Raw genomic sequence first — 230686 nt, 5'->3', positions numbered from 1 at the left:
GCTGGGCCGGGCGGGGGCCGAACCGTCGAGCAGGCGGACGACCTCCCAGCCGCGCGGGGCGGTCAGGCGCTCGGAGTGCTCGGCGCACAGGTCGTAGCAGTGGGGTTCGGCGTAGGTGGCGAGCGGGCCGAGGACCGCGGTCGAGTCGGCGTAGACGTACGTCAGCGTCGCGACGGCGGGTCGGCCGCAAGCGGTGCGCGAACAGCGACGTACAGGGCTCACGACGTTGGACGGTACCGCACTCTTGAGCGGGCCGCGACGACTCTCCACCAGGTCACTCCACCGTGTCGTGTTGTGAAACGCCCCACAGATCACTCCTGTCATACCTCTCTGACCTGGGTGAACACCAGCCCTGACGGCGGAGGGGAACGATCCGGCCGGGCACCGATCGGTGCAAAGGCCATCAATTGCCACGAGTTCCACGGTCCCGCAGAGATACGGAATCGAGCCCAACCTTGGCTGGAATGGTCATCGGGCGACACACCGTGGGCGGGATCGGACGGTGTCCGGTCCTCCGCGTCGGGGTCGGGCGCCGGCAGGCGGCGACGGCTACGCTTCGGTAGTGATGGACAACCCCGTACCGCCCCGTGCCGCAGGCCCCGGGCCCCGCCGACGTGATCGCCACGGACGGGGCATGCGCGGGCCGATCGCGCCGCCGCAGGTGCCGCTGGCGGCCAGCCGTGCCGACGCGTTCGCGGACCTGGTGCAGGACTCGGTGGAGCGGCTGGAGCGGCGGTGGCCGCAGCTCGCCGAGATCGACTTCATGGTGCTCGAGGTGCCCCGGCTGGACGGGGCGGGCGTCCCGTGGAACGACGAGGCCGTGCCGCTCGGCGGGACGATCACGGCCCGCGACGGGCGCCGGGCCCGGGTGGTCGTGTACCGGCGGCCCGTCGAGATCCGCACCAAGGGACGGGACGAACGGGCCGCGCTGGTGCACGAGGTCGTCGTGGAGCAGGTCGCCGAACTGCTGGGGCTGACACCGGAGACGGTCGATCCGCGGTACGGCGAGGACTGACCGGGCCGACGTCCGCGGCCCTTCCGCCGGCCCGCCGTACGCGCCTTACCGCTGCAGCACGTCGAGGTTCTCGTCCGCCTTCGGCACCGACACCGTCCCCCGGTCGTAGGGGAGCGTCTGGATCGTGAAGCCGGGGGTGTCCTTGTCGGTGGACAGCAGCGTCCGCGCCGCGTACACCGGTGCCCCGGACACGTGCTCCACCGTGATCGCGTACGTGCCTTTCAGCCCCTGCGGCGCGGGCGGCACCACGTCCTGGGTCGTGCCGGCCTTGACCGTGTACGTCTGGGACGCGGTCGCGCCGCCCTCGCTGCCCGCCGACGACGTGACCTTGACCTGGGCGGTGCCCGTGGGCGCCGTCAGCGACAGCGTGGCGGCCTTGGCCCGGTTGTCGGCGACCGACGCGCGCGTGCCGACGGCGGCCGTGGCCGGGATGAACGCCGACTCCTGGTCCTCGCCCTTGCCGCGCACGACCCGGACGGCGGCGACGACCGGCACCGCACCGTCCGTCGGCGTCAGCACCAGGGAGCCGGCCTCGCCGCGCGTGACGTCGCCCAGGTCGACCGAGGCCGACATGCCGCCCTTGACGTGCAGCGTCTCGTGGCCGGCCGGGGTGATCAGCCCCGAGGAGGCGGCGAGCCGGACCTTCAGGTCGGCGTCGGCGTCGCCCGGCGCGAAGGCGACCAGCCGTACGGACGCGGCGTCCTTGGGGATGCCCGGGATCACCAGGGTGCCCGCCGGGTCGCCGGCCGGGGCCAGCCAGTCGCCGCCCAGCTTGTCGTCCAGGGCCTGGACGGCGGCCCCCACCCGCCCGCTGCGGACGTTGACGTGGACGGTCACCGCGTCCTGCTTCTCGGCGGTCAGCGTGGACAGCAGGATCGGGTCGCTCGCGTGCGGCGGGACCGTGATGCCCTCGCCGACGGTGGTCTGCAGGGAGCCGTCGGGGCCGTAGAGCTCGATGTCGACGACGGCGGCCGAGTCGTCGGGGTTGGTCAGGTGCACGTAGTCCGTGCGGTCGGCGGCCGTGCTGGCGCCCGGGAACCAGAACTCGGTGTCGGGCGCGGTGCAGTTGACGCCGAGCAGGCCGCGTCCGGTGCCGGCGGCGACCTCGGTGGTCTCCTGGACCGTCCAGCCGGAGGCGTACGAGCCCTCGGCCGTGCCCAGGTACGCGGGCGTGGTGCCGCCGCTGGTGCTGCCGGTGGCCGGGGTGCCGGGCGCCTTCGGGGCGAGGACGGGCTTCGCCGCCGACTTCCCGCCCTTCGCCTTGCTCTTCCCGCCGCTCTTGCCGTCGGTCTTGCTGTCGGTCTTGCCGTCAGCTTTGCCGTCCGTTGTGCCCGCTGCGTCCGCGGACTCCTCGGTGGCGGCCGTCAGTTGGGCGCTGCCCTTGGCGGCGGCGCCCTTGGTCACGGGCGTGAACGACGTGTACGCGGTCTCCGCGAGGTCGGAGGTGCTGGGCGCCGGACAGACCAGGCCGGTGCGCTCCACGGGCAGTTGGGCGGCCGCCCTGGCGGTGTCCGCGCCGGAGGTGTCGGGCGCGTCGAGCGTGGCGAAGCCGGTGACGGCGGCGAGCGCGGCCACGCCGGCGATCAGGGACAGGGTCGTGCGGTTCACTGCTGGCTCCCGTCGGGGCGCTCACTGCCGTGGGGGTGCTGCCGTGCCGGGTCGTACGCGGGGTCGTAGCCCTGGCCGTACGCCGGGTCGTAGGACTGCTGCGGGTACGTCGTCGGGTCGTACGGCGCCTGCTGTGCCTGGCCGTCGTAGCCGTACGGGTCGTAGGGGCCGGCCTGGTAGGGGTCGTACGTCTGCTGGTCGTAGCCGCCCGCCGGGTATTGCGGGGCGCCCTGGTAGGCGCCGTCCGGGTGACCGCCGTGGCCGGCGCCGGCGTACGTCGCCGGGTCCCACTCGTCGTACGGCCGCTGCTGCGGCACGGCGGCCGGAGGCTGCGGCGCCTCGGGGGACGCGGCGCCGTCGTCCTGGGCGCCCGTCCCGGCGGCTTCGGCGGCCTCGGCGCGGTCGCGCAGGCGGCGGGCGCGGCGGCCCTCGCCGGCGACGGCCTGGGCCGGGACCGGCTCCTCCTCGGGGAGGTCGTCGTCGACGTCGCGGCGGCGGCCCGGCAGGGCGAGCACCACGAGGACGAGGGCGAGGAGGCCCTGCGCCCACAGCCACAGGGTGTGGGTGAACGGGTCGTCGTAGGTGACGTCCAGCTTGCCGCCGGAGGAGGGCAGTGCGAAGCCCTGGGCCCAGCCGTCGACGGTGGTGCGCTCCAGCGGCTTGCCGTCGAGGGTGGCCGTCCAGCCGTCGGCGGCGGAGTCGGCCAGGCGCAGGATCCGGCCGTCGGCGCCCGCGGGGACCGTGGTGTGCAGCTCGACGGGGCCGGCGGCGACCGGGACCGGGGTGCCGGAGCCGGAGGGGGTGACGATCGCCGCGCGGGAGACCTCGCGGTCCACCGCCCACAGCGCGCTGCCGTCCTTCTGGCTGAGCCGCTTCAGGCCCGGGGTGGCGTCCAGCACGCGCGTGACCTCGCGCGGGGCGCCCTTGTGGACGAGGACGTACGCCACGGCGAACTTGCCGAGTTCGTCGGCCTGGTCGGCGCCGGAGCCCGCGACCAGGCTGGCGACGACCTTGTCGAGCCGGGCGTTCTCCCCGTCGGCGGCGGCCAGTTCGGCGTCGCCGAGGCGGGCGCCGGAGCCGCGCACCAGCATGTAGTCGACGTGGGCGGCGGAGTCGCTGTCGAGGACGAGGGTGCGGGCCTGGTCGCGGGTGCCCGCCTCCTCGGCGACGAACGCGGGCACCTGCACGGGGTTGCGGCGCTCCAGCGGCCCGTCGGCGCCGCCGATCATCCAGCCGGCGGCGACGAGCAGCGGGCCCGCGGCCGAGGCGAAGGCGATCAGCGCGGCGACCGGCTGGCGCCAGCCGAAGCTCTGCTCGGCGACCCGCGCGCGTGCTCCGTCGGCGCCGAGCGCGGCGGCGACGAGCAGGGCGATGCCGTAGACGAGGGTGGCGGGGCCGGCCCAGGTGGAGGCGTTGGACAGGACCGCGAAGACCAGGCCGACCAGGGCCACCGCCCAGGCGGTGAGGACGCTGCGGTGGCGCTCGGCGCGCAGCAGGGCGGCCAGCGCGGCGAGGACGATGCCGATCAGCATCAGCCCGTGCACCGTGCCGGGGCCGCCGGGGCTGGCGCCGAGCAGGTCGAGCGCGGAGGCCGAGGAGGCGCCGTAGTCGAGGCCGGCCTGGGTGAAGAAGCCGAACGGCAGCAGGGACAGCGACCAGGGCGCCAGGACCAGCAGGGGGGTGCCGAGCTGGGCGAGGAAGCGCAGCCCGTACGCGGGCAGGTCGGCGCGGCGCAGGGCCAGCACGGCGAGGGCGAGGACCAGCGCGATCGGCCACACGATCGGCGTGAACGCGGTGGTGACGGTCAGCAGCAGCGCGTAGGCCCAGGTGGCGCGCCAACTGCCGCGCGTGCCCGGGCGGTGGGCGAGGCCGCTCGCGGCGACGCCCGCGCGGGCGAGGAGCGGCAGCAGCACCGCGAGGACGGCGGTGCCGACGCGGCCGCCGGCGAGCGCGCCGGTGGCGGCGGGCAGGAACGCGTAGACGACGGCCGCCCAGGCGCGCAGCAGCCGGGACTCGACGAGGGGGCGGGAGGCGAAGTACGCGGTGAACCCGGCCAGCGGCACCGAGCAGACCAGCAGGACCGTCAGGGCGAGGCCGGTCGAGCCGAACAGCAGGGTGGCCAGGGTGGCGATGACCGCGAGGTAGGGCGGCGCGGACGGGGTGCCGCCGGCGCCGACCGGGTGCCAGGCGTCCGCGTAGCGCGACCACAGTTCGGAGGCGTCGGCCGGGGCGGGCAGCAGGGCGCCGCCGGCGAGCGCGCCGCCGCCGAGGAGGCTGCGGCAGGCGACCAGGGAGACCGCCAGCAGGAGCAGGAAGAGCACCGGACCGGGCTTGCGGGCGATGCGCTTGAGGCGGGCGAACTGCTCGACCTCGAGGAAGTCGGCGTCGTCGCCGCCGGGTCCGGACTCCAGGCCGCCGCCGTGCCGGCCGGCCGCGGGCGCCTCGGCGTCGGAGGAGCCGAAGAGGTCGCCCGCGGCCTGTTCGACGGTGGCCCGCACGGTCGCGCCGGGCGGCGGGAACAGCGGCCGCAGCTCGTCCTTGTCGACGGCCGGGCGGCCGCGCCTCTGGCGGCCGGCGAGGATGCGCTCGGGCCGCAGCAGCGTGCCCAGCAGGCCGCGGATCTCGTCGAGGGCCTGGCCGGGGACCTTGCCGACGAGGTAGGCGAGGGTGCGCAGGAGCGTGCCGACGACCACGCGCACGAGGACCCACGGCAGCGTCGCCGTACGGCTGTTGACGAGGAGGGTGTAGACGGCGCCCGCCTTGTCGACCTTGTGCGGGGAGGCGGCGGTGCGGCCCGCGCAGTCGACGGTGCGGCGCTCGCGGGAGGCGGCCTCGGCGTGCCGGACGACCGCCTCGGGGGCGACGAGGACGCGGTGGCCGGCGGCGTGCGCGCGCCAGCACAGGTCGACGTCGTCGCGCATCAGGGGCAGCCGCCGGTCGAAGCCGCCGAGCTGTTCGAAGACGTCGCGGCGGATCAGCATGCCCGCGGTGGACACCGACAGCACGGAGCGCACGTGGTCGTGCTGGCCCTGGTCCTGCTCGCGGCGGTCCAGGCCGGTCCAGCGGCGGCCGGAGGGGGCGATGGTGACGCCGACCTCCAGCAACTGGCGGCGGTCGTACCAGCCGCGCAGCTTGGGGCCGACCACGGCGACGTCGTCGCGGCCCAGTTCGAGTTCGGTCTCCACGACCCGCAGCAGCTCGGCGAGGGCGTCGGGCTCGGGCGCGCAGTCGTCGTGCAGCAGCCACAGCCACTGGATCGGTTCGCCGTAGGGAAGTTCGGGCAGGTCATAGGCGTCGTCGCGCCACGTGCGCGTGACGGGGTCCCAGCCGCTGGGGCGCTTGAGGTACGGCAGGTCGTCGGGGGTGAGGACCGGGGCCGTGCGGGTGGCCTCCTCGACGGCCTGGCCGAAGCCGGTGCGGCGGGCGAGGTGGAGCACCCGGTCGGCGCCGAGGGCCTCGGTCACCAGGTGCGCGGAGTCGTCGGCGCTGCCGGTGTCGGCGGCCACGACGGACTGCACGGACCGCTCCTGGCCGAGCAGGCCGGCGAGCGCGTCGGGCAGCCAGCGGGCCCCGTCGTGGGAGACGAGGACCGCGGTCACCACGTGACGCGGGAACTCGGGGGGACGGGTCGGGTCGGTTCCCGGCAGGCGGGTCGGGTCGGATCCCGCCGTGGCAGCGGCGCCGTGATGCGCCGTCGAGTGGCTGTACGCGGACATCGAGGTACGGGCCCCGGTTCGATGGACTGCGGTGGACGCCTGTGCCGTGTGCGCACGGCGGGGCGTCTCGGACGAGCGCCCACACTATCGGCTGGGCATGACGACGGCCCGCCGCCTGTGGACAACCCACGGGCCACGGGCCGTTCGCACCGGTGTGCGGACGCGGGCAGTGCCCTCGATGTGCGCGGTACGCGCGCGGGGTGACCCGCGGGTCAGACCGCCGCCTTCTTCAGGCGGCGCCGCTCCCTTTCGGACAGACCGCCCCAGATGCCGAAGCGTTCGTCGTTGGCGAGGGCGTACTCGAGGCATTCGGAGCGGACTTCGCAGGCGAGGCAGACCTTCTTCGCCTCACGGGTGGAGCCGCCCTTCTCCGGAAAGAAGGACTCGGGGTCGGTCTGGGCGCACAGTGCGCGCTCCTGCCAGCCGAGTTCCTCGTCCGCGTCGTCGACCAGCAGTTGCTGCACCAGCTCGGTCATGTGCGCCCCTCGTCCGTTTCGCGTCCCCGTGACGTTGCCGTTACCGATCCCGGCTGAACGACACGAGTGAAATTACAAGTGTGCTGCTCCGGGCGAGTCAAGCCGAGATCTGCTATTGGGCCCCTTATTCACTCTGCGGAACCAAGGCCGTGCGTTAAGTGTTCAAATCGGCATAAACCTTGACACGCAGAGAGGGACCCCCGAGGGCCTCCTCCCCGGCTCGGCTCCCGTGGAGCCTGTACGGAGGAGGACGTCCTGGGGATCGATCCCGTTCCGACGCGCGCGCCGAAGCGAACCGGATCACAGTCGGATCACGGGATCACCACGGGGCTTGCGCCCGGCATGTGGCGCATGTGTCCCCGGTTCCCGGTGAACAAACCTTTCACCTGACAGATGAACCGGATGAGGTGAAACCCGTCCCACATTCCGGGTGCCGAGTTGACACTCCGGGTGTGAACCGCTGTCCTTGTGGGCATGCTCGCGAACTTGGCGCTCACCTCGACCCGCTCCGCCGGGTCCGACGGTGCTGCCCGCGCTCGCCGTAGCTGTTGTCGCTGTTCCAGCTGTTGAGCCGACCGCGCTCCGGCTGACCCTCCCTGAGTCCACCGCGACTCGGCTGTCTGTTCCCCGCCCCCACCCGGGCCCTCCCGTCCCCCGCGACCCGGTCGGACGGCACCGCGACACCCAGCCGACCCCCCACCCCGCCGAGGAACCACCGCACCCATGAACAGCGACAGCGACCTCCAGATCGCCGGCGACATCCTCGAAGTCCCGCACCTGCTGCAGGCCCCCCGCGAGCACCCGGCCACCGTCGCCGAGTTCGCCGGCCTCGCCCGCTCGATCGCCGACGACCGCTCCCAGTGGGCGCACCTGGTGCGCTACGACGCCACCACGCGCTGGTACCACCGGCTGCGCACCGGGCCCGGCTACGAGGTGTGGCTGCTGTCCTGGGTGCCCGGCCAGGGCAGCGGGCCGCACGACCACGGCCGCTCGTCCGGGGTGCTGACCGTGTTGTCCGGCGCCCTGACCGAGCACACCCGCCGGGGCACGCGCGCGTTGCGTGAGGGCGAGCAGCGGGTGTTCGCGCCGGGCTACGTGCACGAGGTCGTCAACGACGCGCTGGAGCCGGCCGTCAGCCTGCACGTGTACTTCCCGGGGCTGACGGAGATGCCGATGCACACCGAGGCCCGCTGCGAGGCACGTCCGGTCACCGCCTGACCCGGGGCCCGCGCCGGCCGGCACCGGAGGGCCGCTCCCCCACCGACGGGTGTCCGGGACCGGTCACCGCGGCCCGCGGTGTCCCACCCGCCTGCAAGACTTGGGGACATGCGCATTGTGGTTCTGGCAGGCGGCATCGGTGGTGCCCGGTTCCTGCGTGGTCTGAAGCGGGCCGCGCCCGACGCGGACATCACGGTCATCGGCAACACCGGCGACGACATCCACCTCTTCGGGCTGAAGGTCTGCCCGGACCTCGACACGGTGATGTACACGCTCGGCGGCGGCATCAACGAGGAGCAGGGCTGGGGGCGGGCGGACGAGACCTTCCACCTGAAGGAGGAACTGGCCGCGTACGGCGTCGGGCCGGAGTGGTTCGGCCTCGGCGACCGGGACTTCGCCACGCACATCGTGCGGACGCAGATGCTCGGCGCCGGGTTCCCGCTCAGCGCGGTCACCGAGGCGCTGTGCGACCGCTGGCAGCCGGGCGTGCGGCTGATCCCGATGACCGACGACCGCGTCGAGACGCACGTCGCCGTCGAGCTGGACGGGGAGCGCAAGGCCGTCCACTTCCAGGAGTACTGGGTGCGGCTGCGCGCGTCCGTGCCGGCCGAGGCGGTCGTGCCGGTGGGCGCCGAGCAGGCGAAGCCCGCGCCCGGCGTACTGGAGGCGATCGCCGAGGCGGACGTGGTGCTCTTCCCGCCGTCGAACCCCGTGGTGTCCGTCGGCACGATCCTCGCCGTGCCCGGCATCCGCGAGGCGATCGCCGACGCGGGCGTGCCGGTGGTCGGCCTGTCCCCGATCGTCGGGGACGCGCCCGTGCGGGGCATGGCCGACAAGGTGCTCGCCGCCGTCGGCGTGGAGTCCACGGCCGCGGCGGTCGCCGAGCACTACGGCTCCGGGCTGCTGGACGGCTGGCTGGTCGACACCGTCGACGCGGGCGCGGTCGAGCGGGTCGAGACGGCCGGCATCCGCTGCCGGGCCGTACCGCTGATGATGACGGACCTCGAGGCGACCGCGCGGATGGCCCGGGAGGCGCTGGCGCTGGCCGAGGAGGTGCGCGGAGCGTGAGCGGGCCCGTCGCGCAGGAGTACCGGGTCTGGGCGCCCGCCGGGCTGCCCGAGGTGCGGCCCGGGGACGACCTCGCCAAGCTGATCGCCGCGGCGGAGCCGGGGCTCGCCGACGGGGACGTCGTCCTGGTCACCTCGAAGATCGTGTCCAAGGCCGAGGGGCGGATCGTCGAGGCCGCCGACCGGGAGGCCGCGATCGACGCGGAGAGCGTGCGCGTCGTGGCCCGGCGCGGGACGCTGCGGATCGTGGAGAACCGGCAGGGGCTGGTCATGGCCGCCGCCGGCGTCGACGCGTCCAACACGCCCGCGGGCACCGTCCTGCTGCTGCCCGAGGACCCCGACGCCTCCGCCCGGGCCGTCCGCCGGGGCCTGCGGGACGCCCTCGGTGTCGACGTCGGCGTCATCGTCACCGACACCTTCGGGCGGCCCTGGCGCTCGGGGCTCACGGACGTCGCGATCGGCGCCGCCGGCGTCCGCGTGCTGGACGACCTGCGGGGCGGCACGGACGCCTACGGCAACCCGCTCAGCGCCACGGTCGTGGCGACGGCGGACGAGCTGGCCGCCGCCGGCGACCTGGTCAAGGGCAAGGCCGCGGGACGGCCGGTGGCCGTGGTCCGCGGGCTGGCGCACGTCGTCAGGCCGGGCGGCCAGGAAGGCGACGACGGCACCGACGGGGACGACGAGGGCGCCCGGGCCATGGTGCGCGGGGCGCGGGACGACATGTTCCGGCTGGGCACCTCCGAGGCCGTGCGGCTGGCGGTCACCCAGCGGCGCACGGTGCGCGCCTTCACCGACCAGCCCGTCGACCCCGGTGCGGTCCGGCGCGCGGTGGCGGCGGCCGTGACGGCGCCGGCCCCGCACCACACGACGCCGTGGCGGTTCGTGCTGCTGGAGTCCGAGGAGTCCCGCACCCGGCTGCTGGACGCGATGCGCGACGCGTGGATCGCGGACCTGCGCCGGGACGGCAGGAGCGAGGAGTCGATCGGCAAGCGGGTGCGGCGCGGGGACGTCCTGCGCAACGCGCCCTACCTGGTGGTGCCCTGCCTGGTCATGGACGGCTCGCACACCTACGGCGACGCCCGGCGGGACACGGCCGAGCGGGAGATGTTCGTGGTGGCCGCCGGGGCCGGCGTGCAGAACCTCCTCGTGGCGCTGGCCGGGGAACGGCTGGGCTCGGCGTGGGTGTCGTCCACGATGTTCTGCCGGGACGTCGTACGGGACGTGCTGGGGCTGCCGGGCGACTGGGACCCGATGGGGGCGGTGGCCGTCGGGCACCCGGCGGAGGAACCGCGGCCGCGGGCCGAGCGGGACGCGGAGGCGTTCATCGAGGTCCGGTGAGACGGGCGACACGCGAGGGGTGGTTCCTGGCGTGGGTGCGCTTACGCTCGTGGGGTTGCCTTCCTCGTTCTCCTAGGGACCTCATTCGTGGCTGGACGTTTCGCTCCGCGGCCGACGCGCACCACCGCGCGCGGCGGCGAGGTCGTGGTGCCCGCGGCGCGCCCGGCGCCGGCCGCGCCGGCCGCCGGGCGGGTGCGGACGTACGTCCCCGACGGGCCCCTCGACCTCGGGCTGGTGCTCGGGCCGCTGCGGCGGGGCCCCGCCGACCCGACGTTCCGCGCGATGCCCGACGGGTCCGTGTGGCGGGCCAGCCTCACCCCGGCCGGCCCCGGGACGCTGCGGGTGTCGGCGCACGGCGGTGCGGTGCGCGGCGAGGCGTGGGGGCCGGGAGCCGAGTGGCTGCTCGACCGGCTGCCGGAGATGGTGGGGGCGGCCGACGACCCGTCCGCGTTCGTGCCCCGGCACCGGCTGCTGGCCCACGCGCGGCACCGCCGGCCGGGGCTGCGGCTCACGCGGACCGGGCTGGTGCTGGAGTCGTTGATCCCGTCGGTCCTCGAACAGAAGGTGACGACCGACGAGGCGTACCGGGCGTGGCGGCTGCTCGTGCGCAAGTTCGGGGAGCCGGCGCCGGGGCCCGCGGCCGGGGGGCGGCTGTGGGTGATGCCCGCGCCGCGGACCTGGGCGCTGATCCCGTCGTGGGAGTGGCACCGGGCCGGCGTCGACAACAAGCGCGCCTCGACGATCCTGCGGGCCGTGCGGGTCGCCGCGCGGCTGGAGGAGGCGACCGGGATGGAGCCGCGGGAGGCTCGCGCGCGGCTGGAAGTGGTGCCGGGGATCGGGCCGTGGACGTCGGCGGAGGCGGTGCAGCGCAGCCACGGGGCGGCGGACGAGGTGACGACCGGCGACCTGCACCTGCCGGGGATCGTGGGGTGGGCGCTGGCCGGGGACCGGCACGCGGACGACGCGCTGATGCTGCGGTTGCTGGAGCCGTACGCCGGGCAGCGGCACCGGGCCGCGCGGCTGATCCTGTTGAGCGGGGTGGTGCCGGCGCGGCGGGCTCCGCGGATGCCTGTCGGCGACATCCGGGGGCTGTGAGGCGGGGGCACTCCTGACCGCGGCCGGCTGCTGGGGGCTGTGCCCCCGGACCCCCCCTTCGGCCCTGAACGGGCCTCGTCCTCACACGCCGGACGGGCTGGGACGACGTGCCCTCGGCCGGAGGACGAGGGACGGGCTCACGAGATCACTGGTCGGGCGAGAAGCGCAGCGCCCCCGCCGGGATCCTCGCGTCGCACCACACCCTCGCGCCCTCGCGCAGTTCGTTGTCCGCGCCGACGACCGCGCCGTCGCCGATGACCGTGCCGGTGAGGACGGAGCGTTCGCCGACGCGGGCGCGGGTGCCGATGAGGGAGTCGGTGATGACGGCGCCGGGTTCGATCACCGCGCCGGGCAGGATGGTGGAGCCGAAGACGCGGGCGCCCCCGGCGACGAAGGCGCCCTCGCCGACCACCGTGCCGCCGGTCAGCTTCGCGTCGGCGGCGACCGTGGCCGTCGGCAGGACGAGGCGGTCGCCGCAGCGGCCCGGCACCGCCGGGGAGGGGGCGCGGCCGAGGACCAAGTCGGCCGAGCCGCGCACGAACGCGGCCGGGGTGCCCAGGTCCAGCCAGTAGGTGGAGTCGACCATGCCCTGCAGGTGCGCCCCGGCGGCCAGCAGGCCGGGGAAGGTCTCCCGTTCGACGGAGACGGGCCGGCCGGCCGGGATGGTGTCGATGACCGAGCGGCGGAAGACGTAGGCGCCCGCGTTGATCTGATCGGTGACGATCTCCTCGGGCGTGGTCGGCTTCTCCAGGAACGCCAGCACCCGGCCGGTCTCGTCCGTGGGGACCAGGCCGTAGGCGCGCGGGTCCGTCACCCTGGTCAGGTGCAGCGAGACGTCCGCCCGGGTCTCCTCGTGGGTGGCCACCAGGCGGCGGATGTCGAGCCCGGTCAGGATGTCGCCGTTGAAGACCAGGACCGGGTCGTCGGGGCCGGAGTGCAGGCGGGAGGCGACGTTGCGGATCGCGCCGCCCGTGCCGAGGGGCTCCTCCTCGGTCACGTACTCCAGGTGCAGGCCCAGCGAGGAGCCGTCGCCGAAGTACGGCTCGAAGACCTCGGCGAGGTAGCTCGTGGCGAGCACGATGTGGTCGACGCCCGCGGCCCTCGCCCGCGCCAACTGGTGGGTGAGGAACGGCACCCCGGCCGCCCGCACCATCGGCTTGGGCGTGTGCACCGTGAGCGGGCGCAGCCGGGTGCCCTTGCCGCCGACCAGGAGGATCGCTTCTGTCACCTGTCGTCTTCGCTTCCTGCCGGGACCGGCCGAACTGTCTTTCGGCCGGTCAGTGTATGCAGACCGGGGTGCGGCGCGAGCAGACCGGTGTGCCGTGTCCGCAGACCGGGGTGCGGCGCCGTCCACGGCGTGCGGCTCCCCGTCACCTCGGTCCCGGCCCCCGGTCTCAGCGCCCCTGGAGGCGCGCCGCCGACGAGCGGGCCGTGCCGAGCTTGCCGTAGAGCTGCCGTCCCGGGCATTCGGTGGCGAAGCCGTCGCGGTGACCGGAGATCACGTTCAGCCGTACGTTCTTGCCCTTGCGGTAGAGGTTGCCACCGCCGGACTTCAGGTATGTCTTGCCCTTGGGATTGCCCCCGTAGAGACCCAGCTTCCAGGCCGTCAGCCGGGCGATGGCCGTCACCGCGGCGGCGGGCGGCTTGGTGCTGCCGAACGTGCCGATCACCGCGATGCCCATGCTGTTGGTGTTGAACCCGAGGGTGTGGGCGCCCAGGACCGCCTTCGCCACTCCCCCGGCCCGGCCCTCGTAGATGGTGCCGCACTTGTCGACGACGAAGTTGTAGCCGATGTCCCGCCAGCCCATGCTCTTGACGTGGTAGCGGTAGATACCGCGGATGAGCGAGGGGGCCTGGGAGCACTTGTACGTGTTGCCCGAGGCGGTGTGGTGGACGAAGGCCGCCTTGACCTTCGAGGTGTAGACGAAGGACTTCTCCCGCAGCTTCTCGTCGGCGCCCCAGCCGCGGCGCGTGACGATGCGCGGGCGCGGGCCGATGTACGGCTTCGCCTTCTGAGCGGCCGTCAGCTTCCCCGAGCGCAGCGAGAGCAGTTCGCTGCGCGTCTGCGCACGGTCGAGCGCGGGGATCTCCAGGGCGCCCACGGGGGCGAGGTCGGCGTTGGCCGCGGAGGCCGCCCGCGCCTCGGTGTCCAGGGCGGCCCGCCGGACCTCCCGGGTCCCGGCGGCCTCGGCGGAGAGGTGCGCGGCGCGGGTGTCGTCGGCGCCCGGGTCGATCAGTTCGAGGCGCAGGCCCCTCGGGAGCACCGCCGCGGGGGCCTGCGGGGTGGTGTGCGCGGCCCTGGTCACACCGGCCCGGCCGTGCCGGTCGGTGCCCTGGCGGTCGCTGCCGTGCCGGCCGGTGTCCTCGCCGTGGACGCGGACCTCGACGCCGTCGGAGTCGCCGACCCACAGCGGGGCCGTGCCGGCCCGGACGTGGCCGGAGGTGCGCTCGGGGGTGCCGGGGTCGGCGCCGTGGTCGTCGTTGTGGGTCTCCAGGTCCTGCCAGCCGGACCAGGCGTGGGTGCCGGCGGCGCGGGTGCGGACCTGGACCCGCCCGTGCAGGGGGGCGCCGGGGTCGTCCCAGACGACGCCGAGGAGGGAGAAGTGCCGTACGTCGCGGCGGGGCAGGCCCTGGTCGCCCGCGTCGCCGAGGGCCCGGTCGCGGGCGAGGGGGGCGAGGGGCAGGGACTGGGTGCTGCCGGGCAGCTCCGGAGCGGCCGCGCGGGGTGGCGCGCCGGGGGCCCGGGGCGGGTCGGGGCGGGCGGCCCCGGCCGCGGTCGCCGCCTCCGCCACCGGTGCCGGGGGTTGCGGCGTCGCGGTGGCGGGTGGCGCCAGGGGCAGGGTGAGGGCGGCCGCACAGGTGACACCGAGTGAGGTAGCAAGCAATCCGTGCATGCCCCTGATCTTGGACATAGTCATACATATCTGTCCATCGGTGACTTGACGGTCAGTCGGGTGCCGTTCCGCCGAACCGGTGGCTCCCCGCCGGGCGGGGACACGGGTGGCGCGGGCGGGGGCGGCGTACGCTTGCGCGGGTGACTGCCACCGATCGCACCCCTGCCGACCTGCTGCGTTCCGCGCTCGCCGCGGACCCCGCGCGCCCGCTGGTGACCTTCTACGACGACGCCACGGGGGAACGGGTCGAACTGTCCGTGGCCACCTTCGCCAATTGGGTGGCCAAGACCGCCAACCTCCTCCAGGACGGCCTGTCCGCCGAGCCCGGCGACCGGGTCGCGCTGCTGCTGCCCGCGCACTGGCAGACGGCGGTGTGGCTGGTGGCGTGCTCGTCGGTGGGCGTCGTCGCGGACGTCGCGGGCGATCCCGCGCGGGCGGACGTCGTGGTGGCCGGACCGGACGGCGTCGAGGCGGGCCGGGCCTGCCGGGGCGAGCGGTACGCGCTGTCGCTGGCGCCGCTCGGGAGGCGCTTCGTGCCGGGACCGCCGCAGGGGTACGCCGACTACGCCGTGGAGGTGCCGACGTACGGGGACCGCTTCGTGCCGTACGCGCCGGTCGACCCGGAGGAGCCGGCGCTGGTCGTGGCCGGGGCGGAGTACACCGGGGCGGAGATCGTGGAGCGGGCCCGGGGCGAGGCCGAGGCGCTGGGCCTGCTGGGGCCGGGCTCGCGGCTGCTGTCCGGGCTGGGCTACGACACCTGGGAGGGCCTGAGCGCGGGCCTGTACGCACCGCTCGCGAGCGGCGGCTCGGTGGTGCTGTGCCGCCACCTGGACCAGGCGTCCGAGGAGACCCTCACCCAGCGCATCGACAGCGAACGCGTCACGGCGACCGCCCGCACCTGAGCCCACCCGTCCGAAGGGGCGCGGGGAACCGCGCGACCAGCCCTCGCGACCCCGCACCCGACACGCCACCGCCCCACCCCACTCACCGCCCGCGCCCGCCCGCGCTCCCGGAGGGCCAGTCACCCGTTCGGCCCATCCCACGCCCCCACCCCACCCCCTCCCGGTGAATCATCGAAGCGCAGGGCTCCGCACTGACGGCGTGGACGACGTGAGGGGTGGTGGCGGGTGTGGTCGACGGACGGCGGTCCGCGCGGCCCCGGACGGGGTCGGTCGCCGGGGCCCGTGCCAGCCGCGCCGGGCTCGCCCGCCGGCGGCGCCGCCGCTGGCTGTACGGCGGGGCCCTCGGCGCCGGGCTCGCGCTGATCGGCGTCGCGGTCGCCGGGTCGATCGTCTACGCCAAGCTCAGCGCCAACATCACCCCCGACGAGGCCGCCGCCGCCGAGCTCGCCCGGTACGAGAAGGAGCGGCCCACCGCCCTGGTCAAGGGCGCGCAGAACATCCTGCTGGTCGGGTCGGACTCGCGGGCGGGCGCGGGCAACGGCAAGTACGGCAAGGACTCCGGGACGGAGCGCTCGGACACCACGATCCTGCTGCACCTCAGCGCGGACCGACGCTCCGCGACGGCCGTCTCCGTCCCCCGGGACCTGATGGTGGACGTGCCGGGCTGCCGGCGGCGCGACGGCACCCGGGGCGAGCCGATGTTCGCCATGTTCAACTACGCGTTCCAGACGGGCGGTTCGGCCTGCACCGTCCGGACCGTGGAGAAGCTCACCGGCGTGCGGGTGGACCACCACATCGTCGTCGACTTCAGCGGGTTCAAGGACATGGTCGACGCGGTGGACGGCGTAGAGGTCTGCCTGGACGAGCCCATCGACGACAAGGCGGCCAAGCTGCGGCTGCCGGCCGGCCGGGTCACGCTCGACGGCGAGCAGGCCCTCGGCTACGTGCGGGCCCGCAAGTCGCTCGGCAACGGCAGCGACACCGACCGCATGGACCGCCAGCAGCGGTTCCTCTCCGCGCTGGTCACCAAGGTCCGCGGCAACGACGTCCTGCTGAACCCGGTGAAGCTCTACCCGGTGCTGGACGCGGCCACGTCGTCGCTGACCACCGACCCGGCGCTGGCGAGCCTGCACGGCCTGTACGACCTGGTGCGCGGCCTGCGCGACATCCCGGCCTCCCGGGTCCGCTTCCTGACCGTGCCGAGGGAGTCGTACGTCTACAACGCCAACCGCGACCAGCTCGTGCAGCCGGCCGCGGAGAACCTGTTCCGGCGGCTGCGCACCGACCGTCCCATCGCGGTGAGCGCGGCCTCCGCACGGGAGGCCGCGGACAAGTCCGCGTCGGCGTTCCGGGGCCGGACCGCCGCCGACGACATCTGCGGGTAAAGGGCCGCCCAAGCGCAGCGCAACGGAAGAACCGGGGTTCAGGGAAATGCGGCGGATTGCCCGGTTGTAGGGACGTGGAATCGGTCACCGTCGTCGCTCGACGGCGTACCGGCCGGATAGTGTGAGCGATCCGGTGCACCCGGCCAGAGGTCCGTCCTGGGGTCGTGCACTGTGTGACAAGACCCGAGCGCCTTTTTGGGGGGAAGGCGCCGCGTGGCCCCTACGGAGGATTCGGACAACCGTGGACGCGCAAGGCCGTGGGCGGGCGGAGAACATCGACCCCGCAGACCAGTGGGTGCTCAATCCGGACACCGGCGAATACGAACTGCGACTGGCTCCTTCCGCAGCGCAACCGGCGGTCCCCGGACCGCGTACGGCGGCCCCCGGCCGGACCGGCTCGTCGGGCCGGGGGACCCGCGGCCGCACGACGGCCCCCGACCGGGACGCGGCCGAGCCCGAGGTGCCGCCGCAGCGCAGGCGCCGGGGCGCGCCCGCGCAGGAGCCGCCGCCGGGCCGGCGCGGCCGCCGGCCGGTGAAGAAGAAGTCGAAGACCAAGAAGGTCCTGCTGTGGACCGGCGGGGTCATGGCGTTCGTGCTGGTGGGCACCGCGGGTGCCGCCTACCTGTACCTGGAGCACCTCAACGGCAACATCAAGTCGGTCTCCGACGACGGCGCGAGCACGGGTGGCTTCAACAAGGACAAGGCCATCAACATCCTGCTGATCGGCACCGACAAGCGCACGGGCGCGGGCAACGAGGGCTACGGCGACTCCGGCAGCGTCGGCCACGCGGACACCACGATCCTGCTGCACGTCTCCAAGGACCGCACGAACGCGACCGCGCTGAGCATCCCGCGCGACCTGATCGTGGACGTCCCGGACTGCCCGACCGAGCAGGAGGACGGCTCCACCAAGGTCATCAGGGGCACGGAGAACGTCCGCTTCAACACGAGCCTCGGCCAGGACGGCCGCACACCGAGCTGCACGATGCGCACGGTGACCGAGCTGACCGGGATCACCCCGGACAACTTCATGGTGGCCGACTTCAACGCGGTCAAGACGCTGACCACGGCGGTCGGCGGGGTCGAGGTGTGCCTGGGCAAGGACATCGACGACGCCGACTCGCACCTGAAGCTGTCCAAGGGCACGCACCTCATCGAGGGCGAGCAGGCGCTGGCGTTCGTGCGCACCCGGCACTCCGTGGGCTTCGGCGGCGACCTGAGCCGCATCCAGATCCAGCAGCAGTTCCTCAGCGCGCTGATGCGCAAGCTGAAGTCGAACGACACCCTGACCAGCCCCACCAAGATGATCAAGCTGGCGGAGGCGGGCACCAAGGCGCTCACGGTCGACTCCCAGCTCGACAGCATCGACAAGCTGAAGGACCTGGGGATGGAGCTGGGCAAGCTCAACACCAAGAACCTGACCTTCACCACCGTCCCGGTCGTCGACAACCCGGCGGAGAAGGTGAAGGCCACCGTCGTGCTCAACACGGGCACGGCACCCACCGTCTTCCAGATGATCAAGGACGACGTCTCCTTCACCGCGGTGAAGAAGAAGGCGCAGGCGTCCAAGAACGCGGCCGCCGCCGCGGCCGCCGCCCGGCTCAAGGGCAGCCAGTCCGCGGCGTCCGAGGTGCGGGTGCGCATCCTCAACGGCGGCGCGGCGCCCGGCAGCGCGCAGTCCACTCTGAGCTGGCTGCAGAACGACAAGGGCGTGACCAAGTCCGAGAACGCGGGCAACGCCCCCGCGGCCCTGAGCACCACGACCCTCGAGTACGCCCCCGAGCAGGCGGCCCAGGCACGCAAGCTGGCCGCCGTCATGGGCCTGCCCGGTACGGCGCTCAAGCCGGGCACGAGCGTCACCAACGCCCAGGGGCTGCCGACCATGACCCTCACCCTGGGCAAGGACTTCAAGGGCGCGGGCGTCTCGCTGACGGCGCCGACCGCGGTGCCGGACACGGTGCAGAAGTCCACGGCGGACAAGGTCGAGTGCGCCAAGTAGTGACCGAAACGGTTTGCCACGCGTCTAGGTAGACGCGGGGCGGACTTCGTACAACGAGAAAGCGGCCCCGCGCGTCTAACGCGACGCGGGTGGGAGACCCGTGTCTGGGTGCACGGCGGGGAGGGCAGGGGATGGCGCAGAGCAGTGTGCGGGGGGAGGTTCCCGCGGTCGAGGACACGATGTCCCTCACACCGCAGGAGCAGGAACCCGCGGACGACACGGAACCCGGCGGTCCGGACGGCGGCGCGAGCGGCACGGACGGCAAGGGGGGCAAGAGCGGCCGAGGCCGCCCCCGGCGCAGACGGCGCGTGCTGCGCTGGTCGGCGACGGTACTGGCGGTGGTGATACTCGGCACGGCGGGGGCCGGCTATCTCTACTACCAGCACCTCAACGCCAACATCAGGAGCGACGACCTCAACCTCGGCGACGCCAAGGACCGGGCCGCGCAGACCAAGGCCAACGCGGCGGGCCAGACCCCCCTGAACATCCTGCTGATCGGCTCCGACGCCCGCGACACCGCGGAGAACCAGAAGCTCGGCGGCGCCCGCGACACCTTCGGCGGCCCCCCGCTCGCGGACGTCCAGATGCTGCTGCACGTCTCCGCCGACCGCTCCAACATGTCCGTGGTGAGCATCCCGCGCGACACCCTGCTGTCCCTGCCCAAGTGCACCGACCCGGACGACGGCAAGGTCTACCCGGCGACCCAGGGCCGGATGATGGCCAACGAGTCGCTGGGCCGCGGCGGCCCCGGCTGCACGGTGGCGACCTGGGAGAAGCTCACCGGCATCCACATCGACCACTTCATGATGATCGACTTCTCGGGCGTGGTGTCGATGGCGGACGCCATCGGCGGCGTCCCGGTGTGTGTCGACGCCAACGTCTACTCGCACACCTCCGCCGGCAAGGGCTCCGGCCTGAAACTGCGCAAGGGCACCACCTCCGTCCAGGGCGAGCAGGCCCTGCAGTGGCTGCGCACCCGCTACGGCTTCGAGGACGACACCGACCTGGCCCGCGCCAAGGCCCAGCACATGTACATGAACTCGATGGTCCGCGAGCTGCGCGCCAGCGCCAAGCTGACCAGCCCCAACAAGCTGCGCAAGCTCGCCGAGGCCGCGACGAAGGCGATCACCGTCGACAACGGCCTGGACAGCATCAAGAAGATGTACGACCTGGCCGGCGAGCTCCAGCGGGTGCCCACCGAGCGGATCACCATGACGACGATGCCCAACCGGTACGTCGGCAGCCGCGTCGAACCCACCGAGGACGCCGAGACCCTGTTCCGGATGATCCGCGACGACGTCGCGCTCGACGGCAAGGACAAGGCCGAGCCCGCCGCGAGCGCCTCGGCCACCCCGACGGCCACGGCCGACGCGCCCGCCGCCATCGCGGTGCAGGTCCTCAACGGCACGGCCACCGACACCGAGGCGGCGGTCCGCGGACGCGCCGGCACGATCGCGGACCTGCTGACCGGCAAGGGCTTCACCCGGGCGGTCGCGGACCACACCGCGGCCACGGCCGAGCCGACGACGGTCGTGCGCTACCCGAGCGCCGACCTCCAGGCCGACGCGCAGGCCGTGGCCCGCGCCCTGGGCCTCCCGGCCGGCGCGGTGAAGAAGTCCACCGACGTCTCCGGCATCACGCTCGTCGTGGGCGCCGACTGGCGCTCCGGCACCGCGTACCAGGCACCCGCCAAGAAGGACAGGACACCCGACTCGGCGCAGGCGATCAACGCCGCCGACACCAGCCAGTGCATGCACGTGGACCCGGCCTACGTCTGGTAGGCCGGGCCCGGCGCCGGGGCCTGGGACACCCGGACGTCAGTGGGCGCCCTCGCTGCGGGGCTCGGCGAGCACCGCGGGGCGCCGTGAGGCGATGACCCTCCTGGCCAGCGACTTCGGGCTGGTCAGGAAGCCCCACCCCCACGACATGTGCATGGTCGCCAGGGCCACGGGGATCTGCAGCCGCGCCTTCAACGGCAGCCCCTTGCCCGCCGGGAGCGACCCGGCCGCTATCGCCGCGAGGTAGCCGCCGGGGACGACGAAGCCCCACGGGGTCAGCACGGCACCGGCCACGATCCCCGCCGCGATCACGCACACCGCGGTCGGCGGGGCGAGGTAGCGCAGGTTGATCGACCCGGCGTGGTAGCGGGCCACGACGTGCCGCCAACGGCCGTAGTCCTTGTACTGCTTGGCCAGGGCGCGCACCGAGGGGCGGGGCCGGTAGGACACCTTCAGCTCGGGCGAGAACCAGATGAGGCCGCCCGCCTCCCGGATGCGGAAGTTCAGCTCCCAGTCCTGGGCACGGATGAACTCCTCGTTGTACCCGCCCTGTTGCTCCAGCGCCTCGCGGCGGAAGACCCCCAGGTACACGGTCTCGGCGGGGCCCGCCTGACCGCCGGTGTGGAAGGCGGCGTTGCCCACGCCGATCCGGGACGTCATCGCGGCGGCGACGGCGTGCTCCCAGTCGTTCTCGCCCTCGGCGTGCATGATGCCGCCGACGTTCTGCGCGCCGGTCTCCTCCAGGAGCCGCACGGCGGTGGCGATGTAGTTCGGGGAGAGCATGCCGTGGCCGTCGACACGGACCACGACCGGATGGCGGGAGGCCTTGATCGCGGCGTTCAGCGCCGCGGGCGTACGGCCCGTCGGGTTGGGCACGGTGTGCACGCGCGGGTCTTCGGCCACGAGCGCGGCCGCGATCTCGTCCGTGCGGTCCGTGGACGGACCGAGGGCGATCACGACCTCCATCTCGCCGGCGTACTCCTGCGCGAGGATCGCTTGGACGGCTCCGCGCAGATGCCGCTCCTCGTTGAGGACGGGCATGATCACGGACACGGCGGGGAGCTGCACGTCGGACTTGGCGTTCATAGGGGGCTCACGTTACCGCGAACGGGGGACACGCCCGCGCCCCGCCGGGGTTGCTGCGCCGGTCCACCGATCGTATCGGCCTACCGTGCTCACGGCTCGCCCACGTACGGCCGCCGCCCGGAGGTGTCCCCCCACATGCCCGTCACGCCGCCCCGGCCCCCCGCCCGCCGGCCCCCGCGTCCCCCCGCCCGCCCCGGAGCCCGCCCGGCCCCGCCCGCGGCCGTACGGCGCCGCCGTCCGCGCTGGGCCCTGCGGGCCGCGATGACGCTCTCCGTGGTGGTGCTGGCCTCGGCCGGCATCGGGCACTCGCTGGTCACCAGCCTCGACTCCGGCATCGCCCGCGTCGACGCCTTCAAGGACATGAAGAACCGCCCGCGCGGGGGCCACGGCATGAACGTGCTGCTGGTCGGCACCGACGGGCGCGACCGGATCACCGAGGAGGAGCGGCGCAGGTACCGCCTCGGCGGGGAGCCCTGCCACTGCACCGACACGATCATGATCGTGCACATCTCCGAGGACCGGGAGCGGGCGAGCGTGGTCAGCCTGCCGCGCGACTCCTACGCCGAGACGCCCGAGCACGTCGACGCCACCACCGGCGAGCGGCACGCCGGGCACCCGCTCAAGCTGAACGCCGCGTACGCCGAGGGCGGCCCGCAGCTCACGGTCCGCACGGTCGAGAACATGACCCACGTGAAGATCGACCACTACCTGGAGGTCGACTTCACCAGCTTCATGCGGACGGTGGACGTCCTCGGCGGGGTGCAGATCTGCACGAGCGAGCCCCTGAAGGACGCCTACACGGGCCTGGACCTGGCACCCGGCCGGCACACCATGCGGGGCGGCGAGGCCCTGCAGTACGTGCGCTCGCGGCACGCGGACGCCTCCTCGGACCTGGGCCGCATGAAGCGCCAACAGCGCTTCCTGGCGGCCCTGGTGGACCGGGCGACGTCCTCCGGCATCCTGCTCAACCCGCTGAAGTTCCGGGACGTGGCCCGCGCGGTGCTGGGCTCGGTGCGCGCCGACCGGGGCTTCGGCACCGACGAACTGCTCGACCTGGGCCGCGCGATGCGCACCTTCTCCCCCTCCTCCTCGGAGTTCACCACGGTCCCGATCGGTCAGCTGGGCTACGTGGTCAAGGGCATCGGCTCGACGCTGAAGTGGGACCCGGTGGCGTCGCGGCGGCTGTTCCAGGCGCTGCGCGAGGACCGGCCGCTGGCGGTGGCGCCGAAGGCGCGGCCCACGACGACGCCGGTGGAGGTGCCGCCGCAGCAGATCCGGGTCCAGGTGGAGAACGGCACCCGCACCGCGGGCCTCGGCCGCCGCGTGGACGCGGCGCTGGCGGCCGCGGGCTTCCGCACGACGGGCCGTCCGGTCACCGCCGCCGACCCGGCGGTGCGCCGCACCGTCGTGGCCTACGACCCCCGCTGGGACCGCTCCGCCACGTCGCTGGCGGCGGCCCTGCCGGGCAGCGAGCTGCGCCCGGTGAAGGGGCTCGGGCCGACGCTGAAGGTGATCGCCGGGGCGGACTTCCGCACGGTGCGCGCCCTGCGGGTCGTGAAGCCGGGCGAGACGGACTCCGCGGTCGTACGCGGCGACGAGGCCGGCTGCTCGTGAGCGCCGGCCCCGCCCCGGACGCGCCGCGGGTCAGTTGCCGCTGACGGTGACCTTCTCGTCGTTCTTGAGCTGGTCGACCAGGGTCTTGACCTTGGCCTTGTCCCAGACGAGGTTGCCGCCGGTGGAGCCGGAGATCGGCATGTTCATCGAGGTGCCGTCGCCGCCGTTGACGCCCTTCATCGCGAAGAACATCGAGCCCAGGTCCCACAGGCCCATGTCCTTGTCGACGATCAGGGAGTCCAGGCCCGCGCCCATCACCGGGTAGAACTTGAAGGGGTTCAGCACCGTGGACGGGGTGGCCACCTGGTGGGCGAGCGCCGCGAGGAACTTCTGCTGGTTCTTGGTGCGCTCCAGGTCGGAGGCGGCGAACGCGTGCCGGGTGCGGACGAAGGCGAGGGCCTGCTCGCCGTTCAGGGTCTGCTTGCCGGCCTTGAAGTCGGCGCCCGAGTACTTGTCCTTGAAGCCCTTGTCGATGGTGATGTCGACACCGCCCACCGCGTCCACGATGTCGGCGAACCCGGCGAAGCCGATCTCGACGTAGTGGTCGATGCGCAGCCCGGTGTTGAACTCGATCGTCCGGACCAGCAGTTCGGGGCCGTCCGTGGCGTACGCGGCGTTCAGCTTGATGTGCCGGCCGGTGCCCTTGTAGGTCTTGCCCGACTCCGAGCCGACGAAGGTCGGGAGCTCGACGTCCGAGTCACGCGGCAGCGAGATCAGGGTGTCGCCGTTGTCGCCGACGTGCAGGATCATCATCGAGTCGGTGCGCTTGCCCTCGGCGGAGCCGGTGTGCAGCTGCTTCTTCTCGGCGGCGGACATGCCCTCGCGGCTGTCGGAGCCGACGATGAGGTAGTTGGTGCCCTCGCCGGCGGAGGGCCGGTCGATGACCTTCGACAGGTCGACCTCGCGGCGCAGCTTGGAGTCGGCCCAGAAGTAGGTGGCGACGGTCGTGACGAGCAGCACGGCGACCACCGTGACCGCCGTCCACTTGATGCGCCGGCCCCAGTTCGGCGCGGGGCGCCCGGCACCCGTGCCGGTGCCGGCCGGGCCGCGGCCGCCGGGGCTGCCGTAGACCTGGCCCGTGTTGTAGCCGCTGTCGTACCCGGGGTCGGCGCCCGGGGCGCCGGCGGGGTCGCCGTACCCCCGGCCGTCGACGTACGACGGCTGCGGCGGGACGCCGGGGCCGTGCGGCGGGGCGGCCGGACCGCGGCGGACCTGTCGCATCACGCGCGCGCCCTCGGGCTGATCGCTCGCACTGCCACGTCCGTACCGGGAGCCGCGGTTGTCGTCGGACCATCCCTGGGGCCAATCATTCATGGCCACAGTGTGCCGGGCCGAGCCAGGTGCCTTACAAGAGTCGTCGGAAAATCATCGCGGCGCTGTGGCCAAGCTGACACAAAGTCCCGGAATGTCGGCGGCCGCATAAGGTGGGGGCCATGACGGACCAGGCCACCACGGCGGAGTCGGACGCCCCGGAGATCCCGGGCAAGCCGACGTCCGCGTCCCGCACGACCCTCAGCCACATCATGACCCACAACGACACCAACCTGCTGGGCACGGTGCACGGTGGGGTGATCATGAAACTGGTCGACGACGCCGCGGGAGCCGTCGCCGGGCGGCACAGCGGCGGGCCCGCGGTGACCGCGTCGATGGACGAGATGGTGTTCCTGGAGCCGGTCCGCGTCGGTGACCTCGTCCATGTGAAGGCCCAGGTCAACTGGACCGGCCGGACCTCGATGGAGGTCGGGGTGCGGGTGCTCGCCGAGCGCTGGAACGAGTCCGCGCCGGCCACCCAGGTCGGCTCCGCCTACCTGGTCTTCGCGGCCGTGGACGCCGACGGCCGCCCGCGCCGGGTGCCGCCGGTCCAGCCGGAGACCGAGCGCGACGAGCGCCGCTACCAGGAGGCCCAGATCCGCCGCACCCACCGCCTGGCCCGCCGCCGCGCGATCAGGGAACTGCGCGAGAAGCGCGCGGCGGAGGGCTTCGAGGACTGACCCGGCCCCGGGTACGGCACGGAGCGGGAGGCACGGGCCCCCGGCGCATCGACTCGAAGACCATCCGGGCTCGGCGAATCGTCACGCCCAAGACCACGGCGTCCGTGCTCCGAAGCTGGGCACGCTCGAAGTCATCACACGCTCCCTGGTCATCGGGATCATCCGGGTCGGATACCCGAACGGGCAGCGCGTCCGCTCCGTGTTGTCCTACAGTGCGAGGCGACGGATACCAGGAAGCGGTGTCGAGTGGCCGAGCAGGACACGTACGTCACGGTCGCCAAGGTTCCGATCTTCCGGGGGGGGAGAGACGATGCCCATCAGCGTGGACGGCATGCCTAAGAATCTGCAGGGCTTGGTCATGGACTTGGCATTCAAGGGCGTGATCGAGTTGGTCAAGAACGCCGAAGACCGCTCCATTGCGTGGAACGAGGGTGGAGACATCCGCGCAGCGGCCACCTTCACCCTCCTTCCTGAACATCCGATCCGGGTGGAGGTCGTCAAGCGCCGTAACGGCCACATCAGCGTGCAGTTCCCCCCGGTCAAGGTCATCAAGGGCCAGGCGAAGAGGAAGCGTCCTGGACGCTGAGGCGTGCAACAGAGAGAGGCACCCTCTGGGGATGGGTGCACACCCTTCGACCCACAACGCCGTCACCCAGTGGATTCCGCACTTGGACGCAATCCCTCCCGTCCGCGCAGTAGGTCAGCCGCCGTGACTACTTGCTTCGGCCATGTCCTCAAGTACTGCTGCGGCCTTGTCCGTCACCTCTCCGCCTGCCTTGCCGGCGACTGAGGTCAAAAAGCCGTCCCTTCTGGCCCGCTTCAGATGATCCTTCACTGTCTCAGGTCGCCGACCGATGAGCCCTGCCAGCCATGGAACGGGCGCAGGCGCTCCGGAATCCGCCATGGCGGTGTACGTGGCCACGAGCAGGGCCAGGTATTGCTCCGAGACGCCTTGGCTTTCCAGGGCGACACCCGCTGCCTCCCCCATCCCTTTCAACTTCTCTGCAACCTCCTCCCGCGTCCGCTTGGCGTGAGGATCCTGCCTGGCCAACATCAGGGCTGCCGCGATATCGAGCCTGCGCAGGACAGTGGTCGAGATACCCCGCGTCACGTCTCGAGCAGGGGCCCCCTCGGCCGACTCGATGGTGATCCGCTGCGGTCCTCCGCTGACCGGCCCTGCGGGCCACCACATGCGGATCACCCATGCCCCCTGCCGCTGAGTGATCTCGAACCCGCCGTCATCAGCTTCCACGCCGTCGAACCTAACACACCCACAATCGCCCACCCTGTGTTGACAGTAGGGGGTGGGTTCCTCGCAAACTAGGAGTGCCGGGGAGTGACCGACGTGACGGCGGGGCGATCCCCACGTCGACAACGGCAGGGGGCGCTGCAGTGGAGAAGTGGAAGGTGACGGCCGCGTGGGAACAATGGGCGGATCGAGGGAAGCTGGAGAACAGCACCAAGAAGCAGTACCGGTCGATCCTCCGCACGACCATTGAGCCGTTTTTCATGACGCGCTCCATCGCGTCCCTGCAGGTCGCCGACGTTGAACAGTGGCTTCTGTGGATGGAGCAGGACCGAAAGCTGTCCGCTCGCACCCGGCGTCAGCGCTTTTCTTTCTTCTCCGGAATGATGGACTGGGCCGTCGCCAATGAGATCGTCAGCCGTAACCCGTGCAAGAACGTGGCAGGCGCGGGCAGCCGCGCCAGGGAGATCCGCGATCAGAAGAGCACCGCAACGCGCCTTACGACGCGGGAAGTCCTAGCGGTGCTGAACGGTGCGCCCCCTCGGTATCGCGCGATGCTGTGGCTCATGGCCGGATGCGGCCTGCGGCTCGGTGAGGCCATGGCTGTGTCCCGCGATCAGATCGACTTCGAGGAGGGCAGGCTCCGTGTCGACTTCCAGATCGCAGAGGACGGGGACACCGGTTCGGGGAAAAACAGCGCAATCCGGCGTCGGCACATCAAGGCTCGCGACGAAGGCGAGCCAGGACGTACCATCCCCCTCCCGCCAAATGTCGCCGCTGAACTCCGACGGCACATCAAGAACCATGGCGTCTGGGGGCCCGACCGGCTTCTCTTCCCCAACGTGACGCGAACCGGCTTCCTCTACGCGTCGTACTTCTACCCGAAGGTCTGGATGGAGGCTTTACGCAAAGGGCAGGTGAGGTATTGCAAGGCGCACGCGCTCCGGCATTACTACGGGTCCCGACTGCTGTACGCCGGAGTCCCCGAGAACGACGTGGCTGACTGGTTGGGCCACAGCAGCACGGAGGTGCTGAGGGAGCACTACCACTACATCTTCGAAGGGGCCGAGCAGCGCGGCCGGGCCGCCATCGCAACGATGCTGGTGCCCGGCGCGGACGATCCCACGGAGGCGTCAGAAATTGCCTGACCCGCGTGCAGAACGGCCCCCCGGCGCGACGCCGGGGGGCCGTTCCTGTCGGGCTAGGGAAGGTTCCTGGCCATCACGATCCGCTGGACTTGGTTCGTGCCCTCATATATCTGCGTGATCTTGGCGTCGCGCATCATGCGCTCGACCGGGTAGTCGCGGGTGTAGCCGTAGCCGCCGAGGAGCTGGACGGCGTCCGTGGTGACCTCCATGGCCACGTCCGAGGCGAAGCACTTGGCGGCGGCGCCCAGGTAGGTCAGGTCGGCGTCGCCGCGCTCGGAGGCGGCCGCGGCCTGGTAAGTGAGGGCGCGGGCGGCGGAGATCTTCATCGCCATGTCGGCCAGCATGAACTGGATGCCCTGGAAGTCGGCGATGGCCTTGCCGAACTGCTTGCGCTCCTGGACGTAGTTCTTGGCGTAGTCGAACGCGCCCTGGGCGACGCCGAGCGCCTGGGCGGCGATGGTGATGCGGGTGTGGTCCAGGGTCTTCATGGCCGTCAGGAAGCCGGTGCCCTCCTCGCCGATCATGCGGTCGGCGGGGATGCGGACGTTGTCGAAGTAGACCTCGCGGGTCGGGGAGCCCTTGATGCCCAGCTTCTTCTCCGGGGCGCCGAAGGAGACGCCCTCGTCGGACTTCTCCACGACGAAGGCGGAGATGCCCTTGGAGCGCTTGGCGGGGTCGGTGACCGCCATCACCGTGTAGTACTCGGAGACGCCCGCGTTGGTGATCCAGCGCTTGACGCCGTTGAGCACCCAGTGGTCGCCGTCGCGCACGGCGCGGGTCTTCATGCCGGCCGCGTCGGAGCCGGCCTCCGGCTCGGACAGGCAGTACGAGAACATCGCGTCGCCCTTGGCGAGCGGGCCCAGGTACTTCTTCTTCAGGTCCTCGGAGCCGGACAGGACGACCGGCAGCGAGCCCAGCTTGTTCACGGCGGGTATCAGCGAGGAGGACACGCAGACGCGGGCCACCTCCTCGATGACGATGACCGTGGCGAGCGCGTCGGCGCCCGCGCCGCCGTACTCCTCGGGCACGTGCACGGCGTGCAGGTCGCTCGCGACCAGGGCGTCGTGGGCCTCCTGCGGGAAGCGCGCCTCCTCGTCGACCGCCGTGGCGTACGGCGCGATCTTCGCCTCGGCCAGCGAGCGGATGGCGTCGCGGAGCATGTCGTGCTCCTCCGACGGTCGGTACAAGTCGAAGTCAGCCGATCCGGCCACGTTCCCTCACGCTCCAAAGACGCTCTGCTGCTGACGCTAACTACCGTTAAGTAACCCTGATTTTAGAGGCCGCCCGCCCGGCGTGAAGACGTGACCTTGACGACAAGCGGGAACGACGGGGAGAAACCCACGCACGGAACCCGCCGGTCCGCCCGGCTCAGGCTCGTGCCGCGCCCCGGATATGCTCGGGCGCGCAGCGAACGACGTCCACCCCAGGAGCATCCATGGCCGCCCTCAGGATCACCGTGATCGGCACCGGCTACCTCGGCGCCACCCACGCCGCCGCCATGGCCGAGCTGGGCTTCGAGGTGCTCGGGCTGGACGTCGTGCCGGAGAAGATCGCGCTGCTGGAGCGCGGTGAGACCCCGATGTACGAGCCGGGCCTCGACGAGCTGCTGCGCCGGCACGTGCCCGGGTTCGAGGGGTCCAGCGGGCGGCTGCGGTTCACCACCGACTGGGCGGAGGTGGGCGCGTTCGGCGATGTGCACTTCCTGTGCGTGAACACCCCGCAGAAGCACGGCGAGTACGCGTGCGACATGTCCTACGTCGACTCCGCAGTGGCCTCCCTCGCGCCGCACCTGACCCGGCCCGCGCTGATCGTCGGCAAGTCGACCGTGCCCGTCGGGTCCGCCGACCGGCTCGCCGCCTACCTCGCCGCGCACGCGCCCGCCGGGGAGGACGCCGAGCTGGCCTGGAACCCGGAGTTCCTGCGCGAGGGCTTCGCCGTGCAGGACACGCTGCACCCGGACCGGATCGTCGTCGGCGTGCGCAGCGAGCGCGCCGAGCGGACCCTGCGCCAGGTGTACGCCACCCCGATCGCCGAGGGCTCGCCCTTCGTGGTCACCGACTTCCCGACCGCCGAGCTGGTGAAGACCTCCGCCAACTCCTTCCTCGCCACCAAGATCTCCTTCATCAACGCGATGGCGGAGGTCTGTGAGGCGGCGGGCGGTGACGTGGCGAAGCTCGCCGAGGCCATCGGCCACGACGACCGGATCGGACGCAAGTTCCTGCGCGCCGGGATCGGTTTCGGCGGCGGCTGCCTGCCCAAGGACATCCGGGCCTTCATGGCGCGCGCGGGCGAGCTGGGCGCCGACCAGGCGCTGACCTTCCTGCGCGAGATCGACTCCATCAACATGCGCCAGCGCGGGCAGATGGTCGAGCTGGCCCGGCAGGCGCTGGGCGGCGGGCCCTTCCTGGGCCGGCGGGTCGCGGTGCTGGGCGCGACCTTCAAGCCCGACTCCGACGACGTGCGTGACTCGCCCGCGCTGAACGTGGCCGGGCAGATCCACCTGCAGGGCGGTCAGGTCACCGTGTACGACCCCAAGGGCATGGACAACGCCCGGCGGGTCTTCCCGACCCTCGGCTACGCGGCCACCGCGCTGGACGCGGTCCGCGGTGCGGACGTGGTGCTGCACCTGACGGAGTGGCGGGAGTTCCGCGAGCTGGACCCGGCGGCGCTGGGCGAGGTGGCCAAGGCCCGCGTCATCCTCGACGGCCGCAACGCCCTCGACCCGGAGCTGTGGCGCAAGGCGGGCTGGACCTACCGGGCGATGGGCCGCCCGACCGCCTGACGCCCGGCCGCCGACGCCCTGACCGCCGGCGGGCCGGCCGCCCGACCGCAGCGCCGGACGGCGCCGGTTCGGCCGAGGCTCAGTCGGCCGAACCGGTGCCTGGCTGCATTCTGCACCACCGCGCTGTGACTCAGCGCGCCTTCTCCCGGTACCGGCGCATCTTCGCGCGGGCCCCGCACACCTGCATCGAGCACCAGCGGCCGCGGCCGGCCGGGCTGCGGTCGTAGTACGCCCAGTGGCAGGTGTCCGCCTCGCACGCCTTGAGCCGGGTCCAGGTGCCCGCGACCAGGGCCTCGGCGACGGCGCCGGCCACCCGGGACAGCAGGGGGCCGTCGTCGGCCCGCAGCGCGGCGGAGCCGTCCCGTTCGTCCACGGCGAGGTACAGGGGCGCGGCGGCCAGCAGGTCGCCGAGCGGCGTCACCGGGCGGTGCGGCGGGTGGCCGGCGTGGGCGAGGAGGGTGGCGCGCAGCGACTCGCGCAGGGCGCGCGCCTCGGCGAGCCCGTCCGCGCCGATCCCGAAGCGCGCCCGGGCGTCCTCCGTGTCGAGGGCGTCGACGTCCGACTCGATGTCCAGGGTGTTGACCAGGGCCTCGACCAGCGCCAGCCCTCCCGGTGCGGGCGATCGCTCACTCATGGCTGCACGCTACCTTCCGCGTTTCCCCTTGCGACGTTACCTGCCATGGGCCAGCATGAGGTAACCGTTACCGGTTACCCGCCTTCATGGGTAACCCGCGACTCCGAGGAGGAAGTCATGGCTCTCGCCAAGCTGGGCGCCGTCGTCCTGGACTGTCCCGACCCGCGCGCGCTGGCCGGTTTCTACGCCGAGGTGCTGGGCGGCACGCCCGAGGGCGACGACACGTGGGTGGACCTGAAGGTGCCCGACGGGCCGACGCTGGCCTTCCAGGCGGCGCCCGGGTTCGTACCGCCGCGCTGGCCCTCGCCCGACCACTCCCAGCAGTTCCACCTGGACGTCACGGTGGAGGACCTGGACGCGGCGGAGAAGGCGGTGCTGGCGCTCGGCGCGAAGGCGCTGGACGCGGAGGACCGCTCGCGGACGTTCCGGGTTTACGCCGACCCGGCCGGGCACCCGTTCTGCCTGTGCGCCTGCTGACCGACCGACCTGGAGGTTGCTGAGATGCCGAGTGCGGTACGCCTGCGGAACGTCGTGATCGACTGCCCCGACCCGCTCGCCCTGGCCCGGTTCTACGCGGCCGTCGCCGGGGGCACGCCGGAGGCGGAGGACGACGAGTGGGTGACGCTGCGGGTCCCGGACGGCCCGCGGCTGGCCTTCCAGCGCGCCGAGGAGTTCGTGCCGCCGGAGTGGCCGCGCGGCGACCGCTCCCAGCAGTTCCACCTCGACTTCGACGCGGGCTCGACGTGGGAGGAGCTCGACGCGGCGCACGAGAGGGTCCTGGGGCTCGGGGCGCGTCCGCTGGACGTGGAGGACCGGGAGAAGAAGGACTTCATGGTGTACGCCGACCCGGCCGGCCACCCGTTCTGCCTGTGCCGGATCGAGGTGGAGAACCGCCTCTAGGGTCCGTGTCCGGGCCCGGGCCCAGGTCCTGAGCCGTCGGCCGCCGGGTCAGCCGTCCAGTTCCGCGATCGTCGCCGTGGACGGCTCGCGGCGCTCGCGGGCCGAGCGGGCGACGAAGTCGGCGGTGCGCAGCACGCGCTGGACGTTGCCCCAGGTGAGCAGGGCGATGTCGGACTCCGGCCAGCCGCGGCGCAGCAGTTCGGCGATCAGCCGCGGGTAGCCGGAGGCGTCGGCGAGTTCCTGGGGGTGGGCGACACCGGCGTCGTAGGTGCCGGACAGGCCCACGCAGTCCGGGCCGGCCAGGGCGCGCACGTGGTCGAGGTGGTCGGCGACGTCGCGGACGGTCGGGCCGGTCTGCTCGGCCGTCAGCGGTACCAGGCACAGCCCCTTGGCCGCGCCGAGCGCGGTGAGCAGGGCGTCGGGCAGGTTGTCGGGGTGGGGGCGCAGGGAGCGGGCGGCGGAGCGGGTGCACAGCACCGGGGTGCGGGACAGCGCGAGGACACGGGTGATGGTGGCCTCGGAGGCGCCGGAGAGGTCGGCGACCACGCCGAGCCGGTTCATCTCCCGCACGACCTCCTCGCCGAACCGGGTCAGCCCGGCCCCGCTGGCCCAGGAGGTGCCGGCCAGCGTCAGCACGCGCAGCCCGAGCGTGTGCAGGGCGCGCAGGATGCCGAGCGAGTCGTCCAGGGCGGCGGCGGTGGCCGGGCCCAGCAGGACGGCGATCCGGCCGCAGTTGCGGGCGTCGATGACGTGCCCGGCGGAGCGGGCCAGCCGCAGCCCCTCGGGGTGGGCCTGGATCACCGAGCGGACCAGGTCGAGCTGTTCCAGGGTGGCGCCGACGGCCCGGTCGGCGGCCAGCCCCTCGGGCAGGTGCAGCGACCAGAACAGCGCGCCGACGTGGCCCTCGCGCAGCCGGGGCACGTCGGTGTCGACGGCGCTCTCGCCCTCCTCCAGGTCGTACCAGGGCAGGTGGCGCAGCACCCAGGGCAGTCCGGTGTAGCCGTCGGCGACGGGGTGGTCGTTCAGGAGGGCGTGGGCGCGGTCCAGGGGGTCGCCGGAGGGACCGGAGGTGTCCAGGAGGTCCAGCGGGTCCGCGAAGGGGTCCTCCAGCGGCAGCGCCGCGACCTCGGTCGTGGGGTGCACTTCGTCCTGGAGGTCGGCCATGGCGGTCTCCGTACGTGTCGACCGGCGCCGCCCTCGGCGCCGTGATCAGCAGTACCGACACCGTCGCACGGGGGCCGGGCGGCTTCCTGGTGGGTGGAGCCGTTCGGGTGCTCCGCCTCCGCCCACCAGGCGGGCGGTCAGCCGTCCAGGGCCTCGAGGGTGGCGTGGGACGGGGCGCTCGTCTCCGCGAGCGCCCGGGACACGTCCTCCGCCGCGCCCAGCACCCGCACCGCGTTCTGCCAGGTCAGCTTGGCCAGATCGGCGTTGGACCAGCCGCGGTCCAGCAGTTCGGCGAGGAGGTTGGGGTAGCCGGAGACGTCGGCCAGGCCCTCGGGGGTGAAGGCCGTGCCGTCGTAGTCGCCGCCGATGCCGAGGTGGTCGACGCCCGCCACCTCGCGCATGTGGTCGAGGTGATCGGCGACCGTGGCGACGGTGGCGACCGGGCGCGGGTGGCGCTCCTCGAAGGCCTGGTGCACCTTCATCGCCTCGGCGGTGCCGTCGAGGTGGTGGAAGCCGTGGGCCCGCAGGTTGTCGTCCGCGGCGGCGGTCCAGTCGACGGCGGCCTGGAGCACGAACTTCGGCACGAACGTCACCATCGCCACACCGCCGTTGGCGGGCAGCCGCTCCAGGACGTCGTCGGGGATGTTGCGCGGGTGGTCGCACACGGCCCGCGCGGAGGAGTGGGAGAAGATCACCGGGGCGGTGGAGGTGTCCAGCGCGTCCCGCATGGTGGTCGGCGCCACGTGCGAGAGGTCGACGAGCATGCCGAGCCGGTTCATCTCCCGCACGACCTCGCGGCCGAACGCGGTCAGGCCGCCGGCCCTCGGCTCGTCGGTGGCCGAGTCCGCCCAGTCCACGTTGTCGTTGTGGGTGAGCGTCATGTAGCGCACGCCGAGCGCGTACAGCGCGCGCAGCACGCCCAGGGAGTTGGCGATGGAGTGGCCGCCCTCGGCGCCCATCAGGGAGGCGATGCGGCCCTCGGTGCGGGCCGCCTCCATGTCCGCGGCCGTGAGCGCGGCCCGCAGGTCCTGCGGGTGCCGGTCGATGAGCTGCCGTACGCAGTCGATCTGCTCCAGCGTGGCCGGCACCGCGTCGGGCAGGTCGGAGCGCACGTACACGGACCAGTACTGCGCGCCGACCCCGCCCTCGCGCAGCCGCGGCAGGTCGGTGTGCAGGTGCGCGTCCTGGCGTACGGCGATGTCGCGGGCGGCGAGGTCGTAGCGGACCTGCTCGCGCAGCGCCCAGGGCAGGTCGTTGTGGCCGTCGACGACGGGGAACTCGCGCAGCAGCTCGCGGGCCCGGTCCAGGGAGGTCATGGCGGTCACTTCCCGGTGCCGAAGCCGAAGCCGCCGGCGCCCTCGGCCTTGGCGCGCAGCCGCTTGCCCTTCTCGGTGGCCTGGTCGTTCAGGTCCTGCTGGAAGTCGCGCATCCGGTGCAGCAGGTCCTCGTCGTGGGTGGCGAGGATGCGGGCGGCGAGCAGGCCGGCGTTGCGGGCGCCGGCCACGGAGACGGTCGCGACGGGCACGCCCGCGGGCATCTGCACGATGGACAGCAGGGAGTCCATGCCGTCGAGGTACTTCAGCGGCACGGGCACGCCGATCACCGGCAGCGGGGTGACGGAGGCGAGCATGCCGGGCAGGTGGGCGGCGCCGCCCGCACCGGCGATGATCACCTTCAGGCCCCGGTCGGCGGCCTGCTCGCCGTAGGCGACCATCTCGCGCGGCATGCGGTGCGCGGAGACCACGTCGACCTCGTAGGCGATCTCGAACTCGTCGAGGGCCTTGGCGGCGGCCTCCATGACGGGCCAGTCCGAGTCCGACCCCATGACGATGCCAACAACAGGGCTCATTCGGTGATGGTGCCTCTCAGGTAGCCGGCAGCGTGACGGGCGCGCTCCAGCACGTCGTCGAGGTCGTCGCCGTAGATGTTGACGTGGCCCACCTTGCGGCCGGGCTTCACGTCCTTGCCGTACATGTGGATCTTGAGCTGGGGGTCGCGGGCCATGCAGTGCAGGTACGCGGAGTACATGTCGGGGAAGTCGCCGCCGAGGACGTTGACCATCACGGTCCACGGGGCGCGCGGGCGCGGGTCGCCGAGCGGCAGGTCGAGCACGGCGCGCACGTGGTTGGCGAACTGGCTGGTGATCGCGCCGTCCATGCTCCAGTGGCCGGAGTTGTGCGGGCGCATCGCCAGTTCGTTGACGAGGATGCGGCCGTCGCGGGTCTGGAACAGCTCGACGGCGAGGTGGCCGACGACGCCGAGTTCCTTGGCGATGGTCAGCGCCATCTCCTCGGCCTCCAGCGCGAGGGCCGGGTCCAGGCCGGGCGCGGGCGCGATGACCGTGTCGCAGACGCCGTTCACCTGCCGGGACTCGACCACCGGGTAGGCGACGGCCTGCCCGTGCGGGGAGCGCACCACGTTGGCGGCGAGTTCGCGGACGTAGTCGACCTTCTCCTCGGCGAGGACCGGGACGCCCGCCCTGAAGGGCTCCTCCGCCTCCTCGACGGTGTCGACGACCCACACGCCCTTGCCGTCGTAGCCGCCGCGGACGGTCTTCAGGACGACCGGGAACCCCGCGCCCTCCTGGGCGAAGGCGGCCACGTCCTGCGCGTCGCGCACGATGCGGTGCCGTGGGCACGGGATGCCGAGCGCGTCGAGCCGTGCGCGCATCACGCCCTTGTCCTGGGCGTGCACCAGCGCGTCCGGGCCGGGGCGGACGGGGATGCCGTCCGCCTCCAGGGCCCGCAGGTGCTCGGTGGGCACGTGCTCGTGGTCGAAGGTGATCACGTCACAGCCGCGCGCGAACGCGCGCAGCGTCTCCAGGTCGCGGTAGTCGCCCACGACGACGTCGTGGACGACCTGGGCCGCGGAATCCTGCGGAGTGTCACTGAGGAGCTTGAACCTGATGCCCAGCGGAATGCCCGCCTCGTGCGTCATACGCGCGAGCTGACCTCCGCCGACCATGCCGACTACCGGGAACGTCACACGCCTAGGGTATCGGCCACGCCGGACGGCCTGATTCAGTGCCTCCCGCACCGCGAGCACGGGTCACGGACACGCCCGGTGGTTAGCATGGCGGGGTCGACCCAATCGCTTACCCGGACGGGGGCCTGCACGACCATGGGACATGGTGCCTCGGGGCTCCGCCGGCTCGTCCGCGAGCTGGCCAAGTTCGGCGCGGTGGGCGGCGCGGGCCTCCTCGTGAACCTCGCCGTCTTCAACCTGGTCCGGCACGTCACCGACCTGCAGGTGGTGCGGGCGAGCGTGATCGCCACGGTGGTGTCGATCGTCTTCAACTACGTGGGCTTCCGGTACTTCACCTACCGGGACCGCGACAAGAGCGGCCGCACCAAGGAACTGACCCTGTTCCTGCTGTTCAGCGTGGTCGGCCTGGTCATCGAGAACGGCGTGCTCTACGCGGCGACGTACTGGTGCGGCTGGGACAGCCCGCTGCAGAGCAACGTCTTCAAGTTCGTCGGCATCGGCGTGGCGACCCTGTTCCGCTTCTGGTCCTACCGCACCTGGGTGTTCCGCGCCCTGCCCGCGCGGGACGCCGTGGCGAGCGCGGAGTCCTTCCTGGAGGCTGACATATCGACGCCCACGGCACAGCAGCAGATGAGCTGAACCGGGGTCCCGACGACGAAGGGCGGTGACGGGCGGCCGCGCCCGGCCCGCTGCTCACCTGACCGTCGGCTCCTGGTCCGGCGTCGACCTCTTCGCGGGCGGGGTGCGCGAGAGGAACAGCCCGAACACCGGCGGCTGCGCCTGGAGCATCTCCAGCCGCCCGCCGTCCGCCTCCGCCAGGTCCCGGGCCACCGCCAGGCCGATGCCGGTGGAGTTGCGGCCGCTGATGGTCCGCTCGAAGATGCGCGCGCCCAGGTCCGCCGGGACGCCCGGCCCCTCGTCCGTGACCTCGATCACCGCCTGGTTGCCGGTGACGCGGGTGCGCAGCGCCACCGTGCCGCCGCCGTGCATCAGGGAGTTCTCGATCAGGGCGGCGAGCACCTGGGCGACCGCCCCCGGCGTCCCCACGGCCCGCAGGTGCCGCTTGCCCGAGCTGACGATGGCCCGCCCGGCGCTGCGGTAGGCGGGCCGCCATTCGGCGAGCTGCTGCTGGATGACCTCGTCGAGGTCGAAGGAGACGGCCGAGCCGGTGCGCGGGTCGCGGGCGTTGGTCAGCAGCCGCTCCACGACGTCCGTGAGCCGCTCCACCTGGGTCAGCGCGATCGTCGCCTCCTCCTTCACCGTGTCCGGGTCGTCGGTGAGGGTGATCTCCTCCAGCCGCATGGACAGCGCGGTCAGCGGGGTGCGGAGCTGGTGGGAGGCGTCGGCGGCCAGGCGCCGCTCGGCGGTCAGCATCCGCCCGATGCGCTCGGCGGAGGCGTCGAGCACGTCGGCGACCCGGTCCAGCTCGGGGACGCCGTAGCGCTTGTGGCGCGGGCGGGGGTCGCCGGAGCCGAGGCGTTCGGCGGTCTCGGCGAGGTCGGTGAGCGGGGAGGCGAGCCGGTTGGCCTGGCGGATGGCGAGCAGGACGGCGGCGACCACCGCGAGCAGCGCCACCAGGCCGATGATCAGCAGGGTCCGGCCGACCTCGCGGGTCACGGTGGAGCGGGGCTCCTGCACGACGACGGTCTCGCCGCCCTCGCCCCTCTCCTTCGCGGTGATGACGTCGCCGTGCGGCGGGGTGCCGATCTCGATGGGCGCCCGGCCGGGCACGGTGATCACCGCGTGGCGGTCCTGGGTGACCTGGTCGCGCAGGATCTCCGTGGTGACGTCCTCGTGCCCGAGCAGCCGGCTGTCCACGATGCCGACCAGCCGCACGGCCTCGGAGTCCACCCGCTCCTGCGCGCTGTTGCTGATCGTGCGGCTCTCGACGAGGACGAGGGAGACGCCGAACACCGCGATGACGACGAGGACGACGGCGAGCGTGGACTGGATGAGACGGCGGCGCACGGGCTTCTCCGGACGGTGGCTTCGGGGCTGTCGTGTGGGTCAGGCCCCGGGAGGCGGCGGGGTGGGCCGGGCCGGCCCGCTCAGCTCTTCTCGAAGCGGAAGCCGACGCCGCGCACGGTCGCGATGTACCGGGGGTTGGCCGCGTCGTCGCCGAGCTTCTTGCGCAGCCAGGAGATGTGCATGTCGAGGGTCTTGGTCGACGACCACCAGGTGGTGTCCCAGACCTCGCGCATCAACTGGTCGCGGGTGACGACCCGTCCGGCGTCGCGCACCAGGACCCGCAGCAGGTCGAACTCCTTGGCGGTGAGCTGGAGTTCCTCGTCGCCCATCCACGCGCGGTGCGACTCGACGTCGATGCGCACGCCGTGGGTGGCGGGCGGCTGCTGCGGCTCGGCGGCGCCGCGCCGCAGCAGGGCCCGGACCCGGGCGAGCAGTTCGGCGAGCCGGAAGGGCTTGGTGACGTAGTCGTCGGCGCCCGCGTCCAGACCGACGACGGTGTCGACCTCGTCGGCCCGCGCGGTCAGGATCAGGATCGGCACGGCGTGCCCCTCGGCGCGCAGCCGGCGGGCGACCTCCAGGCCGTCCATGCCGGGCAGGCCGAGGTCCAGCACGACCAGGTCGACGCCGCCCTGCATTCCGGCGTCGAGCGCGGTCGGTCCGTCCTCACGCACCTCGACCTCGTACCCTTCCCGGCGCAGGGCGCGGGCCAGCGGCTCCGAGATGGACGCATCGTCCTCGGCGAGCAGTACACGGGTCATGAGCCGATGGTAGTCCGCCTGGCCAGGGCGCCGAGGTGTGATCGGCCCGGTGGTCTCTTACTCAGGACAAGCCGGACATCCGCCGCCCGGCACGGTCCCCCCACTTGGTACGGACCTGCGGTCGGGGGATGTCATCCTGGTGTCGACCTTCGGAACCATGCCCGTGGTTCCGGGTTCACCTGTGATCCGCGTCTCAAGTCCTTCCATATGCGGCAGTGTCCTGCCGTATGGTGAAGAAACGCCTGTAGTACGCGGGGACCTTCGGCGACGTCTGTGACGCTGAGGGTCTCTTTTGTGTGCGGGCTGGTTCTCCCCAGCCTTGAAAGGAATGACCTGTGGCCGGGCCTCGGCGCGACGCGCGCCAGGCGTGGATCCCGGTGGTCGCCGTCCTCCGCTCCGCGATCCGGAGCGGCTTCCCCCCGGGCGTGGGGCGGACGGACCGACCCGCCGGTGCCGGCCGCCCCACCGGGCGCGCAACGCTCCGCTCGCGCGTCCCGAACCAGCAAGGAACGACCATGGCGTCCAGCCTGACGAAGGACTCGGTCCGTCCGGACACCCCCGGAACCGGGAAGACCTTCTTCGGCCACCCCCGCGGACTGGCCACCCTCTTCATGACCGAGATGTGGGAGCGTTTCTCCTACTACGGCATGAGGGCTCTGCTCCCGCTGTACCTGGTGGCCCCCGGCGGCCTGCACCTGAGCGCGGGCACGGCGACGGCGATCTACTCCGTGTACGTGTCGCTCGTGTACCTGCTCGCCCTGCCGGGCGGCTGGGTCGCGGACCGCTTCCTCGGCCCCCGCAGGACCGTCGCCGTCGCGGGTCTGATCATCATGCTCGGCCACCTGGCGCTGGCGCTGCCGACCGCCGGGACCTTCTTCGTCGGCCTCGGCCTCGTCGCCATCGGCTCGGGCCTGCTGAAGGCCAACATCTCCACGATGGTCGGCCACCTCTACGACGGCCCGGACGACGCGCGCCGTGACGCCGGCTTCACGCTGTTCTACATCGGCATCAACCTGGGCGCCTTCGTCGCGCCGCTGGTCATCGGCACCGTCGGCGAGAACGTCAACTGGCACTTCGGCTTCGCGCTGGCCGCGCTCGGCATGGCGCTGGGCCTGGCCCAGTTCCTGCTGGGCAGCCGCCACCTGAGCGCGCGCAGCGACGTCGTCCCCACCCCGATGTCCCCGGCCGAGAAGTCCGCCACCCTGACCAAGGGCCTGGTGTGGCTGGCCATCGCCGCCGTCTTCTACGGCATCGTCGGCTTCACCGGCCACTTCACGCTGAACTGGGCGCTGGTCCCGCTCACCCTGATCGGCCTGATCGTCCCGATCGTGGTCATCGCCCGCATCCGGCGCGACAAGGACCTGGACACCGCCGAGCGCACCAAGGTGTCCGCGTACGTCTGGTTCTTCGTGGCCGCGGCCGTCTTCTGGATGATCTACGACCAGGGCGGCTCGACCCTGTCGCTGTTCGCGGACGCCAGCGCCGACAACACCGTCCTCGGCTGGAAGTTCCCGGTCTCCTGGTACCAGTCGGTCAACCCCGTCATGATCATGGCGCTGGCGCCGGTCTTCGCCTGGCTGTGGGTGTGGCTGAACCGGCGCGGCAAGGAGCCGAGCACGATCGTGAAGTTCGCCTCCGGCCTGGTGCTGGTGGGTGCGTCGTTCTTCCTGTTCCTGGCCCCGCTGTCGATCGCCGAGGGCGGTCACAAGGCCGCGGCGATGTGGCTGGTGGCGATCTACTTCGTGCAGACCGTCGGCGAGCTGACGCTGTCCCCGGTGGGCCTGTCGGTCACCACCAAGATGGCGCCGGCGAAGTACGCCTCGCAGATGATGGGCGTGTGGTTCCTCGCCGTCACCGCGGGCGACTCGGTCACCGCGCTGCTGTCCAACCCGGCCGTGGGCGGGGTGAACCTGGACCGCATGGGCTTCGTCGCCCTGGAGGCCGTGCTCGCCGTGGTCGCCGGCTTCGCGGTGTGGATGTACCGCCGGAAGGTCAACGCCCTCATGGGCGACGTGCGCTGAGCCGGTCCGGGCGGCCCTGCGCCGCCCGACCCGCGAACGGCCGGAGGGCCGCCGCATCCCTGGGGTGCGGCGGCCCTCCGGCCGTTTCGGGAAGCTCCTTCGTGCGACAGCTCTACGCCGGGGCGCCCAGTTCCGCCCAGACCGTCTTGCCGGCCACTCCGGGCGTGCGGACGACGCCCCAGTCCAGGCACAGGCGCTGCACGATGAACATGCCGTGGCCGCCGGGGCGGCCCGCGCGGTGCGGGGTGCGGGGTGCGGGCTGGCCGGTGCCGTGGTCGGCGACCTCGACGCGGATCACCTTGTTGTCACAGGCGAGGCGCATCTCCTCGGGGCCCTCGGCGTGCAGGCAGGCGTTGGTGACCAGTTCGGACACGACGAGCAGCACGTCCTCGGCCGCGGCCCGCTGGTCGGCGCCGTCGGCCGGCAGCCAGCCCCAGGCGTACAGCGCCTGCCGGGCGAAGTCACGGGCGAGCGGAACGACACCGCTCGCGCCGTCGAAACTCAGGCTGCGGACCTGACGGCCGGCCGACGCCCCGGAGGCGCCGCCGGGCTCAGGGGAGCCCGGCGGGACAGGCCGGGTGGTGCTCATCAGCGCTTCACCTCACCGATTCCCCAGTTCACGATGGCAACAGTCCCCGTAAGAGTCGTCGAAAGCGTTCACGTCAGCGTCCCCGGCAGTCGTCCCGCGACGGTCCACGCGCGGTCTCAGGAGCGTCACGGTCCGGGCGTCGCCGCCCGGGCCGCCGCGGCGGCCGGTCCTCGCGCCGCCGCCGCGCCGCACGGGAGCCGTCCCGTCCGTCCGCATGTCCTCCCCCTCGACTCGCCGCCGACCTCTACAGGTCTCTCCTGCCCGACGCGCCCGGCGGAACACCCCTCGCTTCCCGCCGGAGCGGGAGGCGCCACGCCGGCCGGCTGCGGCGTGCGCGGGCGGAGCGGTCAGCCGTCGTCGTCGGCGAGGGCGGCCTCGACCGAGTCGTGCACGGTGAAGACCGCTTCCGCGCCCGTGATCTCGAACACCCGCGCGACGACCGGCAGCATGCCGGCGAGGTGCACCCCGCCGCCCGCGGCCTCCGCCTTCAGGCGGGCGCCGAGCAGTACGTTGAGGCCCGTGGAGTCGCAGAACTCCAGCCGTGAGCAGTCGACGACCAGCCGGCTGAAGCCCTTGGCCAGGCACTCCTCCAGCGGTTCGCGGAGAAGATCGGCGGTGTGGTGGTCGAGTTCACCCGCCGGAGTCACGACGGCGCTGGTGCCGGCTTCCCGAACCTCCACCAGAAGCCGGCCCGACTGTGCGCTGCCGACCGTCCCGTGGTCCATGCCGTCATCTCTCCCGGTGTCACTCGCTGGTTCCTGACGCCCTCGCACACTACGCCTTCGTTCCGCACTGCGACAGCCGAACATCCACCCACAAACGGACATAAGCGCACAGAGTGTACTTGCGGCGGCCTCGGTGGAGCGGGTAGGGCTAGTAGGTACACGTTGACGACACGGCCGGCCCGGAGGCGCCGCACACCGCAGTGCACGTACTGGCTTCGGCAGCCTTATGCCGAGAACGATGGAGGACATCATGTCACCGCGGCTCGACGCACCGCACATCCAGGGTGCGACGTCGGCACCCACCCCGGCCGACGAGGCCGACCCCCTCGACGAGCTCCCGGAGATCCCCCCGTACGACGAGGTCGGTGCCGTGGACGCGCGGGCGTTGTCCCGGACCCTCTTCGAGCGTCTGGAGGCGCTCGAGGAAGGCACCCCCGAGTACTCCTACGTGCGGAACACCCTCGTCGAGCTGAACCTCGCACTGGTCAAGTTCGCCGCCTCCCGGTTCCGCTCGCGCAGCGAGCCCATGGAGGACATCATCCAGGTCGGCACGATCGGCCTGATCAAGGCGATCGACCGCTTCGAGCTGTCCCGCGGCGTCGAGTTCCCCACGTTCGCGATGCCCACCATCATCGGCGAGATCAAGCGCTTCTTCCGCGACACCTCGTGGTCCGTGCGCGTGCCGCGCCGCCTGCAGGAGCTGCGGCTGGACCTCGCCCGGGCCGGTGACGAGCTGGCGCAGGCGCTGGACCGCGCGCCCACCGTCGCGGAGCTGGCCGAGCGGCTCGGCCTCTCCCACGACGAGGTCGTCGAGGGCATGTCCGCCTCCAACGCGTACACCGCCGCCTCGCTGGACGCGCAGGCCGAGGAGAACGACACCGAGGGCACGCTGGCCGACCGCATCGGCTACGAGGACCACGGGCTGGAGGGCATCGAGTACGTCGAGTCCCTCAAGCCGCTCATCGCCGAGCTGACGCCCCGCGACCGCACGATCCTGTCGCTGCGCTTCGTCGCCAACATGACCCAGTCGGAGATCGGCGACGAGCTGGGCATCTCCCAGATGCACGTCTCGCGCCTGCTCACGCGCACCCTGGTGCGGCTGCGGCGGGGGCTGACGACCGAGGACTGACCCGCCCCCGGCGGCGCCGGCCCCCTCCGGCCGGACCGGACACCGAGCGGGAGCCGGAGCCCTGGTGCTCCGGCTCCCGCCGTTACCCCGGGAAACCTCCCCAGGCGCCCCCGCGGCCACTATGGTCACCCCCACTTCAGACTGACCAGTACGTCAGTGTCCGGTGAGGAGGGGCCCATGGCCCAGGGTGAGCGCGCCGGGGACGGCGTGCCCGCGGGCGGTTCCGACGCCCGGCTCGTCGCACTGCTCCGGGCCGCGCCGGCGACCGCGTACCCGGCGCTGCGGGAGCTGCGCGCCCGGCACGACGCGGCGGTGCTCGCCTACGCCCGCCTGTGCACGAGCGGCGACCCTGCCGCCCGCCGCCTCGCCGCGCAGGCCTTCACCCTGGCAGCGCGGGAGACCGCCCGCGGCACCGACCCGGGGCTGCCCTGGCGGCACCAGCTCCTGCTCCTGGCGGCCCGGGTCGCCGGCGAGTGGGCCGCCGACGAGCGGTCCGCCGGTCTCGACCCCGGCCTGCTGCTGGTCCTGAACACGGCCGGCCCGCGCGGCCCCGTCCCGCCGCTGCTCAGCGCCTTCCAGTCGCTCCCCTCCCGCGACCAGGGCCTGCTCTGGTACGGCGTGGTCGAGCGCGAGCCCGTGGAGCGCACCGCGGCCCTGCTGGGCCTGACCCCCGCGGACGTCTCCTACGGCATCGCGCCCGCCCTGCAGTCCCTGGCCGGCGCCGCGCTGCGGCACCGCCTCGCCGCCTCCGACGATCCCCGCTGCCCGGACTTCCGGCGGCTGATCGAGCAGTCCGTCCGCACCGACGCGCCGCGCCCGAGCCCGGACCTGGACGCCCACAAGGCCCACTGCCCGCACTGTGCCACCGCCCACGAGGAGCAACGCGCCCTGCGCGACGCCCCGCGCGGCACGCTCGCCGAGGGGCTGCTGCCGTGGGCCGGGACGGCGTACGCCGCCGAGGACCGCGACCGGCCCGCCCCGCACTCCGCCGGACCCGTCGGGGCCGCCGCCGTCCGGCCGCCCTCCCGCCGCCTGGTGCTCGTCTCGGCCGCGCTGGGGGTGGCGCTGGCCCCGGTGCTGGTGCTGCTGGTCGCCTCCGCCGACTCGCGGGACCGGCAGGGCGCGGGGGCCGCGAGCGGCGCGCCGCCGAGCGTCCCCCCGGTGACGGTGACCGCCACGGTGTCCGTGCCGGCGCCGGTCCCCAGCCCGAGCCGTCCCTCCGCCTCCCCCTCCCCCTCCCCCACGCGCACGACGCGCCCGCCCTCCCCGCGGCCCACGCCGAAGCCGACGCCCACCCCCTCGCCGACGCGGGCGCCGGGTGCGGCGTTCGCGCAGGTCGTGAACGTCGCCTCGGGCCGCTGCCTGGAGGTGGCCGGTGACTTCTCCGACGGCACGGACGTGCTCACGGTTGCGTGCTCGTCGTCGGTGAGCCAGCGCTGGCGGTTCGACGCCGGCCGGGGCGTGCTCCAGTCGGCCGCCGACCCCGACTTCTGCCTGGACAGCCGCGGCTCCGTCGACCGGGGCGTGGGCGTGTGGACGTGCTCGTCGGTGTACGGCGGCAACGGCGAGAACCTGACCTTCCTGGTCGACCCGGACGGCACGGTCCGCCCGGCGATCGCCCTGGAGACGGCCCTGGCCGAGGACGGCTACGGCGGCCTGACGTTCGCCCGCCTGGACGACGGCGCGGACCAGCGCTGGCGGGCCGGGGCGCGGTGAGCGCCGGCGCCCCGGCCGCCGGGCCCCGCGTTCACCTGGTGGAACGCGCTCGGCACGCGCGCGGGGCGCGGCTACGCTGAGCCGGCCTTCCGACCGCGCGGGGGCCCCGACCACCGAGGAGTGCGATGTCCGCCCCCGCCGCCCGCCCCGGCCGTCCCGCCGCCCCCGGCCGCCTCGCGGACCTGCCGGTCCTGCTGGTCGCGGTGGTGTGGGGCTCCAGCTATCTCGCCGCCAAGGGCGTGACCACCACCGACACCGTGCTCGCGGTCCTGGTGCTGCGGTTCGCCGTGGCGCTGCCGGTCCTGGTGGTGGCCGGCCGGCGCGGGCTGCGCGCGCTGAGCGCCGTGCAGCTGCGCGGGGCAGGGCTGCTGGGGCTGGTCCTCGCGGGCATCTTCCTGCTGGAGACGTACGGCCTGGTCCGCACGTCGGCCACGAACGCGGGCCTGATCATCAGCCTGACAATGGTGTTCACGCCGCTCGCCGAGAGCCGGGTGCGCCGGACCCGGCTGCCCGGGTCGTTCCTCGCGGCGGCGGCCCTGTCGGTGGTCGGCGTCGCGCTGCTGACGCAGGGCGCGGGCTTCACGGCGCCGTCGGGCGGTGACCTGCTGATGCTGGGCGCGGCGGTGGCCCGTACGGTGCACGTCCTCGCCATGGCCCGCATGGAGTCGGTGCGCGGCGCGGACGCGCTGTCGTTGACGACGGTCCAGCTGGGCGGCGCGGTCGCGGTGTTCGCGCTGCTGGTGGCGCTGCCGGGCACGGGCGCGTCGCCGTGGGCGGCGGCGTCCGCGTTCGACGGCGGCGACTGGCTGGGCCTTGTCTACCTCGCGGTCTTCTGCACGCTGTTCGCGTTCTTCGTGCAGATGTGGGCGGTGCGGCGCACCTCGCCGTCCCGGGTCAGCCTGCTGCTGGGCACCGAGCCGGTGTGGGCGGCGGCGGTCGGCATCGCGCTGGCCGGCGACCGGCCGGGGTGGCCGGGGTACGTCGGCGCGGTGCTGGTGCTGGCCGGCACCGCGTGGGGGCGGGCGGTGGCCGACCGGGAGCGGCGCCCGCCCGTGCCGCCCGCTCAGACCACCCGCTCGCCCCGCCGCCAGACCCCGGAGACCAGCGGGACGCCCGGCCGGTAGGCCAGGTGGACGTGGCTGGGCGCGTCCAGGAGGGTCAGGTCGGCGTACGCGCCGGGGGTGAGGCGGCCGATGTCGGTCCGGCGCAGGGCCGCGGCGCCGCCCGCGGTGGCCGACCACACGGCCTCGTCGGGGGTCATGCACATGTCCCGCACGGCGAGCGCGATGCAGAACGGCACCGACGAGGTGAACGACGAGCCCGGGTTGCAGTCGGTGGACAGGGCGACCGTGACACCCGCGTCCAGCAGCCGGCGGGCGTCCGGCCACTCGGCGCGGGTGGAGAACTCGGCGCCGGGGAGCAGGGTGGCGACGGTGCGGCTGTGGGCCAGCGCGTCCACGTCCGCGTCGGTGAGGTGGGTGCAGTGGTCGGCGCTGGCCGCGTCGAGCTCGACGGCGAGCTGGACGCCGGGGCCGTGGGAGAGCTGGTTGGCGTGGATGCGCGGGTGCAGGCCCTTGGCGCGCCCGGCGGTGAGGACCGCCCGGGCCTGGTCGCCGTCGAAGGCGCCCTTCTCGCAGAACACGTCGATCCAGCGGGCGTGCGGGGCGCAGGCGTCGAGCATCTCGCCGGTGACCAGGGCCACGTAGGCGGCCGGGTCGTCGGCGAACTCGGGGGCGACGATGTGGGCGCCGAGGTAGGTGACCTCGTCGGTGTGGGCGGCGGCGAGGCGCAGGGCCCGGGCCTCGTCGGCGGCCGTCAGGCCGTAGCCCGACTTGGTCTCCATGGTGGTCGTGCCCTGGCGGAGCGCCTCGCCGAGGTAGCGGGTCAGGGTGCGTCCGAGCTCCGCGTCGCTCGCGGCGCGGGTGGCGGCGACGGTGGTGCGGATGCCGCCGGCGGTGTACCCGCGGCCGGACATGCGGGCGTTGAACTCCTCGGTGCGGTCGCCCGCGAAGACCAGGTGGGAGTGGGAGTCCACGAAGCCGGGCAGCACCGTCCGGCCGGCGGCGTCGACCCGGTTGTCAGTGGCGGGTGCTTTCCTGGATTCACCGGTCCACGCGACGCGGTCGCCGTCGATGACGACGGCCGCGTCGCGGATCAGTCCGAGGGGGGATGTGTCGCCGAGGGAGGGGTCGTTGGTGACCAGCGTGGCGATGTTGGTGATGACGGTGCTGCTGCTCATGGTGTCCTCGGGGCGGGCGGCGGCGGTGGCTGCGGGCGGGGCGACGGCGGGGGCGGTGCGGGCGGGGGTCAGGCGCGGAGGACCTCGACGGCCTCGGCCAGGGCCCGCGGCACGTCGGGGACGCGCGTGTGCGCCCCGTCGCGCACCACGTGCCGGCCGGCCACGACCGTGTGCCGTATGTCGGCCGCCGACGCCGCGAATACGGCCGTCTCGGCGCCGAGCCGGGGCACCGGGCCCACGGTCCTGACCGAGTCCAGCGCGATCGTGGTGAAGTCGGCGAGCGCGCCCGGCTCCAGGGTGCCCGCGTCCGGCCAGGCGAGCGCCGCGTGGCCGTCGGCGGAGGCCGCGCGCAGCAGGGCGGCGGCGGTCCAGTGGCCCCGGGTGCGGGTGCGCAGCCGCTCGTTCAGCTCCATCGCCCGCGCCTCCTCGAGGAGGTCGATCACGGCGTGGCTGTCGGAGCCGAGGCTCAGCGGGGAGCCGGCGCGCTGCAGGGCGACGGCGGGGCCGATGCCGTCGGCGAGGTCGCGTTCGGTGGTCGGGCACATGCAGGTGCCGGTGCCCGAGTCGCCGAGCAGGGCGATGTCCTCGTCGGTGAGGTGGGTGCTGTGCACGCCGGTGGTGCGCGGGCCGAGGACGCCGTGGTCGGCGAGCAGCCGGGTGGGCGTGCGGCCGTGGGCGGCCAGGCAGGCGTCGTTCTCGGCGGTCTGCTCGGAGAGGTGGACGTGCAGCGGGGCCCGCCGCTCCTCGGCCCAGCGGGCCACGGTCGCCAGTTGCCCGGCGGGCACGGCCCGCACCGAGTGCACGGCGGCCCCGATCCGTGCGTGGTCCCGTTCCTTGAGAAGTGAACAGCGTGCGGCCCAGGCGTCCGCGGTGCCGTCGGAGAAGCGGCGCTGGTGGGCGTTCGGGGGTTCGCCGAAGCCGGAGGACAGGTAGCAGGTGTCGAGGAGGGTGATGCGGATGCCGGCGTCGGCGGCGGCCTCGATCAGCGCCTCGCCCATGGCGTTCGGGTCGGCGTAGGGGGTGCCGCCGGGGGTGTGGTGCACGTAGTGGAACTCGCCGACGGCGGTGACGCCGGCCAGGGCCATCTCGGCGTACACCGCGCGGGCGAGGGCGTGGTAGCGCTCCGGGGTGAGCCGGTCGGCGACGGAGTACATGACCTCGCGCCAGGTCCAGAAGGTGCCGGAGCCCACCTGGACGGTGCCGCGCAGGGCGCGGTGGAAGGCGTGGCTGTGGGCGTTGGCGAGGCCCGGCAGGGTCAGACCGCGCAGCACCTCGGCGCCCGGGGGCGGGGCGGGGGTGTCCGTGCGGACGGCGGTGATGCGCCCGTCCCGTACGTCGAGGGCGACGCCCGGCTCGACGGCGGGGTCGAGCCAGGCGTGCTCCAGCCAGTACGTCCGCTGCGGGGAGGTCACGTGCAGGCCAGTCCTTCCAGTACGTCGGCGAGGGCGCTCACCCCGGCCAGGCAGTCGTCCTCGGCCGCGTGCTCGGCCGGGGAGTGCGAGACCCCGGTGGGGTTGCGCACGAACAGCATGGCGGTCGGGACGCGGTCGGACAGGATCCCGGCGTCGTGTCCGGCGCCGGTGCCGAGGACGGGGACCGTCAGCTCGGCGTCCCGGCCCAGGATGCGGGCGAGTTCGTCGCGCAGGGCGTGGTCGAACTCGACGACGGGGGTGAAGGACTCCCGGACGACGTCGAGGTCGACGCCGTGCGTGTCGGCGTAGGCGCGGGCGGCCTTCTCGATGCCGGTGACCACCGTGTCCAGGGTGTCCTGGTCGGCGGCGCGGGAGTCGAGCCAGCCGCGCACCAGGGAGGGGATGGCGTTGACGCCGTTCGGCTCGACGGAGATCTTCCCGAACGTGGCGACGGCGCCGGCGAGTTCCGCCTCGCGGCGGGCGGCGAGCACGGTCTCGGCGTACGACAGCATCGGGTCCCGGCGGTCGGTGAGCCGGGTGGTGCCGGCGTGGTTGGCCTCGCCGCGGAAGTCGAACCGCCAGCGGCCGTGCGGCCAGATGGCGCTGGCCACGCCGACCCGGTCGCCGCTGAGGTCGAGGGCGCGGCCCTGCTCGACGTGCAGTTCGACGAACGCGCCGATGCGGGCGAGCCGTTCGGGGTCGGGGCCGATGGCGTCGGGATCGTGGCCCGCGGCCTCCATGGCCTGCGGCAGGGTGACGCCGTCGCCGTCGGTGAGCCGGTGCGCCTGCTCGACGGTGAGCCGTCCCGCGGTCAGCCGGGAGCCGACGCAGGCGAGCCCGAACCGCGCGCCCTCCTCGTCACCGAAGTTGACGACGGCGAGCGGCTTGGTGGGGCGGGCGCCCCGGGCGAGCAGTTCGTCGAGCGCGGCGAAGGACGACACGACGCCGAGGGGGCCGTCGAAGGCGCCGCCGTCGGGGACGGAGTCCAGGTGCGAGCCGGTGACGACCGCGTCCCCGGCCTGCGGGTCGCCGAGCCAGGCCCACTGGTTGCCGTTGCGGTCGAGCTCGTGGACCAGTCCGCGCGCCTCGGCCTGCGCGCGGAACCAGTCCCGGCACTCGGCGTCGGCGCCGGTCCAGGCGAACCGGCGGTAGCCGCGGGAGTCGGGGTGGCGGCCGACGGGGAGCAGGTCGCGCCACATCTCCTGGAAGCAGGCGCCCGCCCGCCACCCCGCCGGGCCGCTGCCGTGCTCAGTCACGCCGGGTCACCCTCGCGCATCGGCACCCGCACGCCGCGCTCCGCGGCGACCGACTCGGCGATGTCGTAGCCCGCGTCGACGTGGCGGATCACGCCCATGCCGGGGTCGTTGGTGAGCACCCGGCGGATCTTCTCGCCGGCCAGTGCCGTGCCGTCGGCGACGGTGACCTGTCCGGCGTGGATCGAGCGGCCCATGCCGACGCCGCCGCCGTGGTGGAGGGACACCCAGGAGGCGCCGGAGGCCACGTTGACCATGGCGTTCAGCAGCGGCCAGTCGGCGATGGCGTCGGAGCCGTCGAGCATGGCCTCGGTCTCGCGGTACGGGGAGGCCACGGAGCCGCAGTCGAGGTGGTCGCGGCCGATGACGATCGGCGCGGCCAGCTCGCCGGAGGCGACCATGTCGTTGAACCGCTCGCCGGCCTTGTCACGCTCGCCGTAGCCGAGCCAGCAGATGCGCGCGGGCAGGCCCTGGAAGTGGACGCGCTCGCCGGCCATCTTGATCCAGCGGGCCAGCGACTCGTTCTCCGGGAAGAGCTCCAGGATCGCCTTGTCGGTCTTCGCGATGTCGGCGGGGTCGCCGGACAGGGCGGCCCAGCGGAAGGGGCCCTTGCCCTCGCAGAACAGCGGCCGGATGTAGGCGGGGACGAAGCCGGGGAAGGCGAAGGCGCGGTCGTACCCGGCGAGCTGGGCCTCGCCGCGGATGGAGTTGCCGTAGTCGAAGACCTCGGCGCCGGCGTCCTGGAAGCCGACCATCGCCTCGACGTGCCGGGCCATGGACTCGCGGGCGCGGGTGGTGAAGCCGGCCGGGTCCTTGGCGGCGGCGTCGGCCATGTCCTCGAAGGCGGTGCCGACGGGCAGGTAGGCCAGCGGGTCGTGGGCGGAGGTCTGGTCGGTGACGATGTCGATGGGCGCGCCCATGGCCAGGAGCTGCGGCACCAGTTCGGCCGCGTTGCCGAGGACGCCGATGGACAGCGGGCGGCGGGCGTCGCGGGCCTCGACGGCCAGGTGCAGCGCGTGGTCGAGGGAGTCGGCCTTCACGTCGAGGTAGCGGTGCTCGATGCGGCGGTCGATGGCGCGCGGGTCGCAGTCGACGCAGATCGCGACGCCGTCGTTCATGGTGACCGCGAGGGGCTGGGCGCCGCCCATGCCGCCGAGGCCGGCGGTGAGGGTGATGGTCCCGGCGAGGGTGCCGCCGAACTTCTTCGCGGCGACGGCGGCGAAGGTCTCGTAGGTGCCCTGGAGGATGCCCTGGGTGCCGATGTAGATCCAGGAGCCCGCGGTCATCTGCCCGTACATGGTCAGGCCGAGGGCCTCCAGGCGGCGGAACTCCTCCCAGTTCGCCCAGTCGCCGACCAGGTTGGAGTTGGCGATGAGGACGCGCGGGGCCCACTCGTGGGTCTGCATGACGCCGACCGGGCGGCCGGACTGGACCAGCATGGTCTCGTCCTGCTTGAGGGTGCGCAGCGTGCGGACCATCGCGTCGAAGGAGCGCCAGTCGCGGGCCGCCTTGCCGGTGCCGCCGTACACGACGAGCTTGTCGGGGTGCTCGGCGACCTCGGGGTCGAGGTTGTTCTGGAGCATCCGCAGGGCGGCTTCCTGCTGCCAGCCCAGGGCGCTCGGCTCGGTGCCGCGCGGTGCTCGTACGGGGCGGGGTCCCGACATCGTCTGCCTCCTCCGGTTACTACTTCTATTCACATCCTGTCCTTGTGAATAGGGCTAGTCAATACCGGGCCCGGCCCGACACCTCCCCGGCACGGGTGTTTGGCTGGATGCCGGCACCGGCCCGGCCCGACGGGCGCGGGCCTCGGCGAGGGCGACGGGACGGGAGACGACGTGGGCGACCTGGACGACGGGCACGGGCACGACGCGCACGAGCACGAGCACGAGCACGAGCACCGGGACGGCGGCACAGGCGGCGGGCGGGAGCACGGCGACGACGGGGCCGGCGCGCGGGCGGCGCGGCGGGACGAGGCGGTGCGGGCCGCCGTGGAGCAGGGCCTGCTCGGTCCGGACGCCCCGCTCGTCGGGCTGCTGGACGTCACCGGCATCCGGCAGGCCGCGGCGGGGCTGCGCTCGGCGTTCGAGGCGGTCGTCGCGCCCGGCACGCCCGTGCTGCACGCCTTCGCCGTGAAGGCGGCCCCGCTGGTGCCGGTGCTGCGGCTGCTGTGCGAGGCCGGGCTGGGCGCGGAGGTGGCGAGCCCGGGCGAGCTGGCGCTGGCCACGGCGGCGGGCGTACCACCGGGGGCGACGGTGCTCGACTCGCCGGCGAAGACCCCGGCCGAGCTGCGCGAGGCGCTGGCGCTCGGCATCGCCGTCAACGCGGACAACCCGCAGGAGCTGGCCCGCCTGGACGCGCTGGTCGGCGCGGGCCCGGTCCGCTCGCCCGTCGGGCTGCGGGTGAACCCGCAGATCGGCGCCGGGTCCATCGAGGCGCTGTCGACGGCGACGGCCACCTCGAAGTTCGGGGTGGCGCTGCGCGACGAGGGGGCGCGCGAGTGGGTGCTGCGCGCGTACGAGGAGCGGCCGTGGCTGACGCGGCTGCACGCGCACACCGGGTCGCAGGGCGTGCCGCTGGCGCTGATGGTGCGGGGCGCGGCGGAGCTGTACGCGCTGGCCGAGGAGATCAACGCGCGTGTGGGGCGGCGGCAGGTCGACACGCTCGACATCGGCGGGGGGCTGCCGGTGAACTTCGCCTCGGAGGCGACGACGCCGACGTTCGCGCAGTACGCGCGACTGCTGCGCGAGGCGGTCCCGGGGCTGCTGGACGGGCGGTACGGGCTGGTCACCGAGTTCGGGCGGGCCCTGCTGGCCGAGCAGGGCACGCTGGTGGCGCGGGTGGAGTACGCCAAGGGCGCGGGCGGGCGGCCGGTGGCGGTGACGCACGCGGGCGTGCAGGTGGCGACGCGCACGGTGTACGACCCGGGCGCCTGGCCGCTGAGGATCCTCGCCTACGACGCGAAGGGGCGGCCGAAGGAGGGGCCCGCGGTCGTGCAGGACGTGGCGGGGCCCGCGTGCTTCGCGGGCGACCTGCTCGCCGAGGGGCGCGCGCTGCCGTTGCTCGAGCAGGGCGACCACGTGGCGGCGCCGGACACGGGCGCCTACTACTTCGCCCACCACTACGGGTACAACTCGCTGACCCGGCCGGGGATCTACGGCTTCGGGCCGGACGGCGCCGGGGGCGTGGCGTTCGCGACGGTGCGGGCGCCGCAGACGCTGCCGGAGCTGGTGGCCGAGGCGGGAGGGGCGCACGCGGACGCCCTCACCACCCTGCGCGCGCCCGGGAGCCGTTGACGCACTCCCCGGGCCGGGGTGTTCAACGGACAGATGCGCGGGGGTAGTTGACCCACCTTAGTGGCTCCGCGCATGTTCCACTGGAAAATGCCAGAAGACCCACCGTTCGTACGCACCGTGCGTAACCTCTTCCTCACTCAGCCGAACCGCAGGCGGGAGGGGAGCCACGGTGCCCGGAATCGACGAGTGCCTTTTGGAGGCCATGCGACTGCCCGGAGCCCGGGGGGCCGCGCTGGTGGACTGGACGAGCGGGCTGGCGCTGGGCACGGTCGGCGAGTTCCCCGGCGGGGACCACGAGGCGGCCGCCGCCGAGGCCGCCGAGATCGCCCGGCTGGCCGCGGAGCAGCGGGCGTTCGCGCCCGTCGACGACGCCGTGGCGGCCGACCCGCCGCTGGAAGACCTGATCATCAGCAACCGCGACAGCTACCACCTGCTGCGGTTCGTGCCCACCTCGTTCGACAGCAGCGTGTTCCTGCACGTGTGCCTCGGCCGCTCGGACGGCAACCTCGCGCTCGCGCGGATCCGGCTGGGCGAGATGGCCGGACGGCTGGTGCTGGGGTGATCATGACGCACGCGGTCCCGCCGCCCCGGCTGCCGGTGCGCGACCGGGCGGCGGCCCCCGACCCCGCGGGCGGCGGCGGGGTCTCCCCCATGCTGACCCGGCTGGCCGCCGAGCGGGCCACCGGCGTCCTGGAGCGCGAGCACGGCACGCTGCACCTCGCCGACGGCCACGTCGTGCACGCCGAGAGCCCCTTCGCCCCCGGCCTGGCCGACCTGCTGCTCGCCCACGGCACCCTCACCCCCGACGCCTGGCGGCAGGCGGTGGAGCGGGCCGACGAGGAGCGCGGCGCGGGCCGGCTGCTGGTCGAGGCCGGCCTGGTCGCGCGCGGCGCGCTGGAGATCTGCCACCTGGGCGCGGTGTACGACGCCGGCTACTTCGCGCTCGCCCCCAGCAGCACCCCGGGCCGCTTCCACTACGGCACCGGGCACCTGCTGGGCGCGGTGCGGCCGGTGACCGTCGCCGAACTGGAGCGCGAGACCCTGCGCCGCCGCGCGCTGCTGCACCGCCTCTGGCCGCAGCCGCTGGTGGACACCGCGCCCCTGCTGCGCACCGCGCCACCGGGGGCGCCGGGCCCGGCCACCGCGCCGGCCGCCCGGCAACGGGCGGTACTGGCCCTGGTGGACGGGGTGCGCACCGCCCCGGACATCGCCCGTGCGCTCGGCCGGCGGGCCTTCCCCACGCTGACCGACGTGCGGCGCCTGGCGGCCGCCGGACTGGTGGCCGCCAAGCCCCCGCCGGCCGCGCCCGACCCGCCGCCGGGCATCGCCCTGCCCCCCGTGACCGACCCCGACATCACCCTCCTGAAGAGGCTCAGGGATGCGCTGGAGGCCCTTTGAACGCCTACGACCCCTCGCCGAGAGGAGAGAGCTGATGGCGGACCAGCCCGCGGTACTCGACGAACTGCACCGGCTGCGCGCCCGCGTGCCGCAGTTGACCGGAGCGCTCGCGGCCAGCGTGGACGGCCTGGTGCTCGCCCACGACACCCCCGGCGTCGAACCGGAGGGACTGGCCGCGCTCACCGCCGCCGCCCTCGGCGTCGCGATCCGCACCACCGACGCCACCGGCCGGGGCGAGCTGCGCGAACTGCTGCTGCGCGGCCACCTCGGCTACGTCGCCACCTACGCGGCCGGTGCCCACGCCGTGCTGACGCTGCTCGCCGAGGACCGCGTCAACGTCGGCCGGCTGCACCTGGAGGGCCGGCGGGCCGGCGCCCGCATCGGGGAGCTGGTGGACACCACGCCCCCGGGCCCGGCACCGGTCCCGGCCCGGCCCGCCGTCCGGCCCGCGCCCCGGACCCGCACCGCCCGCACCGCGGCCGGTCCCGCCCCGGGGCCCACGACCACCACCACACCGCGCGGCACCACACCGCGGACCACCACGGAAAGTTGAGAGGACACCCCGTCATGGCCAACACCGAAACCGCCCTCAAGGAAGCACTCGCCTCCATCGAGGGCGCGACCGGAGCCGCGCTCGTCGACTACACCAGCGGGATGGCGCTGGGCACGATCGGCGGCAGCAAGACCTTCGACCTGAACGTCGCCGCGGCCGGCAACACCGACGTGATCCGCGCCAAGATGCGCACCATGGAGCACCTCGGCCTCAAGGCCGAGATCGAGGACATCCTGATCACGCTCACCGACCAGTACCACCTGATCCGGCTGCTCACCGGCCGCGGCGGCAACGGGCTCTTCCTCTACCTGGTGCTGGACGCCAAGCGGGCCAACCTGGCGATGGCCCGCCACCAGCTCAAGAGGATCGAGGAGGCCCTGGAGGTCTGACCCGGCCTCAGACCAGCGCCGCGGTGCGGCGGCGCGCCCCACCCGGGGCCGCGTCGCCCGCCGCGATGCCGGTGCTGCGGTAGCCCTTGACGGCCTTGCCCGCGGGGCGTCCGCCGCTCCGGTCCAGCCAGTCCACGCGCACCCACAGCAGCGCGTCCGCCTCCCGCTCGCGGCGGCCCAGCCAGGCCGACTTCAGCCACAGTCCCACCGCGCAGCCCGCGAGCAGCCCGCCGCCGGCCGCCGGGACCGCGAAGGACGAGCCGAGGGCGGCCACGAAGGCCGGCAGGAGCCACCAGCGGTGGCCGCGCCGCCAGTTCCGTACGGTCACGGCCCGGTCCTGGAGCACGTCGTGCCGGCCCGCGCGGGCGGCCCCGCGCGCCAGGGTCCGGTAGCGGCGCCGTCCCCGGCAGGCCACGACGGCCGCCGCCCCGAGGAACAGCGCCGCCCCGGCGAGCACCCCGATCCGCCGTCCCGTGATGCCCGGCACCAGTACGCCGACGCCCGCCGCGACCACCCCGCACCACCACAGGGGGGCCGCTCCCGCACGTACGACGACGGCCACCCGGGCCAGACCTTGCGTTCTGCGATCCGCGCGTGCCACGTTCCGCCTCCTCGCCGTCTCGGCACGAACACGTCAGCCGGGAGCGTAGCGAGCGAACGTGAGACGACTCTGAGAAGAACACCCCGGACCCGGCACCCGACCCCGGCGCCGGGTCCGCGCACCGGCCCGTGGCTCACTCCACGAACAGCCCCCGGGCCGCCGCCCGCGCGTCGAACTCCTCCAGCCGCGCCTGGGCGTCGGGCAGGTCGTCGCACATCGCCTCCAGCAGCACCCGCCCGAGCAGCATCGGCGCGCAGGCGGTGTCGAAGGCGAGCCCGGTGCCGACGGCGGCCGGCAGCAGCAGGTCGGACACCTTGGCGACCGGCGCGAACGCCGAGTCGGCCACGGTCACCACGGTCAGTCCGGCCTCCCGGGCGTGCCCGAGGGTGTCCACCACCTCGCGGGGGTGCCGGGGCAGCGCGAAGCACAGCAGCGCGGTGGCGCCCGCGCGGACGGCGGCGTCGATCCGGTCGTGGACCATGGAGCCGCCCTCGTGCAGCAGCCGTACGTCCGGGTGGACCTTGGCGGCGAAGTAGGCGAAGCCGTACGCCTGGGAGGCGGCGGCCCGCAGCCCGAGGACGGGCAGCGGCCGGGACGCGGCGAGCACCCGCCCGGCCCGGTGCACGGGCCCGGGGTCGGCGAGCGCCTCGGCGAGGTGGCGCAGGTTCTCGATCTCGGCCTCGACGGCCTGCTGGTACTCGTTGAAGGCGCCGCCGGCCGCGTCCTGCTCGGCCGGGGCGACCTCGCGCAGGTGCCGGCGCAGCGCCGGGTAGCCGTCGAAGCCGAGGGCGACCGCGAAGCGGGTGACCGAGGGCTGGCTGACGCCGGCCAGCTCGGCCAGCTCCACGCTGGACAGGAAGGGCACGTCGGCGGCCCGCCGGACCATGCTGTGCGCGATCCGCCGCTGGGTCGGCGTGAGCCGGTGCCCCTCGAAGAGCGCCTGCAGCCGCGCGGCCGGGCTGTCCGTCATGACCGTGCTCCCCCTCGGGTCGTATTCAGTGTCCCTGAACTCTGCATGAGGTCATACAGCGGAGCAAGGGAGCACGGACGGCACCGTCGGCAGGGGCGGTCACCGGAGGGCCGACAGGGGGGCTATCCCCAGTGCGGCGGGGAGCCGGGCTCCCTAGCGTGGACGCATGACCGGAACGGACGCGCGGGACACCGAGCTCAAGAAGGAACTGAACGCCACCCTGCAGGCCCGCAGGGAACTCGGCGAGGAGTACGACTCCGCGCTCGTCGAATCCTTCCTGGAGAAGGTCGACCAGCGCATAGACGGGGCGGTCGAGCGCCGGGTCCGCCGGCAGATGGCCGAGCAGCAGATGGTCGCGGCCCGCGACGCGCGCTCCCCGAAGGCGACCGACTCCTGGGGTGAGCGCTTCGGCTTCGGCATCGTCTCGCTGGTGCTGGCGGTCCCGCTGTCGGCGATCGGCGCCGGCACGGCGCACCTGCCCGGCCTGATCGTGTCGTGGTTCGGCATCGTCGGCGTCAACGCGGTCCAGGTGGCCCGCACCCACCCGGGCCTGTTCGGCGGCCGTCGCCGGAACAAGGACACCGGGGACGACTGGACGGACTGAGCCGGGACGCCCGCGCGGACGGAGCCGCGAGGAGTGCGCGGACCGGGGCCGGGGTGAGGCGGGACGGAGTGCCGGGCGGTTTGCGCGGGGACCGCCGCACCCCCGTGAACGGGGGGCGGGACGACGGCGGTCCCCGCGGAGGACGCGGGCCGGGTCAGGCCGGGCCGCGCGTCCGTGGCGTCCTTGGAGGTCCGGGAGCCGCTCCGGAGGTCCGTGACGCCGTTCGCCGCCGGCCAGGACGGGGAGCCGCTCCCGTCCCTGCCGACATCCACCAATCTGCCTGACCCGTGTTAAGCGTGTGCTGCGTACACGTGACGCCCTCGTACCAGTCGGGCGCCGTCGCGATCGGCCCCGGACACCGCACGTTCGCCGCGTTCGGGGCCCGTTCACCGCAGCTTCGCCGCTACTTCCCGGTCTTGGCCAGGAAGGCCAGCAGGTCCTGGCGGCTGACCACACCGGTCGGCTTGCCCTCCACCAGCACGATCGCCGCGTCCGCCGCGCCGAGCACGGACATCAGGTCGGCCACCGGCTCGCCGGAGCCGACCTGCGGCAGCGGGGCCGACATGTGCTTCTCCAGCGGGTCCTCCAGCGAGGCGCGCTTGGTGAACAGCGCGTCGAGCAGCTCGCGCTCGACGATGGAGCCGACGACCTCGGCCGCCATCACGTCCGGGTGACCGGCGCCCGGCTTGACCACGGGCATCTGGGACACGCCGTACTCGCGCAGCACCTCGATGGCCTCGCCGACGGTCTCGTCGGGGTGCATGTGGACGAGGGACGGGATCGCGCCGTGCACCTTGTCGCTCAGGACGTCGGCGACGCGGGCGCTCGGACCGTCGTCCTCGAGGAAGCCGTAGTCCGCCATCCACTCGTCGTTGAAGATCTTGCTGAGGTAGCCGCGCCCGCTGTCGGGCAGCAGGACGACCACGACGTCGTCCTCGGTGAGCCGCTCGGCGACGCGCAGCGCGGCGACCACGGCCATGCCGCAGGAGCCGCCGACGAGCAGGCCCTCCTCCTTGGCCAGCCGGCGGGTCATCTGGAAGGAGTCCTTGTCGGACACCGGGACGATCTCGTCCGCGAGGGTGCGGTCGTAGGCGGTCGGCCAGAAGTCCTCGCCGACGCCCTCGACGAGGTACGGGCGCCCGGAGCCGCCGGAGTACACCGAGCCCTCGGGGTCGGCGCCGATGACCTGGACCCGGCCCTCGCTGGCGTCCTTGAGGTAGCGGCCGGTGCCGGAGATGGTGCCGCCGGTGCCGACGCCGGTCACGAAGTGGGTGATCCGCCCCTCGGTCTGCTCCCACAGCTCGGGGCCGGTGGAGTGGTAGTGGGAGAGGGGGTTGTTGGGGTTGGAGTACTGGTCGGGCTTCCACGCGCCCGGCGTCTCACGGACGAGCCGGTCGGAGACGTTGTAGTACGAGTCCGGGTGCTCCGGGTCGACGGCGGTCGGGCAGACGACCACTTCGGCGCCGTAGGCACGCAGCACGTTGATCTTGTCGGTGCTCACCTTGTCCGGGCAGACGAAGATGCACTTGTAGCCCTTCTGCTGGGCCACGATGGCGAGTCCGACGCCCGTGTTGCCGCTGGTCGGCTCGACGATCGTGCCGCCCGGCTTGAGCTCGCCGCTCTGCTCGGCCGCCTCGATCATGCGCAGGGCGATGCGGTCCTTCACGGAGCCGCCCGGGTTGAAGTACTCGACCTTGGCCAGGACGGTCGCCTTGATGCCCTTGGTCACGTTGTTGAGCCGCACCAGCGGGGTGTTGCCGACGAGGCTGATCAGCGAGTCGTGGAAATGCACCGTTGTCTCCGGTTGCTTGCAAAAAAGAGTGGTCGTCGTGGTCCCGCCAGCCTAAAGCGTGGACGGGTCGTTCACTCCCCGTCGGGATTGGGCCACCGTGCGTGCGGGGCAAGGAGTGGGTGTACGGGTTCGAGGAGGTGGCGGCGACGCATGACGAGCATGGCGAGGGCGAGGGTGGCCCGCCGCATCGCGGCCGGCGCGGCCTACGGCGGCGGTGGCATCGGTCTGGCCGGGGCGGCGCTCATGGGGCTGCTGGTGGCGGAGGCGCAACTGGCGCGGCGCCAGGTGTACGGCAACGGCGCGCAGCCGCACGTGCCGCAGGCGGACGGGGTGTACGGCCGGTCCTACGCGGTGCCGGGCGAGGAGCCGCTGCTGCTGGTGCTGCTGGGCGATTCCACCGCGGCCGGCCAGGGGGTGCACCGCGCGGGCCAGACCCCGGGCGCGCTGCTGGCGTCGGGGCTCGCGGCGGTGGCCGAGCGGCCGGTGCGGCTGCGCAACGTCGCCCTGCCCGGCGCCCAGTCGGACGACCTGGACCGCCAGGTCGGCCTGGTGCTCGGCACCGGCGGCCCGGTGCCCGACGTGTGCGTGATCATGGTCGGCGCCAACGACGTGACCCACCGGATGCCCCCGACCCGCTCGGTGCGCCACCTGTCCTCGGCGGTACGGCGGCTGCGCACCGCGGGTGCCGAGGTGGTCGTCGGCACGTGTCCCGACCTGGGGACGATCGAGCCGGTGCAGCAGCCGCTGCGGTGGCTGGCGCGGCGGGCCTCGCGGCAGCTCGCGGCGGCGCAGACGATCGGCGTGGTGGAGCAGGGCGGGCGCACGGTGTCGCTGGGCGACCTGCTCGGACCGGAGTTCGAGGCGCACCCGCGCGAGCTGTTCGGGCCGGACCTGTACCACCCGTCGGCGGAGGGTTACGCGACGGCGGCGATGGCGGTGCTGCCGACGGTGTGCGCGGCGCTGGGCCTGTGGCCCGCGGAGGAGGAGCGGCCGGACAGCTTCCGGCGCGAGGGGTTCCTGCCGGTGGCCCGGGCGGCGGCGGAGGCCGTGGAGGAGGCCGGCACGGAGGTCACGGCGGCGATGCCGGCGGGCCCGCGCGGTCCGTGGGCGCTGCTCAAGCGCCGCCGGCGCCGGCGGGTGACGGAGGCCGAGCCGGCCCGTCCGACGGCGTGACGGAGACGGAGCCGGCCCGCCCGACGGCGTGACGGGGCGGCGGTACCCGGCCCGTCACCCGGGCTGGCGCCCGGCCGCCTCCCGGCCTGCCTCCGGCCGCGACAAAGCAAGCGCTTGGAAAGTGCGGCCAGGGTCACACGACCGCAGCCGTGACCCGGGCCATACGTCCGGGTAACTTCCCAACCAGCCCTCCCATCCTTCCGACGCACCGCCCTGGAGCCGTGATGCCCGAAGCCGTCATCGTCTCGACCGCCCGCTCCCCGATCGGCCGCGCCTTCAAGGGCTCCCTCAAGGACCTGCGCCCGGACGACCTCACCGCCACGATCATCCAGGCGGCCCTCGCCAAGGTCCCCGAGCTGGACCCGCGGGACATCGAGGACCTGATGCTCGGCTGCGGCCTGCCCGGCGGCGAGCAGGGCAACAACCTCGCCCGCGTCGTGGCCGTGCAGATGGGGATGGACCACCTCCCCGGCTGCACGATCACCCGCTACTGCTCGTCGTCCCTGCAGACCTCCCGCATGGCCCTGCACGCCATCAAGGCCGGCGAGGGCGACGTGTTCATCTCGGCGGGCGTGGAGATGGTCTCCCGCTTCGTGAAGGGCAACTCCGACAGCCTCCCCGACACGCACAACCCGCTGTTCGCCGAGGCCGAGGCCCGCACCGCCGAGGTCGCCCAGCAGGAGGGCACGAGCTGGCACGACCCGCGCGAGGACGGCCTGCTGCCCGACCCGTACATCGCCATGGGCCAGACCGCGGAGAACCTCGCCCGCCTCAAGGGCGTCACCCGCCAGGACATGGACGAGTTCGGCGTCCGCTCGCAGAACCTCGCCGAGGAGGCCATCAAGAACGGCTTCTGGGAGCGCGAGATCACCCCGGTGACCCTGCCCGACGGCTCGGTCGTCGCCAAGGACGACGGCCCCCGCGCCGGCGTCACCATGGAGGGCGTCGCCGGGCTGAAGCCGGTGTTCCGCCCCGACGGCCTGGTCACCGCCGGCAACTGCTGCCCGCTCAACGACGGCGCCGCCGCGGTCGTCATCATGTCCGACACCAAGGCCCGCGAGCTGGGCCTGACGCCGCTCGCCCGGATCGTCTCCACCGGCGTCTCCGGCCTCTCCCCCGAGATCATGGGCCTCGGCCCGGTCGAGGCGAGCAACCAGGCCCTGCGCCGGGCCGGCCTGACCATCGACGACATCGACCTGGTCGAGATCAACGAGGCGTTCGCGGCCCAGGTGATCCCCTCCTACCGCGACCTGGGCATCGACCTGGACAAGCTGAACGTCAACGGCGGCGCCATCGCCGTCGGCCACCCCTTCGGCATGACCGGCGCCCGCATCACCGGCACGCTGATCAACTCGCTCCAGTTCCACGACAAGCAGTTCGGCCTGGAGACGATGTGCGTCGGCGGCGGCCAGGGCATGGCCATGGTCATCGAGCGCCTGAGCTGAGGCCGTTGACCACCTGAGCGTGACCTTCACGGCACTCACCGTGATACATCGGCCCGGAGTTCGGGACACCACCGAACTCCGGGCCGATTTGTGATCCAATTTCCCCCAGGATGTGACCTATCTCGCTCGCATCAGGGAACGCGCAGTTCAGAGGCGCTGCATCACCGAACCCCAGGTCCAAAGTCCTGCCCGTTTCGTGACGTTACGCACTGACAGCTGGATAGTCCGCCCTTCAAGCTGATGTAGGAAGTCGGGGGTCGACTTTGAACCGGGAGTACGTCAGTGAGCGCCATGCCGATCGCCCTGCTGGTCACCACGGCCGCCACCGGTGCCGTGGGCGTCGCCGTCCTGCGCACCCTGCTGAAGCTGCGCCGGCAGGTCGCCGCCCTGCACGTCCAGCTCGCCGAGAACCACGCCGCGGCGGCCCGCGGCCTGGTGCCCGCCGCGCGGACCACGTCTGACGCCGCCGAGATACGGGCGGCGGTCGCCGAGGCGCTGGCCGAGGAGCGGGAGCGGGAGCTCGCCGAGGCGCGGGCGTTCTGGGCCGCCCAGGAGACGCGGGACGCCTCCGACGCACCCACGCTGCTCGGGCTGCCCGACAGCGAGCTGTTCCTGCCCCGGCAGGCCGACTTCGCGGGTCTGGAGCCGCTGGAGCCGGTGACCGAGCCGGACGAGTTCGCCGCGGACTCCCCCGAACTGGCCGCGGCCCGCCGCCGCCACCCCTCCCACCCGGACTTCGTGCCGGTGCAGTCACCGGTCGTCAACGACCACGAGCGCACCGTGGCGACGCTGGAGGAACTGGCCGCGTCCCGCGTGGAGCTGACCGACGTGCGCCCCGGTCCCCTCGGCACGCTGGACGTCTACGTCTTCGCCGACGGCACCACCCTGTGCATGACGCCAGGTCACCGCGAGACCGCCGAGCGCCTGGCGGCCGCCCTCACCGCGGGCGAGGCCCCGGTGCTCCTCGGCGGCTCGGGCATCTCGGGCGCGTACACCCTGACCTTCGCGTGCGGCGAGGAGAACGTCTACATCCTGGCCGACCGGGTCATCGCGTCCCTGTGAGCGGGGCGGGTGTCAGACACCCGCCCGCTTCTGCGCCTCCTCGATCACCCGCACCGCCCGCTCCACCTCGTCGTCGGCGGACAGCACGACCGCCAGGTCGTTCGCGGCGACGGAGAGTTGGTCGGCGGCGGCGAACATGCCCGCGTCCGGCATGATCCGCGGCTCCGATCCCGGCCGCTCCAGTTCCTGCGCCCACCGCGCCAGTTCCCTGGCCGCCTCGAGCGCCTCGGCCGCCGCCCCGCGCTGCAGGCGCGACTGCGGTGCCGCCCGCAACCGGTCGGCGAAGTGATCAACGGCTCGGCTCAACGGCGTCGTATCCACCACGGGCCCGAGCGTACGCGCCGCTGCCGCACTGTTGCCAACGGCCGAACGCTCAGGCACGGTGACCTGAAGGACCGGCTCACACCCAGCATCCGGAGGCGCCGATGTCCCAAGTCTTCTCCGAGGAGACCCATCGCAACATGCTCGCCCGCATCCCCCACTGCACCGGTCGTGAAGTCTCCGACTGGCTGCGCACCGTCGACGAAGGCCCGGCCCTCTTCCGCTTCGAGGAGAAGGTCAGCTGGCTGCGCCACGAGCACAACCTCGCGTACGGCCACGCCAAGGCGATCATCCACGAGTACGACCTGAGGAGGGCCGCGCGCAAGCTGCTCTAGGCGCGCACGACGACGGACGACGACTCAGGACGACGACGGGGGACGACGGGGGACGACGACGAAGGGCCCCGGGAGAACCCGGGGCCCTTTCGCCTGGCCGCGCGCGTGCGCGCGTGCGGCTCCTCGCTAGTCGTTGCTGTTCAGGATCGCGATGAGCCGCAGGAACTCGAGGTAGATCCACACCAGCGTCAGCGTGAGGCCGAAGGCCGCGAGCCAGGCCTCCTCGCGCGGGGCGCCGTAGGCCACGCCGTCCTCGACCTGCTTGAAGTCCAGGGCGAGGAAGAGCGCGCCGAGGATGACGCCGATGACACCGAAGACCACGCCGAGCGCGCCGCTGCGGAAGCCGAGGCCGTCACCGCCGCCGAAGACCGCGAACAGCAGGTTCACCGCCATCAGCAGCACGAAGCCGAGCGCCGCCGCCATCACGAAGCCGTAGAACCGCCGCGTGACGCGGATCCAGCCCGCCTTGTACGCCACCAGCACCGCGGCGAAGACCGCCATGGTGCCGATCACGGCCTGCATGGCCGCGCCGCTGGCGATGCGGTTGTCGACGACGCTGGAGACGACGCCGAGGAAGACGCCCTCCAGGGCGGCGTACGACAGGATCAGCGCGGGGGCCGGCCGGCGCTTGAAGGACTGGACGAACGCCAGCACCATCGCGACGAGCGCGGCACCGATGCCGATGCCGTAGGACCGGCCGATGTGGGCGTCGTCGACCGGCAGCAGCGCCCAGGCCAGGGCGGCCGTGACGACCAGGATGCCGAGCGTGGTCGCGGTGCGCGCGACGACGTCGTCCATCGTCATCCGGCCGGCGGTGGTCACCGGGGCGGGGGGCGCACCGGCGGCCTGCTGGGCGTAGGGGTCGGTGGCGTACGGGTTCTGCGCGTAGGGGTTGCCCGCCTGCTGTGCGTACGGGTTGCCCTGCGTGGCGACGGCGGGTCCCCCGGCCTGCGGCGCGGCGTCGAAGCCCGCGTAGCCGTTGTCGCGGCTGAACCCCCGTCGCGAGAAGACCGGGTTTCTGCTCCTCATTTCACTCCTCCATGGCCACCTCGCGCGGCCTTGGCTCAAGAGTAATGGAAAGGCAAAGGATTGACTCTAGTGCTTGAGGAGGATCTTTCCCTGCCCGTATCGCGGAACACGCTACGCGTCCGTGTGATTCCCGGCAGCGGGCGGGCGGCCGTCATGACCGAGCTGGGACACGTCCGGTACCGGCCGGAGACTTCTCCACCGGCTGTGGGGGGATGCGGTCGACGCCTGGAAGGAGGGCGCGGCCACCGCGCCGGTCGGAGGTGCCCAGAGCCGGACTTGAACCGGCACGCCCACGAAGGGGCAGCGAGGTTTAAGCTCGCCGTGTCTGCATTCCACCATCTGGGCAAGTCAAGGGCTCCGCGTCGAGGCCGAGACTATCGGGACCCGTCCTGCGAACAGGGGCCGGACGGCTCGATGTTGTCTTATTTTATTGACGTCTGAGGGTGCATCAGCACCGGGATCGCGCCATCCACACGTGCCAGAAGGCCTCCTGGCAGCGGTCAGCGGCACATGCGGAATGACGGGATTTCACCGCTTGAACCAAGGTGCCTCACCGGTTCTTCGCACAACCGCCCGTGCGGCGGCCCGGACGGGCGGTGCGCTCGTCTCCGGGGCGGGGGTCATCCCCAGGTATGACACACGGCCCGCCTGTCCGCCCGGAGTCTGCCCCCGATACCGGAACAGCGACTGACTCCACGGCGGCTTCCGGCCGTGAGGATGGTGGTGTCCCTCCCACCACCGTCCCGCGATCGGAGCATCACCCCGTGACCACCAGCCCTCTCGCCGCTTCCCGGACCACCGCCGTGGCCGCCCGCGCCACGGAGCTGTCGAAGATCTACGGACAGGGCGAGACCCAGGTGGTCGCCCTGGACCGGGTCTCCGTCGACTTCCACCAGGCCGAGTTCACCGCGATCATGGGGCCCTCCGGCTCCGGCAAGTCCACGCTGATGCACTGCGTGGCCGGGCTCGACACCTTCTCCTCCGGGTCCGTGCGCATCGGTGACACGGAGCTGGGCTCGCTGAAGGACAAGCAGCTCACGCGGTTGCGCCGGGACAAGATCGGGTTCATCTTCCAGGCGTTCAACCTGCTGCCGACGCTCACCGCGCTGGAGAACATCACGCTCCCCATGGACATCGCCGGCCGCAAGCCGGACCGGCAGTGGCTGGACACCGTCATCGAGATGGTCGGCCTGTCCGGGCGGCTCGGCCACCGGCCCGCGCAGCTCTCCGGCGGCCAGCAGCAGCGCGTCGCCGTCGCCCGCGCGCTCGCCTCCCGGCCCGACATCATCTTCGGCGACGAGCCCACCGGGAACCTCGACTCCCGCTCCGGCGCCGAGGTGCTGGGCTTCCTGCGCAACTCCGTGCGGGAGCTGGGCCAGACCGTCGTCATGGTGACCCACGACCCGGTCGCCGCGGCCTACGCGGACCGGGTCGTCTTCCTCGCGGACGGGCGGATCGTCGACGAGATGAACGCGCCCACGGCCGACTCCGTGCTCGACCGGATGAAGCGCTTCGACACCAAGGGCCGCACGAGCTGACCGCCGTCCCCGGCCCCCGCCCCGAGCCGTCGCTCCCGGCCCCGTCACCCACCCTGGACTGAGACCACCCATGTTCCGTACCGCCTTGCGCAACGTGCTCGCGCACAAGGCCAGGCTCCTCATGACCGTGCTCGCCGTGATGCTCGGCGTCGCATTCGTGTCGGGGACCCTGGTCTTCACCAACACCATCTCCGACGCCTACCAGCAGAGCTCCGCCAAGGGCTTCGACCAGGTCGACGTCGCCGTACGCCCCGAGAGCGGCGAGGACACCGGCGACACCGTCGGCCGCACCCCCGACCTGACCGAGGCGCAGCTCAGGACGAGCGCGAAGGTGCCGGGGGCCGCCTCCGCGATCGGCGTGGTCGACGGCTTCACCGCGCTCGCCGACAAGGACGGCAAGCTCATCGGCGGCGGCTTCCAGTCGCAGGGCGGCAACTACTGGGGCACCGACGACCCGCGCTACCCGCTGAAGGAGGGCCGGGCCCCGCACGGCGCGCGGGAGGTCGCCATCGACTCCCAGACCGCGCGGCGCGCGGGCTACGCGGTCGGCGACACCGTGCGGATGTCCGTCGACGGCCCCGTGCTGGAGCCGCGGATCACCGGCGTGTTCACCACCGACGACGGCAACGTCGCCGCCGGCGGCAGCCTCGCCCTGTTCGACACGCCGACCGCGCAGAAGCTGTTCGGCAAGGCGGGCACCTACGACGAGATCGACGTCAAGGCCGCGCCCGGCACCAGCCAGACCGCGCTGAAGGCCGCCCTGGACCGGGCGCTCCCCCGCGCCACCACCGAGACCACCACCGGCGAGCGCCTGGCCGACGACCAGGCCGAGCTGATCTCCTCGCAGATGAGCGGGCTGAAGCAGGGCCTGCTGGTGTTCGCCGGGATCGCCCTGTTCGTCAGCACGTTCATCATCGCCAACACCTTCACCATGCTGGTGGCCCAGCGCACCAAGGAGCTGGCGCTGCTGCGCGCGGTCGGCGCCTCGCGCCGCCAGGTGACCCGGTCGGTGCTGATCGAGGCGTTCGTGGTCGGCACGGTGGCCGGGGTGAGCGGCCTGGTGGCCGGCATCGGCATCGGGGCCGGACTGCGCTCGCTGATGGGCGGCCTCGGCGCCACCGTCCCGGACGGGCCGCTGGTGGTCTCGCCCGGCACGGTCGCCACCGCCCTGGTCGTCGGCGTGTTCGTCACCATGCTCGCGGCCTGGCTGCCGGGCCGGCGCGCCGCGAAGATCCCGCCGGTCGCCGCGATGAGCAGCGTGCACGCCAAGGCGACCACCAAGTCGCTGGTGCTGCGCAACACCCTGGGCGCCCTGTTCTCCGCGGCCGGCGTCACGGTCGTCCTGTACGCCACCACCCTGTCCGGCTCCGACGGGCAGGCCCCGATGGGCTTCGGCGCGGTGCTGCTCATCATCGGCGTGTTCATCCTGACACCGCTGCTGTCGCGTCCGCTGATCGCGGCCGCGGCGCCCCTGCTGCGCGCCTTCGGGGTCTCGGGCCGGCTGGCCCGGCAGAACTCCGTGCGCAACCCGCGCCGCACGGCGGCCACCGCGTCCGCGCTGATGATCGGCCTGACCCTGATCACCGGCATGACGGTGATGGCGGGCAGCCTGCAGAAGTCGATCGACAAGATGGCCTCGGCCGCGATCCGCGCCGACTACGTCGTGTCGATGGCCAACGGCAACGAACTGTCGCCCGGTGTCGAGCGGAAGCTGAAGGACACCGACGGGGTGACCACCACCAGCCCGCTGCGCAACGCCCCCTCCCGCATCGACGGGCGGACCGAGTACCTGACCGGTGTGAACGGCTCCGCCATCGGCGACCTGACCGACCTGAAGGTCGACGACGGCTCCTTCACGGTGGGCGGCGACCGGGTCGTCGTCGACCAGGACACCGCCGACTCCCACGGCTGGAAGGCCGGCTCGGCGTTCACCGTGCACTACGAGGACGGCAAGGCGCAGCGGCTGACGGTCGCCGGGGTCTACGAGGGCAACGAGCTGATCCAGGGCATCATGCTGGACACCGCCGCGCTCACCCCGCACCAGAGCGATCCGGCCGACATGCAGGTCATGGTGAAGACGTCGGGTGGCGCCTCCGGGGCGACGAAGGACCGGCTGGAGAAGGCCCTCGGCTCCAATCCGGCCATCCGGGTGCAGAGCAAGGAGGACCTGTCCGAGGAGATCGCCCAGATGTTCACGCTGATGCTGAACATGCTCTACGGCCTGCTCGCGATGGCGGTGATCGTGGCGGTGCTCGGCGTCATCAACACCCTCGCGATGTCGGTGTTCGAGCGGTCCCAGGAGATCGGCATGCTGCGCGCCATCGGGCTGGAGCGCCGGTCGGTGAAGCGGATGGTGCGGCTGGAGTCCCTGGTGATCTCGCTGTTCGGCGGCGTGCTCGGCATCGGTCTGGGCGTGTTCTTCGGCTGGGCGGCCGGTGAGTTGCTGGGCACCAGGATGGCGACGTACGAACTGGTGCTGCCGTGGGCGCGGATGGCCGCGTTCCTGGCGCTGGCGGCCGCGGTGGGCGTCCTGGCCGCGCTGTGGCCGGCCCGCAGGGCGGCGCGGCTGAACATGCTCCAGGCGATCAAGGCGGAGTAGCCGGGGCGCCGGTCGCGTGACGCACCGGGGGTCCTCGTCCGACGGGACGGGGACCCCCTTCGCGTGCCGCGGGGCGGTCAGTTCCAGGTGCGGGCCCGCAGCGGCATCCCCGAGGCGCCGGACTGCGGGGTCTTCACGGCGAGCACCTGGTTGACGCCGATGTGGTTGCGCTCGAAGGCGAGCGCGGAGGCCGCCATGTACAGGCGCCAGACCCGGGCCCGGCCGTAGCCGGCCAGCCCGACCGCCCGCTGCCAGTCCGCCTCCAGGTTGCTCACCCAGCGGCGCAGGGTCAGCGCGTAGTGCTCGCGGATCGCCTCCACGTCCCGCACCTCGAAGCCGGCGCGTTCGAGCTGGGTGACGGTGGTGCCGAGCGGCGCCAGCTCGCCGTCGGGGAAGACGTAGGCGTCGATGAACTCGTCGACCTCGTACGTCGACTCGTCCCGCTGGGGGCGGCGGGCGATCTGGTGGTTCAGGAGCCGTCCGCCCGGCGTGAGCAGGGCGTGGAGGTCCTGGGCGTACTCCAGGTAGCGCTCGGCGCCGACGTGTTCGGCCATGCCGATGGAGGAGATGGCGTCGAAGGGGCCGTCGGTGACGTCGCGGTAGTCCTGCACCCGGATCTCGACGCGGTCGGTCAGGCCCTCGTCGGCGACGCGCTTGCGGGCGTAGGCGGCCTGCTCCTGGGACAGGGTGATGCCGACGACGTGCACGCCGTGCTCGCGGGCCGCGTGGATCGCCATGGAGCCCCAGCCGCAGCCGACGTCCAGGAGGCGCTGACCGGGGGTGAGGGCGAGCTTGCGGCTGACCAGTTCGAGCTTGTCGTGCTGGGCCTGTTCGAGGGTGCCCCGGGGCTCGGGGGCCGTCCAGTAGGCGCAGGAGTACACCATGGACGGGCCGAGGACCAGTTCGTAGAAGTCGTTGCCGACGTCGTAGTGGTGGCTGATGGCGCGCCGGTCGGTGCGGCGGGTGTGCAGGTGGCGGGTGCGGCGGACCTCCTCCGCGGGCGGGGCGGGCGGCAGGGGCGGTCCGGCGAGCCGGAACAGGCCGCGGACCGCGGAGCGCACTTGGGGGTCGCGCAGCGACTGCGCAAGGGTGGGGGCGTCCTCGCCGCGCTCCCAGATCAGTCCGGAGAGCCGGCCGAGGGCGGTGTAGAGGTCGCCCTCCACGTCCAGATCGCCCGCCACCCAGGCGCGGGCCAGGCCCAGTTCGCCGGGTTTGAACAGCAGGCGGCGCAGGGCCCTGCGGTTGCGCACGACCAGCGCCGGGGCGTCGGGCGGACCCGCCTGCGAGCCGTCCCAGGCGTGGATGCGGAGCGGGAGCGGGGCTCCCAACAACTGTTCGAGCAGGCCCCTCAGCCGCGACGCGGCGTCAGCCATGGCGCACACCTCCGTGACGAACGATCCCGGATGTCAGTGACCACGTAAACACCAGGACGCCCGCTGCGCAGTCCCGCATTGGAGTTATGAGTGGGCAAAGAAGATGTAGGCGCCATCTTGTTGGGCGGCACGGGGCGTCGGGAACGCCGAAGGGGCCGCCCGCACCACGGATGGCGGGCGGCCCCTTCGAGGGGTCCGGTCGACGTCGAGGTCAGGAGGCCTTGGCGGCTTCCTCGGCCTTCTCGGTCTTCTCACCGGTGCGGGCGGCCGGGGCCGACGCGACCGGGGCGGGCTTGGCGGCCTCGTAGAACTCCTCGCGCGGCGTCTCCAGGGCGCCGAGCGAGACGACCTCGCGCTTGAGGAACATGCCCAGCGTCCAGTCGGCGAAGACCCGGATCTTGCGGTTCCAGGTCGGCATGGCCAGACCGTGGTAGCCGCGGTGCATGTACCAGGCGAGACGGCCCTTGAGCTTGATCTTCATCTTGCCCATGACGATCATCGCGACGCCCTTGTGCAGGCCGAGGCCCGCGACCGCGCCCTTGTTGGCGTGGCTGTACTCCTTCTGCGGGAAGCCCCGCATGCCGGAGATCACGTTGTCGCCGAGGACCTTGGCCTGGCGCAGCGCGTGCTGGGCGTTCGGCGGGCACCAGGCGTTCTCGTTGCCCGCCTTGCGGCCGACGAGGTCCGGGACCTGGGCGTTGTCGCCGGCGGCCCAGATGTAGTCGGTGCCCTGGACCTGGAGCGTCGCCGCGCAGTCGACGTGACCGCGGGGACCCAGCGGCAGGCCGTAGCGGGACAGGACCGGGTTGGGCTTGACGCCGGCGGTCCACACGATCGTGCTGGAGTCGACCTCGAGGCCGTTCTTCAGCACCACGTGGCCGTCGACGCAGGAGTCCATGGAGGTCGACAGGTAGATCTCGACCCCGCGGCTCTCCAGGTGGTCCTTGCCGTACTGGCCGAGCTTGGGACCGACCTCGGGGAGGATCTTGTCGGCGGCGTCGACGAGGATGAAGCGCATGTCCTCGCGGGACACGTTCTTGTAGTACTTGGCCGCGTCACGGGCCATGTCCTCGACCTCACCGACGGTCTCGGCGCCGGCGAAGCCGCCGCCGATGAAGACGAAGGTGAGCGCCTTGCGGCGGATCTCCTCGTCGGTCGTGGAGTCGGCCTTGTCGAGCTGCTCGAGGACGTGGTTGCGCAGGCCGATGGCCTCCTCGACGCCCTTCATGCCGATGCCCTGCTCGGCGAGGCCGGGGATCGGGAAGGTGCGGGAGACCGCGCCGAGCGCGACGACCAGGTAGTCGAAGGGCAGCTCGTACGCCTCGCCGACCAGCGGGGCGATCGTGGCGACCTTGCGGTCCTGGTCGATGGTGGTGACCCGGCCGGTGAGCACCTCCGCCTTCGGCAGCACGCGTCGCAGCGGGACGACGACGTGGCGCGGGGAGATGTTGCCGGCGGCGGTTTCGGGGAGGAAGGGCTGGTAGGTCATGTACGACCGGGGGTCGACGACCGTGACGGTCGCCTCGCCGTAGCGCATCTTCTTGAGGATGCGCCGAGCTGCGTACAGGCCTACGTACCCACCGCCTACTACGAGGATCCTGGGACGCTCCGTGGTGCTCATGGCATCGAGTATCCACCCGGATGGAGGGGGTACCTCGTGCGCCCCTTCACAAGCTTCCCCAGTGCCTGTGCTACACTCCGCGGCCCTTTTGGGCCGGGCCGGGACGGACGACGGGAACCGTTGTCCGTTACACCCCGTTGTCAATGCCGCGTGAGCTGCCTCTCTGGGTTTCCGAGGGCTCCGTGAGGGAGTGGAAACACCGCCTGGGGTGCGTGATGCGAAGAGGGCCGCACACCCCCTTCTGAACACGTTCAAAGGGGAGTTCGGGCTCTGGAGGGGTGATCCGAAGGCACCGAGGGGGTCGTCGCGACGGAATTCCTTGTGAAGAACTTCACGAACTTTCCCGACGGCATGTCGCCGGAGCCCCTCCGGACCCCTTCTCCACCCGCTCAGGCGTGGTCCGGTCTGCTCAACGGAGGCGGCTGACCAGGGGCTATCGAGGCCCCGGGAGGCCCGGTCGGCGTCCCGCGCGCGGGCCGGCCGGACGGCGCGGTCGAGATCCGGTGGAGCCCGGCTCGAGAGCGGCCGGGGCCGGCGGCGGACCGCCGGCCCCGGCCGCCCCGCTCCCGGCCGTGCGGCGCCCGCCTAGGTGTGCCCGTAGCCGCGGTCCTCGTCGGGGGCACGGTCCTCGGCGAAGCCGAGTTCCTCGTCGGCCTCCTCGGCGCTGCTCTCGATGCGCTCCTTGCGCACCGGGCCCCGTACGGTCTCCTGCTCGGTCAGCTCCTCGGTGGTCAGGCGCACGCGCTCCACGGGGACGGCCTCGGTCTCCACGACCGGCCGCTCCTCGTGCAGCACCACCTCGTGCTCGGCCTCGGCGATGTCCGGGCCGGACAGGGCGGCGTCGCGGTTCTCCTCGGTGATCGGCTCGCGGACGACGCGCACCTCCTCGTGGCGCACCGGCACCGTGTGCTCCTCCTCCTCGGTGACCACGTACTTGCGCAGCCGGGCGCGACCCGCCTCACGGCGCTCGACACCCACGTGCATCCGCTCCTCGGAGCGCGTCATGGCGTCGTCGGCGGTACCGATGTCCGGACGGACCCCGGCGTCGGCCCCGGCGGTCCCGGCGGCGTCCGCCGTGCCCGCGGCGCCGGCCGTCCCTGCCGTCCCGGCCATGCCGGCCGTCGTCCCCGCCGTGCCGGTCCTCCCGGCCGCACCCTCGGTGTCCACCAGGCCGGACGCGCCCGTGCTCGCGTCCATGCCCGGGTCCGCCGCCATGTCCGGGTCCGCGGCCATGTCCGGGTCCGCCGCCATGCCCTCGTCGTGGGTCCAGCCGCCCTCGCCGGTCCCGCCCGGCTCGTCGGCCCGGGCCCAGGACATGTCCCAGTCGATGCCGTAGTGGTCGTAGAGCCGGTGCTCCTCCTCCTCCGACAGGTGGCCGCCGTTGTCGACGTCGACGTGCGGTGCGTCCTTGACCATGCTCTTGGAGTACGGGACCTCCACGTGGTCCTCCACCACCCGGGCGTCGCGGATGGGGACGAAGGACTCGCTGGTGCCGAAGAGGCCGGTCTTCACCGACACCCACTCCGGTGCGCCGGTCATGTCGTCGAGGAAGACGTGCTTGGCGTCACCGATCTTCTTGCCGCCCTCGTCGAGGACCGGGTGGTCCAGGAGGGACGAGATCTGCTCTCTGCGGATCATGGTTCGCTCACCCTTCTCGCGGAGCTTCTCCCGGTCGGGTAGACAGCCGCGAAAAGGGTGAAACGAACCAATGGCCACATCGCGCACGTTCTTTCCGAAAGTGCGCCGGTGTCACCCGCGACGCATCAGGCCACGGGTGTCACGCCACCGACCACGCGATCCCGTCGAGACTGGTCGCGAACGCCACTCCCCAGATCAAAGGCACGTGTACACAGTAGTGCGTACACTGACCTCATGACTGAGAACACCGTGACCGTACGGGAAGCCCGCGCGCACCTCGCCGACCACATCAACCGGGCCGAGGAAGGCGTTCCGACCGTCATCACGCGCAACGGTGCTCCCGTGGCAGCCGTGGTCCCGATCGCGGACTTCGAGGCGCTGGAGGAAGCGGCCGACGTCATGCTGGCCCGTGAAGCCGAAGCGGTCCTGGCCGAAGGCGGTCCGACCGTGACGATGGCGGAACTGCTGGCAGACCTGTTCACCGAACAGGACGGCGAGGCGGCGTGAAGTACGCCTTCCGGTTCACCGCGGCGGCGCAACGGCAGCTCCGGGCCATCAGCCGGCCCGACGCCATGCGCATCCTGACCGCGCTGACCGCACTCGGTGACGACCCTTACCGCCAGGACGCCGACGTCAAGAAGCTCACCGGCCCGTCCGGGCTCTACCGGCTCCGGGTCGGAAGCTACCGGGTCGCCTACCAGATCAACGACGGGGAACTCGTCGTTCTCGTCGTCAAGGTGGGCGACCGGCGGGACGTGTACCGCAACCTGTAGGCGGTCAGGCCAGGGACCAGCCGATCCCGTCGAGGATGTCGTGCTCGCTCACCACGACCTCCTCCGCGCCGATCCGGTCCATGATCGACAGCAGGACCAGGGCGCCGGCGCCGATGACGTCGACGCGGCCGGGGTGCATGGAGGGGACGGCCGCGCGCTCGGCATGGGTGGAGCGCAGCAGCCACTCGGTGATCTCGCGGACCCGGTCGCGGGAGACGCGGGAGTGGTGGATGCGGGCGGAGTCGTACGCGGGCAGGTCCTGGGCGATGGCCGAGACCGTGGTCACCGAGCCCGCCAGGCCCACCAGCGTGCGGGCCTCGTGCAGCGGGACGGTCCGCTCGGCGAGGTCCAGGGCCGCCTCGATGTCGGCGCGCATCGCCGCGATCCGGTCCTCGGTCGGCGGGTCGGTCACCGTCCCGTCCGTCACCAGGTGGCGCTCGGTCATCCGGACGCAGCCGACGTCCACGGAGCGGGCGGCCCGCACCCGCTCCTCGCCGACGACGAACTCGGTGGACCCGCCGCCGATGTCCACCACCAGGTAGGGCCTGGCCAGGTCGTCCCGCCCGGTCAGCTCCTTGGTGGCGCCCGTGAAGGAGAACTCGGCCTCCTGGTCGCCGGTGATGACCTCGGGCTCGACGCCCAGGATGTCCAGGACGCCCCGTACGAACGCGTCACGGTTCTCGGCGTCCCGGGAGGCGGAGGTGGCCACGAAGCGCAGGCGCTCCGCCCCGTGCTCCTTGATCACCGCCGCGTACTCGCGGCACGCGGCGAAGGTGCGCTCCAGCGCCTCGGGGGCGAGGCGGCCGGTCCGGTCGACGCCCTGGCCGAGCCGCACGATCGTCATGCGGCGGTCCAGGTCGGTCAGTTCGCCGGTCTCCGGGTGCGCGTCGGCGACGAGCAGCCGGATGGAGTTCGTACCGCAGTCGACGGCGGCTACGCGGGTCACCGGGCCTCCCCCTGGGTGGTGGTCTGTCGGTCGGGCACCACGCAACTCCCCTTGCGCCACCACTCGGGCAGCATCGCCAGCGCCTCGTCGCCCAGCGGGTTCACCCCGGGGCCGGCGGCCAGCGCGTGCGCGACCAGGACGTGCAGGCACTTCACCCGGTCCGGCATGCCGCCGGCGCTCGGGAAGCCCTTGAGCTCCTCGATCTCGTCACGGCGCCGGACGTAGTCCTCGTGCGCGGCGCGGTAGGCGGCGGCCAGCTCGGGGTCGGTGGCGAGCCGCTCGGTCATCTCCTTCATCACGCCGTTGGCCTCCAGCGTGCCGATGGCGGAGTTCGCCCGGGGGCACGTCAGGTAGTACAGCGTGGGGAAGGGCGTGCCGTCGGGCAGGCGGGGCGCCGTCTCCACGACGTCCGGACTGCCGCACGGGCAGCGGTGCGCGATGGCGCGCAGCCCGCGCGGCGGACGCCCGAGCTGCTGCTTGAAGGCCTCGACGTCCGCGTCGGTGGGCTCGGTGCGCGGCGTGGTCGGCGGGGGCGTTTCCATGCTTCGGGGTGTGTCTCTCTGTCAGTTCTTCTGGCCGGAGGCGTCGGACTTGTCGACCCCGTCCCAGACGTTGGAGTACCAGGGCCGGTCGGCGGCCCCGAGGTCGGCGCGGGACTGCCGGGCCGCCTCCGGGTCGACCACCACGAACCCGGTCTCGCCGGGCATCACGTAGTGCAGCCGCAGCCGGATCTGCTGCTCGGCGTACGCGTCGTCCTGCCAGCGTGCCTTGAGGTCGCGCAGTTGTTCCACCCGCTGGCGGGCCTGCTGCTTCTCCCGCTTCAGGTCGGCGATGTCGGCGCGCTGGGAGACGTACTGGCGCATCGGGTACGCCAGGGCGACCACCAGCGAGCACAGCACGAGCGCCAGCAGCGCGGCGCGGCTCGTGAGCCGGGAGCGGCGGGCCTGCCGCCTGGTCTGCGAGCGGTAGACCCGGGCCGCCGTCTGCTCGCCGAGCAGCCGCAGCCGGGTCGCGGTGGAGAACCGGTCGCGGTCCTTCACGGCCATGTCGCCGACCTCCCGTTCACACGCGCGTACGTCCCCGCACACGGTACGGGACCGGTACGGGGACGTACGTACGACTGGCGCAGCCTTGACCCTTAGGGCTCAGTGCCGGGCCGTTCAGCCCTTGAAGCGCGGGAAGGCGCTGCGGCCGGCGTACACGGCGGCGTCGTCGAGGATCTCCTCGATGCGCAGCAGCTGGTTGTACTTGGCGACGCGCTCGGAGCGGGCCGGGGCGCCGGTCTTGATCTGGCCGCAGTTGGTCGCGACGGCGAGGTCGGCGATGGTGACGTCCTCGGTCTCGCCGGAGCGGTGGGACATCATGCACTTGTAGCCGCTGCGCTGGGCCAGCTCGACGGCGTCCAGGGTCTCGGTGAGCGAACCGATCTGGTTCACCTTCACCAGCAGGGCGTTGGCGGCGCCCTCCTCGATGCCGCGGGCCAGGCGCTCGGGGTTGGTGACGAACAGGTCGTCGCCGACGAGCTGCACCTTGTCGCCCAGCTTGTCGGTGATGACCTTCCAGCCGGCCCAGTCGTCCTCGAACAGCGGGTCCTCGATGGAGACCAGCGGGTACGCCGCCACGAGCTCCTCGTAGTACTCCGTCATCTCGGCGGCGGAGCGCTCCTTGCCCTCGAAGAGGTACTTGCCCTCCTTGTAGAACTCGGAGGCGGCGACGTCGAGCGCCAGCGCGATCTGCTCACCGGGGACGTACCCGGCCTGCTTGACGGCCTCGAGGATGAGGTCGAGGGCCTCGCGGTTGGAGCCGAGGTTCGGCGCGAAGCCGCCCTCGTCGCCGAGGCCGGTGGACAGGCCCTTGGACTTCAGGACGGCCTTGAGGGTGTGGTAGACCTCGGTGCCCCAGCGCAGCGCCTCGGAGAAGGACTCCGCGCCCACCGGAGCGATCATGAACTCCTGGATGTCCACGTTGGAGTCGGCGTGCGAGCCGCCGTTCAGGATGTTCATCATCGGCACCGGCAGCAGGTGCGCGTTCGGGCCGCCCAGGTAGCGGAACAGCGGCAGGTCGCTGGCCTCGGAGGCGGCGTGGGCGACGGCGAGCGAGACGCCGAGGATGGCGTTGGCGCCCAGCGAGCCCTTGTTGTCGGTGGCGTCCAGGTCGAACATGGCCTGGTCGATCAGGCGCTGCTCGGTGGCGTCGTAGCCGACGAGCTCCGGGCCGATCTGCTCGATGACGGCGAGGACGGCCTTCTCGACACCCTTGCCCTGGTAGCGGTTCTGGTCGCCGTCGCGGAGCTCGATGGCCTCGAAGGCGCCCGTGGAGGCGCCGGACGGGACGGCGGCACGGCCGGTGCTGCCGTCGTCGAGGCCGACCTCGACCTCGACCGTGGGGTTGCCTCGGGAGTCCAGGATTTCCCGGGCTACGACGACGTCGATGGACGGCACGAGCATCTCCTTCGTGGATGTGACGCGGGTACACGCAGTACCGCAGTGGCTCTGCGAGATGAGCCTAACCGGCTCCGGCGCTTCGGCCAGCCGATCGGCCACCTCGTGGACAGAACCGAGAGTAAATTGTTCCTGAACTGAACAAAACCCCGGTGCGGCGATCGGGGCACGAAAAACCCCGCCCCGGTGCGTACGGGGGAGAACGCACCGGGGCGGGGTGCCCGTGGGAACGGGGGACCCTCACGGGCCTTCAGTGTGACGGCCGCGGATGTGAGGGCGCTGTGCTTCGGTCACGAGCCGCGTGTCACTTCAGGTGGAGCTGCTGGCCCGGGTAGATGAGGTCGGCGTCCTCGACGATGTCCTTGTTGAGCTGGAACAGCTTCTCCCAGCCGCCCTGGACGTGGTGCTTCGCGGCGATGGTGCTGAGCGTGTCGCCCTTGACCACCTTGTACTCGCCGTCACCCTTCTTGACCTTCTTGCCGGTCGGGGTGGTGACGGTCTTCTGCGACTTCTGCGACTTCGGCGCCGAGGCGGCCGGGCGGTCGCTGGAACGGGAGGCGGCCTGGTCCTCGCCGGAGCGGGTCGTGGCGGAGGCCGAGCCGCTGCCGCTGCCGCTGTTCGTGGAGCCGGAGTTCGAGGAACCGGAGTTCGAGGAGCTGGAGGAGCCGCCGGTGGAGGCGCCCGACAGGCCCTTGCCGCAGACCGGCCAGGCGCCCTTGCCCTGGGAGGCGAGGACCTTCTCGGCGATCTCGATCTGCTGCGACTTGCTGGCCTTGTCGGCGGTGGAGGCGTAGGCGGTGCCGCCGTACGCGGCCCAGGTGGAGGCCGAGAACTGCAGGCCGCCGTAGTAGCCGTTGCCGGTGTTGATGGACCAGTTGCCGCCGGACTCGCACTGGGCGACGGCGTCCCACTCGGAGGTGGTGGCGGCGGAGGCGTTGCCGGCCGCCATCAGCGGGGCGGCGATGGCGACACCGGTGACGCCGGCGAGCGCGGCGGCGCGGGTGGCCTTGGACGGACGACGGTGCTTGCCCTTGCCGGAAAACAGCATGGATCGATCCCCTCACCGACGCCTGCGAGGTGAGCTGTCGGGTTCGGGCCGGTTGAGTTGCCCGGCCACGCCCCCCTTCACGGGCGGCGCGGCTTCACCCCAAGCCGGTCCCGGCGTCGGCGGCCCCGAAGGCCTCTCAACTGCCGGACCCGGCGCTTACCTTGGGTCCCCCGCTCCTGCCTACGGCGCTTGACGCGACGACTGTTCCCGGGCTGCCGCTGGCAGGATTCGGCGTTGCGACGGCCGGGGCTCGGGTTGCCGAGCGATCACGACCGTAGACAGGTGATCGGCGGAATTTCAAAGACGATCAGGGCTTCTGAGACTCATCCCACACTTTCGCCAAACCGGACATTCCGCAGCGAAGCAGGGCGTGAACTCCCGGCCGTTTTCGCCCTATTCAGCCCCTAGAGACAGGGTCTGACCGGGGACGATGCTGCTCGGGTCGGCACCGATGACGTCCTTGTTCGCCTCGTACAGCGCACGCCATCCCCCGGCGAGGTGGAGGGAGTCGGCGATGGACTCCAGGGAGTCGCCCGCATGGACGAGGTAGCCCTCGCCGGCGGGGGACGCGTGCCGGCCGGCGGAGGCGGTGCTGGTGCCGTCCTCGGCCGGGCTCTCCTCGGCGCTGCCGCCCCGGTGCTTGCCGGTGCCGGTCGCCGCGGCGGGCGCGCTGTCGGTCGTGTCGGCCGCGGCGCCGGTGTCGACGAGGCTCCAAGAGCCCGCGCTCTGCTCGGACTTGTCCGTGTCGTCCGCATACGGGCTGCCCGTGGGCGAGCCGCCGGGCGTCTGCGCGGCGACGTCGCCGGCACCGGCGCCGGTGGACTTCCCCGGCGTCATGGACTTGTCGGACGGAACGGACGAAGCGGGCGAAGAGGGGTCGCTGGAGGCGGAGTCGGACGGCGTGGCGCCCGTGCTGCCGGCCGGGGTGGAGGACGCCGAGCCGGAGGAGTCGGACGAATCACCCGAACCGGTGGAACCCGTGGTCTCCTTGGAGGAGTCGGACAGTCCGCCGGGAAGCGGTGCCTGCGACGCGTCGCCGGCCACGCCGGTGTCCACGCCCAGCGCGCCGTTCTGCTGGGTGAGCCCGGACGTCAGTCCGCAGGTGCCCCAGGCGCCGACGCCCTGGTCGGCGAGGACCTTCTGGGCCACGGCGATCTGCTGGTTGCGGCTGGCCTGGTCGGCGCTCGGGGCGTAGGAGAGTCCGCCGTACGCCTCCCAGTCGGCCTGGGTGAGACTCAGGCCGCCGTACTCGCCGTTGCCGGTGTCGGCGCTCCAGGAGCCCCCGGACTCGCACTCGGCGACCCTGTCCCAGACCGTGCCGTCGGCCGCGCTGGCGCCGGAGGCGGCGAGCAGCGGGATGGCGATGGCCGAGCCGGTGACGCCGGCCGCGACGAGGAGGGCCGGGGCCTGACGGGGGCGACGGTGACGACCGTTCCCGGAGAGCATGCGGGGGCCTTTCTCGAGACAGCACTGACCGGCGCGGCGGGTGCCGTGGGCACGTGCGGGTCGCCGCGCTGAGGGGTGAACGTATCGGCAGACGATCACTTGTCACAAGTTCATGCCGCGCAGATCACGTGAAGATCACAAAGTTGAACGCGTGTCATCTTTGCGTCCGCCCGGTGACGCCCCCGCTCCGCACCCCGGTTGATTACGGGTCAGGTGTGAACGTGACGGGCAACGCGCGCAGACCGCGCATGATGAGCCCGCCCCGCCACCTCAACTCGGCGGGATCTACGGCGAGTTGCAGGTCAGGGAGGCGGGTGAGCAGGGTGGCCAGCGCGGTCTGGCCCTCCAGCCGGGCCAGCGGGGCGCCGAGGCAGTAGTGGATGCCGTGCCCGTAGCCGAGGTGCTGGTTGTCGCGGCGCGCGAGGTCCAGCACGTCCGGGTCGGCGAAGCGCGCCGGGTCGCGGTCGGCGGCGGCCAGCACGACGAGCACCGGGTCGCCGGGGGCGATGTCCTGGCCGCCGAGGGTCAGCGGCCGGGTGGCGAAACGCCAGGTGGCCAGCTCCACCGGCCCGTCGAAGCGCAGGAGTTCCTCCACGCCCGTCTCCAGCAGGCCGCGCTCGCCGCGGGCCAGGGACTCCTGGAGCCGGTGGCGCTGCCCGGGGTGGGTGAGCAGGGCGTAGGTGCCGTTGCCGATGAGGTTGACCGTGGTCTCGAAACCGGCGAACAGCAGGATGAAGGCCATCGCCGCCGCCTCGTTCTCCGTGAGGTGCTCGCCGTGGTCGGAGGCGCGGATGAGCCCGGAGATGAGGTCCTCGCCGGGCACCGGGTCGGCGGGCAGCGCCTCGCGCTTGCGGTGGATCAGCTCGGAGAGGTACCCCCGCATCTTCTTCACGGACCGCGCGACCCCGCCCCGGGGACCGCCGCCGTGCCGGATCATCATCCCGGCCCAGTCACGGAAGTCGTCCTGGTCCTCGCGCGGGACGCCCAGCAGGTCGCAGATGGCGTAGATGGGCAGCGGGAAGGCGAAGTCGTGGATGAGGTCCGCCGAGCCCGTCCGCGCGAACCGGTCGATGAGGTCGTCCGTCAGCTCCTGCACCCGCGGCGCGAACTCGGCCACCCGGCGCGGGGTGAACGCCTTGCTGACGAGCCGCCGCAGCCGGGTGTGGTCCGGCGGGTCGATGTTCAGCAGATGGGTCATCAGCTCGGCCTTGCGCTCACCCGGGATGCCGGTCTTGCCCTTCGCGTGCGCGGGCTCGTCGTGGTGCGCGGGGTTCTTGCTCAGCCGCGGGTCGGCCAGCGCCTGCTTGGCGTCCCCGTACCGCGTGACCAGCCATGCCTCCACCCCGCTCGGCAACCGCGTCCACCGCACGGGCGCGTGCTCCCGCAGCCAGGCGTAGGCGGGGTAGGGGTCGGCGGCGAACTCCCAGGTGAAGAGTTCGGGGGCGGGGGCCGCGTCGGTGACCGGGACGGGTGCCGGGCCGGTCGCCTCGGTGGCCTCGGGCGCGTCCGGGGTCGCGGGGCAGGACGCCGGGCCGGCCGGCGGGGTCGGGGGGTGGGGCTGGTCTGTCACCGGTCGACGGTATCCGTGGGGTGGGCGGGGAGGCCCTCCGCCTCCCTGATCGCGTCCCGGTACGCGCGGGCCGCCGCGCGCAGGGCCGCCTCCGGGTCGACGCCCTCCTGTTCGGCGCGGGCCGCCAGGGCGAGGAGGTCGTAGCCGATGCCGGCGCCGGCGGGCAGGGGCACGTCCAGGTCGGCGGTGCGCACCCGGGACGCCAGCTTGGCGGCGAGGGCCAGGCCCGGCTGGTGCAGCGGCACGCCGTCGGTGACGGACTCGCGCCGCTTCTCCGCCGCCTTGGTGCGCAGCCAGTGCTCCTTGACCTCCTCGGGGGTGGTCGCGGTCGCGTCGCCGAAGACGTGGGGGTGGCGGTGGATCAGCTTGGCCACGATCGTGGCGGCGACGTCGTCGACGGAGAAGGGCGCCTCCTCGTCCTCCTGCGCTATCCGGGCGTGGAAGACCACCTGGAGCAGGACGTCGCCCAGTTCCTCGCGGAGTTCGTCGCGGTCGCCGTCCTCGATGGCCTCGACCAGTTCGTAGGACTCCTCCACCGCGTACTTGGCGAGGCCGCGGTGGGTCTGCCGCGACGACCAGGGGCACTCGGCGCGGATCCGGTCCATGACCTGCACGAGGTCGAGCAGGCGTGCGCCGGGCAGGTCGTAGGAGGCGGGGAGCAGTTCCAGCTCGGGCAGGGCGACGCGGCCGGAGCCGGCCAGCCGGGCCAGGCCGTCGGTGAGGGCCGGCTCGCCCTCGCCCGTGGCCACGACCACCGCGGTGCGGCCGTCGGCGCAGGCCGCGACCAGCTCCTCGGCCGTGGGGGCCGCCTCCTCGACGGTGATCCCGGCCTCGCGCAGGTACGGGAGCTGGGGGTGGGCGCCGTCCGCGCACAGCACGCGGTCCGCCGTGCGCAGCGCCTCCCAGGCGGGCCAGGACAGCAGGCCGGGGGCGACGCGGTGGCTGGTGGTGAGCAGGACGACCCGGCCGGTGACGGTGCCGGTGGGGTCGGCGGGGCGGCGGTCGTCCGGGGAGCCGGAGGCGGCGGAGGCGGACGAGGCGGAGGCGGAGGCGGAGGCGGAGGAGGCGGTCACATCGTTCACACTTCGAACGTAACCCACACCGCCGACGGCCTCCCGGCGTTGTCCACAGGCAGCACGGTGCGGTCCTACGATCACACCGGCCGGGGCTTCCGTACGCACCTCAGACGTGGACGCCGGAGGCGGGAGTCCGGACGCCGGACGCCTGATCCCGGACCCCGGCCCCCGGTCGCGATCAGGCCGACTGCTTCGGCCCGGCCGTCGTCACCTCGCGCACCCACGGCGTGTCGGCGTCCACCCGGCTGACCTTTTGCACGTCCCAGGTGCCGTAGCGCGGGTTGAGGTCGACGCCGAGGTCCTTCGACGCCTTCGACAGGGCGCTCCAGAACTCGGGCCGGCTGGTGTCGGTGCCCAGTTTCTGCGCGAGCTTCTGCGCCTGGAGCTGGAGGCGGAGGTTGTCGTCGAGGCGCTGCGGCGGGACGCCGTACTGCTGGAGCCAGGCCGTCTCCAGCGCCTTCGCGCCGCCCGCCTGCTGCTCCAGGCCGGACCGCATCCTCTGCACCTCGCCCCGGCTGACCGTCACGCCCGCGTCGCGCGCGGCGCGCTCCAGCACGCGGTCCAGGACCATGCCGTGCAGGGTGTCCCGGGCGAGGGTGCCGGTCTGGGCGACGGCCTGCGCGTACTGGGTGTCGTCCCGGACGGCCGCGCGCTGGGCCTCGCGCACCTCGTCCACCCGGCCCTGGAGCTGGGAGACGGTGATCCGCTGGTCGCCGACCACCGCCGCGGCGCCCGGGTGCGCGTCGTTCCCGCAGGCGGTGAGGAGGGGGCCGGCCGCGATGAGCGCGGCGGACAGCAGGAGCGCGGTGCGGCGACGGCGGTGCAAGGAAACCTCCCGAGGAGATTGTGCGACGGTGCACAAAGTCTTGCGGTGATCGATGGTAGGCAGTGGGACGGCTGGGGCCAACCCATTGGACCAACGATTCACCGGAACATCAGGCACCGCCGCACCGCCGCACCGCCCGCGGTGGCCGGGGCCGCGCCCGGCGGTCAGCCGACGAGGGCGACCGGTGCGTCCCAAGCGTCGCGGTCGACGGTGAGCGTGTGACCGCCGCGCGTCTCCTTGCTGTTCACCAGGTACTGGTGGCCGCGGCTGTGGTTGGTGAACTGCGTGGCCCCCCACGGCCAGTCGGCGGTGGTCGTCTGCTGCTTGTCCCACAGCGCGTACCAGAGGTTGCCCGGCAGGTCCGTCTTGTTCGTGGCCGTGGCGATCGCCTTGGCGCTGGAGCTGCTGAAGCCGTAGTAGCCGCCGCGGTAGACCTTGCCCCGCAGGGTCTTCGTGAACGAGCGCACATACGTCAGCACCGCGTCGTTGCACGCCTTGTTCGTGATGTCGTACGGCTCCATGTCGAGGTAGACCGGGCTGCCGGCCTTCATGCCGAGCGCCGACGCCTTGGCGACCGCGTCGGCCGCGTCCTTCACGCCGAGGGAGGCGGCCGTGGCGGCGGTCAGCTTCTCCGGGCTGGAGCCGGTCTGGCAGGGCGGCTGGGCGCCGACGTAGAGCGGGATGAGCTTCCAGCCCGCGGAGTTGACCGACTTCACCCAGGACGCGGTGAGGTTGGGCTGGGCGCAGCCGCGGTTCTTGCCGCCGATGTAGACGGCGGCGGCGCCGTAGTAGCCGTCGGTCTTCCACGCCTTCATCGCGCTCAGCGAGGGCGCGGTGCAGGTGTCGAAGGCGCGGCCGGTGTAGGTCTTCTGGGCCGGCCAGGTGGTGGCGGCCATGGACTGCTGCGCGGCGATCCCGCCCCCGGCGACCACGGCGGCCCCGGCCGCGGCCCAGGCGATGTATCGGCGCTTCCTGGACTGCCGGTGCTCGGCCATCCCCCACCCCATTCGTGTTCACGGCGCACGCGTGCGCGTGCGCGCCCCGCCCGTCACTCTATTCACCCGCTGTCCAGTGACTCCGCGGGCCTCCCCTTGCCCGCGTCAGCCGCGCACCTGCCCCAGCCACTGGAGGGTGCGGTGGACCTCGGCGGCGAGCGGGTGGCCGGGGCCGCGCAGGCGTTCCACGTCGTGCAGCAGCCGGATCAGCGTGTCGTGCGCGGCGCCCCGGTCGCCGAGCGCGAGGAGGAGCTGGCCGATGCGGCGGCGGACGTCGTGGGCGAGTTCGGGGTCGGTGAAGACGTACTGGTTCTCGTAGTACGGCAGCAGCGTGCGGTACTCGGCGAGCGCGGCCGCGGGGTCGCCGAGCTGTTCCAGGCACTGGGCCACGTCGAAGCGGAAGCGCAGCGCCTGCGGGTCGGCCTGGCCGGCCTCGGCGGCGCGTTCGGCGGCCAGGCGGCGCAGTTCGGGCAGCGCGCGCCGGTACTGGCCGTCGTCCATGAGGGTGGCCGCGTACTGCTTGCGCAGGGTGCGCACCACCGGGGAGTGCTCGCCGTGCTGTTCGGCGGCGGCCGGGAGGATCGCGCTGAGGATGTCGACGGCCTGGGTGATCCGGCCCTCCCCCAGCAGGCGCTTGACCTCGTCCACGGCGTCCGCCACGTCGGGCTTGCCGGGCGCGACGGGCACCGGGGTCGCGGGGGCGGGCTGCGGCGCGGGCGTGCGCGCGCGGTCCGGCCAGGGGGCGTGCGGGCGCAGGAAGGGCCGCGTCGGGTCCAGCGGCGCCCCGGTGGGCATCCCGCGCGCGGGGAGCAGCAGCGCCAGGTCCTCGTAGACCTCCTGCGCGGAGGCCGGCCGGTGCTGCGGGTCCTTCGCCAGCAGCCGCAGCACGAGGTTCTCCAGGGCCTCCGGCACCTCGGGGCGCAGCCGGCGCACGGGGACCGGCGGCTCGTACAGGTGCCGGTGCAGCACGCCGAGCGCGGTGGAGCCGGCGAACGGCACGTCACCGCTGAGCAGTTCGTGCAGCAGCACGCCGAGCGCGTACAGGTCGGTGTACGGGCCCACCGCGCCGCCCATGGCCTGCTCCGGCGCCATGTACGCGGGCGAGCCGATCGGCGAACCGGTGTGTGTCAGGCGGGTGGTGTCGCTGTCCATCACGGACGCGACGCCCAGGTCCAGGACGGTGACCGTGCCGTCCTGCTTCACCATCACGTTGCGCGGCTTGAGGTCGCGGTGCACGATCGGCACCGCGTGCACCGCGCTGAGCACGGCGCACAGTTGCGCGGCCACCGCGACCGCCCACGGCCACGGGTACGGGTCGTGCTCGGCCAGGTGGTCGGAGAGGTCGGCGCCGTCGACGTACTGCATGACGAGGAACAGCTCCTCGCCCTCGCTGCCCGCGTCGTGCACCGTGACCAGGCCGGGGTGGTCGACCTGCGCGGTCACCCGGCACTCGCGCAGGAACCGGCGGCGCAGCTCGGCGGCCTCGGCGCCGGCCACCTTGTCGGGGCGCAGCAGCTTCACCGCGACGCGCCGGTCCAGGCGCCGGTCGTAGGCCGTCCAGACCTGGCCCATGCCGCCCTGCCCGAGGAGCGTGGCCAGTTCGTACCGGTCGCCGACGACGCGTCCTGCCGTCCCGGTCACCGGCCGCCCTCGTGGTCACCGCCGGGCCGGCCCTCCTGCTTGCGCAGGAAGTCGCTGAGCTCGTCCAGCTCCGCGCGCACCTGGTCGATGCGGGCGGGCGCGGGGCGCTGCGGCGGCGGGACGGGACCCGGGGCCGTGGAGCTGTGGGCGGGCGGCGGCTGGGGTATCGGCGTGTGCGGCTGGGGTATCGGCGTGTGCGGCCCGGGCACCGGCGTGACGGGCGGCTGCTGCGGCACGTGCGTGGTCGCGTACGGCGGGACCGGCGGCGCGGGCCGGGCGTAGCCGAAGACCGTGGGGGCGGCGGGGCCGGGTCCCTGCGGCCCGGGGCCGAACCGCTGCCGGTTGCGCTCCAGCTGGACGTCGACCATCACGAAGTAGGCCGCCGCCGCGGCGCCCAGGATCAGCGCGGTCGCGAGCGCGATGTCGCTGCGCACGTCCGTCTCGGGGACCGAACCGACCACCGCCAGCGCGCCGATGGACAGCGGCAGGCTCACCCAGGCGGCCGTCCAGTCGTACCACCGGCCGCGCAGCGCGGCGACGCGGAACAGCGGCATGCACGCGAGCAGGCCGCACGACAGGAAGCCGGCGGCGGCGAACAGCACGCGCAGGGTGATGACGGTTCCCGCGCTGCGTGAGGGCGGCACCGCGCCGTGGCCGTACATGGCTGCTCCTGAACCGGTGGTGGCTGGACGTCGACGTGAGGCCTTGAGCGTATAGGCCGACACGGACAACGGGTCCCGGGATGTACCGAACCGTTGCCGCACTGATCACTTCCGGTGAGGCGGGGACGGGCGCGCGGGAGGCCCGGTCCGGGCTCAGTCCGGGGCGACCGAGCCGTCCGTGAGACCGTCGTACATGCCGCGCACCAACTGGTCCCCGAGCCGGCCCGCATGTCGCAGCGCGCGCTCGAACTCGTCCAGCGCGCTGAACCGGGCGCCGTAGCGCCGCTGTTCGTCCAGCGGAAGCCGGGGGAGCTGCAGCCGCCGCACGTCCAGCCGGGTCGCCGTGGAGGCGTAGCTGCTGGCCTGGCGGTGGTTGGCGGTGCCGCGCAGGAACCCGGCGAGGAACCAGGAGTCGAGCGCTGCCGGGTCGGGGCGCAGCAGCACGAGGTTGCGCCCGAGGGCGGCGCCCGCGGTCGACTCGTCGATGACGCGCGCCACCGCGCCGCCGCCGAGCACCGGGACGACGACGTCGCCGGGCCGGGTGAGCACCGCCTCCCCGTCGCTCTCGGGGAGCGTGCCGGAGGGGGCGGTCCCGGCGAGCACGTCGTGGTCGGTGAGGACGGGTACGCGCGCGTGGCCGCCGCTGCCGCCGGTGCTCATCGTCAGGGCTCCGCCGCGCGCGAGTTCACCGACGGTGGTGAGCGGCCAGTGCGCGGGCCGCCCCGTGTCGGCGGGCGGCGGGGTGAGGTCGGCCGTCAGCCGCAGCGTCTCCCCCAGCCGCTCGCGCACGGCGGTCAGGGCCGCCGCTCCGTCGGCCACGGGGGGCGGCGGCAGGTGCCGGGCCGGGGCGAGGTCGACGTCGTCGTCGAGCAGGTCGATGACCGGCACGGTCCGGGCCAGGCCCGGCCGTTCGTCCAGGTCGCCCGTGCGGTCGGTGGTCCGCCAGGCGTCGAGGACGGCGCCGCGCACGGCGTCCCAGTCGGGGCCGGCGCGCCCCTCGCCGGTGAACCGTCCCGCGTCCACCAGCAGCACCCGCGGCTGCGCGGGCACCTGTTCGGGCCGGCGCAGCACCCACAGGTGCAGCGGCAGGTTGTACGGCGGTGCCGCGCCGGTCGGCAGCGCGACGACCGCGCGCAGCGCCCCCCGGCGCAGCAGGTCGGCGCGGATGCGGCGGCCGGAACGGCGGGAGGCGGAGGCGGGCGGCATCAGCAGCACGGCGGTGCCGCCCGCGCGCAGCCGGGCCAGCGCGTGCTGCACCCAGGCCAGCTCCGACTCGGTGCGGGCCGGGAAGCCGTACTCCCAGCGGGCGTCGTAGGCGAGTTCGTCGTGGCCCCAGTTGCGCTCGTTGAACGGCGGGTGGCACAGCACCGCGTCGGCCCGCAGGTCCGGGTGGGCGTCGGCGCGCAGGGTGTCGCCGACGGCCGCGTGCACGGTGGCGCGGGTGCCGAGCGCGAGGCGCAGGGCGGTGAGCGCGGCGAGGTCGGGCGCGCTGTCCTGGGCGTACAGCTCCTGGCCGGGGCACGGGTCGACGGCCCGCAGCAGGGCGCCGGTGCCGCAGGCGGGGTCGAGGACGGTGCGGGCGGGGCCGGCGAGGTCGGCCATCAGGCGGGCGAGTTCGGCGGGGGTCAGCGTGTACTGGCGCGGGTTGGCGTCCAGGTGGCGGCCGACCAGGAACTCGAAGGCCCGGCGCGCGCCGAGTTCGGCGGCCAGGTCGCCCACGCCGCGCAGCAGCGGGACCGAGGGCAGCAGGCGGGGGCCGGTGGGGGGCCGCAGGGCCGGTCGGACGGCGGGCCCTGCGGGGAGCACCTGCTGGAGCGCCTCGGGCAGCAGGGCGGCGAGGCGTTCGTCCCCGCCGGAGCTCACCTCCAGCCAGACCGTCGGGCGGGCGTGGACGAGCAGCAGGACGCAGCCGGCGTGGATGAGGCCGGTGACCGGGCCCTCGGGGTGGCCGGCGAGCTGCTGCCAGACGCGTTCACGCAAGGGGACCTCGGCGAGCTTGCCCTGGCGGCGCAGCCAGTCCTCGACCTCGGCGAGGGCGAAGGAGGGGCTGGTCTCGCTGCCGCCCACGGGCTTGGGGAAGTCGGTGTGCCGGCGGCGCCAGTTGCTGACGGCGGCACGGCCGACGCCCGCGAGCCGTGCGATCCCGGCCGCGGTCACCTCTGTCGCGTTGTCCTGCACCCGTCCGGCTCCCCTCGTCGCCCTGTGACCGCCGAGCATACCGACGCACGTGACACCGACCCCTTCACGGCGTGTATCGAGTCGAAGCTGTGAACTGTGTTGACTCGGTTCACAGCGCATGGTGTCATTGACCCCGCGAACGGTGCCCCGGGCGCACAGGGGACGTCCGGGGCACGTCTCGCCCACCACGTCGAACACGCCAAGGAATCGCCATGCGCCGCACCACACTCGCCGCCCTCTGCATCGCCGCCGCGACGGCCACCGTCCTCACCGGCTGCCGGTCGGGGTCGTCGGACTCGTCCGACGGCGCCTCCCGCACCGCCGGCACGAACGCCTCGCCGGCGGCCAAGGAGAAGGAGAAGAAGGAAAAGGAGCCCTTCGCCGGGCTGACCGGCGGCCAGATCGCCGACCGGGCCCTGACCGCCACCACGGGCGCCTCGTCGCTGCGGCTGAAGGGTGACGTCCCCGACGACGAGAGCGATGGCACGATCACCCTGGACGTCGCCCTCGACAAGAAGGGCGAGTGCGCCGGTTCGCTGAGCATGAACGGCCAGGGCAGGGCCGACCTGATCAAGACCGGCGACACCATCTACATGAAGTACGACGAGGCGTTCCTGCGTGCGCAGAGCAAGGGCGAGTCGAAGGACACCGCGGACGCCGTGGTGACCATGCTCGCCGGGAAGTGGACCAAGACGTCCGCCACCGGCAAGGACGCCATGGACATCTCCGGCTTCTGCGACCTGGACACCGTGCTCGGCGGCGCGGACGAGGGTTCCTCGGCGGCGACGCGCGGCAGGACGACCACGGTCGACGGCACGCCCGCGATCGTGCTCACCGAGCAGGACGGCAAGGACCGGTACACGGTGTACGTCGCGACCCAGGGTGAGCCGTACCTGCTGCGCATCGACAGCGCGTCGGCGGGCGACCCCGGCACGCTCGCCTTCAGCGACTACGAGAAGCCCGTCCCGGCGCAGAAGCCGAGCGGCAAGATCCTCGACCTGGACGAGCTGGGCTGACCCGCACGACCCCACGACCGGCGCGGCAGCACACGGTCACCGGCCCACTGAGCCCGTCCGGCCCGCTCAGCCCGCCCGGAAGCGTTCCGGAGCGTTCGTCGGGTTGCCGCCGGTGGGGAGTTTCTGGGCGGGGCAGGTGGCGAGGACCTTCTTCATCGCGGACTTCTCCGCGCCCGTGACCCACAGGCCGTACTTCCTCTTCACCGCGACCTGCGCGGCGACGTAGGTGCAGCGGTACGCCTTGTTCGGCGGGAGCCAGGTCGCCGTGTCGCCGTCGCCCTTGGAGCGGTTGGTGCTCGCGTCGACGGCGACCAGGTTCAGGGGGTCGTTGGCGAGGGCGATGCGCTTGCTCGCGCCCCAGTACTTGGCGCCCTTCTGCCAGGCGTCGGAGAGGGCGACGACGTGGTCGATGTCGACCTGGCTGCGGCCGCGCCGGTAGGTGACGGACTTGCCCGAGTAGGGGTCCGACTCCAGTACGCCGTACGACACCTTGCACTTGCCGCCGGTGAACCGGACCTCCTCCAGGTCCCGCTTCAGTATGTCGTCGCGGGTGTCGCAGTCGTTGGAGTCGGTGTCCGCCCAGGCGGTGCCGAACTTCTCGCGCGTGTAACCGGTCTTGGGCGCCCTGCCCTTCACCGGCAGGGCCTCGGCCGCCGCCAGCGCCGCACCGCCGGTCGCGGCCGGGGTGCCGCCGGGGCCGCCCGTGGTGCCGCTCCCGGCGAGGTCGTCCTTGCAGCCCGTGAGCGTGCACAGCAGCACCGCGGCGATCGCCGCCCCACCCCTCAGACGCTTCACGCGCCCCTCCCCTTCCCGCCTGTTACCGCCTGCCCGGCCCTACGGCCCGCCCGCCACAGGGCGGATTCCCCGGGTGACGGCCCGTACACCGTAGCGAGCGCGGGCGCGGGGGCCGGCGGGAGGTCTGGACCACATCCGCCCACAAGTGGTCATGTCCGGCAAGCCGTGCATATGGTCGAGTGTGGAGTCACCCCCCGGAAGGAGCTCTGGATGGGCATCTTCGACAGGTTCAAGAGCAACCGCCAGGCGCAGGACAAGGCGGGGTCCCTGTCCGACGCCGCCGAGAAGAAGGTGAACGAGAGGACGGGCGGCAAGTACGAGAGCCAGGTCGACGACGCGCAGCACAAGGCGGAGGGCGCGCTCGGCATGGACCGCGACCGGCCCGAACAGCCGTAGGCCCCGAGGGCCCAGGCACTCTCCCGGTCCACGCGGGACCCCGGGGCCGGGCAGGGCGGCGTCCAGCCGACCGCCCCCTGCCGGGCCCCCTCAGGTGTGCGCCGAGGACGTCACGAGCCCAGCACCGACGCCAGGAACTCGCCCACCCAGCCCAACAGTTCGCGGCCGACCAGCGGCTTGCCGCCGACCTTCGCGGTCTTCGGGCGCGGTACGAGGACCTGCCGCGCCGCCGGCTTGATGACGGAGCCGGGGTACAGGCGCTTCAGGCGCAGCTCCTGCGACTCGCGCAACTCCACCGGAGCGAAGCGGATGTTGGTGCCCTGCAGGACGATCTCGCCGACGCCGCACGCCCGGGCGAGCATCCGCAGCCCGGCCACCAGCAGCAGGTTCTCCACCGGCTCGGGCAACTTGCCGTAGCGGTCGGCGAGTTCCTCGCGGACGGCCTTGATGTCCTCCTCGGAGTTGGCGGCGGCGATCGCCCGGTACGCCTGCAGGCGCAGCCGCTCGCCGGGCGCGTACTCGTGCGGGACGTGCGCGTCGACCGGCAGCTCGATCTTGACCTCGAGCGGGGCCTCCTCCTCGATCTCGCCGGTCTCGAGCTGCCGCCGGTAGTCGGCCACCGCCTCGCCGACCATCCGCACGTACAGGTCGAAACCGACGCCCGCGATGTGGCCGGACTGCTCGCCGCCCAGGAGGTTGCCCGCGCCGCGGATCTCCAGGTCCTTCATCGCCACGTACATGCCGGCGCCCATCTCGGTGTGCTGGGCGATGGTCGCCAGGCGCTCGTGCGCGGTCTCCGTCAGCGGCTTCTCCGGCGGGTACAGGAAGTAGGCGTAGCCGCGCTCGCGGCCGCGCCCCACCCGGCCGCGGAGCTGGTGGAGCTGGGAGAGGCCGAAGTTGTCGCCGCGCTCGACGATGAGGGTGTTGGCGTTGGAGATGTCGATGCCGGACTCGACGATCGTCGTCGACACCAGCACGTCGAACCGCTTCTCCCAGAAGTCGACGACGACCTGCTCCAGCGCCGCCTCCGACATCTGGCCGTGGGCGGTGGCGATGCGCGCCTCGGGGACGATCTCGCGCAGCTTGGCCGCCGCCCGGTCGATGGACTCGACCCGGTTGTGGATGTAGAAGACCTGGCCCTCGCGAAGCAGTTCGCGCCGGATCGCCGCACCGATCTGCCGCTCCTCGTACGGCCCGACGAACGTCAGCACCGGGTGGCGCTCCTCCGGCGGGGTGGTGATCGTGGACATCTCGCGGATGCCGGTGACCGCCATCTCCAGGGTGCGCGGGATCGGCGTCGCGGACATGGTCAGCACGTCGACGTTGGCGCGCAGCTTCTTGAGCTGCTCCTTGTGCTCGACGCCGAAGCGCTGCTCCTCGTCGACGATGACCAGGCCCAGGTCCTTGAACTTGGTCTCCGAGGAGAACAGCCGGTGGGTGCCGATGACGACGTCCACCGAGCCTTCGCGCAGCCCCTCCAGGACGGCCTTGGCCTCGGTGTCGGTCTGGAAGCGGCTGAGCGCGCGCACGTTCACGGGGAACTGCGCGTACCGCTCGGAGAACGTGCCGAAGTGCTGCTGCACCAGCAGGGTCGTCGGCACCAGCACGGCCACCTGCTTGCCGTCCTGGACGGACTTGAACGCGGCGCGCACCGCGATCTCGGTCTTGCCGTAGCCGACGTCGCCGCAGATCAGCCGGTCCATCGGGACCGACTTCTCCATGTCCTCCTTGACCTCGGCGATGGTGGTGAGCTGGTCGGGGGTCTCCGCGTACGGGAAGGCGTCCTCCAGCTCGCGCTGCCAGGGGGTGTCCGGGCCGAAGGCGTGGCCGGGCGCGGCCATGCGGGCGCTGTACAGCTTGATCAGGTCGGCGGCGATCTCCTTGACCGCCTTCTTCGCGCGGGCCTTGGTCTTGGTCCAGTCGGCGCCGCCGAGCCGGTGCAGCGTGGGGGCCTCGCCGCCGACGTACTTGGTGATCTGCTCCAGCTGGTCGGTGGGGATGTACAGGCGGTCGCCGGGCTGGCCCCGCTTGGCGGGGGCGTACTCGACGACGAGGTACTCGCGGGTGGCGCCCTGCACGGTGCGCTGCACCATCTCGATGTAGCGGCCCACGCCGTGCTGCTCGTGGACGATGTAGTCGCCCGCCTCCAGGGTGAGCGGGTCGATGGTCTTGCGGCGGCGGGCCGGCATCCGGGCGCCGTCGCGGCCGGCGGTGCGCTGGCCGGTCAGGTCGGTCTCGGTGAGGACGGCCAGCTTCAGCGCCGGGTCGACGAAGCCGTACTCGATGCAGCCGCAGGAGACGTGCACCACGGACGGGCTGATCTCGCCGAGGTCGTTGTCGAGGCGGGCGGCGATGCCCTCGCCGCCGAGGACCTCCACGGTGCGGGCGGCCGGGCCGTGGCCCTCGGTGACGAACACCGTGCGCCAGCCGTCGGCGAGCCAGCCCTTGGTGTCGGCGAGCGCCTTCGCGGTGTCCCCGCGGTAGGTCTCCGGGGCGTGCATGCCGAGCTTGAGGGTGTCGGTGTCGGTGTACTCGTCGGCCGCGAACGGCGACACCGACCACCACATCATGTCCAGCTCGCGCGCCCGGTCGCGGACGTCGGCGATGGACCACAGGGAGGCCGCGCCGACGTCGATCGGGGCCTCGCCGCCGCCGGCGGTGGCCGCCCAGGACGCCTGCAGGAACTCCTGGGAGGTGGCGACCAGGTCGGCGGCGCGCGTGCGCACCCGCTCGGGGTCGCAGACGACGGCCATGGCGCCGCCGGGCAGGACGTCGAGCAGCAGCTCCATGTCGTCGACCAGCACCGGGGCCAGCGACTCCATGCCCTCGACCGCGATGCCCTCGGCGATCTTCCCGAGCAGTTCGCCCAGCTCGGGGTGTTCCTCGGCGAGGGCACGGGCGCGGGCGCGCACCTCGTCGGTGAGCAGCAGCTCGCGGCACGGGGGTGCCCACAGGCCGTGCTCGGCGATCTCCAGGGAGCGCTGGTCGGCGACCTTGAAGTAGCGGATCTCCTCGACGTCGTCGCCCCAGAACTCGATGCGCAGGGGGTGTTCCTCGGTGGGCGGGAACACGTCCAGGATGCCGCCGCGCACGGCGAACTCGCCGCGCTTCTCGACGAGCTCCACGCGGGCGTACGCCGCTGCCGCCAGCGCCTGGACGACGTCGTCCAGGTCGGCGGTCTGCCCGCTGCGCAGGGCGACCGGCTCCAGGTCGCCGAGGCCCTTGACCTGCGGCTGGAGCACCGAGCGGACGGGGGCGACGACCACCGAGACGGGGCCGGTCTCCGGGTCGTCGGCGCGCGGGTGGGCCAGGCGGCGCAGGACGGCCAGGCGCCGGCCGACGGTGTCGCTGCGGGGGCTCAGGCGCTCGTGCGGGAGGGTCTCCCACGAGGGGTACTCCACGACGCCCTCGGGCGGGAGCAGCGAGCGCAGGGCCGCGGCCAGGTCCTCCGCCTCGCGGCCGGTCGCCGTCACCGCGAGGACGGTGCGGGCCGAGTCCCGGGCCAGGGCGGCCACCGCGAAGGGGCGGGCCGCCGGGGGGCCGACGAGGTCGACGTGCGGGCGGTTGCCGTCGCGGGCCGCCGTGATCGCTTCCGCGAGGGCGGTGTCCTTGGCTACGGCGTCGAGCAGACCGTGCAGGCTCATGGAGGGGCTTTCTCCAGGGGGGTGGGCAACACGACGGGCCCGACGCGTGTCACGGGCCGGGGGTCTGGGTGTCCAGCGTACGACGGTGGGCGGGCCGGTGCCGGATCCCTCCGGGCGGTGGGGAAAAGGCGACGGGCCCGGTGCCGTGAGTCCCCCAAGACTCCCGGCACCGGGCCCGTTCCCCCGTGTCCCCCGCTCCCCCGTGCTCCGTGGCCGCGGGTGCGGCGGGCGTTACTCGGTCGCGATGGCGTTCAGGATGTTCATGCGGCCCGCGCGGAACGCCGGGATCAGCGCGGCGAACAGGCCCACGAAGGCGGAGCCGATGAAGACGCCGATGATCGTCGGCCAGGGGATGTCGAGGACCTGCAGGCCCTCCAGGGCGAGGAGCTGCTGGGCGGTGGCGCCCCAGCCCATGCCCAGGCCGAGGCCGAGCAGCGCGCCGAACAGGGCGATCACCACCGACTCCAGGCGGATCATCCTGCGGAGCTGGCGGCGGGAGAGGCCGATGGCCCGCATCAGGCCGATCTCCCGGGTGCGCTCGACCACCGACAGGGCGAGGGTGTTCACCACACCGAGGACGGCGACGATGATCGCGAGGGCGAGCAGGCCGTAGATCAGGTTGAGGAGCTGCCCGATCTGGTCCTTCAGCGCCTGCTTGTAGTCGGTCTGGTCGCGCACGGTGTACTGCGGGTAGTCGTGCAGCGCCGACTTCAGCGAGGTGTAGGCGGCGTCCTGCTGCCCCTCCTTCGCCGTGGCGAAGACGAGCTGGTCCAGCGGCAATCTGTCGGCCGGGACGTACCTGGCGGCGGTGGCGATCGACGCGTACATCGCGCCCTTGTCGATCACGACGTCGTCGCTGGTGATCGCGCGGACCGTGAGCTTCGCCGTCCTGCCGTCCTTGAAGGCGACCGAGACGGTGGAGCCGAGCTTGACGCCGTGGTCCTTCGCGAAGCCCTCGAAGACGGACATCGAGTCGGGCCGGTAGGCGTCGGCCAGGTCGCCGGCGACGGTCTTGGTACGCAGGTCCTTCGCGTACGTCGGGTCGGCCGCGTTGATCGTCTCGTCCTTGGAGACCTTGCCGTCGGGCGTGGTCAGGTTCACGTCGAGCGTCTTGTACTCGGTGACCCGCTCCAGGCCGCGGGTGTTCTTGATCGCCTGGACGGCCTGCGGGGTGATGACCTGCCCGCTGTCGGACTGGATGATGAAGTCGGTGCCGACGGTCTTGTCGAGCTGGTCGCTCGCGGAGGCGACCATGGAGGAGCCGACCACCGACAGGCAGGCCACGAGCGCCAGGCCGATCATCAGTGCGGCGCCGGTGGCGCCGGTGCGGCGCGGGTTGCGCAGGGCGTTGCGCTCGGCCATGCGGCCGACGGGGCCGAAGACCCTCAGCAGCACCGCGCCCAGGACCCGGACGACGCCGCCCGCGAGGAGTGGGCCGATGACGACGAAGCCGATCAGGGAGGCCACGACGCCGAGGCCGAGCCACAGCGAGCCGTCGCTGGCCTTGTCGGCGTTCGCGGCCACGTAGAGGGCGTAGCCGCCGGCGCCGGTGAGCACCAGGCCGATCACGGCGCGGACCAGGCCGGCCCGGGCGTCGGCGGGGGCGTGGGCGTCGCGCAGCGCGGCCATCGGGGAGACCTTGCCGGCGCGGCGGGCCGGGAGGTAGGCGGCCAGGACGGTGACGACGACGCCCAGGACCAGGCCGAGGACCGGGGTGCTCCAGGCGACGGTCAGGTCGTCGGTGGACAGGTGCATGCCCATCTGGCCCATGAGCTTCATCAGGCCGACCGCGATGCCGACGCCCGCGCCGACCCCGAGGACCGAGCCGACGACGCCCAGCAGCAGGGCCTCCACCAGCACCGACCGGTTGACCTGCTTGCGGGAGGAGCCGATGGCCCGCATCAGGCCGATCTCGCGGGTGCGCTGGGCGACCAGCATCGAGAAGGTGTTGATGATCAGGAAGATGCCGACCAGGAAGGCGATCCCGGCGAAGCCGAGCATCGCGTACTTCATCACGTTCAGGAAGTCCCCGACGCTCTTCTGGTTGGCGTCGGCGGTCTCCTTGGCGGTCTGCACCTTGTAGTCGCCGCCGAGCGCGGCGGTGACGTTCTTCTTGAGCTGGGCGTCGCTCACCCCGGCCGCGGCGGTGACGTTGACGTTGGTGAAGACGTCCGTCGCGCCGACGAGGGTGCGCTGCGCGGTCGGCGTGTCCAGGTAGAAGATCGCGGCGCCGGGGTTGGTGACCTGGAAGGCGGCGATGCCGGAGATCTTCGCGGTGTGCGTGCCGAGGGCGCTGATCACGGCGATCTCGTCGCCGAGCCGCAGGTGGTGCTTGTCGGCGGTGTCCTCGTCGACCATGACCTGGCCGGAGCCGTGCGGCGCCGCGCCGGAGGTGATCTTCATGGTGCGGGCGTCGTTGGCGTTCCAGCTCCCGACGATGGTCGGGGCGCCGCTGGACGGCGACAGGCTGTCCTTGTCGGCGTCGACGACGGTCACCGAGGTGGAGAAGACGGTGCCCTCCGCCGCCTTCACGCCCTGCGCGGAGCGGACCGTGCCGAGCGCGGCGGCCGGTATGACCGGCGGCTTGCCGGTGTCGGAGGTCGTCTCGCCGGTGTCGGAGGCCTCCTTGGCGCTGACCGTCACGTCGGAGGAGGTCGCGGCGAAGAGCTTGTCGAAGGTGGTGTTCATCGTGTCGGTGAACACGAGGGTGCCGCAGACGAAGGCCACCGACAGCAGGACGGCCACCGCCGACAGGGCCATGCGGCCCTTGTGCGCGAAGAAGTTGCGCATCGAGGTCTTCAGCACGGTCATGACGTGCGCCCCCGGGCGTCGAAGTCCTTCATGCGGTCCAGGACCTGCTCGGCGGTCGGGTTGAACATCTCGTCGACGATGCGGCCGTCGGCGAGGTACAGCACGCGGTCGGCGTAGGAGGCGGCCACCGGGTCGTGGGTGACGATCACGATGGTCTGGCCCAGTTCGTCGACCGATCTGCGCAGGAAGCCGAGGACTTCGGCGCCGGCCCGCGAGTCGAGGTTGCCGGTCGGCTCGTCGCCGAAGATGATCTCGGGGCGCGCGGCGAGGGCGCGGGCCACCGCGACGCGCTGCTGCTGGCCGCCGGAGAGCTGGGTCGGGCGGTGCTTGAGCCGGCCGGCCAGGCCGACGGTCTCCACGACCCGGTCCAGCCAGGCCCGGTCGGGCTTGCGGCCGGCGATGTCCATGGGCAGCGTGATGTTCTCCAGCGCGTTCAGCGTGGGCAGCAGGTTGAACGCCTGGAAGATGAACCCGACGCGGTCGCGCCGCAGTTGGGTGAGCTTCTTGTCCTTCAGGCCGGTGATCTCGGTCTCGTCCAGGTAGATCTGCCCGGACGTGACGGTGTCGAGACCGGCGAGGCAGTGCATCAGGGTGGACTTGCCGGACCCCGAGGGGCCCATGATCGCGGTGAACTGGCCGCGGGCGATGTCCACGTCGACGTGGTCGAGCGCGACGACCCGGGTCTCCCCCGACCCGTACGCCTTGACGACCTGCCGCGCCCGCGCGGCAACGGCCGTACGCCCTCCACTGCCCCCGTGCCTGGGAATGGTCACAGCCGATGTCACGGTAAGTCTCCTATGTCGGTCATCACATGGCCGCACCGGTGCGCGGTGCGGGTCGTACGGGTGCCGCAGTGCGGGTGGTGCCGCGTGCGGCCGGTGCCGTCGTGCCGGTGGTGCCCGGTCTCCCGGGCCCCTCGGCCTGTCCCAGAGTCTGGCGGTCGGCGGTGGTCCGGCGCGCTGGTGCCCGGACCCGTCTTCGTGGGGGGTTATCCCCACCACCGGCCGGTGGTGCTTGCCCGCCCCCTCGGCGTAAAGCCAGGTTAAGGACGGCCGGGCCCCGCTCTCGTCCTCCGTCGGGACGAGCCCTCCCCGACCCCTGATGCGGAGGAACCCCTAGGGGCCCTCCACCGACGGGTGGAGACCCCCTCGGGGGCCGCTCCACCTCCCGCGACCGGCCGCCCTGGTGGGAAGCTGTGTCCCGCACATAGATGCAAGGGGCACCGGAAAACGAGGAGGGGGTCCGGTGGGGACCACGAAACCGGCGGCGCCGCACACCGCGCGACGAACCGAACCCGGCCGGCGGGGCGCCGTGGTCGCCGCGCTGATGCTGGCGATGGCGCTGGCCGCGCTCGACTCGACGATCGCCTCCACCGCCGTCCCGCAGATCGTCGGCGACCTGGGCGGCTTCTCGGTGTTCTCCTGGCTGTTCTCCGGCTACCTGCTGGCGGTGACGGTGACCCTGCCGGTCTACGGCAAGCTGTCCGACACCTTCGGCCGCAAGCCGGTGCTGGTGGCGGGCGCGGCGGTGTTCCTGCTGGGTTCGCTGCTGTGCGCGCTGGCGTGGGACATGGGCGCGCTGATCGCGTTCCGGGTCGTGCAGGGGCTGGGCGGCGGGGCGCTGCAGGGCACGGTGCAGACGCTGGCCGCCGACCTGTACCCGCTGCGGGAACGGCCGAAGATCCAGGCGAAGCTGTCCACGGTGTGGGCGGTCTCGGCGGTCGCCGGGCCGGGTCTGGGCGGGGTGCTCGCGGCGTACGCGGACTGGCGGTGGATCTTCCTGGTCAACCTGCCCATCGGCGCGGTGGCGTTGTGGCTGATCGTCCGTCACCTGCACGAGCCGCAGCGCGAGTCGGCGGACCGTGCGCGGGTCGACTGGGCGGGGGCGCTGGCGGTGTTCGCCTGCGGGGGCGTGCTGTTGACCGCGCTGGTGCAGGGCGGGGTGGCGTGGGCGTGGCTGTCGGCGCCGTCCCTCGCCCTGTTCGGCCTGGGCCTCGCCCTGGTGGCGGTGGTGGTGCTGGTGGAGCGGCGGGCGGCCGAGCCGATCATCCCGGGGTGGGTGTGGCGGCGCCGCACGATCGCCGCGGTCAACCTCGCGCTCGGCGCGCTGGGGCTGCTGATGGTGGCGCCGACGGTGTTCCTGCCGACGTACGCCCAGGCGGTGCTGGGACTCGCGCCGGTGGCCGCCGGGTTCGTGCTGTCGGTGTGGACGGTGAGCTGGCCGGTGTCGGCGGCGCTGAGCCAGCACGTGTACCGGCGGATCGGCTTCCGCAACACCGCGCTGCTCGGCATCGGCGCGGCCGCCCTGGTCCTGCTGGCGTTCCCGTTCCTGCCGTACCCGGGCGCGGCCTGGCAGCCGACGCTGCTGATGCTGCTGCTCGGGGCGGCGCTCGGGCTGTTCCAGCTGCCGCTGATCGTCGGGGTGCAGTCCACGGTGGCCTGGTCGGAGCGGGGCACCACGACCGCGTCGGTGCTGTTCTGCCGGCAGACCGGCCAGACGGTGGGCGCTGCGCTGTTCGGCGCGGTGGCCAACGGGGTGCTGGCCGCGCGGCTGGGCGGCGCGGGCGACCTGGACGCGGTCGCGCGCGGGCTGGACGACGGGGCCGTGGCGGAGGCCACGCGGCGGGCGGTCGCGGACGCGGTGCACGCGGTCTACCTGGGCGCCGCCTGCGCCGCCGCGCTGGCCTTCCTGGTCCTGCTGCTGGTGGCCCCGCGGCGCTTCCCGGTGCTGACGGAGCCCGACGACTGAGGGCACCGGGTCCCGGAACGGCGGCAGTTGCGGCGTAACCTTCGGTAACACCCGCAGGTCAGCCCGGTCGTCGCGCAGTAAGCGCATACCGACCACCCAGTTTGCTGAAAACCCCGCGCGGCGGGTGACCGGCGAGTAGCGTGCGTGGCCCGCACCCCCCACCTCCCTGCGGTCCGCCGCCACGGACCCGAGCCGCGCAAGGAGTCCGGGATGTCCCACGACCCGTATCCCCCGCCCCACCGCACCCCACCGCCGTACGCCGCCTCCCCGCCGAGCCCCTCGCCACAGCCACAGCCACAGCCACACCCGCAGCCGCACCGGCAGCCGCACCTCACCTACCCCTGGCAGCCCGCCCCCGCCCCCGCCCCGCCTCCGCCCGGGCCCGCGCCGCGCCGGCAGCCGCAGCACGCCCCGCTCGGGCACCACAGCGACCTGCGGGTCCTGCGCACCGCCTACCGGTGGCAGCGGCGCGTGGCCACGCTCACCGCGCTCGGCTACTTCCTCGTCTTCCTCGTCCTGTCGGCGTGCGCACCGTCGGTGACGACCGCCCGCGTCGCCGACGGCCTGCCCGCCGGACTGCTGCTCGCCCTGGCCCAACTCCCCGTCACCCTGCTGGCGATCGCCCTCTACGAGCACACCGCGCGCCGCCACGTCGACCCCCTGGCCCGGCGCATCCGCCACCAGGCCGAGGTGGACGCCCGGCGGGAGGCACGGCGATGACCGCGCCCCGCCCCGCCGCGCCCGCCGAACTCGCCTCCGCCGTCACCGACTTCGGCGGCGGAGCGCAGACCATGTCCCTCGTCGCCTTCACCGCCGTCGCCACCGTCACCCTGCTGCTGTGCGTGATGACCGGCCCGGACCGCGACGACCTCGACGAGTTCTACACCGGCTACCGCTCCCTGTCCCCGCTGCGCAACGGCCTGGCCATCGCCGGCGACTACATCTCCGCGGCCACCGTGCTGGGCACCGGCGGAGTGATCGCGCTGGCCGGCTACGACGGGGTCGTCCTCGCCCTCAGCACGGCGCTGTCGCTGATGCTGCTGATGTTCCTGCTGGCCGAACCCCTGCGCAACGCGGGCCGGTTCACCATGGGCGACGTGCTGGCCCGCCGGATGCCCGGGCGGGCGGTGCGCATCACGGCCTGCCTGGTCACGCTCGCCGCGCTGCTGCCGATGATGCTGGTGCAGCTCGCCGGCACCGGCCAACTGCTCGCCTTCATCCTGGGCTTCTCCGGCGACTCCCTGCAGACCGGCTGTGTCCTCTGCATGGGCGTGCTGATGATCAGCTACGCGGCGATCGGCGGGATGAAGGGCACCGCCCTCATCCAGATGGTGAAGATCGTGATGCTGCTGGGCTCCGGTGCCGCCGTCGCGCTGCTGATCCTCGCCCGGTTCGACTGGCAGCCCGGCGCCCTGTTCGAGGCGGCTGCCCGCGGCAGCGGGGTCGGCGACGCGTTCCTGCGCTCCGGCCTGCAGTTCGGCGGCGGGCCGTACGCCGACCTCGACATGATCAGCGCCGAGCTGTCGGTGGTCCTCGGCGGCGCCTGCCTGCCCCACATCACCATGCGCACGTACACCGCCTCCACCGCCCGCCAGGTGCGCCGCTCGCTGTCCTGGGCGGTGTCCTGCGTGGTGCTGTTCGTGCTGGTGATCACCGTCGTCGGGTTCGGTGCGACGGCCCTGGTCGGGCGGGCCGTGATCGCCGGCGCCGACCCGCAGGGCAACACCGCCTACCTGCTGGGCTCGCGCGCGGCCCTCGGCGTGGACGTCTCCACCGGGGAGACGCTGCTGTTCACCACGGTCACCACCGCGATCTTCCTGACCGTCCTCGCCTCCGTCGCCGGGATGATCCTCGCCTGCGCCAACTCCCTGGCCCACGACGTGTTCGCCTCCCGGCGGCACGAGGCGTCCCCGCGCCGCGAGATGCTGCTGGCCCGGTTGTCCGCGCTGACGGTCGGCGTCCCGACGGTGCTGCTGGCCGCGCAGATCCAGCACCGCAGCCTCCAGCCGCTGGTGACCCTCAGCTTCTGCATCGGCGCCTCGGCCCTCGCCCCGGCCCTGGTCTACAGCCTCTTCTGGCGCCGCTACACCCGCACCGGCCTGCTCGCCACGCTGATCGGCGGCACGCTGGCGATGCTGGCGGTGATGCCGGGCACCCGGCTGGTCTCCGGCGCGCCGGGATCGGCTTTCCCCGAGGCCGACTTCACCTGGTTCCCGTTCACCACCACCGGCCTCCTCACCATCCCGCTCGGCTTCGCCCTCGGCTGGCTCGGCACCCTCGCCTCGGGCCGCGCGAAGGCGGAGGAACAGCGCCGCCAGTACGAAGCGGTGGAGAGCTGGATCCTGGCGGGCGCGGTGCGCGGGGGCGGGGGCGGACGGGGAGCGTGAGGGCGGGGGCGGGCGGGGCCTGAGGGCGGGGCGGGAGCGGGCCCCGGGCTCCCCGCTCCCGCATTCCCGCTCCCTGCTTCCGGCTCCGGCTCCGCCTCAGTCGCGGTCGCGGTCGCGGTCGCGGTCGCGGTCAGTCGACCGTGCGCCCCGTCAGCGCCGTCAGGCTGGTGCGCATGTGGTCCATGTGGGCGCACACGTCGTCCCACACCGCCCCGTGCTCGCGCAGGATCCGCTCCGTCTCCTGGGCGACGCTCTCCTCGTGCTGCCGGGCCGCGGCCAGGATCCCGGCGGCCCGCGCGTCGGCCTCCTCCTGCCCGCGCCGGTCCGCCTCCTCGGCGTCGGCCAACTCCTGCTCCGCGCGGGCCAGTGCGGCCTCGGCGAGCGCGGCCCGCCGGGCGTGCTCGGCGTCGAGGGCGGCGGCCCGCTCGGCCTCCTCGCGTTCGACCGCGGCCCACCGCTCGGCCTGCTCCTTCTCCTGCTCGGCGAGCAGTGCCTCGGTGCGGCGCCGCAGCTCGCGCAGCCCCTCGAGGGCCTCGGCCCGGCTCTCCTTGACCTCCGCACGGGCCGTGACACGGATCGCGTCCGCCTCCGTCTGCGCGGCGAGCAGCCGGGCGCGGGCGCGTTCCTCGGTCTGGGCACGCAGTGCGTCCGCCCGTTCCTGCGCCGCCCCGCGCACCGCCCGGGCGCGCTCCTCGGCCCGGGCGACCCGCTCGTCCGCCTCCTGCCGGGCGCGTTCCCGCACGGCCGCGGCCTCCTCCTGCGCGAGCCGGAACAGGTGCCGCGCCGACTCCCCGAGCGCGTCGTAGGTCTGCGGCGCGAGCCGCCCGACGGCCTCGCGCAACCGCTCCACCTCGGACTCCATCTCCCGGGCGAGCACCGTCAGCCGGGCGGCGCGCTCCCACGCCGCGTCCCGCTCGGCGCAGATCCCGGCGGCGTGCGCCTCCACCTGCGCGGGCCGGTACCCCCGCCCGCGGACGGCCACGAACCCGTACGGCGACACCGGTGCGCTGCTCATCCTGGAACCCCAAACGATGTCCGAACGACGTTCCGCACATCTTGAGGTATCGGACATAAGTGTTCTAACCCGACACTCCGAGCACCGGACACGCACCACCCCGGACACAGCGGAGGGCCGGGCCCCGTCGTACGACCGGGCCCGGCCCCCACCGCACCGCGCAGGGCGGGACGTTCACCTCACAGCAGGCCGTCCCACATCTGCTCCAGCAGCACCGACCACCAGCTCTCCGGCGAGCCCAGCGCCGCCGGGTCCAGCGCGGCGAGCTGCGCCTGGAAGTCCACGGTCCAGCGGCCCGCCTGCTCCTGGTTCAGCCCGAACCGCAGCCGCCACATCCGCCCGAGCAGGGCCAGGCACCGCTGGAACTCCACGAGCCCGGTGTTCACGAACTGCGGCGGCACCGGCGCCCCGCCCGGACCGGCCTCCACCGGCACCGCGACGATGTTCGCCGTCCCGTACTGCACACACAGCGCCTTGCCGAAGTCGCTGCCCATCACCAGGTACGACCCGGCGTCCGGCGCCGGCTGCACCCCGCGCTCCTGCGCCAGCTCCGCCAGCGTCGGCACCGGGCGGCCCGGCTGGGCCTGCGCCCAGAAGAACGGCCCCACGTCCACCGGCAGGCCCGCCACCACCAGCGCGTGCGCGACGATCGGCGGCACGCCCTGCCGGGACACCGCCGCCTGCTCGAACCGGAAGATCCCCGGCCCGAACGCCGCCCCCAACTCCTGCGCCACCGCCTCCGGCGGCAGCGGCGGCGCCGGGTGCACCGGCGGCAGCGGCGCCCGCACCGGCGCGGGCCGCGCGGGACCATCCGCCACCTGGTGCAACTCGCCCTGATGGGCCAGCAGTTGCTGCATCCCCTGCTGCCGGCTCGCGTGGTCCGTGCCGTACGGCGCGATGCTCGTGATCCGCGCCTGCGGCCACTGCTCCCGGATCATCCGCGCGCAGTACGCGCCCGGCAGCTCGCACGACTCCAGCTCGGTGTGCAGCTCCAGCACCTGGTCCGGCGGCACGTTCATCGCCCGCAGCTCGTGGAAGATCTGCCACTCCGGGTGCGGCGTCCCCGGCGCCGAACGCCGGATGAGCTGCTGTTCCGAGCCGTCCTGCGCGCGGTAGCGCAGCACCGCCTGGTAGCCGGGGCCCACCGTCGGCTGCCCGGGCGGCTGCTGCGGGTACCCGTACGCCGGCGGCTGCCCCGGCACCGGCACGCCCGGCGGCGGCACGGCGCCCGGGGGCACCGGACCGGGGGCGCCCGGAGGCATCCCGGGAGCGCCGGGGGCGTGCGGCGGCGGGGGCGCGCCCGGACCGCCCACCGGGGGTGCGGCCAGGACGGTCTCCGCGTGGTGCACGGCCCCGCGGGGCCCGCCGGGCCGACCGGGAGCACCCGGCCCACCGGGCGCACCGGGCGCACCGGGCACCTGCGGGGCGCCGGGTGCGGCCGGGGGCTGCTGCGGCGCGGGGGCGGAGGGGCCCTGCGGGGCTCCCGGCACACCCGGCATGCCCGGCGGAGGCGGAGGCACCGGCCCGGCACCCGGCCGGTTCGGGTCGGCGAACATCGTCTCCGCATGGTGCACACCGCCCGGCGGCGTGCCGACCGGCGCGCCCGGCGGCGGGGGCGGGGCCGGCGCACCCGGAGCGCCCGGAGCACCCTCGGGGCCGTCGGGGCCCAGCGACGACACGAACTGCGTCGCCACGTACCCGCCCCCACCCGGCGCCGACGGCGGCGGAGGCGTACCGCCCGCCCGCGCGCCCGGCGCACCCGGCACTCCCGGCGGGGGCGGAGGCGTGGCGCCGCCCCCGCGCCGCGGCGGCGGGGCCGCCTTGCTGGTGGCCGCGTCGGCGATGTCACCGGCGTGGGGCGCGAGCGGGCGTCCGGGCGCGCCCGGGCCGTCCTGGGGCGCGCCCGCGGGACCCGCTCCGGCACCGGGGCCCTGCGGGTAGCCGTACGAGGGACCGGACGGCGGGGCGGGCGGCGTGGGCGGCGTGCCCTGCGCGTCCGGCGCGTGCGGGTCGTCCAGCGCCGGCGCGAACGCCGTCGGCGGGAGCTGGCTGCCGCCCGAGATCAGGGCCGTCTTGGCGTCCGGCGGCGCGACCGGCGGCCGGGGCTCGTCGTCCGAGCCGCTCAGCGGCGGCGCGAACACGGTCGCGGGCAGCGGCACGGAACGGTCGTCGCCGGCATCGGCGTTGGTGTCCGTCCCCGCCCAGGGCGTCGCCCCGACGGGAGCGGCGGGCGCAGCGGACGCGCCGGACACGGAAGCGGCAGGCACACCGGCACCGGGCTCCGCTCCGGCGCCCTCCCCGCCCGGCACCCCCGCCTGCGTCCGCGGCAGCGAGGGATCCGGCGTCACCGCACCCCCGGCAGCAGAAGCGGCCGCGGCCCCGGCGCCCGTACCGGCGCCGTCCGTCCCCGACGCGGCGGCCGCCGACGGCGAACTCCCCGACGGCTCCCGCCGGTCCGGGATGCCCAGCTTGTCCGCCGCCTCCTGCAGCCACTCCGGCGGCGACAGCAGGAACGACGTCTGGTTCAGGTCCACCCGCGCCGCGGCCGGCGCCGGCTGCGGCGCGTCCTCGGGACGGCCGTACTCCTCCTCGTACCGGCGGATCACCTCGCCCACCGGCAGCGCCGGCCACAGCGTGGCCTCCCCGCTGTCCCGGGCGATCACCAGCCGCTGACCGCCCGCGTCCGACCGCGGCCCGTCCGCCCGGTCCTCGCCCCAGACGACGAAGCCCAGCTCGAACTCCCGCACCCGCACCTCCCGGTGCTGGTACGCGGGCACGTCCCCGTTGATCCACTCCTCGGCGCGCTCCTGCGCCTGCGCGAACGTCACCATGGCCCGGCTCACTCCCCCGCCGCAGACACCGAGGACACCGGCACCGCACGCGCGAAGCCGCCGTCCACCATCAGATTCGCCACCGTCTCCAACTCCGGCGGATCGCCCGCCAGCCGGGACAGGAACGCGTCGAAGTCCTCACCGGCGGGCAGCAGCAACCGCTCCACCCGCTCCGCCGGCGACCACCCCGGATCCACGTCCCGCACGTCGTCGTACGCGCAGAACCACACCGAACCGGCCCGCTCGCCCTTCACCTTCACCGCCAGCAGACCGCCCTGCACGAACCCCACCCCCAGGTAGTCCTTCGTCAGGTGGTCGCGCAGGCACTTGTTCACGTACACCAGGTCGTTGACCGCCGCCTCGTCCCGCACCGTGAAGAACGGCTGGTCCAGCAGCAGCCCCAACTCCGCGTCCAGCGCCGCCCCCACCGGCGCACACCCGCCCGCCGCCTTCAGGAACGACCGGTAGGCGCCCGGCAGCCGGTAGCCGAGGTCCTCCTCGACGCCCTGCACCTGCGCCTCCGTCACCGCCACACCCGACTTCGGCAGCCGGAAGTGCGCCGGGCGCGTCTCCTGCAGCGGACGCGTCCCGCGCTTGCCCTGGTCGACGTGGGCGGTCGCGACGCCACCGTGGTGCCGCAGCAGCGCCTTCACCTCCACCGGCACCAGCTCCAGCCGCCGCGTGCCCACCACGTGGTGCCACGTCCAGCCGTGCGGCGTCGCCACGTTCGGCAGCGTGTCCCACAACTCGTGCCCCGCCGCGGCCGACGCCGCGTTCGCCGACACGCAGTCCGTCAACCGCAGTTCGTCGACGCCGAACCCCTCCGGCGGGTCCGCGATCTCCGCGGCCGCCCGCGCGTACGGCGAGAAGTCGGGGTAACCGTGCTCGTCCACCCGCACTCCCCTCGGATGGCGCGCGGCCCGCACCGGGTCCGGGAAGTGCACGACCTGCCCGGCATAGGCCGCGTTCGGCGGCGCGGCGTGTCCCTGGGCCTGGCGGCCGGGAGGTACCCCCAGCCCGAGCCGACCTGTCGTCATGGCGGTTGCCCCCTGCGGCATTCCGTGACGGCCCCCGGCCACCGGCTCCACACCCGGAACCGGCACACCACGGACCGTATTCGACTGTCTCAACGGCACCGACGCGCGTTGACCGCGCCTGTCGCGGTGCCGACAGCCTATGCGGTACGGCGACCCCGGTCACCGGCCCTCCGTTCGAACCCCGCACCCCCGCACCACCCCCGTCACCCCCGCACCCGCCCCACCCCCTCCCCCAGCGTGACCAGCCGTCACCCCCACGTGACCACCCACCCCGCCGCTGGCGTGTCGCAGCGCCCCAGCTTCCCCACCAGCCACGCGATTTGGCACCCTGGGTCCGCCCGGGGGATGCTCAGGAGGGGATGACGATCATGAGCGCGACACAGACGGGACCGCACCGCGGCCCCCAGACGGAGCCACCCGCACCACCGCACACGGCACCGCACGACGGACCGCGCACCCCCACCGCCCCCGTCCCCGCACCCGCCGCCGCCCCGGCCACCGGCGTCCCGGCCACCGGCGACCCCCGCGTCGGCTGGAGCACCGCCGACACCCCCCACGCACCCACCCTGCGCCACCGCCGCGACGGCATCCTGCCCACCGTCGGCGCCGCCCTCTCCGTCCGCGGCGCCACCCTCACCTGCACCGCCGCCCGCGGCGAGGAACCCCCCGCCCTGCACCCCCTCGTCCAGGACTTCCTCGACACCCTCACCAGCGGCCAGCGCGACCGCTTCACCGGCCGCTGCGCCGAGACCCTCCTCATCTCCCGCCACATCGCCGCCGCCGACGCCGCCCGCAGCAAACGCGCCGCCCGCAGACCCATGACCAACGGCGAAGCCCGCAAAGCCCTCAAACAGGCCAAACTCACCGCCCGCCACATCCGCGAGGACGGCGACCCCCTGCACGGCACCTTCGCCACCCCCTGCCGCGCCTGCACCGCCCTCAGCGCCCACTTCGGCGTCCGCATCGTCGACCCCACCCCGACCCACCACTGACCCCACCACCGCAAGGAAGACCGCACCACGGCGGCCCCACCGCGCCCCGCCGCCGGTCCACCACCTCGACGAACGAAGGGCAGATGCACACCGACCGCACCTCGACCACCCGCTTCCCCGTCCCCGTCGACGCCGCCCTGCGCGACGCCGGCTGGCAACCAGGACGCTGGGACATCAGACAAGCGGAGATCTGGGCCGACACCCTGCGCGACCACACCTCACCCGCCGGCCACCGCCACGCCGTCTTCCCCGCCGCCGTCGAGGCCTGGGCCGAATTCGGCGGACTCCACATCACCCCCACCGGACCCGGCCGCCAACTCGCCCCCGCCACCTTCCACCTCGACCCCCTGCACGGCCTCCACCAGGCCCGCACCCTCGGCGACCTCGGCCGCGCCCTCGACACCGGGATCAGCCCCCTCGGCACCGAGACCGACACCGCCGCCCTCCTCGCCATCGACACCGAAGGCCGCGTCTACGCCCTCGACCACACCGGCGACTGGTACCTCGGCCCCGACATCGACCACGCCCTCGGCACCCTCATCGCCGGCACCCGCCCCACCCGCCTCACCACCGGCTGATCAGGCTGACCCACCACCCCACCGGCCCACGACCCGCCTACGACGCCGGAATCACCGCCGACACCCGGAAACCCCCCGCCTCCGTCGGCCCCGACACGAACACCCCGCCCAGCGCCACCACCCGCTCCTTCATCCCCACCAGACCGTTCCCCCCCGACGGCAACCGCGCCGACGACGCCGACCCCGCCTCCGGCGGCGGCTCGTTCTCCACCTGCATCGCGATCTCCGACACCCGGTGCGCCAACCGCACGTACGTCTTCGCACCCGCCGCATGCTTGTGGACGTTCGTCAACGCCTCCTGCACCACCCGGAACGCCGTCTGCTCGACCTCCGCCGCGTACGACCGCGCCTCCCCCTCCACCGACAGGTCCACCACCATCCCCGCGGCCGCCGACTGCCCCACCAACTCCTCCACGTCCGACAGACACGGCCCCTCCACCGCGGCCTCCTCCGCCACCGCACGCGACACCGCCACCGCCGCGGCCACCTCCACCGCCGCCGGCACCGCCGACGACGACCCCCCGCGCACCCCGTCCCCGCTGCGCAGCACGCCCAGCATCTCCCGCAGCTCCGTCAACGCCTGCCGGCCCATGTCCCCCACCAGCGCCGCGTTGCGCACCGCCTTCTCCGGATCCTTCCGCGCGACCGCCTGCAACGCCGCCGCGTGCACCACCATCAGACTCACCCGGTGCGCCACCACGTCGTGCATCTCCCGCGCGATCCGCGTCCGCTCCTCACCCCGCGCCCACTCGGCCCGCTCCTCCGCACGCTCGGCCAGCAACTGCAGCTCCCGCTCCAGACTGTCCGCACGCTCCCGCAGACTCTCCATCAACCGCCGCCGCGCCCCCACGTACAGACCCAGCAGCACCGGCGGCGCCGTCATCCCGATCGCCGTCGTGATCGACGCGAACGGCACGAACCAGTCACCCAGCGTCAGATCACCCCGCGCCATGTCCTGCCGCACCCGCACGAACGTCACGATCAACGTCCCCACCAGCGACATCCCCGCCAGCGAACCGATCATCCGGCGCGGCAGCTCCGACGCCGCCAGCGTGTACAGGCCGACGACCCCCATCAGGAAGCCCATCTCGGCCGGCGTGATCGCGATCGCCACCAGCACCACCGCGATCGGCCACCGCCGGCGCACCACCAGCACCGAACCCGCCAGCAGCCCGAACACCACCCCCACCACCGGCGCGATCCCCGCGTCCCGCGCGAACGGAACCCCCTCCACCGCGCACTCCACCGCCGACACCGCGGCCAGCGCCCCGTCCAGCACGGCGCTGCGCCACCTGGCCCACCACCACGGCCCTCCCCGGGCCGCCTCGTGCTCTTCCCCCGTCGTGGTCATGCCTCCAGCCTACGGAAGCCGACCCCGCCTTTTCCGGCGAGTTTCTCCGACTGGCCTACACCACACTCCGTAATCGAATAACTCCGAAACCCCCCGCTTTCACTCGAACTACTGAACCACCCCTGTTCGACCACGGAACGCTACATTCCGCCCGGACGGTATGCCCATGACCACCAAGTACGCCGACTTCGAGGGCCTGCGGACACAGGCACTGGCGCTGCGGCGGGCCGGCCTCAGCCGCCGCCAGATCCGCGACCGCCTGCACGTCGACAACAACGACCTCCTCAACCGCCTCCTCGAAGGCGAACCACCCCCCGACTGGACGAAGCGCCCCCGCGCCAAGGACGACCTCCGCGCCCGGGCGCGGGAGCTGCGCCTCCAGGGCCGCACGTACGACCAGATCCAAGTGGAACTGGGCGTCTCCAAGAGCTCGATCTCCCTGTGGGTACGCGACTTGCCGAAGCCGGAACGCAAGCGCAGCACCGAACAGGCGTCGGCCATCGCCAAGCGCGGCTGGGAAGCCAGGCTGCGGCGGCGCGAGGAAGAACGCCGGCACGCGAAGGCCGCCGCCCGGCAAGCCGTCGGGGAGCTGTCCGACAGCGAGGTGTTCCTGACGGGTGTGGCCCTCTACTGGGCGGAGGGGGCGAAAGACAAGTCGTACGCGCGCCGTGAGCGGCTGCACTTCATCAACAGCGACCCGAACGTGATCAGGTTCTTCCTGAGATGGCTCGACGCCCTGGGAGTGGACCGTGAGCGCCTGCGCTACCGGGTCAGCATCCACGAATCAGCCGACGTGACCGGGGCGGAACAGTTCTGGGCCGACGTGGTCGGCGTGGAGCGGTCCGTCCTCCAGAAGGTCATCCTCAAGAAGCACAACCCGAAGACGGTGCGGAAGAACACCTCGGAGAACTACCGCGGCTGTCTGATCATCTACGTGTTGCAGAGCGCCGACTTGTACCGTCGCATGGAGGGCGCCTGGTACGGCATAGTAGGGGCTGTCGCCGCACGCGATCATCAAAATCGGACATAGCGGCTCAACCATCCCGGATCGTCTAAGGGTAGGACAAACGGTTTTGGTCCGTTGAATGAGGGTTCGAATCCTTCTCCGGGAGCTCACAGCGCACCCAAGCGCAGTTCGGGTCCTGACCTCCAGGTCGGGGCCCGCTCCCATGTCCCCCCGTCAACGCCCCGGTATCCTTCGGGTGTCCCCACCCCTACACAGCCGAAGGGCAACTCCGTGAGCGCCATTCGCCCGGCAGCCGTCGTCGTTCTCGCAGCGGGTGAGGGCACCCGTATGAAGTCGGCCACACCCAAGGTCCTGCACGAAATCTGCGGTCGCAGCCTCGTCGGTCATGTCCTCGCCGCCTCCCGCGAGTTGGACCCCGAGCACCTCGTGGTCGTCGTCGGGCACGCGCGCGAGCAGGTCACCGCGCACCTCGCCGAGATCGACCCGGGCGTGCGCACGGCCGTCCAGGAGGAGCAGAACGGCACGGGGCATGCGGTCCGGATGGGCCTGGAGCAGCTCGGTGGTGCGGTGGAGGGGACGGTGGTCGTGGTGTGCGGGGACACCCCGCTGCTGACGGCGGCCACGCTCCGGCAGCTGGCGGAGACGCACGGCGCGGACGGCAACGCGGTGACGGTGCTGACGGCGGAGGTCCCGGACGCGACGGGGTACGGCCGGATCGTGCGGGACGCGACGGGCGCGGTGACGGCGATCGTGGAGCACAAGGACGCGTCGGAGGAGCAGCGGGCGGTCCGGGAGATCAACTCGGGTGTGTTCGCGTTCGACGGTGCGTTGCTGGCGGGTGCGCTGAAGCAGGTGCGGACGGACAACAGTCAGGGTGAGGAGTACCTGACGGACGTGCTGGGGATCCTGCGGGAGGCGGGGCACCGGGTGGGGGCGTCGGTGGCGGCGGACCACCGGGAGATCGCGGGGATCAACAACCGGGTGCAGTTGAGTGAGGCGCGGCGGATCCTGAACGACCGGTTGCTGGCCGAGGCGATGCTGGCGGGTGTGACGGTGGTGGATCCGGCGACGACGTGGGTGGATGTGACGGTGTCGTTCGAGCGGGATGTGGTGGTGCATCCGGGGACGCAGTTGCACGGTGCGACCCGGTTGGCGGAGGGGGCCGAGGTGGGTCCGAACTGCCGGCTGACGGACACGGTGGTGGGTGCGGGGGCGCGGGTGGACAACGCGGTGTCGTACGGGTCGGAGATCGGTGCGGGGGCGTCGGTGGGGCCGTTCGCGTATCTGCGGCCGGGGACGCGGCTGGGGGTGAAGGGGAAGATCGGGACGTACGTGGAGACGAAGAACGCGTCGATCGGTGAGGGGACGAAGGTGCCGCACCTGTCGTATGTGGGGGACGCGACGATCGGTGAGTACTCGAACATCGGTGCGGCGAGCGTGTTTGTGAACTACGACGGTGAGGCCAAGCACCACACGACGGTGGGGTCGCACTGCAAGACGGGTTCGGACAACATGTTTGTGGCTCCTGTCACGATCGGGGACGGCGCGTACACCGCGGCGGGCTCCGTGATCACCAAGGATGTGCCGCCCGGTTCGCTGGCCGTGGCCCGTGGCCAGCAGCGGAATATCGAGGGCTGGGTGGCCCGTAAGCGTCCGGGCAGTGCGGCGGCGCGGGCTGCCGAGGCGGCGGCCCGTGAGGGCGGGCGCGAGGACTGACCGGAAACGCGTGCGTCGAACACGGCGTACCGTGATAAGTGCACACCCGCACCCCACCAGCTGAGACGGCTCGCCGCGCCCAGCGGCGCGGCCTGTCGTGAGCCGGCTGAGACACCTCTGAGGAGACAGTGCTGTGACCGGGATCAAGACGACCGGCGAGAAGAAGTTGATGTTCTTCTCCGGCCGCGCCCACCCCGAGCTTGCCGAGGAGGTCGCCCACCAGCTGGGTGTCGGGGTCGTCCCGACGAAGGCCTTCGACTTCGCCAATGGCGAGATCTACGTCCGTTACCAGGAGTCGGCGCGTGGTGCGGACTGCTTCCTGATCCAGAGCCACACGGCTCCGATCAACAAGTGGATCATGGAGCAGCTGATCATGATCGACGCGCTGAAGCGTGCGTCGGCGCGGTCGATCACGGTGATCGTGCCGTTCTACGGTTATGCGCGGCAGGACAAGAAGCACCGTGGCCGTGAGCCGATCTCGGCGCGGCTGATCGCGGACATGATGAAGACGGCCGGTGCGGACCGGCTGCTGACCGTGGATCTGCACACGGATCAGATCCAGGGTTTCTTCGACGGTCCGGTGGATCACTTGTTCGCGTTGCCGCTGCTGGCGGACTACGTGGGCGAGAAGGTGGACCGCGCCAAGCTGACGGTGGTGTCGCCGGACGCGGGCCGGGTGCGGGTCGCGGACCGCTGGTGCGACCGGCTGGGTGCGCCGCTGGCGATCGTGCACAAGCGGCGTGACAAGGACGTGGCGAACCAGGTGACCGTCCACGAGGTCGTGGGTGAGGTCGAGGGCCGGGTGTGCGTCCTGGTGGATGACATGATCGACACGGGTGGCACGATCTGTGCGGCGGCGGACGCCCTGTTCGCGCACGGTGCGGAGGACGTCATCGTGACGGCGACGCACGGGGTGCTGTCGGGTCCGGCGGCGGACCGGCTGAAGAACTCGCGGGTGAGTGAGTTCGTGTTCACGAACACGCTGCCGACGCCGGGTGAGCTGAGTGACGCGCTGGACAAGATCAAGGTGCTGTCGATCGCTCCGACGATCGCGAGTGCGGTGCGTGAGGTGTTCGAGGATGGTTCGGTGACGAGCCTGTTCGACGAGCAGTGAGGTTTCTGCACCGGCTGCGCTGACCGCGGCCGGTGATCGTTTTGGGGTGCGGCCTCCCCGCCGGGTAAGCTTCTCGAGTTGCTCGGCGAGGGAGGCCGTACTCATGTACGGCGATCCGTTATCGACGCGCTCTTCGTAGCAGGCCGTTCGTTGGCCGGGTGACCCCGTCCGTTCCGCTTCCTACGAGGAGTGATCATCATGTCCGAGATCAAGCTCGCCGCCGAGACGCGCACCGAGTTCGGCAAGGGTGCCGCCCGCCGCATCCGCCGTGACAACAAGGTTCCGGGTGTCCTGTACGGGCACGGCACCGAGCCGGTCCACCTGACCTTCCCGGGTCACGACCTGCTGCTGGCGCTGCGCACGCCGAACGTCCTGATCGCCCTGGACCTCGGCGGCGAGACCGCGCTGGCGATCCCGAAGTCCGTGCAGCGCGACCCGCTGAAGGGCTTCCTGGAGCACGTGGACCTGCTGCTGGTCAAGCGCGGCGAGAAGGTCACGGTCGAGATCCCGGTGCAGACCGAGGGTGAGCTGGCCCCGGGTGCCTACCTGCTCGAGCACGTGCTGAACGCGCTGCCGGTCGAGGCCGAGGCCACGCACATCCCCGAGGGCGTCACCGTCTCCATCGCGGGCCTGGCCGCCGGTGACTCCGTGCTCGCCAAGGACATCGAGCTGCCCAAGGGCACCACGCTGGCCGTCGAGGACGACGCGGTCGTCCTGCAGGTCCTCGCCGCGCAGGCGGAGGAGTCCGAGGGCGAGGGGTCCGAGGGCGACGAGGCCGCCGCCGAGGCCTGATCCTCACGATCACCCACTGGTCAGCCGCTGTTCCTCCCGGGGGGCAGCGGCTGGCGCGTATCAAGGAGACCTGGACGTGACCACCCCCGCCACCGCCCCCTGGCTGATCGTCGGCCTGGGCAATCCCGGGCCCGAGTACGCCATGAACCGGCACAACGTCGGGTTCATGGTGGCCGACCTGCTGGCCGAGCGGATCGGGGGGAGGTTCAAGCGGGCCGGGAAGGCGCAGGCGCAGGTCGTGGAGGGGCGCATCGGTCCGGTGGGGCCGGCCGGCCGCCGGGTGGTGCTGGTGAAGCCGATGTCGTACATGAACCTGTCCGGGGGGCCGGTGAACGCCCTGCGGGACTTCTACAAGGTGCCGGCGGCGCAGATCGTGGCGGTGCACGACGAACTGGACATCGACTACGGCACGCTGCGGCTGAAGCTGGGCGGCGGGGACAACGGGCACAACGGGCTGAAGTCGATGACGAAGGCGATGGGGCCGGACTACCACCGGGTGCGGTGCGGGATCGGGCGGCCTCCGGGGCGGATGCAGGTCGCGGACTTCGTGCTGAAGGACTTCTCGTCGGCGGAGCGCAAGGAGCTGGACTGGTTCGTGGACCGGGCGGCGGACGCGGTGGAGTGCCTGGTGACGGAGGGGCTGGAGCGGGCGCAGGGGTCGTACAACTCCTGATCCGTCCCCAGCGGAGTTGACCCGGCGCAGGGCCATGGCCAATGATCCCGGCCATGTCTGCCACCCCCCGCCGTTCCCGTCGCGCCTCCGGCGCCGCGCTGCGCCTCGGGCGGGCCGCGGCGATGGGGGCGGTCGCCGTGCTGGTGCTGATCGCGGGGGTGTGGGCGTCGTGGGGCACGGCGCAGCACGTGATGCTGACCAAGGGGCGGGAGCGGGGCACCGTGACGGTGACCCGGTGCGGGGAGGACACCTGCTCGGGTCCGTACGCGCCGGTGTCGGCGGGGTCGACGGCGCGGGCGCGGGTGGTGATGGACCGGTCGGTGGGCGTGCGCGCGGGGCGCATGTACGCCGTGGTGGTGAAGCCGGACAGCGACCGGGTGGTGCGTTCGGGTGCGGCCGGGGTGCTGTACGCGTGGGTGCCGCTCGGGGGTGCGCTGCTGCTGGCGTCGGTGGTGGTCGCGGGCGGGCTGCGGCGGCCGCGGGCGGGGTGGCTGCTGGCGGGGTCGGGCGTCGCGCTGCTGACGGCGGCCTTTCTCGCCGTATGAACGGGTTTGACCGCATGTCAAGGTCAGGAACCGGCCAGGTGTTGTCCGTTCGTGATTGACGCGCGCTCCGCGGGGGGAACAGGCTGGGCCGCCCCCTCCACATCTTCCCTGTCACCACACGAAGATGGACTGCCCCATGCGCCCCTTGCGTTCCCTCTCCCGCGCCGGTGTCGTCACCGTCGCGTCGTGCGCCGCGCTGCTGGTTCCCGCGGCCGGCGCCTTCGCCGGCGGCGACAACGGCGACGTGAAGACCCACCGCTCCACGACCGGCGAGTTCGACCAGCGCGACGAGCCGAAGGTCTGCTCGTTCTACCTGGACGCCTTCCACTTCGACGGGCTGCAGAAGGTCGACTGGCACATCGAGGCCTGGGCGGTGAACGCCACCCCCAAGGGCGAGACCGTCAAGACCGGCTCGATCACCCTCGACGGCAAGGGCCACGGCCGCACCCAGGACCTGTCGCTGCCGGACGGCCAGTACAAGCTGTTCTGGACCTTCGAGGGCGAGAAGGGCGCCGCCAAGCACAAGGTGTTCAAGGTGGACTGCGGGGACGGGGGCGGCACCGGCGGCTCCCCGTCGGCGTCGGCCTCGTCGTCGGCGACGTCGTCCGCCTCGTCGTCGGCGACGTCGTCCGCCTCCTCGTCGGCCACGTCGTCGCCGTCCGGCTCGGCGAGCGCCTCCCGGCCGGGCTCCTCGTCGAGCTCCCCGGGTGCGTCCGGGTCCGGTACGTCGACGGCCGCGCCCACCTCCGCGCCGTCCGGGCAGGGAGGCGGTGGCGACCTGGCCGAGACGGGCAACGGCGCCCCGGTGGGCGTGCTGTCGGCGGCCGCGGCGGCGCTGGTGGCCGGCGGGGCGTTCCTGGTGCTGCGCCGGCGCCGGGGGCAGCACCGCTGACGGCGGGCACTGCCCCGCGCGACGGGACGGCGAAGGGCGCCCCCGGGATCCTGGGATTCCGGGGGCGCCCTCGTGTGCCGGTGGGCGGGGCGGGGGTCAGCCGGTGTTGCGCAGGCCCGCGGCGACGCCGTTGACGGTCAGCAGCAGGGCGCGGGAGAGCAGCGGGTCGGGCTGCTCGCCGGCGGCCGCGGCGTCGCGCTGGCGCTTGAGCAGGGTCACCTGGAGGTAGGAGATCGGGTCCAGGTAGGCGTCGCGGATGGCGAACGTCTGCTTCAGCACCGGCTGGGCGTCGAGGAGTTCCCGCTCGCCGGTGACCTTGAGGACCTCGGTGACGGTGAGGTCGTGCTCGGCGCGGATGGCGTCGAAGACGTGCCGCAGCTCGTCGGGGACGAGCGTGTCGACGTAGTGCTGGGCGATGCGCAGGTCGGTCTTGGCGAGCGTCATCTCGACGTTGGAGATGAAGTTGCGGAAGAAGTGCCACTGTTCGTGCATCTCGTCCAGCACGCTGTCCAGTCCCGCCTCGCGCAGCGCCTTGAGGCCGGAGCCGACGCCGAACCAGCCGGGGACGATCTGGCGGGACTGGGTCCAGCCGAACACCCAGGGGATGGCGCGCAGTCCGTCGAGGGAGACGCCGGAGCCGGGGCGGCGCGAGGGCCGCGAGCCCAGGTGCAGGTCGGCGAGCTGGTCCACCGGCGTCGACGCGAGGAAGTACGTCGGCAGGTCGGGGTCCTCGACGAGACGGCGGTAGGCGGCGTGGGCGGCGTCGGAGACGACGTCCATCGCGGCGTCCCAGCGGGCGAGGGCCTCGGTGGACTGGCGGGGCGCGGTGTGCAGGGCGGAGGCCTGCAGGGTGGCGGCGACGGTCAGTTCGAGGTTCTCGCGGGCCAGCGACGGGATGAGGTACTTGTCGGAGATGACCTCGCCCTGCTCGGTGACCTTGATCTCGCCCTCCAGGGTGCCCCAGGGCTGGGCGAGGATCGCGTCGTGGGAGGGGCCGCCGCCGCGGCCGACGGTGCCGCCGCGGCCGTGGAAGAGGCGCAGGCGCACGCCGTAGCGGTGGGCGACGTCGCGCAGGCGGCGCTGGGCGCGGTGGATCTCCCACTGGCTGGTGGTGATGCCGCCGAACTTGGAGGAGTCGGAGTAGCCGAGCATGACCTCCTGGACGTCGCCGCGCAGGGCGACCAGCCGCCGGTAGGACGGGTCGGAGAGCATGTCCTCCAGGATCGTGTCGGCGGCCTTCAGCTCGTCGGTGGTCTCCAGCAGCGGCACGATGCCGATCTTCGCCCAGCCGGCGTGCAGGTCGATCAGGCCGGCCTCGCGAGCGAGGACGGCGGCGGCGAAGACGTCGTCGGCGCCCTGGCACATGGAGATGATGTACGACTCGACGACCTCGGGCCCGAAGACCTCCAGGGCGCGCTTGACGGTCCGGAAGACGCCGAGGGTCTTCTCGCCGGCCGCGTCGACCGGCGCCGGGGTGGGCGCCAGGGGGCGGCGCGAGCGCAGTTCCTTGGCGAGCAGCCGGGCGCGGTAGTCGCGGGGCATGTCGGCGTAGCGCCAGGACTCCTCGCCGAGCCGGTCGAAGAGCTGGCCGAGGGCGTGGTGGTGGGCGTCGGCGTGCTCGCGGACGTCCATGGTGGCGAGCTGGAGGCCGAAGGCGGCGAGGGTGCGGATGGTGCGGCTCATGCGGCCGTCGGCGAACAGGCCGCCGCGGTGGGCACGCAGCGAGGTCTGGATGAGGACCAGGTCCTCGAGCAGCTCGCCGGTGCCGAGGTAGTCGCGGCCCGGCTCGTGCGGGGTGCCCTTGGCGAGGCGCTGCTTGGTGTTCTCCAGCTTCTGGCGCATGCAGGTGGCCTTGAGCCGGTAGGGCTCCTCGGCGTTGAGGCGCTTGTAACGCGGGCTGATCTCGGGCAGCCGTTCGAGGTCGGCCTGCAGGGAGGTGAGGAGTTCCTCGGTGGCGCCGGAGTAGCGGATGGAGTTCGACAGGAAGCCGCGCAGCTCGTCGATCATCTCCAGGGCGTCGTTGATGCCGTGCTCGTGCTGGAGGATGAGGACGTCCCAGGTCACCTCGGGGGTGACGTTGGGGTTGCCGTCGCGGTCGCCGCCGATCCAGGTGCCGAAGGTGAGGGGGCGGGTCTCCTCGGGGAGGTGGACGCCGACGCGCTCCAGTTCGGCGGTCAGGTCCTCCAGGACGTCTCCGACGGCGCCGGCGTGCAGCTCGTCGAGGTAGTAGATGGCGTTGCGGGCCTCGTCGGCGGGCTCGGGGCGCACCACGCGCAGTTCGTCGGTCTGCCAGACGAGGTCGATGTTCTCGGCGAGCCGGATGTCCTGGCGGCGGCGGTCGGTGTCGACGACCGGGGTCTCCAGGAGCGCGGCGATGCGCCGGAGCTTGTTCAGGACCGAGCGGCGGGCGGCCTCGGTGGGGTGGGCCGTGAACACGGGGCGCACGTTGAGGTTGCGGACCGTCTCGCGGACGTGCTCGGGGTCGGCGTCCTTGAGGCGGTCGGCGGTGCGGGCGAGCAGGCCGCCCTCGGCGGCGCGGCGGGCGCGCAGCTCGCGGCCGCGGTGGACCTGCTCGGTGACGTTGGCCAGGTGGAAGTAGGTGGAGAAGGCGCGCACCAGCTTGGCCGCGGTCTCCAGTTCGATGCCGCGCAGCAGCTCGGCGGCAGCTTCGCCGTCCTCGCGGGTGAGGCGGCGGACCTTCTCCACCAGGTCGAGCAGCTCGGGGCCCTCCTGGCGGACGAGGGTCTCGCCCAGCAGGTCGCCCAGTCGGCGGATGTCGGCGCGCAGCTCGGTGCTGGTGGTCTCCTGGGACACGGTCTGGTCCTCGGCACTGCTCACAGGTGCGGCTCCTTGCAGTGTTGAAGCTCGTCTGGGAGGGGAACCCGGGCTTCGCCCCGGGCGGCGGCGCCGCTTACGGGGAGGAAGCTCCGGGAAGAAATCAGAGCGGACCGCGCTGTCCGACCGACACAAGGATAGGTGTCCATGCGCAGGCGCAGGCCGTCGGGCTCTTGCCGCCGCGCATCACCCTGCCATACTTACGATGCCGTAGGTTACGGAACCGTAGGAAGCACTGGTACGGCTTCCGCCCACGGCATCGCCTGATTCCAAGACCCCCCGAGGGACGCGCATGACCTCAAGCTCCGACGTGATCGCAGACACGGCGAAGACGACCGCCACAACCGATCCGACCCCCGCCACGCTGGGCGGGGAGCAGAAGCGCTCGATCGAGCAGATCGCGCTGCTGCTCTTCATCACCGTTCCGTTCCTCGCGCTGGTGGCCGCGGTGCCGCTGGCCTGGGGATGGGGAGTGAGCTGGCTGGACCTCGGTCTGCTGGTGTTCTTCTACTTCCTCGGCTGCCACGGCATCACGATCGGCTTCCACCGCTACTTCACCCACGGCTCCTTCAAGGCCAAGCGGCCCCTGCGGATCGCGCTGGCGATCATGGGGTCGATGGCGGTCGAGGGGCCACTGGTCCGCTGGGTGGCGGACCACCGCAGGCACCACAAGTTCTCCGACGCGGAGGGCGACCCGCACTCCCCGTGGCGTTTCGGCGAGACCCTGCCTGCCCTGATGAAGGGCCTGTGGTGGGCGCACATCGCCTGGATGTTCGACGAGGAGCAGACGCCGCAGGACAAGTACGCGCCGGACTTGATCAAGGACCCCGCGATGCGGGCGATCTCCCGCCAGTTCGTGCTGTGGACGGCCGTGTCGCTGCTGCTGCCGCCGCTGATCGGCGGCCTGGTCACCATGTCCTGGTGGGGCGCGTTCACCGCCTTCTTCTGGGGCTCACTCGTCCGGGTGGCGCTGCTGCACCACGTGACCTGGTCGATCAACTCCATCTGCCACGCGGTCGGCAAGCGCCCGTTCAAGTCGCGCGACCGCTCGGGCAACGTGTGGTGGCTGGCCGTCCTGTCGTGCGGCGAGTCCTGGCACAACCTGCACCACGCCGACCCGACCGCGGCGCGGCACGGTGTGATGCGCGGCCAGATCGACTCCTCGGCGCGGTTCATCCGCTGGTTCGAGATGCTCGGCTGGGCCTATGACGTGCGCTGGCCGTCACGCTCGCGCATCGATGCGCGTCGCACCGACGAGGAGGGCGGCTCCCGGCGCCGGAAGGTCACGGCCGACGCGGCATGATGGACGCCGTGGCGACCGATCCCAGCAGTACCCCCAGCAACGACAAGCCGCGGCGCGCGCGCCGCACCCGGATGACCGGTGCGGAACGCCGCCAGCAGCTCCTGGAGATCGGTCGCACCCTCTTCGCCGCCAAGGGCTTCGAGGGCACCAGCGTGGAGGAGATCGCGGCGAAGGCCGGGGTGTCCAAGCCGGTGGTGTACGAGCACTTCGGCGGCAAGGAGGGCCTGTACGCGGTCGTCGTGGACCGGGAGATGCGCCGTCTGCTCGACATGGTGACCAGCTCGCTGACCGCGGGGCACCCGCGTGAGCTGTGTGAGCAGGCGGCGTTCGCCCTGCTGGACTACATCGAGGAGTACACGGACGGGTTCCGCATCCTGGTGCGCGACTCGCCGATCCCCCAGTCCACGGGTTCCTTCGCCTCGCTGATCTCGGACATCGCCACGCAGGTGGAGGACATCCTGGGCCGCGAGTTCAAGAGCCGCGGCTTCGACCCGAAGCTGGCGCCGCTGTACGCGCAGGCGCTGGTCGGCATGGTGGCCCTGACCGGCCAGTGGTGGCTGGACGTGCGCCGCCCGAAGAAGGCGGAGGTCGCGGCGCACCTGGTCAACCTGGCCTGGCACGGCCTGGACGGCCTGGAGCCCAAGCCCCGGCTGATCGGCCACCGCAAGAGCTGACGGCGCCCCGCGCCGCCGCACCACCGCGCGCGCGCCGGAGGCCCCCCTGCTGCAGGGGGGCCTCCGGCGCGTGTACGGGCCTGTGACGACCCGGTCAGCATCTAGTGCTTGAAGACGTCCTTCGCCTTCTCCTTGGCCTGGCGGGCGTCGCCCTTCATCTGGTCGGCCTCGCCCTCGGCGGTCATCCGCTCGTTGCCCACGGCACGGCCCACGGTCTCCTTGGCCTTGCCCTTGAGCTCTTCGGTCTTGCCCTTGGCCTTCTGCTCGCCTGCCACGGTTGATCACTCCCAGTCAGGTTCGGGGGGCGTCTCATCGCTACGGGTGACCGCGACGGGCCGTCTCAAACCTCGGGTTCGAGGAACTCCAGCCGGTTGCCGACCGGGTCCTCGGCGTAGAACCTGCGGTGACCGGGCAGGTTCCCGTCCCATTCGACGGTGACGCCGTGGCGCGCGAGCCGGTCGGCGTACGCGGCGATGTCCGTGACCCGCAGCCCCGGGTGGGCCTTGCGCGCGGGGCGGAAGTCCGTCTCGACACCCAGGTGCAGCCGGACGTCGCCGGCCTCGAACCAGCAGCCGCCGCGGGCCGCCAGCACGGGCGGCTTGGCGACCTCCGTCATCCCGAGGGCGCCGGCATAGAAGGCCCGTAGGAGCTCCTCGCTGCCGGGCGGGGCGGCGAGCTGGACGTGGTCCACGGCCCGGAGCATCACGCCTCCTTGCGGGCCACCGCGAACAGGCGGCGGAAGGGCAGGACGGTGCCGTAGGGGCTGCTCGGGTAGGCCGCGCGCAGCAGGTCGCGGTACTCGGCGACGAAGGCGTCCCGGGCCGCGGGGTCGTCGGCGAGGGCGGTCAGGGCGGGGCGCAGGCCGGTGCCCTTGACCCAGTCAAGGACGGGGTCCTCACCGGTCAGCACGTGGTGGTACGTGGTCTCCCAGACGTCGGTGGCGCAGCCCAGCCGGGCCAGCCGGTCCAGGTAGACGCCGGGCGCGTGCACCGAGTCGCCGGGGCGCAGGACGTGCCCGAGGCGGTCCTTCCAGCGGGGCGTGGCCGCCAGCTCGCGCATCAAGGCGTGCAGGGGTGCGTCGAGGTTGTGCGGGACCTGGAAGGCGAAGGTGCCGCCGGGGGCGAGGCCGGCCAGCCAGGCGGGGAAGGCGTCGAGGTGGCCCGGCACCCACTGCAGCGCCGCGTTGGACACGATCAGGTCGTACGGCTCGGCCGGCGTCCAGGAGGCGGCGTCGGCGGCCGCGAAGTCGAGGCGGCCGCCGCCCGGCGTGGGACCGACGTGCGCCCGCGCCTGCTCCAGCATGGCGGGCGAGTTGTCGTAGCCGGTGATGTGCGCGGTGGGCCAGCGGTCGGCGAGCAGGGCGGTGACGTTGCCGGGGCCGCAGCCGAGGTCCGCGATGCGCGGCGGGTTCCCGGGCAGGCCGGGGACGCGGGCCAGGAGGTCGGTGAAGGGGCGGGCGCGGTGGCCGGCGTGGCGCAGGTACTGGGCGGGGTCCCAGGTGGGCTCAGTCATGCCTCCACTGTCCCCGCGCATTTCTCTTGATGTCAAGAGACTTCACATCAAGAGACTTCATGTCGACACAACCACTACACTGATCGCCATGGAGGACGAGGTCGATCGGCTGGTCGCAGCGTGGCGCCGGGAGCGCCCGGACCTCGACGTGGAACCGCTCGAGGTGCTCAGCCGCGTCAGCAGGCTCGCCCGGCACCTGGACCGCGCCCGTCGGCTGGCGTTCTCCGAGCACCAGCTCGAGCCCTGGGAGTTCGACGTCCTCACCGCGCTGCGGCGGGCCGGGGCGCCCTACCAGCTCTCCCCCGGCCAGCTCCTGACCCAGACGCTCGTCACGTCGGGCACGATGACCAACCGCATCGACCGGCTGGCCAAGAAGGGCCTCGTGGAGCGGCTCCCCGACCCCAGCGACCGGCGCGGGGTGCTGGTGCGGCTGACGGACGAGGGCCGCGACCGCGCCGACCAGGCACTGGCCGGCCTGCTCGCGCAGGAACGCGCGATCCTCGGTGAGCTGTCGCACGCGCAGCGGATCGAACTGGCGGGGCTGCTGCGGCAGTTGACGGCACCGTTCGACAACATCCCGGGCTGAGCGGGACCTCAGGCGCTGCTGCTCTCCTCCGGGACCATGCGGGGCGGGGTGCCCAGGTCGACCGGGCCGACGCCCGCCCGGCGGGCCAGGGCCACCGCGGCCAGGGTGGAGTGCACGCCCAGCTTGCCGAGGACGTTCTGCATGTGGGTGCGCACGGTGTGCGGGGAGAGGAACAGCCGCTCGGCGACGGCCTTGCGGCCGAGCCCGGCGACCATGCAGCGCAGCACCTCCCGCTCGCGCGGCGTCAGCGACTCCACCAGCCGCTCGCTCTCGGTGCGGTGCTTGCGGGCCGCGGTCAGCTCGCGCAGCACCCCGGTCAGCAGCGCGGGCGGCAGGTGCGTCTCCTCGCGCAGCACCCCCCGGATGACGGTGAGCAGCCGGGACAGCGAGCAGTCCTTGGCGACCCAGCCGGACGCGCCGGCCTGCAGGGCCAGGGCCGCGCGGCGCGGGTCGTCCTTCTCGGCCAGGACCACCACCCGCACATGGGGCTGCGCCGCACGCACCCCGGCGACCAGGGAGATCCCGTCGACCAGGCCGTCCTCGCCCACCTCCTGCACGGCCACCGCGGGCCGCGGCCCGGGCCGCACACCGCCGAGGTCGGCGTCGACCAGCAGCACGTCGTAGCGGCGCCCCTCGGCGGCCGCGCGCTCCAGGCAGCGCAGTGCCGCCGGGCCGCTGCCGGCCGCGGACACGTCGACGTCGGGCTCGGCGGCCAGCGCGGCGGCGAGCGACTCGGCGAAGATGCGGTGGTCGTCGACGACCAGGACTCGGATGCGAACCACGAAACCCCCTTCCCCGAGCTCCACGAGGAGCAGGGGATAGCCCAGGTCCGGAGAGTGACGGCCGGCGCGGACGCGCCGCCCGGGCAGGGCACGCGCCGCACGGCCGCCGCCGTGCAGTAACCGCTACCCCCGCCGCGGGCGTCGTACCCGGCTGTCCCGCCCCCTGATCGGCGCCGGCCCCCACCGGTGCTGTTCACAGGGTAGGGCTGCGGGCCGGGAGCGGAAGGGGATTTGCAGAACTGTTCCCCCGGCGCGTTTATGGTGTGCCGCATGTTCCGTCTTGAGACACAAGTCGACAAGGACCGTCGCGCGGTGCTCCGTTCGCGCCTGCTCGACACCAACACGGCGGCCTCGCCGGTCCTGCGCGCCCTGCGGGGCACCCCGGCGGAGCGCGAGACGCCGCTGCACGTCTGGGCGCTGGACCGGGCGGGCGAGCTGGCCGGCGGCCTGGTCGGGCACACCTGGACGGCCTGGCTGCACGTCACCCACCTGTGGGTCGACGAGCGGCACCGCGGCGCGGGCCTGGGCTCCCGGCTGCTCACGGAGGCGGAACGGGTCGCCCGCGAGGAGCGCGGTTGCACCCGCGTACGCCTGGAGACGTGGGACTTCCAGGCGCCGGGGTTCTACCGGCGCCTGGGCTACGAGGTGGTCTGCGCGATCGAGGACTACCCGCCGGGCTGCACCGAGTACACGCTGACCAAGCGGCTCGGATAGCGGCCCGGCTGCGGGGTCAGGCCAGGCGGCGGGCCCCCGCCGCGGGGACCGCCTCGAACACGCGCGGGGCGGTGAACCCGGCCCCCGCGAACGCCTCTTCGACCGCCTTGCCGATGGTGTCCACGTCGGACGCCTCGGCGAGGACGATCGCCGAGCCGCCGAAGCCGCCGCCGGTCATCCGGGCGCCGAGCGCGCCCGCCGCCAGCGCCGTGTCCACGACCAGGTCCAGCTCGGGGCAGGAGACGCGGAAGTCGTCCCGCAGCGAGGCGTGCCCCTCGGTCAGGACCGGTCCGATGGCCCGCGTCTCGCCCGACGTGAGCAGCGAGACGACGCGTTCGACCCGGTGGTCCTCGGTGACCACGTGCCGCACCAGCCGCACGATCTCCTCGGCCTCCGGCGCGTCCGCGGCCTCGGTGCGCAGCCGGGCCAGGGCCGCGTCCAGCCCCTCGAAGGGGACGTCCCGCAGCGCGTCGACGCCGAGCAGCGCGGCGCCCTGCTCGCAGCCGGAACGGCGCTTGCCGTACTCGCCCTCGTTGTGCGCGTGCTTGACGCGGGTGTCGACGACCAGCAGCCGCATGCCCTCGGCGGCCAGGTCGAAGGGGATCTGCCGCTGGGACAGGTCGCGGGTGTCGAGGAAGAGCGCGTGGCCCTCCTCGCAGCACGCGGACGCCGTCTGGTCCATGATCCCGGTGGGCGCGCCGACGTAGACGTTCTCGGCGCGCTGGCACAGCCGGGCCAGCTGCCAGCGCTGCAGGCCCAGTTCGTACAGGTCGTTCAGCGCGAGGGCGACCACGACCTCCAGGGCCGCCGACGAGGACAGGCCGGCGCCCGCCGGGACGGTCGAGGCGAGGTGGACGTCGGCGCCGGCCACCGCGTGGCCCGCCTCGCGCAGTGCCCACACCACGCCCGCCGGGTACGCCGTCCAGTCGCGGTCGGTCCCGGGCGCCAGGCCGTCGAGCGCCAGCTCGGCGACGCCGCCCTCGACGTCCTCGGAGTGCAGGCGCAGCACGCCGTCGTCGCGGCGCGCGACCGCGGCGACGGCGGTGTGCGGCAGCGCGAAGGGCATCACGAAGCCGTCGTTGTAGTCGGTGTGCTCACCGATGAGGTTGACGCGGCCCGGCGCCGACCACACGCCCTCGGGTGCGGTGCCGTAGAGCTCGGTGAACCGGGCGCGTACCTGCTGTGCCGCCACTACTGCTCCTCCGTGATCCGCTGGGCGAACTCCCACGCGTCCGCGACGATGCCCGCGAGGTCCGCGCGGGACGGGTTCCAGCCCAGCTTCTCGCGGGCGGTGGCCGCCGAGGCGACCAGGACGGCCGGGTCGCCGCCGCGGCGGGGCGCCACCACCTCGGGGATCGGGTGGCCGGTGACCCGGCGGACGGTCTCGACGACCTCGCGGACCGAGAAGCCGTTGCCGTTGCCGAGGTTGCAGATGAGGTGCTCGCCGGGCCGGGCGGCCCGCAGCGCGAGCAGGTGGGCCTCGGCCAGGTCGGCGACGTGGATGTAGTCGCGCACGCAGGTGCCGTCGGGGGTCGGGTAGTCGTCGCCGTAGACGGAGATGGCGTCCCGGCGGCCCTGGGCGACCTGGAGGACCAGGGGGATCAGGTGCGACTCGGGCTGGTGGCGCTCGCCGTACGCGCCGTAGGCGCCGGCCACGTTGAAGTAGCGCAGCGAGACCGCGCCCAGGCCGTGGGCGGCCGCCTCGCCGGTGATCATGTGGTCGACGGCGAGCTTGGAGGCGCCGTAGGGGTTGGTCGGCTGCGTGCGGGCGCTCTCGACGATCGGGACCTCGTCGGGCTCGCCGTAGGTGGCGGCGGTGGAGGAGAACACCAGGGTGCGCACGCCGGCCTCGCGCATGGCGGTGAGCAGCGCCATGGTGCCGCCGACGTTGTTGTCCCAGTACTTCTCCGGCTTGACGACGGACTCGCCGACCTGGGAGGAGGCGGCGAAGTGCAGCACGGCGTCGAAGGAGGCGTCGAGCCACTTCGCGGCGTCGCGGATGTCGCCCTCGATGAAGGAGGCGCCGGCCGGAACGCCCTCGCGGAAGCCCGTGGAGAGGTTGTCGAGGACCGTCACCTCGTGGCCGGCCTCCAGCAGGTGCTGGGCTACCACGCTCCCGACGTATCCCGCACCACCCGTGACCAGGTACTTACCGCTCATGAACTCGCTACCTCTCGCAGTCGCTCGGCCGCGGCCTCCGGCCGGATGTCGTTGATGAACACGTTCATGCCGGACTCGGAACCCGCGAGGAACTTCAGCTTGCCGGAAGTGCGGCGGATGGTGAAAAGCTCGAGGTGCAGCGCGAAGTCGTCGCGGTTGACGCCCTCGAACTCCTCCAGCCGGCCGAACGGCGCCTGGTGCCAGGCGGCGATGTACGGCGTCGGCGGCTCACCCTCGCCGAAGATCCGGTCGAAGCGCCTCAAGAGTTCCAGGTAGACCTGGGGGAACTCTGTGCGCGCCGCCTCGTCCAGCGCGAGCAGGTCGGGCACCCGCCGCTTGGGGTAGAGGTGCACCTCGTACGGCCAGTGCGCGGCGTACGGCACGAAGGCCACCCAGTGTTCACCCTCCAGGACGACCCGCTCGTCGGCGCGTTCGCGCTCCACGACGGCGTCGAACAGGTTCTCCCCGCCGGTGGCCTCCTTGTGCGCGGCCACCTGGCGCAGCATCAGCGCGGTGCGGGGCGTGGTGAAGGGGTAGGCGTAGATCTGCCCGTGCGGGTGACCGAGCGTCACCCCGATCTCGGCGCCGCGGTTCTCGAAGCAGAACACCTGTTCCACGGAGGGCAGATGCGACAGCTCGGACGTCCGGTCGGTCCACGCGTCCAGGACGAGTCGCGCCTGTTCCTCGGTGAGGTCGGCGAAGGACGCCTGGTGGTCCTCGGTGAAGCAGACCACCTCGCAGCGGCCGGAGTCGCCGGCGAGGGAGGGGAAGCGGTTCTCGAAGACCACGACGTCGTACGTCGAGTCCGGGATCTCGCTCAGCCGCCCGTCCCGGGACGGGCACAGGGGGCATTCGTCGGCCGGGGGGTGGTAGGTGCGGCCCTGCCGGTGGGAGGCGACGGCGATCGAGTCGCCGAGCAGGGGGTCGCGCCGGACCTCCGAGGTCGTCCGCGTCGGCTCCAGCGGCCGGCGGTCGACGGCGTCACGCACCCGGTCGTCGCGCAGGTCGAAGTAGATCAGTTCGCGACCGTCGGCCAGCCGGGTCGAAGTCTTCTTCACGTCGGACTCCTCACTCAACATAATCAAACATAACACATCACAACCCACCACCGGGAGTCAACGTCACGATCAAACAAAAACGAGCACCTGAAGTGTTCAATTGCTGAACGCAAAGGCGTAGGTTCCGCTCTGGATCTGTTCACGCAACGAAGCGAGATTCCATGCAAACCCCCACGGACACCCCTGTACTCCATCTGGCGGCCGAGCTCCGACTCCCCACGAACGCACTCGACTACACGATTCTCGCCATCTACTTCGTCGTGGTCCTCGGCATCGGCTTCGCCGCCCGCAGATCGGTGAAGACCAGCCTGGACTTCTTCCTGTCCGGGCGGTCGCTGCCCGCCTGGATCACCGGCCTCGCCTTCATCTCGGCGAACCTCGCCGCCACCGAGATCCTCGGCATGGCGGCCAACAGCGCCCAGTACGGCGCCTACACGGTGCACTGGTACTGGATCGGCGCCATCCCGGCCATGGTCTTCCTCGGCCTGGTGATGATGCCCTTCTACTACGGCAGCAAGGTCCGCTCGGTCCCCGAGATGCTCCTGCTGCGCTTCGACAAGTGGGCGCACCTGCTCAGTGCGGCCCTGTTCGCCTTCGCCGCCATCCTGATCGCCGGCGTCAACCTCTACGCCCTGGCGATCGTCGTCGAGGCGCTGCTGGGCTGGCCGCAGTGGGTGGCCATCGTGGTCGCGGGCGCCTTCGTCCTCGGGTACATCACCCTCGGCGGTCTGTCCTCCGCCATCTACAACGAGGTCCTGCAGTTCTTCGTGATCCTGGCGGCCCTCATCCCGCTGGTCGTGCTGGGCCTGAAGAAGGTCGGCGGCTGGGACGGCCTGACCCACAAGCTGACCGCCACCCACGGCGAGAACTTCACCACCGCCTGGGGCGGCACCGGCATCGGCAGCGCCAACCCGCTGGGCGCCAACTGGCTCACCATCGTCCTGGGCCTCGGCTTCGTCCTGTCCTTCGGCTACTGGACGACCAACTTCGCCGAGGTGCAGCGCGCCCTGTCCGCGAAGAACCTCTCCGCGGCCCAGCGCACGCCCCTGATCGCCGCGTTCCCGAAGATCTTCATCGTGTTCCTGGTGATGATCCCGGGCCTGACCGCCGCCGCCCTCATCCCCGGCTTCGGCACCGCCGACTCCGGCTACCAGTACAACGACGCCATCCCGTACCTGATGGAGCAGTTGCTGCCCAACGGCGTGCTCGGCATCGCGGTCACCGGCCTGCTGGCCGCCTTCATGGCGGGCATGGCGGCGAACGTGTCGTCCTTCAACACGGTGTTCACCAACGACATCTGGGCCCGCTACGTCGTCCGGGGCCGCGAGGACGGCTACTACGTGCGGTTCGGCCGCCTCATCACCGTGATCGGCGTCGCCGCCTCCGTCGGCACGGCGTTCCTCGCGTCGTCGTTCTCGAACATCATGAGCTACCTGCAGACGCTGTTCTCCTTCTTCAACGTGCCGATGTTCGTCGTGTTCATCGTCGGCATGTTCTGGAAGCGCGCGTCCGCGAAGTCCGGCTTCTGGGGCCTGCTCGCGGGCACCGTCGCCGCGATGGTGAACTACTTCTGGATCTACAAGCACGGCATCGTCGACATCCCCTCCGACCAGGGCGCCAACTTCGTCTCCGCGATCGTCGGCTTCGTCGCCGGCGCCGTCGTGATGGTCGCCGTCTCGCTGTTCACCGCGCCGAAGCCGGCCGCCGAGCTCCAGGGCCTGGTCTACGGCACCCGCTCGCCCGGCATGCAGGAGCCGCCCGCCGCGGGCGACGACGCCTGGTACCGCAGGCCGGCCCTGCTGGGCTGGGGCGCGATCGTCCTCGCCGCCGCCTGCTACATCCCGTTCTCGTTCTGATCGCGGGAGGATTGAGGAACCATGTCCGAGCACCACGGGTACTCCGAGCACGACGTCCAGCGCGAGGTCACCGACCTCGAGAGCAAGTCCGCGACGGCCGCGCGCCTCTTCGACATCCGCCGCATCATCGGCGGCCTGTTCGTCCTCTACGGCGTCATCGTCATGATCGCCGGCTTCACCGTGTCCGACGCCGACCTCGACAAGGCCGAGGGCGTCAACATCAACCTCTGGACCGGGCTGGGCATGCTGCTGCTCGGCCTCTTCTTCCTGGTCTGGCTGAAGCTGCGGCCCACCGCCGCCCCCACGCCCCCGCCGCTTCCCGAGGACGGGGAAGCGGGCGAGCCGAGCCGGCCCACGCCGTAGCCGCGCCGGGTACGCAGACACGGACGGGGCCGGGGTCCACGGGCACTCCGGCCCCGTCCGTGCGGGGCGGGCCGTACGTCCGCGTCAGCCGCATCTCACAGCACCGGGCCGCCGTCGGCCGCGCCCCGCGCGCCCGCCCGGTCCAGCAGGCCGGTGCGCGCCGCGAGGGCCGCGGCCTCCAGGCGGGAGCCGACGCCCAGCTTCATCAGCACCCGCTGCACATGGGTGCGGGCCGTGGACGGCGCGATGCCCATGCCCGCCGCGATCACCCGGGTGTCCTCTCCGTCCGCGACCCGGACCAGGACCTCCACCTCGCGCGGGGTGAGCATCTGCAGCAGCCGCTGGCCCTCGTCGTCGGGCTGCGCGGCGGGGTTCAGCAGCTCGCTGAACGCCCCCTGCAAGAGCTGCGGCGCCACGGCGGCCTCCCCCGCCCGCGCCTTCATGATCGCCCGCTCGACCCCCTCGATGCGCTCGTCGTGCCGCACGTAGCCGCAGGCGCCCGCCGCGAACGCCGCCGCGATGCCCCGGGGATCGGGCACCGGTCCCAGGACCAGCACCGCCACCTGCGGCCGCTCCCGCTTGATGCGGACCACCGGGTCGAAGGTGCCCGGTGCGGCCGGGGCGGCCGTGCCCAGCAGGCACACCTCCGGCGCCCGGCTGATCACCAGCTCCGCCGCCCCCGCGGCCGGCGCGGCCGCCGCCAGCACCCGGTGCCCGCGCAGTTTCAGTGCCGAGGCCAGCGCCTCCGCGAGCAGTCGGTGGTCGTCGACCACCATGAGCCGCACTCCCATCGAGCAACCCCCCAGTCCCCCCATGGATGCCCACCACGGTGCCGGTCGGACGCGGCGCCCCCCGGCTCCCCCGTCCGTTTCATGCCCCCGGAAGCTACACGCTTGTTCGACATCGCGCTGCCCCTACCGGCGAGAACCGACCCGGATCGGAGGACTTTCCGGGCTCTTCACAAACGAGGGTGTAGTTGCGGCCTGAAGCCTCCGGTCTCGAGCAGCGATCTGGCGATGTAGTTGGTCAGGTTGCGGAACCCGAGGGCGCTGCCGCGCAGGTGCTCGAGCCTGCCGTTGATCGCCTCGGTCGGTCCGTTGCTGGTGCCGGGCCGGTCGAAGTAGGCCAGGACGTCCTCGGCGCGCTTCTTCAACGTCCGGCCGAGCTTCGTGATCTCGACCAGCACTTTCGGTACGTCGGTGCCGATGTCAGCGATCAGCTTGGCCATCAGCTCACGTCCCTGGCCGCGGTCCTCGTGCCGGTAGGCGGCGATCATCCGCTGATAGATGCCCCACATGGCTTCGACCTCGACATGGTCGTCGTCGGCGAACAGTGCACGGAGCCGGTCGGTCTGCTTCTCGGTGAGCAGGTCCGCGCCGGTGCACAGGGTCCGCCGAGCGGAGTAGAGCGGGTCGCCCTTCATCCCGCGGTGGCCGTGGATGGTTTGTTGAACCCGGCGTCGGCACACGTCGAGGGCCTCGCCGGCCAGCCGGGTGACGTGGAAAGGGTCCATCACGGTCACGACATCAGGCAGCTCCTCGACCGCTGCGGTCTTGAAGCCGGTGAACCCGTCCATCGCGACGACCTCCACGGCGTTGCGCCACGCCTGCGGTCGCTCGTTGAGCCAGGTCTTGAACGCCTGCTTGGAACGGCCCTCGACCATGTCGAGCAGCCGCGCGGGACCGGTCCCGTCACGCACCGGGGTGAGGTCGATGATCACCGTGACGTACTTGTCGCCGCGTCGCGTGTGGCGCCACACGTGCTCATCGACCCCGACGACCTTCACGCCGTCGAACCTGGTCGGGTCGTCGATCAGGAGCCGCTTGCCTTCGGCCAGGACGGCGTCGTTGGCGGTGTTCCACGCGACGCCGAGGCCTTCGGCGACCCGCGCCACGGTCAGGTGCTGGACCACGATCCCTTCCAGCGCCCACCGCAACCCGGTTCGCGACACCTTCGCTCGCGGTTCGGCCGCCCGGCTGGTGTCCTGACGCCACACGTGTCCGCAGCCGGTACACCGGTAGCGGCGGACCGTGACCAGCAGCTTCGTCGGCCGCCAACCCTGCGGGGCGTGGGCGAGTTCACGAGTGATCGAATCGCGCGGGGTGCCCTCGCACCCGCACTCGCGGCACCAGCGGTCGTCATCGACGACCCTGCAGGCGAGCACCGAGCCGTCAGGCTCGATCCGTTGGCCGGTGACGACCAGACCGAGGTCGTCGAGTCGGCAGAACTTGGTCACGTCAGGGCGGTCGAAGGTAGCGTCAGGCACGTGGAGGTCTTCTGGATGGGCGGCATAGTCACCTCCATCCTCGGGAGGCCTCGACCCCTACCCGGCCACGGATGCGCCGACCGGACTACACCCTCAACTGCGACTGCGAAAAGCCCAAATAGCCCCCGGTGCGGGGTCGGCCCGCGTGCTACGTTCGGGCCATGACTCGACCCGGTGAGATCCTCGGCAGCGTGGTCGCCGCCAGCGAGCGCGAGCAGCTCGAGACGTTCCTGGATTACCTGCGCGACGCCGTCGTGCGCAAGGCCCGCGGGGTGTCGGAGGAGGACGCCCGGCGCAGCCCGGTGCCGACCGGCACCAACCTCGGCGGCCTGATCAAACACCTGCGGTGGGTGGAACTGGGCGGGTTCGCCGAGCAGATCGGGCAGATCCCCGCCGCGGAGCTGCCCACGCCGCCGTGGACCGACGCAGACCCGGAGGCCGACCTGCGGCTGGAGCCGAACGAGAAGCTCGACGACATCATCGGCGCCTACCAGGCGGAGTGCGACCGCTCCCGCGGGATCGCCGCCCAGCACAGCCTCGACTACGCACCGCCGGGCAGGGAGCTGACGTTGCGGTGGGTGTACCTGCACGTGATCCTGGAGACCGCCCGGCACGCGGGCCACGCGGACATCCTGCGCGAGATGATCGACGGCAGCGTCGGCGACTGACGGCTCGCGGCGCGTCGACGGTCCGTGTTCCGGTCGTCGGAGGCGGCGTTACACCGATATCAACGGAGGGTGACCTCCAACACCGTGGGCCGCCACCCGAACGGCTCGTGCGCCAACCGCCGGACCACCGTGTCCCTGGCCGCGCCCTGGCATCCGCAGCGACGACACCATCTGTCGGGCTCGACAACCCGGCACCAGAGAATCGCCCGATCGAGCTCCAACCGCTGCCCGAGCACTTCGAGCCCGAGATCATAGTCGCCTCCATCCTCGGGAGACCTCGACCCCTACCCGGCCACCGACGCGCCGACCGGACTACACCCTCGACTGCGAAGAGCCACTTTCCGGCGTTCCGCGCGCACGCGGGCGCACCACGGGGCAGCCCCCGCGCCCGGCACACCACGGACACGGGCACGGCCCCGCCCCCGGAAGGAGGGGACGGGGCCGCGGCGGGAGCGGGGACGGGGGCGGCGGTGCTCAGCCCCCGGTGCCGAACCCGATCGCCAGGTACTCCTTGTCGCCGGTGCTGGAGACGTCGGCGTACACCCCGGCCATGTAGAGCCGCCCCTCGGAGTAGAGGATCTCCGAGTACTGGGGCAGGTAGTTGCTCTCCAGGTCGCGCACCGACTCGGTGCCCGGGTTCTGCATCAGCGTCGTCTGCTTGAACGTGGCGCCGTCGATGCTGACGATCTGCCCGCCCTTGTCGTACGGCGGCCGCTTGTACGCGATCACGTCGGTGCCGTCCATGCGCAGCGGCACGATCGTGTAGCCGTCGCCCGCGTCCGCGCGCTGGCCGGTCTGCTTGCCGGTGGCCAGGTCGAAGGCGACGACCTCGTTGGTGCGGCTGTAGGCGCCGGTGCCGTCGTGCTCCTCGGTCGGCACGTACAGGCGGCCCGCTCCGACCGCGAGGCCGGTGCAGGCCTCGATGCGGGTGATGCCCTCGCAGTCCGCCGCGTACTGGTCGCCCGGCGCGGAGATACGGGTGATCAGCTTGCCGGTCTTGTTGTCGACGGAGAAGAAGTCCGAGATGCCGCTGCCGTCGCCGGCGCTGTCGCCGACGTCGGCGGCCACCACCAGCGGGTCGGTGGAGACGATCGAGGCGTACTCGATGCCCGCGGTCATCTTGTACTCCGACAGCACCTTCCCGGAGACCGGGTCGATGGTCTGGACGTGCAGCTCCGGGTTGTCGTACGAGCCGCACTTGCGCAGCGCGACCAGCTTCGGGCCGCCGCCGTAGCCGGCGTCGTAGCAGCTGTCGGACGTCTTGGGCGACCACAGCACCTTGCCGGTGGCGATGTCGAAGGCCGCGCCGCCGTCGGTGCTGCCCGCGGCGACGGTGTTCGCGCTGACGGTGACGTTGTCGAAGGTGACCGGGTAGTCGCCGGAGGAGACCGTCTTGCGCCAGAGCTGCTTGCCGGCCGCGAGGTCCAGCGCCGCGACCTCGCTGCACCCGGCCGAGGAGTTCTTGGCGGGCATCTTGGGCTGGAACAGGATGGCGGTGCGGTAGTCCTTGGTCATGTGCCGGCTCGCCTCGCACACCGGGCCGGGCAGCTTGACCGTCCACAGCTTTGCGCCGGTGTTCTTGTCGTAGCCGGAGACCTCGGCGACGCCGCTCTTCACGTACGCCTTGTCGGTGAGCCAGGAGCCGTCCACGGCGACACTGTCGCCCTTGGCGACGACCGGCATCGGCACCTGGAAGAGCAGCTTGGAGGCCGGGTCGGCGGGCGCCTTCTCGGAGCCGCCGGTGGTGCCGCCGGTGCCCTTGTCGTCCTGGCCGCCGCCGGTGCCGCCGCCGGAGGTGCCGGCGGTCGCCTTGTCGTCCTTCTTCGCCTCGTTGTCGTCGGAGGACGCCTTGGAGTACCAGATGCCGCCGCCGACGATCAGCGCGATGGCGACGACCGCCGCCACGATGATCAGGAGCTGCGCGTTCACCTTCCGGCCGCCGCCGGCGGGCACGGCCTGCGGCTGGAGCGGCACGGTCGGCTGACCGGGATACCCGTACCCGGGCCGGCCGGGCTGCCCCGGGTAGCCGTAGCCGGGCTGGGCGGCGTACGGCGAGGGCTGCCCGTAGGGGCCGGGCTGCTGGGGGGCGGCGTACGGGCCCTGCGCCTGCGGGGGCGTCGGGTAGCCGTAGCCCTGGGGCGGCTGCGCGGGCGGGGCCTGCTGCGGGTAGCCGTAGCCGGGCGGCGCCGGGGGCGGGCCCGCGGGCGGGGCCTGCGGGGGCTGGGCCTGCGGGGCCGTGGGCGCCGGTGAGCCCGGTGCGGGGGGCTGCTGGGGGGCCTGCGGTGCCTGCGGTGCCTGCGGTGCCTGCGGGTAGCCGTAGCCCGGCTGCGGGGCCTTGGACAGGCTCGGCGGGGTCTGCGGGGCCGCCGGTGGCGCGGGCGGGGTCTGCGGGGCGCCGAAGCCGGGCGGCTGCTGTGCGGGGGTCTCCTTGGACCCGCCCGGCTGGTCCTGCGGCTGGTCCTCGGGGGTGCCGGGGCCTGGTCCCTGCGGGGGCTGCTGGGGCGGCGGGGGCGGCGGCGTGGTCATGGTGTGGGTACCTCGTCGGGAGGGAGCTCGGGGGACGGACCGTGGGGAGGTGTCACTTGCCGTAGGCGAGCATCAGCTTCTCCTTCGCGTCGTCCGCCCCGTTCAGCCGGGTGCTGGAGAGGTAGAACCGCCCGTCCACCCAGGCGAGGTCGCGGGCGTAGAAGCTGCTTTCGAGAGCGGTCGTGCTCGCCGGGAGCTGGAGCAGCTTCGCCGGGGTGTGCGCGGTTCCCGCGGTGGGGATCGACACCACCTGGCCGGCCGCGTCGTACGACGGCTCGACGTAGGCCACGAGGGCGCCGCCGTCGAGGCGGACCGGGAGCATCGTCTCGTCCGCGGGCGACTTCACGCGCCACTTCGGCTTGCCGGAGGAGAGGTCGATCGCGACGATCTCGTTGGGGCCGCTCTTGGCGTCGGTCGGCAGGTAGAGGGTGTTCGCGTCGGCCACCACGCCCTGGCAGCCCGTCAGGTCGCGCTGGAGGATCGCCGACTGGCACTCGGGGGCGAAGTTCCCGTCGAAGGCGACCTGGGAGCGGGCGGTGCCGTCGGCCTTGAACGTCGAGATGTTCCAGGCGTTCTTGTCCTCGTTGGTGCTGTAGACGACCAGCGGGTCCAACGAGAAGGTCCGCGCGACCCGCCAGCCCTTGGCGAACTGCCGGGTCCACCTGGCCTTGCCGGTCGCGGGGTCCAGCTCCTGGACCTCCTCGTGCTCCTTCGCGCCGGTCGCGTCGCAGGACGCCACGGACACCAGCCGGGCGCCGCTGCCCGCGAACGCGGTCGGGAAGCAGGAGTCGCCGTAACTCTTCTTGTCCCACAGCTTCTTGCCGGTGCGCACGTCGTAGGCCGTGCCGGACTGGGAGCGGCCCACCACCAGCGTGTTGCCGGCGAGGGACAGCTCGATGTCGAGCGCGCTGTCGAACAGGGCGCCGTCGGCGACGACGGCCGTCCAGCCCTTGGCGCCGGTGTTCAGGTCGAGCTGCTGGAGCTGGTTGCACTTGGCGCGGTCGCTGGTGCCGCTCATGTACGCCACGACGACCTTGTCGTCGGCCGTCTTCTGCCGGGTGACGGCGCAGACCTTCTGCGGGAGCGTGACGGTGGTCCACGCGGGCGTGCCGTCGGCGACCTTGTAGCCGACGACCTCCGTGTACGCCGCCTTCACGGCCGTGGTGCCGGTGATCCACATGCCGGGGGCCTCGGCGCCGGAGGCGGGCGCGTCGGGGGCCTCCTTGTACCAGAGGACCTTGGCCTCGCCGGCCTTGCGGCCCGCGTTGAAGTCCTGTTGGCCGGTGCCGCCGTCGCCGCTGCCGTCGCCGGGGTCGACCGGGCTTTCGGAGGCGGACGGCTTGTCGTCGTCGCTGTGCGCGGCGACCGGCTTCTCGTCCTTGTCGTCGCCGCCGCGCGTCACCGCGAACACCGTGCCGCCGACGACCAGCAGGGCGGCCACGGCGGCGGCGACGGCGACCGCGGGCCGGCCCTTGAACGGGTTGTGCGAGCCGGACGGCGGGGTGCCGGGGGCTCCGGGCGCGCCGGGGAACTGCGGCGGCTGCGGGTAGCCGTACCCGGGCTGCTGGCCGTACGGCCCCGGCTGCGGGGCGGGTGCGTAGGGCCCGGGCTGGGGCGCCCCGTAGGGGCCCGGCTGCTGGGGCGGTCCGTACGGTCCCGGCTGCTGGGGCGCGCCGTACGGTCCCGGGGCCTGCTGCGGGTAGCCGTAGCCGGGCTGCGGCGGCGCGGGTGCCTGCGGCGGCTGGGCGGGCGGCTGGTGCGCGGGCGGTCCGAACCCACCCTGCTGCGACGGCTGATCGGGCGGCTGAGCCATCAGCGTCTTCCCCCTCGTTCACTGATTTTCGGCCACGCCCTGAGGTTCGCTCGGGACCCGGAGTCGTACTCAGACAGTTCTCGGACGGCTCTTTCTATCACCCGGCACCGACGGTCGACCGGCGCCCGCCCGCCGCTGTTCCCAAGGGAGAACCCGCCTGTGATGCCCTCGTTACGCGCCTCCACGCGCCCTTCACACGGCGCGTGCGCCGCCGGCGCGCGCCGGGGCGGACCACCCGCGCCCGGCGCGTGGTCGCGGGCCCGCCGAACCCTCAGGCGTCCTCGGCCAGTTCCAGCCAGCGCGTCTCCAGCTCCTCGCGCTCACCGGTCAACTCGCGCAGTTCGGCGTCCAGCCGGGCGACCTTCTCGAAGTCCGTGGCGTTGTCGGCGATCTGCGCGTGCAGCTTGGACTCGCGCTCGGAGAGCTTGTCCAACTGCCGCTCGATGCGCTGCAGTTCCTTCTTCGCGGCGCGCTGGTCGGCGGCGCTGCGCTCGGTGCGCTCGGCGGCCGGCGCGGCCGCCGCGGGGGCCGCCGCCACGGCGGCCTCCTCCATGCGCCGGCGGCGCTCCAGGTACTCGTCGATGCCGCGCGGCAGCATCCGCAGGGCGCCGTCGCCGAGGAGGGCGAAGACCCGGTCGGTGGTGCGCTCGACGAAGAACCGGTCGTGGGAGATCACGATCATCGAGCCGGGCCAGCCGTCGAGGACGTCCTCGAGCTGGGTCAGGGTCTCGATGTCCAGGTCGTTGGTGGGCTCGTCGAGGAAGAGGACGTTGGGCTCGTCCATGAGCAGCCGCAGGAGCTGGAGCCGGCGCCGCTCACCGCCGGAGAGGTCCCCCACCGGCGTCCACTGCTTCTCCTTGCCGAAGCCGAACGTCTCACAGAGCTGCCCGGCGGTCATCTCCCGGCCCTTGCCGAGGTCGACCCGCTCGCGGACGCGCTGCACGGCCTCCAGGACCCGCCAGGTGGGGTCGAGTTCGGCGACCTCCTGGGAGAGGTAGGCGAGCTTGACCGTGCGGCCCACGGCGATCCGCCCGCCGGCCGGCTGGGTCTCGCCCTGGGTGCGCGCCGCCTCGGTCATGGCCCGCAGCAGGGAGGTCTTGCCGGCGCCGTTGACGCCGACCAGGCCGATGCGGTCGCCGGGGCCGAGCTGCCAGGTGACGTGCTTGAGCAGCACCTTGGGCCCGGCCTGGACCGTGACGTCCTCCAGGTCGAACACGGTCCTGCCCAGCCGCGAGGACGCGAACTTCATCAGCTCGCTGGTGTCGCGCGGCGGCGGCACGTCCGCGATGAGCTCGTTGGCCGCCTCGATCCGGAAGCGCGGCTTGGAGGTCCGCGCGGGCGCCCCGCGACGCAGCCAGGCCAGCTCCTTGCGGACCAGGTTCTGCCGCTTGGCCTCCTCGGTCGCGGCGATGCGCTCGCGCTCGGCGCGGGCGAAGACGTAGTCGGAGTAGCCGCCCTCGTACTCGTGCACCTCGCCGCGCTGCACGTCCCACATGCGCGTGCAGACCTGGTCGAGGAACCAGCGGTCGTGCGTGACGCAGACCAGGGCCGAGCGGCGGGCCTGCAGGTGCTGGGCCAGCCAGGCGATGCCCTCGACGTCGAGGTGGTTGGTCGGCTCGTCCAGGACGATCAGGTCCTGCTCCTCGATGAGCAGCTTGGCCAGCGCGATGCGGCGCCGCTCGCCACCGGACAGCGGGCCGATCACGGTGTCCAGGCCCTGCGGGAAGCCGGGCAGGTCGAGCCCGCCGAACAGGCCGGTGAGCACGTCGCGGACCTTGGCGTTGCCGGCCCACTCGTGGTCGGCCATGTCGCCGATGACCTCATGGCGGACGGTGGCCTCGGGGTCGAGGGAGTCGTGCTGGGTGAGCACGCCCAGGCGCAGCCCGCCGGAGTGGGTGACCCGGCCCGAGTCGGCCTCCTCCAGCTTGGCGAGCATCCGGATCAGGGTGGTCTTGCCGTCGCCGTTGCGGCCGACGACGCCGATCCGGTCCCCTTCGGACACGCCGAGCGAGATGCCGTCGAGGAGCGCACGGGTGCCGTACACCTTGCTGACGTTCTCGACATTGACCAGGTTGACGGCCATTTCTCTCCTGCCCGGGGGGATCGCTCGACCCTCCAGGGTAGTCGGGCGGCGGGGGGCTCCCGTCACGTCGGGCGGGCCGGGGGCGGACGCCTCACCCGGCGCCGGCCGCCCGGCGCCGCCGCTCCTGGTACCGCCACACGTCGAACAGCACCTCGTCGCCGCTCAGGTCCTCGCCGACGGGCCCGATCCGCTGCTTCGCCGCCACGCAGCGCGGGTCGTCGCGCAGGGCCAGGCCGGAGACGGCGTGGGCCCGGATCCGCTGCCGCGGGTCGTGGGTGAGGGCGAGCAGCGCGTCCCCGGCCTCGGGTTCGGGGCCCCGGTAGTGGCGCAGCCAGTGGCACAGCCACGTACGGACGTCCGGGTCGGGGTCGTCGACCAGGGTGAGGACGACGGCCAGGCTCCCGCGACGGACCACGGACCGGCCGTCCCCGGAGACCTGCAGGCAGCTCGGGACGAGCGACCGCACCCGCGGGTCGGGGTGCGTGACGTACGACAGGCCGAGGGCCTCGATCTCCGCGCCATCGGCGTGGGTGAGCGCGTGCAGGAGGACCGCGAGCACCTCCGGGTCCTCCTCCTGCTGCGCCCACGGCAGCAGCTGGTCCGCCCGGTCCGAGAAGGGGTCACGGCCTGTCAGGAAGTCCCCGAGCACCATCCCCAGCAGCACGTCGGCGCCGAGGAGGCGGTGGTGCCGGTCGGGGTGGTTGAGCAGGTCCGTGGACCACTGCCAGGTCTCCTCGTCGAGCCGGTGGGCGAGCGTGAGCACCACCTTGAACCAGACGATGTGGTCGCGGTCGGGGTGGGCGAGGGCACGCTCCACCAGTGTGTCGAAGGGCGTACGCCGGCCGTAGCGGGCCTCCAGTTCGGTGATGACCGCCGCGTGCGCGTCGTGCAGGGTCAGCCCGCCGAGCGACACCGCGTCCCACCACCAGCCGATCTCCGGGTCCTCCACCCGGGTCCGGGTGACGGGTCCGGTGAGACCGGTCAGCCGGCGCAGCCCCGCCTCGGCGCCCGTGTCCGCCCAGTGACCAGCGTGCGCCAGCAGCTCCTCCCGGTCCGGGAACGGCAGGGGGACGCGGCCGAGGGCCAGGGTGTCGGTCAGCCGCCACGACCCGGCCGCCACCGCCCGCAGCAGCGGGGTGGTCCCGTCGGGCAGGCGGCGCAGCGGATCGGCCCCGGCCTCCAGCAGCGCCTCGACGACCGCTTCGTCGTGCGCCGCCACGGCCAGGCACAGCACCGGCACCCCCTCGACGTCGTCGTGGGCGTCCGGGTCGACGCCCCGCGCGAGCAGCGCCCGCACCTCAGCAACATCCCCCCGCCGCACAGCACCGGCCAACGCCCGCTGTCCCACGCGCACCCCTTCCCCCGGCGAACGCCGACGAGCGTAGGCGCCCACGGCAGGACGGGGCACGTGGTTATCGGCCCCCACCGCCTCTACCCCAGGGGCGCGGGGAACTGCGCGACCAGCCACAACGGCGCCGCACCCACCCGACGGGCAGGACGCGGAGCGCCGCCGCTCAGCCGGACGCCGCCGGCTGCAGAACCGTCGCTCCCGCCACCGGCCCCACCGCCGTGCGGACCGTCCGGCACGTGCCGGACGCCCGCAGGGCCTCCGCCACCGCCTCCGCCGACGCGAGGTCACCCGTGAGGAAGGCGGTGGTCGGGCCGGAGCCCGAGACCAGCGCGGCCAGGGCACCGGCCGCGCGCCCCGCGGCCAGCGTGTCGGCCAGTTCGGGGAAGAGGGACAGCGTGGCCGGCTGGAGGTCGTTGGAGACGGCGGCGGCGAGCGCGTCGGCGTCGCCCGCGGCGAGCGCGTCGAGCAGCGGCCGGGACGCGACGGGCTCCGGGACGGCGCGCCCCTCGGCGAGCCGGTCGAACTCGCGGAACACGGCCGGCGTGGACAGCCCGCGCGCGGCCATCGCGAACACCCAGTGGAACGTGCCGCCGGCCTCCAGCGGGGTCAGCCGCTCGCCGCGCCCGGTGCCCAGCGCGGCCCCGCCGACCAGGCTGAACGGCACGTCGCTGCCCAGCTCGGCGCAGATCTCCAGCAGCTCCGCGCGGGAGGCGCCCGTGCCCCACAGGGCGTCGCAGGCGAGCAGCGCGCCCGCGCCGTCCGCGCTGCCGCCCGCCATGCCGCCGGCCACGGGGATGTCCTTGGCGATGTGGACGTGCACGTCGGGGCTGCGGCCGTACCGCTCGGCCAGGGCGACCGCCGCGCGCGCGGCGAGGTTGGTGCGATCCAGCGGGACCTGGCCGACGTCGGGCCCGGTGCAGGTGACCCGGAGCTCGTCGGCCGGGGTGACCGTGACCTCGTCGTACAGGCCGACCGCGAGGAACACGTTCGCCAGGTCGTGGAAGCCGTCCGGGCGGGCGGCGCCGACGGCGAGCTGGACGTTGACCTTCGCGGGCACGCGTACGGTGACGCTCACGCGCTCTCCTCGTGCTGGGCGGTGCGGTGCTCGGCGATGCGGGCGAACTCCTCGACGGTGAGGGCCTCGCCGCGCGCCTGCGGGGACACCCCGGCGGCGACGAGGGCGGCCTCGGCGGCGGCCGCGGAGCCGGCCCACCCGGCGAGGGCGGCGCGCAGCGTCTTGCGCCGCTGGGCGAACGCGGCGTCGACGACCGCGAACACCTCCTTCTTGGAGGCGGAGGTCTTGACCGGCTCCCGGCGGCGGACCAGGGACACCAGGCCGCTGTCGACGTTGGGCGCGGGCCAGAAGACGGTGCGGCCGATGGCGCCGGCGCGCTTGACGTCCGCATACCAGTTGGCCTTCACCGAGGGCACGCCGTACACCTTCGAGCCGGGCGCGGCGGCGAGCCGGTCGGCCACCTCGGACTGCACCATCACGAGGGTGCGCTCGATGCCCGGGAAGGTGTCGAGCATGTGCAGCAGCACCGGCACGGCCACGTTGTACGGCAGGTTGGCGACCAGGGCCGTCGGGGCGGGGCCGGGCAGCTCGGTGACGTGCAGCGCGTCGGAGTGCACCAGCGCGAAGCGGTCGGCCCGCTCCGGCATGCGCGCGGCGACCGTCGCGGGCAGCGCGGCGGCCAGCACGTCGTCGATCTCGACGGCGGTGACCCGGTCGGCGACCTCCAGCAGGGCGAGCGTGAGGGAGCCGAGCCCCGGCCCGACCTCGACGACCACGTCGTCGGGCCGGACGTCGGCGGTGCGGACGATACGGCGGACGGTGTTCGCGTCGATCACGAAGTTCTGGCCGCGCTGCTTGGTGGGACGCACACCGAGGGCCGCCGCCAGTTCACGGACGTCGGCGGGGCCCAGGAGGGCGTCGGGGGTGGGGCTGCTGCTCACGGGACAAGACTACGGGGGCCCGCCGACAGCCCCGGACCACCTCGCGGCCCGGCCCCGGGGCGTCCGCTCAGCCGTGCAGCCGGGCCCCGCAGTGCGGCCAGGGGCTCGCACCGCGCCGTGTGTACAGCTTCTTCGCGCGGTAGGTCTGTTCCGCCGCGGGCGCGTCCTGCGGCCGTCCGCTGCCGCCGAGGCTGTGCCACGTGCGCGTGTCGAACTGGTACAGGCCGCCGTAGGTGCCGGACGGGTCGACCGCGTCGGGCCGGCCGCCGGACTCGCAGGCGGCGAGGCCCTGCCAGTCGAGCCCGTCGGCGCCGTGCCCGGAGGCCGGCAGCGGCCGGGTGCCCACCTTCACCACCTGCGCGCGGGGCGCCCGCACCACTTCGGCGCGCACCCGGCGGGGCTTGAGCCGCACGCCGTTGACGGTGCGCAGGGAGTAGGTGACCCGCCGCAGTCCGGGCTGCCCGGTCTGCTCGACGACCTCGGTGCCCTTGAACTGCGTGGGGTCGGCGACGCGCCGGACGACGAACGGGACGGGCTCCTCGCGGACCTCCCTGCCCCCGGTGATGCGCAGCACGGTCACGGTCTGCCCGTCGCGCGGGAAGCTGTCCGGCGGCACCGAGGTGGTGTCCTGGCCGCGCAGGGTGATGCCGGCCTCCTCGACGGCCTCGCGCACGGTGGCCGCGTTGGTCCGCACGGTGCGGGCCCGGCCGTCCGCCATGACTGTCACCGAGCGCTCGGTGCGCACGTCCAGCGCGAGCCCCTCGCGCCCGATGCGCCGGGAGCGCGCGGCGGACAGGTACGCGCCCTCGGCGCGCACGCCGAGCTGTCTGAGCGCCCCCTCGACGGTGCGCTCGGTCGTCCACACCTCGTGGCGCTCGCCGTCCAGGGTCAGCCGCAGGGGGCGGCCGTAGCGCACCTCGATCTCCTCGCCGTCGCCCAGGCCGGTGCCGGGGCCGGGCACGACCACGTCGTGCGCGCCCACCTCCACGCCCTCCTCGGCGAGCAGTTCGGTCACGTCGTCGGCGAAGGTGTGCAGGGTGCGCGGGGTGCCGTCGACGGTCAGCTCGACGGCCTTGTCCTCGGCGACGAACGCGGTGGTGCCGCCGGCCAGGAAGGCGACGACCAGCGCCTGCGGCAGCAGCCGGCGCACCGGCGAGTCGGGGCGCTCGGCGTACCGCGCCCTGCGCCGCCGCCCGGCCCGGTGCCCCGCCCCGGCGCGCGGCGCGGCCGGGACGTCGACGAGGGTGGCGGTCGGCAGGTCTGCGAGGACGGCCGGCGGCGGCGCGACGAGGGTCGCGGTTCCCGTCTGCCGGGGCAGCACGGGCTCGTGCGCCTCGGGGGGACACCCGTCCGCGTAGGGGTGGGGGTACGGCAGGTCGTAGGGGTGCGCGTACGGGTTGACGTACGGGTTGACGTGAGCGTCGACGTACGGCTGGGCGTACGGGTACGGGTCGCCGCCGTACGCCTCGGGCGGCCCGTACACCCCCTGCGGGACGGTCTCGGCGGTGTGCAGGCCGGGGTACTGCGGGTGGTGCGCGTTGCGCGCGTACTGCGGGTCGCTCACGCCGACACGCTCCAGGGGGCCGTGGGTCCAGCGGGGTCGGGATCGGGCCACCAGAACCTAGCGGCTCACCCGTCACTCACCAAAGCGACGCGACCACGTACCGTAGCGGGCGGCCGACGAGCGCGCCCCCGGCCGTTATCGGCCGGTGACGAACGGCATACGGTCAGTAGCCGAAGGCGCGCGCGGTGTTCGCGCCCAGCGCCGTCGCCAGGGCGTCCTCGTCGATGCCCCGGACGGCGGCCATGGCGCGCACCGTGACCGGAATGAGATACGGCGCGTTGGGCCGTCCGCGGTACGGCGCCGGGGTCAGGAAGGGCGCGTCGGTCTCCACCAGCAGCAGCTCCAGCGGGGCGACGGCCACGGCGTCGCGCAGGTTCTGGGCGTTCTTGAAGGTGACGTTGCCGGCGAAGGAGAGGAAGTATCCGGCCCGGGCACAGATCTCGGCCATCTCGGCGTCACCGGAGTAGCAGTGGAAGACGGTCCGCTCGGGGGCGCCCTCCTCCTTCAGCACGCGCAGCACGTCCGCGTGGGCGTCGCGGTCGTGGATGACGAGGGCCTTGCCGTGCCGCTTGGCCATCTCGATGTGGGCGCGGAACGACGCCTCCTGCGCCTCCTTGCCGTCCTCGCCGGTGCGGAAGTGGTCCAGGCCGGTCTCGCCGACGGCCTTCACGTGCGGCAGCGCGGCCAGCCGGTCGATCTCGGCGAGCGCCTCGTCGAGGGCCGCCGTGCCGCCCGGCTCGCGCGCGCCCTGCCGTGACCACCCGTCGGGGTCGCCGTGGACGATGCGCGGGGCCTCGTTGGGGTGCAGGGCGACGGCCGCGTGGACGGTGTCGTACGCGGCCGCCGTCTCGGCCGCCCAGCGTGAGCCGCGGACGTCGCAGCCCACCTGGACCACCGTGGTCACGCCGACCGACGCGGCCTTCGCCAGGCCCTCCTCGACGGTGCCGGACTGCATGTCGAGGTGGGTGTGGGAGTCGGCCACCGGCACCCGCAGGGGCTGCGGGAGCGGCGGTGCGGTGTTCTTGTCGGCCCGGTCGGCGTTCGAAGGCATGCTCCGATCCTACGGAAGGCGGCCCGGCCGCCCGGGCCGTCCGGGGCTGTCCCGGACCGCTAGCTGGCCCGGCGCTGGAAGGGGTGCAGCAGGTCGGACAGGTGCCAGTGGTGCTGCCCGTCCGGCCCCCCGGCGGACGGCCCGGGCACCTCGACCGGTCCGGCCGGGGACACCTGCTGCGGACGGTGCGCCGCGTCGCGCACCGACGAGACCTGGCCGGCCCGCATGATGCGCACGACGGTGCCGTCGCAGTTGACGCAGGCCGGGCGGCTCAGCGGGGACGGCACGACGCGGCCGTCGGCCACGTACCGCACGAACTCGTGGCCGTCGCCGTCCCGGTGGTGCTCTATCTCGTACGACTGCTCCCAGCCGTGCCCGCAGCGCATGCAGGCGAAGGAGTACGACTCGTTGACGACGGCGGTGGCACCGGCGCGCAGGCCGGTCTGCCCTGTGGTCTCACTCATGCCAGCTCCTGGTGGGTGCGTCCCTGGGGTCCAGTGGACTGCTCCGCCGACGCGAGCGCAGCCGACCTGTCCACTGTTGGACCCGTTTTGGGCGTTCCTTGTCGAAACGGGTCCCACGACAGGCCCGGCTTTGCCTGGGGCGGCCGGGCTTTTGCCCTGCCATGGGGCGTGCGCTCAGGAGAGATGCGCCCTGCTCAGAGGGCATGTGCGCCGTCCTCAGGCCGGCTGCGCCCCGCCGTGCTTGGCCGCCACCACCGCGTCGAACACCTCGCGCTTGGGCAGTCCCGCCTCCGCCGCCACCGCCGCGATCGCCTCCTTGCGGCGCTCGCCGGCCTCCTCGCGCACCCGCACGCGCCGCACCAGCTCCTCGGGGCCGATCTCCTCCGGGCCGCGCTCGGGGGCCCCGCTCACCACCACGGTGATCTCGCCGCGCACCCCCTCGGCCGCCCACCGCGCGAGCTCGTCCAGCGGGCCGCGCCGCACCTCCTCGTACGTCTTGGTCAGCTCCCGGCACACCGCCGCGCGCCGCTCGCCGCCGAACACCTCGGCCATCGCGGCGAGCGTGTCGTCGAGCCGGTGGGGGGCCTCGAAGTAGACGAGGGTGCGCCGCTCCTCGGCGACCTCCCGCAGCCGCGACAGCCGCTCCCCGGCCTTGCGCGGCAGGAAGCCCTCGAAGCAGAACCGGTCCACGGGCAGCCCGGACAGCGCGAGCGCGGTCAGCACCGCCGACGGCCCCGGCACCGCCGTGACCCGGACGTCCTTCTCGACGGCCGCGGCGACCAGCCGGTACCCGGGGTCGGACACCGACGGCATCCCCGCGTCGGTGACGAGCAGCACGCGCGCGCCGCCGAGCAGCTCGTCGACCAGCTCGGGCGTACGGGCCGCCTCGTTGCCCTCGAAGTAGGACACGACGCGGCCCCGGGGGGTCACGCCCAGCGCCTGGGTGAGCCGGCGCAGCCGGCGGGTGTCCTCGGCGGCGACGATGTCCGCGTCGGCGAGTTCCGCCGCGAGGCGGGGCGGGGCGTCCGCGACGTCCCCGATGGGGGTGCCGGCGAGGACGAGGGTTCCGGGCGCGCTGTCGGGCGTAACTGTCACGTTTCCATCCTCGCAGGGGCGAGGCACGGGACTCACACAGGCGGGTTCCCTACGATGGCGCGGTGACCAGTACTGCGTCCTCCACGGACTCCACGGACCACCGGCTGGCCCAGGCACCGCACGACGAGCGGCCCCCGTGGCAGCAACGGCTGCGCCGTTTCGGGTATGCGGCGGAGCCGGCCGGCGACGTCCGGGAGCGGCTGGTGCCGCCGTACGCGCAGCCCAGCCCCCGGCTGTGGGACGCGCTGGGCGCGCGCCCCGCACTCGCGGAGTGGATCACGCGCTGGTCGGGGTGGCTCGGCCCGCTGCTGGTGACGCTGCTGGCGGGCGTCATCCGCTTCTGGAACCTGGGCAGCCCCAAGGCGGTGATATTCGACGAGACGTACTACGCGAAGGACGCGTGGGCCCTGGTCCACCGCGGCTTCGAGGTCAACTGGGACAAGAACGCCAACGACCTGGTCCTCAGCAGCGGCGGCCACGTCACGATCCCCTCCGACGCGGCGTACGTGGTGCACCCGCCGGTCGGCAAGTACGTCATCGGGCTCGGCGAACTGCTCTTCGGGTTCGACCCGTTCGGCTGGCGGTTCATGACGGCGCTGCTCGGGACGCTGTCGGTGCTGCTGCTGTGCCGGATCGGCCGGCGCCTGTTCCGCTCGACCTTCCTCGGCTGCCTCGCGGGTGGGCTGATGGCGGTCGACGGGCTGCACTTCGTGATGAGCCGCACCTCGCTGCTCGACGGGGTGCTGATGTTCTTCGTGCTGGCGGCGTTCGGCTGCCTGGTGGTCGACCGGGACCGGGCGCGGGAGCGGCTGGCGGCGGCGCTGCCCGCCGACGCGGACGGCCGGACCCGCCCGGACCCGTCCGTCGGCGACCGGCTGCGCCTGGGGTGGCGCCCCTGGCGCTGGGCGGCCGGGCTGATGTTCGGCCTGGCGATCGGCACGAAGTGGAACGGGCTGTACATCATGGTCGCGTTCTGCGTGATGACCCTGCTGTGGGACGCCGGGTCGCGGAAGGTCGCCGGCGCGCGTCACCCGTACCTGGCCGTCCTGAAGTACGACACGGGCCTGGCGTTCCTCGCGACGGTGCCGGTCGCGGTGGCCGTCTACCTCGCGTCCTGGACGGGCTGGATCCTGTCCCCCGCCGACGGCAAGGGCGGCTACTACCGCAACTGGGCGGCCACCGACGGCAAGGGCGGCGACTGGACGTGGCTGTTCCCCGACTGGGCGCGCAGCCTGTGGCACTACGAGCACGAGGTCTACGAGTTCCACACCCACCTGACCTCGCCGCACACCTACCAGTCCAACCCCTGGAGCTGGCTGGTCCTCGGCCGCCCGGTGTCGTACTTCTACGAGTCCCCCTCCCCCGGCTCCGACGGCTGCCCGGCGGACGCGGGCGAGAAGTGCGCGCGCGAGGTCCTGGCGCTCGGCACGCCGCTGCTGTGGTGGGCGGGCTGCTTCGCGCTGCTGTACGTCCTGTGGCGGTGGGCGTTCCGCCGCGACTGGCGCGCGGGCGCGATCGCCTGCGGCATCGCGGCGGGCTACCTGCCGTGGTTCCTGTACCAGGAGCGCACGATCTTCCTGTTCTACGCGGTCGTGTTCCTGCCGTTCCTGTGCCTGGCGGTGGCCATGATGATCGGCGCGATCGTCGGCCCGCCGGGCTCCTCGGACACCCGCCGCGTGGCGGGCGCGACAGGGGCGGGCGTCCTGGTCCTCCTGATCGCGTGGAACTTCATCTACTTCTGGCCCCTGTACACGGGGCAGGCGATCCCGATCGACTCCTGGCGGTCGCGGATGTGGCTGGACACGTGGGTATAGACGCGCACCCGCGCCTGCAGCGCGTCCTGGTCGTAGGCGTGACCGGTGCCGGGAAGTCCACGCTCGCGCGGGTGCTCGGGGAGCGGCTCGGGCTGGTGTACCTCGAGATGGACGCGCTGTACTTCGCCGGGCCCGGGTGGGCCGTGAACGAGCGGCTGGTGGAGGACGTGGCCGGGCTGGCGGACGGGCCCCGCTGGGTCGTCGACTCGCTCGGGTACCCGCAGGTCCGCGACCTGCTGTGGGAGCGGGCCGACACCGTGGTCTGGCTGGACTATCCCCGGCGCGTGGTCATGCCCCGGGTGCTGCGCCGCTCGCTGCGGCGGACCGTCACCCGTGAGGAGCTCTTCGGCGGCAACCGGGAGACCTGGCGGGACTGGCTGAGTCGGGAGCACCCCGCCTGGTGGGCCTGGGCCCAGTTCGCGGCGCGGCGGCGGGAGATCGAGCGCCGGCTGCGCGACCCGCGGTTCGCCCCGCTCCACACCGTCCGCCTCGGCCGCCCCCGGGACGCCGCCGCCTGGCTGGCGTCCCTCTGAGCCACGCCGCGGACGTTGGAGCCGTTCACGTACGTGACCCCGCCCCGGTGTCCGATTCACGTGCCTGATTCACGCCGGTGACCCCGGTTTGCCGACCGCCTTCGGACAAGTTCGCCGGAACAGGGGTCACAACCGGCCCTCCCTCCGCATACAGTGCGACCACGGCCGCCGTTTCTGAACACGTTCAGAAAGCTCACGCGCGGCGGCTCGAACGGGGACAACGGGGAAACGGGGAAGGGGCACGGCATGCGCAAGGGGGCCAAGGCGGCCATCGTCGGTTCGGTGCTCGCCGTCATGGTGGGCGGGGCCGGCTACGGCGGCTACAACGTGCTGTCCGCGCTGAGCGCGGACAGCGGCCCGGCGGTGGGCGGGCCCGCGCCCGTGCGGACCGGGCCACCGAGCAGCGGCGAGGTCGAGGACACCACGCGCGCGTTCTTCGCCGCCTGGACCAAGGGCGACGCGGCCGCGGCGGCGGCGCTCACCAACAACGCCGAACGCGCCGCGGCGCTGTTCACCGCCTACGCCGGGGAGGCCCACATCACGGGCGTCCGCATCACCCCCGGCCCGGCGACGGGGGCCACCGTCCCGTACAGCGTCAAGGCGACGGTGTCGTACGGCGGGAGGTCAGCGCCGCTGGCCTACCGGACCAGGCTGACGGTGGTCCGGGGCGTCACCACCGGCAAGGCGCTCGTCGACTGGCAGCCCGCGGTCGTCCACCCGGCGCTGAAGAGCATGGACGACACCCTGGTGACCGGCGCGTCCGCGGCGGCGCCGATCGAGGCCGTGGACCGCCACGGCACGGTCCTGACGAAGGAGCAGTATCCGTCCCTGGGCCCGATCCTGGACGAGCTGCGCGACAAGTACGGCGACCGGGCGGGCGGTTCGGCCGGCGTGGAGCTGGCGGTGCGGCACGCCGAAGCGAGCACCGCCGACACCCCCGTCGTCACCCTCGCCGAGGGCCGCGCCGGGAAGCTGCGGACCACGCTGGACGCCGGGCTGCAGGCGGCGGCCGAGCGGGCGGTGCAGTCGTACGCCGAGTCCTCCGTGGTCGCCGTCCAGCCCAGCAGCGGCGACGTGCTGGCCGTCGCCAACCACCGCACCGACGGCTTCAACGCCGCGTTCCTGGGCCGGGTCGCCCCGGGGTCCACCCTGAAGATCCTCAGTGCGGCCACCCTCATCGACAACGGCATCACCAGCGCGAACGGCCCGGCGCCCTGCCCCGACGAGGCCGTGTGGCAGAGCCAGACCTTCCACAACCTCAAGGGCCTGAGGCCCGACGAGGGCGCCACCCTCTCCGACAGCTTCGCCCGCTCCTGCAACACGGCCTTCGTGAAGTTCGCCGACGAGGTGCGGGTCGACTCCCTCACGAACGAGGCCGCGAACCGCTTCGGGATCGGCCTGGACTGGAAGACCGGCATCCCGTCCTTCGACGGCTCGGTGCCCGCCGCCGGCGGCCCGGACACGGCGGCCGCCATGATCGGGCAGGGCCAGGTGCAGATGAACCCGCTGAACCTGGCCTCGATCACGGCGACCGCGATGACGGGCAGCTTCCGCCAGCCGGTCGTCGTCCCGCGCGCCCTGGACGACCGCCCGCTCGCCCGCGCCCGCGGCCTGTCGTCCGGCACCGTCCAGCAGTTGCGCGGCATGATGCGGCGCACCGCGACCAGCGGCACCGGGGCCGGCGTGATGTCCGGGCTGAGCGGCAGCATCGGCGCCAAGACCGGCTCCGCGGAGGTCGACGGGCAGGCCCGCTCCGACAGTTGGTTCACCGGGTACCGCAATGATGTCGCCGCCGCGGCCATGGCCCAGGACGCCGGGCACGGCGTCGACGCGGCCGGCCCCATCGTCGCGTCGGTCCTGCGCGCCGGCTGAGCACCGCCGGGCGCCGGGCGCGCGGCCCGCACCCCGCCGCGCTCCCGGCGCCCCCGCCTCGTGTCACAACCCCGCTACGAGCCGGTGGCCCACGTCACGGACCGGTCACCCGCGCGGCACGGGACCCTAGGCTGGTCGCCGTCGTTGGGGTGCACGAGGGCAGCGAGGGTACCGGGGCACGGGGAACCCCCCGGGGAGCGCGGAGGAACACGGGTCGTGGGCAAGAGAAGGCGCGTCGCCGAGCGACGGACGAAGAACCCCGCCGTCATCGGGGGGATGGCCGCCGTGGTCGTCGTCGGCGCCGGTTTCGGCGTCTACGCGCTGTACGGCGGTGGTGCCTCCGCCGACAGCGGGTCCACCGCCACGGCCGCCGCGAAGCCGAAGATCAAGACGGGCCCCCTGTCGGCGGCGGAGGTCACCACGACCGCCACCACGTTCCTCACCTCCTGGCAGCAGGGCGGCGTCGCCCGGGCCGCCGCCGTCACCGACGACACCGCCGCGGCCACCGCCCTGCTCACCGGCTGGACCAAGGACGCCCACATCACCGGCGCCACCCTCACCCCCGGCACCCCCACCGGCGCCAGGGTCCCCTTCTCCGTGAAGGGCACGGTGACGTACAAGGGCGTCAGCAAGCCGCTGGCCTACGACAGCGCCCTGACCGTCGTCCGCGACACCACCGACGGCGAGCCGCGCGTCGACTGGCACGCCTCGGTCGTGCACCCCGACCTCGCCGACGGCGACACCCTGGTGACCGGCGAGTCCGGCACCCCGCCGGTCCGGGCACTCGACCGCCAGGGCGGCGAGATCACCGAGGCGAAGTACCCCTCCCTCGGCACGGTCCTGGACGGGCTGCGCGAGAAGTACGGCAAGGAGGCCGGCGGCAAGGCGGGCGTCGAGCTGCGCGTGGTCCGGGGCAAGGAGTCGAAGGCGAAGAAGTCCTCCGACAAGACGCTGCTGGAACTCAGCAAGGGCACGCCGGGCACCGTGAAGACGACGCTCAGCCCCACGCTGCAGGCGGCCGCCGAGCGCCAGGTGGCCAAGCGCCCGCGCGCCTCGGTCGTCGTCACGCGCGCGTCGACCGGCGAGATCCTCGCGGTCGCCAACAGCGGCCACGGCTTCAACACCGCCTTCCAGGGCTCCCTGGCGCCCGGCTCCACGATGAAGGTCATCACCTCGTCGCTGCTCATCGAGAAGGACCTCGCGTCGGCGGACAAGGTCCACCCGTGCCCGAAGACGTTCCGCTACGGCGGCTGGACGTTCCACAACGACGACGACTTCGAGATCAAGAACGGCACCTTCAAGGCGAGCTTCGCGCGCTCCTGCAACACCGCCTTCATCAGCCAGGCGGGCAAGCTCGACGACGACAGCCTGACCCGGCAGGCCCAGCAGGTCTTCGGCCTGTCGTCGAACAGCTGGTCCGTCGGTGTGCCCACCTTCGACGGCTCGGTGCCGGTGCAGTCGGCGGCCCAGAAGGCGGCCTCGCTGATCGGTCAGGGCGGGGTGCGGATGAACCCGCTGAACATGGCGTCCGTGGCCGCGACGGTCAAGTCCGGCTCGTTCCACCAGCCCTACCTGGTCTCCCCCGAGGTCGACGGCCGCACCCTGGCCAGGGCCCCGCGCACGATGTCCTCGGCCACGCTGAGGCAGTTGCGCGAGCTGATGAACTACACGGCCGCGTACGGCACGGCGGCGCAGGCCATGTCGGGGCTCGGTCCGGACTTCGGCGCGAAGACGGGCTCGGCGGAGGTCGACGGGCAGAAGCAGCCCAACGGCTGGTTCACCGCGTACCGGGGCGACCTGGCGGCCGCGGGCGTCGTCCAGGCGGGCGGCCACGGCGGCGACACGGCGGGCCCGATCGTCGCGTCCCTGCTGCGGCTGGGCGGCTGAACCGCGCCGCTCAGCCCGCGACGGGCTCGGCGGTGTAGGTGCGGCGCAGGAAGCGCGTCAGCGCCTTGGTCTCGAACTGCACGACCGAGACGCCCTGCGTGGAGTGGAACTCCACGATCGCCTGCACCCGGCCGCACGGCCACACCCGTACCTGGCCGCTGCGGACCGGGGCGCGCAGGCCCTGTTCGAGCAGGGCGCGGGAGAGGGTCCACTCGTGCGGTCCGGGCAGGCCGACCCGGACCGAGCGCGGGTCGGCGTCGGGGTCGTAGCGCAGGACGACCGGGACGGCCCCGAGGTCCTCTTCGAGCCGGTCGGCGTCCGTGAGGATGTGGGCTCGTGCGTACTGTTCGACTACGGACATCGGACGGCCCCTTCACGCTCGGTGACCTGTGTGGAAGCTGTGCGTCCACCCCCTCACCAATGTCTCATATTTTCCGTTTTGCGCCTCCGGGCGATGAGATCGCTCTTGCAAGGGGTTTGCAACAAGGCTCTATCATCGAACAGTGCACGTACCCGACGGATTCATCAACGCCCCGACGTCCGCCGTGACCGCCGTGGTCGCCGCCGGCGCCATCGCCGTGAGCCTGCGCGGTGCCCGCCGCGAACTCGACGAGCGGACCGCGCCGTTGGCCGGCCTGGTGGCCGCGTTCATCTTCGCCGTGCAGATGCTGAACTTCCCCGTCGCGGCGGGGACCAGCGGCCATCTGCTCGGCGGCGCGCTCGCCGCGATCCTCGTGGGTCCCTGTACCGGGGTCCTGTGCGTCTCCGTCGTCCTGCTGATGCAGGGCATCCTGTTCGCCGACGGCGGGCTGACCGCGCTCGGCGTGAACATCACCGACATGGCGATCGTGACCACGGTCGTCTCCTACGCCCTCTTCCGCGCCCTGGTGAAGGTCCTGCCGCGCAGCCGCCGTTCGGTCACCGTGGCGTCGTTCGTGGCCGCGCTGGTCTCCGTGCCGGCCGCGGCGGTCGCGTTCACCGTGATCTACGCGATCGGCGGCACCACCGACGTCTCGATCGGCAAGGTCGCCACCGCGATGATCGGCGTGCACGTGCTGATCGGGATCGGCGAGGCCGTCATCACCGCGCTGACCGTGGGCGCCGTGATCGCCGTGCGCCCCGACCTGGTGCACGGCGCGCGCGGGCTGGAGCAGCGGCTGAAGCTGCGGGTGAACGGCGAGCTCGTCGACGCGCCGTCGGCCCCGGCCGCGGCGCCCGTCGCCGCGCGCACCTCGCGGCGCGCGCTGTGGGTGTCGGGCCTGGTCACCTCGCTCGTGCTGGCCGGCTTCGTCAGCTACTACGCCTCCTCCTCCCCCGACGGGCTGGAGAAGGTCGCCGCCGACCACGGCATCGACCGCAAGGCCGAGCAGCACGCCGGCGCCGGCTCCCCGCTCGCCGACTACGGCGTCAAGGACGTCAAGGACGCCCGCCTGTCCGGGGGGCTGGCGGGCGTCATCGGAGTCGGGGTGACCGTCGTGGCCGGCAGCGCCGTCTTCTGGACCCTGCGCCGGCGCCGTACGGCCGACGACGTGTCGCCCGTCTCGACGACCGGAACCACCGTGGAGAACGTCTGACATGGGCGCCGGGCACGCGCACCGGCTGTACCGGCACGGGCACTCGCCCGTGCACGCCCTGCCGCCGCACACCAAGCTCGCCGCCGCGTTCGCCTTCGTGGTGGTCGTGGTGTCGACGCCGCGCGAGGCGATGTGGGCGTTCGCCCTGTACGCCGTGCTGCTGGCCCTCGTCGCCCACCGCGCGCGCGTGCCCGCCGGGTTCCTGCTGCGGCGGCTGCTGATCGAGGTGCCGTTCGTCGCGTTCGCGGTGCTCATGCCGTTCGTGGCGGAGGGCGAGCGGGTCGACGTCCTCGGGCTGTCGCTGAGCGTGAACGGCCTGTGGGGCGCCTGGAACGTGCTCGCCAAGGGCACCCTGGGCGTCGCCGCGTCGGTACTGCTGGCGGCCACCACCGAACTGCGCGAACTGCTGCTCGGGCTGCAGCGGCTGAAGCTGCCGCCGCTGCTCGTGCAGATCGCCTCCTTCATGATCCGCTACGGCGACGTGATCACCGACGAGATGCGGCGCATGCGGATCGCGCGCGAGTCCCGCGGCTTCGAGGCGCGGGGCGTGCGGCACTGGGGCGTGCTCGCCAAGTCGGCGGGCGCGCTGTTCATCCGCTCCTACGAACGCGGCGAGCGCGTGCACCTGGCCATGGTCAGCCGCGGCTACGCCGGATCCATGCCGGTGATCGACGAGGTGACCGCGTCCCGGGCGCAGTGGTCGTACGCCCTCGCCCTGCCGTGCGCCGCCCTCGTCGTGTGTCTGCTGGGATGGACCCTGTGACTGCTTCCCTGGAGGTCTCCGGCCTCGCCTTCGCCTACCCGGACGGCCACCAGGCCCTGTTCGGCGTCGACTTCTCCATCGCGCGCGGCGAGCGGGTCGCGCTGCTCGGCCCGAACGGCGCCGGCAAGACGACCCTCGTGCTGCACCTCAACGGCATCCTCTCCGGCGGCACCGGCTCGGTGACCGTCGCCGGACTGCCCGTCGGCAAGCAGCACATGGCCGAGATCCGCCGCAAGGTCGGCATCGTCTTCCAGGACCCGGACGACCAGCTCTTCATGCCGACGGTGCGCGAGGACGTCGCGTTCGGGCCCGCGGCCGCCGGGATCAAGGGCGCGGCGCTGGAGGAGCGGGTCGACCGGGCGCTCGCGCAGGTCGGCATGGCGGAGTTCAAGGAGCGTCCGCCGCACCACCTGTCCTTCGGACAGCGGCGCCGGGTCGCCGTCGCGACCGTGCTGGCGATGGAGCCGGAGATCCTGGTCCTGGACGAGCCCTCGTCCAACCTCGACCCGGCCTCCCGGCGCGAACTCGCCGACATCCTGCGCGCGCTGGACGTGACCGTGCTGATGGTCACCCACGACCTGCCCTACGCGCTCGAACTGTGCCCGCGCGCCCTGGTCCTGAGCGACGGCGTGATCGCGGCCGACGGCCCGACCGCCGAACTCCTCGCCGACGACGCCCTGATGCGCGCCCACCGCCTGGAGCTGCCGTTCGGCTTCGACCCGCGGTCCGTCGCCACGGGCGCGTGACGCGCCGGACCCAGGAATCCCAGGGGCGTCGCACGCGTTGACCGCAGGTCGAAGGTGAGCGGAGAGGACGGTCGGGCGTGGACGTGCGGGTGAACGGTGCGGTGGCCGAGGGCTTCGAGCCGGTCGCGGAGGCGTTCGCCGCCGGCTTCCGCACCCTCGGGGAACGCGGCGCGGCGGTCGCCGTCTACCGGGACGGACACCGGGTCGTCGACCTGTGGGGCGGCACCCGCGACGTCGACGGCACGCTGCCGTGGGAGCGGGGCACCGCGCAGATGGTGCGCTCCGCGACCAAGGGCGTGGTCTCCGCCGCCCTCCTGCTGCTGCACCAGCGCGGCGAGCTGGACCTGGACGCCCCGGTGCGGACGTACTGGCCCGAGTACAAGGCCGCCGGCAAGGAGCACACGCGCGTGCGGGACCTGCTCGCCCACCGGGCGGGCGTGCCCGTGCTGGACCGGCCGCTGACCCCCGCCGAGGCCGCCGACCCGGACCTCGCGGCCGCCGCCGTCGCAGCCCAGGCGCCCGTCTGGGAGCCCGGCACCGCGCACGGCTACCACGCCCATACCTTCGGCTGGCTCACCGGCGAACTGGTGCGGCGCGTCACCGGGCGCTCGGCCGGCGACTGGATCGCCGAGCACGTCGCCGGGCCGGCCGCCGCCGACTTCTGGCTGGGGCTGCCCGCCGCCGAGGCACACCGCGTGGGCCGGGTCGGCCGGCTGCAGGCGCCCGAGCCGTCCGGCGCCCTGCGCGTCCGCCCCAAGCGGGCCGTCGCCGACGCCTACGCCGACCCCGCCTCCCTCACCCGGCGCGCCTTCGCCGCGATCACCCCGGTGCCCGACGAGAACGACCCCGTCTACCGCGCGGCCGTCCTGCCCGCCTCCAACGGCATCGCCACCGCCGACGGCCTGGCCCGCGTCTACGCCGCGCTGATCGGCGAGGTGGACGGCGGGACGCGGCTGTTCACGCCGGACACCGTGGAGCTGGCACGCGGCGAGCGGTCGGCCGGGCCCGACCGGGTGCTCGTGGTGCCGACCCGCTTCGGCCTCGGGCCGATGCTGCACGGCAGCGCCTCGCCGCTGCTGTCCCCCGGCTCCTTCGGCCACCCCGGCCGCGGCGGCGCCCTCGGCTTCGCCGACCCCGGGTCGGGCATCGCCTTCGGCTACGTCACCAACGGCTTCCGCTCCAGCGTGACGGCGGACCCCCGGGCCCAGGCGCTGGTCCGCGCGGTGCGCGAGGCGCTCGCCGGCTGACCCGGGCCGGGGCCGCGGACCCGCCCCGCGCGCCTCAGACGTTGATCGGGTGCGAGGTGCGGCCCGACGCCGAGTCGATCTCGTCGTGCGCCTTGGTCAGCAGCCGCATGGCGATCTCGTTGAGCGCCCGGGCGCCCGCGATCTCCTCGCCCGTGCGCGGCTGGTCGGCGTCGGTGTCGTGGCGGGTGGCGTGCCCGTGGGCGCGGACCTCGGTGCCGTCGGGCAATCGCACCAGCGCCACCGCGCGCGTGTGCCGGCCGTCCTCCAGGAACTCCAGCTCGACGTGCCATCCCACTGCGGTGTGCATCATGACGACCACCTCCACGAGACCTGCTTCCAGGGTGCTCCTCGGGACCTGCCGACGCACGCGTCCGCCGGGCCGCTATGTTGATGCGGCCATGCACAGCACAGACCAGCTCCCGCAGCAGCAGCCGGACACCGCCCCGGACGAGGACGCCGTCCGCGCGCGGGAGTGGCCACGGCACTGGCCGCTCCTGCTGCTGGGCGCCGCCCTGCTGCCGGGGACCGCGCTGGTCGTCCTGGGCCGGTGGACGGACGCGCCCGCCGTGCTGGCGTGGCGGACGGTGTGCCTCGCGGTCTGCGTGCAGGCGCTGCCCTTCCTGCTGCTGGGCACCGCGCTCTCGGGCGCGATCAACGCCTTCGTGCCCGCCTCGGTGTTCCAGCGGGTGCTGCCCCGGCGCCGGGCGCTCGCCGTGCCCGTCGCCGGGGTGGCCGGGGTGGTGCTGCCGGGGTGCGAGTGCGCGTCGGTGCCGGTCGCCAGGAGCCTGATCGGCCGCGGGGTGACCCCGGCGGCCGCGTTCGCGTTCCTGCTGTCCGCCCCGGCCGTCAACCCGATCGTGCTCACCGCCACCGCCGTCGCCTTCCCGGGCCGCCCGGAGATGGTGCTGGCCCGGCTGGTGGCCTCCCTGGCCGCCGCCTGCGCCATGGGCTGGCTGTGGCTGTGGCTCGGCAAGGAGGAGTGGCTGCGCCCGGCCGTACGGCACACCGGGCACCGGCCGGGGCACAGCCGCTGGGCGGAGTTCCGGGCCGGCTTCCAGCACGACCTGCTGCACGCCGGCGGGTTCCTGGTGGTCGGCGCGATGGCCGCGGCCACCTTCAACGTCGCCGTCCCGCGGTCCGTGCTCGACACGTTCGCCGGGTCGGCCTGGCTGTCGGTGCTGTTCCTGGCGGCGCTCGCCGTGCTGCTGGCGGTGTGCTCGGAGGCGGACGCCTTCGTGGCGGCCTCGCTGTCCGGTTTCTCGCCGGTGGCGCGGCTGACGTTCATGGTGGTCGGCCCGATGGTCGACCTGAAGCTGATCGCGTTGCAGACGGGCACCTTCGGGCGGGCCTTCGCGGTCCGCTTCTCCACGGCCACGGCGGTGGTCGCGGTGGCGTGCAGCGCGCTCGTCGGGGGGATCCTGCTGTGAGACGTCCCGTCCAGGCACTCCTGCTCGTCCTCAGCGGCCTCGGCCTGCTGCAGGCGACGCTCTTCTCCGACCTGTTCCTGCGCTACGTCAAGGAGGGCATGCGCCCGCTGCTGGTGGCGTCCGGCGTGGTGCTGCTGGCCCTCGGGGCGGCGGAGGGCTGGTCGTCCGCGGCCCGGCTGCGGCGGGCCCCGGCGGCCGACGGTGCCTCCGCCAGGGACCCCCACGGGCACGACCACGGCCACGGCCCGCCGTGGGTGGCCTGGCTGCTGTTCCTGCCCGCGCTCAGCCTGCTGTTCTGGGCCCCGCCCGCCCTCGGCGCCTACACCGCCTCCCGTGAGACGCCCCAGGCCGTCACCGTCACCGGCCAGGACGACTTCGACCCGCTGCCCGCCGTCTCGCCGCTGCCGCTCACGCTCGGCGACTTCACGCGCCGGGTGCAGCAGGACCGGTCGCGGGCGGTCCAGGGACGTACGGTGCTGCTGGCCGGGTTCGTCACGCCCGACGGCAGCGGCGACGGCTGGTACCTGACCCGGCTGATCCTCAACTGCTGCGCCGCCGACGCCCAGTCGGTGAAGGTGCACGTCCACGGCGTCGCGGCGCCGAAGGCCGACACCTGGGTCGCGGTCACCGGGACCTGGCACCCGTCCGGCACCCTGGGCACCCCCTCGGCGGAGGCGGGCCTGGACGCCCGTACGGTCGAGCGCATCGCCCGCCCGTCCAACGGCTACACCGACGGCCCGCCACTCGTCACCCGCTGACCGGCGGCCCCGGCGTCACCCGGTGTGCAGCATCAGCCCGATGCCCACGACGAGGAGGCCCGCCGCGGCGATCCGGGGCGCGCCGAAACGCTCCTTGAAGAACAGCGCCCCGATGGCCGCGCCGACCAGGATCGACGACTCGCGCAGCGCGGAGACCGGGGCCAGGTCGGCGCGGGTCTGCGCCCACAGGACCAGGCCGTAGGCGCCCACCGACAGCGCGGCGCCGAGCAGTCCGAGCGCGGCGAAGGGACGCAGCCGCGCGGCCGTCCCCCCGCGCCAGCGCGACCACGCCCAGGCCGGCAGCACCACGCCCTGGATCGCCATGAGCCAGGCGATGTACCCGAGGGAGGAGCCGGAGGCGCGCACGCCCAGCCCGTCGACGACGGTGTACGCGGCGATGGTGAGGCCGGTCGCCAGGGCCGCGCCGACCGCGGCCCCGTCCGGCCGGCGCCCGCGCAGCCCCCACAGGGCCACGCCGGTCAGCCCCAGGCAGCACAGGGCGATGCCGGCGGCCCCCCAGGCGTCCGGGACCTCGTGCGCGACGAGCGCGGCCAGCACGGTCACGAGCAGCGGCGCGGAGCCGCGGGCGAGGGGGTAGGCCTGCCCGAAGTCGCCGAGCCGGAACGACCGCATGAGCAGCAGGTAGTAGGCGACGTGGATGCCCGCCGAGCCGAGCAGGTACGGCCAGGCCCCGGCCGCCGGGACCGCGGTGAACGGTGCGAGGGCGAACCCGATGAGGGCGCCGCCGCCCGCGATCAGGGTGAAGCCGACGAGTTTGTCGGTGATGCGGTGGGCGATCGCGTTCCACAGCGCGTGGGTGACCGCCGCGAGCAGGACCGCGCTGGTGACCAGCGGCGTCACGCGGTCCGCTCGCGCACGTCCGCGAGCGTGGCCCCGGCGTGCGCGACGAGGTCCCGCGGGGCCAGGGGGAACACGGTGTGCGGGTCGCCGGCGGCGGCCCAGACGACGTCGTGCGCGAGCAGGCCGCGGTCGGCCAGGACCCGGGTCGCCGTGCGGTGCCCGAAGGGCGGCACCCCGCCGATGGCGTACCCGGTGGTCTCCCGGACGAGGGCCGCGTCGGCGCGGGTGACGGCGTCGGCGCCGAGTTCCTCGCGGACGAGGCCGACGTCGACGCGGGAGGCGCCGTCCATGAGGACCAGGACGGGCACCCCGTCGGCGGCGAAGACCAGCGACTTGCAGATCTGGCTCAGCTCGCACCCGATCGCGGCGGCGGCCTCGGCGGCGGTGCGCGTGGCGTCGGGGAAGCGGCGGACCTGGGCGTTCAGCGCGTCGAGCCCCATCCGGCGCAGGGCCTCGGCGAAGAGGGGGTGTGCTGCGTCTGGCGTCGTCATGGACGGCACGCTAGCGGCAGGCGCGGGCGAACGGGTTGACCCGGTCCGCTCCGCACGTGCGGAGGGGGCCGGCCCCGGGAGGCCGGCCCCCGTCCTGCGGGCCGGTGAGGACGCCCCGTCCCCACGGATCCCTCACCGGCCGTTCCGGTCGGAGCGGTGCGTCAGGCGCGCACCAACTCCTTGTCGTCGTCGTCCCGGCTGGGGGCGCCGGTGGCGGTGCGCAGGCCCTCGCCCTCGACGTCCACGTTGGGCAGCGCGCGGTCCAGCCACTTCGGCAGCCACCAGGCGCGGCGGCCGAGCAGCGCGAGGACGGCCGGGACCAGGGCCATGCGGACGAGGAAGGCGTCGAAGAAGACGGCGATGGCGAGGCCGAAGCCGATCATCTTCACCATCGACTCGCTGGAGCCGATGAAGCCGGCGAACACCGCCATCATGATCACCGCGGCGGCGGTGACGACCCGGGCGCCGTGCTTGAAGCCGGTGACCACGGCCTGGCTCGGCTTCTCGCCGTGGACGTACGCCTCCCGCATCCGGGTCACGAGGAACACCTCGTAGTCCATGGCGAGGCCGAAGACCACGCCGACCATGAAGATCGGCATCATCGACATCACCGGGCCGGTCTCCTCGACGCCCATCAGGCCGGACAGCCAGCCCCACTGGAAGACCGCGACCACCGCGCCGAGCGCCGCCAGCACGCTCAGCAGGAAGCCCAGGGCCGCCTTCAGCGGGACCAGGACGGAGCGGAACACCACGATCAGCAGCAGGAAGGCCAGGCCGACGACCAGCGCCAGGTAGGGCACGAGCGCGTCGTTGAGCTTCTGGGAGACGTCGATGTTCATCGCGGTCGAGCCGGTGACCAGCACGCTCGCGTCGGAGTCGGCCTTGACGTCCGCGCCCTTGTCGCGGATCGCGTGGACCAGGTCCTCGGTGGTCGCCGAGGACGGCTTGGAGCCGGGGATCACGGTGATGGTGGCGGTGTCGCCCGCCTTGTTGGCCGCGGCCGGGGTGACGGTGACGACGTCGTCCAGGCGCTTGATCTCGTTGCCGACGTCCCGGAAGACGGCCTGCGGGTCGGTGCTGTCCTTGGCGTCCACCACGACCATCAGCGGGCCGTTGAAGCCGGGGCCGAAGCCCTCGGAGAGCAGGTCGTAGGCGCGGCGCTGGGTGGTGGACGTCGGCTGGGAGCCGTCGTCGGGCAGGCCAAGTTCCAGGGAGGCCGCCGGGACCGCCGCCGCGCCGAGGCCGACGACGCCGAGCAGCAGGACGGCGACGGGGCGCCGTACGACGAAGGAGGCCCAGCGGGTGCCCAGGTTGGGCTTGGCCGCGCGGTCGGCCGCGCGGGCCCGGCCGCCGCCCAGGAGCTTGCTCTTCTCGCCCATCGGGCGCACCTTGCGGCCCGCGTAGCCGAGCAGGGCCGGGATCATCGTCAGCGCGATGAGCACGGCGATGGCGACCGTGCCGGCGGCGGCGACGCCCATCTTGGTCAGCATCGGGATGTTGACGACGGACAGGCCCACCAGGGCGATGACGACGGTGAGACCGGCGAAGACCACCGCGGAGCCGGCGGTGCCGACGGCGCGGCCGGCGGCCTCCTCGCGGTCGCGGCCCTCGGCGAGTTCGGCGCGGTAGCGGGAGACGATGAACAGCGCGTAGTCGATGCCGACGGCCAGGCCGATCATCGTGGCCAGCGTGGAGGTGGTCGAGCCGAGGTCCAGGGTGCTGGCCAGCGCGGTGATGGCGGAGACGCCGATGCCGACGCCGATGAGCGCGGTCAGCAGCGGCAGCCCGGCCGCGAGCAGCGAGCCGAAGGTGATGACCAGGACGACGGCCGCGATACCGATGCCGATGACCTCGGTGGCGCCGGTCTCGGGGGCGGCGTTCAGCGCGTCGCCGCCGACCTCGACGGTCAGTCCGGCGTCCCGCGCGTCCTGCGCGGCCTCCTTCAGCGCGTCGCGTGAGGAGTCCGCCAGCTCCATGCCGGAGACGTCGTACTTCACGGAGGCGTACGCGATCGTGCCGTCCTTGCTGACGGCCTTGCCGGTGTAGGGGTCGGCTACGGAGGCGACCTCGGAGCCGTCGGACAGGGTGCCGACGGTCTTCTCGACGGCGGCCTTGTTGCCGGCGTCCGTGATCTTCTCGCCGGCCGGGGCCTTGAAGACGACCCGGGCGGTGGCGCCGTCGGCGCTCGTCCCGGGGAAGCGCTGTTCGAGCAGGTCGAAGGCCTTCTGGGCCTCGGTGCCCGGGATGGAGAAGGAGGTGCTGCCGGCGGCGGGCGCGTTGGCCGCGCCGACCCCGGCGAGGGTCAGCAGCGCCACCCAGATCAGGGCGACGAAGTGTCGTCGGCGGAAGGCGAACCGGCCGAGCCGGTACAGGAACGTGGCCACGGAGGCGTACTCCCGGTCAGTCGTGGGGTGGTCAGGGCAGGGGTGATCGACCCGTGGTGGGGACAGGGGTGATCGGCCCGACGACGTGAGCGGTGACGTCAGGTGGTGTCCGGGTCGCGGGACCCGGTCAGGTGGTGGGGACGCCGAGGGCGGGGAGGACCACGGCGTCGATGTACGAGGTGAGGAACGCCTGCGTCGGCGGCTGGTCGTCGAGCAGGGCCCGGGTGGCGAAGCCGCCCACCATCATGTGGAGCAGGAAGTCCAGTGCGGGGCAGTCGGGGCGGACCTCGCCCCGGTCGACCGCGCGCTGGATCACCTCGTGGAAGGAGGACATCTCCGGTTCGACGAGCTGCGAGCGGAAGGCCGCGCGCAGATCGGCGTTGTTGTGCATCGCCATCGCGACGCCCCGCATGAGCGCGGAGTTCCGCTCGATGGTGCAGTCGTCCTCCAGCCGGACCAGGGCGTGCAGGTCGCCCCGGAGGCTGCCGGTGTCGATCTCGTCGATGCGACCCGGCTTGCTGTGCCGGATGGCCCGGACGACCAGGTCGGCCTTGCCGCCCCACTGGCGGTAGAGCGTGGCCTTGCTGGAGCGGGTGCGGGCGGCGACGGCGTCCATGGTCAGGGCGTCGTAGCCGACCTCGCGGAGCAGGTCGAGGACCGCCCCGTACAGCTCGGCCTCGCGCTCGGGCGTGATGCGACTGCGGCGCGCCGTCGCGGTGTCCGTCATACCGTGCGCCCCTCTCCGCTCCCGCGGGTCTCCGGCCCGGGCGGGGCCCGGGTGTCCTTACGCAGACGAACATACCCTGCCTGTCAACGAAACGAAACCGTTTCGTACGTGTGCTGGCTCACGTGTGTAGGAGCCGGGTAAGAGCGCCGCCCCCGCGGGCGCGGGGAGGGTGCACGGTCCGCCCGAGTTGCCCGGCCCCCCGCACCGGAAAAGCATGGGGAGGTGAGCTATCTGCGCCTGCCGCACCTGCGCGGTGACCTGCTGTGCTGCGTGGCCGAGGACGACCTGTGGCTGGCGCCGCTCGACGGGCCCGGCCGCGCCTGGCGCCTGACCGCCGACCGCACCAGGACCGGCCACCCCCGCCTCTCGCCCGACGGCACGCACGTGGCCTGCACGAGCTGGCGCAGCCTCGACCCGGAGATCCACCTCGTGCCGGTGGACGGCGGCCCCGGCCGACAGCTCTCGCACTGGGGCAGCTCCGACACGCGCGTGTGCGGCTGGACCCCCGAGGGCGACATCCTGGCCGTCACCTCCCAGGGCGAGCCGTTCTCCTACTTCACCTGGGCCTACAAGGTCGGCCTGGACGGCGCCCCCGGCCGCAAGCTCCCCTGGGGCCCGGTCTCCGACATCCAGGTCGCCGACCTCGACGGGGAGCGCCGCAGCCTGCTGCTCACCGGCACCCCGCCGCACGAGCCCGCCGCCTGGAAGCGGTACCGGGGCGGCGCCACGGGCCGGCTCTGGCTGCACGGACAGCGGCTGCTGCCGGACCTCGGCGGCCACCTGCACTCCCCGATGTTCGTCGGCGACCGCATCGCCTTCCTCTCCGACCACGAGGGCGTCGGCAACCTCTACTCGTGCGCCCACGACGGCACCGGCCTGCGCCGCCACACCGACCACGACGCCTTCTACGCCCGGCACGCGTCGAGCGACGGCACGCGCGTGGTCTACCAGTGCGCCGGCGACCTGTGGATCGTCGACGACCTCGCCGCAGGCTCCGCGCCCCGCCGGATCGACGTCCGCCTGAACGGGCCGCGCCCCGGACGCCGGCCCCACCAGATCCCGGCCGCCCAGCACGTCGACGGGCTCTCCGTGGACGACACCGGCCGGGCGAGCGCGGTCGTCGTGCGCGGCAGCCTGTACTGGCTGACGCACCGCGACGGCCCCGCCCGCACCCTCACCGACACCCCGGGCGTGCGCGTCCGGCTGCCCGCGATGCTGGGCCCCGGCGGACAGGTCGCCTACGTCACCGACGCGCAGGGCGAGGACGCCGTCGAGATCGCCCACCTGCCGCGCGCCTCCGGCGACCGCGCACCGCGCCGGCTCGCCCAGGGGGAACTGGGCCGCGTCCTGGAACTGGTCTGTGACCCGCAGGGCGAACGGCTCGCCCTCGCCGCGCACGACGGGCGGCTGCTGCTCGTCGACGCCTCGGAGGGCTCCGACGGCGAGGTCACCGAGCTGGTCCGGTCGGACAACGGGCCCGTGCGCGACCTGGCCTTCTCACCCGACGGGGCCTGGCTGACCTGGTCGCACCCGGGCATCGGGCGCTCCCTGCGGCAGATCAAGGTCGCCCGCATCACCGGCACCGGCGACCGGCCGGTCGTCGACGTGACCGACGGGCGCTTCGAGGACGAGAACCCGGTCTTCACCCGGGACGGGCGCTACCTGGCCTTCCTGTCCTGGCGCGGCTTCGACCCGGTCTACGACGTCCACACCGGTGACCTGTCCTTCCCGCTCGGCTGCCGCCCCTACCTGGTGCCGCTGTCGTCGGCGACCCCCTCCCCCTTCGCCCTCAGCCCCGAGGGACGCCCGGCGGCGGGCGGCCTGGACCCGGTCGAGGACGAGGGCGCCGGGGACGGCACCGTGACCGTCGAGGTCGAGGGCCTGGCCAGCCGGGTGACGCCCTTCCCGGTCACCGCCTCCAAGTACTCCGCGCTGCGCCCCGTCGCGGGCGGCGGCCTGGTGTGGCTGCGCTGGCCCATCTCCGGGGCGCTCGGCGAGACGTTCGCCAACCCGGACGACACCAGCGGGCGGCCGACGCTCGAGCACTTCGCCGTCACCAGGGCCAGGAAGTCCGAACTCGTGGGCCACCTCGACTGGTTCCAGGTCAGCGGCGACGGCACCCGGCTGGTCGTGGTCGACGAGGGCGACCTGCGCGCGGTCCCCTCCACCGAGACCGGCGACGGCGACTCGACCGTCTGGATCGACCTCAGGCGCATCCTGCACGAGGTGGACCCGGGCGCCGAGTGGCGCCAGTCCTACGAGGAGGCCGGCCGGCTCATCCGGGCGTACTTCTGGGACCCGGGGATGTGCGGCATCGACTGGGAGGCGGTGCTGGACCAGTACCGGCCGCTCGTCGAACGCGTCGCCTCCCCCGACGAGTTCGCCGACCTGCTGCGCGAGGTCCTCGGCGAACTGGGCACGTCGCACGCGTACGTCACCGCCTCCCGCCGCAACGAGGGTCCCGCCCACTACCAGCGCTGGCAGGGCCTGCTGGGCGCCGACCTGGTGTGCCGGGACGGCGACTGGACGGCCCGCCGCATCCTGCCCGGCGACTCCTCCGACTCCAAGGCCCGCTCACCGCTCGCCGGCACCGGCATCCGCGAGGGCGCCGTGCTCACCCACGTCGACGGCCGCCCGGTCGACCCGGTGACCGGCCCGTACCCGCTGCTCGCCGGCGCGGGCGGCACCACCGTGGAGCTCACCTTCACCCCCGCCGAGGGCGAGGCGGGCCGCGCCCGGCGCGTCGCCGTGGTCCCGCTGATCGACGAACGGCCGCTGCGCTACCAGGACTGGGTCGCCAAACGGCGGGCGGTGGTAAGGGAGTTGAGCGGTGGCCGGTGCGGCTACCTGCACATCCCCGACATGGGCGGCTCGGGCTGGGCCCAGTTCAACCGCGACCTGCGCGGCGAGGTCTCCCGGCCCGCGCTCATCGTCGACGTGCGCGGCAACGCGGGCGGGCACATCAGCGAACTCGTGGTGGAGAAGCTGACCCGCAGGATCCTCGGCTGGGACCTGACCCGCGACGCCCAGCCCGTGTCGTACGCCTCCAACGCGCCGCGCGGACCGGTGGTGGCGCTGGCCGACGAGGCGACCTCCTCCGACGGCGACATGATCACCGCCGCGTTCAGACTGCTGGGCCTCGGACCGGTGGTGGGACAGCGCACCTGGGGCGGCGTGGTCGGGATGACGGGGCGTCACCGGCTCGGTGACGGCACGGTCATCACGGTGCCGATGAACGCGGCCTGGTTCGACGCCTACGGCTGGTCCGTCGAGAACCACGGTGTCGCCCCCGACCTGGAGGCCCTGCGCACCCCGCTGGACTGGGCGGAGGGGCGCTACGCCCAACTCGACGACGCCGTACGGCTGGCGCTGGAACTGCTGGAGACCCACCCGCCCGCCTCCCCGCCCGACCGCCGGGACGTGCCGGACCGGTCACGGCCGAAGCTCCCGCCGCGGGAGGCGTGAACCCGCGGCGGGCCGGCCGCCCCCGGAACGGGGCGTGGGGTGCCCCGCCGAAGCGGAGCACCCCACGGAAGTCGGCCAGGGCCGCAGGACGAGGGTCAGGCCTCGTAGTCCTGGTCGAAGCGCTCCTCCGGCTCGCGGCGGCCGCGCTCGGACTCCTCGTCCTGCGGCGACCTGCGGCCACGCTGCGGCATGCGCTCCTTGGCCTCGTCCACCTTCTGCCGAGCCTGGTCCTGCCACTGCTCGGTCCGGTCCTGGAACTTGTCCTTCATACCCATGTGGGTTCACTCCTGTGTGAGTGGGGGATCGGGGCCCCTCGCGGGGCCACGACCAGATTCACACGGGCCGACACGCTCCGCATGTCGATCACTTACAGGGCGTAGCCGCAAGGGTGTTGACCAGCACGGACGTCACCGTCGACCGGCCGCGCGCGCCTGCTCGTCGGCCGCTCCGCCGGCCCCGACCAGCCCCGTGCTCATCCCCTGCAGCCGGGGCGCGAACCGCTTCATCTCCCGTTGCCCCACCGTCCCGATGAGCCCCGGCAGATAGCCGCGCACCCCCTGCATCCCGCGCAGCCACCACTGCCCGTACACATGGCTCGACCGCCGCTCGATCCCCGCCACGAGCCGGTCCACCGCCGGGCCGAGCGGATACGTCTTGTTGGACGGCCAGGGCAGCCGCTGCCGCAACTCCCGCATGACGTCCTCCTGGTCGGCGCCGCGCACCATGTCGGTGTCGGTCCAGGACAGGTAGCCCACCCCGACCCGCACGCCCCGGTGGCCGACCTCGGCGCGCAGGCTGTGCGCGTACGCCTCCACGCCCGACTTGGACGCGCAGTACGCCGTCATCATCGGCGCCGGGGTGATCGCCGCGAGGGAGGCGATCTGCAGCAGGTAGCCGCGGCTCTCCATCAGCACCGGCAGGAACGCCCGCCCGGTGACCGCCGATCCGATGAGGTTGACCTCGATCACCCGGCGCCAGGAGTCCGGGTCGGAGTCGACGAACGGCCCGCCGGTGGCCACCCCGGCGTTGGCCACCACGATGTCGACCTTCCCGAACCGCTCCTTGACCTCGCGCGCCACCCGGGCCATCGCCTCGTGGTCGGTGACGTCGGCATGCCAGTGGTCGCTGTCGCCGTGCAGCCGCTCCCCCACCTGCTTGAGCAGGTCGGGCTCCAGGCCCACCAGTGCGACGCTCGCCCCGCGCGCCGACAGCTTGCGGGCGAGCAACTCGCCCACGCCGCGCGCCGCTCCGGTGACCACGGCGACCTGGCCCTCCAGGCTCACCTTGCTCATGCGCCCTCCTTGATCTGTGCGGTCTGTGGGGTGTGTGCGGTGCGTGCGGCCGGTGGCGTTGCCGAGACCCCGGCCGGGCCCTCCGCGGTGTGGGGACCGACGTACGTCGCGACCAGCTCCCGGATCCGGGCGGTGACCAGCTCCGGCGCCTCGACGGGCGTCATGTGGCCCATGCCCGGCAGCTCGGTCAGGCCGACGCACCGCGGCAGGGCGGCCACCAGCGAACGGGCGTGCCGCGGGGGCGTCAGCCGGTCCGCGGTCCCGACGACCACCGCGGTCGGCACGTCCAACTCCCGTACGGCGTCGTCCAGGTCGAGCACGTACAGCACCTGCGACCAGGCGTGCCGCGCCCCGCGCGGACAGGCGTGCACGATCCGGGCGCACGCCTCCACCATGTGCGGGCTCGAACCGGCGCCCATGGTCGCGTACTTCAGGATCCGCAGCGCGGCCGGCGTGACCGGGCCCAGCGGCGCGCGCGAGCCGAGGACGTGCCGGGTCAGCCACGTCCGGAGCCGGCCGGGCCGCAGCGGCAGCACCGTCGACTCGGCGACCAGTCGCGAACTGCCCGTGCTGCACAGCAGGACCGCCGCCGCGTGCGCGCGGAACGCCGGGCGCGCCGAGGCGGCCATCACGGTCATCCCGCCCATCGAGTGCCCGGCGACGACCGCCTTCTCGCCCGGTGCGAGGGTGGCGAGCAGGACCGCCTCGAGGTCGTCGGCGAGGGCGTCGGTGCCGCAGGCGGTGCTCGCGGGACTGCGCCCGTGGCCGCGCTGGTCGTAGGCGATGACCCGGTGGTCGGCCGCCAGCGCGTGGATCTGCGCCGCCCAGAAGGCGGTCGAGCAGGTCCAGCCGTGCGCCAGCACGACCGCCGGGGCGCCGTCCGGCCCGTGCACCTCGACGTGCAGCCGTGCGCCGTCGGCCGAGACGACGCTCAGCTCCCGCGCGGGCACGGGCGGCGCGTAGGGCCCGGAGGTGACGTGCGCGGGGCGCCGGCTCACGAGGCCACCTCCGCGGAGGCGGTGCCCGCCGCGGCCGTCGCGTCCGCGGTACCCGCGGAGCCCGGGCCGTCCTGGCCGTCCCGGGGCCGGACCACCTGGTACTCGGCGAGGTCCACCCGCCGTGTCGCGCGGCGGAACTCGGCCGTGGTGCCGGGCCAGATGGTGGTGTTGCGCCCGTTGGCGTCGAGGTACCAGCTCGTGCAGCCGCCGGTGTTCCACACGGTGCGCCGCATCCGCTCCTGCACGCGCCGGTTCCAGGCAAGCACGGCAGCGGGCCGGGCGTCGAGGGCCGCACGGCCGCCGAGGACGGTCAACTGGCGCAGGTAGTCGGCCAGGTAGTTGAGCTGGGACTCGATCATCAGGATCATCGAGGAGTTCCCCAGGCCGGTGTTGGGCCCGATGATCGTCATGAAGTTCGGGAAGCCCGCGGCGGTCGCGCCGCGCAGGGATTCCATGCCGTCCTTCCACACCTCGGCGAGGGTGCGGCCCTCCGCCCCGACGACCCGCTCGGCGATCGGCATGTCGGTGACGTGGAAGCCGGTGCCGAAGACGATCGCGTCGACCTCGGCCTCGGTGCCGTCGGCGGCCACCAGGGTCGAGCCCCGCACCTCGCGCAGCCCGCTGGCGACCAGGTCCACGTTGGGCCGGGCGAGCGCCGGGTAGTACGTGCTGGACAGCAGGATCCGCTTGCAGCCGATGCGGTAGTCGGGCGTGAGCTTGGCCCGCAGCGCCGGGTCCTTGATGGCGCGGGCCATGTTGCGCTTGGCCAGCTTCTCCACGAAGCCCAGTTCGTCGGGCCGCTTGGTGAACGCCTGTACCTGCAGCTCCCGGATGCCCCACAGCAGCCCGCGGCGCACCTGGGTGGTGACCGGCAGCGCCCGGTGCAGGGACCGCTCGGCGCCGCTGATGGCGCGGTCGACGCGGGGCATCACCCACGGCGGGGTCCGCTGGAAGAGGGTGAGGCGGCCGACCTTCGGCTGGATGGCGGGCACGATCTGGATGGCGGACGCGCCCGTGCCGACGACGGCGACCCGCTTGCCGGTGAGGTCGTAGTCGTGGTCCCAGCGGGCGGAGTGGAAGACCTTGCCCGGGAAGGACGCGAGGCCCGGGAACTCGGGGATCTTCGGGTCGGACAGCGGTCCGGTGGCGGAGACCACGACGTCCGCCGACAGGGCGCCGCTCGCCGTCTCGATGTCCCAGCACAGCCGCTCGGCGTTCCAGGTCATCCGCCGCACCTCGGAGTCGAAGCGCAGGTGCGGGCGCAGGTGGAAGACGTCGGCGACGTGCTCCAGGTAGGCGCGGATGTGCTCCTGCCCGGAGAAGGTGCGCGGCCAGTCGGGGTTGGGCGCGAAGGAGAAGGAGTAGAGGTGGGAGGGCACGTCGCACGCGCACCCGGGATAGCTGTTGTCCCGCCAGGTGCCGCCGACGCTGCTCGCCCGCTCCAGGACGACGAAGTCGGTGATCCCCTCGCGGCGCAGCCGCACGGCCGCGCCGAGCCCGCCGAAGCCGGACCCGATCACCGCCACCCGTACCCGCTCCTGCTCGGCCATCCGAGACCCTCCTCGCGCGACTCTGCCAGTGAACACTGGCGCAATGGGAGAGTAGAGGAGCGGCGTACTCATGGGTAGGGGGTCGGCCGGAGAAAGTTACCGACGGTACGAACTAAGGTGCGGACGTGGCAGACAAGCGGGAGTACCGCATGGCGGAGCTGGCCGAGCGGGCCGGCATCACGGTGCGCACCCTGCGCTTCTACCGGGAGCGCGGCCTGCTGTCCCCGCCCCGCCGCGAGGGCCGGATCGCCTGGTACGACGACCACCACCTGGCCCGGCTGCGCACGATCGCGGCGCTGCTGGAGCGCGGCCACACCCTCAGCGGCATCGCCGAACTGGCCGAGGCCCTGGACCACGGCCGGGACGTCGCCGACCTCCTCGGCGTCGCCCCGCCCACCGAGGAGGAACCGGTCCGCCTCACCCCCGAGGAACTCGCCGCCCGCTTCGAGGGCGAGGTCACCCCCGAGAACCTGGCCGCCGCCCTCGACCTCGGCTACCTGGGCACCGACGGCGACGAGATCGTCCACATCAGCCGCCGCCTGCTGGACGTCTCCTCCGCCCTGGTCCGCGAGGGCATCCCGCTCGCCGAGGTCCTCTCCGCGGGCGCCCGGGTCCGCAAGCACGCCGACGCCCTGGCCGACCTCTTCACCGACCTGATCCTGCGCCACGGCCCCGAGGAGAACCTCCACCGCCTGCGCCCCCTGGCCCGCAGCGTGGTCGAGGCGGAACTCTCCCTGGCACTGGACCGACGGGTGCGGGAGCGGAGGGGGAAGCGGGGGGAAGGGGACGGCGAAGGGGACGGGGAACGGGCCTGACGACCCGCCGGAGGGTGCCCGGGGGGGGGCCGCCGGGTCAGAGGTCGTAGACGACCGTCACCGGCGCGTGGTCCGACCAGCGCTCCGCGTGCGTGGCCGCGCGCTCCACGTACCCCTTGACCGCCTTCCCGGCCAGGCCGGGCGTGCAGACGTGGAGGTCGATGCGCCATCCGCTGTCGTTGTCGAAGGCCCGTCCCCGGTACGACCACCAGCTGTACGGGCCCTCGAGACCCGGGTGCAGTGCCCGCACGACGTCCACGTAGCCGCCCTCCTCCGGGGTGAGGACCCGGGTCAGCCAGGCGCGCTCCTCGGGCAGGAAGCCGGAGTTCTTGGTGTTGCCGCGCCAGTTCTTCAGGTCGGCCGGCTCGTGGGCGATGTTCCAGTCGCCGCAGACCAGCACCTCGCGGCCGTCCGCCGCGGCGCGCTCGCGCAGCTCCTTGAGGTGGGCGAGGAAGGCGTCCATGAAGCGGACCTTCTCGTCCTGGCGCTCGGTGCCGACCTCGCCGGACGGCAGGTAGAGGGAGGCCACCGTGACACCGGGCAGGTCGGCCTCGACGTAGCGGCCGGAGGTGTCGAACTCGGCCGAGCCGAAGCCGACGCGCACGGCGTCCGGCTCGCGGCGGCTGTAGAGGGAGACGCCCGCCCGGCCCTTCGCGGCGGCGGGCGCGTGCACGACGAACCAGCCCTCCGGCGCACCGGCCGCGGCGGGAAGCTGCCCGGGCTCGGCGCGCACCTCCTGCAGGCAGAGCACGTCGGCGGAGGTGTCGGCGAGCCATTCCACGAAGCCCTTCTTCGCGGCGGCGCGCAGCCCATTCACGTTCACGGAGGTCACGGTCAGCACCCGGGCACGATACCGGCACACTGGAGGGCGACCCGTTCGCCCCGCACCCCATGCGTGCGCATATAAGTACAGTGAGCAGCATGAACATACGCCCCGTGCCTTTCGACCACCCCGACGCCGTCAAGCTCAACGACGAGGTCCAGGCCGAATACCACGTGCGCTACGGCGACGGGGGCGACGCCACCGTGCTCGCGCCGTCGGACTTCCAGCCGCCGCGCGGCGTGTACCTCATCGCCTACGACGAGCTGGACCGTCCGGTCGCGACGGGCGGCTGGCGCAGTCAGGACCGCAACGACGAGGGCAACGAGGACGGCGACGCGGAGCTGAAGCGCATGTACGTGGTGCCCGAGATGCGCGGCCTCGGGCTGGCCCGGCGGATGCTCGCGGCGCTGGAGGAGGACGCGCGGGCGGCGGGCCGGGTGCGGATGGTGCTGGAGACGGGCACCCAGCAGCCGGAGGCCGTCGCCCTGTACACCTCCAGCGGCTACGAGCCGTGCGCCAAGTTCGGCTACTACCGCCACCACGAGGCGAGCCTGTGCTACGCCAAGCCGCTGCGCGAGAGCCGGTGACCCCCTCCCGCACAGGCTGACGGCCCGGCGTCACTCCCGCAGGTACGCCAGTACCGCCAGCACCCGGCGGTGCACGTCGTCCGCGGGCGGCAGGTCGAGCTTGGTGAGGATGGAGCCGATGTGCTTGCCGACGGCCGCCTCGGAGACGACCAGCGCGCGGGCGACGGCCCCGTTGGAGCGGCCCTCGGCCACCAGCGCGAGCACCTCCCGTTCGCGCGGGGTGAGCCGCTCCAGCGGATCGCGGCGCCGGCGCAGCAACTGCCGTACGACCTCCGGGTCGACGACCGTGCCGCCCGCCGCGACCTCGTCGAGGGCGGCCACGAACTCCTCGACCTGTCCGACGCGGTCCTTGAGCAGGTAGCCGACCGCGGTGCCGTCCCCGGAGTCGAGCAGCTCGCCCGCGTACGTCCGCTGCACGTACTGGCTGAGCACCAGCACCGGCAGCCCGGGCCGCTCGGCGCGCAGCCGCACGGCCGCGTGCAGCCCCTCGTCCGTGAACCCGGGCGGCATCCGTACGTCGGTGACGACCACGTCCGGGTCGTGCGCCCGGACCGCTTCGAGCAGGGCGGCGGCGTCCCCGACGGCCGCGACGACCCGGTGCCCGAACCGCTCCAGCAGGGCCGTCAGGCCGTCGCGCAGCAGCACGCCGTCCTCGGCGAGGACTACGCGCAGGGGCCGTCGGCCGTGGGCTGCGTCGCGCACGGGATCTCCACTCGCACCAGGGTGGGCCCGCCCGGCGGGCTGGTCACGCTCAGTCTCCCATCGAGCACCGACACCCGGTCCCCGAGTCCGGTCAGCCCGGAGCCGGCGGCCGGGTCGGCGCCGCCCCGCCCGTCGTCCTCGACCTCCAGGACGAGCCGCCCCCGCCGGTGGCCGCCCCGCACACGTGCGCGTCGCGCCCCGCTGTGCCGGGCGACGTTGGCCAGTGCCTCGCGCACCACGAAGTACGCGGCGGCCTCCACCGCCCCGGGGAGCCGGCCCGGCAGGTCGACGTCCGTCTCGACCGGGACGGGCGAGCGGTCGGCCGCGTCCGCCACGGCCGCCGCGAGCCCGTGGTCGGCGAGCACCTGGGGGTGGATGCCGTGGATCAGCTCGCGCAGCTCCGCCAGCACCGCGTCCGCCTGGGCGTGCGCCCCGGCCAGTTGTGCGGCGAGCGGCCCGCCGGGCGGTGCGTCGAGCCGGGCCAGGCCGAGGGCCATGGTGAGGGCGACGAGCCGCTGTTGCGCCCCGTCGTGCAGGTCGCGCTCGATCCGCCGCCGCTCCGCCTCGAACGCGTCCACCAACCGCACGCGGGAGCGAGCCAGTTCACGCACCCTGGCCTCGGCCTCGCCGGCGCGCGGCAGCACGAGCAGGCGGGTGAGCCCGGCCCGCGCGCCGGCGGCCACGCCGACGCCGTACAGCCCGGTGGCGAGCGCCGCCAGCCCGAGCGCGGCGAGTCCGCCGGCCTGCGCCTGCCCGGTGACGGTCACCGCCTTGAGCACCTTCAGCTCCCGCCCCTCCCCCGCGGTCGCCAGCAGCAGCGGTGTCGCGGCCAGCGCCGCCGGGCACACCAGGGCGACGGTCACGACGAGCGCCTCGACCGGCCACAGCAGGAACCCGGTCAGCAGCGCCTGTCCCAACTCCCGCCAGGTGGCGGCCTCCCGGAGCCGGGTGCCGAGCCAGCTGCGCAGTCCGGGGGCGGGGGGATCGACGTGTGCGGGCGCGGGGAGGCGGGCCGCTTCGGTGCCTCCGCCGTCGTCGGGCCCCTTGCGGAGCCACCCGAGCCGCCACCGCTCCACGGCCGCGACGGGCAGGCCCGCGAGCGCCGCCAGTCCCAGCAGCGGCAGTCCGACGAGCACCACCGCGAGGAGCCCGCCGGCCGCGACGAGCCCCACCAGCCCGGCCAGGACGACGACTCCGAGCACCACTCCCGTCAGCAGGTAGCCCGCGGCCCGCCAGGGCCACGAGGACAGCAGGTAGTCCGGGCGGGCCAGGGCCTGCCACACCGTACGAGGACGCATGCGGATCACCGTAGGAGCGCCGCCCCCGGCCGGGCCATCCGTCCAGCCGGAGCACGGGGGGTATGCCTGGCCCCACCCCGGCTGTCACCCCTGCCCGACCGACACGGGCCCCTCGCGCGGGGTTTCGTGGGGTCATGACCACACACGCCGTCCAACTGACCTCCGTGAGCAGGCGATACGGTGCCGAGGGCACCGGGGTGACCGCGCTCGACGACGTCACGCTCGCCTTCCCGCGGGGCTCCTTCACCGCCGTGACGGGCCCGTCCGGCTCGGGCAAGTCGACGCTCCTGCAGTGCGCCGCGGGTCTGGACCGGCCGACGTCGGGCTCCGTGCGGATCGGCGGCACCGAGCTGACGGGGCTGGGCGAGCGCCGGCTCACGCTGCTGCGGCGGGCCCGGATCGGGTTCGTCTTCCAGTCGTACAACCTGCTGCCGGCGCTGACCGCCGAGCAGAACGTCGCCCTGCCGCTGCGTCTGGCCGGCCGCCGTCCGTCCCGCGCACGCGTGCGTGCCGCGCTCGCCCAGGTCGGTCTCGCCGACCGCGCGGACCACCACCCGGCCCGGCTCTCCGGTGGCCAGCAGCAGCGCGTCGCGGTGGCCCGCGCGCTGATCACCCGACCCGAGGTGCTGTTCGGCGACGAGCCGACGGGCGCGCTGGACTCCACGACGGCGCGCGAGGTGCTGACGCTGCTGCGCGCCCTGGTGGACGACGAGGGGCAGACGGTCGTGATGGTCACGCACGACCCGGTGGCCGCGGCGGCGGCGGCGGACCGGGTGGTGTTCCTGGTCGACGGCCGGGTGCACGACGAGCTCGCGGCGGCGGACGCGGAGACGGTCGCGGCCCGGATGGCGTCCCTGGAGAGCCGTACGGCGGCGGGGGCGGCGGCGTGCTGACCACCGCCCTGCGCACCCTGTACGCCCGCCGGACGTCCTTCGCCGGCAGCTTCGTCGCGCTGGCGCTGGGCGTCGCCCTGCTGACCGTGATGGGGCAGGCCCTCGCGGCGTCGCTGCACGCGCCGGACCGCTCCCCGGAGCGGTTCGCCGCCGCACCGGTCGTGGTCCGGGCCGACGACACGCTCCAGGTGCCGACCCCGGCGGGCCCCCGCACGGCCCGCCTCCCCCACGCCCCGCCGCTGCGGCCCGCCACGCTGGCCGCGCTCGCGGCGCTCGGGCGCGTCACCCCGGACCGCTCCTTCCCGGTCCGCCTGCCCGGCGGCCCCGACGGCCTCGTGGGCCACCCCTGGTCGACGGCGCGCTTCGCCCCGTACGCGCTCACCGCCGGGCGGGCCCCCGCGGCGCCGGACGAGGTGGTGACGGCCGGCGGCCGGACGCGTCCCGGCGCACGCCTGCGCACCTCCCACGGCACGGTGACCGTCGTGGGCACGGTCCGCGCCGTCGGCCCCGAGCGTCCGGTCTTCTACACGGACGCCCGCGCGGCGGCCCTCGCCCCCGAGGTGCGGCAGGCGGTGGTGGAGGCGGACGCCACCGCCGTCCGGGCGGCGCTGCGCGGCGACGCACGCGTGCGGGTCCTGACCGGCGCGGCGCGGCGCCTGGCGGACGCCGACCCGGACCGCGACGCGGAGGCGCTGACCGCGCTGAACGCCCTGTTCGGCACGGCCGGCGGGGTCAGCGGGTTCGTGTCGGTGTTCGTGGTGTCCTCGACGTTCGCCTTCGCGGTGGCGCAGCGCCGCCGGGAGTTCGCCCTGTTGCGCACGGCGGGCGCGACCCCCGGTCAGCTCCGGCGCGCGGTGCTGGTGGAGGCGCTGCTGGTCGGCGCGCTCGCCTCGGCGGCCGGCTGCGCGCTGGGGGCGTACGCCGCCCCGCACCTGGCCGCGCTGGTGGTCGACGGTGGTCTGGCCCCGGCCTGGTACCGGGTCGGCGGCGCGGTGTGGCCGTACCACGTGGCGTTCTGGACGGGTCTGTCGGTCGCCCTGGCGGGCGCGAGCAGCGCCGCGTGGCGGGCGGGGCGCACGCCTGCCGTGGACGCGCTGCGGGAGGTCTCCGTGGACCCGGCCCGGCTGCCCCGCGCGCGGTGGGTGTGCGGGGCGGTCCTGCTGCTGACGGCGGCCGCGACCCTGGCGTACACGCTGCTGACCGACCCGGGTGACCTGCTGCACCGCAAGACCTGGGTCAGCCGTCCCCTGCTGCTGATCAGCGGGGTGGCGGTCCTCTCCCCGGCACTGGTGCGCCCCTTGGCGCGGCTGCTGGTGCGGCTGCCGGGGGTGCTCGGCCTGCTGGTGCGGCAGAACGTCCTCACGGGCGCCCGGCGCACCGCGTCGCTGGCGGCGCCCGTCCTGGTGACCGTGGCGCTCGCGGGCTCGCTGCTGGGTGCCACGGCGACGCTGGGCGGGGCGCGCGCGGCGGAGGTGGACCGGCAGACGGCCGCGGACTTCGTGGTGACGCCGGCGGACGGCACGACGTTCGCCCCGGCGGCGCTGGCCCGGCTGCGGCGGGTGCCGGGCGCCGAGGTGTCCGCGACGGCCACGACCGCCGTGCAGACCCTGGAGGACGGTGTCGCCCTGGTGGCCTTCCCGGCCCGCGCGGCCGAACCGGGCCCGCTGGCCCGCACGGTGCGCCTGCCGGTGACGGCCGGGCACCTCGCCGACCTGGACGACGACGCGATCGTGGTGACCCGGGAGTGGGCCCGGCACCGGGTGGGCGAGCGGGTACGAATCTGGCGCGGCGACGGCACCCCGCGCACCCTGCGCGTCGTGGCGGTCCTGGCCACGGGCACGGGCGGCACCGGGGCCTACGTCACCCCCGCGAACGCTCCGGGAGCGGGCGTCGACCGGGTCGACGTGCGGGTGCGCGCGGGGGCGTCGGCCGCGGCGGTGGCCCGGCACCTGAGGGCGGTCGAAGGGGTGAGGCTGCGGACCAAGGCGCAGTGGGTCCGGGCGAGTTGGCCGGCCCCGAACCGCACCACGCGCCTGGGCGTCCTGTTGGTGCTCGGCATCGCCCTGCTCTACACGGGCCTGTCGGTCGCCAACACGGCGCTGATGGCGACGGCGGCCCGCCGCACGGAGCTGACCACCCTCCGCCTGACCGGCCTCACCCGTGCCCAGATCCTGCGCCTGACGGCCCTGGAGACGTTGACGGCGGTGGCCCTGGGCGCCGCCCTGGGCGTCCTGGTGACGCTGACCGGCCTCTCGGGCCTGACAGCGGCCCTGCACCTGCTCGGCTCCCCGCCCACCCTGACCGTCCCGTGGCGCCCGATCGCCTGGACGACGACCGCCTGCGCCCTGCTGTCCCTGACCGCGACCTCGACCGCGACGGCCAGGTCCCTCTCGGGGGCCGGTGTCGGTGGGGGGAACTAGCCTGTCGTGCGCCGGCCCGCCCCGGCCGCCGAGAACGGCGCCGAGAACGAGGGAACATGACGGGCCAGGAAGCCGTGGACCTGATACGCCTCGCCGACGACGAGGGCAACAGCGTCGTCGTGCGGGTGACCGGACGGGACATGCCGGGGGTGCTGACGCGCCATGACACCCTGACCGCGGACGTCCTGGTGACGACCGGGTTCGTCAGCGGGCACCTGGAGCTCTGGCTCCTGCCCGGCGATCTGGCCGAATGGGAGGCGGCACTCGACTCGTTGGCGGCGGGGCAGGACATCACCTGGCTGGGAGACCGTGCGCCCGAGATCAGGGTCCGGCTCGCAGGAGAACGGGGCTGTCCCGAGGTCGTCGTCGAGGACGTCCCGGGTTCCATGGCGACGGTGACGGTGCCCGTGGCCCTCGAAAAAGGCTGGACAGACGATCAGCGCCGCCGTCTGGACGAGGTCCGACGACGCTCGCTGGCCCCGCGAGGTCGTGGAACCCTCCTCCGGCGTCTTCGAGTGGAGCCCGCACCGGAAGCGTCAGCCCTGACGGACCTTCAGCCCATGCCAAAGCCCCGGTCGGGAAACCCGACCGGGGCTTTGAGCTGCGTGGACCTGAGGGGATTTGAACCCCTGGCCCCCTCGATGCGAACGAGGTGCGCTACCGGACTGCGCCACAGGCCCTTGCAACGAGTGAAACTCTAGCATCCCCGTCGGCCTGCTCAAAAATCCGTTGTCGGGCGGCCGGGCGGACGGCGCAGAGGGGCGAGCGGGGCGTCCGGTGCAGGTCATCCGGGGCGTGCCGGGCGCCGTCGGGCGTCACTCGTTGGCGGCGCGGGGCCGCTCGCCGTCCTCGTACTGGTCGAACAGCGGGGTGCGGCCCCGCTCGCGGGAGCGGCGGGCCGAGGCGGCGCGCCGGGCGTCGGAGCGGCCCTCGCCCTCGGGCCGGTCCTCGGCGGAGGCGGCGTCCGCCCCGGCGTCGGCCTCGGGCTCCGCCTGGTCCGGGGTGACCGCGCTGGAGCGGGCCGAGCTCCAGGTGTCCGGGGCGCCGAGGTCGACGTCGGACGTGGCGCGCGGGGCGACCGGTGCCGTCACGTACGTCGGCAGGGGCACCGGTACCGGGTCCCAGCTCTCGCCCGGGCCCGGGTGCCGCTGCCGTTCGCGCTGCTGGTCGACCCACTCCGCGTGGTCGGTCTGCTCGACGAGGGCCCGGCGGTCCGCGGCCAGCGCGAGCAGCCCGGGGTCGGTGTGCGGCTCGGCCGCCGTGTCGGGCTCCTCTGCGGCGGCGTCGGCCTCCGGGGCCGGCGCGGACGCCGAGGCCCGGCGGCGCGGCTGGCGCTCACGCAGGCGCTGCGCGGCGGCCTCGGCCTGGCGCCGGTCCATCTGGTAGGTGAAGCGGCGGCGCTCCTGGGCGCGCAGGTAGGCGATGTACCCGCTGAGCAGGACGGCGGGCACACCGGGCGCCCACAGGAACGCCAGGCCGCCGACGGCCGCGACGACGGCCCCCAGGGTGAAGGCGAGGAAGAGCATCACGGTGGTGCGCCGGCGGCGCGCGAGCACCTTCGAGCGCTGGGCCCGCGCCGTGGCCGCCTGCGCGGAGGGGCTCGGCGCGCGCCGGGCCCGGGGCACGCGCCGGGTGGCGTCGGGCGCGACGGACGGCGCCGAGGACCCGGAGGGCGGGGACGGCTGGGGAAGCGGGGCGGGCACCGACGCGGCGTGGCTCTCGGCGGCGGGCTCGCCCACCCGCTCGCGCTCGGCGCGCTCCACGCGCTCGTGCCGGTCCGCGCCGGGCTGCCCGGTCTCGCGCTCCGGGAGCGTGACGCGGGTCTGCGGGCGGGTCGGGGGCACGGCGAAGGCCCGGACGTCCACCGAGTCGGTGACCGCGTCCGGGTCGGCGTCGGGCTCCGCCTCGTCGGTGGAGCGCGCCTGCAGGTCCTTGGCGTAACGACGCTCCATGGCCGCCCGTCCGGACAGCAACCGGATGGCGGTGCTGAAGCGTTCGGTCGGACGGGCCTCGTTCAGCTCGTCCTGCCTACGGAGCCACATCGGCACCAAGTAGGCGGCCCAGGCCCCGACAATGACTGCGTAGATGAGGCCGCTGCTGCTCACGCCTCACACGGTAGAGGGGATTGCGTGAGGCCATCCGCCAATTGGGCCGGTGTGTCGCACGATCTGGCTGATATTTCGAACTTTTTTTGTGACCGATGCGATCAGCGGCCCACTCGGTCCGGGAATTCATTGCTCCGGGAGTGCCGGACACCGATCAATTTCGAACATATTTTCAATTTCCGGGGTTGCCGGCATTCCCCGGTGTGTTCTGGTGGTCACGGGGCGCGGTGCGGGCCCGCGACCTCCGCCAGCGCGCCAGCAGGCCCTCGGGGACTTCCTCGGCGGTCAGGGCGTAGACCAGGTGGTCCCGCCAGGCCCCGTCGATGTGGAGATAACGGGGCCGCAGCCCCTCCTCCCGGAATCCGAGTTTCTCCACCACGCGCCGGCTGGGGCCGTTCTCGGGGCGAATGCAGACCTCGATGCGGTGCAGACCGACCGCGCGGAAACAGTGGTCGACGGCGAGCGCCACCGCCGTCGGCATCACGCCGCGGCCGGCGACGGCCTGGTCCACCCAGTAACCGACGTGCCCGGAACACATCGAGCCCCAGGTGATCCCGGCGACCGTCAACTGACCGACGAGCTGGCCCTGGTACTCGATGACGAACGGCAGCATCCGGCCGGCGTTGGCCTCCGAGCGCAGGTGCCGGACCATCTGCCGGTACGTCGGCCGGTGCGCGATCGGCCCGCTGGGCGCGGGCGGCGGGATGGTCGCCTCCCAGGGGCGCAGCCAGTCCCGGTTGCGCCGGTTGACCTCGCGCCACGCGCGCTGGTCGCGCAGCTTTATCGGCCGGAGGACGACATCGCCCTCCGTGAGCTGGACGGGCCAGGACGGGCTGTTCAGCGCGCACCCCCGGACGGTCCGGGACGGCCCTCACCGGCCGGGGCCTCGGCAGGGCCGTCATGGGCGTCGTGGCCGCCGTGAGCGTCGTGGGCGTCGTGGGCGTCGGTACGGCGGTGGTCGCCGCCGCGGAGCTGGTCGACGGCGTGCACGAGCAGCGGCTCCAGGACCGCCAGCCCGTCCTTCACGCCGCCCGAGGAGCCCGGCAGGTTGACGATCAGGGTCCGCCCGGCCACCCCGGCCAGCCCGCGCGAGAGGGCCGCGGTCGGCACCTTGTCCCGGCCGAAGGCCCGGATCGCCTCCGCGATGCCGGGCACCTCGTGGTCCAGCACCGCGCGCGTGGCCTCGGGGGTGCGGTCGGTCGGCGAGATGCCGGTGCCGCCGGTGGTGACGATCACGTCGTAGCCGCTCTCGACCCCGGCGCGCAGGGCCGCCTCCACGGGGTCGCCGTCGGGGACGACGCGGGGGCCGTCGACGGTGAACCCGAAGCCGGTCAGGCCCGCGGCGATCAGGGGGCCGCCGGTGTCCTCGTAGACCCCGGCCGCGGCCCGGTTGGAAGCGGTGACGACCAGCGCGCGGTACGGCGCACCGCCGGCGGGCGGCGCGGCGTTCACGGCCGGCTCCAGTCGCCGGACTTGCCGCCCGTCTTCTCCTCCACGCGCACGTCCGTGATGACCGCTCCCTTGTCGACCGCCTTGACCATGTCGATCACGGTGAGCGCGGCGACGGACACCGCGGTGAGGGCCTCCATCTCGACGCCCGTGCGGTCCGTCGTGCGCACCGTCGCGGCGATCTCCACGGCGTCGTCCGCGACCGACAGGTCCAGTGTCACACCGGACAGGGCCAGGGGGTGGCACAGCGGGATCAGGTCGGGCGTGCGCTTGGCGCCCATGATGCCGGCGATGCGCGCGGTGGCCAGGGCGTCGCCCTTGGGCATGCCCCCGCCGCGCAGCAGCTCGACCACGCGGGGCGAGACGAGGACGCGGCCGCTGGCGCGGGCGGTGCGCGCGGTCACGTCCTTGCCGGACACGTCGACCATGCGGGCGGCACCCGCCTCGTCGAGGTGCGTCAGTCGGTCCTGTGCGGGGGGTCCGGGGGTTTCCCCCCGGGATGGCACGGTCATGGTGTGTGGCGCTCCCGGTCCGGGCCCGTGCGGTGCGGCGCACGGGCCTGCTGTGCGCGACACGGTACCCCCAAGTCCCGGTGCGCAACCGTCCAGGACCGCCCCGCGGACCGGTCCGCGCGGGGCTCAGCCGAGCAGGACGACCTCGACCTCGGCGCCCGGCTCGACGGAGTCGGCGTCCTCGGGGACGACGATCAGCGCGTCGGCGTGCGCGAGGGCCGCGACCAGGTGCGAGCCGGCGCCGCCGACCGGGCGGACGGTGCCGTCGGCGTAGCTGCCGCGCAGGAACTGGCGGCGGCCCCGCGGTGAGGACAGCGGGCGGTCCGCGGTGAGCGTCGCGCGCGTGGTGGGCCGGTGGACGTCGGTGAGACCCATCAGGGTGCGGATGGCGGGGCGGACGAACAGCTCGAAGGAGACGTACGACGACACCGGGTTGCCCGGGAGCGCCAGCAGCGGGATGTGGTCGGGGCCGACGGTGCCGAAGCCCTGCGGTTTGCCGGGCTGCATGGCGAGCTTGCGGAACTCGACGCCGCTGCCGGGCTCGTCCTCGTCGCCTGCGTGCGCGAGGGCCTCCTTGACGACGTCGTAGGCGCCGACGCTGACGCCGCCCGTGGTGACCATGAGGTCGGCGCGGACGAGCTGGTCCTCGACGGTGGAGCGCAGGGTGTCCGCGTCGTCGGCGACGGCGCCGACACGGTAGGCGATGGCACCGGCGTCGCGCGCGGCCGCGGTGAGGGCGAAGCTGTTGGAGTCGTAGATCTGTCCGTCGGCGAGTGCCTCGCCGGGCTGGACGAGTTCACTGCCGGTGGACAGCACCACCACGCGCGGGCGCGGGCGCACGCGGACCGTGCCGCGGCCGATCGCGGCCAGCAGGGCGATCTGCGGCGGGCCGAGGACGGTGCCGGCCTCCAGCGCGCGGTCCCCGGCGCGGACGTCGCTGCCCTGCGCGCGTACGTGGGCGCGTGCTGCGGCGGGCCGGTGCACGCGCACGTGTCCGGTGGCGCCCTCGGGGGCGAGGCTGCGGGCGCGCATGGCGTCCACGGGGCCCTCGCCGAGCCCGCCGTCGGTCCACTCCACGGGGACGACGGCCTCGGCGCCCGGCGGCAGCGGGGCGCCGGTCATGATCCGGGCGGCCTGGCCCGGTCCCACGTGGAGCAGGCCGGTCTGCCCGGCCGCCACGTCCCCGACGACCTCCAGGGCCGCCGGGAACTCCTCGCTCGCGCCCGCGACGTCGGCGACCCGGACCGCGTACCCGTCCATGGAGCTGTTGTCGAACGGCGGCAGGGACACCGGCACCGTGACGTCCTCGACCAGGACGCAGCCCTGGGCGTCGAGGAGGTGCAGCTCGATGGGCTCCAGCGGGCGGATCGCGGTGAGGACGTCCTCCAGGTGCTCGTCCACCGACCACAGGCGGTCGCGGCCGGTGGAGTGGGGCGCGGCGGTGCTCAACGTGGTTACAACTCCTCGGTGACGTAACTGCGAAGCCAGGACCGGAAGTCCGGACCCAGATCTTCACGTTCGCACGCGAGTCTGACAATGGCACGCAGATAGTCGCCGCGGTCACCGGTGTCGTAGCGGCGGCCCTTGAAGACGACGCCGTGCACCGGGCCGCCGACCTTCTCGTCCGCGGCGAGCTGCTGGAGGGCGTCGGTGAGCTGGATCTCGCCGCCGCGGCCGGGCTCGGTCGTGCGCAGTATGCCGAAGATGCTGGGGCCGAGGACGTACCGGCCGATGATGGCGTAGCTGGAGGGCGCGTCCGCCCGGTCCGGCTTCTCGACCAGGCCGGTCACCTTGACGACGTCGGCCTCGCCGGTGCCCTCCACCGCCGCGCACCCGTAGAGGTGGATCTGCTCGGGGGCGACCTCCATGAGGGCGACGACGCTGCCGCCGTGCTGCTCCTGCACCTCGATCATCCGCTTCAGCAGCGGGTCGCGGGGGTCGATCAGGTCGTCGCCGAGCAGGACGGCGAAGGGCTCCTGGCCGACGTGCGGGGCCGCGCAGAGCACCGCGTGGCCGAGGCCCTTGGGGTCGCCCTGGCGCACGTAGTGCATGGTCGCGAGGTCACTGGACTGACGAACCTTGGCGAGCCGGTCGACGTCGCCCTTCTTCTCCAGAGCCGACTCGAGCTCGTAGTTGCGGTCGAAGTGGTCCTCCAGGGGGCGCTTGTTGCGTCCCGTGACCATGAGCACGTCGTCGAGGCCGGCGGCGACGGCCTCCTCGACCACGTACTGGATCGCCGGCTTGTCGACGACCGGCAGCATTTCCTTGGGGGTGGCCTTGGTCGCCGGCAGGAACCGGGTGCCGAGGCCTGCTGCGGGGATGACAGCCTTGCTGATCCGTGGGTGCGACTGAGTCATGTGCGCCACCATATCCGGTGCCTTTGAGAGGAATCTGTAGCTCCGGTTAATAAATGTTCATATGAACTGATTCGAACAGAACGGGAGCGTACGCGTGCATCATCACGGCACAGGCGGGGCCGAGTCTGACAAGCGGACGTTGCGGCGGGAGTTCCTCGCGGTGAGGAACATGTTGACGGCCGATGACGTGCGTGAGTCAGCCCTGGCGCTCGCCGAGCACGCCCTGGAACTACCCGAGTTGGCGCACGCGCACACGGTGGCGGCGTACGTCTCCGTGGGCACCGAGCCCGGCACGCTCGCGCTGCTGGACGCGCTGCGCGCGCGGGGCGCACGCGTGCTGCTGCCCGCCCTGCTGCCCGACAACGACCTCGACTGGGGCGCCTACGCGGGCGAGGGCTCCCTCGCGCGCGTGCAACACGGCGGCAGGATGGCCCTCTTCGAGCCCGTCGGGGCCCGGCTCGGCCCGGACGCCGTGACGGGGGCCGACGTGGTGCTGCTGCCGGGCCTGGCGGTCGACGCGCGCGGCATGCGACTGGGGCGCGGCGGGGGGTCGTACGACCGGGTGCTGGCCCGCCTGGAGCGGGCGGGCGCCCGTCCCGCGCTGGTGGTCCTGCTGTACGACTCCGAGGTCGTCGAGCACGTCCCGGCCGAGCCGCACGACCGGCCGGTGCACGCGGTGGTGACCCCCTCGGGCGTCCGCCGCTTCGCCGGCCGCCCCTGAGACACCCGCGCGGCGACACCACGAAGGGGCCCTCCACGCGCGCGTGGAGGGCCCCTTCACTCAGCTTCCGCCGCGGCTCACGGCTTGAGGACGAGGGTGTCCCTGGTGCTCTTGCCGACGGCCTCCTCGCCGAAGGACCAGTCGAGCAGCTCGCCGTCGGCCCACTTGCCCGTCTGGTCGGTGTAGTGGGCGCTGAAGGCGTGCCCGGACGCGCCGGTGAGGTTGATCCACTTCGACTTGTCCAGGTCCTTGAGGTTGACGACCATCCGCATCGACGGCACCCAGACGACGCCGTAGCCGCCCGCCGCGTTCCAGCCGGTCGCGTCGACCGCGGCCTCGCCGCCGCCGAGCTTCCAGGGGCCGCGGTTGAGGATGCGCTGGACGAAGCCCGGACCGCTGGTGCCCAGGGTCTGGTTCTTCAGGAACAGGCGGTGCAGCCGGCCCCAGCTCCAGGTGTCGATGTCCTTGCCGAGCTTGGCGGTCAGCTCCCAGCGGGCGTCGATCATGGCGCGCTCGAACAGGTCGTCCATGTTCTTTGTCGCCCCCAGCCGCGCGCCCGCCCTCGGTGTCGTCCACCAGTCGCTGTCCGGCTTGCTCATCAGCGTGTGGACCACCTGGAACCAGCGGTCGCCGCCGTCCGGCTGCGCCTGGTCGGCGGCGCGCTGGCCGCACTCGCGCACCTTCTGGGTGCGGTCGACCGGACCGGTGCTGTTGACCGGGTCGACCCACAGGCACTGGCCCTCCACCCGCAGCTCCTTGGGCAGCTTGTTGCCGAAGGCGAGCTTGAGGATGTTGCGCCAGACCGCGTTGAAGTAGGCGGCGGCCGTCGAGTCGGCGTCCTGGGTGAAGTCCCAGCCCTGGAGCAGCTTCTGCGCCTCGCGGACGTCCGGGTCGTCGATGTCGATCTTCAGCAGGACGGGCACCAGCGACTTGGCCATCTCGCTGGCGTTGTCCGTCTGCATCTGGCGCATGTCGTCGGTGGAGATCTTGCCGCCGCCCTTGATCTTGGACTTGATCAGGTCGGTGATGCGCTGGCTGCGGGTGCCGTAGCCCCAGTCCGTGGTGAGGGTGTAGGGGTACTCGTCCTCGTCCACGACGGCCTGGTTGGCGGTCACGATGTAGCCGCGGTCGGGGTTGTACTCGTAGGGCAGCTCGTCGAACTCGATGAAGCCGGTCCAGCGGTCCTTCGACTTCCAGCCCGGCGCCGGGACGGAGCCGTCGTCGCCCTTCGCGCGCGTGGGGATCTTGCCGGGCAGCTGGTAGCCGATGTTGCCGTCGGTGTCGGCGTAGACCAGGTTCTGCGAGGGGACGTCGAACTTCTTGGCCGCGGCCCGGAAGTCCTCCCAGTCCTTCGCCTTGTCCATGGCGAAGACGGCGTCCATGGTGGTGCCCGGCTCCAGGGCGGTCCACTTCAGGGCCACCGCGTAGCCGTCGCCGCGGTCGGGGGCGGCCGTGTCGACGCCGGCCTTCTTGCCGACCTTCACCAGCTCGTCGTCGCGGTCGGACAGCAGCGGCATTCCGTCGTCGGTCTCGCGCACGACGATCTTCCTGGCCTCGCCGCCGGCGACCTTGATGGTCTCCTCGCGCGTGGTGAAGGGCCGGACCTTGTCGTCGTACAGGTAGCCGTCGCCCGACAGCTTCTCCAGGTACAGGTCGGTGACGTCCACGCCGGAGTTGGTCATGCCCCAGGCGATGTCCTCGTTGTGGCCGATGACCACACCGGGCATGCCGGCGAAGGTGTAGCCGGTGACGTCGTACTGGCACTTGCTGGAGACGTTGCGGCAGTGCAGGCCCATCTGGTACCAGACGGACGGCAACGAGGCCGACAGGTGCGGGTCGTTGGCCAGCAGCGGCTTGCCGGTGATCGTGTGCTCCCCGGAGACGACCCAGGAGTTGGAGCCGATGCCGTTGCCGTTCACGCCGACCGCGGTCGGCAGGTCGTCCAGGACCTCGGACAGTCCCGAGAGCTGGCTCTGCAGGGCCGAGCCCCCGGTGCCGCTCGAGGAGCCCGAGCCGCCGGACGCGCCGGTGCCGTCACCGGAGCCCGTGCCGCCCGACGAGGTGCCGTCACCGGAACCCGTGCCCCCCGACGAGGTACCGCCGGACGAGCCCGTACCGCCCGTGGAGGTGCCGCCGGACGAGCCCGAGCCGTTCTTCGGCTCGAACGTCCCGGTCAGCTCGTCGTACCGGCCGTCCTGGACGATGGCCCGGTTGCGCTTGTACGGGTACTCCGGGTAGAGGTCGGCGATCTGCTGCGGGCCGAGGCGGCTGGTCATCAGCGCGCGGTCGATCTCGTCCTGCATGTTCCCGCGCAGGTCCCAGGCCATCGCCTTCAGCCAGGAGACCGAGTCGACCGGCGTCCACTTCGACGGCTTGTAGTCGTTGGTGAAGCCGAGCGCCGCGTACTCCAGGGAGATGTCCTTGCCGTCCTTGCCGTCGAGGTAGGCGTTGACGCCCTCCGCGTAGGCCCGCAGGTACTTCTTCGTGGAGTCCGACAACTTGTCGTCGTACTCCTGCCGGGCGACGCGGTCCCAGCCGAGGGTGCGCAGGAACTCGTCGTTCTTCACCTGGCTCTTGCCGAACATCTCCGACAGGCGCCCGGAGGTCATGTGGCGGCGGACGTCCATCTCGTAGAACCGGTCCTGCGCCTGGACGTAGCCCTGCGCCTTGAACAGGTCCTCGTCGGAGGAGGCGTAGATCTGCGGGATGCCGTAGCCGTCCCGCTTGACCTCGACCGGGCCGGACAGGCCGGAGAGTGTGATCGAACCCTTGGTCTGGGGGAAGGAGGCGCGCACGGTGCTGATGGACCAGTAGGCACCGAAAGCGATGCCGCCGACGAGGGCCAGCACCAGCACAAGCACGATCAAACGGGCTTTGCGCCCCTTCTTCCTGCCGGACTTGCCGGGCTTGTCACCCGTTGTGGCGGTGGTGTTGGGGGGCATCGCTGTCCTTGCTGTCCTAACGCGAGCGGCAGGTCGGGCTGTGACTTCGAATGAGCGCTGGAGCAACCATAGGCGCAGGGCCCCGTGGCACTTGACGCGGAGTCGGCAACCAGCGCGCAAGGACGTTCGATCATGCCTCGGCGAGCGTCAAGAAATCGTCAAGAGTTAGGTAAGGTAATGAAGTAGTCGGGTGCGGGGCCGGGTCGCTTCGTGTCCGATGGACGGGTGCGCCGGCGTTCACGCGCGTGCGCCAGGGAAAGGGAACCGCCGCTGACTGTTCACCACCTCAACCAGCTCCTGCTCGTCTGCTCGATCGTCCTGCTCGTCGCCGTCGCAGCGGTCCGGATCTCCTCGCGCAGCGGGCTCCCCAGCCTGCTCGTGTACCTGGCCATCGGCGTCCTCATGGGCCAGGACGGCATCGGCGACATCCGCTTCGACAACGCCGAGCTCACCCAGGTCATCGGCTACGCCGCCCTGGTCGTGATCCTCGCCGAGGGCGGCCTCGGCACGAAGTGGACGCAGATCCGGCCGGCGCTCCCGGCCGCCTCCGCGCTGGCGACGGTGGGGGTCGCGGTGAGCGTCGGGGTCACCGCGGCCAGCGCGCACTACCTGGTGGGGCTCGAATGGCGGCAGGCGCTCATCATCGGCGCCGTGGTCTCCTCCACGGACGCGGCGGCCGTCTTCTCCGTCCTGCGCCGGATCCCCCTCCCCGCGCGCGTGACGGGCACGCTGGAGGCCGAGTCCGGCTTCAACGACGCCCCCGTGGTCATCCTGGTCGTCGCCTTCTCCCAGGCCGGGCCCGTCGAGCACTGGTACGTGCTGATCGGCGAGATAGCGCTGGAGCTGGCCATCGGCGCCGCCATCGGGCTCGCCGTCGGCTGGGCGGGCGCCTGGGGCCTGCGGCACGTCGCCCTGCCCGCCTCCGGCCTCTACCCCATCGCCGTCCTGGCCATCGCGGTCGCCGCCTACGCCGGGGGCGCGCTGGCCCACGGCAGCGGCTTCCTCGGCGTGTACCTGGCGTCGATGGTGCTGGGCAACGCGAAGCTGCCGCACTGGCCGGCCACGCGCGGGTTCGCCGACGGCCTCGGCTGGATCGCCCAGATCGGCATGTTCGTGCTGCTCGGCCTGCTGGTCACCCCGCACGAACTGGGCGACGACGTGGTGCCCGCGCTCGTCATCGGGCTGGTGCTCACCATGGTCGCGCGGCCGCTGAGCGTCGTGCTGTGCCTGACCCCGTTCCGGCTGCCCTGGCAGGAGCAGGCGCTGATGTCGTGGGCCGGGCTGCGCGGCGCCGTGCCCATCATCCTGGCGACCATCCCCATGGTCAGCGGAATCGACGGCAGCCGCCGCATCTTCAACATCGTCTTCGTCCTGGTCGTCGTCTACACCCTCGTCCAGGGGCCGACGCTGCCCTGGCTCGCCCGCACGCTGCGGCTGGGCAACGCCTCGGAGGCCACCGACCTGGGCATCGAGTCGGCGCCGCTCGAGCGGCTGCGCGGGCACCTGCTGTCCGTCGTGATCCCCGAGGGGTCCCGGATGCACGGCGTCGAGATCAACGAGCTGCGGCTGCCGGCCGGGGCCGCGGTCACCCTCGTCGTGCGCGAGGGCACGTCGTTCGTGCCGAGCCCCACGACCGTGCTGCGACGCGGCGACGAACTGCTCGTGGTGGCCACCGACCCGGTGCGCGACGCGGCCGAGGCGCGCCTGCGCGCGGTGGGCCGCGGCGGCAAGCTGGCCGGCTGGCTGGGCACGGGCGGCGGGGGCGGCGGTCGCGGTGGGACCGCGCACGACTGACGCGTACTGACGCGTACTGGCGCTTACTGACGTCTACTGACGTGTTTCATGGGCGTTTCGTCCTGTTCACCGCTCTGCAATCACAGGTGAACATGCGCGCGGTGCTCGTTTTCACAGCCTTGACCGCCCGCTGCCCCGGTATCATGAAGGCGCACCTTGATCGGACCAACTCTGCCTGACGCAGAGCTGGCGCGACCGTATGGCGGCCGGACAGCCCTTCCGCGGCGACCACCGGTATCTACCGCAGTACGCGCAAGAGGACAGCTCTCGGCGCGCCCTGGTGGCAGGGGCGGCGCTACCAGGCGGCAGAAAGGCACGGGCCGTGGCATCCACGGTCACCTCCGAGCCGTCGACGAACTCGCCGGCCGCGTCCCGCCCGGGATACGGACAGCTGCTGCGCACCCGCGGCGCCTGGACGTTCCTGCTGCCGGGCTTCGCGGCACGCCAGCCGTTCGCGATGCTCACCCTCTCCATCGTGCTGCTCGTGCAGCACACCACCGGCTCGTACGGCGCCGCCGGCGCCGCCGCGGCCGTCACCGGCGTCTCCATGGCGCTGTTCGCCCCCTACAGCGGCCGCCTGGCCGACCGCCACGGGCAGCGCGCCGTGCTGATCCCCGGCGTCCTCCTGCACACCGCGTCCGGCGTCGCCCTGACCGCCCTCGCGCTGGCGCACGCGCCGCTGTGGGCGCTGTTCGCCGCGGCCGTGCCGACCGGCGCCTCCGTCCCGCAGGTCGGGCCCATGGTGCGGGCCCGCTGGGGCGTGACGCTGAAGGGCTCGCCCCTGATGACGACCGCGGCGGCCTTCGAGTCCGTCACCGACGAGCTGACGTTCGTCGTCGGCCCGCTGCTGGCCACCGCCCTGTGCACCGCGGTCCACCCGGCCGGCGGCCTGCTCACCGAGGCGACGCTGACCCTGGTCGGCGGCCTGCTGTTCGCGGCGCAGCGCGGCACCCAGCCGCCGGTCACCCCGGCCGGCCACGCACGCGTGGAGCAGGCCTCCGCCCTGCGCGTGCCCGGCGTGCGCGTGCTGATCGTGACGTTCCTCGGCATCGGGTCGGTGTTCGGCGGCATGCAGGTGTCGCTCGCCGCGTTCACCGAGTCGATCGGCGCGCCCGGCCTGAACGGCGTCCTGTACGGCGTCTTCGCCGCCGGCAACATGCTCTCCGGCATCGTCTGCGGCGCCGTCGCCTGGAAGGTGGCCCCGCAGCGTCGCCTGCTCGTCGGGTACGCCGCGCTCGCGCTGGCCGCGTCCGGGCTCTGGGCCGCGCACTCCGTGCTGCTGCTCGCCGGCCTGGGCCTGCTGGTCGGCATGTGCATCGCGCCCGCGCTGATCACCGGCTACACCCTGGTCGAGGGGCTGGTCCCGGCCGGGGCCCGCACCGAGGCGTTCACCTGGCTGACCGGCGCGGTCGCGCTGGGGCAGGCGGCCGCCGTGACGGTCGCCGGGCAGCTCGAGGACCGGGTCGGCGGCGGCGCCGGGTTCCTGGTCCCGATGGGTGGCACGGTGCTGGCGCTGGTGACCCTGGTGGCGCTGCGTTCGCGGCTGGTGGCACCGGTCCGCGAGCGCACCGTCGCGCGTGGCGTGGGTCACCGCGAGCCGGTGGCAGTGGACTGATCCCGGGGAATGCGTCACTATGGACCGTCGTTAGCACTCATTGAGTGAGAGTGCCAGGAGGAAGACAGTGCCGACCTACCAGTACCAGTGCACCGAGTGCGGCGAGGGCCTCGAGGCGGTGCAGAAGTTCACCGACGACGCCCTGACCGAGTGCCCCAACTGCGGTGGCCGCCTCAAGAAGGTGTTCTCCGCGGTCGGCATCGTCTTCAAGGGCTCCGGCTTCTACCGCAACGACAGTCGCGGCTCCTCGTCGAGCAGCGCGCCGGCGTCCTCGAAGTCGTCGTCGTCCTCGACGTCTTCTTCGTCGTCCTCGTCGTCCGACTCGTCGAGCTCCTCCGGGTCGTCGTCGAGCTCGTCGTCGAGCTCGTCGTCGAGCTCCAGCAGCTCCTCCGCCGCGTAAGGCGTCGTCGAGCCACCACGCGTACCGCGTCCGGGCCCTGCCGTCGGTGACGGTGGGGCCCTCGGCATGCCGTGGGGCCTGCGCGTCCGGCTAGTGTGCTGGTCATGGCGAACGCAGAGATCGGCGTAATCGGCGGCTCGGGCTTCTACTCGTTCCTCGAGGACGTGACCGAGATCCAGGTGGACACCCCGTACGGGGCGCCCAGCGACTCCCTCTTCCTCGGCGAGGTCGCCGGCCGGCGGGTGGCCTTCCTGCCCCGGCACGGACGCGGCCACCACCTGCCGCCCCACCGGATCAACTACCGGGCCAACCTGTGGGCGCTGCGCTCCGTGGGCGTGCGCCAGGTGCTCGGCCCGTGCGCGGTGGGCGGGCTGCGGCCCGAGTACGGTCCCGGCACGCTCCTCGTCCCCGACCAGCTCGTCGACCGGACGAAGTCCCGGGTGAACACCTACTTCGACGGTCTCCCGCTGCCCGACGGCGGCGTGCCGAACGTGGTGCACGTGTCGCTGGCCGACCCCTACTGCCCGACGGGCCGGGCGGCGGCGCTCAAGGCGGCGCGGGGCCGGGACTGGGAGCCGGTCGACGGCGGCACGCTGGTGGTCGTCGAGGGACCGCGCTTCTCGACCCGCGCCGAGTCGCTGTGGCACCAGGCTCAGGGCTGGTCGGTGGTGGGCATGACGGGCCACCCCGAGGCGGCGCTGGCCCGGGAACTCGAGCTCTGCTACACGTCCTTGACCCTGGTCACCGACCTCGACGCGGGCGCCGAGACCGGCGAGGGCGTCTCCCACGACGAGGTGCTGCGGGTCTTCGCGGCGAACGTGGACCGCCTGCGGGGCGTGCTGTTCGACGCGGTGGCCGCCCTGCCGGAGACGGAGGGGCGGGACTGCCTGTGCGCGAACGCGCTGGGCGGGATGGACCCGGGGTTCGAGCTGCCGTGAGCCGGTGCCCGCTCGGGTGAGGAGGTTGTCCACAACCGGCGGGTAGTGCACCGGCCCCGGCGGGCTTCGGCGCCCGGCCCCATCGTGGGACTCGCAAGCCGATCCCTCGCCGCAGGTGGTGATCCCGTGCCGTTCCCGCAGCCCGCCCCCACGCCTCCCGTATGTCCCGCGCCGCTCGGTGCCGACGCGCCGCCGCCCTGCGAGGTGCCGCACTTCCCGCCGGTGCGGGTGCGCGGCGGACGGTATCCCTTCCGACGGCTCGTAGGGTCCCGGAGGCGGGCCGTGGCGCTGGGACTCGCCGTCACCGCGGCCGCGCTCGTGGCGGCGGGCCCGGTGGACGAGGCCGGCCGGTCCCGCGGTCACCCGGCCGACGGCCCGCCCGCCCCCTCACCGACGGCGCCCACCGGTCCGGTACGACGGGGCCCGCCCGCCGCGTCGGTGTCGGCGCCGGTGCGGATCACCGACGCGGCGACGGTACGGCTGCTGCGCCCCGGTGACCGGGTCGACGTGATCGCCGCCGGGCAGACGGCGACGGGAACGGACGCACAGGTCGTGGCGCGCGGGGCGTTGGTGACGCGGATCCCGGAACCCGGCGACGTCGGCGAAGGCGCGCTGGTCGTCCTGACCGTGCCCCGGTCCACGGCGGTGCGCCTGGCGGGCGCGGGGGCGACGGCACGGCTGGCGGTGGCCCTGTGGTGAGCCGCGCGGTGCGCCGGGCCGTGTCCCGGGGCGTCCGTCTTCTGCGGGGCCTGCTGTCAAGTACCACGATCGTGCTATGCGATTGGACAGGTGGAGGTGACGCTGCCGTAGGTTGCAGGACTGTTTGTTCCGCAACCCGTGAAGACGAGGAGAGTCACCGAGGTGAAGGAAAAGAAGGAACCCACCGTCTGGCAGGGCTTCAAGTCCTTCCTGATGCGCGGGAACGTCGTCGACCTGGCAGTCGCGGTGGTCATCGGCGCCGCCTTCACGAACATCGTCAACTCGGTGGTGAAGGGTGTGATCAACCCGCTGGTCGGCGCGATCGGCACCCAGAACCTCGACAGCTACAGCTCGTGCCTCAAGGACCCCTGCGCGAAGGCAGCGGACGGCTCGGTCTCCCGCGGCGTGATGATCCTGTGGGGTTCCGTCCTCGGCGCGACGCTCACCTTCGTGATCACCGCGGCCGTCGTCTACTTCCTGATGGTCCTGCCGATGTCGAAGTACCTGGCCCGCGCCGAGGCCCGCAAGAGGGCGCGCGAGGGAACGCACGAGGTCATCGAGGTGACCGAGCTGGAGGTCCTGAAGGAGATCCGCGACGCCCTCGTCTCCCAGCGGGGGTCGGGCCACAGCCGGGAGTAGGCGCGGCCGTCCGGACGCCGTGCTCCGGCCAAGCGCCGGCTCCGCGTCCCGCCCCGGGTCCTCAGATGTGGTGGGGCGGCTTCTCGTCGAGGAAGCGTCTGAGGTCGGCTGCGCTGTCGGTGCCGGTCGGGCGTTCGCCCCAGCCGTTGTCCGTGTCGTCGGAGGACTGCTGGTCCAGCGGGTCGTCGAAGACGAGCGCGGGCCTGGGCTCGCGCGGCTCGGGGGCGGGAGGGGTGCTCATACGTCCAGGGTACGGGCCGGGAAGGACACGGGTCCGTGGGCCGTTGCGCGGGCTCTCCGGGCGGTCGTCTGCTGTGCTGGGACCCATGACGACCGGTTCGACTTCGCCGCACTCCCCCTCCCCCTCCCCGTCCCCTTCCCCCACCTCCTCGGCCGCCTCCTCCTCCGCCGCTCGGGCCCGGCCGGTGCGCAGGCTCGTCGCGCGGGGGCGGGGCGAGGCGCACCGGGTGGCCTCACCGCTGGAGCTGTTCTTCGACCTGTGCTTCGTGGTCGCGATCTCGCAGGCCGGGGTGGCGCTGGTGCACGCGGTCGCCGAGGGGCACGCGGGGCGGGGCGTCCTCGACTACGCGATGGTGTTCTTCGCCATCTGGTGGGCGTGGATGAACTTCACCTGGTTCGCCTCGGCCTACGACAACGACGACGTGCTGTACCGGGTCGTCACGCTCGTGCAGATCGCCGGGGTGCTGGTGCTGGCCGCCGGGGTGTCGCGGGCCTTCGACGGGCACGACTTCGTGGCCGTGTGGCTCGGGTACCTGATCATGCGGCTGGCGCTCGCCGCCCAGTGGCTGCGCGCCGCCCGCGGAGCCGAGGGCGCCGAGCGGACCACGGCGCTGCGCTACGCCTTCGGCGTGCTGCTGTGCATGGTCGGCTGGCTGGGGTTGGTGGTGCTGCCGGAGCCGGCCCGGCCGTGGGTGTTCCTGGTGATGGTGGTCGCCGAGCTGAGCGTGCCCGTGATCGCGGAGCGGGACTTCGCGACGTCCTGGCACCCGCACCACATCGCCGAGCGGTACGGCCTGTTCACGATCATCGTGCTCGGCGAGACGATCGCCGCGGCCACGGTCGCCGTGAAGTCGGCGGTGGACGAGCACGACGCGCTGGGCGAGCTGGTGCCGATCGCGGTGGGCGGTCTGCTGATCGTGTTCGCGGCCTGGTGGATCTACTTCGTGGTGCCGATCCACGGGCACCTGCGCTCCAACGCACAGGCGTTCCTGTGGGGGTACGGCCACTACCTGATCTTCGCGTCGGCGGCGGCGATCGGCGCCGGCCTGGAGGTGGCGGTCGAGGAGGCGGTCGGCACGGCCCACCTGTCGGCGACGGCCGCGTCCGCCGCCGTGACGGTGCCGACCGCGCTGTTCCTGCTCACGGTGTGGGCGCTGCACGCGCGGTACTTCAAGGTCGGCCCGGCGCAGCAACTGGTGCTGCCGGTCACCGCGCTGCTGGTCGTCGGCTGCACGTTCCTCGGTGACCGGGCGGTGCCGGCGGCGGGCCTGGTGTGCGCGCTCGCGGTGGCCGCGGGCACCACGCTGACGGCGCGGGCGGAAGCGCGGCAGGAAGCACGGGGGGCAGGGGCCGGGCGGGCCCCGGACGCCCGGGCCTGACGTCGCGTCCGGTGCCGGTGGCCGGGGGTGGGTGACACTGGCTGCCATGACAGTCGACGCGGTGACGGACGTGGCCGGGGTGCGGGTGGGGCACGCGACACGGGTGGGCGGCGGGTGGCTGACCGGCACCACGGTCGTCCTCGCCCCGGAGGGCGGCGCGGTGGCCGCCGTGGACGTGCGCGGGGGCGGACCCGGGACGAAGGAGACCGACGCGCTCGACCCGCGCAACCTCGTGCAGCGGGTCGAGGCGGTCGTCCTGACCGGCGGCAGCGCCTACGGGCTGGACGCGGCCTCCGGAGTGATGGCCTGGCTGGAGGAGCAGGGGCGCGGCGTGCGCGTCGGGCCGCAGCCCACGCACGTCGTGCCCGTCGTGCCGGCCGCCTGTGTCTTCGACCTGGGGCGCGGCGGTGACTTCCGGGCCAGGCCGGACGCGGCCACCGGGCGGGCCGCGGTGGAGGCCGCCGCGGCGACCCCGGCGGGCGCGCCGGTGGCGCAGGGCGGTGTGGGCGCCGGCACGGGTGCGGTGATCGGCGCGCTGAAGGGCGGGGTCGGCACGGCGAGCGTCGTCCTCGACTCGGGGATCACGGTGGGCGCGCTGGTGGTGGCCAACGCCGTCGGTTCGCCGCTGGACCCGGCGACGGGCGCGCTGTACGGGGAGTGGTACGAGGGGCGGCGCCTGCGGCTTCCCGACGAGGACGTGCACGAGGCCGCGCTGCGGCGGCTCGCGGAGTGCGCCGCCCGGAACGCTCCCCCGCCGCTGAACACCACCCTCGCGGTGGTCGCCACCGACGCCCGCCTGTCCAAGGCGCAGGCGCAGAAGCTCGCGGGCACGGCGCACGACGGCATCGCCCGCGCCGTACGGCCGGTGCACCTGCTGCACGACGGGGACACGGTGTTCGCCCTCGCGACGGGCACCCGGCCCCTCGCGCGTGCGACCGACGACGGGCGTCTCGCCGAGGACCCGGCGGCCGCCGACGACCCCCTCGCGCTGAACGACGTGCTGGCCGTGGGCGCGGACATGGTGACGCGGGCCGTCGTGCGGGCGGTGCGCGCCGCGGAGCCGGTCGAGTCGGCGGGCGGTGTGTGGCCGTCGTACACGCAGCTCTACGGGGACGGCCAGGCGTAGGCGGACCCGGCGGGGTCCGTGATTGTCCCGGTTGTGTCACGTGATGGTGTCCGGCCCGGTGCGGGCGGAACCCCGCACCGCGTTCTGCCCCTCTTCCCGGTCGTACTGGAGCGGACACCCGCACATCACCTGAAGCTGGAGCAGCCCGTGACAACGCCGGACATTGCAGCGCGGCGCGTACTGGGGGCCGCGGCCGCCCTCGTGGTCGGCGCCCTGACCCTGACCGCCTGCGGAGGCGACGCCAACGCCGACGGCGACGCCAAGGGCGGCAGCGGCGGCGCGAAGACGTCCACCGCGCAGATAGCCATCTCGGCCAAGGACGGTTCGACGGGGGCGTCGATCAACACGACCGGCGTCCGCGTGACGGACGGCCGGCTGGCCACCGTACGGATGACCGTGGCCGGCTCGGGCGAGGAGGTGCCCGGCGCGCTGGCGGCGGACGGGAGGAGCTGGAAGCCCAAGGACCAGCTCGAGCGGGGCACGAAGTACCAGATATCGGCGACGGCCAAGGACGGCCAGGGGCGCACCTCGGCCGCCAACTCGATCTTCACGACGGTCAGTTCGGACAACAGCTTCATCGGCACGTACACGCCGGACGCGGGCGGCACCGTCGGGGTCGGCATGCCGGTGTCGTTCACCTTCGACAAGGCGATCAGCGACCGCAAGGCGGTGCAGTCGCACATCACGGTCTCCTCCAGCAGCGGGCAGCAGGTCGTCGGGCACTGGTTCGGGGCGCAGCGCCTGGACTTCCGGCCGCAGGAGTACTGGAAGGCCGGCTCCAAGGTCACCATGAAGATCGACCTGGACGGGGTGGAGGGCGCCAACGGCGTGTTCGGGGTGCAGAAGAAGACGGTGACCTTCACGGTCGGGCGCTCGCAGGTGTCCACCGTCGACGTCGACACGCAGACCATGACGGTCGTGCGGGACGGCCAGGTGCTCAAGTCGGTGCCGATCTCGTCGGGCAGCCCGGAGCACACCACGTACAACGGGCAGATGGTGATCTCCGAGAAGTTCGTGCAGACCCGCATGAACAGCCGGACGGTCGGACTGGGCGGGGAGTACGACATCCCGGACGTGCCGCACGCGATGCGGCTGACGCAGTCGGGCACGTTCATCCACGGCAACTACTGGTACAACCGCGGCAATCCGCCCTTCGGCCGGGAGGGCACCAGCCACGGCTGCGTGGGACTGGCCGACGTGCAGGGCGCGCAGGGCGCCAGCTCCGCCCAGTGGTTCTACGACAACTCGCTCGTCGGCGACGTGGTCGTCGTGAAGAACTCCCCCGACAAGACGGTCGCACCGGACAACGGACTCAACGGCTGGAACCTGTCGTGGAGCGAGTGGCAGGCGGGGAGCGCGGTGTGAACGCGCCCGCTTCTGCCCCAACACGCCCCTGACCGGCGATTTCTGACGGAAACCCGGGCCGCGCGGGAACATCTCGCGCGGCCCGCGCGTTTTCCCGGCGTACGTTTTCTCGGTTCCCGGACATGATGTCCGGCCGAGGGGCTACGGTATGCACCCACAAGGTGACATGCAGCAACGCCGGGAGAAACCTTGAGCGTTCCGTACGAGACGACAGCGTACGAACCAGCCGAGTCGCCCGAGTCTCCGGAGGAGCACCTCGCGCGGCTTCTCGGCCGCGCCCTGAACTCCTTCGAGCTGCCCGACGACACGATACGGCAGCTCGACTGCGCGCTGGCGCACGACAGCTCGCTGCACTCGGCGCACCACAGCGCGGGCCTGCACCGGGAGACGTACCGGCACACCTGGCTGCTGGCCGACGGCTCGGCGCTGACCCTGTGGGAGCTCGTCCACAACACCGCGCCGGGCAGCGAGCCGCAGCACGAGGTGTACGTCGACGAGGAGGAGCTGCGCGCCGCCACCGGCCGCCTGCCCCTGCCGCCGGACACCCCGGACTTCGAACTGCCGGTGCTGGTGCAGCTCTCCCCGATCCCCACGCCCCGCCCCGAGTACGTGCCGGACGACTCGGCCGACCACGCCCGCCGCCTGCTGCGCCGTGCGGAGAACGCCGACCGGCCGGGGCCCGACCTGGCCGACCTGCTGAGCACGGCGTGCGCGCACCAGATCACCCAGGCGTTCGGCCGTCCCTGCCGGGCGGGCCGGATCGGGCTCGGGTACGCGCTGTACGAGCACGCGTTCCTGCTGCGCGACGGCCGGGAGGTCTCCCTGTGGGAGGTCGAGCACACCGCCACGCCCGACGGCCGGCACATGTGCGAGGTGTACCCGTCGGAGGCGGAGGCCCGCGAGGCGATGGAGCGCCGAGCGGCGCAGGTGGGCTGACCCGGCCCCCCACACACGAGCGGCCGACCACGGAGCCCGGGGGGTTCCGTGGTCGGCCGTCTTCGTACCGTCCCGGCCGGGTGCCGGCCCTCGTCCGTCCGCCTACGCCGCGACCGGCTGCTTGTGCTCCGGCGCCGTCGGCGCGGTGCCGCCGTCCGCCGTCTCCGTGGGCGCGGTGCCCGGGGCGGGCTTGCGCAGCCCCTTGAGCAGGACGACCAGGGCGGTGGTGACGCACACGCCGGCCGCGATGGCGACCAGGTAGAGGAACGGGTTGCCGATCAGCGGGACCACGAAGATGCCGCCGTGCGGGGCGCGCAGGGTGGCGCCGAACGCCATCGACAGGGCGCCGGTGAGCGCGCCGCCCACCATCGAGGAGGGGATCACGCGCAGCGGGTCCGCCGCGGCGAACGGGATCGCGCCCTCGGAGATGAACGAGGCACCGAGCACCCAGGCCGCCTTGCCGTTCTCGCGCTCGGTCGGGGTGAACAGCTTGCCGCGCACGGTCGTGGCCAGGGCCATCGCCAGCGGCGGGACCATGCCGGCGGCCATCACCGCGGCCATGATCTTCATCGCCGAGTCGCCCGGGTCGGAGACCGCGATACCGGCGGTGGCGAAGGTGTAGGCGACCTTGTTGACCGGGCCACCGAGGTCGAAGCACATCATCAGGCCGAGCAGGGCGCCGAGCAGGACGGCGTTGGTGCCGGTGAGGCCGTTGAGCCAGTCGGTCATGCCCTTCTGCGCGGAGGCGATGGGCTTGCCGATCACGACGAACATCAGGAACCCGACGATCGCCGAGGAGATCAGCGGGATCACCACCACCGGCATGATGCCGCGCAGGGCCGCCGGGATGCGGACCCGCTGGACGGCCATCACCACGCCACCGGCGATCAGACCGGCGGCCAGACCGCCGAGGAAGCCCGCGTTGATGGTGAGCGAGATCGCGCCGCCCACGAAGCCGGGCACCAGGCCCGGCCGGTCGGCCATGCCGTACGCGATGTAGCCGGCCAGGACCGGGACCAGGAAGCCGAAGGCCACGCCGCCGATCTGGAAGAGCAGCGCGCCCCAGCTGTCGGCCTGGGTCCAGACGAAGTGGTCCATCACCGACGGCGCCTTGTTGATCTTGTAGCCGCCGATCGCGAAGCCGAGGGCGATCAGCAGACCGCCCGCCGCGACGAACGGGACCATGTAACTCACGCCGGACATGAGCCACTTGCGCAGCTTCGTGCCGTAGCCCTCGGCGGAGTCGCCGGCCCGCTCCACCGGCGTGCCCGCGTCCGCGCCCGCGGCCGCCGGTGCCGTGGCCTCGCCGCGGGCCGCCTTCTCACGGACCTCGGCGATCAGTTCGGCGGGGCGGTTGATGCCCGCCTTGACGCCGACGTCCACGGTCGGCTTGCCGGCGAAGCGGTCCTTCTCCCGGACCGGCACGTCGTGCGCGAAGATCACGGCGTCCGCCGCGGCGATCACCGCCGGGTCGAGCCGGGTGAAGCCCGCCGAGCCCTGCGGCTCGACGACGATCTCGACACCCGCCTCACGGCCCGCGTTCTCCAGGGACTCGGCCGCCATGTACGTGTGGGCGATGCCGGTCGGGCAGGAGGTGACGGCGACGATGCGGAAGGGGCCCGCCGGGGCGGAGTCAGCAGGGGCCGCGGTCGGGGCCGGGGCCGAACTGCCCGCCGTGGCGCCGGCGGAGGCCGCCCCCGGCGCCACGGCGGAGTCATAGGAAGCCGAGGACGAGGCGGAATCGTCGGAGGCCGGGGCAGCACTCACCGCGCCGGTCCCACCGGCCGCCTGCGGCGCCTCGTCCCCCCGGATCAGCGCCGCCGCGCCCTCCGCGTCCGGCACCGACCGCAGCGCGGCGGTGAAGTCGGCGTTCATGAGCTGGCGGGCCAGGGACGACAGGATCGTCAGGTGGGCGTCGTCCGCACCGGCCGGCGCGGCGATGAGGAAGATCAGGTCGGCCGGGCCGTCCGGCGCGCCGAAGTCGATGCCGGCGGCGCTGCGCCCGAAGGCCAGGGTCGGCTCGGTCACGTGCGCGCTGCGGCAGTGCGGGATGCCGATGCCGCCGTCCAGGCCGGTCGGCATCTGGGCCTCGCGGGCGGCCACGTCGGCCAGGAAGCCGTCGAGGTCGGTCACCCGGCCCCGGGCGACCATGCGGGCGGCGAGGGATCGCGCCGCCGCTTCCTTGGTGTCGGCGGACAGGTCGAGATCGACCAGGTCCGCGGTGATCATGTCGCTCATCGCGGGCTCCTTCGCACGCGTATCGCCCGGGTGGTCGTGAGGTGGGCGTGACGGGGGACGGGGGTGCTGCCGGGGGCTGCCGGAGGCAGGGGGAGGAGCAGGTGCAGGTGCAGGTGTTCGGGACGGGGCCGGGGGCAGGGGCGGGGGCGGACAGAGGCGAGGAACGGGGAGGTTCGCCGCTCCGGTGCCGCGAGAGGGGACGAGGCCGGGGCCGTCGGCTTCATGACGCCGGCTCCGTCAGCTCGCGGTCCACCGGGACGTCCGCCGTGACCGTCACCGCGGCCGGGTCGAGGTCGGCGGGGGTCGGCATCACGCTGCCGGGCAGCCGGACGGCGGCCGCGCCGTGCGCGACGGCGGAGGCCAGAGCCTCCGGACCACTGCCGCCCGCGACGAGGAAACCGGCGAGGGAGGCGTCACCCGCGCCGACGTTGCTGCGCACGCTGTCCACGCGCGCGGCGGCGAACCAGGTGCCGGCGTCCTCCACCAGCAACTGACCGTCCGCGCCCAGGCTCGCGAGCACGGCGCGCGCGCCCATGCCCCGCAGTTCCTCGGCCGCCTTGACCGCGTCGCCCACGGTCGTCAGGGGGCGCCCGACGGCCTGCGCGAGTTCCTCGGCGTTGGGCTTCACCACGTCGGGCGCCGCGCGCAGCGCCTCCAGCAGCGCGCGCCCCGAGGTGTCGAGCGCGATGCGCGCGCCCGAGGCGTGCGCCCGGGTGACGACATCGGCGTACCAGGACGGGGCGAGGCCGCGCGGGAGGCTGCCGCAGCAGGCGATCCACGCGGCGTCGCGGGACTGCTCGCGCACCGTCTCGAGCAGCAGTTCCTGCTCGGCGGCGGACAGTTCCGGGCCCGGCGCGTTGATCTTCGTGAGGACACCGTCGGACTCGGCGAGCGCGATGTTGGACCGGGTGGCGCCGGTCACCGGGACCGGGGCGACCTCGATGCCCTGTGCGTCGAGCAGGTCGGCCACGAGGGCGCCCGGCGCACCGCCCAGGGGCAGGACGGCGACCGTGCGCCGGCCGGCGGCGGCGACGGCCCGGGAGACGTTCACGCCCTTGCCGCCCGGGTCCATGCGCTCGCCGGTGGCGCGGACGACCTCGCCGCGGTCGAGGGAGGGGACCTCGTAGGTGCGGTCCAGGGACGGGTTCGGGGTGACGGTGAGGATCATGCGCGCACCACTTCCGTGCCGCCGCGCTCGATCGCGGCCGCGTCGTCGGGGCTCAGCCCGCTGTCCGTGATCAGCAGGTCGACGTCGCCCAGGCCGCCGAAGCGGGCGAAGTGCTCCTGGCCGTGCTTGGCGGAGTCGGCGAGCAGGACGACCCGGCGGGCGGCCGCCATCGCCGCCCGCTTGACCGCGGCCTCGGCGAGGTCGGGGGTGGTCAGCCCGTGCTCGGCGGAGAAGCCGTTGGCGGCGACGAACAGCACGTCGGCCCGGATCTCGCCGTACGCCCGCAGCGCCCAGGCGTCCACGGCGGCACGGGTACGGTGCCGTACGCGCCCCCCGATCAGGTGGAGCTGCATCCCCGGGTGGTCCGCGAGGCGGGCCGCGATGGGCAGGGAGTGCGTGACGACGGTGAGGTCGGCCTCCAGGGGCAGGGCGGCGGCGAGGCGGGCGACCGTCGTGCCGGCGTCGAGGATCATCGTGCCCCCGGCCGGCAGCTCGGCGAGGGCCGCCTTGGCGATGCGGTCCTTCTCGTCGGCGGCGGTGCCCTCGCGCTCGGCGAGGTCCGGCTCGAAGTCGAGGCGCCCGGCCGGGATGGCCCCGCCGTGCACCCGGCGGACGAGGCCGGCGCGGTCCAGGGCCTTCAGGTCCCGGCGGATGGTCTCCGCGGTCACCTGGAACTCCTCGGCCAGCGAGAGCACGTCCACCCGGCCGCCGTCGCGCGCGAGCCGCAGGATCTCCTGCTGCCGCTCCGGTGCGTACATGTCCGTTCGCCTCCGCGTCATGCCCGAACGTGTGGTTTCGCCGCGAGGCTACGCCCGGATGTCCGGAAAGTAAACAGGTACGGACCCAGCCCGGACACAAACGGGCGTCCGCCCGTGGACGCTCGGACACGCGAACGGACCCGGCAACCGTCCCGGACGCTCGGGCACGCGAACGGGCCCGGCACCCCCTCACGGAGTGCCGGGCCCGGCGGGGCCGGAGACTCGGGATCAGGGCACCAGCGCAGGCGCCGTGGGCTGCCCGTCCCGCTCCCCGTCGTGCTCCCCCGCGGCAGACGGCGCCGCGGCCTCGGCCCCCTCGACGTGCTGCGCCGGACGCCGGGGCAGGGCGAACATCAGCAGGAAGATCGCGCCCATCACCACGGCCACCCAGACCAGCGCGTGCTGGAAGGCGTTCACGAAGGCGGGGCCGACCCGGTCCGGGCCGAGGTGGTCGGAGATCTGCCCGAAGAAGACGACGGACACCAGACCGAGGCCGAGCGCGTTGCCCATCTGCTGCACGGTGTTGATCAGACCGGACGCAGAACCGGCGTGCTCGCGCGGCACCCCGGAGAGGATCGCGTCCGTCAGCGGGGCGACGATCAGGCCCATGCCGAGGCCCATCACGACCAGCGGGAGCGCCATCTGCCAGGGGGCGATGCCGAGGCCGTAGCGGTCGGACTCCGCGATGTAGAGCAGCACGCCGAGGGCCATCGTCAGGGCCCCCGCCTGGAGGACCTTGCGGCCGAAGCGCGGGACGAGCTGCTGCACGGACAGTCCGGCCGCGGTGGACACCGCGATCGAGAAGGGCACGCCCGTCAGACCGGCCCGCAGCGGGCTCCAGCCCAGCCCGATCTGCATGTACAGCGTCCAGACCAGGAAGAACACACCGAGCGCGACACCGAAGACGGTCTGCACGGCGATGCCCGCGGCGAAGGACTTCACCCGGAACAGGGACAGCTCGATCAGCGGGGAGCCGTCGCGGGCGGCCTTGCGCCGCTCGTAGGCGATCAGCACGCCGAACACCACGAGCGCGCCGGCCATCGACCCGTACCCCCACAGCGGCCAGCCCAGCTCGCGGCCGCGGGTCAGCGGGTAGAGCAGCATCAGCAGGCCGAGGCTGACCAGGGCGACGCCGACCAGGTCGAGCTTGAGGGCGTGCGGGGCGCGCGACTCGGTGATGAAGCGGCGGCCGAGGAACAGGGCCGCGATGCCGACCGGCAGGTTGATCAGGAAGATCGGGCGCCATTCGAGGCCGAACAGGTTCCACTCGGTGAGCAGGGCGCCGAGCAGCGGGCCCGACACCGCGCCGAGTCCGACGATCGCGCCGAACAGCCCGAACACCTTGCCCCGCTCGTGAGCCGGGAAGGTGGCGTGCACGATCGACAGCACCTGCGGGACCATCATCGCCGCCATCGCGCCCTGCAGGATGCGGGAGGCGACCAGCATCTCGGGGTTCACGGCGAAGCCGCACAGGGCCGAGGCGACGGTGAACCCGGCGATGCCGAGCAGGAACAGCCGCTTGCGGCCGTGGATGTCGCCGAGCCGCCCGCCGGTGATCAGGCCCGCGGCGAAGGCGAGCGCGTAGCCCGCGGTGATCCATTGGATCTGGCTGAAGGAGGCGCCGGCGTCGCGCTGGATCGACGGGATGGCGATGTTGACGATCGTGACGTCGACGAGGTCCATGAAGGCCGCCGTCATCACGATGGCCAGCGCGAACCATCGCGTCCGGTCGGGAGGCGCCGCGCCGGTCGGTCCGTCGGATCGGGTACGGGTCCGGGTGCCCGGGGTGGTCTCGTTCGAGGTCATGCCGTCACCGTAGGACCGCAATAGGTCAGATCGTGTCCTAGTTCTGCGGCATCCTCGGACGCATGACGACGGACACCCCGGCCCGGCTCCTCCAGCTCCTGTCCCTCCTGCAGACGCCCCGCGAGTGGCCCGGCGGCGAGCTCGCCGACCGGCTCGGGGTGTCCCGGCGCACGGTCCGCCGGGACATCGACCGGCTGCGCGAGCTCGGCTATCCCGTCCAGGCCACCCACGGCGCCGACGGCGGCTACCGGCTGGTGGCGGGCAAGGCCATGCCGCCGCTCGTGCTCGACGACGAGGAGGCGGTGGCGATCGTGGTGGGCCTGCGCGCGGGCGCCGGGCACGCCCTGGAGGGCGTGGACGAGGCGTCGGTGCGCGCGCTGGCGAAGCTGGAGCAGGTGCTGCCCGCGCGGCTGCGCCACCGGGTGAGCACGCTGCAGGCCGCCACCACCCCGCTGATCAACGGTGACGCGGCGAGCATCGCCCCGGAGACGCTGACCGTGATGGCGTCCGCGGTGGCCGGCCAGGAGCGGCTGCGGTTCGCGTACCGCGCCAAGGACGGCACCGAGTCGCGCCGCCTGACCGAGCCGTACCGGCTCGTCTCGACCGGCCGCCGCTGGTACCTCGTCGCCTACGACCTCGGGCGCGAGGACTGGCGGACGTTCCGGGTGGACCGGGTGCGCGAGCCGTTCGCCACGGGGGCGCGGTTCGCGCCGCGCGAGCTGCCGGAGGGGGACGCGGCGGAGTACCTGCGGCGGTCGATCCGGCGGGGGCACGAGGGCGGGGAGTACACCTTCGACGTGCTCTTCGAGGCGGACGCGGAGTTCGTGGCCGCCCGGCTGCCGGCCTGGCTGGGCCGGCCGGAGCCCGAGACCGGCGGTGACGACGGTGACGGTGAGCCGCGGCGGTGCCGGGTGCGCGGGACGACCGGCGACCCGGTGCAGTGGCTGGCGGTACGGCTGCTGATGGTCGGCTGCGACTTCCGGGTGCGCGCTCCCGGGGACCTGGTGACGTCGGTACGGGAGCTGGGCGTACGGCTCACCCGCGCGGCGAGCTGACCACCCGGCGCGGGGCCCGGCGCGCCGGGATACCGGGCGGTCGCACCGGGACCCGACCGCCGCACCGGACCCCTGCGCTCGGACCGGACGTGCGCGGTCGCACCGCATGCCCCGGCGGTCGCCCCCACCCCCGCCTCAGCCTCCGATCGCTCCCCCGGCCACCCCGCCCCAGAACCCCCGCAGCCCCCGCAGGTTGGCCAGCGCCAGCTCCGCCGGGCCGTCCGGTCCCGTCGGTGCCGCGGTGCCCTGGGCCCACGTCTCCACGGCCACCCGTACGGCCGCTCCGGCCACCGCCGCCGCGAAGCGCAGGTCGGGTGCGGCAACGTTGTCGCGGTGCAGGCGGGCGGCGAGGATCTCGGCCAGGGCGTCCTCGGAGGTGAGGCAGACCTCGGCCCAGACCTTGCCCAGGGCGGGGTGGCCGGTGGCCAGGCGGATCAGGGTGCGCACCCACTCCCAGGAGGCCGCGGAGACACCGGCGCCGGGGGTCAGCGTGTGCCGCACCCCGTGTTCGAGCGCCTCCGGGACGGACAGGTGGGCCGGGGCGTCGCGGACCGCCTCGGCCCAGCGCTCGGCGCCCGCCGCGTACAGCGGGGCGACGGCCTCCTCCTTGGTCGCGAAGTACCGGTAGAAGGTGCGCGGTGCGATGCCGGCCGCCTGGGCGATGTCCTCGGCGCGGGTGGTGCGCAGTCCCTGGGTCACGAAGAGCCGGGCCGCCGCCCTCGCGATCTCCCACCTGGTCTCCGCCTTGCGCCGTTCCGTGAGCGAGGCCGGGACGGCGGGGGAAGGGGAGGACGACGAGGAGGAGGGGGTTCTGCGCGGTGCGGGGGTGGAGCTGATCACGTCGGCAGGCTATGCCGCTGTGGCACAATCTGCCACCGGCGGGCCACCCCGGGGTTCAGGTACGGGGTGCCCCGCCTTTCCAGCGTTGCCGCCGCTCCCCTGTGCGACGCGCGGGCACAAGAGGAGCCGGGCTCCGGCGCCCGGGGGGACAGGCGCCGGAGCCCGGCTCTGGGAGAGTCCCGGCGCCGGGGGGGATTGCGTCGGGACGTGGTCGTGGGTGGCCGCTCGGATCGTCGCTCGGGAAGTGAGCTCCAGGGTCCGCAGCTCGAACTCCCGTGCTCAACAGGGTTGTTCCCCGCACCGGCGGGTTGAAGCGACGTCCCCCCGCCATGTTTGCGCGGGCTTCGGCCACCCGGCGTACGCCGGACGGCCGGGACCCGCGCCGGTCACGCCGGTCACGCCGGCTACGCCGCCGCTTCGAAGCCGGTGTCGCGGGCGAGCTTCTTCAGCTCCAGCAGGGCGTGCTTCTCGATCTGACGGATCCGCTCACGGGTCAGACCGTGCTCCTTGCCGACCTCGGTCAGGGTGCGCTCGCGGCCGTCGTCGATGCCGTAGCGCATCTTGATGATGGAGGCCGTGCGCGGGTCGAGGCGGTCGATCAGGCCGTCCAGTTCCTCGCTGCGCAGCAGGGTGAGCACCGACTGCTCCGGGGAGACCGCGCTGGTGTCCTCCAGCAGGTCGCCGAACTGGGTCTCGCCCTCGTCGTCCACCGCCATGTTCAGCGAGACCGGGTCGCGGGCCCAGTCGAGGACGTCGGTGACGCGCTCCGGCGTCGAGCCGAGCTCGGCCGCGATCTCGGCGGGCTCGGGGTCCCGGCCGTTCTCCCGGTTGAATTCGCGCTGCACGCGGCGGATGCGGCCCAGCTCCTCCACCAGGTGGACGGGCAGGCGGATGGTGCGGGACTGGTCGGCTATCGACCGGGTGATCGCCTGACGGATCCACCAGGTGGCGTACGTCGAGAACTTGAAGCCCTTGCGGTAGTCGAACTTCTCGACCGCGCGCACCAGGCCGGCGTTGCCCTCCTGGATCAGGTCGAGCAGGGGCAGGCCGCTGCGCGGGTAGCGCCGGGCGACCGCCACGACCAGCCGGAGGTTGGAGCGGATGAAGACGTCCTTGGCCCGCTCACCCGCGGCGACCAGGGCCTCCAGCTCCTCCCGGGAGGCGTCGGCCCGCGACTCCTCGTAGCCGTCCAGGACCTGCCGCGCGAACACACCCGCTTCGATGATCTGCGACAGCTCGACCTCCCTGGCGGCGTCGAGCAGCGGTGTGCGCGCGATCTCGTCCAGGTACATGCCGACCAGATCGCGGTCGGCGATCTCGCCGCCGGTGGCGCGAACACTGCTTGCCGCGTCGGCCGTCTCGCCGGTGGCGGACTGACGACGGGCGACGGCACGGGTTGCCATGCGTGCTCCCTTGCGATGGTGGGTCAGCGGGTGGTCCTTCGGCTGCCGGCCACGGGACCACTCCCTTGCGGGATTCGGTCCGGTCCTCTAGGGGGACTCTCCACGGGTGCCCGGCTTCCGACGGATACAACGACTGGAATCAGGACAGAATTCCCCTGGCGTCCCCCGGATTGCGTGATCATGCAGTATCCTGCCCGGCCACACGGGGAGCCGGGATGCCGCCGGAACCGGCAAGGGTGCAGGTCAGGCGGGGTGCGAGGAGACCTCGACCCCCTCACGGGCCTCCCTCACCACTCCGCCCGTGAGACGCCCGTCACATTCGACACCGTCGTCTTCACCCCTGGGGAGCGCCGTCCGCGACCGCCCTCCCACCGTGAAGACGGGCCATGGCGCCCGATGGTTGCCACGGACGGGGCCTCAGGGCCTCCCCCGGTCGCACTCCACCCGTTCAGCCGAACTGCACCGACCGCTTCGCCATTCCCAGCCAGAACCCGTCGATCACGGACTTCTGCGCGTCGAGCTCGCCGTCCGCCTCCGCCGCGCCCATGGTCACGAACAGCGGGGCGAAGTGCTCGGTGCGCGGGTGGGCGTACCGGCCGGCCGGGGCCTTGTTCAGGAAGTCCAGGAGGGCGTCCCAGTCCCGGCCCTCCAGGGCGCGCCGTCCCCAGTCGTCGAACTCGGAGGACCAGCTCGGCACTCCGGGGCCGGTGTGGCGCAGCGCGGCGAGGTTGTGGGTGAAGAACCCGGAGCCGACGATCAGCACGCCCTCGTCGCGCAGCGGGGCCAGGCGGCGGCCGATCTCCATGAGGCGCACGGGGTCGAGGGTCGGCATGGACACCTGCAGCACGGGGACGTCGGCCCGCGGGAACATCTCGACCAGGGGCACGTAGGCGCCGTGGTCGAGGCCCCGGTCGGGGATGTCCTGCACGGGGGTGCCGGGGGCGCGCAGCAGCTTGCGGACGGATTCGGCGAGCGCCGGCGCGCCGGGGGCGGGGTAGGTCACCCGGTAGTAGTGCTCGGGGAAGCCCCAGAAGTCGTAGACCAGGGGGACCGTCTCGACCGCGCCGAGGGCGAGGGGGGCCTCCTCCCAGTGGGCGGAGACGATGAGGACGGCCTTCGGGCGGGGCAGCGCGGCGGACCAGGCGGCGAGCTCGCCGGGCCAGACGGGGTCGTCGGCGAGCGGCGGGGCGCCGTGGCTGAGGTACAGGGCGGGCATGCGCTCCTGCGCGGCGGCGGCGGTCATGGCGGCGGCTCCCTCACCACTCGGGATAATGCTTAAAAGTTAAAGCACCTGGGCAGAGCCCACCCTACGACCTATTTGTTCAAGTTTCAAGGACAGGCGCCGTACGATGGAGACCATGAACACGGCATCCGCACCCGCCGACGAGCCGCAGTGGCTCACCGCCGAGGAACAGCGCGTCTGGCGCGCCTACCTGCACGCCACCACCCTCCTCGAGGACCACCTCGACCGACAGCTCCAGCGCGACGCGGGCATGCCGCACATCTACTACGGCCTGCTGGTCGGCCTCGCCGAGGCACCGCACCGGCGGCTGCGCATGACCGAGTTGGCCATGCAGGCGAAGATCACCCGCTCCCGGCTGTCGCACGCCGTCGCCCGGCTGGAGAAGAGCGGCTGGGTGCGCCGTGAGGACTGCCCCTCGGACAAGCGCGGCCAGTTCGCCGTGCTGACCGACGCCGGCCTGGAGGTGCTGCGCCGCACCGCGCCGGGCCACGTCACCGCCGTACGCCAGGCGCTGTTCGACCGGCTGACCCCGGAACAGCAGAAGTCCCTCGGCGAGATCATGCAGATCGTCGCCGAGGGACTCCAGCCGAACGAGGCAGGTGCGGACCTGCCCTGGCTCCGCTGACCGCCTGAGCGGCACCGCGCAGCCGGGGCAGGGTTCCCGCGGGGGGTGGTGTACGGGCGGGGCGTCCCCTTCCCCGCCGTACACCGGGGGTGGAACCGGAGGGGTACCTCTGACAGCCGGGTTCAGCCGGTCAGTGGGCCACCACCGGCACCGCGATCTCGTCCTCGACCCCGTCGCCCGACCCGGAACCGGCGATCGGTCCCATGTTCGGACGGCCGGCGTTGATGAGCGTCACGGCGATCGCGGCGGCCGCGACCAGGATGCCCACGGCGAACCAGATGGCGCTGGTGTAGCCGTGCACCATGCCCTCGAGCTGGACGAGCTGCTGCTGCGGCCGGGACCCGGCGGAGGCGATGTGGTCCTTGATGTACGACGTCGTCGCGGACGCGGCGATCGTGTTCAGCAGCGCCGTACCGATGGCACCGCCCACCTGCTGCGAGGTGTTGACCATCGCGGAGGCGACACCGGCGTCCCGCGGCTCGACGCCCAGCGTGGCCAGGGACATCGCCGGCATGAACGCCGTACCCATGCCGAGGCCCAGCAGGATCATCGCGGGCAGCAGCACGGCCGCGTACGAGGAGCCGATCTCCAGCCGCGTCAGCAGCAGCATGCCGAGCGCGGCGACCAGGAAGCCCGGGCCCATCAGCAGCCGCGGCGCGACCCGGGTCATCAGCCGGGTGCCGATCTGGGTGGAGCCGGTGATCATGCCCGCGATCATCGGCAGGAACGCGAAGCCGGTCTTCACGGGCGTGTAGCCCTTGACGACCTGCAGGTAGTAGGTGAGGAAGAGGAACAGGCCGAACATCGCGATGATCGCGAGACCCAGCGAGAGGTAGACACCGCCGCGGTTGCGCTCGGTGACCACGCGCAGCGGCAGCAGCGGGGCCTTGACCCGGGACTCGACCAGCACGAAGGCGACCAGCAGCACGCCGGACGCGACGAACATGCCGATGGTCAGCGAGTCGCTCCAGCCCTCGGACTCGGCGCGGGTGAAGCCGTAGACCAGGGCCACCAGGCCGAGGGTGGAGAGCAGGACGCCGGGGATGTCGAGCGGGTTGCGGTTGCGGCCGCCCGCCGGCTCGCGGATGACGAAGTACGCGCCGAGCGCGGCGACGATGGCGAACGGGATGTTCACGAAGAACGTCCAGCGCCAGTCCAGGTACTCGGTGAGGAAGCCGCCGAGGATCAGGCCGACGGCGCCGCCGCCACCGGCGATCGCGCCGTAGATGCCGAACGCCTTGGCGCGCTCCTTGGCGTCGGTGAACATCACGGCCAGCAGCGACAGCGCGGCCGGGGCGAGCAGCGCGCCGAACACGCCCTGCAGGGCGCGGGCGCCGAACATCATGGCCTCGTTGGCGGCGGCACCGCCGAGCGCGGAGGCCACGGCGAAGCCGGCCAGACCGGTGACGAAGGCGCGCTTGCGGCCCCACAGGTCCGCTATGCGGCCGCCGAACAGGAGCAGACCGCCGAAGGCCAGCGCGTAGGCCGTCACGACCCACTGCCGGTTGCCGTCGGAGATGCCCAGGTCCTGCTGGGCGGAGGGCAGCGCGATGTTCACGATGGTGGCGTCGAGGACGACCATCAGCTGGGCGAGCGCGATGAACGCGAGCGCCTTCCAGCGGTTGGCGTCGGCCTCTGGGGCGGCGCCGGGAGCCTTCACGGCTGTTTCAGACATGGGGGTACCCACTTCGGGACTTCGGGACGTCGAAAAACGTGTGTGAGAACAGAACGTCGGAACGAAACGTCGGAACGGTGGAATCGAAGGAACGGCGAAGGAAGCAGAAGAGAGCAGGTCTCGTGTCAGGTCGGGTCAGGCCTGCCGGAGGTCCTCCAGGGTGACGGGCGTTCCGGGCAGGGCGGACGGGGCCGGGGCCCGCAGTCCGTCCAGGAACACCTGGAGATGGCGGTGGACGAACCGGTCCGCGCTCAGGCACCCCGTCCCCGCCGGCGGGCGGCTGAGCTGGGCCACCACGACCATGAGGTCGCCGGGCCCGACGTCCTCGCGGAGCTGTCCGGCCAGCCGGGCGCGCTCCATGAGCTGCTCGATGAGCTGCTCGACGCGGACCCGGGAGGCCTCCAGGTCGGGGTGGTTGACGTCGAAGGTGCTGGAGATCATCGGGCACAGCGCGGCGACTCGCTCGTCCGCGGACACGTGCACGAAGCGCTCCAGCGCCTCGAAGGCGTCCCCGGTCTCCTCGAGCGCCTGCCGGGCCGCCTGCGCCGTACGGTCCATGACCTGGCAGACGACCTCGCGCACCAGCGCGTCGCGGTCGGGGAAGTTGCGGTACACCGTGGCGTTGCCGACGCCGGCCCGGCGGGCGACCTCGTCGAGCGGGACGTAGGGCCCGAACTCGACGAACATCTCGCGGGCGGCGGTGACGATGCGCTCCCGGTTGCGCAGGGCGTCGGCGCGCGGCCGGGGTGCCTTGCGCTGGACGGGGGCGGTGGTCGTCACGGTGCACTCCTTGGTCGGTCGGTCGTGAGGTCTGCGTGATGCGTGTGTGAGGCCGGGTGACCTCTGTGGTGCCGCTGCGCCGGCGATCCGGGGAAGCCGTCCCCGTTTCGCGCGGACACAGGGCTAAACGGGGAAGGGGTCCCCGGTTATTTCCCGTCCGGGGACTTTTTTCGAATGTGATGCGGGTCACTCCCCGAACGCATGGCCGTGCATGGCCCGTGCAGGGGCCGCGCAGGACCCGGACCTCCGCCCGCTCCCCGCATACCGCCCGGTAACCCACGATCGGCTGCTCCAGCGCGCGTCCCGGCGTGTCGCGGCACAGGGTGATCGCAGGGGTGCAGCCGGTGACGGTGGCTGCCTGGAGCGAAGGGCACCTGCATGCAGCCGCAGCCGAGCAGCCGCCGCATACGCTCCCGGCGCGCCGCCGCGCTCGCCTCGGTGACACTGCTGACGCTGGCGGTCAGCACCGCCGCGGGCTCCGGCCGGCCGCCGACCGCGGGCCCCTCCGGCGCGGGCGCGGGCCCGGCGGTCTCCCCCGCCCGCGCCACCACCCTCGCCCCCTGCATGATCACGGGCGGCCCGGCCGTCCAGATGTCCGAGGGCGTCCCCACACCCGGCGGCTACGCACGCTCCACCGGCCGCGTGCGCGCCCTCAGCCTGATAATCGACTTCCCGGACGCGCCGGGCCAGGGGAACGCGCTGAACCGCTTCCACGAGTTCTTCCCCCAGACCCGGGAGTGGTTCCGCACGGCGTCGTACGGCCGCCTCGACTACGTCCCCGAGACACCGGTCCGCCACTGGCTGCGCATGCCGAAGCCGTTCCGCGCGTACGGCATAGAACGCGGCGCACCCTTCGAACCCGGCTACCGGCAACTCGTCCAGGACATCGTGGCCGCCGCGGACAGCGAGGTCGACTTCGCCTCGTACGACCTGCTGAACGTCCTGGTCACCCCCAACGCCGGCCCCTCCGCGCTGGACACCGTCCTGTCGGTGACGTTCGCCGGCAACGCGGACGCCCCCACCGCCGACGGGGTCCCGGTGGCGAACGCGTCCTTCGTCTACTCCCGCCAGGACGACGGCTCCGGCTCGTACGACAAGACCGGCTACCGCGTCCTCCCCCACGAGAACGGGCACGTCTTCGGCCTGCCCGACCTCTACACCCAGGAGGGCGGGGGCTCGGTCGGCCACTGGGACATCATGAGCGAGGACTGGGGGGCCGACAACGACCTGCTCGGCTGGCACAAGTGGAAGCTGGGCTGGCTGGACGACTCCCAGATCGGCTGCGCGGCGCACCCCGGGACGAGCGAGTACCGGCTGACCCCGCTCGCGGTGACCGGCGGCCCGAAGCTGGTGTTCGTCCCGCTGAGCGCCCGCAGCGGCTACGCGGTCGAGGTGCGCACCCACGCCGGCAACGACGAGGCGGTGTGCCGCCCGGGAGTCCTCATCTACCGCGTCGACGCCGACGTCGACACCGGCATGGGCCCGGTCACGGTCTACGACGCCCACCGCGACAGCGGCGGCTGCACCCGCAGCCCGAACGTCCACGCGGAGCTGTCGGACGCGCCGTTCGTCCCCGGCGAGACCTTCAAGGACCCGAAGGCCAAGGTGCGGATCGTGGTGGAGGGGGTGGAGGGGGACGGGGACTACCGGGTGCGGGTGGTTCGGGGCGGGGGGAGGTGAGGGGGGCCTGGGCGGGTGGTGGACGAGGACCGGAGGTCCTGGCACGTCCGCCGAGCGACGGATCGCCCGGACGGGGGCTTCACGGCGGTACCACGCCCCGAAGACGACTGGCCGGAGGGCGACTTCAAGGCCCGCGTGGAGGCCGGTGCTCCCTGGCCGTCCCGATCCGTGACCGCATGGGGAGGGCGGTGGCGTCCCTCGACACGGCGACCCACGTGGCACGCCGGTCGCGGCCGCTCCACCTGGGTCGCCCTGTCCTGACGCTCGCTGCACAGGGGTTCCCCTGCCCTGACCGCACCCCTGCCTCCGCCACTGATCCGGTACGCTGTGGACGTCACGCCCACACGCGCGACGCCTACGCCTTCGTAGCTCAGGGGATAGAGCACCGCTCTCCTAAAGCGGGTGTCGCAGGTTCGAATCCTGCCGGGGGCACCAGCGCAGAGGCCCCGGACCGATCATGGTCCGGGGCCTTTGACATCCACTTCTGACATCAACGCGGGCGGGACGGGGTGCATCCGGCGTGACGAGAGACGAGGGCCTCGACCGGTTGAGGCACCTGGCACGAACTCGGGCATTCGGACGCCACGTCGGCTCCGACCGCCTGATCCAGGCCGGCCTGGACGCTCTCCTGGCCGACGTCGATTCCCCGTCGCTTGCCCTCCTGGCCGGCCTGGGCCGCCGTGAGGAGCATGAGGCACAGGAGCTCTTCGACCACGTCGTGGACGAGCTGGGGTTGGGATTCGAGGTACCCGCGGATCCGATCGCCGCCAAGTGGGCCCTGGCCTACTGGCTGGCCGCTCAGATCGTTGACGGTTCCCTGGACCCGGCGACCGGTGCCGACCTCATATGGGCCGAAGCAGCGATGGAACTCGACTACCCCGACCGCCTGCAGCCGATCGTCGAATGTGCCATCCAGCTGGCCGACTGGAACGCCGATCGGAGCACTCCGCTGGAACAGCTCAAGGAAGAGGTCCTTGTCGCCGCCCGCACGCTCGTTGAGCACGGAGGGCCCGAGACCGACCTCTGAAAGGCCACGGAACCCCGGACTGTGGTCGGAGTGCCGTCGGCCGCCTGGCAGCGGAAGACCAGCGAGGCGATCAGGCCCGTCATGTTCTTCCGCGTCCTCGACGCACTCGACGCGGCGTCCCCGCCGGCCGTCCGCGCCCACGGTCGCTGGACCCGAGGCATCAAGACAGGAGGCAGGCCGCGCCGTAGAGGCGGCTCGCGCCGCGCCGTGCGCGGGCCTTGAACCAGCTGGCAGCACGGGCGCACGCGGACTGACCAGCCCCCACGGCGGAAAAGTCAGGAGCCCGATGTCACAGCCGTGCGGTAGAAAAGCCTTTCGGCCGCGGCGTCCACCACAGACACGTGGAGGCATCACAGCGCGGTTCTCGACACGTGCTTGGGGGGATCAATGTTCAGAAGACGGGCGGCCTGGGCCGCCATCGGCACCGTTGCAGTCCTATTGGCCGGCATCCCGGCGGCGAACGCCGCAGAGGGACAGGCTCCTGACGTCCGATGGGCGCACAGCGTCTCGGACGACCTCGGCACGCTGGCCGTCGGTATCAGCTCCGACAGCGCCATCACGGAGATCAGGGCCCACATCGTCTCCGATGCCACAGCCCAGGAGGTTGCCGTCGTGGAGAACGACGCGTTCGACCTCGTCTCCGGTACGCCCGACGACGGCGTGTGGCACACGAAGCAGCCTCTGGACCTTGCCGACCTGGGCAGCTACACCGTCCGGGTCGAGGCCACGGACAGTGACGGTGACCGCACCACCGACAACTCCGCGGGCAGTCTCACCTACTTCGTCACGCCGGTGTTCGAGGACGTGCGCACCGACCGCACGGAGGTCGACATCGACCACCGCCAGGTGCGTGTCGACGGCGTTCTGAGGGGCCGCTGGCCGGCGACCCGCGAGCTGAAGCCCCTGGCAGACCACCGGGTGGACCTCGACGTGGACTACTGGACGGAGAACACCGTCCGCACCGACGCGGAGGGACGCTTCTCCGGCACGGTCACCGTGAACGACGCGGTGCCGGTCCAAGCCGTCTACCGGCACGACAAACCCTACGTCCTGTACGGCGAGTCCCCGTTGCTCCAGATCGGCGTCCGGCAGGTAGCCACACGCTGGACCGTTCAGGCCCCGGCGCAGGCCCAGACGATCGACTACGGGCAACAGGTCACTTTCACGGCGACGTTGGAGCGCGAGACCCCGCAGGGGTGGCTGCCCTTCGAGGGCCAGAGCGGTGGAGTGCTCTTCGAACCCTCCGCAGAGGGCAGTCAGTTCGAGAGCGTCGGCTACTTCACGACGGGCGAGGACGGCAAGGTCACCTTCACCCACGCCCCGTGGCAGACCGGCAGCTTCCACGTGGCGTCGCACAGTGACGACCCCTTCATCGCCTCCGCCTCCGCGAACAGTGCCAAGATCACCGTTCTGCGTGCCTCGGTCTTCACCTCCTTCTCGGCCGCCCGTACACAGAGCCACGGCGTGCACGTCGAGGGCGCGATGGACTTCCCCGACGGTTGGACACCCGCCACCATCCTGGTGCACGTCCAGTACTCGCCCAACGGCAAGCAGTGGACGGACGTACGCACGGCGGAGGCCTACTGGAGCGGTGACGGTTACGCCTTCTCGGCCGACATCCCCCATGCGAGGAACGGCACCTATCGCGCGCACTTCGAGGCGACCGATTCGTTCCGTGCAGCGACGTCGGAGACCGTGAAGGTGACGGGCTGACGGGCTGACGGGCTGACGGGCTGACGGGCTGACGGGCTGACGGCAACGACGCCGGACGGGGGCGTGCACCTGCGCCTCCGTCCGGCCGCCGCACCAGTCGGAGCGGACTCGGAACGTACTTCTGAGGCGGGTGTCGCAGGTTATCTAACGCGTCGGTACCGGCGCGACCGGGCGGACCGCGGTGAAGTCCGGGTGCTCGTAGCGGGTGGCCGACAGCAACAGCAGCCACTCGTCGCAGCCCTGCCACGGGGACAGATCGCCGGCGCCTCCGCGCACCACCCGCCGCCCGTCCCCGGTGCGGGGGCGGGCGTCCGTGGGGGCGTTCGTGTAGCCGGGGATCCACACGTCGGCGCAGATCTCGTTCGACGACCCCATCGCCGCCAGTCCGAAGGCGTTCTCAGCCGCGGCGGTGCGTGCCTCGTCGGCGAAGTCGTCCAGCACCTGGTCCTCGTCGGGCTTCTTGTTTCCGCGGAAGGTCAGGGTGGTCGTGCCGGCCCGAGCCGCGTACTCCCACTCCGCCTCGCTGGGCAGCCGGAAGGGCAACGCGGCCAGCAGGTCGTCCAACTCGTCCTCGATCCGGGCCGTGCCCGTGTCCGAGTCGGCGAAGCTGTCCTCGTACTCGGGCAGCCAGTGCCGTACCTGTGCCACCGTGAGCGGGTGTCGGGCGATCAGGAACGGTGCGACCACCACCTCCCGCACCGGCTGGGCCTGGACAGCGCCGGCGTAGAACGTCCGGAGGTCGTCTTCGGCCCCGCCGGACCGCTCGATGGCACGCACCGCGTCCAGTTCCCCGTCGGACAGGCCCATCCGGAACGTCCCACCGGGAACGGCGCGGAAGACCACCCCGGAGGAGGTGTGCCGCCATGCCGGCCGTCCGGCCACTGTCTCCTGATCCCACATGGTGCCGGACGCTAGCAGCGGGGCGTCCCCGTGACGCAGTCGGCCGGGGCGTTGACGGGCCGTGGTGCGCTGCTGCGCCTCGTTGACAGACTGTGCTGCATGACGCAGTCCGTGGATCAGCCTCTCACCCCTCGCCCCATGCGTCCGCTCAGCGGGGACGAGTCAGTGGTCGGCGTCCCGGGGGCGACCGTGCTCGACTTCTGGCGGTTCGCCATGCCGGACCTCCGCATGAACAACACACGCGGTCTGTTCGCCGAGTTCCTCGTCCACCAGGCGATCGGGTCCCACCGACCCCGCCTGGAATGGGCCAGTCACGACGTCGAGACCGACGACGGACTGCGCATCGAAGTCAAGGCCGCCGCCTACCTGCAAGCCTGGGAGCAGCGCACACCTTCCCCGATCCGCTTCACCGGCCTGCGCGCTCGCACGTGGTCGCCCGAGGGCGGCTACTCGGAAGTGAAGTCCTACAACGCCGACGTCTACGTGTTCGCCGTCCAGACCGCTCGTGAGCACGCTGCCTACGACCCCCTCGACACCGCCCAGTGGGAGTTCTACGTCCTCCCCCGTCCGGCCCTCGTCGAACTGGGCTCGGACAGCATCGGTCTGGGCGCGGTCCGTGCGGCTGCCGGTCCGCCGGTGTCCTTCGCGCAGTTGCACGGCTCCATCCGGTCGGCCGACCCCCGCCGCGACGGCGACGTCGCCGACGGTTGACGGGCGCCGCCGTGCCCCGGCCCCGCCTCGCCCGGCTGAGCCGACGGCTGCGCGCCCCGGGGCTCACGGGGTTCGGGGCGCGCCTTCGTGGAGGGTCAGGAGACGTTCGCTCGGTACGAGTCGCCCACGAAGCCGTCCGTGTAGGTGACGTACTTCGGGGTGAAGGTGGTCCTGCCCGTGACCGTGCCGGAGATGTTCTCGCCCGGGGCCAGCTTCACCGTGTCGATCTGGCGGTCGTCCGCGGCCAGTTCGTGCGTGTGCTTCGTGCCGTCGGTGTCCGTGATGGTGAAGAAGAGGGGGTTCACGTCGAGGGGCTCGTCGCCCTTGTTGGTGAGGGTGACCAGCACGCTGGTGTAGTCGCCGTCGCTCGCCAGGATGCTCTTCGAGAAGGCCGTCTTCCGCGCTTTCAGCGTCACCGATGACGTCGCCTCGGCGTCGTCCTGCTTCGGCACGTCGTCCGCCGTCCTGCCGGCGTCCGGAACCGTGGCTGGGGCACTGCTGCTCGTCTTGTCGTCCTTGCCGCCGCCTCCGCCCGCGGCCACTCCGATGACGCCGATGAGCACGACCAGACCGATCACGCCCGCGCAGCCCAGGCCGATGACCTTGCCGGCGTTGGTCTTCTTCGGCGGTTGGGAAGGGGGGCCGTAGCCGCCCGGCGGCCAGGCGGGCTGGTTCGGGTCGTGCGGGTGGTGCGGGTGCTGCTGGTTCATGTGCTGTCCCCCGTGGGGTCGGTCGAAGCTTGCCGTGTACGACCCGTGCCGAAGGGGCGGCAGTTGCAGTACGGGGTTGGGTTCACCCGATCGGGGAGCCGCGGGCCCACATGCGAGGGGCCCCTCCCGCTCGTTGGCTGGAGGGGCCCCGGACGACTGGGCTCAGGGCGTGGCTACTTGAGGTAGACCAAGCCGTCCGTCGTGATCGTCGGGCGGCCGGCCGTCGCTGCCACCACGATCTTGATCGTGTGCTTCGCGCTCATCGACCAGGTCTTCGTCCAGATCGCCTGGCGGTAGAGCGTGGTCGTCGACTTGAGGTCGACCGTGGAGGTCTTCACGCCGTCCACGTAGACGTACGCCTGGCCGCAGGTCGAGGCGCGGGAGACCACCCAGGAGGCCGAGCGGCCCGTGAACGTCCAGCTCAGGGTGGCGTTCTTGGTGGCGCTGGAGTACGACTTGCCGCCCAGGTAGCTGGTGGAGCTGCGCGCCGTCCACGTGCCCGTCTTCGTCGCCGACGTCTCCTGGAGGATCAGCGGGGTGTAGGAGGGCGAGGAGGTGGCGTAGTTGCCGGCGTAGTCGTAGGCGCGCATCGACCAGACCGACGCCGCGCCGGGCTTGGCGGTGCGGCTGGAGCTGGTGACCGTCGGGCCGAAGGTGGCCGCCGTCGGGGTCAGCAGACGCACCGAGCTGAGCGCGGCGTTGTCGGTGGCCTTCCAGGACAGGGTGACCGGGACCGCCGTCGTGCTGACCGTGCCCGTGCGCAGCGCGAGCTTCGGGGTGGTGGAGAAGGTTGGGACGGTGGTCTCCGCCACCACCTTCAGCGCGGCCGTCACCGTCGTCTTGCCGGAGATGTGCACCGCCCGTACCGCCACGGAGTGCGTGCCAAGCGGCAGGGTGGCCGGGACGGACGTGGCCGTGCCGGGGGCCGTCGCCGTGACCTTGCCGTCGACCAGCAGCTCGATCCGGGAGATCAGCGCGCCCGGCGTGGTCGTCGTCCAGCCGACCTTCACGGCGCCCTTGGTGTAGTACGTCGTGCCCGACAGGGTCGCGCTGCCGACCGAGGTGACCTTCAGGCCCTGCACCGGGCCGGACGCCAAGCTGCGGATCCTGGGCAGCTGGTCGTAGAGGAGGCCGCCCGGGCACAGGGTGTTGTAGCCGTCGCGGTGGCCGGAGATCCGCTGGAACGTGTATGACGTACCCGCGGTGAAGTCGGTGCCGCCGAGGTTCTTCTGCGTGGCGCCCGCGACGAGCTGGGTCGTGCCGGCCGGGTCGGCGCCGTACTGGCCGAGCTTCCAGGCCGCCAGGCGGGCGATGGAGGTCAGCGCGGCGTCGGTCGCGGAGGTCTGGGTGTAGTCGCCGATGACGGCGACGGCCGTGGCCTCACGGTTCCAGCCGTAGGTGTGCGCGCCGAGCACCGGGAGGTCGACGCCGCCCTTGCGGCCCTCGAAGAGGGTGCCGCACTTGTCGACGAGGAAGTTGTAGCCGAGGTCCTTCCAGCCGCTGACCTGCACGTGGTACGCGTAGATGCTGCGCACGATCGCGGGTGACTGGTCGCAGGTGTAGTCGTTGGTGCCGTCCGTGTGGTGGACGAACAGCGCCTTGACGTCCGCGTTGTACTCCGGCGCCTCCGGGCTGATCGACTCGTCGGCGCCCCAGCCGGTCCGCGAGACGATCTCCGGCCTCGGGGCGGTGGACGGCGGTGCGGTCGGAACCGTGGCGGTGGGGCTGGGGGTGGCGCCCGGGGACGCGGACGTGCCGGCCGAGGAACCCGGGGTCTCCTCCGGCGAGCTCTCCGACGGGCTCGGGGACGTCGACTGGCCGTCCGTCGGGGAGGGGGACGTGGTGGTCCCGGGGTCCGTGGAAGGATCCGTCGACGGGTCCGTGGGCGTCGAGGGGGACGGGTCCGTGCCGTCCAGGGCGAAGCCGGCCGGCTCGGTGCCAGTGTCGGTGGCTGTGCCTGTGTCGTCCGGCTCGGTCTCGGCGTCGGTCACCACGCCCGGGTCGACCAGGTTGACCTCGATGCCCCGCGGGAGGGGGGTGGTGGTGCCGTTCTTGCGCACCACCTGGACCTGGACCCCGTCGGACGGGCCGACCCAGACCGGCTCGGAGGCGCCGCGCACCCTCGGGCCCGGCTTCTCCAGCGGGTCCGCGTTCAGGTCGAGGTCGTGCCAGGCGGACCAGTCGCCGGTCTCCACGCTGCGGGTGCGCACCTGCGCGGTGCCGTGCAGGCGCTTGGCCGCGCCGGCCCAGGTGACGCCCAGCAGGGAGAACTGCTTGGTGCCCGTGCGGGTCAGGTCGCGGCGGTCGCCGCCGGTGCCCTGGAGCGCCAGGTCGTAGACCTTCACCGGCCGCTTCGGCAGCGCCCCGTCGTCATGGCCGGAGGGGCTCGCCACGGCGTACGTCACCGCTCCCCCGCCGCCCAGCACCACCGCCCCCAGCGTCAGCCAGGCCCGTTTCCTCAGGCTCAGCGGTCTACGCGGGCAGGTGTCTCACCGCTCCGTGTGCGGTGCCAACTACCTCGCGGGCGACGCCTCGTTGAGCCCCTGCGAGTCCTACGGCACGGAGGAGTTCTTGATGATCGAGCAGCGGACGCAGGAGTCGTCGGGGGCGGAGGGGCGAGCCGCGTCGGTGGCGGGCGGCATGGGATTCCTCGGAGGGTTCGCCACTGGGATCGGCTTCTTCGCGTTCTTCCCCGGGTTGCCCCATGTCGTCGACTGGGGGGCGATCCTCGTGGCGGTCGGGGTGGGGGGGCTCGTGCGGTGGGGGGTGCGGTGGTGGGTCGGGCGGTGAGGGGTCAGGTGCGGGTCCTCAGGGCCAGGGTCGTGGTCGCTGCCATCGAGGCGAGGGCCAGGAGGGTCATCGCCGTGGCGGGGGACGTGAGTTGGGCTGTTGCTCCCGCTGCCGTCGCGCTCAGGCCCTGGCAGGTGAGCATGCCCGCCGAGTGCAGGCCCAGGGCGTGGCCGCCGAGTTCGGGTGGGGTGAGGGCCATGAGGCGTTCCTGCTGGACCAGGCTCGCGCCGAAGCCGATCGAGGCGAGGCCCGCGCACAGGGCGGCCAGGGGCAGGGGTGGGTGCAGGGCGAAGAGGGTGTAGGGGGTGGCGAGGAGCAGGAGCAGGGGGGTGGCGAGGCGGCGGCGGGTCGTCGGGGGCAGGAGGCGGCCCACGGTGAGGTCGCCGGCCAGCATGCCGAGTGCCGCGCAGGCGAACAGCGTGCCCGCGGCGCCGGGTTCGTACGACACGAAGAGCGATTCGCAGCCGACGACCAGACCGTTGGGGAGCCACAGGCCGAGGTAGGTGAGGCGGCGGGGCCGGGACGACCACAGGACGCGATTGGTGCGCCAGGTCTCGGCGGGGGTGGGGCGGCCCTCGGTGCGCGGCGGGCGCGGGGTGAGGCCCAGGCGGGTCACCGCGGCTGCGACGAGGTAGAGGACGGCGCCCAGGAGGAGGGTCGGACGGGGGGCGAGGGTGGTGAGGAGAGCGCCGCCGGCGGCGTAGCCGGCGATCTGGGTGAGGCCGGACATCATGTTGAAGACCGAACGGCCGGGCAGATAGCCGTCGTCGGGCAGGAGCTCGTGGAGCAGGCCCCAGCGGACGCCGCCGCCCAGCGCCGCGACGAGGCCCTGGACGAGGACGACCAGGAACAGCGACCACAGCGGGAGACCCGGGGCCGCGAGGACCGTCGTGCCGAGGGCGAAGGTCGCCGAGATGCCGGTCAGCGTGGCCCGCGGGGAGAGGCGGTCGGCGCCCGACAGGAGGACCGTGGCGCCGAGCACCTGGGCGAGGGACGGACCGAACATGCTCAGCGCCGACAGCAGCGGGGAGTCGGTGGCGTCGTAGACGAGGGTGCCGAGTGCCAGGCCGGTGAGGGTCTGGGCGGCGGTGTGGGCCGCGGAGGAGAGGAAGAGGGGGGTGAACTCGGGGGTGCGGAACAGGTCCGCGTAGCGGGGGCGGTGGTCGGTGGGGGCGCTGGAGTCGGGGGTGCGGGGGGCGGTGGGGGTCGGCTTCTGCGTGGGCATGGTCGGAGTGTGGGTGGGGGGTGCGGGGGGTCGTTAACGTTTCGCGTGGGGGCGAAAGGTCGGATCCTCCGAATCATGTCGGTCGCGCCGGTCGCGCCGGTCACGTGCGGTGGGGGTTCTCGTGGGGTGGTGGCAGGTCGACGCGGACACCGTGGCGCGCAGCCGGTTCGTGGTGTCGTCGTACGCGGAGGTCTTCGCGAGCCTGAAGCTGCTCCACTCGGGGGTGGGGGCGCACCCCGGGGAGGTGGGGTGGCTGCGGGCGCACCTGCCGGACTTCCGGGCGTTGCTCGCGGCGGATCCCGTGGGCCGGGAGCTGGTGCGGGTAGGGCTCGGGCGGGACTGGATCGCGGACTTCCTGACGCCCACGCCCCGGGACGGGGAGCCGTGCGAGGAGGCGCTGGAGCGGGTGCGGGGGGTGTCAGGGGAGGCTGCCCGGGCCCATCTGCGTACGGCTGCGCGCGGTGGGGAGCTGCCGGGGATGCTCGAACGTGACGATCTCGGCGAGCGGGCCGCTCGGGTGCTGGAGTGGGTGTGGGAGGAGACCGTACGGCCGTACTGGGGGCGGCGCCGGCGGGTGCTGGAGGCCGACGTGGCCGCGCGGACGGCGCAGGTGAGCCGGGGCGGGTGGGCGGAGGTGCTGGACTCGTTGCGGCCGGGGACGCGGTGGCTCGGGGAGAGCCGGTTCCAGGTGAACCTGCACGAGTACCCGCCCCGCGACGTCTGCGGGGCGGAGCTGGTGTTCGTGCCGGTGACCGCCCGGGCGGGGTGGGTGTCCTGGGAGGAGCCGGAGCGGGAGGGCGAACGGGCGCGGTTCGCCGTGGTGTACCCGTGCGTGGGGGCGCTGGCCGGGGTGGAGCAGGGCGCCGGGACCGTCGGGGCGGGGCTGGAGGCGCTGATGGGGGCGGGGCGGGCGCGGGTGCTGGTGCTGCTGGGGGTTCCGCTGACGACGACGCAGCTCGTGGCGGTGACGGGGATGGCGCTCGGGTCGGTGGGGCGGCACCTGCGGGTGCTGCTGGACGCGGGGCTGGTGGAGCGGCGGCGGGTGGGGCGGGCGGTGCGGTATTCGCGGACGGGGGTGGGGGATGCGGTGGTGGGGGCGGGGGCCGGGGAACGGGGGTGAGGGTGGCTGGCCGTCGGCGTCGTGGTCGTCCGGGGGTGGGTCGCGCGGCCCGGCGCTGACGGGGTGCCGCCGCGCCCGCCCGTGCCGCCCTGCGGCACGACTGTCCGCGGGTACGGGAGCGGGACGGCCCGTGTGCGGCCCTCGGGCTAGCATCCGCGCATGACTACTGATGCTTCCTCCTCCCCCCTCGACGTGCGGATCGGTGCTCTGAAGGGCGGGGACGCCGAGCTGTCGCAGTACGACGGGAAGGTCGTCCTCGTCGTGAACGTCGCGTCCAAGTGCGGGCTCACCCCCCAGTACACGGCGCTGGAGCGGATCCACGAGCAGTACGCCGACCGTGGCTTCACCGTGCTCGGGGTGCCGTGCAACCAGTTCCTCGGGCAGGAGCCCGGTTCCGCCGAGGAGATCGCCGAGTTCTGCTCGGCCACTTACGGCGTGACCTTCCCGCTGACCGAGAAGGTCGACGTGAACGGCGACGGCCGGCACCCGCTCTACGCCCGCCTCGTCGACGTCGCCGACGCCGAGGGGCACACCGGTGACATCCGCTGGAACTTCGAGAAGTTCCTCGTCGGCCGGGACGGCAGCGTCGTCGCGCGCTTCGCCCCGCGGACCGAGCCCGACGCCCCCGAGGTGCTGGCCGCGATCGAGGCGCAGCTCGGCTGAGTCGGGTCCGGGCACAAGCCGAGCCCTCTCGGCAAGGACGGCGAACTGGTCGAGAGGGCTCCGGGTGATGCTTGTGCAGTTGTGCGTGCAGTTGTGCGTGCATGCAATGGTGCGTACGGCGGTGCGTGCACGTGTCGTGCGGTGGTGCGCGCAGGGAGACCCGCTACGCCTTGACCGAGGCCACGAACTTGTTCCACGCGGCGGCCGGGAAGCCGAGGGTGGGGCCCTCGGTGACCTTGGAGTCACGGACGGCCATGGCCCCGACGACCGGCGACTTGATCTCGACGCAGGCGCCGTTGCCGGTGGAGTACGAGGACTTGGTCCACGTGTCCGTGCTGCCCTGACGAATTGCCATTTCTGCTCCGTATTGCCTGTGAGGGGAGTTGCTCGGTTCGCGCCAACCCTGTTGCTTCGGTGGCGTGATCGACGCTACTCGCCCGCCCTCCCGGACGGAGCAGTGATTCACTCGACTGGATGGCATATTCCAGTGGAGCCTTCCGCCGCGGACTGGAGAGGGTGTACGGTTCGCCGCCCTCCGACTTGATCCGCTCGGGGCGCCCTAGCGCGCGTACTGCTTGGCGGCGTCCGCGATGAACTGGCGGGACTGCTCCACGTTCAGCGCCTGGGCACGCAGGTGCTCGTACATCACGCTGTACTTCTGCACGTCGTTCGGCTTCTCCAGGTACAGGTCGCTGGTGACGCCCTCGATGTAGACGACGCTGGAGTCGGACGCGTCCGGGAACTCCAGGATCGCGTACTGGCCGTTGAGGCCGGGGTGCGCGCCCATCTCGAACGGGATGACCTGCACGGTGACGTGCGGCAGTTGCGACTGCTCGACCAGGAACTCGAGCTGCTCGCGCATCAGTTCCCTGTTCCCGACCACCCGGCGCAGCGCCGCCTCGTCGAGGACCGTCCACAGGCGCAGCGGGTTGTCGGGGCTGGAGATGCGTTCCTGCCGGCGCATCCGCACCTGCACCCGCTTCTCCACCTCGGCCTGCGCGGTCTCCGGCAGGGCGCCCGCGATCAGCGCCTCCGCGTACTGCCGGGTCTGCAGGAGGCCGGGCACGACCTGGGGGTCGTAGACGCGCAGGCTCGCCGCGTCGGTCTCCAGGCCGATGTAGACGCTGTAGGGGACGTCGCCGAAGGCGTGCCACCAGCCCTGCTGGCGGGAGTCCTTGGCCATCTGCATCAGCGAGTCGACGATGCGCTGGTCCTCGACCTCGTACACCCCGCACAGGTCGCGCACGTCGCGCTGGCTGATGCTGCGCCGGCCGTTCTCCAGGCGGCTGATCTTCGACTGCGACACCAGGAGGCGCTCGGCGACCTCCTCGGCCGTCATGCCCTTGAGTTCGCGGAGCCGGCGCAGCTCCTGGCCCAACCGGCGTCGCCGGACGGTGGGGTTGACACTGGACGCCACGGGACGTGCACCTCCGCTGTGTACCTGACGTGACACTTTGCGTATCTGCTGTTGAGCAGACTGCCACCAAGGTCCGCGCCAGCGCTGGAAAATGGTGGATATGCGGTCGGTACGCGCCGGTTCGGGCAGGAGAAACCCTTCTTCCCCCACCTGCGGCCGCCCCTACATGCCTCCGCGCGGGACGCCGTCGCCGTTCGCGGTGCGAACGGTTCCGGCGCCCCGCGCGGACGCGGCGGCTCCCGAACGGGTCCTCAGGTGTCGCGGCTGCGGCTCAGTGCGCCACGACGCGTGCCATGGAGCCGCGGAGCGGTTGCGTCGGGACGCCCCGCGCCGGTTCCGGCACCGCCCTGCCTCCGGCACCGGCGGGCTGCCGGCCGGCGGGTGCCGGCGGGGCACCCCGGCGCGGCTGTGCCACGGCGCCGTTCTGGACGTCCATCACGGCGTGCGCCACGAGTCCGCCCATCGGGTCGTGCCGGATCAGGTCCCGCAGCCGGGAGCGGGACGAGCGTCCCTCGTTGCCCGGATACAGGTGCTTGCCGAGACCGACCGCGTGGGCCAGGGCGGCGAGTGCCGCCGTCCTCGGGTCCGGCGGCACGCCGGTGCGGATCGCCGAGTCCAGCCGGGCCCTGATCTCCCGGCTGATCGCGGTGTCCGTCGCCTGGTAGCGCGTCGTCGGCAACACCCCGCACATCTGGCCCTCGACGGCATGCACCATGCCGCACCGTTCCAGGTGTGAGAGGTAGATCTGGCGGAGGCCCAGTCGTGGTCCTCCGATCCAGTGGACCGCCCGCACCGGAGCGCCGCGCCTTCGCAGCAACTCCAACGCGCAGTCCAAGGTCGGATCTCCTGTCGGCCGTGGCACTACCACGGCGATACGATCCCCGTCTGGGGCTATCCGTCCGGCCAGCGCCAGCTCCACTAGCTGTGCTCCGGCCAGACCGAGGTCGAGCGACTGCGGCTGTGCAGTGGTACCCGTGGCCGGGTCCAGTGCCAGCAACAGAAGCTCCTCCGGAAGTGTTCTGCGGCTCCTGCCCATCCATGCCTCCCCGCGTGGATGAATGACAGGGTGACCCCTCTCACATTGGTCTGTCGAGGGTGCGTGACCTGTTTGTGAGGGAACCGGCAGGTATGTCGTTCTCGTCTACCGCTTGAGTCAGGCGCGCACACAGGACACTGGTACACGGTTCGGACAGCTCGGTGGAGCAGTGGTCCGGCAGGCGGTACACCCTACGAAGCGGCCGTTGTGCGGGTCGTACGGGAACGTAATCGAGGAGGCATCGGTGGCGGGCGAGTCCCCCGACAGGTCGAAGCAGCGCGAGTCGTCGGCAGAACCGACGTCGGGGAGTGCGGGGCCGGTTCCCGAGGCGCGGGAAGCGCGGGATCCGCGGATGGCTGTGGCCCGGGAGTCCGCCGGGGCGCGCGGCGGTGTGGACACGGCCACCCGGGTGTTCTCGGTGCGGGACGTGACCGAGGAGGAGACGGGGGCGTCCGAGGACGCGGAGACGGTGGAGGCGGTGGAGACGGTGGACGCCCCGGACGCCGGCGAGGCGGCCGGGTCCGCCGCGTCCGCCGCGTCCACGGGCCCCGACGGGGCCGGGAGCGCCGGGCGGGACGTCGAGGGCGCCTCCGGCCGCTCGGACGGCACCGAGGAGGGCCCGGGGGGCACTGAGGGCCCCGAGGGGGCGCAGGACGCCACCGAGGGCGCTGAGGGACGGCCGGAGGACGGCGACGGGGCCGCCGGGACGGACGCCGAGGGAGAGACCGACGCGGAAGCGGCCCCCGAGGGCGACACGGCGGGCGACCAGGCGAGCGACGCGACGAGCGACGC

General features: G+C 73.2%; 200 protein-coding genes, 4 tRNA genes, 5 pseudogenes and 1 riboswitch (1 of these 210 running past the window's edge). Of the genes and pseudogenes, 96 read left to right on the top strand and 113 right to left on the bottom strand.

The features are described 5' to 3' along the window. On the bottom strand, positions 1–270 hold the 5' portion of the coding sequence (locus E4U92_RS25545) for a DUF3499 domain-containing protein (protein WP_079084057.1). Its footprint begins 147 nt before the window's first position; 270 of the gene's 417 nt are visible here — the first part of the coding sequence; the start codon lies at positions 268–270; its stop codon lies off the left edge, out of view. A 295-nt stretch (positions 271–565) separates the two neighbouring features. On the opposite strand from E4U92_RS25545, the gene E4U92_RS25540 reads away from it, so the two are divergent. Then, complete coding sequence (locus tag E4U92_RS25540) at positions 566–1015, top strand: metallopeptidase family protein (protein WP_137302786.1); 450 nt, start codon at positions 566–568, stop codon at positions 1013–1015. 45 nt (positions 1016–1060) lie between these two features. Here the strand turns inward: E4U92_RS25540 and E4U92_RS25535 are convergent, their stop codons facing one another. The 3 genes from E4U92_RS25535 to E4U92_RS25525 all read right to left on the bottom strand — a co-directional run bounded on the left by E4U92_RS25535 (position 1061) and on the right by E4U92_RS25525 (position 6815). Continuing rightward, positions 1061–2623 (bottom strand): DUF5719 family protein, encoded by a 1563-nt coding sequence (locus E4U92_RS25535; RefSeq protein ID WP_137302785.1) that lies wholly within the window; start codon positions 2621–2623, stop codon positions 1061–1063. Then, on the bottom strand, positions 2620–6339 hold the full coding sequence (locus E4U92_RS25530; RefSeq protein ID WP_137302784.1) for a glycosyltransferase family 2 protein: 3720 nt from the start codon (positions 6337–6339) through the stop codon (positions 2620–2622). The genes E4U92_RS25535 and E4U92_RS25530 overlap by 4 nt, the downstream gene beginning before the upstream one ends. 212 nt (positions 6340–6551) lie before the next feature. After that, a complete protein-coding gene (locus E4U92_RS25525) occupies positions 6552–6815 on the bottom strand; it encodes a WhiB family transcriptional regulator (RefSeq protein ID WP_003975777.1) in 264 nt (87 codons plus the stop codon). A gap of 723 nt (positions 6816–7538) precedes the next feature. Between E4U92_RS25525 and E4U92_RS25515 the strand changes: the two genes are divergently transcribed. The 4 genes from E4U92_RS25515 to E4U92_RS25500 all read left to right on the top strand — a co-directional run bounded on the left by E4U92_RS25515 (position 7539) and on the right by E4U92_RS25500 (position 11533). Beyond that, positions 7539–8033 carry a cysteine dioxygenase gene (locus tag E4U92_RS25515; protein WP_137302782.1) on the top strand — a complete coding sequence of 165 codons (495 nt, stop codon included), beginning with the start codon at positions 7539–7541 and terminating at the stop codon, positions 8031–8033. Positions 8034–8141: 108 nt separating this feature from the next. Beyond that, on the top strand, positions 8142–9101 hold the full coding sequence (cofD, locus tag E4U92_RS25510) for a 2-phospho-L-lactate transferase (RefSeq protein ID WP_137302781.1): 960 nt from the start codon (positions 8142–8144) through the stop codon (positions 9099–9101). Next, positions 9098–10438 carry a coenzyme F420-0:L-glutamate ligase gene (locus tag E4U92_RS25505; protein WP_137302780.1) on the top strand — a complete coding sequence of 447 codons (1341 nt, stop codon included), beginning with the start codon at positions 9098–9100 and terminating at the stop codon, positions 10436–10438. Before cofD ends, E4U92_RS25505 begins: the two co-directional genes overlap by 4 nt. Positions 10439–10525: 87 nt before the next feature. Further along, on the top strand, positions 10526–11533 hold the full coding sequence (locus tag E4U92_RS25500) for a DNA-3-methyladenine glycosylase family protein (protein ID WP_137302779.1): 1008 nt from the start codon (positions 10526–10528) through the stop codon (positions 11531–11533). 145 nt (positions 11534–11678) lie between these two features. Here E4U92_RS25500 and manB read toward each other — a convergent pair whose 3' ends face one another. Next, positions 11679–12761 (bottom strand): mannose-1-phosphate guanylyltransferase, encoded by a 1083-nt coding sequence (gene manB, locus E4U92_RS25495; protein ID WP_137302778.1) that lies wholly within the window; start codon positions 12759–12761, stop codon positions 11679–11681. Positions 12762–12927: 166 nt separating this feature from the next. Then, the gene (locus E4U92_RS25490) at positions 12928–14427 is read right to left on the bottom strand and encodes a peptidoglycan recognition protein family protein (protein WP_137302777.1); all 1500 of its coding nucleotides are present in this window, start codon (positions 14425–14427) and stop codon (positions 12928–12930) included. Positions 14428–14567: 140 nt separating this feature from the next. Here E4U92_RS25490 and E4U92_RS25485 point away from each other — a divergent pair, with 140 nt between their 5' ends. The 4 genes from E4U92_RS25485 to E4U92_RS25470 all read left to right on the top strand — a co-directional run bounded on the left by E4U92_RS25485 (position 14568) and on the right by E4U92_RS25470 (position 20494). Next, positions 14568–15329 (top strand): TIGR03089 family protein, encoded by a 762-nt coding sequence (locus tag E4U92_RS25485; protein WP_137302776.1) that lies wholly within the window; start codon positions 14568–14570, stop codon positions 15327–15329. Between the two features lie 227 nt (positions 15330–15556). Next, entirely contained in the window at positions 15557–16714 is a 1158-nt protein-coding gene (locus E4U92_RS25480) for an LCP family protein (RefSeq protein ID WP_137302775.1), read from the top strand. Positions 16715–16955: 241 nt separating this feature from the next. Continuing rightward, complete coding sequence (locus tag E4U92_RS25475) at positions 16956–18713, top strand: LCP family protein (RefSeq protein WP_137302774.1); 1758 nt, start codon at positions 16956–16958, stop codon at positions 18711–18713. A gap of 131 nt (positions 18714–18844) precedes the next feature. Beyond that, positions 18845–20494 carry an LCP family protein gene (locus tag E4U92_RS25470; RefSeq protein WP_137302773.1) on the top strand — a complete coding sequence of 550 codons (1650 nt, stop codon included), beginning with the start codon at positions 18845–18847 and terminating at the stop codon, positions 20492–20494. Positions 20495–20530: 36 nt separating this feature from the next. Here E4U92_RS25470 and E4U92_RS25465 read toward each other — a convergent pair whose 3' ends face one another. Then, complete coding sequence (locus E4U92_RS25465; protein ID WP_137302772.1) at positions 20531–21577, bottom strand: glycosyltransferase family 2 protein; 1047 nt, start codon at positions 21575–21577, stop codon at positions 20531–20533. 135 nt (positions 21578–21712) lie between these two features. Between E4U92_RS25465 and E4U92_RS25460 the strand changes: the two genes are divergently transcribed. Next, positions 21713–23191 (top strand): LCP family protein, encoded by a 1479-nt coding sequence (locus tag E4U92_RS25460; protein ID WP_137302771.1) that lies wholly within the window; start codon positions 21713–21715, stop codon positions 23189–23191. Positions 23192–23221: 30 nt separating this feature from the next. On the opposite strand, the gene E4U92_RS25455 is transcribed toward E4U92_RS25460, so the two are convergent. Beyond that, positions 23222–24505, bottom strand: a complete 1284-nt coding sequence (locus E4U92_RS25455) for an LCP family protein (RefSeq protein ID WP_137302770.1) — start codon at positions 24503–24505, stop codon at positions 23222–23224. A 119-nt stretch (positions 24506–24624) separates the two neighbouring features. Here E4U92_RS25455 and E4U92_RS25450 point away from each other — a divergent pair, with 119 nt between their 5' ends. Together E4U92_RS25450 and E4U92_RS25445 are read left to right on the top strand one after the other, a co-directional pair. Beyond that, positions 24625–25182, top strand: coding sequence for an acyl-CoA thioesterase (locus E4U92_RS25450; RefSeq protein ID WP_067233659.1), 558 nt, complete (start codon positions 24625–24627; stop codon positions 25180–25182). A gap of 310 nt (positions 25183–25492) precedes the next feature. After that, positions 25493–25768 carry a hypothetical protein gene (locus E4U92_RS25445; RefSeq protein ID WP_137302769.1) on the top strand — a complete coding sequence of 92 codons (276 nt, stop codon included), beginning with the start codon at positions 25493–25495 and terminating at the stop codon, positions 25766–25768. Positions 25769–25882: 114 nt separating this feature from the next. On the opposite strand, the gene E4U92_RS25440 is transcribed toward E4U92_RS25445, so the two are convergent. After that, positions 25883–26434, bottom strand: a complete 552-nt coding sequence (locus tag E4U92_RS25440; protein ID WP_137302768.1) for an Rrf2 family transcriptional regulator — start codon at positions 26432–26434, stop codon at positions 25883–25885. 140 nt (positions 26435–26574) lie between these two features. Here E4U92_RS25440 and E4U92_RS25435 point away from each other — a divergent pair, with 140 nt between their 5' ends. After that, positions 26575–27576 carry a tyrosine-type recombinase/integrase gene (locus E4U92_RS25435; protein WP_137302767.1) on the top strand — a complete coding sequence of 334 codons (1002 nt, stop codon included), beginning with the start codon at positions 26575–26577 and terminating at the stop codon, positions 27574–27576. A 53-nt stretch (positions 27577–27629) separates the two neighbouring features. Here the strand turns inward: E4U92_RS25435 and E4U92_RS25430 are convergent, their stop codons facing one another. Further along, positions 27630–28787, bottom strand: a complete 1158-nt coding sequence (locus E4U92_RS25430) for an acyl-CoA dehydrogenase family protein (protein ID WP_137302766.1) — start codon at positions 28785–28787, stop codon at positions 27630–27632. Between the two features lie 224 nt (positions 28788–29011). Here E4U92_RS25430 and E4U92_RS25425 point away from each other — a divergent pair, with 224 nt between their 5' ends. Beyond that, the gene (locus tag E4U92_RS25425) at positions 29012–30358 is read left to right on the top strand and encodes a UDP-glucose dehydrogenase family protein (protein WP_137302765.1); all 1347 of its coding nucleotides are present in this window, start codon (positions 29012–29014) and stop codon (positions 30356–30358) included. 130 nt (positions 30359–30488) lie between these two features. Here the strand turns inward: E4U92_RS25425 and E4U92_RS25420 are convergent, their stop codons facing one another. Continuing rightward, the gene (locus tag E4U92_RS25420) at positions 30489–30992 is read right to left on the bottom strand and encodes a CGNR zinc finger domain-containing protein (protein WP_137302764.1); all 504 of its coding nucleotides are present in this window, start codon (positions 30990–30992) and stop codon (positions 30489–30491) included. Between the two features lie 117 nt (positions 30993–31109). Here E4U92_RS25420 and E4U92_RS25415 point away from each other — a divergent pair, with 117 nt between their 5' ends. Both E4U92_RS25415 and E4U92_RS25410 read left to right on the top strand, forming a co-directional pair. Further along, positions 31110–31469, top strand: a complete 360-nt coding sequence (locus E4U92_RS25415; RefSeq protein WP_137302763.1) for a VOC family protein — start codon at positions 31110–31112, stop codon at positions 31467–31469. Between the two features lie 24 nt (positions 31470–31493). Then, positions 31494–31892, top strand: a complete 399-nt coding sequence (locus E4U92_RS25410) for a VOC family protein (RefSeq protein ID WP_137302762.1) — start codon at positions 31494–31496, stop codon at positions 31890–31892. Between the two features lie 48 nt (positions 31893–31940). Here E4U92_RS25410 and E4U92_RS25405 read toward each other — a convergent pair whose 3' ends face one another. The 4 genes from E4U92_RS25405 to E4U92_RS25390 form a co-directional block, all read right to left on the bottom strand. After that, positions 31941–33056 carry a dipeptidase gene (locus E4U92_RS25405; protein WP_137302761.1) on the bottom strand — a complete coding sequence of 372 codons (1116 nt, stop codon included), beginning with the start codon at positions 33054–33056 and terminating at the stop codon, positions 31941–31943. Positions 33057–33193: 137 nt separating this feature from the next. Next, entirely contained in the window at positions 33194–34372 is a 1179-nt protein-coding gene (locus E4U92_RS25400; RefSeq protein WP_137302760.1) for a dipeptidase, read from the bottom strand. 5 nt (positions 34373–34377) lie between these two features. Beyond that, positions 34378–34905 carry a 5-(carboxyamino)imidazole ribonucleotide mutase gene (gene purE, locus E4U92_RS25395; protein ID WP_137302759.1) on the bottom strand — a complete coding sequence of 176 codons (528 nt, stop codon included), beginning with the start codon at positions 34903–34905 and terminating at the stop codon, positions 34378–34380. Then, on the bottom strand, positions 34902–36041 hold the full coding sequence (locus E4U92_RS25390) for a 5-(carboxyamino)imidazole ribonucleotide synthase (RefSeq protein ID WP_137302758.1): 1140 nt from the start codon (positions 36039–36041) through the stop codon (positions 34902–34904). The genes purE and E4U92_RS25390 overlap by 4 nt, the downstream gene beginning before the upstream one ends. Positions 36042–36176: 135 nt before the next feature. Here E4U92_RS25390 and E4U92_RS25385 point away from each other — a divergent pair, with 135 nt between their 5' ends. Continuing rightward, complete coding sequence (locus E4U92_RS25385) at positions 36177–36680, top strand: GtrA family protein (RefSeq protein WP_137302757.1); 504 nt, start codon at positions 36177–36179, stop codon at positions 36678–36680. 54 nt (positions 36681–36734) lie between these two features. Here the strand turns inward: E4U92_RS25385 and E4U92_RS25380 are convergent, their stop codons facing one another. Continuing rightward, a complete protein-coding gene (locus E4U92_RS25380) occupies positions 36735–38009 on the bottom strand; it encodes an ATP-binding protein (RefSeq protein ID WP_137302756.1) in 1275 nt (424 codons plus the stop codon). An 80-nt stretch (positions 38010–38089) separates the two neighbouring features. Then, positions 38090–38767 carry a response regulator transcription factor gene (locus E4U92_RS25375; RefSeq protein ID WP_064533465.1) on the bottom strand — a complete coding sequence of 226 codons (678 nt, stop codon included), beginning with the start codon at positions 38765–38767 and terminating at the stop codon, positions 38090–38092. Between the two features lie 515 nt (positions 38768–39282). On the opposite strand from E4U92_RS25375, the gene E4U92_RS25370 reads away from it, so the two are divergent. Beyond that, a complete protein-coding gene (locus E4U92_RS25370) occupies positions 39283–40788 on the top strand; it encodes a peptide MFS transporter (protein ID WP_137302755.1) in 1506 nt (501 codons plus the stop codon). A gap of 112 nt (positions 40789–40900) precedes the next feature. Here E4U92_RS25370 and E4U92_RS25365 read toward each other — a convergent pair whose 3' ends face one another. Together E4U92_RS25365 and E4U92_RS25360 are read right to left on the bottom strand one after the other, a co-directional pair. Next, the gene (locus tag E4U92_RS25365) at positions 40901–41377 is read right to left on the bottom strand and encodes an ATP-binding protein (RefSeq protein ID WP_137302754.1); all 477 of its coding nucleotides are present in this window, start codon (positions 41375–41377) and stop codon (positions 40901–40903) included. A gap of 347 nt (positions 41378–41724) precedes the next feature. After that, positions 41725–42102 (bottom strand): STAS domain-containing protein, encoded by a 378-nt coding sequence (locus tag E4U92_RS25360; RefSeq protein ID WP_137302753.1) that lies wholly within the window; start codon positions 42100–42102, stop codon positions 41725–41727. A gap of 238 nt (positions 42103–42340) precedes the next feature. Here E4U92_RS25360 and E4U92_RS25355 point away from each other — a divergent pair, with 238 nt between their 5' ends. The 3 genes from E4U92_RS25355 (at position 42341) to E4U92_RS25345 (ending at position 46071) form a co-directional block, all read left to right on the top strand. Continuing rightward, entirely contained in the window at positions 42341–43231 is an 891-nt protein-coding gene (locus E4U92_RS25355; protein WP_137302752.1) for an RNA polymerase sigma factor SigF, read from the top strand. A gap of 177 nt (positions 43232–43408) precedes the next feature. Then, the gene (locus tag E4U92_RS25350) at positions 43409–44947 is read left to right on the top strand and encodes an RICIN domain-containing protein (RefSeq protein WP_137302751.1); all 1539 of its coding nucleotides are present in this window, start codon (positions 43409–43411) and stop codon (positions 44945–44947) included. A gap of 125 nt (positions 44948–45072) precedes the next feature. Then, positions 45073–46071 (top strand): DMT family transporter, encoded by a 999-nt coding sequence (locus tag E4U92_RS25345; protein ID WP_137302750.1) that lies wholly within the window; start codon positions 45073–45075, stop codon positions 46069–46071. Here E4U92_RS25345 and hutI read toward each other — a convergent pair. From hutI to hutU, 4 genes are all read right to left on the bottom strand, one after another. Then, positions 46011–47186 carry an imidazolonepropionase gene (gene hutI / locus E4U92_RS25340; RefSeq protein ID WP_137302749.1) on the bottom strand — a complete coding sequence of 392 codons (1176 nt, stop codon included), beginning with the start codon at positions 47184–47186 and terminating at the stop codon, positions 46011–46013. The two genes, E4U92_RS25345 and hutI, sit on opposite strands and share 61 nt — an antisense overlap. Before the next feature lie 68 nt (positions 47187–47254). Continuing rightward, positions 47255–48598, bottom strand: a complete 1344-nt coding sequence (locus E4U92_RS25335; protein WP_137302748.1) for a formimidoylglutamate deiminase — start codon at positions 48596–48598, stop codon at positions 47255–47257. Then, entirely contained in the window at positions 48595–49797 is a 1203-nt protein-coding gene (locus E4U92_RS25330; RefSeq protein ID WP_137302829.1) for an allantoate amidohydrolase, read from the bottom strand. The genes E4U92_RS25335 and E4U92_RS25330 overlap by 4 nt, the downstream gene beginning before the upstream one ends. A gap of 53 nt (positions 49798–49850) precedes the next feature. Continuing rightward, positions 49851–51515: a urocanate hydratase gene (hutU, locus tag E4U92_RS25325; RefSeq protein ID WP_137302747.1), complete on the bottom strand. Its 1665-nt coding sequence runs from the start codon at positions 51513–51515 to the stop codon at positions 49851–49853. Between the two features lie 312 nt (positions 51516–51827). Here hutU and E4U92_RS25320 point away from each other — a divergent pair, with 312 nt between their 5' ends. The 5 genes from E4U92_RS25320 (at position 51828) to E4U92_RS25300 (ending at position 55484) form a co-directional block, all read left to right on the top strand. Next, positions 51828–53144 carry a type III PLP-dependent enzyme domain-containing protein gene (locus E4U92_RS25320; protein WP_229862600.1) on the top strand — a complete coding sequence of 439 codons (1317 nt, stop codon included), beginning with the start codon at positions 51828–51830 and terminating at the stop codon, positions 53142–53144. Positions 53145–53313: 169 nt separating this feature from the next. Next, entirely contained in the window at positions 53314–53706 is a 393-nt protein-coding gene (locus E4U92_RS25315; protein ID WP_137302746.1) for a hypothetical protein, read from the top strand. Between the two features lie 2 nt (positions 53707–53708). Beyond that, the gene (locus E4U92_RS25310) at positions 53709–54542 is read left to right on the top strand and encodes a transcriptional regulator (RefSeq protein WP_174864008.1); all 834 of its coding nucleotides are present in this window, start codon (positions 53709–53711) and stop codon (positions 54540–54542) included. Positions 54543–54576: 34 nt separating this feature from the next. Next, positions 54577–55095, top strand: coding sequence for a roadblock/LC7 domain-containing protein (locus E4U92_RS25305; RefSeq protein WP_137302745.1), 519 nt, complete (start codon positions 54577–54579; stop codon positions 55093–55095). Between the two features lie 14 nt (positions 55096–55109). Beyond that, positions 55110–55484, top strand: coding sequence for a roadblock/LC7 domain-containing protein (locus E4U92_RS25300; protein ID WP_137302744.1), 375 nt, complete (start codon positions 55110–55112; stop codon positions 55482–55484). A gap of 7 nt (positions 55485–55491) precedes the next feature. On the opposite strand, the gene E4U92_RS25295 is transcribed toward E4U92_RS25300, so the two are convergent. Together E4U92_RS25295 and E4U92_RS25290 are read right to left on the bottom strand one after the other, a co-directional pair. Continuing rightward, the gene (locus tag E4U92_RS25295; RefSeq protein ID WP_137302743.1) at positions 55492–56085 is read right to left on the bottom strand and encodes a hypothetical protein; all 594 of its coding nucleotides are present in this window, start codon (positions 56083–56085) and stop codon (positions 55492–55494) included. Positions 56086–56218: 133 nt separating this feature from the next. Then, complete coding sequence (locus E4U92_RS25290) at positions 56219–57055, bottom strand: MurR/RpiR family transcriptional regulator (RefSeq protein ID WP_137302742.1); 837 nt, start codon at positions 57053–57055, stop codon at positions 56219–56221. Positions 57056–57221: 166 nt separating this feature from the next. Between E4U92_RS25290 and E4U92_RS25285 the strand changes: the two genes are divergently transcribed. Further along, the gene (locus E4U92_RS25285) at positions 57222–57659 is read left to right on the top strand and encodes a hypothetical protein (RefSeq protein WP_137302741.1); all 438 of its coding nucleotides are present in this window, start codon (positions 57222–57224) and stop codon (positions 57657–57659) included. Between the two features lie 403 nt (positions 57660–58062). Here E4U92_RS25285 and E4U92_RS25280 read toward each other — a convergent pair whose 3' ends face one another. Next, a complete protein-coding gene (locus E4U92_RS25280; RefSeq protein WP_137302740.1) occupies positions 58063–59451 on the bottom strand; it encodes a cystathionine beta-synthase in 1389 nt (462 codons plus the stop codon). Between the two features lie 150 nt (positions 59452–59601). Between E4U92_RS25280 and E4U92_RS25275 the strand changes: the two genes are divergently transcribed. From E4U92_RS25275 to E4U92_RS25265, 3 genes are all read left to right on the top strand, one after another. Further along, positions 59602–60624, top strand: a complete 1023-nt coding sequence (locus E4U92_RS25275) for an SGNH/GDSL hydrolase family protein (protein ID WP_137302739.1) — start codon at positions 59602–59604, stop codon at positions 60622–60624. A gap of 224 nt (positions 60625–60848) precedes the next feature. Then, the gene (locus E4U92_RS25270) at positions 60849–62069 is read left to right on the top strand and encodes an acetyl-CoA C-acetyltransferase (protein WP_137302738.1); all 1221 of its coding nucleotides are present in this window, start codon (positions 60849–60851) and stop codon (positions 62067–62069) included. A 291-nt stretch (positions 62070–62360) separates the two neighbouring features. Continuing rightward, positions 62361–63131: a hypothetical protein gene (locus E4U92_RS25265; protein ID WP_174864012.1), complete on the top strand. Its 771-nt coding sequence runs from the start codon at positions 62361–62363 to the stop codon at positions 63129–63131. Positions 63132–63143: 12 nt separating this feature from the next. On the opposite strand, the gene E4U92_RS25260 is transcribed toward E4U92_RS25265, so the two are convergent. Then, entirely contained in the window at positions 63144–63455 is a 312-nt protein-coding gene (locus E4U92_RS25260) for a hypothetical protein (RefSeq protein WP_137302736.1), read from the bottom strand. A 101-nt stretch (positions 63456–63556) separates the two neighbouring features. Here E4U92_RS25260 and E4U92_RS25255 point away from each other — a divergent pair, with 101 nt between their 5' ends. Continuing rightward, the gene (locus E4U92_RS25255) at positions 63557–63787 is read left to right on the top strand and encodes a DUF4287 domain-containing protein (RefSeq protein ID WP_067233714.1); all 231 of its coding nucleotides are present in this window, start codon (positions 63557–63559) and stop codon (positions 63785–63787) included. Positions 63788–63913: 126 nt separating this feature from the next. On the opposite strand, the gene E4U92_RS25250 is transcribed toward E4U92_RS25255, so the two are convergent. Both E4U92_RS25250 and E4U92_RS25245 read right to left on the bottom strand, forming a co-directional pair. Further along, positions 63914–64816 (bottom strand): Bax inhibitor-1/YccA family protein, encoded by a 903-nt coding sequence (locus E4U92_RS25250; RefSeq protein ID WP_137302735.1) that lies wholly within the window; start codon positions 64814–64816, stop codon positions 63914–63916. 261 nt (positions 64817–65077) lie between these two features. Continuing rightward, positions 65078–65161 (bottom strand) — tRNA-Leu (locus E4U92_RS25245). A 419-nt stretch (positions 65162–65580) separates the two neighbouring features. Here E4U92_RS25245 and E4U92_RS25240 point away from each other — a divergent pair. Together E4U92_RS25240 and E4U92_RS25235 are read left to right on the top strand one after the other, a co-directional pair. After that, entirely contained in the window at positions 65581–66354 is a 774-nt protein-coding gene (locus tag E4U92_RS25240; protein WP_137302734.1) for an ABC transporter ATP-binding protein, read from the top strand. 70 nt (positions 66355–66424) lie between these two features. Beyond that, a complete protein-coding gene (locus E4U92_RS25235) occupies positions 66425–68953 on the top strand; it encodes an ABC transporter permease (RefSeq protein WP_137302733.1) in 2529 nt (842 codons plus the stop codon). A gap of 77 nt (positions 68954–69030) precedes the next feature. Here E4U92_RS25235 and E4U92_RS25230 read toward each other — a convergent pair whose 3' ends face one another. From E4U92_RS25230 to E4U92_RS25220, 3 genes are all read right to left on the bottom strand, one after another. Then, entirely contained in the window at positions 69031–70326 is a 1296-nt protein-coding gene (locus tag E4U92_RS25230; protein WP_137302732.1) for an SAM-dependent methyltransferase, read from the bottom strand. A gap of 211 nt (positions 70327–70537) precedes the next feature. Beyond that, the gene (locus E4U92_RS25225; protein WP_137302731.1) at positions 70538–71947 is read right to left on the bottom strand and encodes an NAD(P)/FAD-dependent oxidoreductase; all 1410 of its coding nucleotides are present in this window, start codon (positions 71945–71947) and stop codon (positions 70538–70540) included. Between the two features lie 585 nt (positions 71948–72532). Further along, the gene (locus tag E4U92_RS25220) at positions 72533–73585 is read right to left on the bottom strand and encodes a YsnF/AvaK domain-containing protein (RefSeq protein WP_137302730.1); all 1053 of its coding nucleotides are present in this window, start codon (positions 73583–73585) and stop codon (positions 72533–72535) included. A 234-nt stretch (positions 73586–73819) separates the two neighbouring features. Between E4U92_RS25220 and E4U92_RS25215 the strand changes: the two genes are divergently transcribed. Beyond that, a complete protein-coding gene (locus tag E4U92_RS25215; RefSeq protein WP_137302729.1) occupies positions 73820–74092 on the top strand; it encodes a type II toxin-antitoxin system Phd/YefM family antitoxin in 273 nt (90 codons plus the stop codon). Further along, complete coding sequence (locus E4U92_RS25210) at positions 74089–74358, top strand: type II toxin-antitoxin system RelE family toxin (protein ID WP_062774287.1); 270 nt, start codon at positions 74089–74091, stop codon at positions 74356–74358. The genes E4U92_RS25215 and E4U92_RS25210 overlap by 4 nt, the downstream gene beginning before the upstream one ends. A gap of 4 nt (positions 74359–74362) precedes the next feature. Here the strand turns inward: E4U92_RS25210 and E4U92_RS25205 are convergent, their stop codons facing one another. The 13 genes from E4U92_RS25205 to E4U92_RS25145 form a co-directional block, all read right to left on the bottom strand. Then, positions 74363–75304 carry a Ppx/GppA phosphatase family protein gene (locus E4U92_RS25205; protein WP_137302728.1) on the bottom strand — a complete coding sequence of 314 codons (942 nt, stop codon included), beginning with the start codon at positions 75302–75304 and terminating at the stop codon, positions 74363–74365. Continuing rightward, positions 75301–75846, bottom strand: coding sequence for a DUF501 domain-containing protein (locus tag E4U92_RS25200; protein ID WP_137302727.1), 546 nt, complete (start codon positions 75844–75846; stop codon positions 75301–75303). Before E4U92_RS25200 ends, E4U92_RS25205 begins: the two co-directional genes overlap by 4 nt. Before the next feature lie 21 nt (positions 75847–75867). Beyond that, on the bottom strand, positions 75868–76350 hold the full coding sequence (locus E4U92_RS25195; protein ID WP_137302726.1) for an FtsB family cell division protein: 483 nt from the start codon (positions 76348–76350) through the stop codon (positions 75868–75870). Positions 76351–76464: 114 nt separating this feature from the next. Next, the gene (gene eno / locus E4U92_RS25190) at positions 76465–77751 is read right to left on the bottom strand and encodes a phosphopyruvate hydratase (RefSeq protein ID WP_137302725.1); all 1287 of its coding nucleotides are present in this window, start codon (positions 77749–77751) and stop codon (positions 76465–76467) included. A gap of 298 nt (positions 77752–78049) precedes the next feature. Then, positions 78050–78793 carry a transglycosylase family protein gene (locus tag E4U92_RS25185; RefSeq protein WP_137302724.1) on the bottom strand — a complete coding sequence of 248 codons (744 nt, stop codon included), beginning with the start codon at positions 78791–78793 and terminating at the stop codon, positions 78050–78052. Between the two features lie 4 nt (positions 78794–78797). Further along, a riboswitch (cyclic di-AMP (ydaO/yuaA leader) is annotated at positions 78798–78991 on the bottom strand. A gap of 195 nt (positions 78992–79186) precedes the next feature. After that, positions 79187–80239 (bottom strand): LysM peptidoglycan-binding domain-containing protein, encoded by a 1053-nt coding sequence (locus E4U92_RS25180; RefSeq protein WP_137302723.1) that lies wholly within the window; start codon positions 80237–80239, stop codon positions 79187–79189. A 202-nt stretch (positions 80240–80441) separates the two neighbouring features. Beyond that, complete coding sequence (locus E4U92_RS25175) at positions 80442–81809, bottom strand: cytochrome P450 family protein (RefSeq protein WP_137302722.1); 1368 nt, start codon at positions 81807–81809, stop codon at positions 80442–80444. Next, the gene (locus E4U92_RS25170; RefSeq protein ID WP_373311522.1) at positions 81806–82882 is read right to left on the bottom strand and encodes a nucleoside triphosphate pyrophosphohydrolase; all 1077 of its coding nucleotides are present in this window, start codon (positions 82880–82882) and stop codon (positions 81806–81808) included. Before E4U92_RS25170 ends, E4U92_RS25175 begins: the two co-directional genes overlap by 4 nt. Before the next feature lie 181 nt (positions 82883–83063). After that, positions 83064–83711 carry a SurA N-terminal domain-containing protein gene (locus E4U92_RS25165; protein WP_137302720.1) on the bottom strand — a complete coding sequence of 216 codons (648 nt, stop codon included), beginning with the start codon at positions 83709–83711 and terminating at the stop codon, positions 83064–83066. Positions 83712–83875: 164 nt separating this feature from the next. Further along, the gene (locus E4U92_RS25160; protein ID WP_137302719.1) at positions 83876–84706 is read right to left on the bottom strand and encodes a glycoside hydrolase domain-containing protein; all 831 of its coding nucleotides are present in this window, start codon (positions 84704–84706) and stop codon (positions 83876–83878) included. Between the two features lie 105 nt (positions 84707–84811). Further along, positions 84812–86305, bottom strand: a complete 1494-nt coding sequence (locus E4U92_RS25155) for a serine/threonine-protein kinase (protein WP_268253527.1) — start codon at positions 86303–86305, stop codon at positions 84812–84814. 38 nt (positions 86306–86343) lie between these two features. Continuing rightward, a complete protein-coding gene (locus E4U92_RS25150; RefSeq protein WP_137302717.1) occupies positions 86344–87009 on the bottom strand; it encodes a hypothetical protein in 666 nt (221 codons plus the stop codon). A 153-nt stretch (positions 87010–87162) separates the two neighbouring features. Continuing rightward, a complete protein-coding gene (locus E4U92_RS25145) occupies positions 87163–89187 on the bottom strand; it encodes an N-6 DNA methylase (protein WP_137302716.1) in 2025 nt (674 codons plus the stop codon). 212 nt (positions 89188–89399) lie between these two features. Between E4U92_RS25145 and E4U92_RS25140 the strand changes: the two genes are divergently transcribed. Continuing rightward, positions 89400–90203, top strand: coding sequence for a hypothetical protein (locus tag E4U92_RS25140; protein WP_137302715.1), 804 nt, complete (start codon positions 89400–89402; stop codon positions 90201–90203). A 66-nt stretch (positions 90204–90269) separates the two neighbouring features. Here E4U92_RS25140 and E4U92_RS25135 read toward each other — a convergent pair whose 3' ends face one another. Then, positions 90270–90998, bottom strand: coding sequence for an HNH endonuclease family protein (locus E4U92_RS25135; protein WP_137302714.1), 729 nt, complete (start codon positions 90996–90998; stop codon positions 90270–90272). Between the two features lie 210 nt (positions 90999–91208). Between E4U92_RS25135 and E4U92_RS25130 the strand changes: the two genes are divergently transcribed. Beyond that, entirely contained in the window at positions 91209–91394 is a 186-nt protein-coding gene (locus tag E4U92_RS25130) for an antitoxin (RefSeq protein WP_137302713.1), read from the top strand. Positions 91395–91504: 110 nt separating this feature from the next. On the opposite strand, the gene mfd is transcribed toward E4U92_RS25130, so the two are convergent. From mfd to E4U92_RS25115, 3 genes are all read right to left on the bottom strand, one after another. Continuing rightward, positions 91505–95038, bottom strand: coding sequence for a transcription-repair coupling factor (gene mfd / locus E4U92_RS25125; RefSeq protein WP_137302712.1), 3534 nt, complete (start codon positions 95036–95038; stop codon positions 91505–91507). Between the two features lie 231 nt (positions 95039–95269). After that, the gene (locus E4U92_RS25120) at positions 95270–97849 is read right to left on the bottom strand and encodes an ABC transporter permease (protein ID WP_137302711.1); all 2580 of its coding nucleotides are present in this window, start codon (positions 97847–97849) and stop codon (positions 95270–95272) included. Beyond that, entirely contained in the window at positions 97846–98634 is a 789-nt protein-coding gene (locus tag E4U92_RS25115; protein ID WP_137302710.1) for an ABC transporter ATP-binding protein, read from the bottom strand. The genes E4U92_RS25120 and E4U92_RS25115 overlap by 4 nt, the downstream gene beginning before the upstream one ends. A gap of 460 nt (positions 98635–99094) precedes the next feature. Here E4U92_RS25115 and E4U92_RS25110 point away from each other — a divergent pair, with 460 nt between their 5' ends. From E4U92_RS25110 to E4U92_RS25100, 3 genes are all read left to right on the top strand, one after another. Further along, positions 99095–100597 carry an MFS transporter gene (locus E4U92_RS25110; protein WP_137302709.1) on the top strand — a complete coding sequence of 501 codons (1503 nt, stop codon included), beginning with the start codon at positions 99095–99097 and terminating at the stop codon, positions 100595–100597. A gap of 210 nt (positions 100598–100807) precedes the next feature. Next, positions 100808–101317 carry a DUF485 domain-containing protein gene (locus E4U92_RS25105; RefSeq protein ID WP_137302708.1) on the top strand — a complete coding sequence of 170 codons (510 nt, stop codon included), beginning with the start codon at positions 100808–100810 and terminating at the stop codon, positions 101315–101317. After that, positions 101314–102984, top strand: coding sequence for a sodium/solute symporter (locus tag E4U92_RS25100; protein ID WP_137302707.1), 1671 nt, complete (start codon positions 101314–101316; stop codon positions 102982–102984). The genes E4U92_RS25105 and E4U92_RS25100 overlap by 4 nt, the downstream gene beginning before the upstream one ends. Positions 102985–103114: 130 nt before the next feature. On the opposite strand, the gene E4U92_RS25095 is transcribed toward E4U92_RS25100, so the two are convergent. From E4U92_RS25095 to E4U92_RS25085, 3 genes are all read right to left on the bottom strand, one after another. Then, entirely contained in the window at positions 103115–103999 is an 885-nt protein-coding gene (locus E4U92_RS25095) for a coiled-coil domain-containing protein (protein ID WP_137302706.1), read from the bottom strand. 179 nt (positions 104000–104178) lie between these two features. Next, positions 104179–106830 carry an SUKH-4 family immunity protein gene (locus E4U92_RS25090; RefSeq protein ID WP_137302705.1) on the bottom strand — a complete coding sequence of 884 codons (2652 nt, stop codon included), beginning with the start codon at positions 106828–106830 and terminating at the stop codon, positions 104179–104181. 8 nt (positions 106831–106838) lie between these two features. After that, positions 106839–107867 carry an SMI1/KNR4 family protein gene (locus E4U92_RS25085; RefSeq protein WP_137302704.1) on the bottom strand — a complete coding sequence of 343 codons (1029 nt, stop codon included), beginning with the start codon at positions 107865–107867 and terminating at the stop codon, positions 106839–106841. Between the two features lie 368 nt (positions 107868–108235). Here E4U92_RS25085 and E4U92_RS25080 point away from each other — a divergent pair, with 368 nt between their 5' ends. Beyond that, positions 108236–108859, top strand: coding sequence for a YwqJ-related putative deaminase (locus E4U92_RS25080; protein ID WP_373311504.1), 624 nt, complete (start codon positions 108236–108238; stop codon positions 108857–108859). An 83-nt stretch (positions 108860–108942) separates the two neighbouring features. Beyond that, on the top strand, positions 108943–109437 hold the full coding sequence (locus tag E4U92_RS25075) for an SUKH-3 domain-containing protein (RefSeq protein WP_137302702.1): 495 nt from the start codon (positions 108943–108945) through the stop codon (positions 109435–109437). 37 nt (positions 109438–109474) lie between these two features. Here the strand turns inward: E4U92_RS25075 and E4U92_RS25070 are convergent, their stop codons facing one another. After that, a complete protein-coding gene (locus E4U92_RS25070) occupies positions 109475–110788 on the bottom strand; it encodes a sensor histidine kinase (protein ID WP_137302701.1) in 1314 nt (437 codons plus the stop codon). Between the two features lie 160 nt (positions 110789–110948). Between E4U92_RS25070 and E4U92_RS25065 the strand changes: the two genes are divergently transcribed. The 8 genes from E4U92_RS25065 to E4U92_RS25030 all read left to right on the top strand — a co-directional run bounded on the left by E4U92_RS25065 (position 110949) and on the right by E4U92_RS25030 (position 117487). After that, positions 110949–111818: a hypothetical protein gene (locus E4U92_RS25065; RefSeq protein ID WP_137302700.1), complete on the top strand. Its 870-nt coding sequence runs from the start codon at positions 110949–110951 to the stop codon at positions 111816–111818. A gap of 11 nt (positions 111819–111829) precedes the next feature. Next, positions 111830–111900: transfer RNA gene (locus tag E4U92_RS25060), tRNA-Gln, on the top strand. Positions 111901–112025: 125 nt separating this feature from the next. Then, on the top strand, positions 112026–113471 hold the full coding sequence (glmU, locus tag E4U92_RS25055; RefSeq protein WP_137302826.1) for a bifunctional UDP-N-acetylglucosamine diphosphorylase/glucosamine-1-phosphate N-acetyltransferase GlmU: 1446 nt from the start codon (positions 112026–112028) through the stop codon (positions 113469–113471). A gap of 133 nt (positions 113472–113604) precedes the next feature. After that, positions 113605–114585 carry a ribose-phosphate diphosphokinase gene (locus E4U92_RS25050; RefSeq protein WP_137302699.1) on the top strand — a complete coding sequence of 327 codons (981 nt, stop codon included), beginning with the start codon at positions 113605–113607 and terminating at the stop codon, positions 114583–114585. A 198-nt stretch (positions 114586–114783) separates the two neighbouring features. After that, positions 114784–115377, top strand: coding sequence for a 50S ribosomal protein L25/general stress protein Ctc (locus tag E4U92_RS25045; RefSeq protein ID WP_137302698.1), 594 nt, complete (start codon positions 114784–114786; stop codon positions 115375–115377). A gap of 70 nt (positions 115378–115447) precedes the next feature. Then, positions 115448–116050, top strand: a complete 603-nt coding sequence (gene pth, locus E4U92_RS25040; protein WP_137302825.1) for an aminoacyl-tRNA hydrolase — start codon at positions 115448–115450, stop codon at positions 116048–116050. Between the two features lie 41 nt (positions 116051–116091). Continuing rightward, on the top strand, positions 116092–116595 hold the full coding sequence (locus tag E4U92_RS25035; protein ID WP_137302697.1) for a hypothetical protein: 504 nt from the start codon (positions 116092–116094) through the stop codon (positions 116593–116595). 145 nt (positions 116596–116740) lie between these two features. Continuing rightward, positions 116741–117487: an LPXTG cell wall anchor domain-containing protein gene (locus E4U92_RS25030; RefSeq protein ID WP_137302824.1), complete on the top strand. Its 747-nt coding sequence runs from the start codon at positions 116741–116743 to the stop codon at positions 117485–117487. Between the two features lie 96 nt (positions 117488–117583). Here E4U92_RS25030 and ppc read toward each other — a convergent pair whose 3' ends face one another. Continuing rightward, positions 117584–120325: a phosphoenolpyruvate carboxylase gene (gene ppc / locus E4U92_RS25025; protein WP_137302696.1), complete on the bottom strand. Its 2742-nt coding sequence runs from the start codon at positions 120323–120325 to the stop codon at positions 117584–117586. 289 nt (positions 120326–120614) lie between these two features. Between ppc and E4U92_RS25020 the strand changes: the two genes are divergently transcribed. Both E4U92_RS25020 and E4U92_RS25015 read left to right on the top strand, forming a co-directional pair. Beyond that, entirely contained in the window at positions 120615–121625 is a 1011-nt protein-coding gene (locus tag E4U92_RS25020) for an acyl-CoA desaturase (protein ID WP_137302695.1), read from the top strand. Then, on the top strand, positions 121622–122299 hold the full coding sequence (locus E4U92_RS25015; protein WP_067233982.1) for a TetR/AcrR family transcriptional regulator: 678 nt from the start codon (positions 121622–121624) through the stop codon (positions 122297–122299). The genes E4U92_RS25020 and E4U92_RS25015 overlap by 4 nt, the downstream gene beginning before the upstream one ends. Positions 122300–122400: 101 nt before the next feature. On the opposite strand, the gene E4U92_RS25010 is transcribed toward E4U92_RS25015, so the two are convergent. The 3 genes from E4U92_RS25010 to E4U92_RS25000 form a co-directional block, all read right to left on the bottom strand. Further along, entirely contained in the window at positions 122401–122574 is a 174-nt protein-coding gene (locus tag E4U92_RS25010; RefSeq protein WP_137302694.1) for a CsbD family protein, read from the bottom strand. Positions 122575–122639: 65 nt separating this feature from the next. Beyond that, positions 122640–123002: a VOC family protein gene (locus E4U92_RS25005; RefSeq protein ID WP_137302693.1), complete on the bottom strand. Its 363-nt coding sequence runs from the start codon at positions 123000–123002 to the stop codon at positions 122640–122642. Further along, positions 123002–123811 (bottom strand): trans-aconitate 2-methyltransferase, encoded by an 810-nt coding sequence (locus E4U92_RS25000; RefSeq protein WP_137302692.1) that lies wholly within the window; start codon positions 123809–123811, stop codon positions 123002–123004. The genes E4U92_RS25005 and E4U92_RS25000 overlap by 1 nt, the downstream gene beginning before the upstream one ends. 88 nt (positions 123812–123899) lie before the next feature. Between E4U92_RS25000 and tamR the strand changes: the two genes are divergently transcribed. After that, complete coding sequence (tamR, locus tag E4U92_RS24995; protein WP_067233986.1) at positions 123900–124397, top strand: MarR family transcriptional regulator TamR; 498 nt, start codon at positions 123900–123902, stop codon at positions 124395–124397. A gap of 8 nt (positions 124398–124405) precedes the next feature. On the opposite strand, the gene E4U92_RS24990 is transcribed toward tamR, so the two are convergent. Then, positions 124406–125179: a LuxR C-terminal-related transcriptional regulator gene (locus tag E4U92_RS24990; protein ID WP_137302691.1), complete on the bottom strand. Its 774-nt coding sequence runs from the start codon at positions 125177–125179 to the stop codon at positions 124406–124408. 258 nt (positions 125180–125437) lie between these two features. Here E4U92_RS24990 and E4U92_RS24985 point away from each other — a divergent pair, with 258 nt between their 5' ends. Further along, positions 125438–125893: a GNAT family N-acetyltransferase gene (locus E4U92_RS24985; protein WP_137302690.1), complete on the top strand. Its 456-nt coding sequence runs from the start codon at positions 125438–125440 to the stop codon at positions 125891–125893. A gap of 16 nt (positions 125894–125909) precedes the next feature. Here the strand turns inward: E4U92_RS24985 and galK are convergent, their stop codons facing one another. Genes galK through galT form a run of 3 tightly spaced genes read right to left on the bottom strand, consistent with a single transcriptional unit; the run spans position 125910 to position 129111 of the window. Further along, on the bottom strand, positions 125910–127085 hold the full coding sequence (gene galK, locus E4U92_RS24980; RefSeq protein WP_137302689.1) for a galactokinase: 1176 nt from the start codon (positions 127083–127085) through the stop codon (positions 125910–125912). Then, complete coding sequence (galE, locus tag E4U92_RS24975; RefSeq protein WP_137302688.1) at positions 127085–128053, bottom strand: UDP-glucose 4-epimerase GalE; 969 nt, start codon at positions 128051–128053, stop codon at positions 127085–127087. The genes galK and galE overlap by 1 nt, the downstream gene beginning before the upstream one ends. Further along, positions 128050–129111, bottom strand: coding sequence for a galactose-1-phosphate uridylyltransferase (gene galT, locus E4U92_RS24970; protein ID WP_137302687.1), 1062 nt, complete (start codon positions 129109–129111; stop codon positions 128050–128052). The genes galE and galT overlap by 4 nt, the downstream gene beginning before the upstream one ends. A gap of 161 nt (positions 129112–129272) precedes the next feature. On the opposite strand from galT, the gene E4U92_RS24965 reads away from it, so the two are divergent. Together E4U92_RS24965 and E4U92_RS24960 are read left to right on the top strand one after the other, a co-directional pair. Beyond that, a complete protein-coding gene (locus E4U92_RS24965) occupies positions 129273–130967 on the top strand; it encodes a sodium:solute symporter family protein (RefSeq protein ID WP_137302686.1) in 1695 nt (564 codons plus the stop codon). A 21-nt stretch (positions 130968–130988) separates the two neighbouring features. Further along, positions 130989–131330, top strand: a complete 342-nt coding sequence (locus E4U92_RS24960; protein ID WP_137302685.1) for a hypothetical protein — start codon at positions 130989–130991, stop codon at positions 131328–131330. 95 nt (positions 131331–131425) lie between these two features. On the opposite strand, the gene E4U92_RS24955 is transcribed toward E4U92_RS24960, so the two are convergent. Together E4U92_RS24955 and E4U92_RS24950 are read right to left on the bottom strand one after the other, a co-directional pair. Next, the gene (locus tag E4U92_RS24955) at positions 131426–132121 is read right to left on the bottom strand and encodes a helix-turn-helix transcriptional regulator (RefSeq protein ID WP_067234003.1); all 696 of its coding nucleotides are present in this window, start codon (positions 132119–132121) and stop codon (positions 131426–131428) included. A 167-nt stretch (positions 132122–132288) separates the two neighbouring features. Beyond that, entirely contained in the window at positions 132289–133596 is a 1308-nt protein-coding gene (locus tag E4U92_RS24950) for an ISL3 family transposase (protein ID WP_137302684.1), read from the bottom strand. A 161-nt stretch (positions 133597–133757) separates the two neighbouring features. On the opposite strand from E4U92_RS24950, the gene E4U92_RS24945 reads away from it, so the two are divergent. Then, the gene (locus E4U92_RS24945) at positions 133758–134264 is read left to right on the top strand and encodes a DinB family protein (RefSeq protein WP_137302683.1); all 507 of its coding nucleotides are present in this window, start codon (positions 133758–133760) and stop codon (positions 134262–134264) included. 62 nt (positions 134265–134326) lie between these two features. On the opposite strand, the pseudogene E4U92_RS24940 reads toward E4U92_RS24945, so the two are convergent. The 11 genes and pseudogenes from E4U92_RS24940 to rsmI all read right to left on the bottom strand — a co-directional run. Next, a pseudogene (locus E4U92_RS24940) lies at positions 134327–134515 on the bottom strand (ISL3 family transposase); the annotation flags it as partial. Between the two features lie 223 nt (positions 134516–134738). Then, on the bottom strand, positions 134739–136790 hold the full coding sequence (locus tag E4U92_RS24935; protein ID WP_137302682.1) for an outer membrane protein assembly factor BamB family protein: 2052 nt from the start codon (positions 136788–136790) through the stop codon (positions 134739–134741). Between the two features lie 52 nt (positions 136791–136842). Then, positions 136843–138603 (bottom strand): outer membrane protein assembly factor BamB family protein, encoded by a 1761-nt coding sequence (locus E4U92_RS24930; protein ID WP_137302681.1) that lies wholly within the window; start codon positions 138601–138603, stop codon positions 136843–136845. Positions 138604–138874: 271 nt separating this feature from the next. Then, positions 138875–140686, bottom strand: a complete 1812-nt coding sequence (locus tag E4U92_RS24925) for an ABC-F family ATP-binding cassette domain-containing protein (RefSeq protein WP_137302680.1) — start codon at positions 140684–140686, stop codon at positions 138875–138877. 91 nt (positions 140687–140777) lie between these two features. Continuing rightward, a complete protein-coding gene (locus tag E4U92_RS24920) occupies positions 140778–141983 on the bottom strand; it encodes a hypothetical protein (protein WP_229862529.1) in 1206 nt (401 codons plus the stop codon). A gap of 217 nt (positions 141984–142200) precedes the next feature. Continuing rightward, a complete protein-coding gene (locus E4U92_RS24915) occupies positions 142201–143112 on the bottom strand; it encodes a 4-(cytidine 5'-diphospho)-2-C-methyl-D-erythritol kinase (protein ID WP_137302679.1) in 912 nt (303 codons plus the stop codon). Beyond that, the gene (gene rsmA, locus E4U92_RS24910) at positions 143109–143993 is read right to left on the bottom strand and encodes a 16S rRNA (adenine(1518)-N(6)/adenine(1519)-N(6))-dimethyltransferase RsmA (RefSeq protein ID WP_137302678.1); all 885 of its coding nucleotides are present in this window, start codon (positions 143991–143993) and stop codon (positions 143109–143111) included. The genes E4U92_RS24915 and rsmA overlap by 4 nt, the downstream gene beginning before the upstream one ends. Before the next feature lie 67 nt (positions 143994–144060). Then, complete coding sequence (locus E4U92_RS24905; protein ID WP_277754761.1) at positions 144061–145557, bottom strand: resuscitation-promoting factor; 1497 nt, start codon at positions 145555–145557, stop codon at positions 144061–144063. 163 nt (positions 145558–145720) lie between these two features. Beyond that, entirely contained in the window at positions 145721–146608 is an 888-nt protein-coding gene (locus E4U92_RS24900; protein WP_137302677.1) for a TatD family hydrolase, read from the bottom strand. A 59-nt stretch (positions 146609–146667) separates the two neighbouring features. Further along, positions 146668–147072 carry a hypothetical protein gene (locus tag E4U92_RS24895; protein ID WP_137302676.1) on the bottom strand — a complete coding sequence of 135 codons (405 nt, stop codon included), beginning with the start codon at positions 147070–147072 and terminating at the stop codon, positions 146668–146670. Positions 147073–147288: 216 nt separating this feature from the next. Further along, positions 147289–148167: a 16S rRNA (cytidine(1402)-2'-O)-methyltransferase gene (gene rsmI, locus E4U92_RS24890; protein ID WP_137302675.1), complete on the bottom strand. Its 879-nt coding sequence runs from the start codon at positions 148165–148167 to the stop codon at positions 147289–147291. 62 nt (positions 148168–148229) lie between these two features. Between rsmI and E4U92_RS24885 the strand changes: the two genes are divergently transcribed. From E4U92_RS24885 to E4U92_RS24870, 4 genes are all read left to right on the top strand, one after another. Beyond that, positions 148230–149981: a dolichyl-phosphate-mannose--protein mannosyltransferase gene (locus tag E4U92_RS24885; RefSeq protein ID WP_137302674.1), complete on the top strand. Its 1752-nt coding sequence runs from the start codon at positions 148230–148232 to the stop codon at positions 149979–149981. A gap of 14 nt (positions 149982–149995) precedes the next feature. Then, entirely contained in the window at positions 149996–150514 is a 519-nt protein-coding gene (locus tag E4U92_RS24880) for a P-loop NTPase family protein (RefSeq protein WP_137302821.1), read from the top strand. 246 nt (positions 150515–150760) lie between these two features. After that, positions 150761–152386 (top strand): penicillin-binding transpeptidase domain-containing protein, encoded by a 1626-nt coding sequence (locus tag E4U92_RS24875; protein ID WP_137302673.1) that lies wholly within the window; start codon positions 150761–150763, stop codon positions 152384–152386. 216 nt (positions 152387–152602) lie between these two features. Beyond that, positions 152603–154273, top strand: a complete 1671-nt coding sequence (locus E4U92_RS24870; protein ID WP_137302672.1) for a penicillin-binding transpeptidase domain-containing protein — start codon at positions 152603–152605, stop codon at positions 154271–154273. Positions 154274–154283: 10 nt separating this feature from the next. Here E4U92_RS24870 and E4U92_RS24865 read toward each other — a convergent pair whose 3' ends face one another. Beyond that, positions 154284–154634 carry an SsgA family sporulation/cell division regulator gene (locus E4U92_RS24865; protein WP_137302671.1) on the bottom strand — a complete coding sequence of 117 codons (351 nt, stop codon included), beginning with the start codon at positions 154632–154634 and terminating at the stop codon, positions 154284–154286. A gap of 142 nt (positions 154635–154776) precedes the next feature. Between E4U92_RS24865 and E4U92_RS24860 the strand changes: the two genes are divergently transcribed. From E4U92_RS24860 to E4U92_RS24845, 4 genes are all read left to right on the top strand, one after another. Next, a complete protein-coding gene (locus tag E4U92_RS24860; protein WP_137302670.1) occupies positions 154777–155847 on the top strand; it encodes an energy-coupling factor ABC transporter permease in 1071 nt (356 codons plus the stop codon). A 1-nt stretch (position 155848) separates the two neighbouring features. After that, positions 155849–156610 carry a cobalt ECF transporter T component CbiQ gene (cbiQ, locus tag E4U92_RS24855; RefSeq protein ID WP_137302669.1) on the top strand — a complete coding sequence of 254 codons (762 nt, stop codon included), beginning with the start codon at positions 155849–155851 and terminating at the stop codon, positions 156608–156610. Continuing rightward, positions 156598–157356 (top strand): energy-coupling factor ABC transporter ATP-binding protein, encoded by a 759-nt coding sequence (locus tag E4U92_RS24850; protein ID WP_137302668.1) that lies wholly within the window; start codon positions 156598–156600, stop codon positions 157354–157356. Before cbiQ ends, E4U92_RS24850 begins: the two co-directional genes overlap by 13 nt. Before the next feature lie 83 nt (positions 157357–157439). Next, positions 157440–158603 carry a serine hydrolase domain-containing protein gene (locus tag E4U92_RS24845; protein WP_137302820.1) on the top strand — a complete coding sequence of 388 codons (1164 nt, stop codon included), beginning with the start codon at positions 157440–157442 and terminating at the stop codon, positions 158601–158603. 34 nt (positions 158604–158637) lie between these two features. Here the strand turns inward: E4U92_RS24845 and E4U92_RS24840 are convergent, their stop codons facing one another. Further along, the gene (locus tag E4U92_RS24840) at positions 158638–158913 is read right to left on the bottom strand and encodes a DUF1876 domain-containing protein (RefSeq protein ID WP_137302667.1); all 276 of its coding nucleotides are present in this window, start codon (positions 158911–158913) and stop codon (positions 158638–158640) included. Positions 158914–159001: 88 nt separating this feature from the next. Here E4U92_RS24840 and E4U92_RS24835 point away from each other — a divergent pair, with 88 nt between their 5' ends. Then, entirely contained in the window at positions 159002–160030 is a 1029-nt protein-coding gene (locus tag E4U92_RS24835) for a permease (protein ID WP_137302666.1), read from the top strand. Further along, entirely contained in the window at positions 160027–160788 is a 762-nt protein-coding gene (locus tag E4U92_RS24830) for a TIGR03943 family putative permease subunit (RefSeq protein WP_137302665.1), read from the top strand. The genes E4U92_RS24835 and E4U92_RS24830 overlap by 4 nt, the downstream gene beginning before the upstream one ends. Before the next feature lie 15 nt (positions 160789–160803). On the opposite strand, the gene E4U92_RS24825 is transcribed toward E4U92_RS24830, so the two are convergent. The 4 genes from E4U92_RS24825 to E4U92_RS24810 form a co-directional block, all read right to left on the bottom strand. Next, positions 160804–161649, bottom strand: coding sequence for a DMT family transporter (locus tag E4U92_RS24825; protein WP_137302664.1), 846 nt, complete (start codon positions 161647–161649; stop codon positions 160804–160806). Further along, entirely contained in the window at positions 161646–162140 is a 495-nt protein-coding gene (locus E4U92_RS24820) for a YbaK/EbsC family protein (RefSeq protein ID WP_137302663.1), read from the bottom strand. The genes E4U92_RS24825 and E4U92_RS24820 overlap by 4 nt, the downstream gene beginning before the upstream one ends. 161 nt (positions 162141–162301) lie before the next feature. Beyond that, positions 162302–164524: an MMPL family transporter gene (locus tag E4U92_RS24815; protein ID WP_137302662.1), complete on the bottom strand. Its 2223-nt coding sequence runs from the start codon at positions 164522–164524 to the stop codon at positions 162302–162304. A gap of 127 nt (positions 164525–164651) precedes the next feature. After that, positions 164652–165251 carry a TetR/AcrR family transcriptional regulator gene (locus tag E4U92_RS24810; RefSeq protein ID WP_137302661.1) on the bottom strand — a complete coding sequence of 200 codons (600 nt, stop codon included), beginning with the start codon at positions 165249–165251 and terminating at the stop codon, positions 164652–164654. A gap of 222 nt (positions 165252–165473) precedes the next feature. Here E4U92_RS24810 and E4U92_RS24805 point away from each other — a divergent pair, with 222 nt between their 5' ends. After that, a complete protein-coding gene (locus tag E4U92_RS24805) occupies positions 165474–168716 on the top strand; it encodes a S41 family peptidase (RefSeq protein WP_137302660.1) in 3243 nt (1080 codons plus the stop codon). A 95-nt stretch (positions 168717–168811) separates the two neighbouring features. On the opposite strand, the gene E4U92_RS24800 is transcribed toward E4U92_RS24805, so the two are convergent. The 4 genes from E4U92_RS24800 to E4U92_RS24785 all read right to left on the bottom strand — a co-directional run bounded on the left by E4U92_RS24800 (position 168812) and on the right by E4U92_RS24785 (position 172556). After that, complete coding sequence (locus E4U92_RS24800; protein ID WP_137302659.1) at positions 168812–168991, bottom strand: hypothetical protein; 180 nt, start codon at positions 168989–168991, stop codon at positions 168812–168814. Positions 168992–169123: 132 nt separating this feature from the next. Beyond that, a complete protein-coding gene (locus tag E4U92_RS24795) occupies positions 169124–170008 on the bottom strand; it encodes an SDR family oxidoreductase (RefSeq protein WP_137302658.1) in 885 nt (294 codons plus the stop codon). Beyond that, entirely contained in the window at positions 170005–171006 is a 1002-nt protein-coding gene (locus E4U92_RS24790) for an alpha/beta fold hydrolase (RefSeq protein WP_137302657.1), read from the bottom strand. Before E4U92_RS24790 ends, E4U92_RS24795 begins: the two co-directional genes overlap by 4 nt. Continuing rightward, positions 171003–172556 (bottom strand): flavin-containing monooxygenase, encoded by a 1554-nt coding sequence (locus E4U92_RS24785; RefSeq protein ID WP_137302656.1) that lies wholly within the window; start codon positions 172554–172556, stop codon positions 171003–171005. Before E4U92_RS24785 ends, E4U92_RS24790 begins: the two co-directional genes overlap by 4 nt. 125 nt (positions 172557–172681) lie before the next feature. Between E4U92_RS24785 and E4U92_RS24780 the strand changes: the two genes are divergently transcribed. Then, on the top strand, positions 172682–173371 hold the full coding sequence (locus E4U92_RS24780; protein ID WP_137302655.1) for a MerR family transcriptional regulator: 690 nt from the start codon (positions 172682–172684) through the stop codon (positions 173369–173371). Between the two features lie 37 nt (positions 173372–173408). Here the strand turns inward: E4U92_RS24780 and E4U92_RS24775 are convergent, their stop codons facing one another. Next, positions 173409–174212, bottom strand: coding sequence for an exodeoxyribonuclease III (locus E4U92_RS24775; protein WP_168725187.1), 804 nt, complete (start codon positions 174210–174212; stop codon positions 173409–173411). A gap of 80 nt (positions 174213–174292) precedes the next feature. On the opposite strand from E4U92_RS24775, the gene E4U92_RS24770 reads away from it, so the two are divergent. Beyond that, positions 174293–174781 (top strand): GNAT family N-acetyltransferase, encoded by a 489-nt coding sequence (locus E4U92_RS24770; RefSeq protein ID WP_137302653.1) that lies wholly within the window; start codon positions 174293–174295, stop codon positions 174779–174781. Between the two features lie 30 nt (positions 174782–174811). On the opposite strand, the gene E4U92_RS24765 is transcribed toward E4U92_RS24770, so the two are convergent. Next, on the bottom strand, positions 174812–175483 hold the full coding sequence (locus E4U92_RS24765; RefSeq protein ID WP_174864006.1) for a response regulator: 672 nt from the start codon (positions 175481–175483) through the stop codon (positions 174812–174814). Then, positions 175444–176781, bottom strand: a complete 1338-nt coding sequence (locus E4U92_RS24760; RefSeq protein ID WP_137302652.1) for a sensor histidine kinase — start codon at positions 176779–176781, stop codon at positions 175444–175446. Before E4U92_RS24760 ends, E4U92_RS24765 begins: the two co-directional genes overlap by 40 nt. Positions 176782–176915: 134 nt before the next feature. Between E4U92_RS24760 and E4U92_RS24755 the strand changes: the two genes are divergently transcribed. From E4U92_RS24755 to E4U92_RS36740, 3 genes and pseudogenes are all read left to right on the top strand, one after another. Then, positions 176916–177674, top strand: coding sequence for an ABC transporter ATP-binding protein (locus tag E4U92_RS24755; RefSeq protein WP_137302651.1), 759 nt, complete (start codon positions 176916–176918; stop codon positions 177672–177674). Next, positions 177668–180094, top strand: a complete 2427-nt coding sequence (locus E4U92_RS24750) for an FtsX-like permease family protein (protein ID WP_137302650.1) — start codon at positions 177668–177670, stop codon at positions 180092–180094. Before E4U92_RS24755 ends, E4U92_RS24750 begins: the two co-directional genes overlap by 7 nt. Before the next feature lie 56 nt (positions 180095–180150). Continuing rightward, positions 180151–180549, top strand: a pseudogene (locus tag E4U92_RS36740) (DUF5959 family protein); the annotation flags it as partial. Between the two features lie 151 nt (positions 180550–180700). On the opposite strand, the gene E4U92_RS24740 reads toward E4U92_RS36740, so the two are convergent. The 7 genes from E4U92_RS24740 to galU form a co-directional block, all read right to left on the bottom strand. Further along, positions 180701–180774: transfer RNA gene (locus tag E4U92_RS24740), tRNA-Ala, on the bottom strand. Between the two features lie 135 nt (positions 180775–180909). Next, complete coding sequence (gene sepX / locus E4U92_RS24735; protein ID WP_137302649.1) at positions 180910–182199, bottom strand: divisome protein SepX/GlpR; 1290 nt, start codon at positions 182197–182199, stop codon at positions 180910–180912. Positions 182200–182371: 172 nt separating this feature from the next. Further along, on the bottom strand, positions 182372–183040 hold the full coding sequence (locus E4U92_RS24730; RefSeq protein ID WP_137302648.1) for a GNAT family N-acetyltransferase: 669 nt from the start codon (positions 183038–183040) through the stop codon (positions 182372–182374). Next, entirely contained in the window at positions 183037–183651 is a 615-nt protein-coding gene (locus E4U92_RS24725; protein ID WP_277754760.1) for a MogA/MoaB family molybdenum cofactor biosynthesis protein, read from the bottom strand. Before E4U92_RS24725 ends, E4U92_RS24730 begins: the two co-directional genes overlap by 4 nt. Beyond that, positions 183648–184160 carry a cyclic pyranopterin monophosphate synthase MoaC gene (gene moaC / locus E4U92_RS24720; RefSeq protein ID WP_137302647.1) on the bottom strand — a complete coding sequence of 171 codons (513 nt, stop codon included), beginning with the start codon at positions 184158–184160 and terminating at the stop codon, positions 183648–183650. The genes E4U92_RS24725 and moaC overlap by 4 nt, the downstream gene beginning before the upstream one ends. A gap of 126 nt (positions 184161–184286) precedes the next feature. Then, positions 184287–185609, bottom strand: coding sequence for a molybdotransferase-like divisome protein Glp (gene glp / locus E4U92_RS24715; RefSeq protein WP_137302646.1), 1323 nt, complete (start codon positions 185607–185609; stop codon positions 184287–184289). Between the two features lie 5 nt (positions 185610–185614). Next, positions 185615–186517, bottom strand: a complete 903-nt coding sequence (galU, locus tag E4U92_RS24710; RefSeq protein ID WP_137302645.1) for a UTP--glucose-1-phosphate uridylyltransferase GalU — start codon at positions 186515–186517, stop codon at positions 185615–185617. 94 nt (positions 186518–186611) lie between these two features. Here galU and E4U92_RS24705 point away from each other — a divergent pair, with 94 nt between their 5' ends. Further along, on the top strand, positions 186612–187238 hold the full coding sequence (locus E4U92_RS24705; RefSeq protein WP_137302644.1) for a 5-formyltetrahydrofolate cyclo-ligase: 627 nt from the start codon (positions 186612–186614) through the stop codon (positions 187236–187238). Positions 187239–187315: 77 nt separating this feature from the next. Here E4U92_RS24705 and E4U92_RS24700 read toward each other — a convergent pair whose 3' ends face one another. Then, positions 187316–190180: a penicillin acylase family protein gene (locus E4U92_RS24700; protein WP_137302643.1), complete on the bottom strand. Its 2865-nt coding sequence runs from the start codon at positions 190178–190180 to the stop codon at positions 187316–187318. Between the two features lie 210 nt (positions 190181–190390). Between E4U92_RS24700 and E4U92_RS24695 the strand changes: the two genes are divergently transcribed. The 6 genes from E4U92_RS24695 to mscL all read left to right on the top strand — a co-directional run bounded on the left by E4U92_RS24695 (position 190391) and on the right by mscL (position 196265). Next, positions 190391–191974 carry a potassium/proton antiporter gene (locus E4U92_RS24695; RefSeq protein ID WP_241681782.1) on the top strand — a complete coding sequence of 528 codons (1584 nt, stop codon included), beginning with the start codon at positions 190391–190393 and terminating at the stop codon, positions 191972–191974. A 322-nt stretch (positions 191975–192296) separates the two neighbouring features. Beyond that, positions 192297–193589 (top strand): MFS transporter, encoded by a 1293-nt coding sequence (locus E4U92_RS24690; RefSeq protein ID WP_137302642.1) that lies wholly within the window; start codon positions 192297–192299, stop codon positions 193587–193589. A gap of 67 nt (positions 193590–193656) precedes the next feature. After that, the gene (locus E4U92_RS24685) at positions 193657–193989 is read left to right on the top strand and encodes an FmdB family zinc ribbon protein (protein WP_137302641.1); all 333 of its coding nucleotides are present in this window, start codon (positions 193657–193659) and stop codon (positions 193987–193989) included. Positions 193990–194093: 104 nt separating this feature from the next. Next, positions 194094–194927 (top strand): S-methyl-5'-thioadenosine phosphorylase, encoded by an 834-nt coding sequence (locus E4U92_RS24680; protein ID WP_137302640.1) that lies wholly within the window; start codon positions 194094–194096, stop codon positions 194925–194927. A gap of 126 nt (positions 194928–195053) precedes the next feature. Continuing rightward, positions 195054–195626, top strand: coding sequence for a hypothetical protein (locus tag E4U92_RS24675; protein ID WP_137302639.1), 573 nt, complete (start codon positions 195054–195056; stop codon positions 195624–195626). A 162-nt stretch (positions 195627–195788) separates the two neighbouring features. After that, positions 195789–196265: a large conductance mechanosensitive channel protein MscL gene (gene mscL, locus E4U92_RS24670; protein ID WP_137302638.1), complete on the top strand. Its 477-nt coding sequence runs from the start codon at positions 195789–195791 to the stop codon at positions 196263–196265. 61 nt (positions 196266–196326) lie between these two features. Here the strand turns inward: mscL and E4U92_RS24665 are convergent, their stop codons facing one another. After that, the gene (locus E4U92_RS24665; protein ID WP_137302637.1) at positions 196327–196506 is read right to left on the bottom strand and encodes a hypothetical protein; all 180 of its coding nucleotides are present in this window, start codon (positions 196504–196506) and stop codon (positions 196327–196329) included. An 85-nt stretch (positions 196507–196591) separates the two neighbouring features. Between E4U92_RS24665 and E4U92_RS24660 the strand changes: the two genes are divergently transcribed. The 4 genes from E4U92_RS24660 (at position 196592) to E4U92_RS24645 (ending at position 201311) form a co-directional block, all read left to right on the top strand. Further along, positions 196592–197884, top strand: coding sequence for a low temperature requirement protein A (locus tag E4U92_RS24660; RefSeq protein ID WP_137302636.1), 1293 nt, complete (start codon positions 196592–196594; stop codon positions 197882–197884). A 46-nt stretch (positions 197885–197930) separates the two neighbouring features. Continuing rightward, positions 197931–199010: a P1 family peptidase gene (locus tag E4U92_RS24655; protein WP_137302635.1), complete on the top strand. Its 1080-nt coding sequence runs from the start codon at positions 197931–197933 to the stop codon at positions 199008–199010. A 147-nt stretch (positions 199011–199157) separates the two neighbouring features. After that, positions 199158–200375, top strand: a complete 1218-nt coding sequence (locus E4U92_RS24650; protein WP_137302634.1) for a L,D-transpeptidase — start codon at positions 199158–199160, stop codon at positions 200373–200375. A 189-nt stretch (positions 200376–200564) separates the two neighbouring features. Then, positions 200565–201311, top strand: coding sequence for a DUF6227 family protein (locus E4U92_RS24645; RefSeq protein ID WP_137302633.1), 747 nt, complete (start codon positions 200565–200567; stop codon positions 201309–201311). Between the two features lie 102 nt (positions 201312–201413). Here the strand turns inward: E4U92_RS24645 and E4U92_RS24640 are convergent, their stop codons facing one another. From E4U92_RS24640 to E4U92_RS24625, 4 genes are all read right to left on the bottom strand, one after another. Continuing rightward, the gene (locus E4U92_RS24640) at positions 201414–203549 is read right to left on the bottom strand and encodes a PTS fructose transporter subunit IIABC (protein WP_137302632.1); all 2136 of its coding nucleotides are present in this window, start codon (positions 203547–203549) and stop codon (positions 201414–201416) included. 220 nt (positions 203550–203769) lie between these two features. Beyond that, positions 203770–204717 carry a 1-phosphofructokinase gene (gene pfkB, locus E4U92_RS24635; RefSeq protein ID WP_137302631.1) on the bottom strand — a complete coding sequence of 316 codons (948 nt, stop codon included), beginning with the start codon at positions 204715–204717 and terminating at the stop codon, positions 203770–203772. Next, entirely contained in the window at positions 204714–205475 is a 762-nt protein-coding gene (locus tag E4U92_RS24630) for a DeoR/GlpR family DNA-binding transcription regulator (protein ID WP_137302630.1), read from the bottom strand. The genes pfkB and E4U92_RS24630 overlap by 4 nt, the downstream gene beginning before the upstream one ends. Positions 205476–205703: 228 nt before the next feature. Next, positions 205704–207281: an MFS transporter gene (locus E4U92_RS24625; RefSeq protein ID WP_137302629.1), complete on the bottom strand. Its 1578-nt coding sequence runs from the start codon at positions 207279–207281 to the stop codon at positions 205704–205706. Positions 207282–207343: 62 nt separating this feature from the next. On the opposite strand from E4U92_RS24625, the gene E4U92_RS24620 reads away from it, so the two are divergent. After that, positions 207344–208336, top strand: a complete 993-nt coding sequence (locus E4U92_RS24620; protein ID WP_137302628.1) for a helix-turn-helix transcriptional regulator — start codon at positions 207344–207346, stop codon at positions 208334–208336. A gap of 135 nt (positions 208337–208471) precedes the next feature. On the opposite strand, the gene E4U92_RS24615 is transcribed toward E4U92_RS24620, so the two are convergent. Then, a complete protein-coding gene (locus tag E4U92_RS24615) occupies positions 208472–209173 on the bottom strand; it encodes a TetR/AcrR family transcriptional regulator (protein WP_168725193.1) in 702 nt (233 codons plus the stop codon). A 407-nt stretch (positions 209174–209580) separates the two neighbouring features. Further along, positions 209581–210579 (bottom strand): sigma-70 family RNA polymerase sigma factor, encoded by a 999-nt coding sequence (locus E4U92_RS24610; RefSeq protein WP_137302627.1) that lies wholly within the window; start codon positions 210577–210579, stop codon positions 209581–209583. 215 nt (positions 210580–210794) lie between these two features. Here E4U92_RS24610 and E4U92_RS36735 point away from each other — a divergent pair. Then, positions 210795–210999, top strand: a pseudogene (locus tag E4U92_RS36735) (GNAT family N-acetyltransferase); the annotation flags it as partial. A 28-nt stretch (positions 211000–211027) separates the two neighbouring features. On the opposite strand, the gene E4U92_RS24605 reads toward E4U92_RS36735, so the two are convergent. Continuing rightward, on the bottom strand, positions 211028–211795 hold the full coding sequence (locus E4U92_RS24605) for a dioxygenase family protein (RefSeq protein ID WP_137302816.1): 768 nt from the start codon (positions 211793–211795) through the stop codon (positions 211028–211030). A gap of 142 nt (positions 211796–211937) precedes the next feature. Here E4U92_RS24605 and E4U92_RS24600 point away from each other — a divergent pair, with 142 nt between their 5' ends. Further along, complete coding sequence (locus tag E4U92_RS24600) at positions 211938–212447, top strand: MarR family winged helix-turn-helix transcriptional regulator (protein ID WP_137302626.1); 510 nt, start codon at positions 211938–211940, stop codon at positions 212445–212447. Between the two features lie 130 nt (positions 212448–212577). Here E4U92_RS24600 and E4U92_RS24595 read toward each other — a convergent pair whose 3' ends face one another. Next, the gene (locus E4U92_RS24595; RefSeq protein ID WP_137302625.1) at positions 212578–214122 is read right to left on the bottom strand and encodes an MFS transporter; all 1545 of its coding nucleotides are present in this window, start codon (positions 214120–214122) and stop codon (positions 212578–212580) included. A gap of 135 nt (positions 214123–214257) precedes the next feature. Next, a complete protein-coding gene (locus E4U92_RS24590) occupies positions 214258–214902 on the bottom strand; it encodes a TetR/AcrR family transcriptional regulator (RefSeq protein ID WP_137302624.1) in 645 nt (214 codons plus the stop codon). Positions 214903–215280: 378 nt separating this feature from the next. Here E4U92_RS24590 and E4U92_RS24585 point away from each other — a divergent pair, with 378 nt between their 5' ends. From E4U92_RS24585 to E4U92_RS24575, 3 genes are all read left to right on the top strand, one after another. Next, a complete protein-coding gene (locus E4U92_RS24585) occupies positions 215281–216582 on the top strand; it encodes a M6 family metalloprotease domain-containing protein (RefSeq protein WP_137302623.1) in 1302 nt (433 codons plus the stop codon). Positions 216583–216941: 359 nt separating this feature from the next. Next, positions 216942–217017, top strand: a tRNA-Arg gene (locus E4U92_RS24580). 85 nt (positions 217018–217102) lie between these two features. Further along, positions 217103–217609, top strand: a complete 507-nt coding sequence (locus tag E4U92_RS24575) for a hypothetical protein (RefSeq protein ID WP_137302622.1) — start codon at positions 217103–217105, stop codon at positions 217607–217609. 20 nt (positions 217610–217629) lie between these two features. Here the strand turns inward: E4U92_RS24575 and E4U92_RS24570 are convergent. Next, positions 217630–217698: pseudogene (locus E4U92_RS24570) on the bottom strand (NUDIX hydrolase); the annotation flags it as partial. 298 nt (positions 217699–217996) lie between these two features. On the opposite strand from E4U92_RS24570, the gene E4U92_RS24565 reads away from it, so the two are divergent. Beyond that, positions 217997–219322 (top strand): hypothetical protein, encoded by a 1326-nt coding sequence (locus E4U92_RS24565; RefSeq protein WP_137302621.1) that lies wholly within the window; start codon positions 217997–217999, stop codon positions 219320–219322. 144 nt (positions 219323–219466) lie between these two features. On the opposite strand, the gene E4U92_RS24560 is transcribed toward E4U92_RS24565, so the two are convergent. After that, on the bottom strand, positions 219467–220222 hold the full coding sequence (locus E4U92_RS24560; protein ID WP_137302620.1) for a formylglycine-generating enzyme family protein: 756 nt from the start codon (positions 220220–220222) through the stop codon (positions 219467–219469). A gap of 138 nt (positions 220223–220360) precedes the next feature. Here E4U92_RS24560 and E4U92_RS24555 point away from each other — a divergent pair, with 138 nt between their 5' ends. After that, a complete protein-coding gene (locus tag E4U92_RS24555; protein ID WP_137302619.1) occupies positions 220361–220933 on the top strand; it encodes a hypothetical protein in 573 nt (190 codons plus the stop codon). Positions 220934–221028: 95 nt separating this feature from the next. On the opposite strand, the gene E4U92_RS24550 is transcribed toward E4U92_RS24555, so the two are convergent. Both E4U92_RS24550 and E4U92_RS24545 read right to left on the bottom strand, forming a co-directional pair. Next, positions 221029–221643 carry a DUF4352 domain-containing protein gene (locus E4U92_RS24550; RefSeq protein ID WP_137302618.1) on the bottom strand — a complete coding sequence of 205 codons (615 nt, stop codon included), beginning with the start codon at positions 221641–221643 and terminating at the stop codon, positions 221029–221031. Positions 221644–221816: 173 nt separating this feature from the next. Beyond that, positions 221817–224072 (bottom strand): peptidoglycan recognition protein family protein, encoded by a 2256-nt coding sequence (locus E4U92_RS24545; RefSeq protein WP_229862536.1) that lies wholly within the window; start codon positions 224070–224072, stop codon positions 221817–221819. A gap of 55 nt (positions 224073–224127) precedes the next feature. Between E4U92_RS24545 and E4U92_RS24540 the strand changes: the two genes are divergently transcribed. Continuing rightward, positions 224128–224433 (top strand): hypothetical protein, encoded by a 306-nt coding sequence (locus E4U92_RS24540; protein ID WP_137302616.1) that lies wholly within the window; start codon positions 224128–224130, stop codon positions 224431–224433. A gap of 4 nt (positions 224434–224437) precedes the next feature. Here E4U92_RS24540 and E4U92_RS24535 read toward each other — a convergent pair whose 3' ends face one another. Then, positions 224438–225658, bottom strand: a complete 1221-nt coding sequence (locus tag E4U92_RS24535) for an MFS transporter (RefSeq protein WP_137302615.1) — start codon at positions 225656–225658, stop codon at positions 224438–224440. 121 nt (positions 225659–225779) lie between these two features. On the opposite strand from E4U92_RS24535, the gene E4U92_RS24530 reads away from it, so the two are divergent. Next, complete coding sequence (locus E4U92_RS24530; protein WP_137302614.1) at positions 225780–226778, top strand: ArsR/SmtB family transcription factor; 999 nt, start codon at positions 225780–225782, stop codon at positions 226776–226778. A 159-nt stretch (positions 226779–226937) separates the two neighbouring features. Continuing rightward, the gene (locus E4U92_RS24525; RefSeq protein ID WP_137302613.1) at positions 226938–227441 is read left to right on the top strand and encodes a glutathione peroxidase; all 504 of its coding nucleotides are present in this window, start codon (positions 226938–226940) and stop codon (positions 227439–227441) included. Positions 227442–227604: 163 nt separating this feature from the next. On the opposite strand, the gene E4U92_RS24520 is transcribed toward E4U92_RS24525, so the two are convergent. The 3 genes from E4U92_RS24520 to E4U92_RS24510 form a co-directional block, all read right to left on the bottom strand. Beyond that, complete coding sequence (locus E4U92_RS24520; protein ID WP_067234134.1) at positions 227605–227796, bottom strand: DUF397 domain-containing protein; 192 nt, start codon at positions 227794–227796, stop codon at positions 227605–227607. A gap of 204 nt (positions 227797–228000) precedes the next feature. Beyond that, entirely contained in the window at positions 228001–228858 is an 858-nt protein-coding gene (locus E4U92_RS24515; RefSeq protein ID WP_137302612.1) for a helix-turn-helix domain-containing protein, read from the bottom strand. A 271-nt stretch (positions 228859–229129) separates the two neighbouring features. Further along, entirely contained in the window at positions 229130–229894 is a 765-nt protein-coding gene (locus E4U92_RS24510; protein WP_137302611.1) for a GOLPH3/VPS74 family protein, read from the bottom strand. Positions 229895–230246: 352 nt separating this feature from the next. On the opposite strand from E4U92_RS24510, the pseudogene E4U92_RS36000 reads away from it, so the two are divergent. Beyond that, a pseudogene (locus E4U92_RS36000) lies at positions 230247–230686 on the top strand (D-alanyl-D-alanine carboxypeptidase); the annotation flags it as partial.

This window comes from Streptomyces galbus, from assembly GCF_005280195.1.
GTDB classification, from domain to species: Bacteria; Actinomycetota; Actinomycetes; order Streptomycetales; family Streptomycetaceae; genus Streptomyces; species Streptomyces galbus.
Note: the sequence above shows the minus strand (reverse complement) of the source record. Positions and strands in the feature narration are given on the sequence as shown.

Bases quoted from the DNA above. Each gene is read 5' to 3' on its own strand.
- E4U92_RS25540 (WP_137302786.1), top strand. From the start codon at position 566: ATGGACAACCCCGTACCGCCCCGTGCCGCAGGCCCCGGGCCCCGCCGA.
- E4U92_RS25530 (WP_137302784.1), bottom strand. From the start codon at position 6,339: ATGTCCGCGTACAGCCACTCGACGGCGCATCACGGCGCCGCTGCCACG.
- E4U92_RS25525 (WP_003975777.1), bottom strand. From the start codon at position 6,815: ATGACCGAGCTGGTGCAGCAACTGCTGGTCGACGACGCGGACGAGGAA.
- E4U92_RS25515 (WP_137302782.1), top strand. From the start codon at position 7,539: ATGAACAGCGACAGCGACCTCCAGATCGCCGGCGACATCCTCGAAGTC.
- cofD (WP_137302781.1), top strand. From the start codon at position 8,142: ATGCGCATTGTGGTTCTGGCAGGCGGCATCGGTGGTGCCCGGTTCCTG.
- E4U92_RS25490 (WP_137302777.1), bottom strand. From the start codon at position 14,427: ATGCACGGATTGCTTGCTACCTCACTCGGTGTCACCTGTGCGGCCGCC.
- E4U92_RS25470 (WP_137302773.1), top strand. From the start codon at position 18,845: ATGGCGCAGAGCAGTGTGCGGGGGGAGGTTCCCGCGGTCGAGGACACG.
- E4U92_RS25465 (WP_137302772.1), bottom strand. From the start codon at position 21,577: ATGAACGCCAAGTCCGACGTGCAGCTCCCCGCCGTGTCCGTGATCATG.
- E4U92_RS25460 (WP_137302771.1), top strand. From the start codon at position 21,713: ATGCCCGTCACGCCGCCCCGGCCCCCCGCCCGCCGGCCCCCGCGTCCC.
- E4U92_RS25455 (WP_137302770.1), bottom strand. From the start codon at position 24,505: ATGAATGATTGGCCCCAGGGATGGTCCGACGACAACCGCGGCTCCCGG.
- E4U92_RS25450 (WP_067233659.1), top strand. From the start codon at position 24,625: ATGACGGACCAGGCCACCACGGCGGAGTCGGACGCCCCGGAGATCCCG.
- E4U92_RS25445 (WP_137302769.1), top strand. From the start codon at position 25,493: ATGCCCATCAGCGTGGACGGCATGCCTAAGAATCTGCAGGGCTTGGTC.
- E4U92_RS25425 (WP_137302765.1), top strand. From the start codon at position 29,012: ATGGCCGCCCTCAGGATCACCGTGATCGGCACCGGCTACCTCGGCGCC.
- E4U92_RS25420 (WP_137302764.1), bottom strand. From the start codon at position 30,992: ATGAGTGAGCGATCGCCCGCACCGGGAGGGCTGGCGCTGGTCGAGGCC.
- E4U92_RS25415 (WP_137302763.1), top strand. From the start codon at position 31,110: ATGGCTCTCGCCAAGCTGGGCGCCGTCGTCCTGGACTGTCCCGACCCG.
- E4U92_RS25410 (WP_137302762.1), top strand. From the start codon at position 31,494: ATGCCGAGTGCGGTACGCCTGCGGAACGTCGTGATCGACTGCCCCGAC.
- E4U92_RS25405 (WP_137302761.1), bottom strand. From the start codon at position 33,056: ATGGCCGACCTCCAGGACGAAGTGCACCCCACGACCGAGGTCGCGGCG.
- E4U92_RS25400 (WP_137302760.1), bottom strand. From the start codon at position 34,372: ATGACCTCCCTGGACCGGGCCCGCGAGCTGCTGCGCGAGTTCCCCGTC.
- purE (WP_137302759.1), bottom strand. From the start codon at position 34,905: ATGAGCCCTGTTGTTGGCATCGTCATGGGGTCGGACTCGGACTGGCCC.
- E4U92_RS25385 (WP_137302757.1), top strand. From the start codon at position 36,177: ATGGGACATGGTGCCTCGGGGCTCCGCCGGCTCGTCCGCGAGCTGGCC.
- E4U92_RS25375 (WP_064533465.1), bottom strand. From the start codon at position 38,767: ATGACCCGTGTACTGCTCGCCGAGGACGATGCGTCCATCTCGGAGCCG.
- E4U92_RS25370 (WP_137302755.1), top strand. From the start codon at position 39,283: ATGGCGTCCAGCCTGACGAAGGACTCGGTCCGTCCGGACACCCCCGGA.
- E4U92_RS25365 (WP_137302754.1), bottom strand. From the start codon at position 41,377: ATGAGCACCACCCGGCCTGTCCCGCCGGGCTCCCCTGAGCCCGGCGGC.
- E4U92_RS25360 (WP_137302753.1), bottom strand. From the start codon at position 42,102: ATGGACCACGGGACGGTCGGCAGCGCACAGTCGGGCCGGCTTCTGGTG.
- E4U92_RS25355 (WP_137302752.1), top strand. From the start codon at position 42,341: ATGGAGGACATCATGTCACCGCGGCTCGACGCACCGCACATCCAGGGT.
- E4U92_RS25350 (WP_137302751.1), top strand. From the start codon at position 43,409: ATGGCCCAGGGTGAGCGCGCCGGGGACGGCGTGCCCGCGGGCGGTTCC.
- E4U92_RS25345 (WP_137302750.1), top strand. From the start codon at position 45,073: ATGTCCGCCCCCGCCGCCCGCCCCGGCCGTCCCGCCGCCCCCGGCCGC.
- hutI (WP_137302749.1), bottom strand. From the start codon at position 47,186: ATGAGCAGCAGCACCGTCATCACCAACATCGCCACGCTGGTCACCAAC.
- E4U92_RS25330 (WP_137302829.1), bottom strand. From the start codon at position 49,797: ATGTGGCGCGACCTGCTCCCCGTCGGCCGCCACCCCGACTCCCGCGGC.
- hutU (WP_137302747.1), bottom strand. From the start codon at position 51,515: ATGTCGGGACCCCGCCCCGTACGAGCACCGCGCGGCACCGAGCCGAGC.
- E4U92_RS25310 (WP_174864008.1), top strand. From the start codon at position 53,709: ATGACGCACGCGGTCCCGCCGCCCCGGCTGCCGGTGCGCGACCGGGCG.
- E4U92_RS25305 (WP_137302745.1), top strand. From the start codon at position 54,577: ATGGCGGACCAGCCCGCGGTACTCGACGAACTGCACCGGCTGCGCGCC.
- E4U92_RS25300 (WP_137302744.1), top strand. From the start codon at position 55,110: ATGGCCAACACCGAAACCGCCCTCAAGGAAGCACTCGCCTCCATCGAG.
- E4U92_RS25290 (WP_137302742.1), bottom strand. From the start codon at position 57,055: ATGACGGACAGCCCGGCCGCGCGGCTGCAGGCGCTCTTCGAGGGGCAC.
- E4U92_RS25285 (WP_137302741.1), top strand. From the start codon at position 57,222: ATGACCGGAACGGACGCGCGGGACACCGAGCTCAAGAAGGAACTGAAC.
- E4U92_RS25275 (WP_137302739.1), top strand. From the start codon at position 59,602: ATGACGAGCATGGCGAGGGCGAGGGTGGCCCGCCGCATCGCGGCCGGC.
- E4U92_RS25270 (WP_137302738.1), top strand. From the start codon at position 60,849: ATGCCCGAAGCCGTCATCGTCTCGACCGCCCGCTCCCCGATCGGCCGC.
- E4U92_RS25265 (WP_174864012.1), top strand. From the start codon at position 62,361: ATGCCGATCGCCCTGCTGGTCACCACGGCCGCCACCGGTGCCGTGGGC.
- E4U92_RS25255 (WP_067233714.1), top strand. From the start codon at position 63,557: ATGTCCCAAGTCTTCTCCGAGGAGACCCATCGCAACATGCTCGCCCGC.
- E4U92_RS25250 (WP_137302735.1), bottom strand. From the start codon at position 64,816: ATGAGGAGCAGAAACCCGGTCTTCTCGCGACGGGGGTTCAGCCGCGAC.
- E4U92_RS25235 (WP_137302733.1), top strand. From the start codon at position 66,425: ATGTTCCGTACCGCCTTGCGCAACGTGCTCGCGCACAAGGCCAGGCTC.
- E4U92_RS25230 (WP_137302732.1), bottom strand. From the start codon at position 70,326: ATGGCTGACGCCGCGTCGCGGCTGAGGGGCCTGCTCGAACAGTTGTTG.
- E4U92_RS25225 (WP_137302731.1), bottom strand. From the start codon at position 71,947: ATGAGCACCACGGAGCGTCCCAGGATCCTCGTAGTAGGCGGTGGGTAC.
- E4U92_RS25220 (WP_137302730.1), bottom strand. From the start codon at position 73,585: ATGATCCGCAGAGAGCAGATCTCGTCCCTCCTGGACCACCCGGTCCTC.
- E4U92_RS25215 (WP_137302729.1), top strand. From the start codon at position 73,820: ATGACTGAGAACACCGTGACCGTACGGGAAGCCCGCGCGCACCTCGCC.
- E4U92_RS25200 (WP_137302727.1), bottom strand. From the start codon at position 75,846: ATGGAAACGCCCCCGCCGACCACGCCGCGCACCGAGCCCACCGACGCG.
- E4U92_RS25195 (WP_137302726.1), bottom strand. From the start codon at position 76,350: ATGGCCGTGAAGGACCGCGACCGGTTCTCCACCGCGACCCGGCTGCGG.
- eno (WP_137302725.1), bottom strand. From the start codon at position 77,751: ATGCTCGTGCCGTCCATCGACGTCGTCGTAGCCCGGGAAATCCTGGAC.
- E4U92_RS25185 (WP_137302724.1), bottom strand. From the start codon at position 78,793: ATGCTGTTTTCCGGCAAGGGCAAGCACCGTCGTCCGTCCAAGGCCACC.
- E4U92_RS25180 (WP_137302723.1), bottom strand. From the start codon at position 80,239: ATGCTCTCCGGGAACGGTCGTCACCGTCGCCCCCGTCAGGCCCCGGCC.
- E4U92_RS25160 (WP_137302719.1), bottom strand. From the start codon at position 84,706: ATGGCCGAGCACCGGCAGTCCAGGAAGCGCCGATACATCGCCTGGGCC.
- E4U92_RS25150 (WP_137302717.1), bottom strand. From the start codon at position 87,009: ATGTACGGCCACGGCGCGGTGCCGCCCTCACGCAGCGCGGGAACCGTC.
- E4U92_RS25140 (WP_137302715.1), top strand. From the start codon at position 89,400: ATGCGCCGCACCACACTCGCCGCCCTCTGCATCGCCGCCGCGACGGCC.
- E4U92_RS25130 (WP_137302713.1), top strand. From the start codon at position 91,209: ATGGGCATCTTCGACAGGTTCAAGAGCAACCGCCAGGCGCAGGACAAG.
- mfd (WP_137302712.1), bottom strand. From the start codon at position 95,038: ATGAGCCTGCACGGTCTGCTCGACGCCGTAGCCAAGGACACCGCCCTC.
- E4U92_RS25120 (WP_137302711.1), bottom strand. From the start codon at position 97,849: ATGACCGTGCTGAAGACCTCGATGCGCAACTTCTTCGCGCACAAGGGC.
- E4U92_RS25105 (WP_137302708.1), top strand. From the start codon at position 100,808: ATGTCCCACGACCCGTATCCCCCGCCCCACCGCACCCCACCGCCGTAC.
- E4U92_RS25100 (WP_137302707.1), top strand. From the start codon at position 101,314: ATGACCGCGCCCCGCCCCGCCGCGCCCGCCGAACTCGCCTCCGCCGTC.
- E4U92_RS25095 (WP_137302706.1), bottom strand. From the start codon at position 103,999: ATGAGCAGCGCACCGGTGTCGCCGTACGGGTTCGTGGCCGTCCGCGGG.
- E4U92_RS25090 (WP_137302705.1), bottom strand. From the start codon at position 106,830: ATGGTGACGTTCGCGCAGGCGCAGGAGCGCGCCGAGGAGTGGATCAAC.
- E4U92_RS25085 (WP_137302704.1), bottom strand. From the start codon at position 107,867: ATGACGACAGGTCGGCTCGGGCTGGGGGTACCTCCCGGCCGCCAGGCC.
- E4U92_RS25080 (WP_373311504.1), top strand. From the start codon at position 108,236: ATGAGCGCGACACAGACGGGACCGCACCGCGGCCCCCAGACGGAGCCA.
- E4U92_RS25075 (WP_137302702.1), top strand. From the start codon at position 108,943: ATGCACACCGACCGCACCTCGACCACCCGCTTCCCCGTCCCCGTCGAC.
- E4U92_RS25070 (WP_137302701.1), bottom strand. From the start codon at position 110,788: ATGACCACGACGGGGGAAGAGCACGAGGCGGCCCGGGGAGGGCCGTGG.
- E4U92_RS25065 (WP_137302700.1), top strand. From the start codon at position 110,949: ATGCCCATGACCACCAAGTACGCCGACTTCGAGGGCCTGCGGACACAG.
- E4U92_RS25045 (WP_137302698.1), top strand. From the start codon at position 114,784: ATGTCCGAGATCAAGCTCGCCGCCGAGACGCGCACCGAGTTCGGCAAG.
- E4U92_RS25035 (WP_137302697.1), top strand. From the start codon at position 116,092: ATGATCCCGGCCATGTCTGCCACCCCCCGCCGTTCCCGTCGCGCCTCC.
- E4U92_RS25020 (WP_137302695.1), top strand. From the start codon at position 120,615: ATGACCTCAAGCTCCGACGTGATCGCAGACACGGCGAAGACGACCGCC.
- E4U92_RS25015 (WP_067233982.1), top strand. From the start codon at position 121,622: ATGATGGACGCCGTGGCGACCGATCCCAGCAGTACCCCCAGCAACGAC.
- E4U92_RS25005 (WP_137302693.1), bottom strand. From the start codon at position 123,002: ATGCTCCGGGCCGTGGACCACGTCCAGCTCGCCGCCCCGCCCGGCAGC.
- E4U92_RS25000 (WP_137302692.1), bottom strand. From the start codon at position 123,811: ATGACTGAGCCCACCTGGGACCCCGCCCAGTACCTGCGCCACGCCGGC.
- tamR (WP_067233986.1), top strand. From the start codon at position 123,900: ATGGAGGACGAGGTCGATCGGCTGGTCGCAGCGTGGCGCCGGGAGCGC.
- E4U92_RS24985 (WP_137302690.1), top strand. From the start codon at position 125,438: ATGGTGTGCCGCATGTTCCGTCTTGAGACACAAGTCGACAAGGACCGT.
- galE (WP_137302688.1), bottom strand. From the start codon at position 128,053: ATGAGCGGTAAGTACCTGGTCACGGGTGGTGCGGGATACGTCGGGAGC.
- E4U92_RS24965 (WP_137302686.1), top strand. From the start codon at position 129,273: ATGCAAACCCCCACGGACACCCCTGTACTCCATCTGGCGGCCGAGCTC.
- E4U92_RS24960 (WP_137302685.1), top strand. From the start codon at position 130,989: ATGTCCGAGCACCACGGGTACTCCGAGCACGACGTCCAGCGCGAGGTC.
- E4U92_RS24955 (WP_067234003.1), bottom strand. From the start codon at position 132,121: ATGGGAGTGCGGCTCATGGTGGTCGACGACCACCGACTGCTCGCGGAG.
- E4U92_RS24945 (WP_137302683.1), top strand. From the start codon at position 133,758: ATGACTCGACCCGGTGAGATCCTCGGCAGCGTGGTCGCCGCCAGCGAG.
- E4U92_RS24935 (WP_137302682.1), bottom strand. From the start codon at position 136,790: ATGACCACGCCGCCGCCCCCGCCGCCCCAGCAGCCCCCGCAGGGACCA.
- E4U92_RS24930 (WP_137302681.1), bottom strand. From the start codon at position 138,603: ATGGCTCAGCCGCCCGATCAGCCGTCGCAGCAGGGTGGGTTCGGACCG.
- E4U92_RS24925 (WP_137302680.1), bottom strand. From the start codon at position 140,686: ATGGCCGTCAACCTGGTCAATGTCGAGAACGTCAGCAAGGTGTACGGC.
- E4U92_RS24900 (WP_137302677.1), bottom strand. From the start codon at position 146,608: ATGCCTTCGAACGCCGACCGGGCCGACAAGAACACCGCACCGCCGCTC.
- E4U92_RS24895 (WP_137302676.1), bottom strand. From the start codon at position 147,072: ATGAGTGAGACCACAGGGCAGACCGGCCTGCGCGCCGGTGCCACCGCC.
- E4U92_RS24875 (WP_137302673.1), top strand. From the start codon at position 150,761: ATGCGCAAGGGGGCCAAGGCGGCCATCGTCGGTTCGGTGCTCGCCGTC.
- E4U92_RS24865 (WP_137302671.1), bottom strand. From the start codon at position 154,634: ATGTCCGTAGTCGAACAGTACGCACGAGCCCACATCCTCACGGACGCC.
- cbiQ (WP_137302669.1), top strand. From the start codon at position 155,849: ATGGGCGCCGGGCACGCGCACCGGCTGTACCGGCACGGGCACTCGCCC.
- E4U92_RS24850 (WP_137302668.1), top strand. From the start codon at position 156,598: ATGGACCCTGTGACTGCTTCCCTGGAGGTCTCCGGCCTCGCCTTCGCC.
- E4U92_RS24840 (WP_137302667.1), bottom strand. From the start codon at position 158,913: ATGATGCACACCGCAGTGGGATGGCACGTCGAGCTGGAGTTCCTGGAG.
- E4U92_RS24835 (WP_137302666.1), top strand. From the start codon at position 159,002: ATGCACAGCACAGACCAGCTCCCGCAGCAGCAGCCGGACACCGCCCCG.
- E4U92_RS24820 (WP_137302663.1), bottom strand. From the start codon at position 162,140: ATGACGACGCCAGACGCAGCACACCCCCTCTTCGCCGAGGCCCTGCGC.
- E4U92_RS24810 (WP_137302661.1), bottom strand. From the start codon at position 165,251: ATGACGGACACCGCGACGGCGCGCCGCAGTCGCATCACGCCCGAGCGC.
- E4U92_RS24800 (WP_137302659.1), bottom strand. From the start codon at position 168,991: ATGGGTATGAAGGACAAGTTCCAGGACCGGACCGAGCAGTGGCAGGAC.
- E4U92_RS24795 (WP_137302658.1), bottom strand. From the start codon at position 170,008: ATGAGCAAGGTGAGCCTGGAGGGCCAGGTCGCCGTGGTCACCGGAGCG.
- E4U92_RS24785 (WP_137302656.1), bottom strand. From the start codon at position 172,556: ATGGCCGAGCAGGAGCGGGTACGGGTGGCGGTGATCGGGTCCGGCTTC.
- E4U92_RS24770 (WP_137302653.1), top strand. From the start codon at position 174,293: ATGAACATACGCCCCGTGCCTTTCGACCACCCCGACGCCGTCAAGCTC.
- E4U92_RS24760 (WP_137302652.1), bottom strand. From the start codon at position 176,781: ATGCGTCCTCGTACGGTGTGGCAGGCCCTGGCCCGCCCGGACTACCTG.
- E4U92_RS24755 (WP_137302651.1), top strand. From the start codon at position 176,916: ATGACCACACACGCCGTCCAACTGACCTCCGTGAGCAGGCGATACGGT.
- moaC (WP_137302647.1), bottom strand. From the start codon at position 184,160: ATGACCGTGCCATCCCGGGGGGAAACCCCCGGACCCCCCGCACAGGAC.
- galU (WP_137302645.1), bottom strand. From the start codon at position 186,517: ATGACTCAGTCGCACCCACGGATCAGCAAGGCTGTCATCCCCGCAGCA.
- E4U92_RS24700 (WP_137302643.1), bottom strand. From the start codon at position 190,180: ATGCCCCCCAACACCACCGCCACAACGGGTGACAAGCCCGGCAAGTCC.
- E4U92_RS24680 (WP_137302640.1), top strand. From the start codon at position 194,094: ATGGCGAACGCAGAGATCGGCGTAATCGGCGGCTCGGGCTTCTACTCG.
- E4U92_RS24665 (WP_137302637.1), bottom strand. From the start codon at position 196,506: ATGAGCACCCCTCCCGCCCCCGAGCCGCGCGAGCCCAGGCCCGCGCTC.
- E4U92_RS24660 (WP_137302636.1), top strand. From the start codon at position 196,592: ATGACGACCGGTTCGACTTCGCCGCACTCCCCCTCCCCCTCCCCGTCC.
- E4U92_RS24655 (WP_137302635.1), top strand. From the start codon at position 197,931: ATGACAGTCGACGCGGTGACGGACGTGGCCGGGGTGCGGGTGGGGCAC.
- E4U92_RS24640 (WP_137302632.1), bottom strand. From the start codon at position 203,549: ATGAGCGACATGATCACCGCGGACCTGGTCGATCTCGACCTGTCCGCC.
- pfkB (WP_137302631.1), bottom strand. From the start codon at position 204,717: ATGATCCTCACCGTCACCCCGAACCCGTCCCTGGACCGCACCTACGAG.
- E4U92_RS24630 (WP_137302630.1), bottom strand. From the start codon at position 205,475: ATGTACGCACCGGAGCGGCAGCAGGAGATCCTGCGGCTCGCGCGCGAC.
- E4U92_RS24625 (WP_137302629.1), bottom strand. From the start codon at position 207,281: ATGACCTCGAACGAGACCACCCCGGGCACCCGGACCCGTACCCGATCC.
- E4U92_RS24620 (WP_137302628.1), top strand. From the start codon at position 207,344: ATGACGACGGACACCCCGGCCCGGCTCCTCCAGCTCCTGTCCCTCCTG.
- E4U92_RS24610 (WP_137302627.1), bottom strand. From the start codon at position 210,579: ATGGCAACCCGTGCCGTCGCCCGTCGTCAGTCCGCCACCGGCGAGACG.
- E4U92_RS24605 (WP_137302816.1), bottom strand. From the start codon at position 211,795: ATGCCCGCCCTGTACCTCAGCCACGGCGCCCCGCCGCTCGCCGACGAC.
- E4U92_RS24600 (WP_137302626.1), top strand. From the start codon at position 211,938: ATGAACACGGCATCCGCACCCGCCGACGAGCCGCAGTGGCTCACCGCC.
- E4U92_RS24595 (WP_137302625.1), bottom strand. From the start codon at position 214,122: ATGTCTGAAACAGCCGTGAAGGCTCCCGGCGCCGCCCCAGAGGCCGAC.
- E4U92_RS24585 (WP_137302623.1), top strand. From the start codon at position 215,281: ATGCAGCCGCAGCCGAGCAGCCGCCGCATACGCTCCCGGCGCGCCGCC.
- E4U92_RS24565 (WP_137302621.1), top strand. From the start codon at position 217,997: ATGTTCAGAAGACGGGCGGCCTGGGCCGCCATCGGCACCGTTGCAGTC.
- E4U92_RS24560 (WP_137302620.1), bottom strand. From the start codon at position 220,222: ATGTGGGATCAGGAGACAGTGGCCGGACGGCCGGCATGGCGGCACACC.
- E4U92_RS24555 (WP_137302619.1), top strand. From the start codon at position 220,361: ATGCGTCCGCTCAGCGGGGACGAGTCAGTGGTCGGCGTCCCGGGGGCG.
- E4U92_RS24550 (WP_137302618.1), bottom strand. From the start codon at position 221,643: ATGAACCAGCAGCACCCGCACCACCCGCACGACCCGAACCAGCCCGCC.
- E4U92_RS24535 (WP_137302615.1), bottom strand. From the start codon at position 225,658: ATGCCCACGCAGAAGCCGACCCCCACCGCCCCCCGCACCCCCGACTCC.
- E4U92_RS24525 (WP_137302613.1), top strand. From the start codon at position 226,938: ATGACTACTGATGCTTCCTCCTCCCCCCTCGACGTGCGGATCGGTGCT.
- E4U92_RS24520 (WP_067234134.1), bottom strand. From the start codon at position 227,796: ATGGCAATTCGTCAGGGCAGCACGGACACGTGGACCAAGTCCTCGTAC.
- E4U92_RS24510 (WP_137302611.1), bottom strand. From the start codon at position 229,894: ATGGGCAGGAGCCGCAGAACACTTCCGGAGGAGCTTCTGTTGCTGGCA.